Source organism: Roseibium sp. SCP15 (assembly GCF_040329435.1).
Classification (GTDB): Bacteria; Pseudomonadota; Alphaproteobacteria; order Rhizobiales; family Stappiaceae; genus Roseibium.
Window position 1 is genome coordinate 228,516 of record NZ_JBDZYI010000004.1, and the last position, 230,686, is coordinate 459,201.

Genomic DNA, 230,686 nt, shown 5'->3' on the forward strand with positions numbered 1-230,686 from the left:
CATCTTGTTGAACACCCCGCAGGACCCTTGAAACTGGACCGGCAGGCCTACCGCGATGCGCCTGAAGAGCTGCGGCTGCGCCTTCTTACCCTGCTAATGGAACGAGTGACTGGTATCAGGCTGCGGGTGAGATTGCAGAAGCTTCAGGTGCTGGATGAAGCGCTGATGCTACGGAGCGATCACCTGCAAACGCTCGGTGGAGTGTTGATAAAAGCACGCAAAGACACCATCTGGTGCTGGCGTGAAGCAGGCAGGGAGCCTCCTGAAACGCTTCACGATCCAAAAGGTGACGGTGTCTGGGACAATCGCTTCACGTATTCGGTCATGGCCGGAACGGACAGGCGTGAGCTTGGGCATGGAATTCGGCTCGGTCCATTGTGTGATGCACCAATTCGGGCGAAGGACATAGAATGGCCGCAAGATTGGCCGAAAGAAGCGTTCGATTGTTCGCCGGTTGTATGGAGCGAAGGAGGGGATGTTTTCTCCCATTCCTGTGCGGTGAGCATACCAATTGGTGAAAATGACAGGGGTGAAGTCCTGAATTTGGCGCGGATGCCTTTCCGGGCTAAATTAATGAGTAACTATTTGGACGAAGGGAACGCGGAGCGGAAAATCTAGAGTTTTCCTCGCATCAATCTTCTGATAGTGGTCCGAGCTTAAGAAAATAGTCAGTGCATATGCGCAACTATGGCGCACCGCCTTGGCAGCGGGCTTTGGGCGACCTATCTTCGCTCTAAAGAAATGTAACCGCGTGCAGTAAGTCGCGTTTGGCGGTTAAGGGAACAAAATGAACGCACATTTTCGCAACTTTGCTCTTTGGGTGATCATCGCGCTGCTGTTGATCGCATTGTTCCAGCTGTTTCAGAGTCCTGCGCAGCATGGTGCAACCAATGACATTGCCTACTCGGACTTCATGAAGCAGGTCGACAATGGCGAAGTCAGGTCGGTCACCATTCAGGAACAGAAGATCACCGGTATTTATAACAGCGGTGGAGCTTTCCAGACCTATGCTCCGGATGGAGCGCAGTATGTCGATGAACTCCGCGGCAAGGGCGTGCTGATCAAGGCCAACCCACCAGCTGAAAGCTCTCCGTTGCTCGGTGCGCTGTTCTCCTGGCTGCCGATGCTGATCATTCTCGGTATCTGGATCTTCGTGATGCGTCAGATGCAAGGATCCGGCGGCAAGGCGATGGGTTTCGGCAAGTCGAAAGCAAAACTGCTGACGGAAGCGCATGGCCGCGTAACCTTTGAAGACGTTGCCGGCATCGACGAAGCCAAGGAAGACCTTCAGGAAATCGTTGAGTTTCTGCGTGACCCGCAAAAATTCCAGCGTCTCGGCGGTCGTATTCCACGTGGCGTCCTTCTCGTTGGCCCTCCGGGCACCGGTAAGACGCTGACCGCACGTGCCGTCGCAGGAGAGGCAAACGTACCGTTCTTCACCATTTCCGGTTCCGACTTCGTGGAAATGTTCGTCGGTGTGGGTGCGTCCCGCGTCCGTGACATGTTCGAGCAAGCCAAGAAGAACGCGCCTTGCATCATTTTCATCGACGAAATCGATGCTGTAGGACGTCATCGTGGCGCCGGTCTTGGTGGTGGCAATGACGAACGTGAACAGACCTTGAACCAGCTTCTGGTCGAGATGGATGGTTTTGAGCCAAATGAAGGTATCATCATCATCGCCGCGACCAACCGTCCGGACGTGCTTGATCCGGCGCTGCTGCGTCCAGGCCGTTTCGACCGTCAGATTGTTGTTCCGAACCCGGACATCACCGGCCGCGAGAAGATCCTCAAGGTGCATATGCGCAAGGTGCCGCTGGCTCCGGATGTCGATGTCAAGACACTGGCGCGCGGAACCCCGGGCTTTTCCGGTGCCGATCTGATGAACCTCGTCAACGAGGCGGCTCTTCTGGCTGCACGCCGGTCCAAGCGTCTGGTTACGATGGCCGAGTTTGAAGACGCCAAGGACAAGGTCATGATGGGTGCCGAGCGCCGGACCCTTGTCATGACCGAGGAAGAAAAGAAGCTCACTGCCTATCACGAGGCGGGTCATGCTCTGGTGGCGCTTCATCAGGAGGCTTCGGATCCGATCCACAAGGCGACCATCATTCCGCGCGGACGTGCGCTCGGTATGGTGATGCGCCTGCCGGAGAAGGATCAGGTGTCCCTGACCCGTGCGAAGTGCAAGGCTGACCTTGCAGTCGCAATGGGTGGTCGTGTCGCAGAAGAAATGATCTTCGGCTACGAGAAGGTGACCTCAGGCGCCTCGGGCGACATTCAGATGGCAACCAAACTGGCACGTGCCATGGCAACCCAGTTCGGCATGTCCGACAAACTCGGTCCGCTGCTCTACGGCGAAAACCAGGAAGAGGTCTTCCTCGGTCACTCCGTTGCAAAGAACCAGAGCGTCTCGGATGAAACCCAGAAGATTGTCGATGCGGAAATCAAGTCCTTCGTCAATCAGGGGTATGAAACGGCCAACAAGATCCTCAGCGATCATGAAGATGAACTGCACACGATCGCCAAGGGCCTTTTGGAATACGAAACGCTTTCGGGTGACGAGATCAAGGACCTCCTGAAGGGCAAACCTCCGGTTCGTGACACTGATGATGATCAGCCGGTTGGCCGCTCTTCTGCGGTGCCGACAGCCGGTGCAAAGCGTGGCGGAGACGAAGCGAGCGACGGTATGGAGCCGCAGCCGCAGTCATAAAAATCTCAGATTTTTCGTGTGAGATACGGTGCCCGGCAAAGCCGGGCACCTTTTATTTTGAGACCGGCCCGATCGTTAGTGAATAGTAACAATTGATCACATATTTTGAAAATCGACTGGGCCCATTTGCGCTATGAATGCGCAAGACTAGATTCAGACAGGCATCAAGACATGCGTAAGTTTTTCGGGACCGATGGCATTCGCGGTCAGGCAAACACCTATCCCATGACAGCTGAAATGGCTCTGAAAGTCGGGATGGCAGCCGGACTGGCATTCAAGAACGGCGGACACCGTCACCGCGTGGTGATCGGCAAGGACACGCGCCTTTCCGGATATATGATCGAATATGCTCTGGTCGCCGGGTTCACGTCGGTCGGAATGGATGTGTTTCTTCTTGGCCCGATGCCGACACCGTCTGTTGCCATGCTGACGCGGTCCCTGCGCGCCGATCTCGGCGTGATGATCTCCGCATCTCACAATCCTTTTCAGGATAATGGCATCAAGTTTTTTGGTCCCGACGGCTTCAAGCTGAGCGACGATATTGAGCAGACTATCGAGAGCCTGGCTGAAAGCGATCTGACCTCACGCCTGGCCGGTACACGCGATCTCGGACGCGCGAAGCGTATTGATGGTGCTCAGCAACGTTATATCGAATTCGCAAAACGTACTTTGCCACGGCAAATGAGTCTGGAAGGCTTGCGGGTCGTGATCGATTGTGCCAACGGCGCGGCCTACAAAGTGGCTCCTGAAGCGTTGTGGGAACTCGGTGCTGACGTCATTTCGATGGGGGTTACGCCGGACGGTTACAATATTAACAAGGACTGCGGGTCGACTTCTCCCGAAGCGCTTTCACGCAAGGTCCACGAGGTCCGGGCAGATATCGGTATTGCACTCGACGGCGATGCGGATCGTGTGATCATCGTTGATGAGAATGGCACGGTGGTTGACGGCGACCAGCTGATGGCCGTGGTTGCCCAGTCCTGGCAGGCCAGTGATCGCCTGGCAGGTGAGGGGATTGTGGCAACGGTCATGTCGAACCTTGGTCTTGAGCGGTATCTCGACAGTCTTGGTCTGAACCTTGCGCGGACCAAGGTCGGTGACCGCTACGTGGTCGAGCATATGCGGGCCAACGGTTACAATATCGGCGGGGAGCAATCCGGCCATATTGTCCTATCGGATTTCGCCACGACGGGTGATGGTCTAATTGCGGCGCTGCAGGTGCTGGCTTGCGTCAAGGACCAGGACAAACCGGTTTCAGAAGTTTGCCGCCGGTTCGACCCGGTGCCCCAGATCCTGAAGAACGTTCGCTACAGCGGCGGACAGCCGCTCGAACAGGATCTGGTCAAGTCTGCCATTCAGGACGGTGAAGACCGGCTTGGTACATCCGGGCGCCTGGTGATCCGCGCCTCCGGAACAGAGCCTTTGATCCGCGTGATGGCTGAAGGCGATGATGCGGAACTGGTCAAACAGGTTGTCAACGACATTGCGGGTGTTGTGGCGTCCGCAGCCGCCTGAAGAAAACTCCCTGTAATCAGAAGCCGCCTCGCTGAGGCGGCTTTTTTAATACTTCGTAAACACTTTGGCTCGTTAAACCTTCCTTAAGGTAAAAAAACGCGGTTAAAGAATACGGTTAAGTCACCTTTAATGAATTCGCGTCAATATCCTCCCAAGTTTGATGTGTCCGACCATTGGTTGAAGCGGGCGCTCACTGGAAGAGGACGAGGACATGGACAATTTCTTTAAGCGTTTGTCTTTGACCGGCTTTGCTGTTGTGCTTTCCACTGCGGGCTATGCTGCGGATTTGCCGACTCCGGTCATTGAACACATCCCCGAAGTTCCCGCCGTCGGCGGTTGGTACTTGCGCGGTGATATCGGATACAAGATCTACAGCGATCCAACGGGTAGTTTTAATGACCCGGTGATTGGTGACCTGCGTTTCGAACGTGAATCACTTGATGATGCCTGGATGATCGGCGTCGGTGTTGGTTACAAGTTCAACGACTATTTCCGCACAGATGTCACGATTGACTATGAAACAGCTGCACAGGCCAAGGGTTACGCTGTTTGCGGTAGCTGTACCGGTGGATTTTCTACCGAAGCGACCGATATCGATGTCTGGACAGTCATGCTGAACGGTTATGTCGATCTCGGAACCTGGAACAGAATTACGCCTTATGTCGGGGCCGGTATCGGTGCCGCCTATGTGCGGACAAACAACACCTATTCCATCAACCCTGGCGGTACCGGCCGCAAGAATTATGATGGTGAGCATAGCGAATGGAACTTCGCCTGGGCGCTCATGGCGGGTGCATCCTATGCAGTTACCGACAACTGGGCGATTGACGCAGGTTACCGATACAAGGATCTGGGTACTGCCAAAACCGTCCAGCTGTATGACGCCGGAACCGGTCAGACACGTATCGAATGGGATGACCTGACGGCTCACGAATTCCGCCTCGGTGCGCGGTATACCTTCAATACGACACGCGCTCCCGCAGCTCCGGTTTACTACGAACCGCAGGGCCCGATCAGCAGCAACTTCTGATCTGACTATCTTCGTGACAAAGGCCGGTCTTCTGACCGGCCTTTTTCATTTTCTTCTCGATTTGAATTGACCGACGGTAAGGATGGTCTTATCCCAATAGGTGGGCCACCCCTCCCCAACGAGGGGCAACTATCTGTGAGGGTAGACAGATATGACAGTTCTCACCGCCAAGCCGGACGTGCGTCCGGCCAATCCCAATTTCTCGTCCGGACCTTGCTCCAAGCGTCCTGGCTGGTCCCTTGAAGGTCTCGCCGATGCACCGCTCGGGCGGTCTCATCGCGCCAAGCCCGGTAAGGCCAAGCTTGCCGAAGCGATCGACCTGACCCGCAAGGTTCTCCAAGTTCCCGAAGATTACCGGATCGGCATTGTTCCGGCTTCCGACACCGGCGCAGTCGAAATGGCTCTCTGGTCTTTGCTTGGGGCCCGTGGTGTCGACATGCTTGCCTGGGAAAGTTTCGGTGCCGGATGGGTGACCGACGTGGTCAAGCAGCTCAAGCTGGACGGTGCGCGCGTGCTCACAGCGCCCTATGGCGACTTGCCTGATCTTGCGGAAGTCGACTTTTCCAAAGATGTCGTTTTTACTTGGAACGGAACGACGTCCGGCGTACGAGTGCCGAACGCTGAATGGATCCCGGCGGATCGTGAAGGTTTGACGATCTGCGATGCGACGTCCGCTGCCTTTGCGCAAGAGCTCGACTTCAACAAGCTCGATGTCGTGACCTTCTCATGGCAGAAAGTTTTGGGTGGAGAAGCTGCGCACGGCGTCCTGATCCTGAGCCCGAGGGCGGTTGAGCGGCTGGAAAGCTACACGCCGGCCTGGCCACTGCCAAAGATCTTCCGGCTGACCAAGGGTGGCAAGCTGATAGAAGGCATTTTCCGGGGCGAGACCATCAACACGCCTTCCATGCTCTGCGTTGAAGACTATATCGACGCATTGAAATGGGCCGACAGCCTGGGCGGCCTGTCCGGTCTGCGCGGCAGGGCAGATGCCAATCTCAAGGTGCTGGCAGACTGGGTTGAAGCATCCGGTTGGGTGGACTTCCTGGCGGTTGACCCGGCAACCCGCTCAAATACTTCCGTTTGCCTGAAGGTCACCGATCCGGGCATTTCGGCACTGGATGCCGATCAGCAGGCGGCATTCGCCAAGGCTCTGGCTGGTGCGTTGGATGCGGAAGGCGTCGCCTATGACATCGGCGCCTACCGTGATGCGCCATCCGGCCTGCGCATATGGGCCGGTGCCACGGTTGAAGCCAGCGATCTTCAGGCCCTGACGGGCTGGTTGGATTGGGCGTTCAGCACGGAAAAAGCGAAACTGCCTCAGGCTGCCTGAGCAATTTCTTCTTTCATGACGATCTTGCCGGGCGGTGCGCTGCCCGGACCGTTTTGTATTCAAGGAGAAGCTCAAGATGGCTCCCAAGGTATTGATTTCAGACAAATTGTCTCCGGCTGCAGTGCAGATCTTCAAGGATCGCGGCATCGATGTCGATTTCCTGCCGGAAGTCGGCAAGGACAAGCAGAAACTTCTGGAGATCATCGGCCAGTATGACGGACTTGCAATCCGGTCAGCCACCAAGGTCACCGAGAAAATTGTCGCGGCCGCAGACCGCCTGAAGGTGATCGGACGGGCAGGGATCGGCGTCGACAATGTTGACATTCCCAAGGCAACCGCACGGGGCATCATCGTGATGAACACGCCGTTCGGAAATGCCATCACCACCGCTGAACACGCAATTTCCATGATGATGTCCATTGCACGCCAGATCCCGGCGGCGGACGCTTCCACTCAGGCTGGGAAATGGGAAAAGTCTCGCTTCATGGGGCGCGAACTGACCGGCAAGACCCTGGGTCTTGTTGGGTGCGGCAATATCGGTTCCATTGTTGCGGATCGAGCAATCGGCCTCAAAATGAAGGTCATTGCTTATGATCCGTTTCTTACTCCCGAACGGGCAGTTGCGCTTGGCGTGGAAAAGGTGGAGCTCGATAATCTCTTCTGCCGATCCGACTTCATTACCCTTCATACACCGCTGACGGACAAAACCCGCAATATCATCAACGCCGATGCCATCGCGAAAATGCGCAAGGGGGCCTATCTGATCAACTGTGCCCGTGGTGGTCTTGCGGATGAAGCAGCTGTCCGTGCCGCGCTGGATGAAGGAAAGCTCGCAGGGGCTGCCTTTGATGTGTTCGTTGAAGAACCGGCTAAGGAAAACGTGCTCTTCGGAGCGCCAAACTTTGTCTCGACCCCGCATCTGGGGGCTTCAACTTCGGAAGCCCAGGAAAACGTAGCGCTTCAGGTCGCTGAACAGATGTGCGACTACCTTCTCGACGGTGCTGTTCGCAATGCCCTGAACATGCCGTCGATCACGGCCGAAGAAGCGCCGAAACTGGCGCCGTTCGTGCGGCTTGCCGAACAACTCGGGTCATTTGCCGGTCAGTTGACGGAAACGAGCATCGAAGGTGTCCGGCTGGAATATGCCGGCGCAGTTGCCGAGATGAATGTTCAGGCTTTGACAGCGGCGGCACTCACCGGATTGCTGACCCCACTTCTGCAGACGGTCAATATGGTGTCTGCTCCGATCCTTGCTCGCGACAGAGGCATGAAGATCGAGGAAATACGCCGCGAGAAGCAAGGGGCGTATGAAACTTACATCCGCCTGACCGTCATGACCGAACGCCAGGAAAGATCCGTTGCAGGAACTGTGTTCGCGGACGGTAAGCCGCGGATCATTCAGGTGAAGGGCATCAACATGGAGGCCGAGCTCGGGTCCCATATGCTTTACATCACCAATGAAGACAAGCCTGGCTTTATCGGTCATCTGGGCATGGAACTCGGCAATAGCGGCGTCAACATTGCGACCTTCAACCTGGGTCGTATCGCTCCTGGGGACGATGCCATCTGCCTTGTCGAGGTGGATGGTGTGGTGCCAGGGGAAGTCATGGCGCGGCTTGAGGCGGTGTCACACGTCAAACAGGTGAAATCGCTGACCTTTTGAGCGGGATAAGGCGCCCTTCGGGGCGCCTGTCCCATCCGTCATCGCTCATCAGGCCGGCCGGGCGCCCTTGCGTTGCAGGAGGCGTCCGTCGAGAACGACGAGGCCGACCAGCAGAATGGCAAACCCACCAAGCTGCAACGGGCTGAGATTTTCTCCCAGCAAAAGCCAGCCGAAGAAGAGCGCACTCGCGGGAACAATCAGGGTGACCAGCGAGGCATTAGTTGCTCCTGCTTCTCCAAGCAGCTGAAAATAGATGAGATACGCGATCGCGGTCGCAAGAATGCCGAGCGCGAGAACATTCATCCAGGCGGTCAGGCTCGGATCCGCGAGCGACCAGTCACCCATCGACAAAAGCGCAATCGGCAGCATGAGAAGGCTTGAGCCCATGAGTTGGCCAGTGGCGGCCACCTGAGACGGCAAGGACTTGAACCTTCGGGCATACGTCGCCGCGCAGGCATAGGACACTGCCGCTCCGAGGCAGCTGAGCTGAGCCCAGACGGGATCGCTGGCGACACCCGAGAGACTGCTGGACAGCATCACGGTCACCCCGGCGACACCGAGCAGAACGCCGGCGATCCGATTTGCGTGGAGCGCCTCCTGCCGGGTCAGAAGACCGGCCACAATGACGGTGAAGATCGGCGTCGTCGCGTTGAGAATGGAGGCCAGTCCGGCGCCTATTACGGTCTGTCCCAGAAACAGCAGTGAAAACGGCACGGCGTTGTTGAGAAGACCCATAATGAGAAAGGGGCCGGCCAGGCTCAGGGTGAGTTTGCCGAGAAGGCGCTGATGGTGAAGCACCAGAAGGAGAACCGCACAGGCGCTTGAAACGCGCAGGAATACCAGCACAAAGGGAGGAATTTCCGCCACTGCCACCTTGGCGAACAGGAAGGCTCCTCCCCAGATTGCGCCGAGGACAATCAGCATGATCCAGTTTCTCAGCGACATTGATCCAACTCTCATCGTTACGCAGTAAGGGTCGACTAGCACGCCAGAAATGATGGAGACACCCGAAAACCGATCACAGGAGCTGTTTCAGGAAACTGCTGGTTCGAACCGGAAATTAGGAGTAATGGATTTAGAGCCGTGTCCGGCTGTCCGGAAAGAAAGCCCCCATGTCTGAAACTGGTCAATCCGCACAAAGCAGATCCCTGACTGCACGTCTCCTTCCGTTGCTGATCACAGCAGCCTGCCTGCTTGGGGCCAATGGTCTTGCCATGACCATGATCGCAGTTCGGGCCAGAGCGGAAGGATTGCCGGATGCAAGCATCGGTCTGCTTGGCTCTCTCTATTTTGCAGGTCTGATTGCCGGGGTTGTTTTGACGCCTCATCTGATCGCAAGAGCCGGTCATATCCGGGTGTTTGCCGCGCTCGCCTCGATCAGTGCGATTGCCATCATAGCGATTGCCTTCACACCGGCGGGCTGGCCCTGGATGCTGGCAAGATTTGTGAGCGGGGTCGGATCCTGCGGCACGGTGATGGTTCTGGAAAGCTGGCTGAACTCGATTGCGTCAAACACGTCGCGCGGCCGCATTCTGTCCGTGTACCGGATCGTGGATCTGGCAGCCGTCATGGGCGGGCAGTTCATATTGCCGGCATTCGGAGCCTCCGGGTCGGACATCCTCATGGTGCTTGCCGTCCTGTTCTGCTTCGCGGTTGTACCGATTTCCCTGGCCCGCGAGGGCAATCCTTCCATACCCCAGGCGAAGGTCATCAACCCGATGATGCTTTGGCGGGTTTCACCGGTGGCCATGGTCGGTATTTTCACCATCGGGCTTACCAACGGTGCATTCCGTATGGTCGGACCCATCTATGCCGAATCCATCGGGCTGGGTTTGGAAACAGTGGCGGCCTTCATCGCGATCTGGGTGCTTGCAGGTGCGATTTTTCAGTATCCGGCGGGTTGGATTTCCGACAGGCTGGACCGCCGCCTTGTTCTGATCGGCTTTACCGTAGGAGCAGGGTTGGCGTGTCTCTACATTGCCCGGTCGATGACCGAGTCTGAATTGTTTCTCGGTGTCTTCCTGTTTGGTGGTTTTGCCCTGCCGCTTTATTCACTCTCGGCTGCGCATGCCAACGATCATGCCGAACCCGGACAATTCATCGATGTTGCTGCCGGGTTGATGCTGGCATTTGGGAGCGGCGCAATGATCGGCCCGTTCATCGCGTCTTTGCTGATGGGGATTTTCGGACCTGCCGCCTTTTTCGTCTATACCGCAACCCTTCATCTGGCGCTGGTCCTGTTCATCATCGTGCGCATGTCACGCCGTGAGGCCGTTCCGGCCGATCAGCGGCGCCGATTTGTCTGGCTTCTGCGCACGTCGCCGATGATTTATCGGCTGGCGCGTGGTGAAAAGACAGGTGATGACGGACCGTCGCCCAAATAACGCCCAATACAGAAGTATAAAGCTCCTTAAAAAAGTGCGTTAAGGGGGCATTAATTCCCCGCGGAGACTCGCATGCACAGGGAAACCTGTCTATAGTCCGCGCCGTTTGCCCCGGTCTGGTTGCCGGGGCTTGTCGTGTTAGCACTCAGGGCCAGCCCGGAGAGTGCGGGAAAGCTGCTTTCAGGAGAGCAAAGACTAAATGGCGAATGTGGTAGTTGTCGGTTCGCAATGGGGGGACGAGGGCAAAGGCAAGATTGTCGACTGGTTGTCGGAACAAGCCGATGTCATCGTGAGGTTCCAGGGCGGACACAACGCTGGACATACGCTGGTAATTGACGGCATCAGCTATAAGCTTTCTCTCCTGCCGTCAGGCGTTGCGCGTGAGGGCAAGTTGTCTGTTATCGGCAACGGTGTTGTTTTGGACCCGCACGCGCTGGCCGAAGAGGTTGAGCGTCTTGGAAACCAGGGTGTGGTTGTTACGCCTGAAACCCTGCGCGTCGCGGAAAATGCCACACTTATCCTTTCCCTGCACCGCGAGCTGGATGCCCTGCGCGAAAACTCCAATACGGGTACGCGCATCGGAACCACCAAGCGCGGAATCGGCCCTGCTTACGAAGACAAGGTCGGCCGGCGTGCCATCCGTCTGATGGACCTGAAGAACCTGACCACTCTGCCGGCGAAGATCGACCGATTGCTAACGCATCACAACGCGTTGCGCCGTGGTCTGGGGCAGGAAGAGATCTCGGCACAGGCGATCTATGACGAGCTCGCAAGCGTCGCCGACAAAGTTCTGCCGTACATGGACAAGGTCTGGTACCTCCTGGACGACATGCGCCGTCAAGGCAAGCGGATCCTCTTTGAGGGTGCCCAGGGCGCCCTTCTGGACATTGACCATGGTACCTATCCGTTCGTGACGTCTTCCAATACGGTTGCAGGTCAGGCCGCAACGGGCTGTGGTCTTGGCCCGGGTTCCGTCGACTACGTTCTGGGTATCACCAAGGCCTACACCACCCGCGTTGGTGAAGGACCGTTCCCGACCGAGCAGGAAAACGAGGTCGGTGAATTCCTGGGAACGCGCGGTCATGAATTCGGAACCGTGACAGGGCGCCGCCGCCGCTGTGGCTGGTTCGATGCTGTTCTGGTTCGCCAGACAGTCTGCACGTCCGGCATCAATGGCATTGCGCTGACGAAGCTTGACGTTCTGGACGGACTGGACGAAATCAAGATCTGCATCGGTTATGAGCTGGACGGCGAACGGATTGATTACCTGCCGGCATCTCAGGGTGCGCAAGAGCGTGTCGTTCCGATTTATGAGTCGCTGCCGGGCTGGAAGGAATCCACCGAAGGTGCTCGCACCTGGGCGGATCTTCCGGCGCAGGCGATCAAGTATGTGCGGCACGTTGAAGAATTGATCGGTGCACCGGTTGCGTTGTTGTCGACCAGCCCGGAGCGGGACGACACAATTCTTGTGCAGAATCCTTTCCAGGATTGAGATCTGCCGCTTAAAAGGCTCAAATCGTGAAATAGCTGGGCGCATTGCGAATCAAAATGCGTCCGGCATGGATTCGGAATCACACATTTGCGTGTGAATTGAAGAATCCGTGTTAGGAAAACACTACTGTTAGGGTCGGTGTCGGCCAAGCATTTTTGAAGAATTGGCATTGACCTGAAAAAACTTGCTATAAGCTTGAGAACGTTTTGAAATCTTGGGCCAGCAAATGAGATCCTAGCAGTTGGCCGGTAGGCAGGAAGATGGCTGATTACTATTCTATTCTGAAGAAAACGATCGCGTCCTTGCCCGAAAGCAACGGTGCTGCCCGCAGAAGCGTGTACAGCCGGGCACGAAACGCCATTGTTAATCAGCTCAAAGCCTATGAGCCGCCGCTGTCGCCCTCGGAGATCACGGCGGAACAGCTGCGGTTGGAAGAGGCAATCAGAAAAGTCGAGGCAGAGGCAGCGCGGGAAAGCCTTGGCTTAAGTCCTGCTGCGCCAGCCGTGGAAACACCGGCTCCGCATCCTTCTGAGACTGAGGCCACTGAAACCGAGCCAGAGGAACAGCCGGAAGAGCCTCAGGAAGAACCTGTCCAGGCTCAGGAAGCTGCTCCCGCCCAGGAAGAAGTCCCCGCAGAAGAGGAAAGTGTACCTTCACCGCTCAAGGAAACGCTTTCAGAGGCAGAAACCCTTGGAACAGCTGCGAATATGGCTGTTCAGAACGCAAAAGATGCGGTTGAACCGGCGTCCGACAGTGCTCCGGTGGATGATGCGCCGGCGCGGCAGGAGCCCGCCTTCGAGCCGCAGTCCGCCGATGACGATGGGATCTTCGAGCCTGCTCCGGTAACTGATACATCTACCAAGCCCGAAGCTGCTGCTGAATTCGCGACGCCCAAGGCTAGTGAAACGCCGATTGAAAAGCCTGCGCGGTCCAAACGTCAAAGGCCGAGCGCGTCTGATGCGCTGCGGGAAAAATCTTCTTCTAACAAAACGCTGCCGATTGCCATCGCTGCCGTGATTGCGCTTCTGGTTGTTGGTGGTGGGGCCTATTTCTTCTTGTCGTCAGACGATCAACAAGCCGTTGTTCAGCCGCAGACGCAATCGGAACCAGAAGAAACAGCAATAGCCTCGACAACTCCTCCGGCTGCAGATGAAACTCCGGCCGAAACGAGTGAGACGGCTGACGATCCAGCGAAAAACACCGATCGGCTGCTGGATGACGATGATCTGATTGCACCCGATGCACGCACAGTAACGACCACGACAATCAATCCGCAGGCTCAGCAGCCCGAGCCATCTCAGTCCGAGCCAACTCAGCCTTCGATTGTTTCAGGTGCCGACACTGGATCAGACGCCGCAACACCTGACGCAGGAGTTGAAGCGCCGTCGGCTGTGCCTGAAGGAAACCTTGCTGCGATCGCGCCGGAAGAAACGTCGCCAGGCACTCCGGCAGCTGATACCGACAGCAGTGTGCAGCGTTCCATCCTTTATGAGGAAGGTGAAGAAGCCGGGGGGGCTGGTACTGCTGCCCAGGGCGCCGTTGTCTGGAGCATCGAGGAAGAGACCAACCTCGACGGCAAATCGCAGGCCGTCCTGAATGCGTCGATCGAAATTCCTGAAAGAGACGTGAAGGTTGATATCCGTATCAAGCCGAACGACGACACGTCTCTGCCTGCAAGCCATCTTGTCGAAATCAAATACGAGTTTCCAGATAGCTTTGCCGCAGGTGACGTTGTGAATGTCCCCGGCCTTGTCATGAAGCCGACAGAGGAGGCGCGCGGAGACGCCCTGATCGGTGCTTCGGTCAAGGTCTCGCCGGGCTTCTTCTGGATCGCGCTTTCCAGTCTGCCGAACGAACAGGAACGCAATCTTGCGCTGCTGCGTGAGCGTGGCTGGATCGATATTCCTATGCTCTATGAAAACGGCAAGCGCGGAATTCTGACCCTTGAAAAGGGAAGTGCGGGTGCGGCCGCAGTCGAACAGGCGATTTCCGCCTGGCAGGCCGGCTAAGTCCAGATCTTCGCTTGTCGCAGGACAGTCCTGCAAAACTCAACTTGCCTTTTTCGTTCAGGCAAGGCATGTTCCGCCTCGGTCCGAGGGGTGTTCCGGTTTCCGGAGCTGAGATGGCGTTGAGCCGAACCCTTAGAACCTGATCCGGGTCATGCCGGCGAAGGGACGGAATCCTTAGCCAATTCCCGGATCTCCATTGTCATTTTCGGCACGTCCGAAGACGGGAGATCCTATGCTTGTTTGCCTTTTGCGGCAGCAGTTCCTGTATTTGCGGTACCTGTCTGCCCATCTGACTGCTCCCACAGCTCCGATTCAGAACGGAGTGATGTGGTGACGGCATTTCTTTCTATTTTGGGCAAGTTCCTGCTTGGCGCGATCTCGGTGCTCGGTGTCTGGGCACTGTTGGTCGCCGTATTGGAGCCGCCATCCTTCATGCTTCCGAGCCCTATCGTGGTCTTGCAAGCGTTTCCTGAGCATGCCGGGTTTCTCCTGCATCATGCCAGTATCACCGCGCTTGAGACCGTGCTGGGATTCGCTCTTGGTGTTTTGAGCGGCGCATTGCTTGCGATCTCCATCTGGCTGTTTCCTCTTGCGGGGCGCTTGGTGATGCCAACCATCCTTGTCACTCAGGCTCTGCCGGTTTTCGCCATTGCGCCGATTCTGGTGCTGTGGATGGGTTTCGGAATGTCTTCCAAGATCGTCATGGCGATCCTGGTGATCTTCTTCACGGTGACCTCCACCGTCTATGACGGCCTGCGACGCCTTGATACCGGTCTGGCGGACCTTGCCCGCCTTTATCGGGTGCCGCGTTATCGCGAGTTGCTTCTGTTCCGGCTGCCGGCGGCCTTGCCCGCATTTGCTTCCGGCCTCCGCGTCGCCGCTGTTTTCGCGCCCATCGGGGCGGTGGTCGGCGAGTGGGCGGGAGCGAAAGGCGGGCTTGCCTTCATCATGCTTCAAGCCAATGCCCGCGGGAACGCCGACCTGCTTTTTGCAGCGGTCATTCTGCTGGCCCTGATGGTGCTGGCGATGCGTTACGCCGTCGAATACTTCACCCGAATTCTTGTTCCCTGGCAGGTCGAAGACTGACCGCCGAACTCTGGAGGATTGAATGAAAAAGACACTCCTGTCCCTGACTGTTGCCGCAGGCCTGCTGGCCAGTGCACCGGCTCAGGCTGCGGAAAAACTGACGGTTCTGTTGGACTGGTTCACCAACCCTGATCATGCTCCCGTCATCACGGCACAGACCATGGGCTTTTTCGAAGCTGAGGGACTGGAAGTTGAACTGATTGAACCTGCCGATCCTGCAATGCCTCCCAAGCTCGTGGCCGCCGGTCAGGGTGATATCGCGATTTCCTATCAACCGACGCTTCACGCCCATATCGAAGAAGGGCTGCCGGTCACGCGGATCGGTACCCTGGTGGAAACGCCGCTCAATTCGCTCATCGTGTTGAAAGACGGACCGATCAAGGAGTTGAAAGATCTCAAGGGCAAGACGGTCGGATTTTCCGTCTCCGGCTTTGAAGATGCGATGCTTGGACAGATGCTGCGCTCGGTCGGTCTGACCATGGATGATGTGGAACTGATCAACGTCAACTTCGCGCTCTCGCCTTCTCTGATGTCCGGTCAGGTGGATGCGGTGATCGGTGCCTATCGCAACTTCGAACTGACCCAGATCGAAATTGAAGGCAAGGAAGGCAAGGCGTTCTACCCGGAAGAAAACGGCGTGCCGATTTTCGATGAGCTTATTTACGTCGTGAACAAGGACAAGGCCGAAGATCCACGGTTCGTGAAATTCATGGCTGCCATAGAAGCTGCAACCATTTTCCTGACCAATCATCCGGAAGAGGCCTGGAATGCCTTTATCGAAGCCTATCCGAACCTGAATGACGAACTGAACAAACGGGCATGGGCTGACACGCTGCCACGCTTTGCAAAGCGGCCTTCAGCTCTCGACACAGGACGCTATCAGCGTTTTGCGGAGTTTATGGCCGAGGCGGGTTTGATCAGCAAAGTTGTTCCTGTCGACACTTACGCCGTCGAAATTCGCTGATACGTTGATTTGTGGGAGAGAAGCAGCGCCGTCATTGTGCGGCGCTGTTTGCATTTTGAGCGGCTTTCAAATCGAACAGGATATCCTCAAAACGCCCGTAGAAATCCATCAGGGATGGCGCGAGAATCTGTGCGGTTTCAAGCGCTCTTTCGGCGTCCTCAAGGCGATTTTCTTTCATTGCGGCCATCAAACGTTCGTGCGTCGTCGCCAGCTCTTTGAATTCCTTTGAGTTTTTCAGCGCCCTGTCACCCAGAAGCGCGTAGAGCTTTACCGGTTCACTCTTGCCTTTCAGAGGAATTTCTCCGGCTTCCAGAAATGCAAAATCCGGAGCTTCGCTCCGTGTATCTTCCGAGACCAGAAGCTCCGCTCCGATTGCCTTACAGCTGGATTCAATACGCGAAGCGATGTTCACGGCATCGCCTATGACCGAATAATTGAAGCGCCGCGCCGACCCCATGTTGCCGACGCAGACCTCGCCGCTGTTCAAACCAATACCGATCCGCACCGATTGTGTTTTGAGGTTTCTGGCCTTGAAGCCGAAGGCGTCCCTGTCGTTCAGCTTGTCGACCACCTTTAGCATAGTCAGGCCTGCCCGGCAGGCTCTGGCGGCGTGATCAGGAATTGAGAGCGGGGCATTCCAGAATGCCATGATGCTGTCACCGATATACTTGTCGATCGTTCCTCCCTCTACCTGGATCGCGTCGGAAAGCGGCGAGAGCAGGGTGTTCAGGAAACTGACAAGCTCTTCCGGTGTGAGCTGCTCGGAAATCGGAGTGAAACCGCGGATGTCCATGAACAGGATAGTCATCGGGCGAATTTCCCCGCCAAGCGTCAATTGGTCCGGTGACTGTTCCAGCTGTGTAACCAGATCGGGTGACAGATATTGGCCGAACGCCTGCCGGACGAATTTCTTTTCCCGCTCTGTCAGGAAAAAGAGCAGGGAAGAGGAGGCTGCGAAGACGAGAAAGGAGGTGACGGCCGGGTAGACCGGATCGATCAACAGGCCTTCTTCCCAGAAAAGATAAAGAGAACCTCCGACAAGGCCGGATACGATGGCGGTCGCCAGAATTGCAGTGCCAAGACTGCCGATTGCGGGCAATGCAAGGATAACAATGGCACCCACGGCAAAGGTCGCGATAATCTCCAGACCGTTCGCCCAGTCCGGCCGGAACAGGAATTGATCGAACAGGATCTGTTCGAGTGCCTGGGCATGAATGGCGACGCCGGGCACCAGCTCCCCGAGCGATGTGGCACGAATATCCCGCAATCCGGCTGCAGAGGCGCCCACAAGAACAATCTGCCCCTCAACATAAGGCACAAGATCGGCAAGGTTCTCAGCGCTGAGCAGTGTGTTGGCCGGTATGTACCTTTCCGGATGATCTTTGGTGTAATAGAGCCAAAGTTCACCGGATGCGGTGGTCGGAACCGTGTATGCGCCGATTCTGACTGCTGTCACGGCAGAATTTCCCACGCCGGCCTCGCTGCTGGCCCCGGTGGAACGCACAATCAAGCCCTTGGCACCTTGTGCAACCCGCAAGGCTTCTGTCGTCAGGCTGGGAAAGAGCGTATTTCCATCAGAGACCACCAGGGGTGCCCTGCGGACGACACCTTCCTGATCATCCTCTGAAATGGAGATGGACCCGAGACCGCTTGCGCTCTCCTGCAGGATCTCAAGGTTTGCGACCGCTGCAGGAAAGGGTTTCAGAAAGCCAACGGGATTGTCTCCGGCATAGGATATGCCGGCAATCTGGCGGGGTGTGTCTCCGGTAGATGTGGTTGTCACCGCGAAACCAAGAACCACAGGAGCCTGGCTGATGGTGCTTGCGAATTGGGCGTCGTGATCGGGGAGGGATTTCAGGGTTGCAATAAGATCATCAGGGACGTTCTGGCCGAGCGTTTCGTGCAACTGTGCAGGAGATGTCCGGTCGGCTTCGGAAAAAACGACGTCGAATACAATCGCTGCAGCCCCGAGATCAGTCAGCTTTGCCACCATCTCCGCCATTTTGGTTCGGGGCCAGGGCCACTGGCCGATTTCTGCAATGGAGGCTTCATCGATGTCTATGATGCGCACAGGCGCGGGCTCATATTCCCGGGGCTTCATGCGCTGATAGTAGTCAAAGGTCAGTTCGCGCATCGCTTTCAGGAAGCCTGGGTCAGCGGAGCGCAATCCGGTCATGAAGGCCAGAACGATACAGGCAACGGCAGCAACAAGTATGCGTTTGGAAAAGAGCGTTTTGAGAAACAGGCGCATGACTATCGATCTTGTTTAAACAGGATCAGCCTAGATTGCGCTTGAGGGCATCGCAAGGGAACTTGGATCTTGAAAAGAAAAACGCCGGAGTTTGCACTCCGGCGTTTTGTCAAACTTGTTTTGCAGCAGGTCAGGCGACCGGCTGTTGTTCCATCGAGCGCGCGCTGTTGCGAACAGCCTTCTGTACTTTTTCAAAGGCGCGGACTTCGATCTGACGAACGCGCTCACGGCTGACACCGAACTCACCGGACAGGTCTTCCAGCGTCATCGGGTCTTCTGACAGTCGGCGGGCTTCGAAGATACGGCGCTCACGCTCGTTCAGGACGCCCATTGCATCGCTCAAAAGCTTGCGACGCATGTCGAGCTCTTCCTGGTTGGCGAGCATGGTTTCCTGACTGTCGGTTTCATCAACAAGCCAATCCTGCCATTCGCCGGCATCGGCTTCGGCACGTACAGGCGCGTTCAGGCTGGCGTCACCACCGAGGCGACGGTTCATGGACACCACTTCCTCCTCGGACACTCCGAGGCGGGTAGCGATTTCCTTTACCTGATCCGGCTTCAGATCACCTTCATCCAGTGCCTGGATTTTGCCTTTGAGGCGGCGCAGGTTGAAGAACAGGCGCTTCTGGTTGGCAGTGGTCCCCATTTTGACCAGAGACCAGGAGCGCAGGATGTATTCCTGAATGGCTGCCTTGATCCACCACATGGCGTAAGTCGCGAGCCTGAACCCCTTGTCCGGCTCAAAGCGCTTGACCGCCTGCATCAGGCCGACATTGCCTTCAGAAACAACTTCGCCGATCGGAAGACCGTAGCCACGGTATCCCATCGCAATTTTTGCAACGAGGCGAAGGTGAGAATTCACGAGACGTTCTGCCGCTTCGGGGTCTTCATGCTCCTTGTACCGTTTGGCGAGCATGTATTCTTCCTGCGGCTGCAGCATTGGAAATTTACGAATCTCATCCAGGTAGCGGCTCAGACCACCTTCCCCGGCTGTGAGTGTCGGTACGTTTTGGGCCATTGCATGCACCCCCTTTCCAATTATTTGCGACCTTTTCCTTCCGCTGCTCCGAACAATTACGCAAGCAAGTCATGTCAAAGGAAAGACGGACGCAGAATCGTGTCCATTAAGGCACACAAGAGATTTTAATATAGGTTGGAAATTGCCGATTACATGACCAGAATGAAGAATTGCTTCCTAAAATTTTTGTAATGCGGATAAAAGTTTTGCAAAATCAGACGGATATGGGCTTTCAAAGCGCAAGGTTTCACCGCTCGCGGGGTGTTCAAATGCCAACAAACCAGCGTGAAGTGCCTGTCGGTCGAAGCCTTGTACTGCGCTTTTGAGAGGCTCCTCCAGCCGGTTGATCTTGGTCTTGAAACCGGAGCCATAATCGTTGTCGCCAATCAGCGGATGACCGATATGGGCCATGTGGACGCGGATCTGGTGCGTGCGGCCAGTCTCCAGACGGCATTCCATCAACGAAGCCAGGGCCGGTTCGTCGGCTGAACCAAAGCGTTCCTTGATCTGCCAGTGTGTGATGGCATGGCGACCGCTGGTTTTTACAACTGCGATTTTCTGCCGGTTGGCTTGTGAGCGAGCCAGATTGGCATTGATCGTTCCCTTCAGGCTGGAAGGGGCACCCCAAACAAGCGCGGAATAGGCACGCTCCAGCGGTCCGGTCTTGCCATGATCGGCAAACTGGGCGGCCAGGCCCTGATGGGCCTGATCGGTCTTGGCAACGACGAGCAGGCCTGACGTGTCCTTGTCGATCCGATGGACGATGCCCGGACGTTTGACGCCGCCAATTCCCGACAGGCTGTCGCCACAATGATGGATCAAGGCGTTGACCAGCGTTCCGGTCCAGTTTCCAGCTCCCGGATGGACCACAAGTCCTGCGGGTTTGTCGATGACGATCAGATGGTCGTCCTCAAAAACAACCGAAATCGGGATGTCTTCTCCCTGGGGTTCGGGATCCTCCGGTTCGGGTAAAATCAGTGTAAGCGCATCACCTTCATTGACCCGGTATTTCGGCTCCACTATTTTCGCGCCGCCGACGGTGACGTCTCCGGCTTTGATCAGAGACTGGATCCTGTTGCGGCTGAGCGCGTCCATATGGGCGGCCAGGACTGCATCCAGCCGTTTTCCGGCATCGGCTTCGCCAACTGTCAAACTGAAATCCGCGTCCTGTGTGGCCGGGTCTTCATAGGAATTGTCTGTCATGTCACAACCTGATTATCGGGATGAGAGCCAGGAAGAAGCACCGCTCGATCCGGCGGCTCAACGCGTTCAGGCGAAATTGAAACGCCTGCTGCTCGGTTCGTCCCTGATCATGTTTGCCGGGTTTATCGCTGTCTTTGCAGCAATTCTCTACAAGATCAACACTTATGAAGCCGATCCGTCCGAAGCAGAGTTTGCTTCGACCGTGGTTGTGGGGCCGGAAGCCGAAGTCCTGCAGGCAACATTGGCGGATGGAGTATTGCTGGTTCTGGTACGTGAAGGCAGCAAAACAGCGCTTCTGCGGGTCGATCCCAAATCGGGTGCTCAGCTGGGTCGCACGGATTTTGTTGCGAGGTAAGAAAGGTCCGGTTGAACCTTTCGCCGGATTTTCTCGATCTTTTTGACGATTGTCTGTCCGTCCATGCGGTTATGAACAGGCTTCTGTCAAAAAAATGAAGAAAGGGGGTTGCGTCTTCGGCTGAGCAGCCTTATACGCACGGTCCTCGGCTTAAGGCAGATGCCTCGAAGCACCGCGCGCCCATCGTCTAGCGGTCTAGGACGCCGCCCTTTCACGGCGGAAACACGGGTTCGAGTCCCGTTGGGCGTGCCAATTCATCCTCAGGATGATTGACACTGTTTTCCCTGACATTTTGAGCCAATGATCCACCTCCCGGTGGAGCAGATTTGTGTGTTCTCGGCCTTCCATTGCAGTCCCGGCTCAGCGAATGCGTGCATTGAAAATGGCGCTGGCAGCAAGCGTTTCGAGTGCTCTCAAGTAAGGGTTCCTGCTTGTTCACAAGCGGCGAAAATTCCGATAGATCACGGTCTTCTTCAATCCAGGTACATATCCAAGTGACCCAGAGACGTTCAGAACTGTTGATGCCTGCGGGTAATCTGCGAAAGCTCAAGATGGCCATTCTCTACGGAGCCGATGCCGTCTATCTCGGGACGCCGGATATGTCGTTGAGAACCAAGTCAGAGTTCAGTCTGGAAGATGTGATCGAAGGCGTGGAATTTTGCCACGCTCATGGTCGACGTGCCTATCTGACACTGAACCTGTTCTCGCATAACAAGGATATTCCCAAGCTCGACGAATATATCGACACGGTGCGCAAGGTGCGGCCGGACGGGTTGATCATTTCCGATCCGGGTGTCTTTCAGTATGTACGTGACCGTGCACCCGAGTTGCCCCTGCACATTTCCACACAGGCCAATATCTGTTCCTGGCTCTCGGTGAAATTCTGGCAGGACCAGGGTGCGGAACTGGTGGTTCTGGCGCGTGAGGTGTCTTATCCGGAGCTTGTGGAGATCCGCGAGAGATGCCCTGACATCAAGCTCGAAGCCTTTGTGCATGGTGCCATGTGCATGACCTACTCGGGACGATGCCTGCTTTCCAATTTCATGGCTGAGCGAGGCGCAAACCAGGGAAACTGCGCAAACTCCTGTCGCTGGAACTATGGGCTGAAACTGCGGCTCAAGGACGGGACACGCGAAGAAATCCGGATTACGGAAGAAAACGCGGATCTGTTCGAGTTTCTGCTGGAGGAGGGCTGCCGTCCAGGTGAGCTGATGCCGATCGAAGAGGACGATCGCGGCTCCTACATTTTGAACTCACGCGACCTCTGCATCATGCCGAAGCTTGATGAATTCCTGAAAATCGGTGTCGACAGCCTCAAAGTCGAAGGACGAGGCAAGTCCGAGTATTACGCGGCCATCGTTGCCCGGGCCTACCGCATGGCGATTGATGACTATTACGCCGATCCGGAGAACTGGGACCCGAAGCCCTACATGCGAGAGCTGGAGGCGGTTGGCAACCGTGGCTACACGCTTGCCTTCCACGAGGGGCGGCTGACCAATTACGCGCACGATTATGAGCACACTGCTTCACTGGCCCAGTGGGAGTATGCCGGGGTTGTCACCGAGGTTACCGAGGATGCGTTCCTGGTCGAAGTGAAAAACAAGCTTGAAGCCGGTGAAGTGCTGGAGTTTGTGTCTCCGATTGCCCGTGAGACCGTGCTTCTGCGCGTCTATGACTTCGAACGTGCCAAGGATGGCAAGCGGGTTGATGTTGTGCATGGAAGCAACCGGACGGTGATCCGATTGCCCTTTACCCTTTTTGATCATGAAGACCTGGATGACCTGAAAGCGCGTTTCCCGACCTTTACCGTCCTGCGCAAGGAACGGGCGCTGACCGAGGAGCAATGGGCACGCGTGCGTTTCGACAAGCTCACCCAGAGCCTGGAAGTTTCCGGAAAAAACAATCCAACCGCTTATGAACGAAGGCGCGATGCGCTGGTGGAGCAGATCGGCGAGGGGGCGACCGACCGGCGTTTCAAGACCAATCGGGTTGGAACGGAAGGCTGTTGTGGCAAGGGGTGCAACGGCTGTCTGATCTTCTGGCAGGATGATCAGTATGCAAAAGCGCGGGAAGTGCTGCTGAAGCGCAAGCAGGGTGAACAGCTGAGCCGGGCCGAGGCGACCGCGCTCAAGCTGGAGAAGCAGGCATAGCTCATTTCCGGAAAGGTCACGGGTGACCTAGTCCTGCGGACTGTCACCCTGAAATCCCGTTTCGATCAGCTTTACTTCAGCCTCTGCCGCAACGTTGGCGAAGTTCGGATTTGGGCAATGATCCGTGACGAAGGTGCTGACCTGTGACAGATGGCCGACCCGCACGGGTGCCGTGCGTTCGAATTTCGTACTGTCGGCCGCCAGGATCACATGTCGGGCATTGTCCATGATGGTTTTGGTGACCTTCACTTCCCGGTAGTCGTAATCGAGCAGCGAGCCGTCCGGATCTATCGCCGATGCGCCGATGATGGCAAAGTCGACCTTGAACTGACGCATGAAGTCGACGGCCGCTTCACCAACAATCCCTCCGTCCGCATGCCTGAGGACACCACCTGCAATCACCACCTCGATCTGGGAGTAGCCGCGCATCAGGCTGGCAACATTGATGTTGTTGGTGATCACCATCAGACCGCGATGCTGCAGCAATGCCTGAGCAACAGCTTCCGTCGTCGTGCCGATGTTGATGAAAATGGAAGCATTGTCCGGGATGAGAGCGGCAACGCTTTCGCCTATGTCCGCCTTTTCCTTGCTGGAAATGATCCTGCGGGCCTCGTAGCCAACGTTCTCGATGCCGGAGGACAAAAGCGCACCGCCATGGGTCCGTGCCAGCAAGCGGCGCTCGCACAGTTCGTTCAGGTCCTTGCGGATGGTCTGTGGGCTGACTTCGAAACGTCTGGCCAGGTCGTCAACACTGACTCGCCCCATCTGGCGGGCAATTTCCAATATGGCGTTATGGCGTTCGATCAGCATTTATCGTAATTCCGTCAGGCATTTGTCTTTAATCTAAAAGACCGCGCCTGCGGGTCGAGATCAAGCCACATCTTTCTTATTTTGTTTCGAAGGCTTCGTTTTCGGCGCGGTTTCTTCCGGTTGCGGTGCCATCATCTGGTCTTCTCCAACAGTCTTGGCGACGCTGTCGATCTCCGTACCACCCTTTTTCCGGTTGGAAGCGACAACACGGCTGACCAGTGCTTCGGCGGCGGTCGCAATTTCAGAAGGTTTCTTCTGCCCCTTGTCTGCGACAGGTGGCACGCCGTTTGCGGAATTGTCTTTCAGCTCCGGCAACAGGTGGCCGTTGGCTTTGGCGCTCAAACTGTCGGGCGCGCGTTTCTTCTCGTTTTTTTCCGAATGTTTCGGAGAGGCTGGAGCTGCCGAAGTTTCCTTGCCGTTGGCGAACGTGATCGGTTGCTCACCCGAGAGCCTGGCAGCCAGTCCACGAAACTCCTTTCGGAGTTCGGCGAGGGCCGGAGCGTCCTCCAAATCCCTTTGGAGTTTTTGTATTTGGCCTGACAGCCGGTCCAGGGCGCGATCCTTGTTTCTCAACTCTTCCAGGCGTTGATGGTTCTCACTGGTGAGGGACTGCACTTGGGCGCTCAAGTCCTTGTCTTTTTCAGAACTCGCGCCATTGACGGCGTCCAGCATGAGAGTCAGCCGGGTGACCTCGGCCTGGGCGGTAACATATTTGGATTCGGTGTCGACCAGCTGGGCCTCCAGCTTTGCCAGGGTTGTCCTCGCTGTTTCATCCCGAGATGCTTCCACCTCGGACGCCACGGTCGGTTCATATTTGGCGAGCTTGGCTTTCAGTGTCGCAACTTCGGCTTCGAGCCCGGTAATAGTCGCCAATGTCATAGTGTCCGTAGCAGGCAACCAATCGCTGTCATCTTCCTTGTTGGCGACTGATACCGACACGGAAGTTTCTTCGGTCGGCCTGGTCCAGCTTTCCGCCAGCGCCTTTTCGGCGTCGGCGAGCTTTTGTTTCAAGGTTTTCACCTCGTTTGAAAGCAGATCGACAGCGTGCTGATCGCCCACAAGTGACGAGATTTTCGTCTCCATCTCCGAAAGCTGGTTTTGATGTGTCTTCTTCAACTCATCGATCGCGGCCTTCAGCCGGGAGCCTTCCAGCTGGTGGGTGGCAGCCTTTTCCCGTTCCTTGTCGAGTTGACGTTCGACCCGTCTCAGTTCGACGGCATGCCGCGCACGAACCTGGTCTTGCGCAGCCCTGACTTCAGCATAGCTGGAGGGATTGACCGCACGCAGGGCTTCTTCCGTCAGTCGGGACGCGCGACGATAAAATGCAGGCAGGATAGCAAGACCGATGAGGCCGGCCGTGCAAAACCCCAGTGCAATATACATCGCCGCTTCAATCACATCAGGCTCCAGTCACCTTCAAAAGTGCCGATAGCTCCATCATTAGACGACCCAAGGTCAGCCGCCAAGAGCGCTTAATATAGCGTACTACAGCTTGCGGAATTCACCGAACGTTCCGTTGAGAGCCAGTTCTTCTAAAATCAGAACGGGTTCCAGGTCGCGTTTTCCGTAAATTTCAAATAACCCATATTCAAACCGAGGCGCGCACCAACTCCGGCACGGACCGGTACAAGAACAACCTCATTCTTCAATAGAACGGTCATGCCGACACCCCCCACCAGATAGGCCGAACCGTTAACGCCGACAAACCTGTCGTAGACCGAGTTGACCGTGGGAAGGTTGTAAACAAGCATCATGACCCGTGCGCCGTCGGCTCCGAAGTCCCAGCCGACGGACGGCCCTTGCCAGAAAAGCTTATGGTTGCCGGCATTGCGTGTGTAAAGGTGACCCTCGCCGTAGCGGGCTCCTGCAACGAATGCACCGGACCCTTCTTCGCCCAGAATGTATCCGTTCGGCTCGCCGTAGCGCGAGAAGGCGCGTTCGACGACCGATGCCAGCCCTCCGGAGACAGACCCGAAGAACTGGTGACCGGCCTTTACGATCTCATCTTCATTATAGGTGTCGCCGGGCGGTATCGGTTCATTTCCCGATGTTTGCGCCAGTGAGGAATTTGTTGTGGCAATCAAACACAAGCATAGAAACGCAACTGAAAGCAGGGACGCCACTCGCCAGGGATTTTGTGCCATTCAATAATTCTCCTCATCACACGTTTGATGCGGCTCTTGTTTTCAGAACGGTCGTGCCGCAATGCTAAACTGCAGCCGAAAAGTGCTGATTCGCATAAACTTCAGAATCATACATAAGCCGAATCGATGGAAAGCTGGCCTGAAAAAAAGACCTTGATGTGTCTTTCCATAGTATTGATCGCCGTTCTGGTGATTTTTGCGGGAAAAGGTATCGCACGTCCCCAGATTTTCGTTCCAGACCCAATCACCGGATACGCCATCGGTGGACACGATCCGGTCAGTTTCTTCGTGGACGGATATCCGCGAAAGGGAAACAGGAAGCACGAATACAAGTGGGGCGGCGCGGAATGGATTTTCGTCAACGAAGGAAATCTGGCCGCATTCAAGCGTGACCCACATGCTTATGCACCCAAATTTGCCGGATGCGGCGGATTTGCACTGTCTGAAGGTTTTGCAACGGCGGGCAGCCCATTCATCTACGCCATGGTCGACGGGCGGCTGGTGTTCTTCCACTCGGTGGTGAACAGATTTCTGTTTGTCGTCAACGGCTCGCAGCTGATGAAGGATGCCGAAGAGAACGCTTCCAGGGTCGGTTGTGAACCTGACCGCTAGGTAACCCTGCGGGACATCCGGGTCTCAAATCCGGCAAACTTTCATTTGGATGACCTGAAATGCGGCCGGACCTTACCTTGGCAGCGGCTTTCGGGATGTGTAACCCTTGGGCAGATTTTAGCGAATCATTGTTTCGCCGAGCCCATCAAGAAGAGCTTCATACTGCCATGTCTGCACTTAACGAGCTTTCCTCACTGGACCTTGCCGCGCTGGTTGCAAGCCGTGTCTGTCACGACATCATCAGTCCGGTTGGGGCAATCACCAACGGTCTGGAAGTACTGGATGAAGAAGGCTCGGAGGACATGCGCGAGTTTGCCATGGACCTCATCCGGAAGAGCGCCCGGCAGGCATCGGCGAAACTGCAGTTTGCACGGCTTGCATTCGGAGCCGCCGGATCCGCGGGCGCCGAGATCGATCTTGGCGATGCCCAGGTCGTTGCCACCGGGTTTATGGAAAACGAAAAATCCGATCTAAATTGGCAACTTTCGCGGCACCTCATGCCGAAGAATAATGTCAAGCTTCTCCTCAACCTGATCCTGATCGCCAATCAATGCGTGCCGCGCGGCGGTGAGATCAAGGTTGAAATGGAAGGCGAGCCACAGTCTCCGTCTTTCACCCTGACAGCCAGCGGTCTCAATCCGCGCATCCCGCTCGGGATGAAGGAAACCCTTGGCGGAGAAGAGCCGGAGCGTATCGATGCTCACTCCGTGCAACCTATCTATACTTTGCTGCTCGCTCGTGAATCCGGCATGGTATTAACAATAGATAAACAAGAAGAGTCGGTAAAAATTACGGCCCTTCCAAAGGTGTAAAAGAGACGAATAAAAGTCTCCGTCCGTTTCAGCGTATCTTAACTCTTTGCCGTCAACCTACTCTCATGGACTTCTCGGTCCAGACATCCCTTTCGGGATGCGGAACCAGTAACAAGTCGGGTGAGAGCAGGCCATGGACGACCTCCTCAGGGAATTCATTACAGAGACCAATGAAAGTCTCGATGTTGTTGACGTTGAACTCGTAAAATTCGAGCAGGAACCGAACAACGCTACTATTCTGGATAATATTTTTCGCCTGGTGCATACCATTAAGGGCACTTGCGGCTTTTTAGGCCTACCCCGGCTTGAAGGAATTGCGCATGCGGCTGAAACCCTTATGGGTAAATTCCGCGATGGCGCTCCTGTTACACAGGAAGCCGTGTCCCTTATCCTGATTTCAATTGACCAGATCAAGGATATCCTGGGTGAGCTGGAAGCCGCTGAAGGCGAAGAGCCGCAGGGTGACGACAGCGAACTGATCGGCAAGCTTGAAAACATGTCCGCAAAGGCGGATGCCGCGATGGCGGGCGAAGGCGTTGCCGAAGAAGAAGCTGAGGCAGAGGTGGCCGAGGCCGAGACTGCTGCCGACGAAGTGCCGGACCAGGCTCTGGAGCGCCCGCTGCGCCCGGGAGAGGTTTCCCTGGACGAGCTGGAACGCGCTTTCCGTGAAACAGAGATCGAAGTCGAGATAGCCGAACCGGAAGCTATTGAAGCTGAAGACGCAGTTGAGGAGGTCGAAGAACCTGCTCCTGCACCGGTTGCTGCCAAGATCGAGCCCAAGCCGGAAGCCAAGAAACCCGAAGCGAAGAAAGCCGGCGCTGAAGGTGGTGAGAAGAAAGCTGCCGGTGGCGGTGTGTCCAACCAGAGCATTCGCGTCGCAGTCGATACGCTGGAACACCTGATGACGATGGTGTCCGAGCTGGTGCTGACACGCAACCAACTCCTGGAAATCGTTCGCCGCCACGAGGACAGCGAATTCAAGGTTCCGCTGCAAAGACTGTCCAACGTCACTGCCGAGTTGCAGGAAGGCGTCATGGCGACCCGGATGCAGCCGATCGGCAATGCCTGGCAGAAGCTGCCGCGAATCGTTCGCGATCTCAGCCAGGAACTGGAAAAGCCGATCGATCTGGAAATGATCGGTGCAGACACCGAGCTGGACCGTCAGGTTCTTGAGATGATCAAGGATCCGCTCACTCATATGGTCCGCAACTCTGCCGACCACGGGCTTGAGCGTCCGGAAGATCGCCGCGCTGCCGGTAAGCCTGAAAAGGGTATCATCACCCTGGCTGCTTACCATGAAGGCGGCCATATCATCATCGAGGTCCGTGACGATGGTAAGGGCATCGACGTCGACAAGGTGAAGGCGAAGATGCTGGAACGTGGCCTGGCCACGGAAGCCGAAGTCGACAAGATGACGGATTCCCAGATCCACAAGTTCATCTTCCACGCAGGGTTCTCCACCGCGGCCGAAGTGACCAGCGTTTCCGGACGCGGTGTCGGCATGGACGTGGTGCGCAACAACATCGAGCTGATCGGTGGTACGGTTGACCTTCGCTCCACGCCGGGCAAAGGCTCCAGCTTCATCATCAAGATCCCGCTGACCCTTGCGATCGTCTCCACGCTGATCGTCGAAGCCGGCGGCGACCGTTTTGCAATTCCGCAGTTGTCGGTTGTCGAGCTGGTGCGTGTTCAGACCAATTCCGAGCACCGCATTGAGCGGATCAAGGACACGCCTGTCCTGCGCTTGCGCAACAAGTTGCTGCCGCTGGTTCATCTGTCGCAGCTGCTGGGCATCTATGAAGGTGAAAACGCAGACGAAGCCATCGATGCGGATAACGGCTTCATCGTCGTGATGCAGGTTGGCAGCCAGACATTCGGCGTAGTTGTCGACGGCGTCTTCCACACGGAAGAAATCGTGGTCAAGCCGATGTCGACCATGTTGCGCAATCTGGACATGTTCTCCGGAAACACCATTCTGGGTGATGGTTCGGTGATCATGATTATCGACCCGAACGGAATTGCAGGTGCGATGGCGAGCCACGCTTCCAGTGCAGTTGCCGAATCCCAGGAAGACGAACAGGAAGATCTGCAGCGCCGGGCCATGACTGGACAAACAGCGATTTCCCTTCTGCTCTTCCGCTCCGGTGCGCCGGAACCAAAAGCCGTTCCGCTGTCGCTGGTTACACGATTGGAAGAGTTCGAAGTTTCCAAGATCGAACGTTCCAACGGCCGCGATCTGGTGCAGTACCGCGGTGCGCTCATGCCGCTGGTCTACGTCAACGATGGTGATTGCCACAAGACGGAAGGCACGCAGCCGATGCTGGTCTTCTCCGACGCCGGTCGCTCAATGGGCCTCGTGGTCGACGAGATCGTTGACATTGTCGAGGATAACATGAACATCGAGGTCGGATCGGAACGTCCGGGTGTCCTCGGCTCCGCGATCGTGAAGGAACGTGCGACAGAGATCATCGATCTGGGCTACTATCTGCCTCAGGCCTTTGAAGACTGGTTCATGCGCAAGGAAATGGATATCGAAGCGTTGACGAAGAAAGTTCTCTTCGTCGACGACAGCTCCTTCTTCCGCAACATGCTGACGCCGGTTCTGAAAGCTGCCGGCTATGATGTGACCACTTGTACGGGCCCTCACCAGGCATTTGAGCTTCTGGAAAACGGTGACAAGTTCCATGCGATTGTCAGTGACATCGAAATGCCGGAGATCAACGGCTTCGAGTTCTGTGAATCGCTTCGCCGGGATCCACGGTTCCGCAACATTCCGATGCTGGCCCTGTCGTCGCTAGTGACGCCTGCCTCCATCGAGCGCGGCCGACAGGCTGGCTTTGATGACTATGTAGCGAAATTCGACCGTCCTGGCTTGATTGCCGCTCTGAAGGATGTCTTCTCCGGTGAGATGGGAGTAGCAGCATGAGTGTGCTGGAACACAAACTTAACCCGGATCAGGCCGCTGGCAATGACATGATCCAGTATGTGACGGTCGTAATCGGAGGCCAACTCTTCGGCCTTCCGATCTCGCAGGTACATGACGTGTTCGTGCCCGAAAGCGTCACGCGCGTACCAATGTCCGCGCCAGAGGTTCAGGGTGTCCTGAACCTGCGTGGCCGCATCGTCACTGCAATCAACATGCGACGCCGCCTGCATCTTCCGCCCCTGGAAGACGAGCAGATGATGGCCGTCGGCATTGAATACAAGCAGGAAAGCTACGGTTTGGTGATCGACACGGTTGGAGAAGTGCTGACATTGCCGGCTGCTTCCGCGGAATCCAACCCGTCCAACCTGGATCGTCGCTGGGCGGAAATATCCGGGGGTGTTCACCGACTGGACGGCCAGTTGATGGTCATTCTGGATGTTGACCGCCTGCTTGGCGCGATGTTCACCGAACCCATGGCAGCAGCATAACAAGGCCGAAATGGCCGATGAGTGGAGTTACGCCTGATGAAACAGTGCCTTGTAGTAGATGACTCAAGTGTCATCCGTAAGGTCGCCCGTCGCATTCTCGAGGACATGAACTTCGAGATCACCGAGGCCGAGGATGGCCAGCAGGCGCTTGACGAGTGCAGAAAGACCATGCCCGACGCAATCCTTCTGGATTGGAACATGCCGGTCATGGATGGTCTGGAGTTTCTCACCAGCCTGCGGGCTGAAGAAGGCGGGGAAAGTCCTGTCGTTGTCTTCTGCACTACCGAAAATGACGTCGCGCATATTGCCCGGGCAATCCGGGCCGGTGCCAACGAGTACATCATGAAGCCTTTCGACCGGGAAATTGTCGAAGCCAAGTTTCAGGAAGTCGGTCTTATTTAGTTTCGAGTTGGGCAGTCTAAATGGCATTTGCGCAAAGAAGTGTTTCTGCGGGCGCTAGCCCGGGTAGCGACCCGATTAAAGTAATGGTCGTTGACGATGCAGTGGTTATTCGCGGGTTGCTGACCCGCTGGCTGGGGGAAGACAAAGGCCTGAAGGTCGTCAGTTCCCAGCGAAACGGCAAACTTGCCGTCGAAGACATCGAAAAAAGCAATCCTGACGTTGTGGTGCTCGATATCGAGATGCCGGAAATGGACGGCATGACCGCTTTGCCGCTGATGCTGGCAAAGAAGCGTGATCTTGTCGTCATCATGGCGTCGACGCTGACACGACGAAATGCGGAAATCAGCCTGAAAGCCCTTTCGCTTGGCGCAGCGGACTACGTGCCGAAGCCCGAGTCGACTTCCGAGGTCACGACATCGATCGACTTCCGCCGGGAGCTGATCGAAAAGGTGAAGGCCCTTGGAGCGCGTGCCGTTCGCATGCGGGGACCGGCGCGCACGATGCGTGCGGAAACCAATGCCGGCCGAACTGCTCAACCTCTGAAACCGGTCTCCACTCGCCCGGCAACAGATACAAGAGCAAGCTTTCGTGGTGCTGCCCAACCGGCTGCGGCTGCAGCAGCCCCGAAATTCAAGACACGTCCCTATTCGTCGGCAAGGCCGCGCATTCTGGCGATCGGTTCCTCAACCGGCGGCCCGCAAGCCTTGCAGGAAGTGATGAAGGAAGTCGGTACGTCCATGAATGACGTTCCCGTCGTCATCACTCAGCACATGCCGCCGACATTCACGTCCATTCTGGCCGAGCACCTGGGCAAGGCAGCCCTTCGCCCGTCGAAGGAAGGCGAGGACGGTGAGGTCCTGAAGCCGGGCAACATCTATGTCGCCCCGGGTGGCAAGCACATGGTGCTGGAAAAGGATGCCGGTGCGGTGAAAATTCGCCTGACCGATGGTCCTCCGGTGAATTTCTGCAAGCCGGCAGTCGATCCGTTGTTCGACAGTGTTGCCAAGGCATATGGTTCGGCGAGCCTGGCAGTCATCCTGACCGGCATGGGCCATGATGGTGCCGATGGTGTGAAAACCATTTCTGCAGGTGGAGGCAGCGTGATTACCCAGGATGAAGCGAGCAGCGTGGTCTGGGGGATGCCCGGTGCGGCGGCCCAGACGGGTGTTTGCAGCGACATTCTGCCGTTGAAGGATATCGGACCGAAAATCGCACGCGTATTGAAGGGGAACACACGATGACCCCAAGCGAATTCGAGTTTCTGAAAACCTTCCTGAAAACACGCTCCGGTCTGGTTCTGTCCAATGACAAGCAGTATCTGGTTGAGAGCCGCCTGCTGCCGATCGCGCGCAATTCCAAGCTGGAAACCCTGAGCGCTGTTATCCAGACACTTCAGCGTGGTGGCAACCGGGCTCTTGAAACGGAAGTCATCGAGGCGATGACGACGAACGAATCGTTCTTCTTCCGCGACAAGACGCCGTTTGATCATTTCCGCGACACGATGCTTCCGGCTCTTCTGGAGAGCAGGGCAACGCGCAAGCAGCTCAAGATCTGGTGCGCCGCTGCCTCAACAGGGCAGGAGCCGTACTCTCTTGGCATCTGCCTGAAGGAAGAAGCTGCGAAAATGCCGGCCTGGCGGACACGAATCCTGGGAACCGATCTTTCCCAGGAGGTCCTGGAGAAGGCCAAGGCCGGTCTTTACAGCCAGTTCGAAGTCCAGCGTGGTCTGCCGATCCAGATGCTTTTGAAGTATTTCGAGCAGAAGGGCGACATGTGGCAGATCAATGCCGCGATGCGGGCCATGGTCGAGTGGCGTAAGCTCAACCTGCTGGAGAGCTTTTCGCATCTCGGTGAGTTTGACATCATTTTCTGCCGGAACGTGCTGATCTACTTCGATCAGGCAACCAAGTCGGAAATTCTCGGTCGACTGGCGAAGTCCATTCCCGACGACGGATATCTTGTCCTTGGTGCAGCCGAAACGGTTGTCGGTCTGACGGATGCGTTCAAGCCGGTGCCTGGCAAACGGGGCCTCTTCCAGAAAAAGCAGGCTGTTCAAGGCGCAACCGGTACCACGGCGAGGCCAAGGCTTGCGGTCGCAGGTGGCAGCGGCTTTCAACGCTGAGCGGATCCGGAATCAGGAATAAGGTGAATGGAAGGCGGTCAGCAGACCGCCTTTTTTCGTTGCTGGCGCTGAGCCATATGCTCATGAACCCTTCCGGCATGTTTTCGGCTGACCGGAACCCTGCTTCCTTCCGTTAGAACGAGCCAAAGCCGACCTTCTTCGCGCAGTGACCGTTCAATTGCCGAATAAGAAACCCAGTGGCTGCGATGAACCTGCATGCCGAGCTCGCTGGAAAGCTCCGAAACGATGTCATTGAAACGGTAAAGCACCATCCGGCTCTCCGTCCGGCCAACCAGTCTGACGTAGTGTTCCTGCGCTTCCACCCGCAGCAGCTCTTCCTCAAAGGGCCTCTCCAGATGCCGCAAGTAGCCGTTGGCGGGAGTTTCGGCATTTTCGACGTGGCCGATTGTTCCATCGTCAAAAAGCATCGTTTCACTCAAAGACACCTGGTCGGATCGATCCGAATGTTCTTCAAGACGTTGGGAGACTGCTGGTGCGGAAGAAGAAAACATCTTCGGTGCACTCAAAAGCAGGCAAAGGGCCAGATGATTGTCTGACAGATAGACCATCTCAAGCAGGAACGAGGTCACTCTGCTGCGTTCGGGTTGCGAGAGTTGCAAAGCTTCTGTTGCCGTTCCGCCAAGAACAACCATCCCTTCGAGCTCTGGTAGGCCGAGGATGAGATCGAGTGCGGTCACCGAAAGTGCAAATGGTACCAGGCTGACGCAGGCGGCCAGCACAACAGTAAGCCATTTGCGCTGACACAGGGCAGGCAACCTTGCAAGCAATTCGGCGAAGGCAACAAACAGGCCGGCCTCAATCAATATGCGAACCAGCCAGTAGGCATATTGTCCGGCAACCGACCAGCCTTCGGGTCGCTGTATCTGAGACGAGGCGAGCAGCAAGGCTGCGGCGATGGCAAGGAATGAAACCTGGATGAAGTAGCTGCGGGTCATGCCGGAATTTTCAATTATGAGTTACCCAAAGTATGGCGCAAGTGCAGCGTCATTCAAGAAGCATGAAATTCGTCCAACATAACTTACTGAAATTTAATATGAAAACTAAAGCGCTGCGGACGTTGGAGAAATCGAGAAATATTTTTCAGCTGACGAAGGTGTGGCTTTTCTTCCCGCTCAATTGCTCCAGTTTATGGAGGTGAATCGAGCTTCCTTCCGTGTGTTCTCTCGCATCTGTCCGGTCGTCTGACCAATCACGTGGGGGAGGGCCGCTCGTGAAATCAATCAATGGAATTCAGCTGGAGGTATCAAATGACTATCAAGGTGGAACTGACGCGCCGGGCCGCTCTGCTCGGTGCGGGTGGAGCTATAGCAGGAGCAAGTCTGGCGTCTTCTTCCTATGTACATGCCGCAGCTGAAAAACAGGGTAACCTGTCTGCACCTGTTGCGCGCTACACAGTCGGTGACTTCGAGGTCAACACATTGCTCGACGGTGCCGTCACCGTGGGCGAGCCCCAAAAGACATTCGGCATGAATGTCGATGCCGAAACGTTTACGACCCATTCGGCCGAGAACTTCATTCCGCATGACGCCTTCAAGGCCTATTTCACGCCGACTTTGGTCAATACCGGTCAGGAACTCATTCTCTTTGATACAGGCGTTGGTGAAGGCGGACGGCCTGCACGTGGCAACATGCGAGCGGCGCTCGAAAGCGCCGGCTACACGCCGGAACAGGTCGACACTGTTGTCATAACCCATATGCACCCGGACCACATTGGCGGCCTGATGGAAGGTGGCGCACCGGCATTTGCAAACGCGCGATATGTCACCGGTCAAAAAGAGTATGATTTCTGGGCGGCAATGGATCCCGAAGCCAACGGTGTCACAAAGCTGATGACCAAGAACGTGAAGCCACTGGCTGACAAGATGACGTTCGTCGGCGACGGCGATTCGGTCGCGTCGGGCGTAACAGTAATGGCCGCTCACGGACACACGCCGGGGCATACTATCTATATGCTGGAAAACAACGGACAGCAGTTGGTGCTGGCAGCAGATACGGCAAACCATTTTGTCTGGTCGCTGGCGCGTCCTGACTGGGAAGTGCGGTTCGACATGGACAAGGCGGCCGCGGCCAAAACCCGGAAGGATGTTTTTGGAATGCTGGCCGCCGACAAGGTTCCATTTGTTGGCTATCACATGCCGTTCCCGTCAGTGGGTTATGTCGCAGCCGAAGGAGATGGTTTCAGGTACGTCCCGGCCTCGTATCAGATGCACCTGTAAGGCCGTTCGCAATGCGTGAGAAAGGGCCGGCATTGCCGGCCCTTTCTCTTATCTGAATTCCGCAGTCCAGTTGAAGGTGCTTGCATCCTCATACCACTGTGGCCAATGACTGAAGTGATCGGGGATCCTGGCACTCCTTACCCGGTCGCTCGCCGGAAAATAGGGTTTAATGTCCAGGAGCGGTGTGCCGGGAACTGCGTCGATGAAAGGGACGATGAGCGTTCCTGTCGACTCGTTGACTTCGGCTAGCTCTACAATCGAGATACCAATCGGATTAGGCCTCGCAGGAGAGCGGCTGGCAAAGACGCCGGTATCCTGGTCGGAGGCGGTATAGGGTGCGGGCAAGATCATGGAGATGTCGCGACCGTTCTGGTCCAGACCGTCTGCCAGCCATAGAACAATGGCGTGGCTGAACCTGCAAAGTCCGAGCAAGCCAGCACGATAGGGGTCGTCCATGCTCAATTCAAAACCACGTGGGCTTGGGCGCACGGAGCCAATCACCGTCAATGAGGTGTTCATGGTGCTTTCCTTTTGAAGATTTTCAACGGTATCGGATCCGACGAAGGCAACCTGCGGATACTTTAATCAAAGAACAAGTGAAAAACGCTTGATGCGTGCTTTGCCGGATATCGGCGGCCCGAAGATGCGAAACACCAGATGAAACCTGCTGCAGGTGACAATTCCGGGTGGGCAGTGCCAGTATTGATTTGCTGGGGAACAAGCGCAGGAGGGGAGAGTGCAGAAGGCAATAGGAATTGGTGGCGTCTTTTTTCGGGCAAAAGACCCTGAAACCCTTGGTGAGTGGTACGAGACGCATCTGGGAATAAACAAGGCTCCGAAAGACATGGAAGCGACACCCTGGATTTCTGAGAGCGGTGTCACGGTCTTTGCCCCGTTTTCGGAGACGACCGACTACTTTCCGGAAGATCGCCAGTTCATGCTCAATTTCCGAGTAGCAGATCTGGATGCCCTGCTTGACCATCTCAGGGAAGCAGGTGTCGAAGTCACACGCGAAGAGACGATGGAGGGAATTGGCCGGTTCGCACGGATTCACGACCCGGAAGGCAATCCGATTGAGCTCTGGCAACCCGAGTAGTCATCGACAAGTGGTGCCTGTGGCGCGATCGTCACGAAGACGAGAAAAGAAAAGCCCCGGTGAAGACCGGGGCTTTTCCATTGAACTCTGATCAATCGCCTTAAGCGGCGGCTTCCACATCCGGCTCGCGCAGAACGTATCCGCGACCCCACACCGTTTCGATGTAGTTCTTGCCGGAAGTTGCAGCTGCCAGTTTCTTGCGCAGCTTACAGATGAAGACGTCGATAATTTTCAGCTCTGGCTCATCCATGCCACCGTAAAGGTGGTTCAGGAACATTTCCTTGGTGAGCGTGGTGCCCTTGCGCAATGAAAGCAGCTCGAGCATCTGATATTCCTTGCCGGTCAGATGGACGCGTTGACCGCCAACTTCGACGGTCTTGGTATCCAGATTGACCTTAAGGTCGCCGGTGACGATGACCGACTGGGCGTGTCCCTTGGAGCGGCGGACGATCGCGTGAATGCGCGCAACCAGCTCGTCCTTGTGGAACGGCTTGGTCATGTAGTCGTCAGCGCCGAAGCCGAGGCCGCGAACCTTGTCTTCAATACCGGCGTTGCCGGAAAGAATCAGAATAGGTGTCTTGACCTTAGAAACGCGAAGTGTCCGGAGAACCTCGTAACCGGACATGTCCGGCAGGTTCAAATCCAACATGATAATGTCATAATCGTACAGCTTGCCGAGGTCGATTCCTTCCTCGCCAAGATCTGTCGTGTAGACGTTGAAGTTCTCGGACTTCAGCATCAGTTCGATGCTCTGCGCTGTCGCGCTGTCATCCTCAATCAACAATACACGCATGCCAATCCCCTTATTCTGCCTTTCCTGGGCAAGTCGCAACGGCTCTGTCGGTGTGCGCTACGAAGGACTGTTGTTAACCCCGACTCAAAGCTATCGATTAATGGTTAACAAAATATGATTCGCAGCGGCAAGTTCCGGAGAAAGGAAACTGTGAACAACAGTCAACTTATTGAATCCCAAAAATAAACGCGGATTCACAAATCTTAATGTTGAACTTTAAGAAACGGCGCTAACCGATTCGGTTCAGATTCCTTTCAACAAAGCCGGTTTGACTTCGAAATGGCTCTCGCTTGTCAGCCTTCCAAAGGTTAAGATTAACCAGAGTCGTAAACGATCGGTTACCAAATCCGTTAACAATGAAAGGAATCTTCCGTGAAGGCGCTATTTGCCGGAATTGATTCGCTGATGCCGACCGAGATTTATGGCCGGGTTACTGCGGTTCAGGGCCTTCTTGTTGAGATCGCAGGGCCGATTCACGAAATGAGCGTCGGGTCGCGCCTTCTTATTGATAACGGTGAGGAAAACCCGAAAGTCCCTGCAGAAGTTGTCGGATTCCGGGACGGGCACGCCTTGTGCATGCCCTTTTCCGGGCTGGAAGGCGTTCGGATGGGCTGCAAGGCGGTGATCAGCTCCCGCGATAGCGTCGTTCGACCAGGAAATGCCTGGCTTGGCAGGGTGGTGAACGCGCTTGGCGAGCCGATAGATGGTAAAGGAGATCTTGCCAGTGGCGGAGTGCCTCGCAAATTGCGAAGTTCACCACCGCCCGCCTCTGAACGTAAACGAGTCGGCCCTCCGGTCGACTTGGGTGTGCGGGCGCTGAACACGTTCGTCACTTGTTGCGAAGGTCAACGCATGGGGATCTTCGCCGGCTCTGGCGTCGGCAAATCCGTTCTGATGTCGATGCTTGCCAGAAACACCGCATGCGACGTCGCAGTGATCGGCCTGATCGGCGAGCGTGGCCGTGAGGTGCAGGAATTCATCGAGGATGATCTCGGTGAGGAAGGCCTGGCGCGCTCCGTGGTCATCGTTGCCACATCCGATGAAAGCGTGCTGATGCGGCGGCAGGCGGCCTATCTGACCATGACGGTGGCGGAGCATTTTCGCGACGAAGGCAGCAATGTCCTTTGCATGATGGATTCCATTACCCGGTTTGCCATGGCGCAGAGGGAAATCGGACTGTCCATCGGTGAACCGCCGACATCGAAGGGATACACACCGACCGTATTTACCGAATTGCCGCGTCTGCTGGAACGTGCCGGTCCCGGCAAGAGCGGTTCCGGATCGATTACCGGGTTGTTCACGGTGCTTGTGGAAGGGGACAACCATAATGAACCGGTTGCCGACGCCGTGCGCGGTATCCTCGATGGTCACGTTGTCATGGAACGCGCGATCGCGGAGCGGGGGCGGTATCCGGCGATCAACGTGCTGAAGTCCGTTTCCCGAACGATGCCGCGATGCGTTCCGCCGGAACAATTGCCGGTTCTGAGGAAAGCAAAGCAATTGCTTTCCACCTATACTGACATGGAGGAACTGATCCGGCTTGGAGCCTACAGAAAGGGGTCGGATCCGACAGTGGACGAAGCCATCCACAGGTTTGCACTGATTGATGACTTCCTGAATCAGGGAAAGGATGAGGCGACGAACATTTCTGATGGATATCAGCAACTCGCCAACCTTTTGGAAATGACTCTGGGGTAGACTGCCCTTGTTAGGGGAGTATTGAGTAATGAAAACCCGAGACAGTTTGATCCGTTTGAAGCGGTTTCAGGTTGATGAAAAGCGGCGACAGCTTGCTCAGATTGAGAGCATGATTGCCGAATTCAACCGCATGGCCGACGAATTGGATGACCAGATCCGGTCCGAGCAGGAGCGGGTCGGCATCACGGATGTCACACATTTTGCCTATCCGACATTTGCCAAAGCAGCTGCTGATCGACGTGATAACCTGCGCAATTCCGCGCATGAGCTCGATGATCAGTTGCAGCGCGCCCAGGATGAACTCAGCGAAGCGATCGAAGAGCTGAAGAAGTTCGAACAGCTGGAAGAGCGTGATCAGCAACGTGAACGCACGGCCCAGGAAATCGCCGAGCAGGATCAGCTTGACGAAGTTGCTGCACGGGCAAGGGTGCGCTGACCGATTCTCGCATCGGCAAAACACCCCTGGACAGGAATTGCCGAGCGGTTGAACCGCTCGATACCCGATTGTCGGTCAGGCAATCGGGTTTCATGCCATGAGGAAGGTCGAATAGGATCGCACGGGGTCCATTGCGTTCGGGCGGCGCAAGGCCTATCTGCGTAGTCGTTCGCGCAAATTTGACTTCCTGCCCGGGGCACAAAATTCTTCATGCGTTTTTTTCTGGCATTGCTTCTACCGGTTTCGACATTTTCGTTCGCGCTCGGACTGACGCAGCCCTTGATGCGTTTTGAGCGACTTTATTTTCTGGAAGACCGGCCGACCCTGATTGAAATGATCACCGGACTTTGGATTGAAGGTGATGCTGTCCTGGCTGCCATCGTAGCGCTGTTCTCCATCGGCTTTCCGGCAGTGAAGATCCTGCTCATCCACATTGCCGTGCTTACAGGTGGCAAAACACGATCCCTGTCTCTCCTTTCCATGGTCAGCAAGTGGTCGATGCTCGATGTGATGCTCGTCGCTCTGGTTCTTTTTGCTGCCAAGACGAGCGGGCTGGCTGCAGCTGCAATCCTGCCGGGACTGTGGTTTTACGCAGCCGCCACCTTGTCGACCGCCGTCGCGGCCAGCCTGTGTTCAAGGGCCTGAGACGCCTCGTTCCCGGTTGACTGGCTGTCAATGTGGTCTGGCTGTTGATGTGTGAGCCGAACTGCTGCGTCGAAACGGCGTCTTAGCGCTTTTCTCTACGATTGGCCTGGAAATCGCCGCAGCGCGATTGCTTGCCTATCTTGTTCTTTTCCAGAAATTTGACGTAGGCAGCGGTCCATTCCGATCCTTGAGCCGACGGAATCTTCAAATGATCGCAGCGAGACTTGGCAAACAACGCGAAGGTCGGCGCCTGCAAGCCCGCCTTGGCGGCAGTGCGAACCACCAGGTCGGGTTTCCCCTTGAAGACTGCGTCCTTGAACGTTTTTTGCGCGATCCTGCCCCTGGCGCCGATCAGTTCCGTTGCGTGATTGAAACGGCCGTCCTGCAGTAGCAAAATGGCAAGTTCGTCAACACTTACGCCGGAGCGTTCTGCTTCTCGCCAAAGCAGGCTCATATCCGTGCTTTCAAGAGTTTGTCCAAATTCACGCCTGATGGTTTTCAGTCTTGCGAACTGCTCCCGCTGCTCGTTCGAAAGGGCAGCGTCAATGGTCTCCTGGAGACGTTTTCGGGTTTCTTCGTCGACCAGAGGAAGCATCGCGCGGCAGGCGGCAGCTGACAGGTCAGACCGGTAACTCAGATCCTTCAACAGGGCCTCGTCTTCTTGCGCAAAGGTGACGAGTTTGGAGATGGTGTTGCCGGACAAGCGAATTTCGTGATTGCCTGCCAGCGTTCTGCGAACGGTCTTGCCGCCACGTTCCACCATGCGGTCGGAGGCATCTGTTGCGAGATCGGGGCGCCGGGCCAGCGCCTGCAAATGTGCGTCGCTCAGGCTGGTGGCGAAGTGGAGCAGGTCTTCCCCGGTGAAAACGCGGCACCTGGTGAGAAGGAAGTTCGATACATCAATCTCATCTTCCGCCATTCTGCGTGCCAGGTTCAACGGCGCCTTCTGGGACGAGGAGATAGATGCTGCCAGTCTGGACCGATCGTTTAAGCGGCTAAGACCGTAGAGTTCGAGGATGACTTCGGAGAAAAGTTCCAGCTCGCGATCGGTCCGTTGCTCGAGGTTGGCGAGGACAAGGTCGCTTATGAGCGCAAACAGTCGTCTGCGCGCGTCGTCCGTGCCTTCAAGGGCCAATTCGATCAAGGATGTTGTCATCCTTCCTCCTCAACAGACCACTTTGAAGTCATATTGTTATTTTTACGTTACCTGTTGGTCTGAGGCGAAAGTATTGGCTCGTGAAAAACTACGGTTTTCGTATTTGTCATGGAAATGTATTTCGATTAAGTGACGCTGCGGAAATATTCAAGCTTTCTTAATTTTGTAATTCTTGTGGCGGTATGAAAGTTGTCGACTGACGAGCTCGAGACTTTCCTTCTCGCAAAGATCGTTCATATAGTCGGGACACGAATTCACAGCCCGGTACCGCGTTTTAGAGAAACGAGTTTGAAATGAAGCCTTTGCTCCGAAACCTCCTGCTTTCGCTGGGTCTGTTGCTTTGGGGCGTTGCAGCGGCAATTGCGCAGGACAAGAATGCAACGCAGGCAAATGCCTCCGATGCCGGAACTGCTGAAGTGCAGCAGGCTAACGAAGCTCTCATCAAGGTTCTGAACGATCCGGACAGCCGGGCCGCGTTGATCGATCTTCTCAAGAAGAGCGCCTCGCAGGGAGAGGGGGCTGCCGGGGTTTCTGGAACTACGGCGGAGAAATCCGGAGAAGCGACGTCGGGCACTGATGCTGCCAATGACGAAGCCGCGGAAAAGCAGAGCTTTGTCATTCGCGTCGGTGAATATACGCGTGCACTTGCGGATGAGGTGGGTGTCGTTATCGACCGGTCTCGCCATTCTCTGAAAGGGCTGCTTCTGGTTCTGCGCGGAGACATTCCTATCAAATGGGATAGAGTGCAGGAAGTTCTTCTGCAGGTGGCAATCGTGCTGGCGAGCGCCTATCTGGCCTTTTGGGCCAGTCAGTACATTGCCCGACTGCTCTATCCGAAACTGTCCGTTCGGGCGCGCTATGGCGGTGGACTTACCAGAAGCTTCATTCTGCTTCTGACATCCGTGATCGACACACTCACGGTCGCAATCGGCCTGGGCACCGGTTATTTCGTTGCCCTTGCCGGTTTTGGAGGATTTGAGGCCGGCGTCACGTTGCAGGAAAGTCTCGCTCTCAACGCCTTCTTCATAACGGGCATGGCCAATGTCTCGCTAAGGTTTGTTTTTGCGCCCCGGCGGCCCGAGTTGCGTTTGCTTCCCTTTGACGACGCGAGTTCCGATTATTGGTATTCCCGCCTGCGGCTTTACATGTACTGGATCAACTATGGGGTGTTCCTCGCCGTTCCGGTCGCCAACATTGCCGTTTCATTTGTTTTGGGGAACGCACTGAGGTTCCTGATCGTCCTGTGCGGCATGATCTACCTCATGGTTCTGATCAAGCGGAACCGGGTGCGGGTTCGCGAAGGCGCAAAGGCCTATGCACAGACAATGCATAGTTTTCTGGCGCAACGAGCGTTGTCGAACCTTGGAAATCTCTGGCACCTGGGTGCATACGGCTACATTATCGCGGTGTTTGTCGTCTGGGTCACGCGTCCGTTTGATGCCACAACCATCATTCTTCGCGCCACTGGGCTGTCCATCGTGACCATCATGGGCGGCATGGTGATCTCTCTGGTCATGACCAGGGCGATCAAGGGCGGTATCAGGCTGCCGCCGAACCTGCAGGAAAAACTCCCTGCGCTTCAATATCGTTTGAACGCATTCGTTCCCCGTCTCTTGAAGCTCATCCGCTTTGTTGTCTTCCTCGGAACGATCCTGTTGCTTCTTGATATCTGGGGCGTTCTGGGGGTCCTGGACTGGTTCTTCAGTGAAACGGGATCTCAGATCGTCAGCCGTTACAGCGCTGCTTTCTTCGTTGTGCTGGTTGCCTTCATTATCTGGCTGGCGGTCATGTCGTGGGTGGATCTGCGGCTTCAATCCAGGGCCGGATACATTGTCAGTGCCCGTGAACGGACCCTGTTTCAGCTCTTCCGCAATGCATTCACCGTGGTTATCATAGTCATGGCTGTGCTTCTCGCCCTGTCGGAAGTCGGAGTGAATATCGGGCCATTGATTGCCGGTGCCGGTGTCGTCGGTCTTGCCATCTCCTTCGGTGCCCAGACCCTTGTGAAAGACATCATTACCGGGGCATTCATTCAGATCGAAAATGCCATCAATGAAGGTGATGTGGTTACAGTTGCAGGCATTACGGGCACCGTGGAAGGGATCACCATCCGGTCCGTGCGCATGCGCGATCTCGACGGCACCACCCACATCATTCCGTTCTCGTCGGTCGACATGGTGTCCAACTTCATGCGCGGCTTCTCCTACCATGTTGCGTTGATCGGCGTTGCTTACGATACGGATATTGCCTACGCGAAAGACGCCATGGAAGAAGCCTTCCGGCGGCTCAAGGAAACGGACTTCGGACCAAAGATCTTTGGTGACCTGGAAATGCATGGCGTGACCAACTTTGGCGCCAGCTCGATTGACATTCGGGCGCGCATCAAGACAACTCCGGGAGATCAATGGTCCGTGGGGCGGGCCTATAATGAAATCATCAAGAAGGTTTTTGACGAGCGGAACATCGAGATTCCGTTCCCGCAAGTGACCTATCACGCAGCAACACCTCCTTTCGCAGAAGAAGAAGCGAAAGCGAAACAGGTTTCGAAGTCCAGACTAGGTGGTTCTGAATTGACGGATGATGCGCCGGCGGAAGACGCAGAACACTAGGCAATTTGATAGATAATTGAAATTACGAGACTAAATCTCCCCCGGATCAGGATGACACCTGATCCGGGGGAGTTTCGTTTTTGCGACTAAAAATGTTGATTGAATTTCGTGAAGTTTCGTTTTATTTTCACTTTACCCTTTCATTTGCAGGCGCATTCGAGCCGGAGATAATTTTATGGCGGCTGACTACGATCTTTTGGTTATCGGTGGCGGAATCAACGGGACGGGCATCGCCCGCGATGCCGTTGGTCGGGGTGCCTCGGTCATGCTGGTCGAAATGGGTGACCTGGCCGGAGCGACATCCTCGGCGTCGACCAAGCTGATCCATGGTGGCCTTCGATACCTTGAGTATTATGAGTTCAACCTGGTGCGCAAAGCGCTGAAGGAACGAGAAGTGCTTTGGCGTGCGGCACCACATATCGCCTGGCCACTGCGTTTCATTCTTCCGCATCACAAGGAGCTGCGCCCGGCCTGGCTGCTGCGTCTGGGGCTGTTTCTTTACGATCATCTGGGTGGCCGCAAACTGCTCCCGCCTACAAAGACAGTGCGGCTTGACCAGGCCCCGTTCTCACAAGGGCTGAAACATCTCTTCAAGAGAGGGTTTGAATATTCGGATTGCTGGGTGGATGACGCTCGACTTGTTGTACTGAATGCGCGTGATGCCGCCGACCGAGGCGCGAAAATTCTGACCCGCACGAAATTCATCGGTGCGAAACGCGAAAACGGCATGTGGTCGGTGGTGTTGAAGGACGTCACCAGCGGGGACGAGAGAACCGTAACTGCGAGCGTTCTGGTCAACGCCGGCGGCCCATGGGTCGCTGAAATGTTGCACAACATCGCCGGAGCGGACCACAGCTCCAGGATCCGACTCGTGAAAGGCAGCCACATCATCGTTCCGCGCCAGTTCGATCACGACCGGTGCTTCATCTTCCAGAACGGTGATGGCCGGATCGTGTTTGCGATCCCTTACGAGAATGACTTCACGCTGATCGGAACGACGGACGTCGACTATCAGGACGATCTCGGCGATGTCCGTATATCGCAGGACGAAGTCGAGTATCTGTGCAAGGCCGCCAGCGAGTATCTTGAAAAGGCCATCAATCCTGAGGATGTGGTTCATACCTATTCCGGTGTTCGCCCGCTTTACGATGATGGTGCGAAGGATGCCAAGGCAGCGACGCGTGACTACGTGCTGGAACTGGATGGTGGCGAGAACAATCCGGCTGCCCTGTCAGTCTTTGGCGGCAAGATCACGACCTACCGCAAGCTGTCCGAGCATGTGCTCGAAAAGCTCGAGCCTTTTCTTCCTTTCAAGCGCGGTGTCTGGACAGCCTACGCGCCGTTGCCTGGTGGTGACTTCAAGGTTGATGAGTTCGATGCCCAGGTTGCAGGTCTGCGGAAGGACTTTCCCTTCCTGGACAAGTTGTTCGCGACACGTTTGATCCGGCTTTACGGGACCGACGCGCGATTGTTCCTTGGGGAAGCAAAATCCCTGGAGGATCTTGGGCGCTGCTTTGGCTACAATCTCCATGAAGCCGAAGTGAAATGGCTGATCAACCGTGAATGGGCGCAAACCTCCGACGACCTTCTCTGGCGTCGGACCAAGTTGGGTTTGAGGCTCAGCGCCGAACAGGCTGCGGAGCTCGATGCTTACATGTCCAACTATCTTGCAGAGCAGGCGGGCGCTGCTGCATAGTTTCCTGACGACTTCTACTGCCGGTTTTGCCGGCAGTTTCTTTAATAAATGCAATAACCAACGGGAGGTGCGCCATGGCCGGATGTGTGTTGGCGATAGACCAGGGCACAACGTCAAGCCGCGCGATTGTTTTCGGCGATGATTTCAATCCAGTCAGCGTAGGCCAGCAGGAGTTTCCGCAACACTTCCCGAAATCGGGCTGGGTGGAACATTCACCAGCGGACATCTGGACGAGCACGCTTCGGGTTTGCCGGGATGCCATGGAAAAGGCTCCTGACGGTGGTGCGGATGTTGCCGCGATCGGCATTACCAACCAGCGTGAGACGACGCTTATCTGGGACCGTTCAACGGGAGAGCCGGTTTACAACGCGATTGTCTGGCAGGACCGCCGCACATCCGACTTGCGTGCAAGGCGTCTGGAAGAGAAATTCACCTTCAAGACAGGTCTTCTTCTCGATCCTTATTTTTCCGGCACGAAAATCGCCTGGATCCTGAACAATGTCGAAGGTGTACGCGAGCGCGCCGAGCGTGGTGAGTTGGCGTTCGGCACCGTGGACACGTGGCTGATCTGGCAGTTGACGGAAGGCGAAGTTCACGCGACTGACGCCACGAATGCGGCGCGGACACTGATCTACAACATTCATGACAATGTCTGGGACGAAGAGCTTTGCGCGTTGCTCAACATTCCGATGAGCCTTCTTCCGGAGGTCAAGGACAGTGCGGACGATTTCGGCATGACAAAGCCGGAGCTGTTCGGACGATCCCTGCCGATCCTCGGTGTCGCCGGCGATCAGCAGGCCGCGACAGTCGGTCAGGCCTGCTTCAATCCCGGCATGGTCAAGTCGACTTACGGGACCGGTTGCTTTGCCCTGATGAACACCGGAGACACGCCGGTACGGTCCAATAACCGTATGCTGACAACCATTGCCTATCGTCTGAACGGTAAAACGACCTACGCTCTGGAAGGCTCGATTTTTGTGGCGGGCGCTGCCGTACAGTGGCTTCGCGACGGTCTTGGTCTCATTGAAAATGCGGGCGAAACCCAGCCTCTTGCCGAGCAGGCCGATCCGAATCAGGACGTTTATATTGTTCCGGCATTCGTTGGACTCGGGGCTCCTTATTGGGATGCGGATGCCCGTGGCGCCATGTTCGGTCTTACGCGGAGTACCGGGCCGAAAGAGATTGCCCGGGCGGTTCTGCAAAGCGTCGGTTATCAGACGAGCGATCTGGTCGAGGCAATGCGGGCCGATTGGTCCGGTGCCGAGCAGCCCGTTTTGCGGGTGGACGGAGGCATGACCGCATCTGACTGGACCATGCAGTTTCTGGCCGACATTCTAGGGGCTTCGGTCGACCGGCCGACGGTCGCAGAAACCACGGCGCTGGGCGCTGCCTGGCTTGCCGGCTCCAAAGCTGGAATATGGCCGGGCCAGGAAACCTTCGCGGCGCAGTGGAAACTGGAAAAACGGTTCGACCCTCAGCTGGAAGAGGCGGAACGGTCCCGACTGCTTGCCGGTTGGCAGGATGCGGTCAATCGAACCCGTACTACGCAGGATTGAAGAAATTCGAGGCTCCCGCATTAGCGGGAGCCTTTTTATTTCAAAGCCTTATGGATTGGGCGAATTTTGGTGCCGTTGCGGTATTTGTTTCTATTGAGTTAAATTCTGCGCATTAAAAATATACGGCAGCATAGCTTACCTAGCAAAAATATTTCAAAACCGGGCCCAAATTAGAAATATGTTGGTGGTTGATTTTCTGCCAAAAAAACGCCTTAGTTTGCGCTGGCTCGGGCTTAACTCCATTGCACGGTTCAACGATGCAAGGCCCTTGCTCTTCATCAAGGGGAGAACAGTTTGATGAATTTCCAAAAATCCTTGAAGGCAACCCTTCTTGGCGCCAGCCTTGCTGTGATTGCAGCAACCGGCGCGTCTGCAAAAACTCTTGTTTATTGCTCCGAAGGTTCGCCTGAAGGCTTCGATACGGCTCTTTACACTGCGGGCACAACTTTCGACGCGTCCTCCAAGCCGCTCTACAACCGGCTTGTCGAGTTCAAGCGCGGCACAACGGAAGTTGTTCCGGGTCTCGCAGAGAGCTGGGAAGTCTCCGAAGACGGTCTGGAATACACCTTTAACCTGCGTAAAGGCGTCAAGTTCCACACGACCAGCTTCTTCACACCGACGCGTGACTTCAACGCCGACGACGTAATCTTTTCCTTCGAGCGTCAGCTGAAGAAAGACAATCCTTGGCACGAGTATACTGCGGGCACCGCGTGGGAATACTTCAACGGCATGTCCATGCCGGACCTCATCAAGGAAATCGTCAAGGTCGACGATCATACGGTCAAGTTTGTCCTGAACCGTCCGGAAGCTCCGATGGTCGCCAACCTGGCGATGGACTTCGCGTCGATCGTTTCGGCTGAATATGCTGCTCAGCTGGAAGCTGCCGGCACCAAGGAACAGATGAACCAGCAGCCGGTCGGCACCGGCCCGTTCTCCTTCGTCGGTTACCAGAAAGATGCCGTGATCCGTTATGCTGCGCATCCGGACTACTGGGGTGGCAAGCAGCCCATCGACAACCTGATCTTCGCGATCACACCGGATGCAGCCGTTCGCTTGCAGAAGCTGAAAGCTGGTGAATGTCACGTCATGCCGTATCCGGCTCCGGCCGATATCGCCGACATTCGCGACGACAGCAACCTGACGCTGATGGAACAGCAGGGCCTGAACGTCGGTTATCTCGCCTACAACACCAAAGTGGCTCCGTTCGACAAGAAGGAAGTCCGTAAGGCGCTGAACCACGCGATCAACAAGCAGGCGATCCTCGACGCCGTTTTCCAGGGCTCCGGTCAGGCTGCGAAGAACCCGATCCCGCCGACCATGTGGTCCTACAACGAGGCGATCCAGGACGACGACTACAACCCGGACCTGGCCAAGGAAATGCTGGCCGCTGCCGGTGTTGAAAACCTCGACATGAAGATCTGGGCGATGCCTGTCCAGCGTCCGTACAACCCGAATGCCCGCCGTATGGCGGAAGTCATTCAGGCTGACTTTGCGAATGTCGGTGTCAACGTCGAAATCGTTTCCTACGAATGGGGTGAGTACCTGTCCCGTTCCAAGGACGTGAACCGTGACGGTGCCGTACTACTCGGCTGGACCGGTGACAACGGCGATCCGGACAACTTCCTGGCCGTTCTGCTCGGTTGTGACGGCGTCGGTGGTTCCAACCGTGCCCAGTGGTGTAACGACGACTTCGAAGCTGTCATTCAGAAAGCGAAGACCGTTACCGACAAGGCAGAGCGCACGAAGCTCTACGAAGAAGCACAGGTCGTCTTCAAGGAAGAAGCTCCTTGGGCAACCATCGCTCACTCCGTCGTCTTCATGCCGATGTCCGCTAAGGTCACCGGTTACGTGATGGATCCGCTTGGCGGCCATTGGTTCGACGGCGTGGACATTGCGGAATAAACCCGCTTGATTTAGGGAGGCGCTGGCAGTAATGCCGGCGCCTTCAAACATTATGACCGGCGGATGCTTTCATCTCACGTGACTGGATCCGCTGGTTCTTCGTATCTGGAACCTGACATGCTCCGTTTTCTTCTAGGCCGTCTCGGTCTGTTGATACCGACGTTTATCGGCGTCACCCTGGTCTCCTTTGCATTCATTCGACTGTTGCCCGGGGACCCGGCCGAACTTCTGGCCGGCGAGCGCGGTATCTCGCCTGAGCGCCGGGCCGAAGTTCTGAGCCAGCTGGGCTTCGACAAACCCTATTGGCAGCAGTATCTCGACTACATCTTCGGCATTTTCCAAGGTGACCTTGGCATCTCGTTCGTCTCCAAGAAGCCTGTGCTCGACGAGTTCATGACCCTTTTCCCGGCGACTGCCGAACTGGCTATCTGTGCCATCATCATCGCAGTCTGTGTCGGTATCCCAGCGGGTATTTTCGCGGCCGTGAAACGTGGATCGGTCGCCGATCAGGCGATCATGGGAACCGCACTTGTGGGGTATTCCATGCCGATTTTCTGGTGGGGCCTTCTGCTGATCATCTTCTTTTCAGGCATTCTGGGCTGGACGCCTGTTTCCGGGCGTATTTCGCTGATGTTCTTCTTCCCGCAAGTGACGGGTTTCATGTTGATCGACAGTCTGCTGTCAGGGGAAAAGGGCGCCTTCCTGTCCGCGGTCCGGCATCTGATCCTGCCGTCGATCGTGCTGGCGACCATTCCGCTCGCGGTGATTGCCCGTCAGACCCGTTCAGCCATGCTAGAAGTTCTGGGCGAGGATTATGTCCGCACCGCCCGGGCAAAGGGCCTGCCGCCTCGTGCGGTGATCGGCCTGCATGCCCTGCGCAATGCGCTGATCCCGGTTGTGACCACAATCGGTCTTCAGGTCGGAGTGCTGCTGGCAGGTGCGATCCTGACGGAAACGATCTTCTCCTGGCCCGGGATCGGCAAGTGGCTGGTCGACAGTATTTCCCGACGCGACTACCTGGTCGTTCAGGGTGGCCTGTTGCTGATTGCCGGTATCATCATGCTGGTCAATCTGATCGTGGACGTGCTTTACGGCCTGATCAATCCGCGTATCCGCCACCACTGAGCCGAGGGTTAGAAAATGACAAACACGTCCCCGGTCACAAAGGCCGATACCTCGAAACTGGAAGCGGAAAGCCGCAACGCCACCAAGGCGCAGCTGACCGAGTTCTGGTACTACTTCTCGCAGAACAAGGGCGCGGTCATCGGTCTGGTGATCTTCGCGCTACTGGTCCTCACCGCGGTGTTCGCACCTCTTCTTGCGCCGCATAACCCCGACTTCCAGTACCGGGACAGCTTTCTTGTTCCGCCATTCTGGGAAGAAGGTGGCAAGGCCACGTTCATTCTCGGAACGGACGCCGTCGGTCGCGACATCCTCTCCCGCCTGATTTTCGGTGCGCGGTTGTCGCTTCTGGTTGGTGTCATGGTGGTCACCATTGCGCTGACCGGTGGCATCATCATCGGGGTTGTCGCCGGATACATGCGTGGTTCCGTCGATACGTTCATCATGCGTATCATGGACATCATCCTGGCATTCCCGTCGCTGCTGCTTGCCCTTGTGCTTGTCGCGATCCTCGGCCCGGGCCTGATCAATGCGATGATCGCAATTGCCATCGTCCTGCAACCTCACTTCGTGCGTCTCACCCGCGCAGCGGTTCTGGCCGAACGTTCGAGAGACTATGTGGTGGCCGCGAAAGTCGCTGGTGCAAGCCACATGCGGCTGATGTTCAAGACGATCCTGCCGAACTGCCTCGCGCCGCTGATCGTTCAGGCAACCCTGTCCTTCTCGAATGCCATCCTGGACGCTGCCGCACTCGGTTTCCTTGGTATGGGAGCGCAGCCGCCAACACCGGAATGGGGCACCATGCTGGCCGAAGCGCGCGAATTCATCCTGCGTGCATGGTGGGTCGTGACTTTCCCGGGCCTTGCGATCCTGATCACCGTTCTTGCCATCAACCTGGTCGGTGACGGCCTGCGCGATGCGCTCGACCCGAAACTGAAGAGGAGCTAAGCCAATGTCTCTTCTTGAAATCAGAAACCTGAAGGTCGAGTTCGACACCGCCAAAGGTCCGTTCAAGGCGCTGGACGGTGTCGACTACACGGTTGATGCCGGCGAGGTGCTTGCCATCGTTGGGGAGTCCGGATCCGGAAAGTCCGTTGCCATGCTGGCGACCATGGGTCTGCTTCCAGACAGCGCGACGATCACTGCCGACAAGATGGAATTCGAAGGTCTTGATCTTCGCACCCTGTCGGCAAAGGAAAAGCGCAAGGTGATCGGCCGGGATATCTCCATGATTTTCCAGGAACCGATCGCCAGCCTGAACCCGTGTTTCACCGTCGGTTTTCAGTTGAGCGAAACTCTGAAGGCGCACACCGAACTCAAGGGAAAGCAGATCAAGGATCGCGTCATCGAGATCATGACTGCCGTCGGTATTCCTGATCCGGCAGGCCGGCTGAATGCATTTCCGCACCAGATGTCGGGGGGACAGTGCCAGCGCGTGATGATCGCCATGGCAATTGCCTGTTCTCCCAAGCTGCTGATTGCGGATGAGCCGACGACGGCGCTCGACGTGACCATTCAGAAACAGATCCTCGATCTGATCGTGAAGCTGCAGCAGGACAGCGGCATGGGCCTGATCATGATCACCCATGACATGGGTGTTGTGGCCGAAACCGCTGACCGCGTGATCGTGCAGTACAAGGGGCGCAAGATGGAAGAAGCCAGCGTGCTTTCCCTCTTTGAAAACCCGCAGAACCCGTACACGAAAGCTCTCCTTTCGGCCCTGCCGGAAAACGCGACCGGAGACCGGTTGCCCACGGTGAGCGATTTTGCAGAAGCGGGAGGCTTCTAAGATGTCCGATGATGTTATTCTCAAGGTCCGTGACGTCTACAGAACCTACGACATCAAGGGTGGCCTGTTCAAAAAGGCTTCGCAGCTGACGGCCGTCAAAGGGGTCAGCCTGGATGTCGAGCGTGGGTCCACGCTCGCGGTTGTTGGTGAAAGTGGCTGTGGCAAGTCAACGCTTGCCCGCATGCTGACCATGATCGATGCACAAACGTCCGGTTCCATCGAGATCGACGGCTTGCCGATCGACATTTCCAAGACAGGTATCTCCAAGGAAATGCGGCAGAAAGTGCAGATCGTTTTCCAGAATCCATACGGGTCGCTGAACCCGCGCCAGAAAATCGGCCACGTTCTGGAAGAGCCTCTGCTGCTGAATACCGATATGCCAGCTGCCGAGCGCAAGGATCTGGCCCTGCAGATGTTGCAGAAGGTTGGCCTTCAGCCGGAGCACTACGGCCGTTATCCGCACATGTTCTCCGGCGGCCAGCGTCAGCGTATCGCCATCGCCCGCGCGATCATGATGAAGCCGAAACTTCTTGTGCTTGACGAGCCGGTTTCCGCGCTGGATCTGTCCGTTCAGGCGCAGATCCTCAATCTGCTCGCCGACCTTCAGGACGAGATGGGCCTGACCTATGTCTTCATTTCGCATGACCTTTCGGTGGTGCGTTACATCGCAGACAAGGTCATGGTGATGTATTTCGGTGAAGTGGTGGAGTACGGAACGCGGGACGAAGTGTTCAACAACCCGCAGCACGACTACACCAAGACCCTGTTCGCGGCGACACCACGTGCGGATGTCGATAGCATCAGGAAGCGGTTGGCTGCCAAGGCGGCATGAGCCTGATGGTACAATCTTCGGTTTCCGGCTGAAGCCGGTTCCATTAAGCTCCCGACTGTTGGTCGGGAGCTTTTTTTGTTTTTGATATCTGAAACAAACCGCAGATGGTGGCTTCTCGGAGGCGTCGCCTGCGTATTGGGCGTCATTCTCCTTGACGAAACCGTCGTCGGGATCGCTCTTCCGACCATTCAGAAAGATTTCGGCCTGACCTCAACCGAGGCGCACTGGGTGGTGAATGCCTATCTTCTGACCTTCGCCTGCTTCGTTGCGATTGGCGGCAAACTGGCCGACATCTACGGCACATTGCGTGTCTTTCTAACCGGGCTTGTCATCTTCAGCCTCAGTTCGATCGCCTGCGGACTTTCACCATCCGGGACATTCCTGATTGCTGCGCGCGCGACGCAGGGTGTCGGGGCTGCAATCATCTTTCCGCTCTATGTCGCGATGGTCGGCATGACTTTCGCCAAGGAGGAGCGGGGTTTCGCGATTGCCGTCGGTGGATCCGTCGGAACAACGTTTCTGGCGCTGGGGCCGTTGGTGGGAGGCCTGCTCACCGATCTGGTTTCGTGGCGCTGGATTTTCTGGATCAATCCAATCGTCGCGATTGGTATCGGTACCATCGTCACCCTGACATTTCGCGACGTTGCCAGGCCTCCCGGGCGACGCATCGATTGGGCCGGGCTGCTGCTGATCGCATCGGGCATGTTTGCAGTCGTGTTCGGGCTTATGGAGGCCGACAACTGGGGTTGGCTTAACCCGGGCATCTGGGCGTCTTTAATTGCCGGTGTCTCTTTGTTGCTGATGTTTTGCCGGGTGGAGGCCGGCCTTCAATCTCCCTTGATCGAAGTGCAGCTCTTTTCCAGCTGGGTCTTCACCAGCAGCAATCTGACGATCTTCATGGCGCAATACGCAAAGATCATGTTGTTTGTCTTCGTGGCACTTTATGCGCAGGGGCAACTTAGACTGAGCCCGCTTGAGGCCGGAGCGTTCGTCATGCTGGCTCCCATCCTGCAGCCTTTTGCAGCGCTGACCTGCGGACGGCTGACCCGAACGTTTTCTTATAGAAACCTGAGCCTCTTCGGCATTGCTGGAACGGGTCTCTGCCTGGCGTGGCTTTGTCTCGTTGCGCCTCACAAGAGCCTTGTCCTGTTTGCCATCGGACTGCCCTTGTCCGGCATGGCTTTTCCCTTCCTCGTGGTGCCAAGCAGGGCGGCGATCATGGATGCCTTGCCGGAATACAAGCACGGTCAAGGTGGCGGTATCGCCATGACATTCCAGATGATCGGCGGGACAGTCGGTCTTTCGCTGTCCAGCGCTCTGTTGCCCATCGGCGGTTTTCAGGTGGTTTTCGGGGGAGCGGCTTTGCTGTTTGGCATTCTGCTCTGTTTCGCTCTGATTGCCTTCCACCGCGAGCAGGTCGGGCAGACCTCGTGACTGCATCAAGCGAAGTGAAACGCAGATGGTGGTTGCTTGGTGCGGTCAGCTGTGTGCTCGGCCTCGTTCTGCTCGATGAAACGGTTGTCGGGATCGCGCTTCCAACCATTCAGGAAACCTTTGGATTATCGCAAGGTGGTGCTCATTGGGTGGTGAACGCCTATCTGCTTTCCTTTGCATGTCTGGTGGCCGTGGGGGGCAAGCTGGCGGATCTGTTCGGCATGCTCAGGGTTTTTCTCATTGGGCTGACGCTGTTTGCGCTGTGCTCGATTGCCTGTGGTTTTGCCCCAACTGGTGAAATCCTGATTGCAGCGAGAGCACTACAAGGTGTTGGGGCAGCGATCATCTTCCCGATTTTCCTGGCGATGATCACAATGACCTTTCCAAAGGATGTTCGGGGAGGGGCTCTGGCCACAAGCAGCGCGGTCGGCACGATATTTCTGGCGCTCGGTCCCCTGGTGGGCGGTCTCTTCACAGACCTGCTTTCATGGCGCTGGATTTTCTGGATCAATCCCTTTGTTGCCGTTGCGGTCGGGGTCATCGTCACGGTCACCTGGCGGGATGTCGATCGACCGCGGGGGGAGAAAATCGACTGGTTGGGCCTGCTTCTGATCGCCTCGGGCATGTGTTTTGCCATTTTTGCGCTGATGGAGGCCGATAGCTGGGGGTGGGGAAGCCCGGTGATCTGGGCGTGTCTGTTTGCAGGTGTCGTTCTGCTTGGGTCGTTTTTCCGGGTGGAGTCCAGGCTTGAGCTTCCGTTGATTGAAGTCCGGTTGTTTTCCAGTCCAGTCTTTGCTGCCAGCAACCTTACGCTCTTCATAACTCAATACGCGAAGATGCCTCTCTTCGTGTTCGTCGCCCTTTACGCGCAAACGGAGTTGAAGCTCAGTCCGCTGTGGGCGGGTGTGTTGGTCATGCTGGCACCTGTCTTGACGCCGCCGGCCTCCGCACTTTGCGGCCGGATTGCCGATAGGACACCGAAGAGGCAACTTGTTGCCTGCGGGCTGACCCTTCTATTGATATCGTCTGTCTGGCTGCTTGTGACGGAGCCGGTGAAAAATGCACTGGTCTTTGCACCCGGTCTTGTCATTGCCGGTCTCTCTTTTCCTTTCCTTTTCACGCCCACAAGGGCTGCCATCGCCGAGGCCTTGCCCGAATACAAGCATGGTCAGGGTGGAGGGATTGCGATGACTTCCCAGATCATCGGCGGGACCGTTGGCCTGACCGCCTCCAGTGCAGCTTACGCGTTGGGGGGATATCAGGCGGTATTCGCCCTGACAGCTTTCCTTACGGCGGCTGTGATGGCCCACGCAATGTTTGCCTTCCGAGGCGTCTAGTCGCTTTGGGCCTGGTTTTTGGAATTGTATTTTTCCATAATTCGAGTATTCTCGAAATATGGAAAAAGAAGACGCACTCCACGCTTTGGCCGCCCTAGGTCAGGAAACACGCCTCGACGTCTTTCGCCTGCTGGTGAAAGCAGGAAAGGAAGGCATGACGGCAGGGGCAATATCGGATGCGCTGAAGGTGCGCCCGAACACATTGTCGACCCATCTGGCTGCCTTGTCGCGGTCCGGGCTGGTGAATTCCGAGCGGGACGGGCGTTCAATCCACTATCGGGCGGATCTTGGGACGATGCAGTTTCTGGTGACCTATCTGCTGCAGGACTGTTGCGGTGGCAATCCCGAACTGTGCGCGCCGATCATGAACATCGCCATGACAGGCGCGTGTTCAGACAATGAGGCGTGCTGACGCTCAATTCTCAATCGGGGCAATATCTTATGCGTAATGTTTTGTTCGTTTGTACGGCCAACTCGGCCCGATCGGTTCTGGGTGAGGCGCTGTTGCGTCATCTTGGCGAGGGCCGGTTCGCAACCTTTTCTGCTGGTTCGACGCCAAGGGGAACCGTGAACCCGGATGCGCTGGCCTGCCTTGAAAGACGCGGTCTGCCGACGGACGGTTTCAGGTCCAAGAGCTGGGATGAATTCTCAGGGCCGGATACTCCCGAAATGGATCTCATTGTAACCGTGTGTGACAGCGCGGCTGGGGAGGCCTGTCCGGTCTGGCCGGGTCATCCGCTTGTTGTGCATTGGGGCATCCCGGATCCGGCCTCGGTGGAAGGGGATGAGGCGACGCGCGGCGATGCCTTCGATCTTGCCTATGACCGTCTGGAGCGCCGCATCAGTGCCATGTTGGCAATGGGCGACGAAGTCTTTACCGCCAAGGACGGCAAAACCCGGCTTGCAGCCATCGGCGCTGCATCCGATGCTCAGGAAACAGGAAATGTCTGAATTCAGTATGTCACGGCGGCTGGTCGCCGAAGCGCTTGGTACGGCCATGCTCGTCGGAACCGTGGTCGGCTCCGGCATCATGGCTGACAACCTGTCCGATGATGTTGCGGTCTCGCTGCTTGGAAACACCATCCCGACCGGTGCGATCCTTGTGGTTTTGATTACGATCCTTGGGCCGATCTCGGGAGCCCATTTCAACCCTGCCGTTACCTTCGTGTTCTGGCTGCGCCGGGAGCTGTCTCTGGCAATCGGCCTCTGTTACATCGCGGCGCAGATTGCCGGCGGCATCGGAGGTTCGCTGATTGCCCATGTGATGTTTGACCTGCCTGTCTGGCAGGCTTCAACCACCGTACGAACCGGTCCGGCGCAATGGGTGGCGGAAATCGTGGCGACCTTCGGTCTTCTTGCCACCATTCTGGCCGGGATAAGATTTCGTGAAGCCGCCGTTCCCTGGCTCGTCGGCCTCTATATCACTGCAGCCTACTGGTTCACGGCCTCGACATCCTTTGCCAATCCGGCGGTGGCGATCGCGCGCAGTTTCACCGATACGTTTGCCGGCATTCGTCCGGTGGACCTTCCGGGCTTCATTGTCGCTGAACTTATTGGTGCAGCGCTGGCGCTGGCGCTCCTTTCCTGGCTCTTGAAGCCGGAAGACGCGCCGGATCGCGAAATCGAACTGGCCGGGCAGAACTAGGCAGCTTGAACGACCTGTGGCGGTGGCTATCTGGGCAGACTCAAGAGAGCCGTTGCCTGCCGCCGCAGGTAAAACATCAGGTTTTCAACCTGTTCCATGGCAGCATTCTCGTCACCGCTGGCGATGGCCTGCATGACCTCCAAATGGCTCCAGGCCGCAGGGTTCAGGTCAGCCTGACCAAAATGCCGGTACCAGAAGCGTCGGCACTGGGTCTGTAACGGTGCCAGGGCCTTTGCCGCAAACGGATTGCATGCGGCCTGGGCAACGACCTCGTCGAAAGCCTTGTCGAGACGCAGATACTCTTCAACGTCTGGAACGGAGGCAGCTTCACGCATGTCTTCGGCGCAGCTCTCAAGGGTCTTGCGCTCTTCCTGACTGGCAAGACGCGCAGCAGAACCGACCACTAGGCGTTCAAGGGCGTGCCTTGCATCGAGAACCTTGATGAAATCGGACGGGTTCATCTCCGCAATGATGACGCCAAGGCGCGGGCGGATCGTCAGGAGGCCTTCCCAGCTGAGCCGTTGGAGAGCTTCCCGGATGGGAGTTCTTCCCAAACCCAGGCGCTGCGCGAGGGCCACTTCAGTCACTGCTTCCCCCGGTTTCAGTTTCAGGGTCACAATGCCTTCTTCCAGTTGCCGATAAGCTTGGGCGGATTGACTGAGGTCTCCCGTCATGGGTTCCGAATTCCTTTCACTGTCAGATGTATTGTAAATATATCAGTTGTTGATCTGAGGGAAGGTGCCAGAAAACATCGATTGCTTCCGGTGTGATGTGAGCTTGGTAAGGGCTTCCCGCTATTGCCAAATCAGCAAAAGCTTGATTGAACGCTTTTATGAGCAAGGGTCATGTCTACGTGGCAGGAGCAGGCATCATCGGCCTGGCTGTAGCCGCAAATCTCGTACAGCGCGGGTTTCAGGTGACGGTTCTGGACCGCGAGGGTCCGGCCGCAGGTACAAGTCGTGGAAATGCAGGGGCGATTGCCTGGACGGATGTTGCTCCGCTTGCGTCTCCCGGGCTTTGGAAACAGGCGTTGAAGTGGTTTGCTGACCCTTTGGGGCCCCTCACCGTGCGTCCTGCCTATGCTCTTAAGATCCTGCCCTGGATGATCCGGTTTCTGGCTGCTTCCAATCCGAAGCGCGTCGAGAGCAGCACGAAGGCACTGGCGGATTTGAACGGGGCGGCTTTGCCAGCCTGGGAGCGGCTATGGCGCGCCTCCGGAACGCATAACCAGGTGCGAAAGGACGGATGCCTGGAAATTTTCGACGCGGAAGCCACTTTGAAAAGTGCGAGGGAAGGTTGGGACGAGCAGCGAGAATTCGGGATTTCGATTGAGGAACTCGATGCCGGTGCAATTCGTGAACTGGAACCAGACCTGTCCGCAAGGGTAGTCGGTGGCGCCCTTGTTCCGGGCTGGATGCAGGTGGATGACCCGAAAATCCTGTGCCTTTCCATAGCCGACTGGCTGAAGGGGCAGGGTGTCGAATTCGTGGTGGCCGAGATTGCAGGGCTCGAACCGAAAGCTGCAGGCTGTGGAGTGTCACTCAAGGATGGCCGGAAGATTGATGCCGAGCACCTAGTGATCGCCTGTGGAGCGTGGTCGAAGACCTTGGCCGCACAGCTTGGAGACGCCATCCCGCTCGACACGGAGCGTGGCTATAACATTACCGTTCCCGAGCCCGGTGTGCAGGTAAAACGCATGATCATGTTGCCGGGGCACGGGTTTGTCATCAGTCCACTCTCGACCGGTTTGCGCGTCGGGGGCGCGGTGGAATTCGGTGGTCTTCATCTGCCGCCAAACTGGAAGCGGGTCGATGCGATGGTGGCGAAGGCCCGGCTGTTTTATCCGGACCTGCAAATTGAGGGTGGGGAACGCTGGATGGGATATCGTCCGTCCATCCCCGACAGTCTGCCGGTCATTTCACCGGCATCACGCCATGACCGCGTCTTTTACGCCTTTGGCCATGCGCACCATGGTCTGACGGAGTCGGCCGTCACCGGTGAATTGATCGCGGATATGATTGAGAAAAAGCCGTCGGCAATTGATGTTGGTCCGTTTGCGGCTGACCGGTTCTGATCGCAGAGTGGACGGCTCAGATCTGTTCCATCGGTGACTGCCGTTGCGCACGGTAGATCTGGTCGAGCCGGTAGGTGACGATGGCGAAGATCACCCAGCTGGCATGGAAGAACACACCCGCCAGCATGACCCAGCTTCCCGGAATGACACCAATGGAAGCCCGGTCAAAGGCTTCTGAAAGTGTTGTCAGCGGTTCGGGGTGGATCGCAAGCTTGCCGTAGTAAGAGACCGCCTGGATCGCGAGGATCCAGGAATAGTTGCTGCGCAGCCTTCGACCGGCCGCCCGCACCAGGCTGATATGGTAGTGGGGTGTTTCGTAGTCATCTGCCAGCATCTTGCTCCAGGAGCCGCCCCAGGGAACCTTTCGGCCGTAGAGGATCGGTGCGTAGAAGTCCGACTCCATCAGGCGCGCACGAGCACGGAACAAGTTGTAATAACGGTACCGGCGTGCCTCCAGGATCAGAAACACCGTCACCAAAAGTCCCACAAGAACCATGGGAAGAGGCGAGGCATCCTTGTTCGAGAAAGTCGCCGAAAGGGCGATGCCGGTGGTCACCACGGCCCAGTTTGTGGTGTTGTCGAGGCGGGTGCGCCAATGTGTGCTGCGAAAGACCTCCGCCCTGTAGAGATGGGCAAGCGCGCCAAGGGTTCCGGACTCGATGTCCTGGTTGGGCCAGTGCTCGTTCGGTTCCTGTTCCTTCATAACTAAGACTGTCGCGCTTGAACCAATCTCCTAAACGCTACAACTAAATGGCCTTCTTGGCCATTGGTTGGGTTTACCTCGATGGAGGTATGTTCGCTCACACAGGTGCCCGTTGCTCTGGAGCGTCCAAAGTGACTGATCTTGCTCGAGTAAAGATGTGCACTACTCAGTCGACGATTTCAGAAGGAGCAACGGCACCTTCAGCGGCTCGCGTGGTGAGGCCGGCAAAAAGATAGGCGACAAGAGCAAGCAGCGCAGGAGCAGCAAAGAAAAAGAATGCGGTCTGCAACCCGAACAGGTCGGCGCAAAAGCCACTGACGCTCGAGCCTGCAAAGAAGCCTGTCCACCCGATCCAGCGATAGGCTGCGACTGTCCGTCCAAGCAAGGTTGGGTGGACGGTTTCCTGCTGAAACGAGGCAATTGAAATTGACCAGGTCACACCGCCGGCACCTGCAACCAGAGCAGAAAGCAAGACTGCTTCGAGACCGAAGCCGAAGGCCGGAACGAGAATGAAGATAAGTGTCGCAATCGGGTCGAGCGCGCGAACCTTGGCGTCGCCAAGCCAGGTTCTGAGTGGTTGATAGAAAAATGCGCCGATCAGGGAACCGCACCCCATTGCGGTCATGACGTATCCAATCCCCGACACGCCGATGTTGAGATGACCTTCCGAAAGTGCATAGGGGATGATCAGGGTCATCCACGCTCCCCAGGTTATCGACATCGCCATCAGCAATATCGTGATCCAGCGATGTACAGGTGAGCGCAACAGGAACTTCGCTCCGTCAAAGAAACCCTGTAAGCCTTTTTGTGTGCTTTGGGTGCTGCGGGCAGGTTTCGGCAAGGCAAAGAAACTGAGCGTGGTCGCGACTGCGGCCAGAAAAAAGACAGCCAATGGGGAAGGTGCCAGCAATAGTGCGATCAGGAAAGGCGCCAGCAAAGTTGCCGCCACCGTCTTGGCACCCTGGAGCATGGAGTTGCCACGATGCAGGCTGTGTTTATCAACCAGGTCCGGCACGATGGTCTGGCCGGAGGTTTCCGTCAGAACCTCCCCGATGCCAACCATCAGCCCCAACAGACCAAGCAGTGTGATCTGTTGTTCGACTGTCTCCGGGAAAGTCAGAAAAATCAGTGCTGCGGCTCCGGCTGCAAGTGTTCCCATTCGATAGCCGGCAATTCGGCCAAAGCGGTCGAGGCCCCAGCCTGCAATTAGGCCAAATAGCGGCCAGGCAATTGTTATTGCGCCCGTTACCAGGCCAATTGCGGCCGTTGAAAAGCCTGTCGTCCCTGTCAAGGTCGGCAAGGCGATCTTCATCAATGTGATGCCGAGGCCGGAAGCAGCCATCGCGGTGGACATGCGCCAAAGGGAGATGTCAGACGGTTTCATGTGTAAGCCTTGTTCGATATAATAGTGCTTACTAACATGATTGGTAATCAATTAAAATGAAAATACTGCTTACATTGAATTCTCTGGAAGAGGCGATGTCGTTTGCAATCGATCTTGCCAACACGCATGACCCGATGCGCGACCCGGTCGACAGTCTGGCGGACGCGGAAATAGCGACTGAATTTCTTCGACCACTTCTTGAAGACGAGGAGGATGCGGCACGCATTGGCAGGGACCTTCGCCCGCACCGGGATATCCTGCGCAAGGCGTTCTTGGATCTTGCGGCAGGATTGGAGAACGATCAGTCAACCCGGCAGCGTCTTGAAACGGCTCTCGAGTCAGACTGGAAACTGGGACAAGATGACGAGGGTAAGGTTGCGGTATTTCCCCGACAAAAACAGTCAGCCGTCAAGCGCCTGGTTTCCTGGAGCACCCTCGGGTTCTTTGCACTGAAACAAGGTGCCCCCGAACGGCTGCGGGTCTGTCAGTCGGCTCCCTGCGAAGAGATTTTCCATGACAAAACCAAGGCTGGACGACAGCGGTTTTGCTCAAAGCGGTGCGGGACACGGTTCAACGTTGCGCAGTACCGTTCCCGGGAACGGGATACCGGTTGAACTTTTGATTGTATTTGTTCTGCGCTGCCATTACTCGGTTGAAATGAATATCGGCAACAATTGCAGAAAAAGGGTGGTTGGGGTGGCCAAGAAAACCAACGTATTTTCGCAGGCCTTTGGAGTCTTGCAAGCATGTCGTGCGCTCGCGCTCGTCTACTTTGTCATTATTTGTGTCATGGACGTGTTATCGGAGCATTACGACGGCGATTTGATATGGGGGATTCCGTACGCGCTTGTGGTAGGTTTCTTTCTCTTCTACTTGTGTGCCAATTTTTTGGAGTTGAAGCCCAAGCAAAAAGTCTTTGGGAGGCCTCAGCGTCAGTTTGTGCTGAGGTACGTTTTTCTAATATTTCTGCCGTCACTATTGGGAGGGTGGGGTGTAGTGCTCGCTCTAAATCTGATTCCGGAGGAGGTGTTGAGCCCAAACATGGTGTTCATAGCGCTTTTCTTAGGCCTTGGATTTACCATTGTTTTGCCGATGTTTATTTTCGGTACTGCTCTACCTGCACAAATTGTTGGAAATCAATCTCAAATATTGGCAGCGGTCCACAGAGCAGGCCGCCAAGTCCGCTATTTCCTACCTCGTATTATTTTTCTATTTGGTCCGTTTATATTTGTTGAATTCGTGTTTTCCTTAATTTTCCAATTTTCGGCACTCGAGATGATGCCGGTAAGTGACACCGGAGAGGTAAATATGATTGGCGGTATTATGCTTTTGCTTTCCAATCTGATTGGTGTCTACGGAGATGCGGTTCTTTCAGTGCTAGTCTGCCGAGCCTACCTCAAAGACCTGCGAGAGCAAGGCGAGCTTCCGCTTGCTGAAGCGGAAGTCTTCGCCTGACGAAAGATCACTTTCGTTTCTTGTTCATAGCGGCTGCCAACGCAGCCGCCATGGCGTTGTTACCGCCATCTCCACCTGAGGACTTTGGGCCGTCCTTGCCACCGCGCGGACCACTACCGCCAGGGCTGCGCCCGCCTGGGCCTCTGCCACCTGGGCCCTTACCGCCCGGACCGCGTCCCTGAGAACCACCGCGATCTTTGTCCGAGCGCTCGCGCTGGCCCTGATAGTCGGCCTGTGACTTCATGGTCATGGAAATACGCTTGCGCGGTACGTCCACCTCCAGAATGGTGACCTTGACGATGTCACCGGCCTTGACGACCTGGTGCGGGTCATCGACAAACCGGTCAGCGAGTTGGGACACGTGAACAAGACCGTCCTGATGCACGCCGACATCCACGAATGCGCCAAAGTTGGTGACGTTGGTGACCGTGCCTTCCAGCTTCATGCCGGGCTTCAGGTCCGAAATCTCTTCCACCCCTTCCTGAAGGGCGGCGGTCTTGAATTCCGGGCGCGGGTCGCGGCCGGGTTTTTCTAGCTCGGAGAAGATATCCTTCACCGTCGGCAGGCCGAATTTTTCATCCGTATATTCCGCAGGATCCAGACCCTTCAGCAGCGAATTGTCGCCCATGATCTGACGCACATCGCGGCCGCAGGCCTTCACGATCCTCTTGGCCAGCGGGTAGGCTTCCGGGTGAACCGAAGAGGCATCGAGCGGTTCCTTGCCGTCATTGATCCGCAGGAAGCCGGCGCAAAGCTCGAACGCCTTGGCACCAAGGCGCGGAACATCTTTCAGCTGAGTTCTTTTTTCGAAGCGGCCAATCGAATCCCGGTGTTCGACAACGGCCTTGGCCAGGCTGTCGGACAATCCGGAAATGCGTGAGAGCAGGGCCGGGGACGCGGTGTTGAGATCGACACCGACGGCGTTCACTGCATCTTCGACAACAGCATCCAGCGCGCGAGCCAGTTTGGTCTGGTTGACATCATGCTGATACTGCCCGACGCCGATGGACTTCGGCTCGATCTTGACCAGCTCGGCCAGCGGGTCCTGCAGGCGCCGGGCAATGGAGGCTGCCCCGCGCAGGGAGACATCGACATCCGGCATTTCCTTGGCTGCCAGTTCGGAGGCGGAATAGACGGACGCACCTGCCTCGTTGACGATAACCTTCACCGGGCGTTGCCCGGTGGGAATGTCGGAAAGAACGTCGCCAGCAAGCTTGTCGGTTTCGCGGCTCGCCGTGCCGTTGCCGATGGCTATCAGGCCGACCTTGTGCTTGGCGATCAAGGCAAGCAGGGTCGCCCGCGACCCGGAAACGTCATTGCGAGGCTGGAACGGATAGATCGTTGCCGTGTCGATGAGCTTGCCGGTGTCGTCCACAACAGCGACTTTCACACCCGTGCGGATACCGGGATCAAGTCCAAGTGTCGCCTTGGCGCCTGCCGGTGCAGCCAGCAGAAGATCCTTCAGGTTCTTTGCAAAAACCTGGATGGCTTCTTCCTCGGCCTTGTCACGCAAGACGCCCATCAGATCGAGTTCGAGATGGAGTGCAAGTTTCACCTTCCAGGCAAAGCGTGCGACATCCATCAGCCACTTGTCCGCCGGACGGCCGGCGTCGGCAATGCCATAGGTGTCCGCGACCATCTTCACGGCGGGAAGAACGGGAGACACATCATCGGCGTCAACCGTCAGATCAACGGAGAGGATGCCCTCGTTCCGGCCCCGGAAAAGGGCGAGGGCCCGGTGGCTGGGGATCTTCGACCATTGCTCTGAATAGTCGAAATAGTCGGCGAATTTCGCGCCCTTTTCCGCCATGCCGTCGATCAGCTTGGACTGGACGACTCCCCGTTCTTCCAGGTAACGGCGAAGGCGCCCCACCAGCTCCGCATTTTCGGCAAACCGCTCCATCAGGATTTGCCGGGCACCATCCAGGGCCGCCTTGGTGTCCGCGACACCCTTTGCCTCATCGATGAACCCTGACGCTTCGGTTTCCGGCGTCTTGGAGGGGTCTTCAAGCAACAGGTCGGCGAGCGGTTCCAGACCGGCTTCTCGTGCAATCTGAGCCTTGGTGCGACGCTTTTTCTTGTACGGCAGGTAAATGTCTTCAAGCTGCGACTTGGTTTCCGCTGCCTGAATGCTCTTGGTCAGGTCATCCGTGAGCTTGCCCTGTTCGTCGATCGACTTGGTGATCGCGACGCGACGGTCTTCCAGTTCGCGCAGATAGATCAGCCGTTCTTCAAGCTTGCGCAGCTGGCTGTCATCCAGACCGCCCGTTGCTTCCTTTCGGTAGCGGGCAATGAAAGGCACCGTCGACCCTTCGTCCAGGAGCTGCACGGTCGAATTGACCTGACCCGCCTTGCAGCCGATTTCGTCTGCGATGCGATGGGCGATGCGAAGCGCCGTTTCTGCTGAAAGGACAGTCTTTGAGCCTGTCGGGGTCGGATCGGAATGTGTGAGGCTGACCATTGACGCGGTGACTTTCGAGATTGGAAACTTTTGAGCCGCAGAAGATATTCCGCCTTAATCGGGCGGAAAAGAGACAGAGCCGCGCCGTCCACTGCCAATTGGCCCGAGGTGAAGAATGTTTGGAGACGGAAAACCCAAAACTTAACAATCCTTTCTGCCGTGACGGGAAAACGCCTTCGAGGAAAAAGGGATTGGTTTACACCTTTTGGTTGTTTTTTTACTGTGCCTTGAACGTAGAGCAATAAAATGCGTATTCTACGTACGGCGATTACAGCTATTCTTTGACCAAATTATCGTGATTGAATGCTCTGGACATGGAGCGCAGTGGACGTGCGGAAGTTGTTACGTTCAAGTCTGCCGTTCCTGCATGAACTTGATATCCGGTTTGTTAAAAGGAGCACAGACCGATGGCACGTGGACGGCCGAGAAAAATCAGCACCAAAGACGCGCTTCACTCGGTCATGCTCGCCTTCTGGCAAAATGGATATTCCGGAACATCCATGAACGATCTTTCGGAAGCTTCCGGAATGGCCAAGCCTGGCCTTTACGCGGCTTTTGGCGACAAGGAAGCGCTTTTCGAAAAGGCGCTGCTTCACTATTTCGAGACTTATGGCGGTCCCGTGTTCGGCAGGCTCCAGCAGGCGCGCAGACATTTCATCGATGATTTTCGTGATTTTCTGGGCGCGGTCGCGGACCTGACACTCGACAAGAGCACGCCCTCGGGGTGCTTTCTGGTCAATGCCCTGGTTGATTGCACTTATGGTTCGGAACGGCATCAGGAGCTGGTCAACGGGCTGCGCGAGTCCAGATACACTGCAATCAGGGAACGGCTTATCAAGGCGGTTGCGGCAGGTGAAATGCCATCCGACGCGGATGTCGACCGCGCGGCAACCTTTCTGGATGGTCAGTTCTCGGCCATTGCAATGTTGGGTCGCAGCGGTGCCTCCGATGCGGACCTGAAGATCTTCATCGAGACGGGTCTTGGCGCATTGCCGGTCTGCGGCGCTTCTCGCGCGATGGCAGACGAACCGGAAACACCTATCTTACGACAGTGATGCGCTCTGCCGCTCGCGTGACAGCGGTATAAAGCCAGCGGCTCTTGTGTTCACGAAAAGCCCAGCTTTCGTCAAACAGGATGACATCGTCCCATTGGGAACCTTGTGCCTTGTGCACTGTGAGCGCATAGCCGTAGTCGAACTCATCCGCCTTGCGCCGGATGGCGTAGGGGATGCTTTCAGCGCCATCCTCGAACATGGCCGGGAGCACTTTGACCTTGACGGTCGTCTTGCTGATTTCATCCTCGGACACCACGTCAAAACGCAAGGTGTTGCCGCGTGGCTGCCGCAACCGCTTCACGTTCCAAAGCCCCCCGTTCAACAGGCCCTTGGTCTTGTCATTGCGCAGGCAGACGAGTTTGTCGCCAACCGCCGGCATGGGCGTGGTGAATTCTTTCAGCTCGCGGATGCGGCCGTTGTAAAGGCGTCGGGTCTTGTTGGTTCCGACCAGCACCTGGTCGCTCGCCAGAATCTGCTGTTTGTCAATTTCGCGGCGATGAATGACCTTGCTCTCTCCAAATTCGCCATAGTCGAGCGTGCCGCCGTCGCGAATGGTCATGGACATGCGCACAATCGGATTGTCCTGCGCCTGCCTGTGAACCTCTGTCAACATGACATCCGGCTCTGCTTCCGTGAAATAACCGCCGCCTTTTACAGGGGGGAGCTGGGCCGGGTCGCCCAGCACCAGAACCGGAGTGCCGAAGGAAAGCAGGTCCTTGCCGAGTTCCTCGTCGACCATCGAGCACTCGTCGATGACGATCAGGCTGGCCGTAGCTGCTGCACTGTCCCGCTTGATCGCAAATTGCGGGCCAGCATCCTCATCGTCGTCGTCCAGATCCTCTTCTTCCTTGGAAGAGCGCGGGCGATAGATGAGCGAGTGGATCGTGCCGGCGTCCTCGCAGCCCTTTTGCCGCAGGACATGAGCAGCCTTGCCGGTGAAGGCACCGAAACAGACATCACCGTCAATGTCTTCGGCCAGGTGACGGGCGAGAGTGGTCTTGCCGGTGCCTGCAAAGCCAAACAGACGGAAGACCTGACGGTCGCCCCGCTTCAGCCAGGCAGCCGCTTCTTTCAGGGCTTCATCTTGTTGTGGGGACCAGGCCACCGGATCGCTCCTCATAGTCAGGGGACCTGGATGCTTACCCTGATTTGCTGCCTCCCGCCAAGACCGAATTCGGTTTGTTCAGGGACCAGAGACTAGGCTGGCTGAACCTATCCGAGGACCGAGAACGAACTTTCCTTTGTCAGGTCTCTTTTTCGGGAAAACGTTGCCGTATTGATGGTGTGTTCAACGTGACGGAGAGCGAACTGCAAGGGGTGACTGTCATGATCGTTACCGTCTTCGCAATACTGGATCAGCTCACTCATCAGGCGTCCGGCGACCATGGCGTTCTTGAACTGGTTGCCGCTTGTTCCGATGGCCAGATAGAACCCGTCGACATCAGAGCGGTCATAGATGGGCAGCCAGTCATCGGTGGCATCGTAAAGATCTGCGACGCCGAGGGGGTGTTGGGAGACGCCAAGTTCCGGCACGCGCTGTGAATAGCGATAAGCATAGGTCAGGGCGCGATCCGTGAGATCCCGGCGGAAATCGTCAGGGTCTTCCTCTATGTGCGGATCGCAGGGCGGGTTCAGGCTGCCGATCATCAGTTGTCCGCCGCTGCCGGGCTTGACGTAACAGGCAACGTCCCCATCGGCGACGATGAGGCCTTCTCGAGAATAGCCAAGACTCTCGGGCGGTTTGATCTGCACCACTTCCTGGCGGAGGGGACGGTGGCCGATCTGAACACCCGCTTCGCCATCAAGAAGTCGGTTTACCTTGCCTGAATGAGGACCTGCGGCGTTGATGACGATGCCGGCCTCGAACACCCGTCCGTCTTCGCAGGTGATTCCGGTGACCCTGTTCTCAGCCACCATGATGCTGACCACCTTGGTGTTGAAGCTGAATTCGGCGCCGAGACGCGCAGCGGCTTCCTTGAGGTTTCTTGCCGCCAGCTGCGGGTCGTCCACATAACCGCTGGCAGGAAAGAAGACGCCACCTGCAATTTCCCCGCCTGTCGGCATGCCAAACGTGTCGTCATCCATCGTCTTGGCCGGGGCAAAGCACTCCAGATTGTACCCGGGCAGGTTTTCCTCGATTTGCGCGGGGCTCCAGTGCTCGTAGTCGATGCCAAGCGTATCGGAGTGGTTGAGTATCTGTCCGAGCGTCTTGTCACCGGCGGTCTTCATAAGAACTGTGCCGGTGTCGATGAAGCGGGCGAGTTCCTCCCGGCCGTCGGCAGCAAGGTCAACAGGCCAGTTCTTCCAGTCATGATAGCCCTCCAGAGCCATCGCCGTTCCATCCAGCGTCGAATAATAGGTCCGGATGACGGCAGCGGAACTGGACGTCGATCCGTAACCGGCTGCTGGCAGCGCGTCGACATTCAAAGTCCTGTAGCCCTTTGCGGCAAGTTCACGGGCTATGGAGCAGCCGATGATTCCGGCACCGATGATGATGGCGTCAAAGCGTTTGACCGCAGTGTCCTTTGAGGGCGCTGGAGGCATTTACGGGTTCCTCTGTTCTTCTGTCAGGACAGGTGACTGCTCCTGATTTGTCCAGAAGAATAAGCGTCATTCCTGGTTCTGAAATACGCGAACAGTGTGAATTTAACTGACAATTTGATGATTATAAGAAGCAAAGGTATTTTTAATCACCAATATGATGAATTTGTAAAACTTTGTAGAGTTTGTACCATAGTCTCAAATTGTAATCAGCACCACGTGCGCTCAAACTGGTTGGGGTAAGGACCGGCACAAGTGCGCTTTCAAGCCAGAAGAATATGCGGTCCTGCCAAGGGGTGACTTTCAAAATCGCCATTAACGCAAATGGTTGGAGCAAAGTGTGCGGGGCATGAAACTTGGGGAATGGTCGACAGTGGCCCTGATAGCCTTTACGGGCATCTCATGGATGTTGCTGGTCGGGAACTATTCGGAATTCGGAGCGTGGGTGGTTTGTCCGCTCGCCGCAATTATCGTGACGTTGCAGTCTTCCCTGCAGCATGAGGTCCTACACGGGCATCCAACCCGCAATCCGGCATTGAACGAAGCTCTGGTCTATTGTTCGCTCGGGCTGTTCATTCCCTATCGCCGGTTCAAATCCCTGCATTTGCGCCACCACAACAATGACCGCTTGACCGATCCATATGACGACCCCGAGAGTTTCTATCTTGCCTGGCGGGAATGGGACCGGTTGCCTGGTGTCATCAAGATTATTCTGAAACTCAACAACACGCTGCTTGGCCGCCTGACAATCGGACCGGCGGTGTCGCTGATCGGCTTCTATGGTTCCGAGATCCGCATGCTGCGGGCTGGCGACAAGATTGTGCTGCGCGCCTGGCTTCATCATCTTGCCGGACTTGTTCCGATTTTGTTTTTCATCGTTCTCGTTGGCGGTATGCCGGTTTGGCTTTATGCTTTAGCGATTGCTTATCCGGGAATGAGCCTGCTGATGCTGCGAACCTATGCTGAACACAGGGCTCATGAGAATGCTGAAGCGCGGTCTGTCATCGTGGAATTCTGTCCGATTTTCTCCCTGTTGTTCCTGAACAACAATCTGCATGTCGTCCACCACGCACATCCGAGGGCGCCCTGGTACAAGTTACCGGAGATCTACCGGAATGCCCGTGCGGACTGGCAGAGGCGAAACGAAGGCTATGTCTTTGCGAGCTATGTCGAGCTTGCGAAACACTATTTCTTCAAGGTGAAGGAACCGGTTGCCCATCCTCTCAGACGCACAAACCCTTCTGCAGGCCTGAATTCGGGCGAGGGAGCCTCTTGAGGCGGCGCGGATACCACCCCGTTCGCCTTGCCATGTATGACTGGCCCGAAGTGCGCCGGGAAACCGCCAACCTGGAACGGGTGCTTCACGATGCGCTGACGGATGCGCTCGGCCTGGAAGCGGATGATCTCGTTCCATGGCCTGAGGAGATCAGCGAGGCGGATATCTGGTGCCAGCAAGGCGTTCTTCTGACGCAAACCTGCGGCTATCCCCTGACCCATGCACTCAAGGGCAAGGTCAGACTGTTGGGCGCGCCTCACTATTCTGCAGATGGCTGTGAAGGTCCGCGATACTGCAGCCACCTGATTGTCCAGACAGACAGCCCGTTCGAGCATCTGCGGGACCTGAAAGACAGACGCGCAGCCTTCAATGGACCCGACAGTCAGTCGGGCATGAACACCTTCCGCCATGCCGTTGCCCGTATTGCCGGAGGCAAGGCGTTCTTCTCGGAAGTGACAAGAAGCGGCGGCCATCTGGCGTCGATGCGGATGGTTGCTGAGGGCATCGCGGAAGTTGCGAGCATTGATGCGGTTTGCTGGGGACTTGCCTGTCAGGAGATCCCCGAGCTGACGGAGCAGCTCAGACCAATTGCACAGACTGCACCGGCTTCCGGGCTACCCTTTATCACTTCCATGCAGTTTTCGCCTATGGAAGCGGATCTGATTGCCGAGACGGTCAAGACAGTTCTGTCATCGCCAGAAACGGCGAAAAGCCGCGAACGCCTGGGCATTCGCGGCTTTTCAAAACTTACGCTCGATGATTATGACGGCATTCTGCTTATGGAGCAGGAGGCCGAGGCGCTGGGATATCCGGCGCTGGCATAATCCGAGATGAAAACCGATCTGTTTAGCGAACGGTTCTCGGCTCTTTCGCAGCTTCACGCATACGCAGAGCAAAATTCATCTTGGCCAGTTCAGCAGCGGAATGGCCGGAAACAACACCCATAAGGTTGGTGCGCAGGGCTTGTGCAAGATAGGTCATGGCTTTCCCAATCCTGATATACGTTCGATTGTTGGAGATGCGGTCCACTGCATTGAAATAACGGGCCGCTTGAGTGCTATATGGGCACAATTTGCGTTTCAATCAATCGAATAGTATTCATCTATTCGTTCAAAAAAATTGAACTGAATGACTCGAAGGCCGCCAGCATGGAAAAATTGCCGAGTGCGGGTACCCCGCTTATCGACATGGAGCTTTACCGCACATTCGTTGTAATCGCGGAAACCTCAAGTTTCACAAAGGCTTCCGACCTTGTTGGGCGCACACCTTCGGCTGTATCCATGCAGATCAAGAAGCTGGAAACCCTGCTGGGTGTTGCTGTATTCGCCCGTGAAGGCCGCACAGTCCGTCTCACGCCGGAAGGCGAAGGCCTGCTTGGATATGCGCGCCGGATACTGATGTTGAACGAGGAAGCTGTTTCCCTGTTTGTTTCTCCGGACGTTGAGGGTGAGGTCCGTTTTGGGGCACCGTCGGACTTCGGAACGCGGCTGTTGCCGAACATCCTTTCCAGATTCGCCCGCTCTCATCCGGGGGTGAATGTGGACGTGCATCTGGATGGCAGTCCCAAACTGGATGAAATGGTGAAAAAGGGCGCGCTGGATCTGGCGCTCTTTACTGCGCGCCCGGGAACAGGCCTGGCAACGGGAGGTGAAGTTGTCTTCACCGAGCCGCTTGTCTGGGTGGGCCTTGAAGGTGGCATTGCCTATGAGCGCGATCCGCTGCCACTGGCCGTGTCGACACCCGGATGCCCGTGGCGCAGAGCGGCCCGAGTGGCGCTGGATGACGCGCAAAAGCCTTACCGGATCTCCTATACAAGCTTCCACAGCGCCGGACAGGAAGCCGCGCTGCTGGCGGATCTTGCAATCGCGCCGTTTCCGGCCAGCGTCGTCGAGCCTCCTCTTCAGGTTCTGGACGAGCGGCACGGTCTGCCCGAGATCGGCGACTATCACATCATCATGACCGAGCGGCCCAAGGCCGGAAAGGCGAGCCATGCTTTTGCGGAGCATGTGGAAGAATGCTTCAAGGAACTGAGTCTCAGCTTGCCGACGCAATAAGTGGCCGAGCAGCGTTTTTTTTCTCTTGAGACGCCGAGCCTATTCGGTAAATCGCTGCTTGTTGCGGGCGAAATACTCGAATGCGAAATCGACAAATGCGCGCACCCTTGCGACGCGGCGAAGGTCACCGTGATACAGCAGCCAGATATTGTAACCGTTCTGCAAGGGGATGCCCGGAACGCGGATGATGCGCGGATCAGCATCCCCGGCAAAGGCGGGAACCTTGATCAACCCGAGACCCTGCGCTGCGGCCTCGATCTGCATGGAGACTTCCGGCAACACATGCCGGACCTTCGCTTTTGGAAACGGGCTGGCTATCACCCAGTCATGAGTATCGTTCCAGGCGATCCAGTGCGTGCCATCGCCGCCATTGTCCAGAATGTTCGGATGACGTGTCAGGTAGTCGGGCGAGGCATAGATTGCCTGGACGAACCTGATCAGTTTGCGCCCCAGAAGGTCCTCATCGACATTCAAGGCAATTCGCAGCGAAATATCGGCCTCCAGCTTTTGAAGATTGGAGACACGGTTGGTTGAAATCGTTCGTACCGAGATCTCCGGATAGCTTTTCGAAAAGTCGCAAAGCATGTGGGAAAGAAGCTCGTGAGACATGACCGGTGGCAGGCTGAGGCGAATGGTTCCGGAGGGAACCAGATCCAGCCCGGAAATCTTTCGGCTGATCGTGTTGGCCTGCGCCTCCATTTCCTCTGCGGGAACGATCAGGGCTTCTCCCGATTGTGTCAGCTGCAGGCCGCTGGTGGTTCTGTCGAAAAGGCGCGTTCCAAGATCGGCTTCAAGCGCTGAAATGGCGCGGTGGACCGTGCCGTGATTGACGCCGAGCCTTTCGGCCGCCTTGCGGAAACTTCCTGTGCGCATGGCCATCAGAAAGGTTCGCAGATGATCCCAGTCCAAGTCTCTTTTCATGCGCACACCGTTATCAGAAAGCGCTTGTGAAAGGTGGATTGTTTTTTATCCACTATGGCGAGCGCAAGCCTATTCTAAATTCAAAACCAATCCACAAACTTTGTAGGCAGGTTGGGGCCATCGGGGTGTCGACCGGATCTTTCAAGTGGATGGCATGACAATGGATGACGAGCTGAAAATCGACTCGAACCGTCGCAAGTTACTTATAGGCGTTGCTGCCGGCACGGCGGCCGCAACATTGGGGCCGGCGGGTTCGGCTCTTGCGCAAACGGACACAAAACCAGATGAGCCGAATGCACCCTATGGACTAGAGATCTCACCTGACTTTCCTTTCGCCAAAAGCCAAATGGAGGTGCTTGGATCAAGCATCGCATACGTTGATGAAGGCGAAGGGCAACCTGTTGTTTTCCTGCACGGCAATCCGACCTCCTCCTATTTGTGGCGCAACATCATTCCGCACCTTCCGGAAGGCTATCGCGCCATCGCCCCGGACCTGATCGGAATGGGAGACAGCGGCAAGCCGGATATCGACTACAGATTTGCGGATCACGCTGCCTACCTGGATGCCTTTCTGGATCAGTTCGATCTTCAGAATGCTATTCTCGTGGTTCACGACTGGGGTTCTGCTCTTGGAATGCGTTATGCGCGCTTGAACCCGGACAGGATTGCCGGGTTGGTGTTCATGGAAGCGATCGTGCCGCCGGTGTTGCCTGCCGCCACCTATGCCAGCTTACCTGAGCCGATTGCTGATTTCTTCAGACTGATGCATTCCGACCAAGGAGCGGATCTCGTCCTGAACCAGAACTTCTTCGTGGAAGTCGTTCTGCCGAATAACGGAGTGCTCCGTCCGCTGTCGGAAATGGAAATGGAGCATTATCGTAAACCGTTTCCGACCGCAGAGAGCCGCAAACCTGTCCTTGTCTGGCCGCGCGAAGTGCCGATCGAAGGCAAGCCAGCCGATGTTGTAGCGGAAGTAAAGGAAAACGGCGCCTGGCTGGCGTCCAGTCCGATACCGAAGCTGATGTTCTATGCCGAGCCGGGCGCGTTGATGCCAAAAGCGGTTGCGGATCATCTGGCGGCTACGGTTCCGAACATGGAAGTGAGGTTTGTTGGAGCCGGCACACATTTCCTCCAGGAAGATCATCCGCAAGTCATCGGGCAGGGCATTGCCGATTGGTTACGTCGTCTGTGACATCTGAACTTGATATTGGAGGCTCAAATGGCAGAAATCGCCGTTTCACAAGTCGTCCGGGTACCGCTTGCCGACCTTTGGCAAAGCTGGGACCGGTTTGACGAGATATTCCGCTTCAATCCTGTCATCAACCAGTCGCCCTTGCTGCCAGGCAGCGCGAAGTCCGGTATCGGAGCCGAGCGGCACTGCAAGCATGTCGACGGCAAGACTTATCTGAAGGAACGCATTATCGGGTACTGGCCGGAAGAACATCTCGTCATCGACATATTTGACGCGAATATTCCGCTCAAGAAAGCGGTGGTGACGCTCGATTTCATGGCTTTGTCTGCGGTTGAAAGCCTTGTCACGATGCGAATTCGTTTCACGCCGAAATTCGGTCTGATCGGCTGGTTTATGACCCCGCTGATCAGGATGCAGTTCCGAAAAGGACTGACGGATCTTCTGGTGGCCAACGCGGATTTCGTTGAAAACGGTGTTGAAATTCACCCTAAGGCCGCAGCTTAAGATTAAAAGTGTATCAATTTAAGACAATCGCCCCGAAATTTCGTTCGGGGCGTTGTTTTTTCTTGGTTAACGCAGCAGAAACACTGGCGCACAAGTTAATGAAAGGTTACGATTCTCGGTAAATAAATAATTAACAGTGAGATGCGTCATGAAAATGGTTTTTAAAACGCTTCTGGCCGCAACCGGTCTCATCGCAATTCTTGGTACTGCCGCTCAAGCTGAAAGCAGCACCGTTCGAATCCTGCATAACGAACCTTACGGTGCGATTGTCACCAAAGAAGCAGGTGTTCTGGTTTTCCGTGCCGTGCCGCCGACCCGCAAGGTGATCGTCAATCCGGGTGGAAAGACACCACTCGATCTCAAATTCACAGAAGTTCGTGAGACGAACTTCGTTGCGGTGGCACCGATCTTGTCGCCTTACGAGTATGCGCGCCAACTCGGTGCCAAGATTGTCCGTGTAAAATAACACCCTTTGCTGAGTGGGCCGTCAACCAGAACGGCCCATCAGTCTATCGTCAAACGGATAACTGCTGAGCCGTTCGTATCCGGCTTCGGTGATCAATAGTTGTTCCTCAAGTTTGACGCCTTCGTGGCCGCCATGACGGCCGACATAGCTTTCCACGCACACCACCATGCCGGGTTCCAGGACACCGTCGTAGCCGCCGCCTTCCCAGTCTTCCGGGTAGGGGACCGCCGGGTATTCGTCACACAGGCCGACACCGTGAAAGAGCACGGAATAACGGTTGGCGAGGTAGTCCTGCGGCAGGCTGACCGAGTCGTGTGACAATTCCCGGAAAGTCCTGCCAGGAGCGAGAGTGGCGATGTTCGCCTCAATCTGCTCCACGGCCATCTGGTAGAGCGATTTTTGTTCGTTGCTCGGTTGGCCATCGCCACATAGCCAGGTTCTCGAGATATCGCAGCACATGCCGTAAGGCCCGACGAGGTCCGTGTCGAAGGCGACGAGATCGCCTGCCTCGATCACCCGGGCGGAGGCCTCCTGGAACCAGGGATTGGTTCGCGGTCCCGATGCGAGAAGATGGGTCTCGATCCATTCGCCTCCGCGTCTGATGTTGCCCTTGTGCAGCAGGGACCAAAGATCCCACTCGGTCATTCCGGGCGTGAGGGCCGTCTCCATCTCGCGCATGGCAGCTTCGCAGGCTGCAATCGACCTGCGCATCGCCTTGATCTCGTCTGGACATTTTATCGCACGGGCGAGTTCCATGACCTCTTCGCCATCATGGATTTCAAGACCGTGACCTTCAAGTGCCGCGACACCTTCCCGGCGGGCCTTGTCGAGCGCAATGCGTTTGTTCCCGTCGCCATATGTGCTGACGAGACCGGCAAGTTCGTCGGCCCATTTTTGCGCCAACTCTGCAGAACGGGGGCCGGCCTCGAAGTAGAACCAGGGCACCCCATGGCGCATTTCGTCGACCAGGAGATTGTGCGCCGAAAGGTGTTCGCAATTGTGAAAGTCGAAGGCGATAACCGGGCCATCCAGCGCGACGAAAGTGTAGCGAACGGCATTGTGGGTGCTCCAGACCTGCATGTTGGTTGCATCTGTCGCATAGCGGACATTCAGCGGATCGCAGAGGATCGCAGCGCCCAGATCGTTCTTCTCAAGTTGCTGCCGGATCCGCCGGAGCCGATACCTTCTGATGGCGTCGAGGTCCGGAGCATCAAGACCAAGTGCAGCCCACTCGCCCTCGGCCAGACCTCCGTAACCCAGTACATGGCGATTGAGTGCGGTTGCCTTTTCCGTGGCGTAGGCGCTCAAGGCTTCGTAGTCCGCCTGATTGCCGGGATGGACCGGGAGAACCGCCGGCATGATCTTGCGCCGGTGCCGGCCGAAATGTTCCGTGTTCATAAAGCCTCCGTTCCTCCTTCGTTGGCTTCACAAAGTTTCTTTGTGGAGTTACATGCGCATGCGTTCCGCCTTTGGATCGAACAATGGTTCCTCGATGATGGTGGCCTTGCAGCGCTCACCAAGGATTTCGATCTCGAACGCACCTGTGCTGGTATCCGTTGCCATCTCCGAAGGCACGTATCCTTGCGCGAGCGATTTGCCGACGAAATGCCCGAAGCCACCCGACGTAATCCAACCGATCACCTTGCCGTCATGCCAGATCGGTTCGTCGCCCATGACATCCGCATCGGAAGCGTCGACAACAAAGCTGACCCGCAACCGTTTCGGGCCCTCGTCAAATTCCTTCTGGGCGGCTTCCTTGCCGATGAAATCTTCCTTGCCGAGTTTCACGAAGCGACCGAGGTCCGCCTCGAACGGTCCGTAGATCGGGCGAAATTCGCGAAACCAGGTGCCGAAGTTTTTCTCAAGACGCATGGCGAGCAAAGCGCGCATGCCGAAATTCCGGATATTGAACTCGGCGCCCGCCTGCATCAGCGCTTCGTAGACCTGCCGCTCGTATTCCGGTGTCATCCAGATTTCATAGCCGAGGTCTCCGGTGTAGGTGATGCGATTGACCTTGCAGGGTGCGTTGGCGACATCCATTTCGCGGAAATCCATGAACCGGAAGGCTTCATTGGAAACATCGTCACCGGTGACTTTCTCAAGCACCTTGCGCGCGTTCGGGCCGGCAATGGACAGCCCGACCCAGCCGAGATTGATTGCTTTGAGTGTTACTGAACCGTCTTTCGGCAGATGCTGTTCGAACCAGCGCATGTGATAGATCTCGGCCTGGGAAGAGCCGAACATGTAGAACTTGTCTTCCGAGACCCGGGCGATCGTGAAGTCGCCGATCAGCTTGCCGTTTTCATTCAGCATCGGAGTCAGGATGATCCGGCCGGTTTTCGGCATGGTGTTGGTCATCAGACGGGACAGAAAACCTTCCGCACCGGGGCCGGAAACCTCGTATTTGGCGAAGTTGGCGATTTCGGTGATGCCGACGCTTTCGCGGACTGCGCGGCATTCAGCTCCAATCGGTTCAAAATCGTTGGACCGGTGGAAGGAGAAGATATCCTTTGCTTCGGTGCCTTCAGGGGCAAACCAGAGAGGCGTTTCCAGACCCCAGCTGTCTCCCATCACCGCGCCCTGGGCGAGCATTCTGTCGTAAAGCGGTGTGGTCTGGTGCGGGCGGCCCGCGGGCAGCTCTTCATTGGGGAAGCGGATACGAAAGCGGCGGCGGTAGTTTTCCTGCACCTTGGCATTCGTGTAGGAGAGTGTTGCCCAGTCACCGTATCGGGCGACATCCATGCCCCAGATGTCATAGCCCGGATCGCCGTTGATCATCCAGTTTGCAAGGGTGAGACCGACGCCGCCGCCCTGGCTGAAGCCGGCCATGACTCCACAGGCGACCCAGTAGTTCCGAAGCCCGCGCACCGGCCCGACCAGCGGATTGCCGTCTGGGGCAAAGGTGAAGGGGCCATTGATGATCTGCTTGATGCCCGCATTCTGAAGGGCCGGAAAATGCTCGAAGCCGACTTCCAGCTCCGGGGCGATGCGGTCCAGGTCGGGCGCCAGCAGTTCATGGCCGAAATCCCAGGGCGTTTCACGCGGGCTCCAGGGGCGGCTGTTCTGTTCGTAGGTGCCCAGCAGCATGCCCTTGCCTTCCTGCCGGGTGTAGATTTCCCCACCGAAATCAAGAACTCCGATCAACTCCTTGCCGGTGGCTTCGTTGTGCGCGACGACTTCCGGCATTTCGTCAGTCAGGAGGTACATATGCTCCATTGCCAGCACGGGCAGTTCAATGCCGACCATGCGACCGCATTCGCGCGCCCACAGGCCTCCGGCATTGACCACATGCTCGGCGTGGATCGTGCCCTTGTTGGTGATCACGTCCCACGTACCGTCCGGCGTCTGGACCAGTTCCTCCACCTTGGTGTGACGGTAGACGGTCGCGCCGTTGACACGGGCGGCCTTGGCGTAGGCATGGGTCGTGCCCGAGGGGTCAAGGTGCCCTTCGATCGGGTCCCACAAAGCCCCGATGAAGTGCCTTTCATCGAGCATCGGGAACATTGTCTTGGCCTCGGCGACCGAGATCAGTTCAAGGTCCATTCCCAGGTACCGGCCCTTTGCCTGGGCAAGGCGCAGGAAATCCATGCGCTCGGGCGTATCCGCCAGCATGACACCGCCGGTCAGATGCAGACTGCAGGACTGGCCGGAGATCTCTTCCAGTTCCTTGTAAAGATCGACCGTGTAGCTCTGCAGCTGCGCCACGTTCGGATCACCGTTCAACGTGTGAAAACCGCCGGCTGCGTGCCACGACGATCCCGATGTCAGCTCATCGCGCTCAACCAGCGTCACGTCCTTCCAACCGAGCTTTGTCAGGTGATAAAGAACGCTGCAGCCGACGACACCACCGCCAATGACAACAACCTGAGTGTGGGTTTTCATGAAAATCGCTCCGGAAGATCCCGCTTTTGTCTGGCGGGCGAATTGAGAAGTTTTTTGAGAAAAGATGGATCAGAAGTCGGTCGGTGCGCCGCCCTCTGCCTTCCGTCTCTCAACAAAGGCTGTGAGTTCGTCGTCAATCGCCGGGTCCAGGGCGGGCGGCTCATAAGCCTCCAGTGCCTTCTTGTAGAGCATGTTGGCCTTGTCATAAGCGATGGGACTTCCAGCCTCTGCCCAGGTCTCATAGTTGCGCCAGTCCGAGACGATTGGCGCGTAGAACGCGTCCTTGTATCGGGCCTGGGTGTGTTCGGTGCCGAAGAAATGTCCGGCCGGGCCGACATCCTTGATGGCCTCCAGCGCCAGGGCTTCTTCCGAGACGTCAAGTGGCGTCAGGTATTCGGCAATCTTCTGCAGCAGGTCGATGTCGGTGATGAACTTCTCAAAACCGGCACTGAGGCCGCCTTCCAGCCAACCGGCCGCATGTTTGATGATGTGACCACCGCCGGTGATTGCACCCCATTCCGACAAAGTGGTTTCGAGCGCTGCCTGATAGTCGACCGTATTGGCCGCGCAGACACCGGACGAGCGGTAAGGCAGGCCATATCGGCGGGCCAGCTGACCACCAACGATTGCCGCCTTCATGTATTCCGGCGTTCCGAAGGCAGGCGCTCCGGATTTCATGTCGACGTTGGAAGTAAAGCCGCCATAGACGACCGGTACGCCGGGGCGCACGATCTGGGCAAAGGCGATCCCGGCAAGGGCCTCCGCATTCTGCAATGTCAGGGCGCCGGCGATGGTGACCGGCGCCATCGCACCGGCCAGCGTAAAGGGCGTGACGACGGACACCTGTCCGGCTTTTGCCATTTCGATGAGGCCCTGCAACATCGGCGTGTCCAGACGAAGGGGAGAGGACGTATTGATCACTGTTGCGACGCAAGGCGTTTTGACAAACTCTTCCGGGCTCAGTCCATTGGCAATCCGGGCGATTTCCAGTCCGTCGAGATTGCGTTCCCGGCCGAGGGAATAGATGTGAAACACCTTGTCTGTGAGGCGAACCATGTCAGCGATGCAATCGAGATGGCGGATGGAGGCGTGAATATCCACCGGTTCGACCGGGTAGCCCATGATGCAGTGAATGATGTTGAAGAACTGCGATAGCTTCAGGAAATTCCGATAGTCCTCCTGATTGCCCGGTCGTCTGCCGTCGTCGCGGTCGACGGCGTTGGGGGCGCTGGCAACGCAGGAAAATGCAATTGCGTCGCCGCCGATCTGAAGATCATGCGCGCGGTTGCGGGCACGGATGGTGAACTCGCCCGGGGCCTTTGCAACGAGCTCTTCGACCATTGCGCGATCCATGCGAACCCGATCTTCTCCCGGCGTTACAACAGCGCCGGCAGCCTTGAGCAGCTCCTTGGCCTCTTCATGCAGGAAGTCGATGCCGATTTCTTCCAGAACACGCATGGAGGCGTCATGGATGGCTTCCAGTTCATCGGCAGACACGGCTTCCAGAGGTTTGAAAACGTGGCGGGGCTGTTTGAACGGTTTTTGCGGAAACAGCTCAGGCGTCGCTTTCTCGCCGCCTCTGCGTCGCCGTCCACGCCGCGCCGGTGCCTTTTCGCTCAAGGAACCTGTTTCGATGTCGCCCGTCATATGGTCCGCCATGTTTGTGGTTTGCGGGCGAAAGGCCGTGCTGGCGGCGTGCCCTTTGCGGCAGAAGGGGTCTCTGCACGTTATCTTCGACTGTAACTGAGAGAGGGAATTTTCCGGGCGGTCTCAGAACGACGGCGAGTGCTACAACTCCGACATGACGCCCTTCATAGGCCCTGCGGTTTCGGGAACTCGAAAGTCGGGCTTGACGAATGCCGGTCTGGCGGCGATCAAGCCAGTAGCAAGTTCAAAGAGGAATTCGTGTGAGCGAACAGCTGTCGGATACAGAACTCCTGGCGTTTCTGGAGCGTTTGCTACCGGTCAATGACTGGTCTGCCGCGCGCTTGAGGCCCTTGCCGGTGAACTACACCAGCCGTTTCTGGCGTCTGGATGCTCCGGGTAGAACCTTCGTGGTCAAGGAGTTCTTCCCCGGCAATGAAGACAATCCCCTCTATCCGACATTGCCGGAACAGGAGGCGGACGCCTTGAACGTGCTGGCCCGGCACGACCTTGCGCCTGAACTCGAAGCTTTCGGCAAATCTCCGGTTGGAACGCCGCTGCTGGTTTACGGCTATGCTCCTCCCAGGACCGACGAGATCGAGGTCGGGGAGGCCGCAGACCTGATCGGACGCTTTGCAGCGCTTAAGGAACCAGTGCCCGGACATCAGGTCGTGCCTTCCGGATTCCATGAAGTGCTGGCGCGTGGGGATGAAATGCTTGCTGCGATTCCGGAAAGCAGGAAGGCGGCAAACCTGAAAAGGCTGCGTCCGGAAGACACCGAGGTCAAGCAAAGGGACGTCGCACGTTCGCTGGTCCATCGCAGTTTCTGTCTTGGGACCATCCAGTCGACCGGCGATGGGGCAAGGCTCATCGACTGGCAGTATGCCGGGCTCGGTGACCCGGTCGAGGACATCGCCTGTTTCGTCTCCCCCGGACTGGCGATCCTTTATGGATTGCATCCGCTTGTCGCGCATGCCGAAGAGATGTTTCTGGATCACTATCCAGACAGGGGTACGATCGCGAGATTCACGGAAGAACGCAGTGCCTACCACTGGCGACTGGCTGCCTATTGTCTGTTGCGGAACGAAACGCTGATGCATTCCAACGCTCCGGCGGCACGTGCCTATGGCAGGGCTCTGGAAGAAGAAGTCGATCTGCTTCTGCGATTGCGTGCCAGGTAACAAGCCGGTTCAACCGGGCTGTAATTGTTCTGTCACAGGAGAGCGGTAACCGGAGGCATGTCCATTGAACTTGCATCCGTTTCCAAATCATTCGGTTCCCATAAAGCCTTGAACAATGTGTCCCTATCGGTTGAAGAAGGGATGTTCTTTGCCGTCCTTGGCCCGTCCGGATGTGGCAAGTCGACCTTGTTGAAATCGATTGCCGGACTGGAACCGATCGACAGCGGTGAGATTGTGCTGGGTAGCCGGCCAGTTGCTGGCGAGAAACTGCATGTGCCACCGGAACAGCGCCGGGTGGGCGTCGTCTTTCAATCCTATGCTCTGTGGCCGCATATGAGCGTGGCGGGGAATGTCGCCTTTCCGCTGGAAACTGCGGGCGAAAAGAGGGCAACTGTTACCGCCAGAGTGGCCGACTGCCTGGAAACCGTCGCGTTGACACCGTTCGGGCAGCGCAAACCGGCCGAACTATCCGGTGGTCAACGTCAGCGCGTTGCTCTTGCGCGCTGTCTGGCGCAAGGCGCCAACACGGTGCTTATGGACGAACCGCTTGCAAATCTCGATCCGCACCTGCGCAGTGCCATGGAAGAGGAATTGTCAGCCTTTCACAGGACAAGCGGTGCAACTACATTGTTCATCACTCATGACCAGCGAGAAGCCATGGCGCTGGCGGACAAGATTGCCGTCATGTGGGATGGCAGGATCCTGCAATCGGATGACCCTGATACACTGTACAGGCGGCCAAACTCAAAACGTGTCGCGGGCTTCATCGGCCGTGGCAGCATGCTCTCTGTTGCAGTTGAACAGGTGACAGGCAGTCGTGCCATTGTTGTGTTTGCCGGAAAGAAGATCGAAGTTGATTGCAGTGCTGGGGCCTGCCCCGGTTCGGGGTCGTTGCTGGTTCGCCCTGAACATCTTGTTCCAGTGCCTGAAGACGCCGGGTTTCCGGCCGATGTCACACGAACGGTTTATCGCGGAGGGGCCTGGGATGTCTTTGTTGCCGTCAATGGTGTGGTCGACCCGCTGATGCTGACGTTGCATCAGAAGACAAAAGTCGGGGAACGGCTTTGTCTGAACATCCGGCAGGGCTGGCTGTTGCCGAGTTAGTTTCCGGAAGACCTAGTCCTTCCAGGGAATGGTTCCGGCAGGAACACGGCTGGCCAGTGCATTCATGGCAAGCATGATGACGATCGTCGCCAGGACGACAACGGCTGACATGGCAGCCGCGAGGGTCGTGTAACCACCATCCTCATAGTTGAAGATGGTCGTGCCGATGGTCTCGTTTCCCGTTGACCAGAGAAGAGCGGAAACGGTGACCTCATTGTAGGCGGTCAGGAAGACGAGGATGGCGCCCGATGCGGCGGATGGCGCTGCGAGCGGGGCGAACACCTTGCTCAAGCGGCGGAAAAACCCGGCTCCTGATACTCTGGCGGCATCTTCCAGTGAACCGTCCATCTGCAGGAAAGCCGCAGCGACGGGTTTGAGCCCGACCGCGAGAAAGACCGATATGTAGGCGATCAGGATGATCCAGAGCGTGCCGTAAAGCGAGATCCCCAAGACTGGCAAGGGTTTTATGAAAGCCAGGATGAAGGCAATCGACATGACAAGGCCGGGTACGGCAAAGGCGATCTCGGACTGGGCGAGTGCAATCCCTGCCATGTGTCTCTGCCGTTTGCGTCTGTGTGCCAGAAAGTAGCCGAGCGGCAGACTGGCCGCTGCAATAAACGCGGCAGCGAGCCCGGCAATCAATGTCGAGTTTGCAAAGGCCCGCAATGTCACGGGCTGGCGCCAGAGCACTTCGTTGAAGTTCTCGGATGTCAGCGTGCTGAAGGACAGCGGCAAGCCGTAGGTCCTGACCAGCGAGGTTGCCAGCAATGAGGCTGCGGGCAGAAGAAGAACGCAGGCAACAAAGCTCCACAATAGAGCTTCAATCAAAGGCCGCTTTCGGCCAAGGGAAATTGCAAGTGGATCCTGAGGCAATCCGATCAGGGAATTGCGCATTCTGCGCTGGAGAAAACTCTGGGCGAGAATGGCCGCAAGGGCGACGAGCGCAAGGATGACCGAAATCACGGCAACATTGGGCAGAACGTCAGGTCCAAAGCTGGCAAGGCGCCGCCAGACCAGAACGGGGAGCGTGGTGTAGCGGGCTGGAATTCCGATCAGTGCATTGATGCCGAAATTGCCAAGCGATGCGACAAAGGCAAGTGCGAAACCGGCAAGGAGCGCCGGTCCGAGTAGCGGCAGAGTTATCCTGTAGAGCATCGTGAAAGCACCGGCACCGGAAATCCGGGCAGCATCGGAGAGTTCTCGCGGAAAGGAGCGGAGCGACGCGCGCACAAGGAGGAACACCAGCGGACTGTGCTGGAGCGTCAAGAGAAGCACCAGTCCCTCGCGTGAGTAGAGCGGGTGAGTGGAACCGAGTTCAGGGGCAATGCCAAGCCAGCGCAGGACCGGGCTGGCCGGTCCGAGTGCCTGGATCCAGGCGATTGCCGTCACGTGGGGCGGGATCATCATCGGCAGCAGGATCAGGAAGACCAGCAGGCCCTTTGCCCTGATGTCGGTCAGGCCGATGAGCAGCGCAAGCAAGGTGCCGAGCAAGGTGGCCGTCAAGGCGGATAGAAAACTGCTTTCGATGGAATGCCACAGCGCGCGGCGAACAGAACGGCTTTGTAGCGCTTCCAGTAGAGGGTCAAGATCAATGCCTTGCTCGCCTGAAAGACCGGTCTGAAAAAGCAGAAGAAGTGGCAGACCGCAGATGAGTGTTGCTCCGAGGACGAGCAGCAGAAGAGTTGCTTTATCAGGTGAGAGCACTGTCCGCATCAGCGATGCTTTCCATTTTTCCGTCATTCAGGACAAGTAAGGCGCAGCCGAACGCCGATCCGGAAACCAGACATACTTCGTGCTTCAAGCTCAGAACTCGGCACGAGCAGCGCGGCGTCGAACCGCGCTGCATCATTTTCCGTGATTGCGTTAACCGCCGAAAATCTCGGAGAATTTCAGCTTGTTTGCCTGATCCTGTTCCAGAGCGAGAGCCGGATCGAAATCCATCAGCTTGATCTGGTCGCGCGCCGGAAAGCCTTCAGGGGCTGCAACAGCCGGATGAGCCGGCAGATATCCCTGCGAGGAGGCCAGTTTCTGACCTTCTTTAGAAATCAGGAAGTCGACAAAGGCTTTTGCGGCGTCGGGGTTTTGCGCAGTTGAAAGGATTGCAACCGGTTCGGTGACGGCGGAAACACCTTCTTCAGGGAAGACGAACTCGACCGGTGCGCCTTTCAGCTTTTCGCGGATCGGCAGGAAGTCGACCACGAAACCATAGAGTTTTTCACCGCCCGCAATTGCCTTGTAGGTGCCGCCATTGCCGCCTTTCGGGTTGGCGCCCTGATCTGCGAGGCCTTCATAAAGCGCCCAGCCAAGGTCGGGATTTGACGTCAGCGCCGCCATGTGGATGGTCGCCGCACCGGAGGTGAGCGGAGACGGCATGGCAAGTTTGTCCTTGGCCTCTTCCTTCAGGAGATCCTTGTAGGAAGTGGGTTTCATCGGGGCATTTGTGTTGTAGACGATGCCGGTGGTGATCAGCTTGGTGGAGAAGTAGGTCTTGTCCTTGTCCATGATTGCCGGATTATAGGCCGCAACATCCGCGCTTTCATGCGCCATCAGGCGGCCTTCCTTCTTCAGACCTTCCATGGTGACCATGTCGGCAATCAGCAGGACGTCCGGCTTTGGAGCACCTGCTTCGAATTCGGCGCGCAGCTTGGCCATCATCTTGGTGGTGCCATCGCGCACCCACTCAACCTCTACGCCAGGATGCTTGGCAGTGAAGGCGTCAACAGTCGCCTGTGCGTCCTTGTTTGGCTGCGAAGTGTAGAGAACAAGCTTTCCAGTAATATCTTCAGCGTATGAGCTGGCGGATGCCGCGACCAACAGGCCGGCTGCAAGCAGAAACTTTTTCATGTGACAGAATCCTTTGCGCAGAACCGCAAGAAAGGTTGCGGGTGCCAATCGCGTAGCAGGCTTCTGTGACAGATTTGTTTTGCTTTGCAGATGAAAAATTCAAGTTTTACAATTTGTTAGCCGGAGCCCGGCCGTTTCGGTGAACCGGCTAACGGATTTTCTAGATGTATCTCAGTGTGGTACCTTCGGAAACAAGATCCAGGCGATGGCTCTCGCCTTGCAGGCTTTCAGCCAGATGGTAGATGGGTTCGAGGTAGAGTTCGTAGGTAGAGTGATGAAGGGGGAGGATTTTTCCCGGGTTCAAAGCTTCGGTGAATTGCACGACATGACTCGCGCCCATGCTGATCTGTCCGAGCGGGCCAGTTGAGCCGACACCGCCAAGGTGCGGAATGAAGATATCCGGGCTTCCAAGGGATCCGAGCGACTGCAGGACGGCATCAGTGGGAAACGTGTCACCTGTCCAATAGAGGGACTTTTTCCAGTCGCCATGCTCAAACGTGAACCAATATCCGTTCCCTTCTCCCAGTATTTTTGAAATCTGAGGGTCCTCGGAATGATCAGCCCTGATGGTGCGAATGGTGACTTTGACCTTTCCCTTGGTGAGTACGTGTTCCTGTCCCCATTTCAGGCCGGTCAATTTGGTGAAGCCCTTTGAAGAAAGCACGCCAAGCTCATGTTCAGGTGCAAGCAGTGACTTGTCTTTTTCGATCACCCTCTGTGCTTCCTGATCGAAATGGTCCTCATGAAGGTGGCTGAGGATCACGTGGTCCACGTTGTTCAGCTGCAGCCCCGGGAAAGGCGTCAAGCGTCGGTGAAACTTGATGTTGGGGCCTTTGCCGAGGTCGAACATCTCGTTCGGATCGCCCATCTTGAAAGCCTGCTCTCCTTCGCCGAGACAGGGATCCGTCAGCAGGGTGAGATCACCGCAGGACAGCACCATGGTGGCGCCGCCGAGCCAGGTAATCTCGAGTTCCTTTTCCTCCGGTTCGGAGCCTGCATCTGCGGTGGTTGTGTCTTTGAGAATGGCCGGCGCTGCCAGGGTTGAAACTGCGACGGACTTCAGAAAATTGCGGCGTTTCACGATTTATCCTCACGATAGGTGACTACCGATCTGGAAGTAGATGTTGAGTTTTGTTTGTGCTAGCCGAATAAAATTGTCCAATTTGAACGAGATTTTCAGTCAATGGCAGGACTTCAGCATCTTGAAACGTTCGTGGAAGTTGCTTTGCGAGGCAGTTTTGCAGCAGCAGCCAGGCAGCTTGACCTGCCGAGGTCAACCGTTACCGCCAGAGTGAAGGCACTTGAAAGCGAACTGGGAGTTGCCCTGTTTCAACGGACGACCCGTCAAGTGGGCCTGACGTCGGAAGGCGAAGCTTATCTTGCAAAGGTGCAGCCGGCCTTGTCTGTTCTTGGGGAAGCCGGAGAAGAACTGAAAGCCGCACAAGCCCCTTCAGGCCTCATTCGTCTAACAGTACCGGTAGACCTGCCGACCGGCCGACTGGCGAATGCACTGGTGTCTTATCAAGAGCTTTACCCTGATGTTGAGCTTGACGTTCATATCAGTGACCGGCCAGTGGACCTGATTGCGGAGCGATTTGATCTGGCTCTTCGCGGAAATCGTGTTTCGGATGAAAATGTCATTGTCCGCAAGATCGCGTCGAACCAGCAAACCATCGTCGCGAGACCTGATGTTGCAGCAGGTGCAAGCGTCGAGGATCTGGCACGACGCGGCCGTATACTGGATGCTTCGCACATTCTTGCTGAAACCTTCGGAATGGACTTCAAACCGGCGGATTTCAGAACATCCAACAAGCAGTTGGCAAAAGCGATGGTCCTGAAGCGAGACCTCGCAGCCGTGTTGCCACGATCGATCTGCGAGACCGAGATTGAAGGTAACGTTCTTTGCGAAATGAATCCTCAGCTCCAACTGCCCGACCTGCCGCTCTTTCTTGTTTTGCCTTCTTCGCGATTTGTGCCGAGGCGTGTGCGTTTGCTGGTCGAGACCTTCGTGAAAATGCTGAAATAGTCGCTTCGATGGCTTTCCAACTTGATCCCGAGGCGCGCAACAGGTGAGCCGATGTTGATCATGCGCGTTAAAAATTGCATTCGCAGGTATGCAAGGATTGAAGGAAGAGGAAGGGTCGGGTATCACCGCGCCACCTAGTACTAAATCGATTTGAGGAAGGCACCGTTCATGAACTCTCAAGGCGCTATCGCGGAAGTCGGCCTGATCGGCCTTGGCACGATGGGCGGCAATCTTGCGCTCAACATTGCCGAGCACGGCTTTCAGATTGCGGTCTATAACAGGACCACTGAAAAGACCGATCAGTTCATGGACAAGGCGGGAGAGCTCGCCGGAAAGCTGGTGCCTACGAAGACGCTTGAAGACTTCGTCGCATCGATCAAATCCCCGCGTGCCGTTATCCTGATGGTGCCCGCAGGAGATGCTGTTGATGCGCAGATCGAGGCGCTCCGTCCATTGCTGGACAAGGACGATCTTATCATCGATGCAGGCAATGCCAATTACCACGACACCAATCGGCGTGCCGAAGAGGCGGCCGACAAAGGGCCGCGCTTCATGGGCATTGGCGTGTCCGGTGGGGAAGAGGGCGCCCGGTTCGGTCCCTCCATCATGGGTGGTGGTGCCAAGGACGCCTGGGATCAGGTCGGACATATCCTGGAAGCCATTTCCGCCAAATACGAAGGTGAGCCCTGCGCGGCCTATCTTGGGGAAGCTGGTGCAGGGCACCTGGTCAAAACCGTTCACAACGGCATCGAATATGCCGACATGCAGATGATTGCCGAAGTCTACGGCGTGATGCGCGATGGATTCGGCATGTCGGCGGAGGAAATCGGCGACGTTTTCGAGAAATGGAACGGCGGCATCCTGCAGTCCTACCTCATCGAGATTTCCGGCAAGGTGGCCAAAGCGAAGGACCCTGAAACCGGCAACCCGATGCTGGACATCATCCTGGACCGGGCAGGTCAGAAGGGCACCGGTCGCTGGACAGCCATCGAGGCGCTGATGCTTGGAACGCCGGCGAGCGCCATCGAAGCCGCGGTTGCCGTACGCAACATGTCAGCCCGGCTGGACGAGCGGAAAAAGGGTGAAGCCGAGTTCGGTGCGGCTCCGAGCGAGATGGACCGAGAAGCGGTCACGATCGATGCCTTGGAAGCTGCGCTCGTTGCCGGCAAGATCATCTGCTATGCGCAAGGGTTCGGGCTGATCCTGGAAGCCGCCAAGCAGTACGGATGGGCGATGCCATTGCCGGAAATCGCCAGGATCTGGCGAAACGGCTGCATCATCCGTTCCGCGATGCTGAACGACATGTCGTCCGCGCTTGCCGATGATGCCGAGCGCAATTTGATGCTGGCTCCCTTCTTCTCCGGAAAGCTGAAGGAAACGGAAGCCATGCTGCGGCAGGTCGTGGCCCAGGCGGCGCTGCACGGGCTGCCGGTTCCGGCGTTGTCCGCGGCGCTGTCCTACTTCGACATCATGCGCACCGGCCGCTCCACCGCCAATATGCTGCAGGGTCAGCGCGACTTCTTCGGCGCTCACGGTTTTGAGCGTACCGACAAGGATGGCGGCGGCTACCACGGCCCGTGGGCCATGGGTTGATTGCAGAAGCAGGCTTGGATACGGGTTCGGCAAATGAATGGAGCCGAAGCCCGTATCCGGCCAACCTTCTTCAGGCCGGAGTGAAGGTGACAGCCACAGGAGCCGGTCACAAATCTGACATGTCGACATACACCCGGTAGTCCGAAATGAGATCCTGATCGAGCGTGAAGATTCCGGCAAAGGAAACTGTTAGCTCCGTCTCGTCTTTCCGGGTGTAACGAACCTGCCCCTCGCATATCAGCGTCCGGTCCTGTTGCCAGATGCCCGAGATCTCGTGTTGCATCCCGTTTATCGTTTCGAAGAACCTGGCATTGCCGTCAATGAAGGCTTGTCGTCCTGTGATCTGGTCGAAGTTTCCAAGCCGAAAGACGACATTTTCGGTGACGTGTTTCCCGACCGAGTTTGCGTCCAATGCATCGACCGCTGAATAGAGGCTGGCGATCATATCGTGGCGTGTTTCTTCCGGCTGGCTGGTGATAGGCATTGGTATTCCTCTGATTTTCGGTTGGAGACGGAATGTGGGAACCGGGCATTCTCAGGCGATCATTCGAAGCGCGGTGATCAGTTGAGCGCGCAAATCCTCGACCGGCCCGTTCACCAGGCGAGTGCCCGTTTCGCGTACAATCAGTGTTGGAACGGAGCTCACCTGGAATCGTCGAGACATCAGGAGATCAGCATTTACCGCGAGGCATGTTTCGGGGTCTGACATCACCTGATGGAATTCATGGCGGTCGAAACCAGCAGCTTCCGCAACTTCCAGCACTGTGTTTGTGTCGGCGATGTTGCGGGCATGAGTTATGTGGGCGCTTTGCAGAAGATCGAAAATCTGCCAGTGAGCATGTTGGCCACCAATGCGTTCGGCGGCTTTGCAGGCAAGAGCAGCTGGCAGGCCAAACGGATATTCAAACGAAGCCCTGCGCATGCCTTCTATGTTGAAGAGTTCGGGAGTATCGCTGGCGTTCCTGCAAGCTTGCCAGTGACCAAGGATGGTGTTTTTGGCTTTTGGCAACGATCCCCACGTGGCTACCATTTCTTCCTGGTTCTGCTGAAGGACGAATGTACGGTGCTGCACATTCAGGGAAAGCTCTCCGGCGAGCTGACGAAGACGCGGCGAAATGTTGAAACACCAACCGCAGACGACGTCATGATAGAAATCGATGGTCAAAGTTTTGGGCATGGCGGGCTCCGCAGTCCATGTGATCGATGCTCAGAGCATGCCCGTCCGTCTGCCGTCGATTAACCGGCCAATGAAAAATTCAATCTTTACGCAGGATCAAGAATGGGTGGTCAATGCCGACGACAGATGATCGATGAACGCGGTTGACCGTGTGTCGAAGCCGAGACGTGACCCGGTAAGCGCATAGATCGTGCGCAGAGGTAAGTTCCAGTCCGGCAAAATGCGGGTCAATTTTCCTGTGCGCTCCGCCTCATCGGACAAAAAATCCGGTAAAGTTCCGATGCCCAGTCCCGAAATGAGGAGATCGCGAAGTGCCAGGCTGCTGCCAATCCGGTGCCGTGGTGACGGACGTATGCCAATCTCTTCCCCGTTCTTCTGGAGGTTCCACGTGGTGGTTGAATCCGCTAAGCTGTACACAATCAAGTCGTGATCCAACAGCTCGTCCGGGGTCGTCGGCTTCGGATGTTCGGCAAGATAATTCGGAGAAGCGAAAAGGGCTTGCTTCACGCTGCCAATGCGCCGGGTAACCAATCCTGAATCCGGGAGTTCCGCTCGAATTCGGATTGAAAGATCGAAGCCTCCCTGCACCATGTCGATGACGTTGTCATCAAAGCAAATTGTCAGATCAACATCGGGGTGTTCGTTGCAAAATCCGGGTATAAAGTTCGCAAGGACTGCCGTGCCGAACGAGTGCGGGACATTGACCTTCAGCCGACCTCCGATCTGGCCCACGCCGATTTTTACGCGCTCTTCCGCTTTTTCGATTTGATCAAGAATTGCCGTTGCTTCGTCATAATACTGCATGCCTTGCGCCGTAAGCGCCATAGTGCGTGTAGTACGGGTAATAAGCGTACAGCCCAGGCTTTTTTCCAGCAGCTTGAGTTCCCGGCTCAAAAGACCGGAGGTTACTCCCAGGTCCTCCGATGCCCGGACCAGACTTCCTCTTTCCACGATACGGCAGAAAGCTCGCATCACCATAAGCTTGTCCAAAAACACTTCCCTTCGGGCGGTATCTTGATATCAGCCCCTAAGCACCGCAACCGGCTATGTTTGCCGGGCATGCAGATTGAGTGACGCCCACTCTTCCAGAGTAGCGCTACTGCGCCAAGCCCAAAGCCGCCATGTTAGCGATTGAAGCCGGCAAGCCGGAATGGTCGCGCAGCTCGACAATCAGGCGTGGATTGCTCTCAAGCTCTCCCAGAGCGGCAAAGACGGAAGGCCAGTTGATTGTTCCTTCGCCGAGCGTCCAGTGCCGGTCGGCATAGCCATCAGCATCCTGGAGGTGAATGTGGCGCAGGTTGTTACCCGCGGCCTTGATGAAATAGTCGACGGGAGGTGCGCCTGTTGACCCGTGAGCGTAATGTGCGTGCCCGGTGTCGACCGAAACCTTGACGGCTTCAGAGCCGAAGCTCTTTGCCAGTTCGATCCGGGCATAAGGATCCTTGTCCTCAATGTTCTCGATGACCAGTTCGCAGCCGATGTTTTCAGCCCGTTTGACCGCGTCTTTCATGGTCACGTGACACAGTTCGAGCTTCAGTTCGCGCGCGTTCTCGTAATTGTCGAGATTGTTGTGGTCCCAGGTCGTGTAGGGGCTGTGAACGACCATGTGTGTGCCGCCGAGGGCTTCGCACACTTCCAGACCCTGCAGCAACCGCTTCTTCACGATTTCGCGCACGTCGACGTCCATGGAGTCGATTGCGAAACCGAAGAACGGGCCGTGAATTCCGACGCGGCCCCGGTGTCCTTCGAGCAGACGTTTTGCCCGGTCGACCAGAGGTGTCCAGTCTCCGTTGAGGACTTCGCCCGGCCAGAAGTCCTGGAGTTCCAGATCGCGATGCTTTTCAAGCATCAACGCGCGTTGATTTTCCAGAGCATCGAGGGTCAGGGCAGCGCCAAGGATGGGAAGGTCTGACATGAAACACCTGTCGTATTAATGAACTTCTGGCCGACTGATACGGCAATATCCTTGACACTATTGCGACGCTGCCTGAATAGGCAATCAATATCCCCGATTGCGATCAATGCTTTGCGGGATTTCTCCAGTCTCCAGGTAAGTACCAATGTTCCTGGCCACGATTGCAGCGGCCGTGCTGATGATGGTCGGTGCGGAAATATGCGGAAGCACGGTCACCTTGTCATGCGCCCAGAAAGGGTTTGAAGCGGGCAATGGTTCTTCGTCGAAAACATCGAGAACCGCGTGGGAGAGCGGGCCATTGTCCAGCGCGTCGATCAAAGCGGACGTGTCGATAATGGGGCCGCGTGCAAAATTGATGATTGCCGCGTTTTCCTTGCACCGCCGCAGTTCCTCTCGTCCCAACAGGCCACGGGTTTCACCGGTCAGCGGAACAAGTACGACAATGATGTCCGACTGTTCCAGAACAGCATTTAGGCCATCGGTTCCGTGAAAGCAGGAAATCCCATCCAGTTCCTTTTTGCTACGGCTCCAACCCATAACGTTGAACCCGTTGGCCTTTAGCCGCTGTGCAGAAGCTCCACCCAGTTTGCCAATGCCAAGTACGCCTATGGTGCGTTCCATCGGGGTCTTGAGCATGTGCTCCTGCCAGACTTTTGCGCGTTGCTGATGCATGTAGCGGGGCATGTCCCGGTGAAGATAGAGCGTCCAGGCAAGCACGGCCTCCGACATGGTTTCGGCCATTTGCGGGTCGGTTAACCGAACGATCAACGGCCCGTCGTCCGGCAAATCTGCGGCGAGCCGCTCAACGCCGGCCCAAAGGCTTTGCACCCAGACAAGATTGGGAAGGGCGGCGACCTTTGCGGGATCCGGATTGGCGACAATCGCAACTGTGGCTGCCGCACGCTCCGCCTCGGTCAGGTCTTCAAACGGCGTGACTTTTGCCATGCCCCGGAGGGCCTCTGGGAGTGCTTCGCGCCAAGCCTGACGCTCATCCGAACTTGCCTGCGAGACGAAGGGAACGATTGTCGTCATACGGCAAATACTCCTGCGGGATCGGCAAATCCCTTGATCTCGATGGGATTGCCGGAAGGGTCTCTAAAGAACATCGTGCTTTGCTCTCCCGGCTGACCCTGAAATCGGATCGTCGGGGCAAGAATGAAGTCGAGGTTAGCCGCGGTCAGCTTTTCTGCAAGGGCTCTCCAGCGTGGCATGTCCAGTACGACACCCAGGTGTGGCATCGGGACCATGTGTTCACCGACCTTTCCGGTGTTTGTCGTCTGGAACGGTTCGCCGATATGCAAAGAAATCTGGTGGCCGAAGAAGTTGAAATCGACCCAGGTGTCGGTACTGCGCCCTTCCTGGCACCCCAACAGGTCCCCGTAAAATGTGCGCGCTTTGTCGAGGTCGGTCACGTGATAGGCGAGATGAAAACAGGGTTGCATGAACGTCTCCTTGGAATTCCCACGTGAGGTAGCAGATCATGACCGAAACCTTTAGTGTATTTTTTTACCTCTCAGCATAGGAAAATGTTTTGGACACCCGATTTCTTCAGAGCCTGATTGCGGTTGTCGAAACAGGTTCGATTGCAGGGGCTGCGCGATTGCAAGGTTTGACGGCCGCTGCCGTCAGCCAGCGCATCAGAGTTCTGGAAAACGAGCTGAACTGCACACTGCTGAAACGGTCTGCTCAGGCAGCTGTTCCTACTGAAAACTGCCTGCATCTGTTGCCGGCGGCACGAAATCTGGTCCGGGATGCGCAGCGGCTGGGCGCGCATATCGATCCGGGTGGTTTGCGTGGTCCCTATCGTCTTGGAGCGATTTCGACGGCACTCCTGGATTTCATTCCGGGCCTGATCGAAACCTTTCGCACGACTGCTCCGGATGTGGATCTGTCGATCCGGCCGGGAACCTCCCTGGGTCTCTATGAAGAAGTCCTTTCGGGCAGTCTGGATGCTGCGATTACGGTGATGCCGCCCTTTGCTTTGCCCAAGGGAGTTGCCATCCGTGTGCTGAGCGAACAACCCCTCGTGCATATTGCGCCAGGCAATCCGGAAGTCTCCGACGACCACCACGGCGACATCCTTCCCTGGATCCTGTACGACCGGCTCTCCTGGGGCGGGAGAATGATCTGGGATCTTCATAAATCGGTCATCGGACAGGACCGTGTTTTGTGCGAGCTGGACGCGCTTGAGACGATCGCGCTGATGGTGACGCAGGGCAGCGGTCAGGCGATAGTGCCCAGATGGGGCAAACTGAACGACCAGCAACTGGGACTGAGGATCACTCCTCTTCCTGGGAAAGCGACACGCAGGATTGTGTTCCTTCAGTTGCAAACTTCCGTGACGCCGGTGCTAAGCGACCTGGCTTTTGACGCCCTCCGGGTACCAGTGAGTTGACACTTCACCGTGTTTCAGCAGGTCAGTTGCGTCCGCTTCAGCGGGTTCCAAACCGCTTTAAAGAATCACTTTTAGGGAAATAAAATTAGGCGATATGACGATATATCGCACGAAAATGTCGTATGCAGACATGTTCCTGAAATTTGCGATATGAATGGTATAAGAATTGCGTCTCTGCTGTTGTGCTAACGAGAACATAATGCAATGGTATTGACCGATACGCCCTAAGCCGGAGTGAAATACCGGCAATGACCTTCGTATCTTACGGAAGGGTCATAATTAGGGGTCTCATAGCAAGAACAGCGTAAAAGCGTCACATGAAGGCAAAATTAAATTTAATTAATCTAACAACCTTCTTGGCTGCTCTGCGTTCTCTGCCAATTCTACTTTTTCTTTGGTCGCGCTGGGAGGTGAATACTTTGAGAGAAGTGTTTGCGCATTGCGCCCAATTCAAACTCAAGCAAACAGGCTGCACAGGAGTACCCTCATGAAGAAGTTGTTTGTCTCGGTCGCCGCGACCGCGCTTGTCGGTATGGCGTCTTCCGCCATGGCTGAAGAGTGCGGAACGGTCACCATGGCTGAAATGAACTGGGCATCGGCCGGCGCAATCGCACATATCGACAAGATCATTCTCGAGAACGGCTACGGCTGTAGTGTGGAGCTGGTCACCGGCGATACCATGCCGACCTTTACCTCCATGAATGAAAAGGGCGATCCGGACATGGCTCCGGAACTGTGGATCAATGCCGTGCGTGAACCGCTCGACAAGGCTGTCGCCGAAGGCTCCCTGATCATCGGCGGTGAAATCCTGAACGAAGGCGGCGTTGAAGGCTTTTGGGTTCCGACCGCGATTGCTGAGGAGCACAACATCTACACGGTCAAAGATGCTCTGGCGCATCCGGAGCTCTTCCCGGGAGCCGAGGATGACAGCAAGGGAGCCTTCTTTACCTGTCCGACCGGTTGGAACTGCCGTATTACCACCGGCAATCTGTACCGCGCCTTTGGTTTCGACAACGGCAAGTTTGAACTCGTCGATCCGGGTTCCGCTGCCGGTCTCGACGGATCGCTCGCCAAGGCAAACGAGCGCGGCGAAGGCTGGCTCGGCTACTACTGGGCTCCGACGGCCATTCTCGGCAAATACGACATGACGCTGCTTGACTTCGAAACCCCGCATGACAAGGCGGAGTGGGACAAGTGCACGGTTGTCGAGGACTGCCCGGATCCGAAGCCGAATTCCTGGGTCAAATCCGAGGTGTTCACGGTTGTGACCGACGATTTCGCGAAGAAAGCCGGACCTACGATGGACTACATCAAGGGCCGTACCTGGGATAACCGCACCGCCGGCAAGGTTCTTGCCTGGATGAGCGAAAACCAGGCGACCAACGAAGACGGTGCCTACTACTTCCTGGAAAACTTCGAAGACGTCTGGACCAAGTGGGTCAGCCCGGAAGTTGCTGAAAAGGTAAAAGGGGCTCTTTGATCCCTTTGAAAATATCAGGAGCCCGCGCAATGGCGCGGGCTCTTCAATAAGGGGTAAACCAACGGGACGAGAATGATGGAGTGGTTACAAGAATTCCCCAAAATGAGTAGGGGCGACTTGCGCGCTATGCGTCAGTCATTGGACGGGGCGTTCAAGGAATTCACCGGAGAATATGGTGAAGCCATCGAGGCGGCTTTCGATCCGATCAAAGAATTTCTGATCTTTCTGGAACATATATTAATCAACTCTCCCTGGCCGATCATTCTGGCTGTGCTTGTTGGTATCGTTTATGCCATGAGCCGCAATGCCAAGATCACGATCGGTTCTCTCGTTGCGCTGTGTGTGATCGGTTATCTGGGCATGTGGGAAGACACAATGCGCACCATCGCCATGGTGACCGTGTGTACCCTTTTGGCCATTGTCCTCGGTATTCCCCTTGGTATTCTGATGGCGCGGTCCGATCGCGTGCAAAGTTTCGTCAATCCGATCCTTGATCTGATGCAGACGATGCCGAGCTTTGTTTACCTCATTCCGGTGGTGATGATTTTCGGGATCGGCAAAGTGCCGGGCATGATCGCGGTCGTGATCTATGCGATCCCGCCAATGATCCGACTGACCAACCTTGGAATTCGGCTTGTTGATCAGGACGTGCTCGAGGCGGCTGATGCGTTTGGCTCGAACTCTTGGCAAAAGCTGACGAACGTTCAGCTTCCCTTGGCGCTGCCGACCATTATGGCTGGTGTGAACCAGACCATCATGATGGCTCTTGCCATGGTTGTCGTCGCGGCCCTGATCGGCGTGAAGGGACTTGGCCAGCCGGTGCTCAACGCCATTGCGAACCAGTACCTGACGATGGGTGTGATGAACGGCCTCGCAATCGTTGCCATCGCCATCATCTTCGACCGCGCTACTCAGGCCTATGGCAAGCGCCTTCAAAAGCACTCGGAGGTGATCCATGGGTGAGGCGACGGGAATTGAGATCAAGAATCTCTACAAGATCTTCGGCCCGAACGGCCAGGACATGGTTCAGCTGGTCAAGGACGGTATGTCCAAGGCCGAGCTGAACGAAAAGTACAATCATGTTCTTGGTCTCAACAACATCAACATCTCCATGCCGGGTGGCAAGATCGAGGTCGTGATGGGCTTGTCGGGATCCGGCAAGTCGACCTTGATCCGTCACATCAATCGTCTGATTGATCCGACGGCCGGTGAAGTCCTTTACGGCAATGAAGACGTCTGCAAGATGTCTCAGGGGGAGTTGCGGAACTTCCGGCGCCACAAGACGGCGATGGTCTTCCAGAAATTTGCTCTCCTGCCGCACAGGACGGTGATGAAGAACACCGTATACGGTCTGGAAATCCAGGGCGTTTCGATGAAGGAAGCGGAAGAACGCGCAGCGCGCTGGATTGCCCGGGTCGGTCTGGAAGGTTTTGAGGATCACTATCCCAACCAGCTTTCCGGCGGCATGCAGCAGCGTGTCGGACTTGCCAGAGCGCTCACCAACGATGCTGACATCCTGCTGATGGATGAAGCGTTCTCGGCGCTCGATCCGCTGATCCGTATGGACATGCAAACCGTCCTGCTGGATCTTCAGGAGGAGCTGCACAAGACGATCGTGTTCATCACTCACGATCTGGATGAAGCGCTTCGTCTTGGCGACAAGATTGCGATCCTGCGCGATGGCGCGGTCATCCAGCAGGGTACAGGTCAGGACATCGTTCTCAATCCGGCGGATGAGTACATTGCGGACTTCGTCAAGGAAGTGAACCGTGGCCGGGTCATTCTCGTCGATACCGTCATGGACAAAACCAAGACGATAGAGGGTGGCATGACGATCTCCAGCGGTATCAGGCTGGAAGAAGCTGCCAAGACCTTTGCCGATACAGGCGTAGGAGAAGCTTCCGTGGTCAACGGCGATGGCAAGCCGATCGGCGTGCTGAATGTGCACGACACCATCTACGCAATGGTGACGCCAGCTTCACACTAAGAACGAGTGATTGCCTCAAAACAAAAGCCCCGGAAGATTGTCCGGGGCTTTTTTCTTTGTCTCAGGTTTTCGGCGCTGCGGATGCGGTCTGGTTCTGACCGCCTGATCTATACGGCCAGTTGCTCCAGTTGATCGGTTCGGAAACCGGTTGGGCCGTCGCAGGTTCCGATGTGATCGGCCCGTTGGCTATTTCCACCTGAACAGCATCGTTTTCGGTTGGGCCAAGCCGCAGGTCCCAGGTGTTGAACTCAGGTATGAGACGGGCAACGGGTGCGGGACGTTCTTCGGCGATCGAGAAATGTTGAGGGGCGAGACGCCCGATATTGGCCAGCAGGAAGAAGTCGGCAATCCTGGCTTCGTATCTTGCCCGCACATAGTCGACCTGGCTGAGGAGTAGCTCCCGCTCGCCGTCAAGCACGTCCAGAAGCGAACGCTGTCCGCTATCGAATTCGACCTGAAGGCCTCTTGCGGCCCTGCGGTTGGCGTCAATCGCCCGGCTCTGTGCTTTTGCACGCAGTCGGGAGGCCGTCCGCTGTTTCATAGCGCGGATGACGTTTTCCCGGATGATCTGCTGGGTATCATCGAGCTCGTATTCTTCCTGGGCGGCGGTAAATCTTGCGCGCTTGACCGCTGCGATGTTACGCCCTCCTGTGAACAAGGGAGCCGTTACACGCACACCAAGCCGGAAATCGTCTTCGTCCTGATAGGACAGGTTTCCCCGGTATCCGTTGTCCCAGCCACTTTCCAGAGTAACGCGTGGCAGCATGTCACCGACCGATGCTCGCGCGGCGAATTTCGCGGCTCTTGCGTCTGCGGTTGCTGCGCGAATGGAGGGGTTGTTCTGATAGGCAATGGTGATGGCGTCCTGCAGGTTGGCAGGTTCGATCGATTTTGGAATTGCCGGCCAGCCTAGTTTGCCGGGTGCCTGGCCCGTCAGCCGCTCATAGAGCGCTTCCGAGGCTTCAAGGTCGCCGACGGCCTGATCCCGGTTGCCTTGCGCTTCTGCAAGGCGCGCCAGGGCCTGCTCGATATCTGTACGCGTGGCATCTCCAGACTTGAAGCGTGCTCGTGCAGCATTGGCTTCTTTCTGGACGACATGCGTGTAGGCCTTCAGGTGTTTCAGGATCTCGCGGTCGCGCACAACCTGCAGATAGGCGTCTGCGGTGTTGAACAGGAGGGTTTGCTCTGCACCGATCAGTTGGTTGCGACCAGACAAGGCTTCTTCGTGGGCCTGATTAAGGCGATTGACGCCGGAAAAACCCTGAAAGAGCGTTTGCGACACCGATAGACCCAGATCGTGCGAATAGGTACGGTCGCTGCTGTTGCTTCGATCGTTGCGGTAAGCGTTGTGCTCACCGACATAGGTTCCCGTGACCTTCGGCAGGAACTCCGATCTTGCCGTCCAAATTCCCTGATTGGTTGCCTCGTATCGCGATCTTTCCGCTTTCAGGCGGGGGCTGGTTGCGTAGGCTGATGCCATGGCTTCTTCAAGGGATTGTGCGGTGGCGGATTGCAGGCCACACGAAAGCCCGATCAGGGTCGTGCCTGCCAACAGACAGGCCAGACGGGTCCTGATCCCTCTTTTCAATGTCGGGACGGTGAAGAGAGTTGTCATTGCAGAGCCAGAATTGTTATCTGCCGCAAAGGTAAAATTTTATGGTTAATCAAAACTAAATCTGTTGACGCGACTTAGGGTTATGGGGTGTCGGGCGGTCTTGAAACAAAGTCGGTGGTTGATTTTTTGTTTGGGAAGGTCGAGCAAGAATATGTTCGCGGTTAATATTAATTCGTGAGCCGGTGGTATTCGTGTGCACTTATCAATTTTAGCTCGGTACGAACTGCATAACTATTATGGATTCTTATCTATTACCGGTCCTCTCGGTGCTGAGTTGTTGACGCCGTCAAAATTTCGATAGCCTGTTGGTTGCCCCAGTCTTCCCGGAGAAAGCAAGTGCTGAATTTCTTCTAAGGTCGGTCTTGCTCGAACAAGAGGGGTGGTTTTTTTGACAATGTTGAAGAAATGCTGCGGATGAAAGGTGAGGGAAATTCCGCTGGGAGTGCAAAAACGAGCATGTGTCGTGAAATCTGTTGCAGAATTTCGCCTGACCGCCCCTTTCCACCAAAGAAAAGATCAGCACTTTTGACGATGCGTTAACGTCAGGTCGATCGCGTTTTTGTTAGCGAAATCAATGGGAAAAGGGTCTTGCGCGAAAAAAGTAGAATGATCTTTTCCAAAGGCCGGGGTTAATCCATAAAATCTTATCGATATTATTATCAATGCTGAATTGATTTGCTTTCACAACAGGGCAGCCAAACCGGCGGGAGTTCTTCTTGTCGGGAAACTGCAACCTGCGTGTGAACCTTTCAGGATTTTGGATGCCTCCCGCAATGCTAGCGAAAGCCAAGTCTACGCGCGTCGACAACGCCTACGAACGGCTGAAAGCCGAAATACTGAATGGGGAACTTCCTCCCGGGTTTCAAGCGCCCGAACCGGATATCGCCGCGCGCCTCGGAATGAGCCGCACGCCCGTCCGCGAAGCGCTCATCCGGTTGGAGGCAGAGGGCCTTGTTGATCTCATTCCACGGCGCGGAGCAAAGGTACTGGCAATTTCGCAAAAGGATATTTGTGAAATTTTCGAGATCCTTGCCGAGCTGGAGGGGCTTGCCGTCAAGAAGGCGGCCGGCAGAGAAGTTCCCTGTTTCCTGATGCAAGAGCTGGAAAAGCTTCTGTCCGAAGCTGATGCCGCGTTGCTGCAAGACGACATTGAACACTGGGCCGAGCTTGATGATCGCTTTCACAGGCTGATCGCGCAGACTTGTGGCAACACCCGGCTGGAAGCTGAAGTGATCAGCCTTCTCAATCAGGTCCACCGAGCCAATCGCGTGCTGTTGCGCCTGAACAGGGCGCCTGCATCACGTGCAGATGATCACCGGAAGATTTTTGAGGCAATCAGGGCCGGTCGGGACGATATCGGTTCCGAAGTTGCGCGTTCTCACCGCCTTGCCGGACTGGAGACAATGAAGCGTCTGCTGCAGTCCAGCGGACTGTCTCAGGTTTGAGCCACTGGTTTGTCGAGAGGTCAGTTCGATGAGGCAGGGCCGGTGGACTGGCCAATGATCAATTCAGCGTCGAGATGAAGAGACTTCGGGGTGCTGATGGGGGCCGTGATCATGTCGAGCAGAAGTTCGGCGGCCTTTTCTCCCGCGTAGCGTACTGATGAGCGCGTGCATGTGAAAATCGGAACTTCTCCGCTGTTTGGGAGGAAGGACAAGGCATCGTCATGCGTGATGATGGAGACATCCTTGCCGGTTTTCAGTCCGCATTGCCCGATTGCGCGCGCAACGCCAATGGCTGAAATCATAGACGAAACCAGAAACGCTGTTGGCGGATTGTCGCTTTTCAGCATTTCCATTGCGTTGTCGCAGCCATAGGGCTCGGTCATGTCCGAGCTGCGCATCAGCAATGCGTCGGGCGTCAACCCGCGCGCTTGCAAGGCGTCTTCGAACCCGCGTCTGCGCCGGCGTGCAAAATCCATATGCTCCAGGCCATTCAAGAGGGCTATCCTGGTGTGGCCAAGGTCGAGAAGCAGGTTGGTGGCGCGCTCGAAGGCGCGGCGATTGTTCATGTCGATCCAGGAGGTTTCCTCTTCCGCACCTGGAATGCGGCCATGGACGACAAAGGGAAGATTGAGTTCCTGCAGCAGTTTGTGGCGCCGCTCATCATTGGCCGGGCCATGAATGATGACGCCATCGGCCTTCTTGCGCGATGCGATCTGCCGGTAGGCATCTTCTTCGTGGTCATCCTCGACAACGGAGATGATCATGTCGTAGCCGTGCCTGGAGTATGTCTCGCCCGCACCTGCAATGAACTCCAGAAAGATCGGGTTCATCATCTCGTGGATCGAGCGTGGAATGACGTGACCGATCGCCATGGAGCGCCCGGTCGCAAGACGCCTTGCCTGACTGTTGGGGGCGTATCCCAGCTTCTCCGCCATTTCGGCGACACGCTTGCGGGTTTCGGCACTGACTTCCGGATAACCGTTCAATGCGCGGCTGACGGTTGTCTGCGAAAGATTCAACCGTTGTGACAGTTCTTTTAAATTCACGCCCTTGCTCATTCCGCCCAAATCGCTTTGAAAGCGCCCCTCCAAACAGGCCAATCTTGAAATGCAACATTAATTCGTGAGTTGTTTGCTTGACAAGACCGAAGTGTATCGACATGGTTAGGACGAAATCCAAAGCGGTTTGGATGTCCGTTTCTGGTAGGATTACCCATCGGACGGGTGGGGCGGGGAGTTGCTGCCAGGTGGAGAATTGTGCCACTTTAAATAGAATGTCCCAGCGAAGGGACAATCCGGGAGGATAGACATGAAATCACGTTTATTGGCCTGCACGGCAGGATTGGTTATTGGCGCTGCCATGAGCTTCGGCACCGCTTCTGCTGCCGACTTGAAATTTGCTCCGGGCGAGGGGCCGTTCAACTGGGACAGCTACAACGAATGGGCAAAGTCCGCGCCTGACCTCAGCGGTCAGACCGTTACCATTGCCGGTCCCTGGCTTCAGCCGGAAGACGGTTACTTCCGCAATGTTGTGGCCTATTTTTCCGAAGCGACCGGCGCTGAAGTGATCTACACCGGTTCCGACTCGTTCGAGCAGCAGATCGTTATTGATGCCGAAGCCGGCGCTGCCCCGAACATTGCGGTCTTCCCGCAGCCGGGCCTTGCTGCCGACATGGCTGCACGTGGTCTTCTTAAGCCGCTTCCGGAAAGCATGGGGGGCTGGGTTGCCGACAATTACGGCGCTGGCGACAGCTGGGTCAATCTGGGTACCTACAAGGATGCCGACGGCAACGACCAGCTTTACGGCTTCTTCTACAATGTCAACGTCAAGAGCCTCGTCTGGTACGTGCCTGAAAACTTCGAGGATGCCGGCTATGAAGTGCCGGAATCCATGGAAGACCTCAAGGCTTTGACCGAGCAGATCGTTGCTGACGGTGAAACGCCGTGGTGCATCGGTCTGGGATCGGGTGCCGCGACCGGCTGGCCCGCGACCGACTGGGTCGAGGACATGATGCTGCGTACGCAACCGGCAGAAGTCTACGACCAGTGGGTGACCAACGAAATCGCGTTTGACGATCCGCGCGTTATCGGCGCGATCGAAGAGTTCGGCTGGTTTGCGCGCGACGATGCCAAGGTTGCCGGTGGTTCCGGTGCCGTTGCCTCCACTGACTTCCGCGACAGTCCGAAAGGCCTCTTCTCTTCACCGCCGCAGTGCTACATGCACCGTCAGGCCTCCTTTGTTCCGGCGTTCTTCCCGGACGGCGTTGAATTCGGCACCGATGTCGACTTCTTCTACCTTCCGGCCTATGCCGAAAAGGATCTCGGCAACCCGGTTCTGGGTGGCGGCACTCTGATGGCGATCACCAGCCCGTCCGATGCGACAACCGCGCTGATGGAATTCTTCAAGCTGCCGATCGCACACGAAGTGATGATGGCCCAGACCGGCTTCTTGACACCGCACAAGGGTGTGAATCCGGAAGCTTACCTGAACGACACGCTGCGTGGTCAGGGCGAAATCCTCGTCAATGCCACGACCTTCCGCTTTGACGGTTCCGACCTGATGCCGGGTGGTGTCGGTGCAGGTACCTTCTGGACCGGCATGGTCGACTATGCAGGCGGCAAGGACGCCGGCGAAGTGGCTGCCGAGATCCAGAAAAGCTGGGACGCTCTCAAGTAAAGCCTAAAAGGCCGGTTCGCCAAACGCGACCGGCCGTCTTTGCTTGAACCTGGACACCTCCAGGCTTTCAAATTCCTCAAATCTGGCTGCTCCCGGACGACCGGGAGTGCCCCATAAAATACAAGTGGGAGGGAACGGCCGTGCTGATGGAGAACCCGGCAGTCCTGGGCCTCGTGACGATCGTCGTCGGTGTGGGGGCGTGTCTCGGATATTACTACTTATCCAACCAGTTTCTCGACAAAGTCCTGTTTCCGGCGAAAGGGCCGAATGCGGGCAAGAACATCAATCGGGCCAATATGGTCCGGCCGTGGCTATTCCTGTTTCCTGCACTTTTCGCACTTACGCTGTATCTCGCCTATCCGGTGTTTGAAACACTGCGCCTGTCGCTGACGGACCGAGCGCAGGGCGGTGCGTTTGTCGGCTTCGACAATTATCGGCAGATGATGAACGAGGCGAAGTTCTGGGAAGCGGTGCGTAACAACATGCTCTGGCTGATTGTCGTGCCGGCAGCGTCGACTGCATTCGGGTTGCTCGTCGCTCAGCTGACCGACCGGATCAGATGGGGGAATCTCGCAAAGTCCCTGATCTTCATGCCGATGGCAATTTCCTTTGTTGGTGCTTCCGTCATCTTCAAGCTGATTTATGACACCCGCCCGGAAGACCAGAACCAGATTGGCGTTCTGAACGCGGTATGGCTCAGGTTTGATGGCGGGATTGGCTCTATCTTTTCATTGCAGATCGTTCCCACCTTGCTCCTCTTGGCATTCGCCGGGGTCGTGGCCTACGTGGTCTGGATGTTCGTCCGGGATCTTGTTGCAACGGGTAAAGACCGTTCGATCTGGATGATGCCCTTGCGCCTTGTTGTCGCCCTGGGTGGCTTGTGGCTGATCTGGATCTCCGTCAGCTCTGTGGTTGGCATCTGGTTCACCGAGTTGCCTTATGGCGAACCTCAGACCTGGTTGACCATTCCGCTTTGGAACAATTTTCTTCTTATGGTCGTGCTGATCTGGATCCAGACGGGTTTTGCCATGGTGATCCTGTCAGCTGCATTGCGCGGCATACCGGAAGAAACGGTTGAAGCCGCGATTGTCGACGGAGCCAACCCGTTCCAGATCTTCTTCAAGATCAAGGTGCCACAGATCATGGGAACCATTGTCGTGGTCTGGACGACAATCACGCTGACGGTGCTGAAAGTGTTCGACATCGTGTTTGCCATGACCAACGGACAGTGGGAAACACAGGTTCTGGCCAACTACATGTATGACAAGCTTTTCCGCGCAAACGATTGGGGCGTCGGCTCCGCAAGCGCGATCATCATCATGTTGCTGGTCACTCCGATCCTTGTCTGGAACGTCTATAACGCCCGGAAGGAGATGCGCTGATGGGTGGCATTGCTGGACATAAATCCGCTCTGACCTGGGCCGTGCAAATCTCCGTCGCATTGCTCGTGGTGTTGTGGCTGTTTCCAACAGTCGGCCTTTTTGTCTCGTCGTTCCGAACGGCAGACCAGATTTCAAGTTCAGGCTGGTGGGCGGCGCTGACGCCTTCGGAGCAGAACAAGGTCTACCGGGCTGCCGATCCGGACGACAACAGGGTTGCCGATGGCGACGGTTTTGTCGTCACGGGGAACATTTTTGAGGATGCGCCAAGGGAGATTCGAGCCTGGGGTGTTTCGTCCAGAAATGTCGCCGCATTCCAAGCCGGCGACACAGCCGAAATGAAAGACGGTGAAACCGTGACGTTGCAGCCGGATGGCAGCTATGTCTGGCGTGGCAACGACAAGCAGCTTTCAGGACGCGGCCAAAGAATTTTCGTCACCGCGACAGTGCCGCCCGAATTCACGTCAGACAATTACAAGACGATCCTGTTTTCCGGCACCGGCCAGGACAACATGGCCAAGGCGTTCTTCAACACACTGACGGTGACGATCCCGGCAACGATCATTCCGATCGTCGTTGCAGCCTTTGCGGCCTACGCGCTGGCGTGGATGGAGTTTCCCGGCCGAGCGTTGCTCATCGCAGCTGTTGTTGCCCTGCTGGTCGTCCCCCTTCAATTGGCGCTTATTCCGCTTTTGCGCCTGCATTTGGGGATCGGTATCGGCAAGGGGTATCTTGGGGTCTGGCTCGCCCACACCGCATTCGGCATGCCGCTCGCGGTCTATCTTCTCAGGAATTACATGGTGGGGCTGCCCAGGGACATCATCGAGAACGCCAAGGTGGATGGGGCGACGGATTTTCAGATCTTCACGCGTATCATCCTGCCGCTGAGTTTTCCTGCCCTCGCTTCCTTTGCGATTTTCCAGTTCCTTTGGACCTGGAACGATCTGCTGGTGGCGAAGGTGTTCCTGATCGACGCCACCGGCTCGACCACCGTGATGACCAACCAGATCGTTGAACTGTTGGGAACCCGTGGTGGCAACTGGGAAATTCTGGCCACGGCCGCTTTCGTTTCCATTGCCGTGCCTCTCTTCGTCTTCTTTGCAATGCAGAGGTATCTGGTGCGTGGCCTGCTTGCCGGATCGGTCAAATAACATGAACAGAATAAACATTGGGGAGCAGCCCGCATGACTTCGTTGTCCCTTAAGGATGTCAGCAAGTCCTATGGTCCGGTTGAGGTTCTGCGGAACATCGACCTGGAAATCGAAGAGGGCGAGCTGATCGTTTTCGTCGGGCCCTCGGGCTGCGGAAAGTCAACGCTTTTGCGCATGATTGCCGGCCTGGAAAAAATCACAGGCGGCACGCTCGAGATCGATGGCACCGTGGTAAACGATGTGCCGCCGGCGCAGCGCGGAATTGCAATGGTCTTCCAGTCCTACGCGCTTTATCCGCACATGACGGTTTATGACAACATGGCCTTCGCGCTCAGACTTGCGCACAAGTCAAAAGACGAGATCGACAAAGCCGTCAGAAGTGCGGCGGAAACGCTTCAGCTGACGCATTTGCTCGATCGATTGCCGAAGGCGCTGTCAGGTGGTCAACGCCAGCGTGTTGCCATTGGCAGGGCCATTGTACGAGACCCGAAGGTCTTCCTGTTCGATGAGCCGCTTTCCAATCTGGATGCTGCCTTGCGTGTTGCAACGCGGATCGAAATTGCGCAGCTGAAGGAAAGCATGCCGGAAAGCACCATGATCTACGTCACGCATGATCAGGTGGAAGCCATGACGCTGGCCAGCCGGATTGTCGTGCTTCATGGCGGTGACGTGGAGCAATTCGGAAAACCGCTGGACCTTTATGAACGCCCGGCAAATACTTTTGTCGCCCAGTTCATCGGCTCTCCGGCCATGAACCTGATCGAGGCCAAGGTTACGGCAACAGGCGCTCAAACTTCCGTTCAAATGGCCGATGGTGGTCATGCGGACGTACCGATTGCATCCCGCGAGAGCGATCTTGGCACGGCGGTCAAGCTTGGAGTGCGGCCTGAGGATCTCACGGTCACCGAGAGCGATGACTACCTCGTTTCAGCGGAAGTGGAGATCGTCGAAGCTCTTGGGGAGACAACGGTTCTCTATTTCAAGGCCGAGAATGGCGACCCGTCCCTGATCGCCAAGCTGCCTGGTATCAACAAGATTGAAAAGCACACCACAGTTCGCATGACGGCAGCTTCGGACAAGCTGCATCTCTTTGATGGTGAGGGCAAATCGTTCCTTTATCGGTGAGGTGTGATCAGTCTGAGAATGCGGCCACCCTGCCCAGGCGGGGTGGCTTTTTTTTGGCAGAAGCGGAATGGGCACGGGTGTCGTTCAGTGTGGATGTCCTGCGTGGTAGCGCTTCCCTGAAACTGTCGTCAAGGCGTTCACGCTTTGAGATTGCCTCGTACACTTCATCGCTGAGACGAGATCCGTCGCTCGACTGCAGATAGACTGCAGCGAACACAATGATGGTTTCACTGGACGAGACAACTTAACTGGCAAAGTTGTCGACGCATGTGGAATCCCATGCAAATTCCCGTAGGGGTTGTTCGTGTGATTTTATAATCTTTTGATTTTGTCGGCGTTGCGACGCGATTTGGCATTCCCAAATTCAAAAACTGTCATATCATTTTCATATGAGCGTCGAATAAGGTTCATATGAAAATGTTTTATCAGGCTTCGAAGTTGAACCTTTTCGAGTCAACACAAAGCTGTTTCGGGCTGTGAGCAATCAATATCGCCTGGAGCAAGGTAAATCGTGTCGGGTCATAAACACATGCTTGGACAAATAGATATTTCGAAACGACAGGCCGAAATCGCTGATCTGGTCCAGAAATCCGGATTCGCGTCGGTCGAGGAACTGGCGGATCGTTTTGAAGTAACGACCCAGACAATCCGCCGTGACGTCAACGGCCTTTGTGAAATGGGGATCCTTCGGCGCACGCATGGCGGTGTCGAGCCACCGGCGCCTGCTTCCAACATTCATTATTCCACTCGGCAGATCCTGAACCTTCCCGAGAAGCAACTGATTGCGACTCTGGTCGCCAACGAGATCGACAACAATCAGTCTCTGGCCTTTTCGATTGGAACGACACCGGAAATCGTCATGCAGGCGCTGACGGCGCACGAGAAGTTGGCGATCTTCACCAACAACCTCAATGTCGCTTTCACGGCATCGATCAATCCATCCTACCAGGTAACCATCGCCGGTGGACGCTTGCGCCATGGAGATCGCGACATCCTGGGGTCGGCGGCGCAGGCGTTTTTCTCCAACTACAAGGTGGATATCGGCATTTTCGGTGTGGCCGGTGTCGATGAAGACGGAACGCTGCTGGACTTTCATGAAGACGAGGTCGCGGCACGGCAGTCAATACTGGCGAACTGCCGGAAATCCTATCTCGTTCTTGATCACAGCAAGTTCGGTCGAAGTGCGCATGTGCGTGGCGGCAAACTGAGCGATGTCGATGCCATCTTCACCGACCGGCCTGTACCGCCTTCGATCCTGACCAGCCTGGAGGGCACCAACACTCAGGTTCATGTTGCCGGAGACGGAGGGCGGTCATAATGACCGGCGGCATGCTCTCCAGCTCCGGCAAGACCATTCGCCTGGACGGTGTTTCACGCGTCTGGGGTGACACCAGAGCTGTAGACAATCTGTCAGTCGACATTCCCGCGGGCTCGTTCACGGCTTTGCTGGGGCCATCGGGATGCGGCAAGTCGACAACGCTGCGGATGATTGCCGGACTAGAGGACGTGAGCAGCGGCAATATCGTGATCGGCAACGAAGATGTGACCGGCAAGCCGTGTTCAAAGCGCGACCTGTCGATGGTGTTTCAGTCCTATGCGCTGTTTCCCCATCTGAGCGTCGCGGAAAACATCATTTTCGGATTGAAAGTACGCCGGGTTGGCAGGACGGATCGCGATCAGAGGCTGAGGAAAGTCGCGGAGCTACTCGGACTGTCGCAGCTGCTTGATCGAAAGCCGGGTCAGCTTTCCGGTGGACAGCAGCAACGTGTCGCCTTGGGACGGGCGATCATCGGCGAAAAGCCGATCTGCCTCATGGATGAACCGTTGTCGAATCTCGATGCCAAGTTGCGCCACGAAATGAGGATCGAGATCCGCTCGTTGCAGCAACAACTCGGCTTCACCATGGTTTACGTGACCCACGATCAGGTGGAAGCCATCACCATGGCCGACCAGGTCGTGCTCCTGAACAAGGGACAGCTGGTGCAGGCGGCGGCTCCGCGCGATCTTTACGAAAAGCCTGCAAGCCCCTTTGCAGCCCGCTTTATCGGCACGCCGCCGATGAACCTTTTTCCCGCCAGTGCATTTGCAAGATTGGCTTCGGCTCCCGGCCATCAGCTCGGCATCAGGCCTGAAGCGATGCATCTGCAGCAAGGCGGACCAGTGACCGCTTCTATCCGTGCACTGGAATATCTGGGAGCGGACATTCTGGCCGACTGCGTTCTGGCCGACACTCAATTTCAGGTCCGGCTGCCGACAGGAAAGTCCGTCGCGCCCGGCCAGTCCATCGACCTGGGGTTCGAACCTCAGGCGTTGCATGTCTTCGATGCCGACACCGGCATGCGGAGGGACGATCTTGTTTCAGAAATTGGAGCGCAATTGCGCTCCTGACCAACTGCGTGGGCCCGCGTAGACCGACCGCAGTATTGCGGATGTTCAAACCTTAGGAAGTAAACTGATGTTGAAGTCCACTTTCCTGAAGGCCGTTGCTGCAACGGCCCTATCCTTCAGCACCTGGGCATCCGCTCAGGCTGTTGATCTGCAATTTTATTTCCCGGTCGCTGTTGGCGGTAAGGCAGCCGAGACCATCCAGGAACTGACAGACGCCTATGCTGCACAGAACCCGGATGTGAAAATCGACGCCGTTTACGCCGGGTCCTACCAGGATACTGTTGCAAAGGCGATCACCGCTTCGCGTGGCGGAAACCCGCCGCAGCTTTCCGTTATCCTTTCCGTCGACATGTTCACCCTCATCGACGAAGATCTGATCGTTCCCTTCGACGACTATCTTTCCACTCAGGAAGACAAGGCCTGGATCGACGGTTTCTACCCGGCATTCATGGAAAACAGCCAAACCGGCGGCAAGACCTACGGCATTCCGTTCCAGCGTTCCACGCCGGTTCTCTACTGGAACAAGGAAGCTTTCAAGGAAGCAGGCCTGAATCCGGACGTTGCTCCGCAGACCTGGGATGAAATGGTCGAATTCGGCAAGAAGCTGACCAAGAAGGACGCCAGCGGCAACGTCACCCAATGGGGTGTTCGCATTCCGTCTTCCGGGTTTCCTTACTGGCTGTTCCAGGGTCTCGCCATTGAAAATGGTGCCATTCTCGCAAATGCCGATGGCAACAAGACCCATTTCGACGATCCGAAAGTCGTCGAAGCGCTGCAGTACCTTGTTGACCTGAGCACCAAATACGAAGTGATGGCACCGGGCATCATCGAGTGGGGCGCAACACCGAAAGCCTTCTTCGAAGGCCAGACAGCGATGATGTGGACCTCCACCGGCAACCTGACCAACGTTCGCAACAATGCTCCGTTCGATTTCGGTGTCGCCATGCTGCCGGCCAACGTTCAGCGCGGTGCCCCGACAGGCGGTGGCAATTTCTATCTGTTCAAGGGCGCTTCGGAAGAGCAAACCAAGGCAGCGGTGAAATTCGTCCAGTGGATCACTGCGCCGGAACAGTCCGCAAAGTGGACCATTGCCACCGGGTATGTCGCTCCGCGTGCGGAAACCTGGGAAACCGAAACGATGAAGGCTTACACGGCCGACTTCGCCCCGGCCCTGGTTGCCCGTGATCAGCTCGAGTTCGCCAAGGCAGAGCTTTCCACTTACCAGAACCAGCGCGTTACCGGCATCTTCAACGATGCTCTGGCGGCAGCCATTACCGGCAAGAAAGACCCGGCAACGGCGCTGAAGGAAGCTCAGGCGCAAGCTGACGCGATTCTGGCCGAGTATCGCTAATTCCCACCTGACATGGAGCGGCGGACTTATTGTCCGGCGCTCCGTTTTTCCTCTTCTGACATTTCGGATCGTGACGCCAATGCGGGGCCCCAATATCAAACGCGAATGGATCTACGGCTGGTTGCTTCTTCTGCCGGCAATGGTGTTTCTGTTCGCCTTCACCCACATTCCGGCGATCACGACTTTTCTGAACAGCTTCTTCTCAACTCCTCGTGGCCGCCGGCCCGCAAAATTTCTTGGCCTTGGCAACTACGAACGCATGCTGGATGACCCGGTATTCTGGAAGGTGCTGTGGAACAATCTTTGGTTCGCGCTTGGGACAATCCCGGTTTCAATTGCCCTGGCGATCGTCATGGCGCTCTGGGTCAACGAAAAGCTCGCCGGGCGCAGTTTTGTCCGCATGGCCTATTTCACGCCCACCGTGCTGCCACTGATCGCTGTCGCCAATATCTGGATGTTCTTCTATACGCCCGGCTTCGGGCTGTTCGACCAGATCACGGGCTTTTTGTTCGGCTGGCCTGCCAGCAACTATCTCGGCAACCCGGACACCGCGCTGAATGCGATTATCGTCGTGACTGTCTGGAAGGAAGCAGGATTCTTCATGATCTTCTACCTGGCGGCGCTACAGGCTATTCCGGTGTCGTTGAAAGAAGCTGCCCAGATAGAAGGGGCGGGACGCTGGACCATATTCTGGCGGATCACCTTTCCCTTGCTCATGCCGACGACGCTGTTTGTCTGCGTGAATGCCGTGATCAATTCCTTCCGTCTGGTGGACCATATCTTCATCCTGACGGATGGCGGGCCCGACAATGCCTCGGCTTTGCTGCTGTTCTACATCTATGAGGTTGCCTTCCGCTTCTGGGAAACGGCCTATGGCGCGACGCTCACCGTGGCGTTGCTGGTGCTGCTGTCTCTGCTTGCCATCGGCCAGTTCTTCTTCTTCGACCGCAAGGTGCATTACAAATGACCGGCACCGCTGACATTCTCGATCGGGTGTTGAACACGCTCGCTGCCTGGGCGCTCGCACTTCTCTGGGTGTTGCCGCTTACCTATGCGATCTGGACCGCGTTTCATCCCGCTGCCTATGAAGCAAGGTTCGAGCTGCTCGCACCGCTGACGCTGGAGAATTTCGCCAAGGCGTGGGAGGCAGCACCGTTTGCCCGGTACTTCCTGAACACATTTGTGCTGGTCACGTTGATCCTTGCAGGACAGTTCTTCCTGTGCACGCTGGCTGCCTACGCCTTTGCGCGTTTTACGTTTCCGGGTCGGAACGTGCTTTTCGCGTTGGTTCTCCTGCAGCTCCTGGTGATGCCGGACATTCTGATGGTCGAAAATTATCAGACCATGCGCCTTCTGCATCTGGTGGACACCATCCCGGCTATCGCCTTGCCCTACATTGCATCCGGCTTCGGCATTTTCCTCCTGCGCCAGACTTTCATGACCATCCCGAAGGAACTGGATGAAGCGGCGCGGATCGAAGGATCGTCGTTCCTCGGCGTGCTCTGGAAGGTTTATATCCCGCTGGCCAAGCCAACCTATCTGGCCTATGGCCTGGTTTCGGTCAGCCATCACTGGAACAACTTCCTGTGGCCGCTGATTGTGACCAATTCGGTTGATACAAGGCCGGTCACCGTCGGTCTCAGTATCTTCTCTGCAATCGACAGCGGCATCGAATGGTCGGTGATCAACGCAGCCACGCTGATGACCTCAGGGCCACTTCTGATTGCCTTTCTTCTCTTTCAACGTCAGTTTGTGCAAAGTTTCATGCGCGCCGGGATCAAGTGAATCTGCCGGTTTTGCCGGGGGACCGTGCCCGTCGTGCGGGCTTCCGCCTGACACGTGCGGAGATTGCCATTTGAATTGGCCGGTGTTCATGTTAAGTCGATTTAAATCGATTAAATTGGCAAAAGATGGCGACAATCGAAGCGCCGCTGCCGTGGAGGATTTTTCGTGTCAAAGACATTTCTGGCAATTGGCGAGTGCATGGTCGAGATGGCTCCGACCGGCGAGGGTACATTTTCAATGGGGTTTGCCGGGGACACGCTGAACACAGCCTGGTACGCGCGCAAGCACCTGCCTGCCGATTGGAACGTCAGTTATTTTACCGCGGTTGGCCAGGATCAGGTTTCAGACCAGATGCTTGAGTTCCTGAACCGGTCGAATATCGACACCGGGTCCGTTCGCAAGTTGGAGGATCGGACCGTTGGCCTTTACATGATCCAGCTGAAAGATGGTGAACGCAGCTTCGCCTACTGGCGTTCGCAATCGGCAGCGCGGCAACTGGCGTCAGATACAGTTCACCTGGAAATGGTGATGTCCGGCGCAGGGCTGATCTATTTCAGCGGCATCACCTTGGCCATCTTGCCCGCAGATGACCGCAAGGCCTTCTTGCAAGCCCTTCGCACGGCACGTTCAGCAGGGGCGAAAACCGCCTTTGATCCGAACTTGCGTCCTCGCTTATGGGAGGATGCTGACACCATGCGGGCTTGTGTGACCGAAGCAGCGGGACTGTGTGACTTCGTCATGCCGTCCTTTGAAGACGAGCTGGCCCATTTTGGCGACGCGAATGCACAGGTCAGCGCTGACCGCTATCTGGCGGCAGGAGCAGCCACGGTGGTCGTGAAAAATGGTCCGGAAGAGGTGGTGTTCGCAACAAAGAGCGAGCGGCACGCCTTTCAACCCGATCCGGTCCGGAACATCGTTGACACCACTGCGGCAGGAGACAGCTATAATGCCGCTTTCCTCGCAGAATTCCTGACAAGCGGCGATCTGCCTGCGAGTGTCGACGCCGGTGCCCGGTTGGCCGGAAATGTAATCCAGCACCGCGGAGCCCTGGTCGACAGTTTAGAACCGGCCTGAACGAGAAAGCTGAAACGCTACAACAAAAAAGGGCGCTTTTAAGCGCCCTTTGGTTTTAGGAACTGCCTTATCCGGCGTCGCGCTGAGCGATCCAGTCATGGTCCGGGTGGTTCTGGAAGCGCCATTTGCGCATCGGACCTGCCATGACGTTGAGATAGTACATCTCGTAGCCATAGGGAGCACCGCAGGGATGGTGCCCCTTTGGCACCAGAACAACGTCACCGTCGGAAACAGCCATGGTCTCGTCCAGTTCTCCGTCTTCGGTGAAGACGCGCTGGAAACCGAAACCCTGTTTCGGGTTCAGACGGTGATAGTAGGTTTCTTCCAGATAGGTCATGTCCGGGAAGTTGTCCTCATCGTGCCGATGTGGCGGATAGGACGACCAGTTGCCCTGCGGCGTGAAGACCTCGGTCACCAGAAGGCTGTCGGCGATATCGCTCTCTTCCATCGCAATCGGGTGGATGTAGCGGGTGTTGGCGCCCTTGCCGCGCTCCACGACATCGATGTCGGTGATTACGCGGGCCTTGTAGTTGCCCTTGCCCGGAGCCGTGCAGACAGCCAGTACGCAGTCGGTTGTCGCCTTGGCGGACCAGCTGGTGCCGTTCGGCAGGTAGACGCAATGCGGTTTCTTGCGTTCAAAGACACTCATCCGGTCGCCGAGCTCACCGAAATCTTCGCCGGCTCCGGAGATTTCCGCCTTGCCTTCGACCAGCACCAGAATGACTTCGGTGTCGCCCGTTTCTTCCGATGCGGTTTCACCGGCCTTCAGATGGTAAAGACCAAAGCCGACATAGCCCCAGTTGGCGCTTTCCGGAGTGATGTCGTGAACCTTGCCGGATGTCCCGGACGGCTTGACGAGAAGTTCTGCCATCATGCGGCTCCCTGAGCTTTGTCCAGACCTGCCGCCCTGGCAAATTCTTTCAGAGCTTTCAGGCCCATGGACTGGTACTTGAACGGATTACGTACAGCAGGATCCTGTTCGGCTTCAATCACAAGCCAGCCCTCATAGCCGTGATCAGCGGCAATCTTCAGGACCGGCTCGAATTCAACTGCGCCATCAGCATCACCGGGAACGGTGAACACACCGCGGCGGACGCCTTCCAGGAAAGAAAGATTTTCGTCGCGAACCTGCTTCATGATGTCCGGGCGGACATTCTTGGCGTGAATGTGAGCGACCCGGGCCATGTGCTTTTGAGCAACTGCATTCGGATCGCCGCCACCGAAATAGGTGTGGCCGGTGTCGAGCAGCAGTTTGGTTACCGGGCCGGTCACTTCCATGAACCGGTCGATTTCAGCTTCGCTCTCGACAACAGTGCCCATGTGGTGGTGGTAGACGAGTGTAATGCCCTGTTCTTCGCAGTATTTGGCGATCTCCTCGACTTTCGAGCCGAAATCACTCCATTCGCCGTCGGCAAGTTTCGGGCGGTTGTTGACCGCTTCACCGTCATTGCCGTGAATGGCGTTGGAGGTCTCACAGGTAATGCAAACCTTGCAGCCCATGGCCTTCAGAAGATCCAGATGCGGCTGGATCGATTTCTTCTCGTCTTCAACCGAGTGCGCCAGAAGGTTCAGGGAATGCCAGCCGGAAACAAATTTAAGGCCGTAAGGGTCCAGAACGCCTTTGAGTGCGCTCGGTTCGGTCGGGAACTTGTGACCCTTTTCGATGCCGTCAAAGCCGATTTCGGCAGTTTCCCGGAGGCAGGATTCGAGCGGGATTTCGGCACCGAGTGTTTGGTCGTCGTCGTTCGACCAGGCAATCGGGTTGGTTCCGTAAAGAATCATGGTTCTGTCCTGTAACGTTTCCAATGAACGTTCAATTCGTTGTCTATTTGGTTCCTGCCTCGCGGCAGGGTGTCGTTTGTGGGATGCCCATTCGGGTTAGTGCGAGAATGGTTCGTCCCTCAACAAGAGCCGGGCTCCGGCCTCTCCCGGCGGGAGAGGCTTGTTTGCCCCGGTTGGATTACTCAAACTCAGTTCGCCAGGCGTTGATGTTTCAAGGCTTCCATGTAGTTCTCGCGCGCCTGATTGACTCCTTTTCGATCAGAGACTTCAGGCACGGCAACGTCCCACCAGTGTCCACCACCGTTTTCGCCCGGTCCATGCATCGGATCGGTGTCGATGACGATAACCGTCGGGATCGACCTGTCCCGCGCTTCCAGGATCTGGGCCTCCAGATCCGCAATGTCCTTGGCCTTGACGGCGTGAGCGCCCATGGAAGCCGCGTGCGCGACGAAGTCCAGGTCGGGCTGCTCCACAACGTTGCAGTCCTTGTAGAGGTTGTTGAACTGCTCACCGCCACAGCCCATTTGTAGGCGGTTGATACAGCCATAACCACGGTTGTCGGTCAGGACGACTGTGAAAGGAACGCGGCGCATGACGGCAGTGGCAAGTTCGGAATTGGCCATCATGTAGGAACCGTCGCCGACGAAACAGACGACATCACGCTCCGGCTGTGCCAGCTTGATGCCCATTGCGCCGGCAATCTCGTAGCCCATGCAGGAATAGCCATATTCCATGTGATAGCCGCCTTGCGGAGCCTGCCAAAGGAGCTTCAGCGCACCTGGCATGGTTCCTGCTGCGCACATGGCGATGGTTTTGTCGGTCGAAGTCCGCTGCACGGCCCCGATAACCTCCGCGTCGAGTGGCAGATAACCTTCAGGCGTGTCGGCGCGGGCACTGCAGTGCGCGTCAACCTTTGCAAGCCAGTCAAGACGGGACTGCGGATCGAAAGCGCCGGCCTTGTGATCGCCAAGGGCTGCGGAGATCTTTTCCAGCGAGGCCTTGGCATCGCCAACGACGCCGACCGCACCGTGTTTGCCGGCATCGTAGCCCTGCACATTGATGGAGACGAGCTTGCGCTGCGGCTGCTTGAACAAAGCCCAGGACCCGGTTGTGAAATCCTGGAAACGGGTTCCGACACCGATCACGAGATCAGCGCCTTCGGCAACCACGTTGGCGGATTCAGCACCATCGACACCGGCAGCACCGAAGTTCATGGGATGGGACTGGGCCAGAGCGGACTTGCCGGCCTGAGTTTCAATCACCGGAATGCCATGGCGGGTTGCGAAGTCGCCGAGTGCTTCTTCCGCCTGGGAGTAAATCACACCACCACCGCACACAATCACCGGGTTCTTTGCTTCCTTGATCAAGGCAGCAACGTCGGCAACATCGCGAGTGTCCGGTTCCGGACGACGGATACGCCAGACAGTCGGCTCGAAAAAGCTCTCCGGGTAATCGAATGCCTCGGCCTGGGTATCCTGGCAGAAGGACAGGGTGACGGGGCCGCAATTGGCCGGATCAGTCATGACCCTGAATGCGCGGGGAAGGGCGGTCAGCAGGTGCTCCGGCCGGCTGATCCGGTCGAAGTAACGTGAAACCGGTCGGAAACAGTCGTTGGCGGATACGGTGCCGTCGTCGAAATCCTCAACCTGCTGCAACACGGGGTCCGGGGCGCGGTTTGCAAAGACATCGCCGGGGATGAGCAGCACCGGCAAACGGTTGACGTGAGCGAGAGCTGCCGCAGTGACCAGGTTGGTTGCGCCAGGACCGATGGACGACGTCACCGCCATGGCACGTGTGCGCTTGTTGGCCTTGGCATACGCGATTGCCGTGTGAGCCATGGTCTGTTCGTTCTGACCGCGCCAGGTCGGAAGAGCATTGCCCGCGTGTTCAAGGGCTTCACCCAGACCTGCCACGTTGCCGTGACCGAAAATCGCCCAGACGCCGTCGATGAACCGTTCACCGTCTTCCGTCAGCTGCGCGGAGAGATAGCGGACCATCGCCTGAGCGGCGGTTAAGCGGATCGTGCTCATGCAGAAATTCCTTGACGTTCTGAAGATTGCGCCTTGACGCGGGCGTCGTCCCAAATCCGGCACAGGCGCTCAAAGCGGTTGGTCATGTCGGCGACAGCTTCGTCATTTGTCAGATTGCCTGCAAGCCATTTGCGCGCGGCATCCGCAAAAATCGTCCGGCCAACTGCGAAGCCCTTGACGAGGTCGAAACTGGCCGCCTCGGCAAAGCTTGCGGCGAGCTGGTCTTCCGGCGCGTCGAGCCCAAGGATCACGATGCCCCGTGTGTTCGGGTCGTTTTCGGTGATCGCCGCACAGGCCTTCGACCAGGCTTCCTGCGTCGTCAGTGGTTCCAGCTTCCACCAGTCCGGATAGACGCCGATTTCATACATGCGGCGGATGATGATTGCGGTCGTGTCGTCGTCAACAGGGCCGACCTTTGACGGGATCACTTCCAGCAACATTTCCAAATTGTTGCGACGGCAAGCGGCGAAGAGGCGTTTGAGGACATCTTCCTGCTCAGCCCTCATCTCTTCGGTGTCGTCCGGGTGGTAGAAGCATAGGACCTTGACGACATGTTCGACCGGCCACTCGGCCAGGCCGCCGAAATCCGGACCGATCTCGGGTTCAAGGGTTAGTGGCCGGGAGGCTGGCCACTCCACGGGATGACCGATCCAAAGTCCGGATCCGGCGGCCCGGTAAAGGGCGTCGCGCCCAAGCCGGCTGTCGCACAGGATGCCGTAGCCCGACTGGCCGTTTGCAACGTTGTTGGCGGCGTCGAGGCAAAGGTTCTTGAAATCGCCGATCTTGTCATGAGAAGCGCCGGCGTCGTCCGCCATCTGTTCCAGCTGGATACGATGATCGAAGGCGAAGACGCGCATTGTCGACCAGTCGCCACCATGCGAGGTGTGCCTGTTGGTGGTCCAGTGGATCTGCTCCAGCTCCGGGTCCTTGCGCAGGGCCTTGGTCTTGACGCCGCGCTTCAGGAAGAACTGAAGCTCGTCCCAGCTCGGGTAAGCGGGTGTGCAGCCGTGACGGGAAACGGCAAAGGCGCCGCAGGCATTGGCGTAGGTCAGGCTGGTGACCCAGTCTTCACCGCGGATCCAGCCTGTCAGGAGACCGGACATGAAGCCGTCGCCAGCCCCCAGCACGTTGAAAACTTCAATCGGGAATCCTGGACCGGAAACGCCGTCATCCAGACTGTCCGGGATCTGGCCTTCAAAGGCTGTGGCACCCATCGGGCCGCGCTTGCAGACAAGCGTTGCGCCGGAAACCTTGCGCACATTCTTCAGTGCCTGCACGGTGTCCGTGGTGCCGCCGGCAATGTGAAATTCTTCTTCGGTTCCGACAATCAGGTCGAACAGGTGCAAGGTGGATTGCAGTTTTGCCGTGACCTTGTCGGAGGCAATGAAACGGTTTTCGCCGTCGCCATGGCCGGAGAGGCCCCACAGGTTGGGGCGGTAGTCGATGTCGAGAGCGGTCTGACCGCCGCTTTCGCGTGCCAGTTTCAGTGCTTTCAGAACTGCGGCTTCGGTCTGCGGGTGGCTCAGGTGGGTTCCTGTTGCCACGACGGCTTTTGCCGAAGCGATGAAGTCGGGATCGATATCGTCTTCGCACAGAGCCATGTCTGCGCAGTTTTCACGGTAGAAAATGAGCGGAAACTGCTCCTGGTCCCGGATGCCGAGCAGAACCAGGGCAGTCAGCCGTTCTTGGTCGGTAACGACACCGCGTGTGTCCACGCCGTGCCGTTCCAGTTCTTCACGGATAAAGCGTCCCATATGTTCATCACCGACGCGGGTGATCAGTCCGGATTTCAGCCCCAGCCGGGCTGTTCCGGTTGCCATGTTGGTTGGGGAACCGCCAATATACTTGTTGAAGGACGCCATGTCCTCCAGGCGGCCACCCACCTGTGCGCCGTAAAGATCGACCGACGATCGGCCGATGGTGATGACATCGAGATTTTTCACGACTTTATTCCGTCTTCTGATAGGGCGTCTTAGATTGTGCCGCCCAGGGAGCCTTCCAGTTCAGCGAGTTCCTGACCACCTGCCATCAGGTCCTGAAGCTCCTCTGCCTGGATATCGCCTCGAGCTGCGGTGCCGAGAGTCTTGCCACGGTTCAAAACAGTGAACCGGTCACCCACCGCCATGGCGTGGCGTACGTTGTGAGTGATGAAGACAACTCCAATCCCTTTCTTGCGCACCTTGTCGATGGTCGCCAGAACGTTGGATGTCTGACGGACACCGAGAGCAGATGTCGGCTCGTCGAGGATGAGAACCTTGGCGCCGAAATAGACCGCCCGGGAAATGGCAACGGTCTGGCGCTCACCGCCCGACAATGTTCCCACAGCCTGGTCGGGTGAGCGCAGGCGAATACCCATCTTGGCCATTTCGGTCATGGTGACCTCATTGGCGGTGCTGGTGTCGAAACGCTTCAGGATGCCTCTGCCTTTGGTCGGCTCGCGGCCCATGAAGAAGTTCCGTGTCACCGACATCAGCGGGATCATCGCCAGGTCCTGGTAAACCGTTGCAACTCCGGCTTCCATCGCGTCGCGGGGACTGTGGAAGGTGACAGGCTTGCCTTCGATAAACATCTGTCCGGATGTCGGCTGATGGACGCCGGACATTGTCTTGATGAAGGTGGATTTGCCCGCACCGTTGTCGCCCAGCAGGCAGTGGCATTCTCCGGGAAAGACATCGAAGCTGACGCCGGCAAGCGCGATGATGTTGCCGAAGTGCTTTTCGATCTTGTCCATATGGATGATTGGTTCAGACATGATCAGCGCTCCCCGGTCACACGTTTGCGGATAGCGTTGTTGAACAACACGGCGATGAGCAGCATTGCGCCCAGGAACACCTGGAACCAGTCCTGGTCAAAGTTCGTGTAGGTCAGTCCGATAACCACCATGCCGAAGATGATCGAGCCGAAGAAGGCACCGATTGCCGAACCGTATCCACCGGTAAGCAGGCAGCCGCCGATAACAGCTGCGATAATGGCCTCGAATTCCTTCTGGAAACCGCGGCGGGCATCAGTCGATCCGGCATCCATCACGGTGATGATGGCAACCAGAGCGGCACAGCAAGCCGTCAGCATGAAGAGGGAAATCTTGACCCGGTTGACCGGAACACCGGAGTTGGAGGCTGCATTCTTGTCGCCGCCGGCGGCAAAGATCCAGTTACCGACAGGCGTGCGCAGCAGGACGTAGGTTGCCAGCAGCGCGATGATGATGAACCAGATGATTTCAACCGGAATACCCGGCACTTTCGGGGTGCCGCTCTTGAAGGTGTCGATAAGACCCTGAGACGCGAACCAGGAAAACAGGCCGGTAAAGGCATCGCCCGAAAAGAACGGAGCAAGCCAGTCGCCTTCCACGGCTTCGCGAACGCCGCGCAGCTGCGTCGAGCCGCCGGTTGCAAGCTTCAGACCAACGAGGGACAGGCCGCGAAGAATGAACAGAAAGGCTAGCGTCACGATGAATGAAGGCAAGCCTGAACGGATCACGATGGTGCCGTTCACTGCGCCTACCATACCGGCAAATACGAAGGTCAGCGGGATCGCCAGTACAAGCGGCAAACCCCAGGTTACCGTGCAGGCAGCAAAAAACAGGCCTGAAAACGCGACCATGGAACCGATGGAAAGGTCGAACTCCCCGCCGATCATGAGCATTGCAGCCCCGATGGCCAGGATGCCGAGCTGGGCGGCAGGTGTCATGAAATTCATGATGCCTGAAAGCGTGAACATTGAGCTGTCAGCGGTCGCCAGAAAGAAGATGACGACGAGAATAACCCCTGCGATCGCCCCAAGTTCCGGGCGTTTCATGATTTTTGCGCCAAAGGACTCCGACTTTAACCGTTCGTCCTCACTTGGGCTGATTGTCTCGCTCAAAGGTGCCTCCCTTGATTGTGGCGGGCGGCGGAAGAACCGCCGCCCGAGTTTTCAGCTGGATTAACGGATGCCCTGAGCGGACAAATCGATCACCTGACCGGCTTTGTCCTTGGTGATCAGGTTCGGGCCAGACGGTACGTCGCCACCCGGGATCAGGCCGTATTCAGCGTTCAGAGCCAGGAAGGCAACCGGCAGGTAACCCTGCAGGAACTGCTGCTGGTCGATTGCAAAAGCGGCCTTTCCGTCAACGACGGCCTGCAGGAAGTTTGCAGACAGGTCAAAGGTCGCAACGTTGACTTCACCGGAGCGACCGGTTGCTTCAACTGCAGCGACTGCAGGCTCACCAACCGTGGAGGCACCAAGACCCATGATGGTGTCGATGTCCGGATTGGATTCCAGAGCAGCGCGAACCTTTGCTTCCACTTCTGCCGGGTCGTTGGACGTCGGCAGAACGTCAACCTTGCCGCCGAAACCTTCAGCGAAACCTGCACAGCGCAGGTCGAGAGCAACGTTGCCGACTTCCTGGTTGACGCAGATCCCGGTCTTGCCGCCCATTTCTGCGAGCTTTGCACCAGCAGCCTTGCCAGCGGTGAATTCGTCCTGACCGACGTGCAGTTCGGCACCAAGCTTGCCGGCAACATCGGAACCGGAGTTCATGGAAATCACCGGAATACCGGCTGCAACAGCGCGTTCGATGGACGGGCCGAGTGCGTCAGCGTCCGGAATGGAGACAACCAGTCCGTCCGGCTCCTGGTTCACGGCAGCATCGATGAGCTGGCTCATCGCGACCATGTCGAAAGTTTCCGGCGCGCGGTAGCTGACGTTTGCGCCAGTGTCCTTGGCAGCCTTGTCAACGCCGTTCTTGACCACGGACCAGAACGGATCGTTGGCCTGGCCGTGGGACACCACGATGATGTCTGCGGCGAGAGCCGGTGCGGAAACTGCTAGAGCGCCTGCTACAAGCGCGCCTTTCATGAAATGTTTCATTTCATACCTCCCAGGTAGAAAAATTGAACCGCGTGATTGCGGCTTAGACTTCGGCACAAAACCGAATTTGCATTACCCTTTCCGATCCGCGATTGCAGGAGTTTTAATTGTCTCCGTTGGTGCGTTTGTCCCTCGCCAATTCAATCGAAGTGGAGGGGGATGAGCGGAAGGAGTGGTTTCAGGTTTGATTAGACCGGCGGAGCCGGGCTTCTCGTTTCGTGATGGGATCGGACGTGTCCACATCGCAGGACGGCCCGACCCCACCCAGCCGACAGGGCCCGACGCGCCCTGCGGTTTCGTGAATGGGGAAGTTCCCAGATATCAAGATGCAGCTTGAGAAGGGACGGATCATGCGCCGTCCTTTCGCAGCACGACAGTTCTGCCGCGACGTACAATTTCGAAAGTCATTGTACCTCCCAGGCTCCGGAGTCGACGTCTGTCACTTCGGAGTACTCATTACCGGCGCGCCTTGAGCCACGCTTCTTGATTTTGGAATTTAAATTCCATTTTGAAATTTTTGCAACAGATTTTTTCCAAAATCAGAGATTCCGGTTCCGCCGCGTGCCGACTGAAACCGCCAAAGCTATTGCAAGAGAAAGACTTGCGGACAATGCGCGAAAGTCACCAACGTCGAATTCGGACACGAGAAGCTGAATGGCCTTGATGCGGGCCAGCGGGCTGGTGACCACATCGGTGATGGCGACGATGTCAGCCCCGATCGCACGCGCCTTGGTGGTCAAATCCAGGGTCAGTTCGGTGTAGGGAGCGAAGGTAACAGCTATGACCGCATCGTTCGGCCGGATCACATGTTCCATGTTGATATTGGCGATGCCGGAGTGGAGGACAGCCGGAACATCCATTTTTTCAAAGGCATAGGCCAGATATGAGGTCACGGGAAATGCCCGGCGGAAACCGACCATGTGAATGGTTTCGGCGCGTGCCAGCACATCGACAGCTTCTTGAAGGGCCTTTGGATCGACCGTTGTCATCAGGTTTTCAAGCGAGGAACGGCCGGCTTCAACGAATTCCGCCAGCAGAGCGGACGGAGATTCGGCTCCCTGTTCCCTTAGTTTAGCCAGACGGGTGGCGTAGTCCGGCCATTTCTGCGAATAATCTGAGCGGAAGAGTTTTTGCATTTGGGAGAAGCCGGAAAAACCCATCTCCTGGCAGAAACGCATGACCGCGGAAGGTTGCACGTTGGCGCCTTCGGCCAGCTCGGCAACGGTCGACACGGCAACCCGGTCAGGGTTGGATGCGATGAAGTCGGCAAACTGCTTCAGTCTCTTCGGGAGTTGGTCAGCCGTGGCGCCGAGGCGTTCGAAAAAGGCCTCTGTCGTTTCAGGGGCGGATCTTTCTGTCGCTTGTGCATCAGATGCATCTGGCTTGGCTTCAATCATTGTGATCTTCTTTTCCGACTTGACACATTCCGTGGAAAGTGATTTTGGAATTTTTATTCTAAATTAGCAAGCCGCCGGTCTTGGCTGTGCGGATCCTCGGTCATCCGAAAGGAAAAACAATGGCAGTCAATGTCGCTTTGTTGGGCGCTGGACGTATCGGTAAAGTACATGCCAAGGCAGTTGCGGCGACGGAAGGTGCAACACTTGTTGCGGTTGCCGACGCCTTTCCCGAAGCCGCCAGCTCGCTCGCCGATGCCTACGGTGCCCGCGTCAGCACAATTGATGAGATTGCAGCTGCACAGGATATTGATGCAGTCATCATCTGCACTCCAACAGACACCCACGCAGATCTGATCGAGCAGTTCGTGCGTGCGGGCAAGGCGGTCTTCTGTGAAAAGCCGATCGATCTTTCGCTGGACCGGGTCAAATCCTGCCTGGCAACGGTCGAAGAAACCGGTGGAACCCTCATGCTCGGCTTCAATCGCCGGTTCGACCCGCATTTTCAGGCGGTCCGTGAAGCGATTGACGAAGGCAGGATCGGCGATGTCGAAATGGTGCAGATCACTTCGCGTGATCCCGGCGCACCGCCTCCGTCTTACATTCAGTCGTCTGGTGGAATTTTCCGGGACATGACCATCCATGATTTCGACATGGCCCGGTTCCTGCTCGGTGAGGAGGTCACCACGGTTTATGCAACGGCTTCGGTTCTGGTCGATCCGGAAATCGGCAAGCTCGGCGATTACGACAGCGCAATGGTTGTGCTGACGACAGCTTCCGGCAAGCAGTGCTCCATTTCCAACTCACGGCGTGCCACTTACGGCTACGACCAGCGGATCGAGGTGCACGGGTCCAAGGGCGCGGTTGCAGCGGAAAACCAACGCCCGGTCGCCATCGAAGTTGCGACCTCGGAAGGTTACATCAAGCCGCCGCTCCATGACTTCTTCATGACCCGGTACACGGAAGCTTATGCCGCCGAGATCGCGAGTTTCGTGAAGGCGATTGAAAACAAGATGGCACCACATCCCACTGGCGAGGACGGCCTGAAGGCGCTCGCGCTGGCGGAAGCTGCACTGAAATCTGTCGCCGAGCGCCGCGCCGTGGGCATGGACGAAATCTGAGCCGCAGGTCGGCAGATGTGCGGGGCGCGGATTTGACCGCTCCTTGCCACGTCGACTGAAACACCAAGTTTCACCAATTGCTATCGAGGAGGATCTCAAATTCCCCCTCGGGCATAGGTGCGTGAACACAACAGATACTCGAAATCGAGATCGACTTTGGAGGACCGGGCGATGAACAGTCTCGGCATTGGACTTATCGGTACTGGTTACATGGGCAAGTGTCATGCATTGGCCTATGGCTCTGTGAAAGCCGTCTTCGGCAATGTGCCCGATATCCGCCTTGAGGTATTGTGCGATGTTCCGGCTGACAAGGCGGACAAGTTTGCCGACCAGTTCGGGTTCGCTCGCGGGACAAGCAACTGGAAGGACCTCGTTGCCGATCCCAAGGTCGACATTGTCTGCATCACGACGCCGAACAAGGTGCATAAGGAAATGGCCATGGCGGCTCTCGAAGCCGGCAAGCACGTGCATCTTGAAAAGCCGATGGCTCTGTCCCTGGAAGACGCCAAGGCAATGCTGGAATTGTCGGAAACGACCGGTGCCAAGACGATCGTGGGTTACAACTACCTGCACAATCCGGCATTCAAACATGCGCAAAAGCTGATTGCGGACGGAGCAATTGGCCGTGTCGTACATTTCAGAGGCGCTGTTGATGAAGACTACCAGGCGGATCCCGATCTTGCATGGACCTGGCGTGCGACAAAGGCGGATGCAGGCCTGGGTACTCTAGGAGATCTCGGCTGTCACCTGGTGTCGCTCGCCACGGCCCTTGTTGGACCCATCGACAGCCTGATCGCGGAAACCAAGACTGTGCATGTCACCAGACCGATGGGCGACGGCACCGAAGAACATCGTCCGGTCGAAAACGAAGACATCGCCTCCGCATTGCTCACCTTCGAAAACGGTGTTCATGGCGTCATCTCGACCTCCCGCAGTGCCTGGGGCCGCAAGAGCTATATTGCTTTCGAGGTTCACGGCACAGAGGGCATGATCACCTTCGATCAGGAGCGGATGAACGAATTGCGCCTCTATCAGAACCGCGGTCCCTTGGCCGAACAGGGCTTCAAGACACTGCTCACCGGCCCGGCTCACCCGCCATATGGCCAGTTTGTCCCGGCCGCCGGTCACCAGCTTGGGTTCAACGACCTGAAGGTGATCGAGGCACACGAGTTTCTGCGCGCAATCGTGGAAGACAGGCAGGCGACCCCATCATTCAGGGATGCGCTTCATTTCGAGCAGGTTATCCATGCAATTGCCAAAGCCGGAGAAGAAGGGCGCCGGGTTCATCTGTAACTCATGCATCCTTTGCAAAAACGGTGGCAATCGGTCGATTGTTCAATGAACTGAAACAGACCGGCCTGCCGCCGCCCCCCTTTTGAAGGCCAGACCCCGACCCTATAAAGCAATGAAGCAAGTGGCATCGGTCGCCGGTCAGGTTGAATGACCCGATCCGATATCCGGTGCCAAAGTCGCAATGCTGCTTGTCCGGGGGTTCAATTGGCTAAGGTTCTGGTTCTTTTTGCTCACCCCAGACCGGATCGGTCGGAGGTGAATTATCCGCTGTTCAAAACCGCGCAGACGGTTCAGGGCGTGACCGCTGTCGACCTTTACGCCGAGTATCCGGATTTCAATATCGACATCGACACCGAGCAGCAAAGGCTTCGGGACCATGACGTTATTATCTTCCAACACCCGCTCTTCTGGTACTCAGCGCCCGCACTCATGAAGGAATGGCAGGACCTGGTTCTGGAGCATGGGTTTGCCTACGGCCTGAACGGCCATGCGCTGGAAGGCAAAACGTTTCTGAATGCCGTTTCGACCGGCGCCAAGCCGAACGCCTATTCACAGGATGGCATGAACCACTCGGATCTCCGCAGTCTGCTGGCACCCTTCGAAAAGACGGCAGATCTATGCGGAATGCGCTATTTGGCGCCCTTTGTGATGTTCGGCGCCGGGCGAGCGATGGAAGAGAACCGTCTGAATGTGCACCGCAATGGCTATGACGATCTGCTGAAAGCGCTTGTTGCCGACAGATTCGATCTGAAAAGGGCTGCGAAAGCCGCCTTCCTGACGGATGTGCTGGAAGATTTCATCCTGAAAGGGGAGGCGGTCTGATGGAATTGCTCAGTGACGCCTTTGTTTATCTTTGCGCGGCCGTAATTGCCGTTCCGATCGCCAATCGCCTCGGGCTCGGTTCGGTTCTCGGCTATCTCATTGCAGGTGTTGTGATCGGTCCGATTCTGGGCATTGTGGGATCCGAAACCACCGAGGTGCAGCATTTCGCCGAGTTCGGCGTGGTGATGATGCTGTTTCTGGTCGGCCTGGAATTGCAGCCGGCCATGCTCTGGAAAATGCGCCAGCAACTTGTCGGGCTCGGTGGACTGCAAGTGGTGGGAACCACGTCGGTCTTTGCCGGTGCAGGGCTTGTCTTTGGGCTTTCCTGGCAAAGTGCGATTGCTCTAGGAATGATCCTGGCTTTGTCATCCACCGCGATCGTCCTTCAAACACTGAACGAGAAAGGCTGGCTGAAGACACAAGGCGGTCAGAGTTCTTTTTCGGTGCTTCTTACGCAGGATATTGCAGTCATTCCGATGCTTGCGGTCCTGCCCTTGCTGGCCACAGGACATGGTGGTGGCCATGAAGGCACTGGCGCGGATGGGCATGGAGAGACGGCCGCCCACGGTGGAGAGGCGCTTGCAGCTTTGCCGGGTTGGGTGCAGGCCCTGATCATTCTCGCGGTCATTGCCGCCATCATTGTTGCCGGTCGGCATTTGCTCCGCCCCGTGTTTCGCTTCATCGCCGAAGCTCATTTGCGTGAAATCTTTACTGCAACTGCATTGCTGTTGGTGATCGGCATTGCATTGCTGATGGATTTCGTTGGTCTGTCTCCGGCTCTCGGGACTTTCCTTGCAGGAGTGGTTCTATCTGACAGCGATTATCGTCATGAGTTGGAGAGTGATATCGAGCCTTTCAAGGGACTGCTGCTCGGACTGTTCTTCCTGACTGTCGGCGCTGGTATCGACTTCGATCTGCTGTTCGGTGCACCAGCTACCATCTTTGGACTGGCGCTTGGGCTCATGTTGGTCAAATTCGCGGTTCTGTTTGCACTGGCGATCATTTTCAGGCTTGAGGGGCCGGATCGCTGGCTGTTTTCTCTGGGACTGGCACAAGCCGGTGAGTTTGCCTTTGTGCTCTTTGGTTTTGCCTTGGGAGCAGGCGTTCTGGAGCAGCATCTGCTGCAGGTCATGACGCTGGTGGTCGCGATTTCGATGTTACTGACACCGGCCCTGTTCATTTTCTACGAGAAGGTGGTGGCACCGCGTGTTGCGGCCAAATCTGATCGCCCGCCGGATGTGATCGACAGCCGTGGCAGGGTGGTGGTCGCCGGGATGGGGCGTTACGGGCAGATTGTCTCCCGTCTTTTGATGACCAGTGGTTACGATGTTGTCATTCTGGACCACGATCCGCAGACGATCGACAACCTGGCGCGCGTTGGCATTCGAACGTTCTACGGTGATGCGACTCGTCCCGACCTGCTTCATGGTGCAGGTTTGAAGGACGCCGATCTCTTTGTGGCGGCGATTGACGATCGGGACAAGCAGACCATGGTTGTCGAGCACGTTGCAAAAACCTATCCGAAGGTGAAAATCCTTGCGCGGGCACGCGACCGGCACCATGTCTACGAGCTTGAGAATGCCGGAGCGCATTTCGCAGAGCGGGAAGTGTTCGAGGGTGCCTTGTCACTCGGACGCCAGGCACTCATCGAACTTGGAGCGCATCCGTTCCGGGCCAGAACGAAGGCGAAGGATTTCCGCAATCACGATCTCGCGATGCTGGATGATTTGAGAGAGAACTACAACGACGGCGGCGTTGACACTTCCTATATTGATGCGATGCGCGCTCATTCGGAAACGCTTTATGAAATCATGCGGGTGGACCGGGGCGATGAACGTCACGAACGCACGGAACGCGGCTGGAACCCGCCACCCAAGGGGGACGCGACCCTTTAGGGTCTCGTTGGAAAGAGAGAAGATAAATGACTGAAATGTCCGACCTCGACATGGAAGAGGTGCTGCAAATTGATATCGTTTCCGATGTGGTCTGTCCCTGGTGCATTGTAGGGTTCAAGCAGCTTGAAAAGGCGATTGAACAGACCGGCGTATCTGCAGCCATCAAGTGGCACCCGTTTGAGCTCAATCCGGATATGCCATCTGAAGGCGAAAACCTTCGTGAACACATCATGCGCAAATATGGTTCGTCCGCGGAGCAATCTCAGGAAGCGCGAGACCGGTTGACTGACATCGGTTCGGGACTTGGGATTGATTTCAGATTTACCGAAGACATGCGCATGGTGAACACCTTCAAGGCTCACCAGTTGATTCATTGGGCCGCGCAGGAAGGGCTGGAGCATCAGATGAAGATGGCTCTGTTCGAGGCCTACTTCAGGGATCGCAAGGACCTGAACGACAATGCTGTTCTGGCGGACATTGCCGAAAACACTGGTCTTGACCGCGCTTCGGCCTTGAATGTGCTGGAAGACGGCCGTTATGCCGACGCCGTCCGTCAGGAGGAAATGTTCTGGACTCAGAACGGCATTCAAGGCGTGCCTGCAGTTGTCTTCGAACGCCGTCACCTGATCACAGGTGCGCAGGGTGTCGACAACTACGTCTCAATCATTACGCAGCTTGTTGAAGGCAATGCGGCTTAAGGTTTGTATGCGCCTAATACCTTGTAAATTTCCAAATCCCCATGAGACTGAATTAAAATGAAGTCGAGAGTAGTAATTTAAGAAATAATATGGCTAATTTGTAGCAATTATAGATATTGTTTTGAATTTAATTATATAGATAACTATTTTCACTGTATTAATTGCATGTGTTTGTTTGTTTTTCATTGTGGCGATTTTGCGATTATTTTTTCGTCATGTGGTTTATTTGAGTATTGTCCAGTAAATAGTATATTATAATATAAGGTCAGAGAGTTCTTCGCTGCGGTAAATTGGTTTTGGGGTTTCAAGATTAAGATTTTAAAGAAGCAAAGCTATATCAATCGATATTCCGATTTAGTGTGAGTAAACGGGTGTAACCGTCGAAATTGAAGTCTTTGGACTAGCGCCGATATCAGGTGTGTATATTCAAATGCACTACTTTGCAGTGAGAAATTTTTAGCTATATTTTGTTTTAACAGAATTGCAGAATTTGGCATTAATATGGAAAATGAAAAATTTCACATTATACTTCTCAGAGAAGCAGGTGTATTGAGATCTCATAAGATTAAGACTGGAGAGATCACAAAAGATTTTGTCGATGGACTGTTTGTCAAAAAATACGAAGACATAAAAGAAGAAATAGATAGTGAAGCGTCAGTAAATGACGAAGAGCAACTTCCTGCCCCATATCCGCTGAATTTCAAGGAAGTAGAAAAGGCATTTTCTCAAGCTATGTCAATGTATAGAGACGCCGTTGTTGCTACGGTGCGCATGGCTCCACCTATTTCATCTCTAATGGCAGCTCAAAATATCGAAAATATAGCGAGTAAAAGAGGGGAAAAAGTACACGATCTCTGCTCGGAAGATAAGGAAGTTTATTCGCTTCCAATGCATACAATTCATAAAGTTCTTCAACACCTGACTCATGAAAAAGCAGTTCTCGAGGGAGCGCTTTATTTGCCAAAAATTTCGACAATCGGTCTCATTAGTTCTTACGACGCTATTCTTTCAGACTTGCTAAGGGTAATTTTTCAGGAGAAACCTGAGATAATTTTCACGTCCGACCGAGAGATAAAATTTTCGGAACTTACAGGATTTGGCAGTATTGAGGCAGCGAAAGAAAGCATCACCTCAAAAGAAATTGAAAGTATTGTAAGACAAAGTCACCATGAGCAATTCTTTTGGATGGAGCGAAAATTTAATATCAAATTACGTGAAGGTCTCGATATTTGGCCTAATTTCGTTGAATTATGTGAAAGAAGAAACTTACTCACTCATACAGGTGGATTGGTCTCCGAGCAGTACTTGAAAAACTGCGAAAAATACGGTCAAGCAACCCGACTGAGAGTTGGAGAAAAGCTTGATGTTGACTTAGCTTACTTTAAGAGAGCAATCGAGATTGTTTCCGAAATTGGTTATAAATTAATACACACTATGTGGCGGAAGTTCTCACCAAAAGACCGGAGGGTGGCTGATCTCGTTCTAAACGAGTGCGGAATGAATTTGATTGCAGCTAAGCAATATCCCTTGGCTGAAAAAATCCTTGAATTTGGAGTGAAGCAAAGGAGCCACTCATCTGACTTAGTAAAGCGAATGATGATTGTAAATTTTGCAAATGCACTAAAGCTAGGAGGGGACTTTGAAAAATGCAAAAAAGTCCTCAGTGCAAATGACTGGAGCGCAACATCCTATCATTTTCAGATTTGTGTGGCGGCAGTTAAAAATGAAATAGATGAAGTGGTTAGACTTCTCAGGCTCGGCCCCCAAACAATCGAAATTGACCCTTCGCAATTCAGGGATTGGCCAGTTTTCGCTGATGTTAGAAAAAACGATGATGTAAAAACAACATTCGAAGAAATATTTGGAGAGCCGTTAATAAAAACAGAAGGTTCCAATTCAAGTGCTCCTGGCATTATTGAAGACAGCGAGTTGATTGCAGAAAAAGTATAGTTCAACTGTCATGGTAAAGACACTTCGTTGCTTTAGAAGTTTTACCCTTCTGGCAGGTGACAAAGCAAAGCACTGTATCGGTGTTAATCGTTTTGCGTTGTAAGCAATGTCAAACATTTTTCTATTTAGTAGCAGCCTTACATATTCTGGTGGCAGTTTTCACTTTGAACTAGCGTCTTTAATGCTCCTCAAACAGCACCCCGGCAGCCTCGATCCGGCCCGCCGGGGTCTCGGCTGGTTCTGCGCCGTAATTGACCCAGACGCGCATGCTGTTTGTGTCGCGGCAGCGGACGCCTTCAGGCAGTTTCATGGTTTCAATCCCGGCCTCGTCGCATAGGCCCGAGAAAACCTGTGTGAGAGTCGCGTCATCGCCCCAGCCGCCGACATAGGTGAGATTTTGCGATCGCATGATCGCAGGCTGGCCGTCGGCCAATTCCATGACCACTTCTGCTGCACCTTCAAGCTCCTCGCGATATCCAACAAAGTGGCCGCCGCCTTTCAGTGCCATGGGCATGTCGGAACGCATGCTTTCGACCCGGGAAACGGTCACGTCGAGACCGGGCATGTCCGGCGGCAGCGGCACGGGAATGACCATGTCGGCATTGCGTGCTGCGGTGCGCGGACCCAGAACCACCTCAGCGTCGGCGCATGCCAAAGCGCTTTTCAGGTCCTGCGGCATATAGATCATGCCGGGTGCGGCAACGATCCTGTAACCCGAAAAGTCTCGCGTTTGCGCACGAAGAATGTCGACTGATAGTCCCAGTTTGCGAAGCGCCTTGTAAGTGTTGAAGACCAGCTGGAAGTAGTTGAGCCCCTTGCCATGCGGTTGGGTGGCCCAGGCAAAGTCGGCGTCATAGTCGAAAATCAGGGCAACGGGTGCCTGTGGTGCCGAAACGTCCGGCGCCTGGCTCAGTTCCTCGGCGACCTGCCGGGCTTCGATGAGAGCAGGGGCATCGGCATTGTCGGGGCGCAACATGCCGGCATGCATCTGCTCCTGCGCAAACGGGGCCTGCCGCCAGCGGAAGTAACACACGGCTTCCGCGCCATGGGCATAAGCTTCCCAGGCCCAAAGCCGCATCATGCCGGGCAGCGGGGCGGGATTGTGCGGTGCCCAGTTCACCGGACCTGGTTGCTGCTCCATGACCCACCAGCGCCCTTTGCCGACGGCGCGGTAAAGATCGTGATGGAATGCCTGAAAGTCCGGATCGCCCTGGCGGGCAAAGGCCCGCTGGTGCTCTTCATCAGCACCGACACGGTCTTCCAGAAAGCCGAGCGGATAACTGTCCCAGGTCGCGATATCAAGATCGTCCCCAACCTTGAAATGGTCGAATTCGGTGATCCGGCCCATGTAATTGTGGCTGGTCGGTGCGTCCGAATGAGCGCGAATGATCTCGACCTGACGCTTGTTGTAGCTTGCCACCTGATCCGAAGAAAACCGGCGGAAGGCGAGAGTATGAGACGGGTTCGGTTCGGTGACGGTCAGGTTTGGCGGATCGATCTCGTCAAAGGATGCATATTCCATTGACCAGAAGACGTTGCCCCAGGATCGGTTGAGTTCCTCGATCGAGCCGTAGCGTTCCTTAAGCCATACGCGGAATGCACTTACGGCGGCATCCGAATAGGAAATTGCCGTTTCGTGGCAACCGTATTCATTGTCTGTCTGCCAGGCGCCCAGGTAGGGGTTCTTTCCATAGCGCTTTGCCAGAAGATCAACGATCCGGTCACTCTCCTTTCGATAGCCTTCATGGGAAAAGCAATAGTGCCGCCGGGAGCCGAACTTGCGCGGTTTCCCGTCTGCATCGACTGCGACCATGTCAGGATGCTTTTCGATCATCCAGCGAGGCGGAGTTGCCGTCGGCGTGCCCAGAACGACCTTCAGGCCTGCCTTGCCGAGAGTTTCAAACGCACGGTCCAGCCATTCGAACCGAAGGTCACCTGGTGACGGTTCAAGCCGTGACCAGGCAAATTCGCCAATACGGACCCAGGTCAGTCCGGCGTCCGCCATGTGGCGGGCGTCGGCTTCCCAGATCTCTTCCGGCCAATGTTCGGGATAGTAACATGTGCCCAGAGTACGTTTCATTTTCTACCTACAGAATTACGCGGTGTTCCGCCTGACCGAGCACATTTGTCTGGGCAAAATACGTCTTGCCCTCATCCTTGCCATTCAAGCCTTCGGCGGCAGAAGTTGCAAACAGGGTTCGCATGTCTGCGCCTCCAAAAGCAGGGCAGGAGATCTGGCTGGCGGGCAGCGGAATTTCTTCGACGAAACTGCCATCCGGTGCGTAACGGGCAACGCGATTGGCGCCCCACTGAGCGTTCCAGAGATAGCCTTCACTGTCGACAACGGCACCGTCGGGATTGTGATCGTCCCCAGTGAGGTCAGCAAAAACCACCGGCGTGCCAACCGGCCAACCGTCGTCATCCAGGGAGACTTTCTGGATCTTCTGCATTGCAGTGTCGGCGAAGTAGGCGGTACGGCCATCGGGAGCAAAGCATATCGCGTTGGAAATCGTGATGTCGCCGAACAGCCTGTGCAATTCACCCTTGTAGAACCGGTAGATCGAGCCGGCACCCGGTTCGGCATTGTAGCCCATGGTCCCGATCCAGAAGCCGCCCTTCGGATCGGCGCGGCCGTCATTGGATCGCGTTACCTTGTTGTCTGCCTCGAAATCGCAAAGCTTCGTCGAGGTGTCGCTCGTGAGGTCGAACAGGAACAGCTTGCTGGCGCTTGCGATCATGAGCTCGTTGCGATTGACCCAACCGGCAGCAGAGACACATTCGTCGAATTGCCAGAATTTCGGAGTGCCGTTTTCGCGGGTCATCAGCTGCTTGTTCAAAATATCGAACCAGAACAGCTGTTGGCGCTCAGGGTGCCACATGGGGCCTTCGCCCAATGTGCACTGGCGATCATCAAAGACATTGCTCATGACTGTTATCCGTTGGCTGCAACCGCGGCATCATAGGCCGTGACGATCTTCTCAGCCCGATCCTTGATGTCAGCAACCGAGAAGCCCGGCTTGTAGAGAGCCGTGCCGATACCGAAACCGGCAGCACCTACCTTGATCCAGTCTCCAAAATTCTCGGGTCCTGCTCCGCCCACGGCATAAGTCGCTGTTCCCTTCGGCAGCACTGCGAGCATGGCTTTCAGTCCGTCCGGGCCGATGAGGGAGGCGGGGAAAAACTTAAGGCCATCCGCACCGTTGCGCAGGGCCGTGAAACTCTCCGTAGGGGTCATGACGCCCGGGAAGGACGACATCCCTTCTGCCTTGGTGGTTCTGATGACCTCCGGATTGCAATCAGGGGAAACGATGAGCGTGCCGCCAACGGCCTTCACCTTTGACACCTGGTCCGGCTCCAGAACAGTACCGGCGCCAATTTGCGCTTGTCCGGCAAAGGTCTTTGCCATGGCCTCGATGCTTTTGTAAGGCTCAGGAGAATTCAGCGGAACTTCGATCCGGGTGATGCCGGCTGCAACCAGGCAGTCAGTAACCGGAAGTGCTTCATCGGGCGAGAGGCCCCGCAGAATGGCGATCAGATTTCGGCTCATGAAGATACCTTGGTAAATGTTGAGTAAGCGAGCTTGAGACCTTTGAGCGTTATGGTCTCAGCATCGAGAGTGACGACCTTGTGGCCGAGTGTCATGAGCGCAGAGCCATAGGCGCCAGCAATGCTGTCACTGCCTAGTAGTTTGACCTCCGACAGATCAAAATCATCTCGGGCCGCGGCAAGTTCCGAGCCGATCAGGAGACCAGACAAACGTCCTCTGGCTGCCTCCGGAGACAGGTCGGCAACCAGACCGGCCGCACGAATTCCAAACAGGCCTGCTGCCAGCGATTGCGGGTTTTCGAAGATCTCTGCAACGGCGCTGGCGAATGCCGCCCCGTCGAGTTCCTTTTCCGACAGTCCGTGCCGCAAGACGGATTGAGACGACAGCAGAGCGAACGTTTCACCCGTCATGAAGGTTTTGAAGCGGGTGACGATGCCATTGTCGAGGGCTACCCACTTGGTGTGTGTGCCGGGCAGGCACAAGGTTCCGCTGAAGCCTTCATTGTCCGCCAGAAATCCGGCAATCTGGGTTTCCTCACCACGCATGACATCAGCCGGGCTCAATTGCTTGATGCCAGGCAGAATGCGCACGTCCAGCCTGGGGTCGTTCGATGTGACGATCGTCGCATCGGTCAGCGATGGGGGCGGGCAGGGAACAGATTTGTAAGGTGCCTCGGCCCAGCCTTGCCGTGACCCAGCCATCCCGCAAACGATGACGGGCGTCTTGCGACCGGCCTCAAGAAGATCATCCGTCAGTTCGATCAGGGCGGGTTCAAACCCGGACCTGGCAAGTTTGCCCATGCCCTTGTCCGAATTGCGGTGCTCAATCGTGTTTCCTGCTGAATCGAGTGCCCAGATGCGCAGGTTGGTGGTGCCCCAATCCGCTGCGATCCAGTCGATGTTTGACTGCGATGTCATCCCGTCACCACTACGCCACCATCCACGACGAGGGACTGACCGGTCATTGCCCTGCTGGTCTTGGACGAAAGGAACAGGACCGGATCGACCATGTCTTCGGGAGCAAGTTCGAATTTCAGACACTGGCGATCCAGATGCGCCTGGAGCGCTTCAGGTGTCACCCACATGTCCTTCTGCTTCTGTGTCAGGACCCAGCCCGGCGCAATTGCATTGACGCGGATGTTTTCCGGTCCGAACTCGCGGGCGAGGCTGCGGGTCATGCCATTGATGCCGGAATTCGCGGTTGTGTAGGACACATATCCCGCGTTGCCCATCATGTATGAAATCGACGTGAAATTGACGATGGAGCCGCCACCCGCGGCCCGCATGCCGGGGATCACGTGCTGGCAGGCAAAGAAGTAGGCCTTGAGGTTGATGGACTGCGACCAGTCCCAGAATTCCTCATCGACTTCCTCGGTGGAATGCCGCTTGTCATTGGCCGCGTTGTTCACCAGAGCCGTGATCGGGCCATGTGCTTCCGCGGCCTTGTCCATCGCCCCCTTCAGGGCGGACATGTCGGTGATATCGCATGGCAGAAACAGCGGGCGGTTGCCGTGCAGGCTTTCCTGTTCGTCGCAGAATTCGGACGCGTCGGAACGTTGAACAAAGGCAACCCGTGCGCCTTGTGCCAGAAAACCGCTGGTCAAGGCTGCGCCGATTCCAGAGCCGCCGCCGGTAATGAACACCGAGGCACCTTTGAGATCCGGATAATTCGCGTGCATGAAACGCTCCCTTTGTTGTTTTCACGGTCTGAGCCGTATTGTGCTTGAGACGAGCGGTTTACGCTCAAAGCCGCCGGCCTTCCAGAACCCAGATTGTTTCCGGGAAGCGCCAGGGCAGAATGAGGCCATGGGACATGAGATATTGTCCGCTGACTTCCAGGTCGTGTTCTTTCAGGAGAGGGGCTCCACGGGACAGGGCCGGAGCTTCGTCTTGATTGATCAAGTTTATCTTGTACACCGCATTCGGGTCCAGACCCGTCAGCTGCAACGGATAGGGAAGGATCTGATCCGAAGGCCGCATTTGGGCGGCGAACGCAACGAAGCGGCTTCCGTCTGCCGCAAGCTGCTGTTCTGCGATGATTGCAGGGTCGGAACTGTCCAGACGCAGAATATCCGCCTGCATCATCCAGTCCCTGTTGGCCTTCCACCAGCCGGTCACCATGCGCAGGGTAGCGGCTTCCTGTTCCGTCAGCTCGCGCGGATCCATTTCAAAGCCCATATGGCGCTGGGCTGCTGTCCACGAGCGGAGCTTGATATCGAGAACGCGGCCCGACGTGTGGCACTTGCGCGGGCCGACATGCGAGCCGGTCACGGAAGCCGGCAAGAACAAAGCCGCGTCATGCTGAATGCGTTGGCGCTCAAGTGCGTCGTTGCTGTCCGAAAGCCAGACACGTTGTGTTCTCTCCAGAATGCCGAAATCAATCCGTCCGCCACCGGAGGCGCAGCTTTCGATCTCAACCTGGGGAAAATCAGCCCGCAGTCGATCGATCAGGGCGTAAGTGCCCTCCGCCTGTGAGGCGTCGACGACCGGCAAAACCCGGTTGTGATCCCATTTGATGTAGCCCACGTCATGATGCTTCAAAACGCTGGCGATGTGTTCGTAGAGATAGGAGCGGACATCTTGCCTGGACATGTCGAGGACCAGCTGCTGACGGCCTCTGATCTGGTCTGCCGGACCCAATACCCAATCGGGGTGGGAGCGGTAGAGGTCGCTGTCCTCGTTGATCATTTCCGGCTCGAACCAGATACCGAACTCCATGCCGAGCGCTTTGACATGTTCGATCAATGGCGTGAGGCCGTCGGGGTACTTTCGACGATCGATCACCCAGTCTCCAAGAGACGTTGTGTCGTCGTCCCGTCGGCCGAACCATCCATCGTCCAGCACAAACCGCTCGGCACCGAGGTCCGCCGCTTGGGAGGCGATGGATCTGAGTTCGTCGAGCTCGTGGTCGAAATAGACCGCTTCCCAGCAATTGTAGTGAACCGGTCGTGGAGAACGGGCACCTTCCGCCACCAGGTTCCGCGCATGTTTCTGAAACCGGGTTGCCGCGCCGTTCAGTCCCGAACCGGAATAGGTGACATAGAGGGGTGCGGAGTGAAAGGTACGGCCTACCGGCAAACTGCCCGAAGCGTGGCCGAACTGGACGTGCCTGCGGCCGTCCTGCAACTCCTCCGCCACCATCTTGTGACCGCCAGACCATCCATAGTGGAAAGCATATGCTTCGCCACTGGTGTTTCTGGTGCCTGGCGAGCAGACAATCAGGCCTGGAAAATGCGCATGATCCGTGCGCCCTGTCCTGTTGTCCCGCACCCTGGCGCCGGGTGCGAACGGGATGCGGCGGGTCAGGAATTCGGCGCACCAGCGTCCTGAGAATTCAATCATTTCACCGGTATGCGCCGGAACGGGCAGAACCGGTGCGGCAAGCCAATCAACGATGATCTCGTCCGCACTCTCCAGGCTCGATCGCAGCTTGAACAGTGAGCTTTTCGCATCAAGGGCAAGGTTGAAAGTCAAGGTCAGGCCAAGAGCATCGTCGGCAAAGACCAGTGTCACGCCATGCTCGGATACAGCCTCGCTTCGGAAGCGGGAGTCCGGCGCCAGCTGCGTTCCGTTCTTGTCCCGGACAGACAATCCGCAATGTCCGGGAAAGGTCTGGGAGGCTTCGGGGCTGAGGCTGACTGCAGCATTCCTGTCGACCATGCCACCGCTGACATCTGCAATAGAGGCTGCCGCAATTGCCTGATGGGCTTCGCCTTCCGGCAAAGCTGGTCCCCAATACACAACTTCCGGCAGGCGACCGTCAAAGCTGGCAAGAACCATGCTTTGCCGGCTATCGCCAAGATGCCAGGTCTTGATCATTTCACGGCCCCAAGCGTGAGACCGGCAATGAAATGCTTTTGCATCAGGAAGAACATGGCGACCGGCGGTAGCGCCGCAACGATGGAACCGGCGCTCATCAGGTGATAGGCGGCGCGGTACTGCGCATTGAATGAGGTGATGCCTGCCGTGACCGGTTGACTTTCAACGCCCTGGGTCAGGACAACGGCCCAGAAATAGTCGTTCCAGATGAAGGTAAAGATCAGAACGGCCAACGCCGCGATGGCCGGTTTCATAAGCGGGAGCACCACGAACCAGAAAATTCGCCACTCAGATACCCCCTCCACCCGTGCTGCCTCGATCAACTCGAAGGGCAGGGCGCGAATGAAGTTGCGCATGAAAAGCGTGCAGAAGCCGGTCTGGAAGGCGATATGAAACAGAACCAGCCCGGTGATGGTGTTGTAAAGGCCCATCTGAAGGGTCAGGTCGCGCACGGGGACCATCAGGATCTGGAACGGTACGAAGTTACCGGCCACGAACATGAAGAAGATCCAGATGTTCGACTTGAACTTGTAAATGCCGAGCGCAAAGCCGGTCATGCAGGACAGGGCTACCGCTCCGATCACCGTCGGAATGGTGATCTTGAATGAATTCAGGAGATATTGCGGCATGTCCGAGCCGGTGAAGACCAGCGCGTAATTGGTGAAGCCCTCAAATGAGGAAGGCCAGCCCCAGTAGTTGGCATTTACAAAATCGGCGTCGGGTTTGACCGAGAAGATCGCGACTGCGATCAGCGGCAGCAGCCAGAGAAACAACGCAAGCGGCAAGAGACTTTGATAGGTAAGCTGCCAGGAGCGGGACGTGCGTTCGATCGGTGTCGGAAACATATCAGCGCGCCTTCTCTTCTTTGTACATCGACCAGAGGAAGTAGGCGATGAAGGCCAACATGATCAGGAACAGCACCACGGCAATCGAAGCGCCGTAGCCCATGCGGAAGCCGTATTCGGACAGCGCGACCTCAAACATGTAAAAGCTGAGTACGCGGCTGGAACCGAAAGGGCCGCCATTGGTCATGACCGAGATGAGGTCGAAAGATCTCAGGGCGCCGATGATGGTCACCACAAAGGCGATGAATGTCGCCGGGCGCAGTTGTGGAACGATGATGTACCAGAGCATTCGCCAGCTTTTGGCGCCGTCCAGACGCCCGGCTTCGATCTGTTCCGGATCGACTGCGTTAAGGCCGGTGAGATAAAGGATCATGCAATAGGCGGTCTGCGGCCAGAGGCCGGCAACGATGATGCCCACGGTGACCCAGTTTTCGTCGCCAAGCACGTTCATTGGCGGCAGACCGACCGCGCCCAGAAGAACATTGAGAATGCCAAAGGTCGGATCGTAGAACCAGGTGAACACCAGGCCAACGACCACCTGTGAAATGACAAACGGGAAGAAAAACAGAGACTTATAGAGTCGAATGCCGGTGACGGTCTGATTGAGAAATAGCGCGATGAACAACCCGGCCGGAATGGCTGCCAGATACAAAAGCAGCCAGAGGACGTTGTTTTTCAACGAAATGTAGAATGCATCGTCCCAATAGAGTTCTTCGTAATTGTAGAGTCCGACATATTCTGCCTTGCCCAATCCGTCCCATTGATAGAGCGACAGATTGAACGACTGGAAGATCGGAAAGATCACATAAAACAGGAAGAACAGGATTCCCGGAGCCAGGAACAGCCAAGGCGTCAGCTGCTGCTGGTTCTTGTGCCACCAGGAACTCTGGCGGGTTTCGGCGACGGTCGCTTGGGCCATTTTCGGAACTCTTCTTGAGTCGACGGCAGAACGGTTAAACGGGACAGGGTGCTGCCGCACCCTGTCCGAATTCCGGCAAGCGGAATTTACTTGTAGATACGCTCACGAGCGCGATCCAGGCGAGCCAGGATCTTGTCCAGGTTGTCCGGCTTGACCATGAATTCCTGCAGGCCTTCCATGGCGACCTTCGCCATCTCAGCCGGTGCATCGCGGTCAAAGAACTGGGCAACGCCGCCCGGAGAGTTGCTGGACAGCATGACAAAGCCCTGCTTCAGGAACTTGTCGTCGTCCACGGTGGACTCGGAATTCACCGGCAGCTGGCCAAGATGGCTGCCGTCGTTGATCCAGGTCTGGACGTCCGGAGACACCACGTAACGCAGGAACTCGCGTGCCGCTTCCTTGTTCTGGGCGTTCGCCGGAATGTGGAAGGTGTCGGTCGGAGCATCTTCAGCCTTTTCGATGCCCGGCGTGATTTCCACGAACTGGTAGAAGTCGAGCTGATCATCGGTCAGGCCGGCGTCACGTAGCGGTGCAACCGCGAAGTTGCCCATCAGGTAAGCGGCGGCATCGCCCTTGACCATGAACGGCAGGGCTTCCTGCCAGCTGTAGGTCTGGTGGTTGTCGATGAACGCGCCCATGTCGATGAGCTCACGCCAGTTGGCGAAGGTTTTCTTGACTTCGTCAGACTGCCAGGACGCCTCGCCGGTAAGCAGCTGCATGTGGAAGTCGAAGCCATTGGTGCGCATGTTGACATAGTCAAACCAGCCACCGGCCGTCCAAAGGAACTTGGTGCCGATGGTGTAGCACTTCTTGCCGGCATCAACGATCTTCTGGCAGTTGGCCTTTTCTTCTTCCCAGGTTGTCGGTTCGGTCAGGCCCAGCTCATCAAAGATGTCTTTGCGGTAATAGACACCCCATTGATAGTAGGTGTAGGGCACGCCCCACTGCTTGCCGTCAATCGTCATTGCGCCTTTTGTGGATGCCAGATTGTTGGCAATCGCCGGTTCGGCCCAAAGATCGGAAACATCTTCAAACAGACCTGCTTCCACGTAAGGACGCATGCGGTTCGCGGCATACCAGGTGGCAACGTCCGGCGCGTTGGCGGTCAGGAAGTTACGGATCTGGGTCTTGTAGGCTTCCCGGTCGATCACCGTTGTTTCGATGTTGAGATCCGGATGTTGCTTTTGAAAGCCTTCGATCGCCTGTTCCATGGTCGCGCGCGGCGCCGGGTTCGAGGTGTCGAGGAAAATCTTGAGATCTCCCTTCAGCCCCTCAGCAGAAACCCCGGCCGTGGTCGCAGCCAAGATCGTAAACGCCGCAGCGGACGTTTTTAGTATGGAACGCATGGTTGTCCTCCCTTGTGGTTCCATTATGTGAAACTTGGTTTTGTATATTGATACTTTGCGGCGATAGGGTTAGGTTGTCAACAGGCCCGGCGCAAAGAAACGGGCGGATGGAGGAAATGATGAACAAGCAGGCCACGGGCGATGGCACCGTCGGAAAGGCGCTGGATGTGCTCGATAAGGTGGCGGCGGTAGGACGGCCGGTCCGGTTTTCCGAGCTTCTGTCTGACAGCGTTCACCCCAAGGCAACGCTCTACAGATTGCTGCAGACCCTGGTGAGCCAGGGGATGCTGGCCTATGACGAGCACCAGCAGACCTATTCGCTTGGCATTCGACTGGTTCGGCTGGCCCACGCGGCATGGCGGCAGAGCTCAATTGCGCCGATTGCCCGCCCGTTTGTCAGGACCCTGTCGGAGATTGTCGGAGAGACAGTGCACCTGGCGCAGCTTGATGGCGGACAGGTGCTTTATGTCGACAAGAGGAATGCGGTTAATCCGATCGACATGTATTCCCAGGCCGGAAAGATCGGCCCCGGCTACTGCACCGGTGTCGGCAAGGCGCTTATGGCGTTTCAGGAACCGTCTGAGCTGGACGAGATCATCAAGAAGCAGTCCTTTTACCGATACACGCCAGGAACCCTGACCACCGAGGCGGAGCTCAGGGCGGATCTTGAGCAAATCAAAAAAGACGGCTTTGCGTTCGACCGGGAAGAGCATGAGCCCGGGATCATCTGCATCGCCGCACCGATCCTTTCTTCCAGAGGGCGGCCGATTGGCGCGCTCTCGGTAACAACATCAACAACGCGGAAGACCATGGAGGAATTGCTGGAAGCACGTCCGGCACTTCTGGAGACAGCCTCCAAGATTGCTGCGGCTGTCGAAGACTGGCAGTTCCCCTCTTGAACCTTTCCTAGGGAGATTGAAATTCATGTCTGGCGTCACACTGACCAATGCCATCAAGAGATATGGCGACGTGGAAGTGATACATGGAGTGGACCTTCAGATTGAGCACGGAGAATTCTGTGTGTTCGTCGGTCCGTCCGGTTGCGGAAAATCCACCTTGCTCAGGATGATCGCCGGGTTGGAGGAAACGACCTCGGGCAAGATCCAGATCGGTGGCCGGGAGGTGACCAATGTCGATCCGGCCGAGCGCGGTGTGGCCATGGTCTTCCAGACCTACGCGCTTTATCCGCATATGACGGTCGAGGAAAACATGGGTTTCGGCTTGAAGATGAACGGTCATCCGAAGGCTGAAATCTCCGAGAAAGTCGCTGAAGCCAGCCGGATTTTGAAACTTGATCCGTATCTGAAGCGCAAGCCGAAGGCGCTTTCCGGCGGTCAACGGCAACGTGTTGCCATCGGCCGGGCCATTGTGCGAGGGCCGGAAGTGTTCCTGTTCGACGAACCGCTTTCCAACCTTGATGCCGAGCTACGTGTCGACATGCGCGTGGAAATTGCCCGCCTGCACAAGGATATCGGCGCGACCATGATCTACGTGACGCACGATCAGGTCGAGGCCATGACCCTTGCCGACAAGATCGTTGTGTTGCGCGGCGGCAATATCGAGCAGGTCGGCTCGCCGATGAAGCTCTATTCCGATCCGGACAACAAATTCGTTGCCGGGTTCATCGGCTCGCCGAGCATGAACTTCGTCAATGGGATTGCCGATGATGGCGCAGTGATTGTTCCTGCGTTTGGCGATGTCAAAGTGCCGACCTCTGTTGCGTTGCCGGCGAAGGGTGAAAAAGTGCTGGTTGGCCTGCGTCCGCAACACCTGAACATCTCGGAAAGTGCGGAAGGGGCCAGGGTCGATCTTTGCGAACAGCTCGGTGGCGTTGCCTATTCCTATCTCATTTGCCCGACAGGCGAGCGGATCATCGTTGAGACCAAGGGTGAAGAGGCGCCGATTTCGGAAGGGTCTGTTGCGGTCTCCTTCGATCCTGCTTCGGCGTTCTACTTCGATCCGCAAAGCGAGCAGCGGTTGCGGTGATCTGCCGGCAATCGCTTTCGGGAATAATGCCGCTTCCTTTCTTGCCTGGGGCGAGCATCTCCAAAACGAGAGGGAAATCATCAAGACATCTGCGCGCAATCCGTGATTGAATGTCCGGCATTGTGATGTTGGGAGGCGTGCAGATGTCGATGATTGAAGGGCAGCGCTATTTTCTGCTGCTGTTGGTGATGTTGGGGGTGATTGCAGGACACGCAAGCCCGGTTAGCGCTGAGGAGAGTGCCAAGGTCGCATTCCCAAGTGCCACGGCACCGCCAAGCAAGTTCAAGATCCGGCAGGCAAAGGCGAAGGGCATCGAGCTGAAGCAAGAGCCGGGTTTCCCGATCGAGGGCAAGTTGGGCATTCCAGATGGATCCGGGCCGTTTCCGGCCCTGGTGCTGCTTCACGACTGCCAGGGGATACAGGAATTCCAGGACAATTGGGCCGAGGCCTTTGTTCTGGCCGGATATGCGACGCTGCAAGTCGACAGCTTTGCTCCCCGCTCTGTGTCAGGAACGTGCGAAGATGTCTTGGGAGAAGGCGTCAGCGGTCTGGGCGGAGAGCGTGTCATGGATGCCTTTGGCGCTCTGCTCTACCTCAAACAACACCCAAAGATTGATCCTGACAGGATCGGTGCGGTCGGGTGGTCGAGAAGCTCAACGACCGGCAGTGCCCTCAGGGATGGCTCGCGCCAGTTCTTTCAGCAGGGTTTCAAGGCGGTCGTGTCGTTCTATCCGAATTGCAAGTCTGTTGCTTCGGCCGCGTTCGCCGACCCGATTCTGATCCTGAATGCCGGCAACAACGATTGGACCCAATCGGAGCTTTGCTCTTCCCTCGGTGAAGCTGATCCAAATGTTGAGGTCCTTGAATTGCCGACGGCTCTTCAGGGATTTGATGATCCCAAATGGGGTGCTGAGACCGTCATGCCCGGATACCAGAACACGCTCAAAAGTCCTACATTCGGCGTGACATTCGGGTATGACGAAATTGCGCGGCAACAGGCTGAGGCTGCGGCGTTGAAGTTTCTGAGCGACAGGATGTAACGAGATCCAGTCGGCCTGACCGCGCATCACTCGCGCTTCTTGTTCATCTTTTAAATCGTACCAGGTCACACCCTCAAAAATAGATTGAGCTGACGCAGCAAGGTCGACGAGTTGCCGGGAAAAACGCGAAAAGTGGACTCTGCAGTCTTGTTGACCGCTTTGACGCGGCAGACCGAAACCGTTTTACGTCCCCTCGGGATAGGATGGATTCGACTTGTGACATCGTTGCAGATCCTCTGGAACTGGACGGTTCCCTGCATCCATTTTGTCGTCCGGCTTCAAAGTACTTGGAAGGATACATCCAATGGCCAATCGCACGGGCAGATAAAGCGGCAGCAGCTCCGGTGTTTAGAAGGGTCCTTTGAGTGCACGGTTCCAGTGCAAATTGTGAAGTTCGCGCATTTATTAACTTCTCAAAATTGGCTGTGGGTGATGGAAATGGACTTAAGTTCTTTGGGAGATTGAAGATGCCAACCCTCAATCCATCTCCAAAAATCAAGCTTTCGCGGTTGCGAGACATCGGCTGGACACTTTGGGATCCGATTGGGTTGTTGCCTGCCGGAGAGAAATGGGATGATGAAGGCAATCGCTCGTTCGCAGACGAGTATGACTCATTTCTGATCCACGCGGCGGGCCAGCTTCGGAGGGGCACGCCAGACGTAGACGTAGTGTCATATTTGATCGAAGTGGAATCTGAGCATATGGGCCTCGGTGAAAGTCGTGGAGCCCGTGAACGAGCAGAATTTGTGGTGGCAGCTATCCGCCGCGCTGACGATAGTCTTTGGACTTAGGTCAGCGAAAATAGAAAGAACTCATAGCTTGGACTTCGACCAGGCGTTCGTTGTGACCCAACACGATTTGCGGACATTACTGAAAGAAACGGTGAGGAATTACATCGCCGTTTGGCCACTCTCGGATCGTCAATTCTAGGCAAAGTCGAACTGACAATGATCGACAGTCCGGAATTCGCGCTGACATTGCTGCGTTGCGCAAACAGTGTCCTGACACTTGACATGAATACTGATTCAGGTTTCATATATGGATCAGCGTGAGGCAGATATCGGCTGGTATGGTCTGTGGGAGCAGTCCGTATTTTGTGCCGGCCCTGGCGCTCATTGGGAGGAAAGTTCATGACCAAACGTGTTTTCCGTTGGGCCGTGCCGTTATTGGCCGGTTTGAGCCTGGCGGCGGCGGGTGCTTCAAGTGCCTCGGCAGAAGATATCAAGATCGCTCATGTCTACGGCAAGACCGGCCCGTTTGAAGCCTATGCCAAGCAGTCCCACACCGGCCTGATGATGGGTCTGGAATATGCGACTGACGGAACAATGGAAATCGACGGCCGCAAGCTTGTCGTGATCGAAAAGGACACACAGCTTAAGCCGGACATCGGCAAGGCGGCCCTCGCGGAAGCCTATGGCGATGATGAAGTCGACATTGCGGTTGGTCCGGTCTCTTCAGGCGTGGCCCTGGCGATGCTGCCGGTTGCCGAAGAATACGAAAAGCTGCTGATCGTCGAGCCCGCAGTTGCTGATTCCATTACAGGCGACAACTGGAACCGTTACGTATTCCGCACGTCGAGAAATTCTTCCCAGGACGCGATAGCAAATGCGGTCGCTCTTGGTCAGGAAGGTGTTTCAATCGCTACGCTTGCTCAGGATTACGCCTTCGGCCGTGATGGCGTTGCCGCGTTCAAGGAAGCGCTTGAAGGCACTGGTGCCAAGCTGGTGTTTGAAGAATATGCTCCGACCGACACCAAGGACTTCACCGCCAACGCACAGCGTATCTTCGACGCTCTGAAAGACGAACCGGGCCGCAAGTTCCTGTTCGTGATCTGGGCCGGTGGCGGCAATCCGATCAGCAAGATCAAGGCAATGGAGCCAGAGCGCTTCGGGGTCGAGATTGCGACAGGTGGCAACATCCTGGCGGCCATGAAGGCTTACAAGGACCTTCCGGGCATGGAAGGGGCAACCTATTACTACTACGAGATCCCCAAGAACCCGGTGAATGACTGGCTGGTGTCTGAACACCAGAAACGTTTCGATGCGCCACCGGACTTCTTCACAGCTGGCGGAATGTCCGCCGGGATCGCGATTGTCGACGCCATTCGCAAGGCAGGGTCAACGGAAACCGAAGACCTGATCACCGCAATGGAAGGCATGGAATTTGAAACGCCGAAGGGCAAGATGGTTTTCCGCGCGGAAGATCACCAGGCACTGCAGCCCATGTATCACTTCAAGATCAGGGTTGACCCGAATGTCGAATGGGGCATTCCGGAACTGGTGCGCGAACTGAAAATCGAAGACATGAACATCCCGGTTCGCAACCAGTAAGGCTTCGGTCTGACGTCACGGCCCACCAAGGGCCGTGATGTGCGGCCCCAACCAATCAGGCCCCATTGATCTGACACCTCTTCCGGCTGGTATGCTAAAAACCAGCCGGACCAGCTTCCGCTTGTCCATTTCCACTCAGACAGGAACCTTTGCCGTGGCCAAGGAACATCCCATTCTCGAGACCCGGGACCTGACCATCCGTTTTGGAGGACACGTGGCAGTCGATCATGTGACCTGCAGTTTCGACCGAGGCACGCTGACGGCAATTGTCGGGCCGAACGGCGCCGGAAAAACCACGTATTTCAACCTGATATCGGGACAACTACCAGCCACCAACGGGCAGGTTCTGCTGAATGGCGAAGACATTACCAGAATGTCGGTTCCCGAAAGGACCGACCGTGGCATCGGCAGGGCGTTTCAGTTGACCAACCTGTTCCCGACGCTCAGCGTGCGGGAAAATGTGCGCCTTGTCGTCCAGGCAAAGGCGCGCAAGGGTTTTGATCTGTTTTCGATTGCCGAAAGTCACATTGAACTGTTGGAGCGGGCCGATCATGTGCTTGCGGAAGTGAGATTGATCGATCAGGCAAATCAGACCGTCTCCGCCTTGCCCCATGGCGACCAGCGCAAGCTGGAAGTCGCCCTTCTGATTGCGCTCGGTCCGCAGGTTCTGATGTTTGACGAGCCGACGGCAGGCATGAGTGTTGATGAGGTGCCGGTTATTCTGGACCTGATCCAGAAGCTGAAAGCGGACATGGACCGGACGATCCTGCTGGTCGAACACAAGATGGATGTTATCCGCAGTCTTGCAGACCGGATCATCGTGCTGCACAACGGCGCCCTGGTGGCAGACGGCGAGCCGGCCGAGGTCATCGCATTGCCGGTTGTCCAGGAAGCCTACCTCGGCAAAGCGCCGGAGGCAGCGTAATGAAAGATATGCTTCTTACCCTTTCCGGCGTTCACACGTATATCGGCCCTTATCACATCCTTCAGGGGGTGGATCTGGAAGTGCCGGAAGGTGGGGTGACCGTCCTGCTAGGCCGAAACGGTGCGGGAAAGACGACAACGCTGCGAACGATCATGGGGCTGTGGACCGCCAGCCAGGGAGAGGTCCGGTTCGAGGATCATGTGATTACCCGGCTGGACACACCCGAAATATCCCGGCGTGGCATTGCCTTCGTTCCAGAAGACATGGGTATTTTCACGGATCTGAGCGTTGAGGAAAATATGATCCTTGCCGCTGCAAACGGACCGCTTGATGCCAGGCGTCTTCAATGGATCAAGGAGCTGTTTCCGCCAATCGGTACGTTCTGGAACGCATCTGCCGGAACTCTTTCGGGCGGGCAGAAGCAGATGTTGTCTGTTGCCCGGGCGATTATCGAGCCGCGACGCCTGATCCTTATCGATGAGCCGACGAAAGGGCTCGCGCCGGCGATCATCAAGTCGATGACCGATGCCTTGCGTGAGCTGAAGGAAACCGACACGACCATCCTGCTGGTGGAGCAGAACTTCGCCATGGCCTCGAATATCGGCGACACCGTCGCCGTGATGGATGACGGCCGGATCATTCACTCAGGGTCCATGCAAGAACTCGCCAACGATGCCGTCTTGCAGGAAAAGCTGATGGGCCTAAGCCTGGAGGCGCATCAATGAGCGATACAGCGATCAAACCTCGTATCGAGAAGGTTCCGCTCAAGGAGCAGTTTTTTCAGAAGCTTCCGGTTTTCCTGGTGCCGATGCTCGCGGTTGCCGGGTTGGCCGCGATTGGCAATCCGGCCAGCTGGCTGACCCTGACCGTGGCAGGGCTTGCCATGGGCATGATGATTTTCATCATGGCTTCTGGACTGACAGTTGTTTTCGGTCTGATGGACGTGATCAATTTCGGTCATGGAGCTTTTGTGGCGGTCGGTGCCTTTGTCGGCTTCACCGTTCTGGCGTGGCTGGCGGGCTGGACTGCTTCTCCGAGCGTCATGCTGAACCTGGCCGCAGTTCTGATCGCCATTCTTGCAGCCATGCTGGTGACCGGCCTGCTTGGATATGCATTCGAGCGTGTCATCGTCATGCCCGTTTATGGCGAACACCTGAAACAGATCCTTGTGACAATGGGCGGGCTGATCGTCGCCCAGCAGATGATTTACGTGGTGTGGGGGCCGGACGAGCTGCACATTTCCAGGCCCGAGGCCCTGCAGGGGTCGCTGGTGATCGGCGAGGCGGCGATAGAGAAATACCGGCTTGTTGCCGTTGGTATTGGGCTGGCACTGTTTCTGGCAATGCGCCACATCCTGAAGAATACCAAGGTCGGATTGCTTGTCCGTGCCGGTGTTGAAAACGGTGAAATGGTCGAAGCACTCGGCTATCGCATCCGCCGTCTGTTCCTGATCGTGTTCATGACCGGGTCGGCACTTGCGGGCCTCGGCGGGGTGATGTGGGGGCTCTATCAGGAGACCATCACGGCCCATATGGGCTCGGAGATCATGGTGCTTGTGTTCATTGTCGTGATTATCGGCGGGCTTGGTTCCGTGGAAGGCTGTTTCATCGGTGCGTTGCTTGTCGGGCTTCTGGCCAATTACACGGCCTTCCTGGCGCCGAAAGTTGCGCTCATTTCGACCATCGCTCTGATGGTTGTGATTTTAATGTGGCGCCCGCAGGGGCTCTATCCGGTCGTCAAGGCGAAGTAGGAGTGGGAGCCAGACCATGCTGACAAGACTTCTTTCCGGCGACACGCCGCGCAGTGGGCTTCTGACGGTTCTGTTGTTGATCGTCCTCGTTTCGCTTGCCTTCGCACCTTTCCTGTTTCCCGGCACCAAGTCCCTGGAGACGGCTGCAAGGATCTGCATCTTCATCGTCCTGGTTGCGAGTTATGACCTTCTGCTCGGATATTCCGGGATCGTGTCTTTCGCGCATACGATGTTTTTCGGCATTGGAGCTTATGGCACGGCGCTGGCGCTGAATGCGACCGGGCCAAGTTACTGGTCGCTGATCTGGGGAACCGCAATAGGGGCAGTCATTGCGGCGCTGTTCGCTCTGGCGATCGGGCTGTTCTCATTGCGTGTGAAGGCAATCTTCTTTGCTATGGTGACGCTTGCGGTGGCGAGTGCCTTCGCCGTTCTGGTGTCACAGATGTCCTGGCTGACCGGTGGTGAGGACGGGCTCAACTACAAGATCCCGCGCGAGCTGACACCAGCCTTTAAGCTGGTGAAGGAGAAGGTGTTCGGCGTTCGGATCAACGGTAAACTGCTTGCCTATTATCTGGTCTTCTTCGCTTCCGCAGTCCTGTTCCTGGCCATGCTGCGGATCGTCAATTCACCATTCGGCCGGACGCTGAAAGCTGTTCGGGACAATGCATTCCGGGCTGAGGCCATCGGCTACCGGGTTGTCTGGTACCGAACCACCGCCACCGTGCTTTCCGCGGTCATGGCGGCGCTTGCCGGTTCGCTGTTGGCCATATGGCTGCGCTATACCGGCCCGGCAACCACGCTTTCCATGGAAATCATGATCGACATCCTGCTGATGGTCGTGATAGGGGGCATGGGCACGCTTTACGGAGCCGTGCTTGGAGCAACGTTGTTCATTCTGGCGCAGACATACCTGCAGAACCTGATGGGTGTCGCAGCCGATGCCACCAGCGCGGTTCCTTTCGTTTCCACGCTTGTTGCGCCTGAACGCTGGCTGCTCTGGCTGGGGGTCTTGTTCATTCTGTCGGTCTACTTCTTCCCAAGTGGAATTGTGGGCAGGTTGCGGTCGGGACGTGCGTGAGCAACAACGTGCTTTACATTCGCGATGAGGGCCAGGGACGCCCGATAGTACTTGTTCACGGCTGGTCGTGCCCCGGTCAGTTCTTTCAAGCTCAGATGGAAGCGCTTGGACCCAAGGCACGCTGCATCGTTCCGGATTTGCCCGGGCACGGCAAGACTGCCGATCAGGTTCCGATGACCATAGAAGCCGCGGCCGATGCGCTGCATGCATATCTTGCTGATCAGGAACTGAACGAGATCGTCTTGTGCGGCTGGTCGATGGGAGCGCTGGTTGCTTATTCCATGCTTGAGAGATACGGGCCGGACCGGTATTCGGCTGTTGTTGCCCTCGATATGTCACCAAAGGTTCTGAATACGCCTGACTGGCAGAACGGGACTTTGAGTGGGCTCACTCCGGAACTCAACGACCATTTCCTGGACGCAATCGTTGCCGACTGGAAGAAGCTGCCGTCCAGGATTGCCAGGCGTCTTTATGCAGAGTACCTGGACCCGGCTCCGCACCTTCTGGAATTTGCACGTGTCGAAATCGCCAGGGCAGACCCAGCGTTGCTGCGCCCCATGTGGGCGTCACTGACCCGGCAGGACTTTCGCGAAACGCTGAAAACGATCCAGTTGCCTTTTCATCTGGTGGCCGGATTGCAAAGCCAGCTTTATGGTCCTGGTGTCCATCGCTGGCATGAAGAGAACGTTCCGGATTTTCATCTCCACAGATTCGACAAATCCGGTCATGCGCCGCATCTCGAAGAATCCGGACGGTTCAATGATTTGCTGCTTCAGCTGATCGATCCGCAGTCTCAGTGACCGCTGCCGAGTTTCGATTTTACGAATTCGATGATCCGGTCGAGAAAAGTCAGGACCAGAAAAACCGCGAGCATGCCGACGAAGAAGCGCAGGTCTGTGAGCAGGGTGCCACGGGCAAATTCGCGCGCGCCGATATTGGCATAGGTCCAGACATAGTAGGATATGGCTGCCAAGGTGGCCGTCAGCACGAGTGAAATCAGGATCGTCCGCCAGGCGGGGCCTTGAGATTCGCCGCTCATTTCAAAACCCTCGCCGTTGCCAGATCGACCTTGAAGACCATCAGATCGTCAAGCCGTTCCACGTCGCCTTCGACCTCGATAAACAGCGCGAGCAGAGGCTTGATTTCATCACCGAGAAGATTGCCTTCCTTATCCGCCATAAGGAAGAAGTTCCGGTTTTCGACCGGGCCTGAAGAGACGAAGACGGGTGGAATGCCACCGGTCAGGCAAAGGTCGGCGCAGGCCTTGTGGGCGAGGCCCCGGCCCGGGCGCATGGCGCCCGCGTAGCACTTGCCGTCGCAGATTTCCCCGGTCAGCTTCCATCGTCCGAGGGGAACCGGTTCCGAAGGCGTGAAGCCTGCGAGCTGTTCCTCTAAAGCGTCAACGCGACCGACCTGGATCATCGTAAGATCACCCCGGTTCACCGGAACCCCGCGCAGACTGACCGAATTGCCTTTGTTGGTTTCTGCCTGGTTGAAAACTCCCCGCTTGCCTTGCCCGGAGAGCATGTAGGTTCGCGCAGGAGTGTCTCCGTCGGCGGGAATTCGGAAAACCGGGTAGGGCCGCAGCTCCAGAAGACCTGTCTGTTCGAAACGGTTGCCCCACTGGAATCCGCCGTTGCCCGGGTCGTTCTGCGTTGACGAGAGCGCCAGTGCGGCAAGGCCCAGGCCGCCGACAAAGCACATGGCGAAAACGACAAGGAAAGAAATGAGTTGCTTCGGAACGGCGTTCAGATAGCCGACATAAAACGGTGCGTCTTTGGTTTGTTTCCAGCTCATGCCGCAGCTCCGATCACAACGGGTTCGACATAGGTCCCAGGCGGTTGGGGATTGGGATCCAGCAACACGGTCGATCCGATCAGCTTCAGGCGGTAGGTCGAAATCTTCTCCGTGAAGGGTTCAGGAGCGCGACCATCCGCAAGATTGTACTGGTAGCCGTGCCAGGGGCAGGTGATACAGCCCCAAAGCACCTTGCCCTCGCCAAGCGGGCCGTTCTGGTGGGCACAGGCGTTTGTAATGGCTGACAGCTTGCCGTCATACTTGAAAATCGCAACGCGCTCGTCTTCCGACAGCGTTACCACCTTGGCGCAGTCATCATCGATCTCGTCGACTTCACCGGCAACGACCCAGCCCTGTTCCTGCAAGGATTTTTTCGCGGTTTCCTCGCCGCGATCCCGGCGTGCTTCCATGCGTCCCGTTGCAAAATGCAGGCCCGAGACCAGAACCACGCTGGCGGCGACGACGCTTGTGAAAATCGGGTCGGCGGGTCCTTGCAAAGCCCCGAGCGCCACATGAAGAACGACGAACACATAGGCTGCATAGATGAACATATGCAGCGCCTTCCAGATCGGAGCTCCAAGAAAACTCAGCCAGAAGTCATGGCTTGTTGCAGCCAGTATGAGCAGGATGAAAAAGGCTACTATGCCGAATGTCTCGAACGGAAAACCGAGGATCTGTCCGTAGTCGGTGTTGGAAGATAGCAGGGCGACATATTTGTTGGTGGGCGAGAAGCTGTAGTACCAGCCAAGCACATAATTGGCATGGACTGCGGCAATGCCCGCCGTCATGACACCGAAATGCCTGCGATTGTAAAGCAGTGGCAAAAAGCGCCTGTCGAGACGCGCCAGCGGTCCGATGCACAGGATGATCGTCAGCATCAGAAAGGCGCAGCTGCCGAAGGCGCGCATTCTCAGAATCGCGCCGTCAATCGGCTTGGTGACGTCTTCGAAGGCCGGGGCAAAGCGAATGAAAACGTATAGATACAGCGCAACTGCAATCAGCAGCACGGCATCGTAGAAAATCTTGTTCCGGTTCCAGATGACCGGTGTGTATTGAACGCTCATTGAGCCCCCTCTGAGCTGTTCTCGTCACTTGCCGGAGCTTCGATGAGAATTGCCGGGCGATCTGCCGGAGGCGATTGACGCAGGGCAAGGATCGTGAAGAAGGCCAGCGGCAGCAGAACCACCAGTATGGTCCAGATGCGCGCATGTGCGGTGCGGTGAGCCCGTTTCATCGCCGGTCCTCTCCGTATTTCTCAAGCACGTACCATCGATACAGAACGAGCGGCCAGATCAGGCAGATGCCAGGTATGAGCAAGGGACGGAAAGCGTAGGACCCGCGCGCGGATGGTTCCACACGGTCAACGCCAATGACCAGGAAAAGGGCTGCGACAACACCACCTGCCATCAGGTAGTAGCGGCCGATATCGATCAGAAATGCGGCAGTCTGCAAAGCACTCCCCCAACCAAATTGGTCTCTGCAAGCTTGTCATCCCAGCGTAAGCCGAGATGACAGGTTAGTCCCAACACTATCATCACACCAAATCCGCGTCGGTGATGATTTCCACAAGTGAAGGTCCGTCATGGGCAATCGCAGCACCGATTGCATCTCTCAGCTCCGAGGCATCGGTTACCCGGTGACCATGCCCTCCGCACAGTCGTGCAAAGGCGGCAAAGGACGGATTGGTTAGATTCGTCTCCCAGACGGGCCACTCTCCAGAGCGCTGCTCTTTCGAAATCTTGCCGAGTTCGCTGTTGTTCAAGAGGATGTGGGTGATGTTCATGCCGTACTTAACCGCAGTGGTGAATTCCATCGCGTATTGACCGAAGCCGCCGTCACCGGATATCGAGATCACCTTACGGCCTTTGAACTGATCGAAATCCTGTGTCGCGCACCAGGCCCCGAGTGCGGCCGGGAGACTGAATCCGATGGAGCCGAGATAACCTGACATCAGGATGCGCTGTCCGCGCGGCTCGAAGTAGCGACCGAAGGAGTAGGTGTTGTTGCCGACATCCACCGGAATGATCGCATCTTCCGGACACAGCTCGGTCAAGGCCTTGAAGACGGCGGCGGAATGAATGCCCTGGCCATGGTCCTCCGTGAGACGGATTTCCTTTTCCTCACGCCAGATCACCCAGCGTTCGACAAGTTCCTTTACCTGGTCCCGAGCATCGGCGGATTTGCCGACCTTGTCGAGGATCGTGGAACAGAAGGTTCCGATTTCACCCCAGACCGGCAAGGTGACCGGATGGAACTTGCCGAGCTGCATCCGCTCGAAATCCACCTGGATGATCGGTTTGTAAGGGGCGATGCCGGTGTGATTGGCGAATGACGAGCCGAGCGAGATGATCAGGTCGGCCTCGTTCATGAACCAGCTGGCGATCGGTGTTCCGGACCTGCCGAGCACACCTGCAGCCAGTGGGTGGGTGTCAGGAATAAGGCCCTTGCCCTTGAAAGTGGTCAGCACCGGGGCGCCGATCTTTTCCGCAAGTGCGATGACCTTGTCGCGGACGTCCTTGGCACCGTAACCCAGAACGATTGTCGGGCGTTTTGCCTCGTTGATCATTTCAACGGCTTTGGCGAGGTCACTGGCCGAGGGCGAGACTTCGGTTCCACCGAGGCGTCCTTCCGGATGCCCGGCTTTCTGATTGCTGGGCAGGGTCTGCACGTCGTCGGGGAAAATCAGATTGGAAACATCCCTTTCCACCAGCGCCGTCTTGAGAGCCAGGGACATCAGTTCAGCATGGTTGGAGGTGCTGAGGACCGGCTGCGAAAATCTGGAAACCGCTTCGAAGGCCGATTTCAGATCGATGTCCTGAAATGCGCCGGGGCCAAAAACCTGAGTCTGGACCTGACCTGTGAGAGCAAGGACGGGAGCGCGATCGACTTTCGCATCCCAAAGTCCGGTCAGAAGATTGGTCGCACCGGGACCGGCAATGGTCAGGCAGCCGGCCGGTTTTCCGGTAAGTTTGCCATAGGCGGAAGCGGCAAAGGCGGCAGCTCCTTCATGACGGATGCCGACGTAACCCAGGTTGCCCTTGTTCACCTGCAGGCGAATGGCATCGGCCAGGCCGAGATTGGAATGGCCGACCATGCCGAAAACGCGTTTGACGCCCCAATTGACCATGGTTTCAGCCATGACATCGGTTGCGGTGCGCTCGCGTTCGGGTTCCGGTTCCAGGCCAACGAAGATTTCACCGTCTTCGATCTTGAGCGGGAATATCTTCTGGCCGCTGTCTTCGTGACCGCCCGGAGGCGCGCCGGTCAGCGGATCAAAGTCCCAACCGTGCCACGGGCAGCGTATCCAGCATTTGCCGTCGGTTCCCTCTTCGATGGAACCTTCACCAAGCGGTCCACGCTGGTGTGGGCAGTGATTGTCCATTGCGGCCCATTGGCCGTCAAAATGCGACAGGCAGATCGATGTGGTTCGCGCGGTCACCGTTTTGACACGGCCCTCCGGCAGATCATCCACGTGACCCACCATGATCCAATCGAGATTTTGAGCGTCCATTTCGTCCTCCCTCAACTGATCAGGCGACACCGCCATAGGCAACGCCGGACAAGTCCGCCATTTCGCGTTTCCAGGTGGTCAGGTCTTCCGGCTGGAACTGATTGAGATGCGAATAGCCGCAGGCGCGCGCCATCACCTGCATCAGTTCGACCGAGGCTTCAAAGAAGTTGGTCAGTTGCCGGGCGGATTTTTCTATCTGCAGCCTGTTCACCAAATGCGGTTTCTGCGTGGCGATGCCGACCGGGCAATTGTTGGTGTGACAGGCGCGCATGGCGATGCAGCCGATGGCCTGCATGGCGGAGTTGGAAACAGCGATTGCATCCGCGCCAAGCGCCAGCGCCTTGACGAAATCTGCCGGTTTTCTCAATCCTCCGGTGATCACGAGGGTGATATCGGAGCGTCCGAGACTGTCCAGATGACGCCGTGCCCGGGCGAGGGCAGGGATCGTCGGCACCGAGATATTGTCCCGGAATATGATCGGCGCAGCTCCCGTGCCACCGCCGCGACCATCCAGGATGATGTAGTCGACACCGACTTCCAGGGCCGCGTCTATGTCCTTTTCAATATGCTGCGCCGACAGCTTGTAGCCGATGGGAATACCTCCGGTCCGGCTGCGGACTTCATCGGCAAATTCCCTGATCTGGGAGACTTCCGTCCAATCCGGGAAGCGCGGCGGAGAGATCGCGTCCTCGCCTTCGTTCAATCCGCGTACGTCCGCGATTTTACCCTTCACTTTTGCTCCGGGCAGATGACCGCCTGTGCCGGTTTTCGCTCCCTGTCCACCCTTGAAGTGGAAGGCCTGTACCTTGCCGAGCTTGTCCCACTCAAATCCGAACCGGGCGGAAGCCAGCTCGTAGAAATAGCGGGAATTTGCTTCCTGTTCTTCCGGCAACATGCCGCCTTCACCTGAGCAGATGCCTGTACCTGCAAGTTCCGCTCCACGGGCCAGCGCCACTTTGGCAGGCTCAGACAATGCACCGAAACTCATGTCCGATACGAAAAGGGGGATCTTGAGCCGGAGAGGCTTCTGGGCATTCGGACCTATGACGACTTCCGTGCCGACAGTGTCATTGTCCAATAGAGGCGGGCGGTGAAGCTGTGCGGTCAGGATCTGGATGTCGTCCCAATCCGGCAGCTGGGTGCGGGGGACACCCATCGCATCGACCCGGCCGTGATGACCGGTTTTACTTAACCCGTCACGGGCGTATTGCTGGATCAGGCCGTTGTAGGGCTCTTCCTCGGTGCCGTGGCTGGTATCGGCATAAAGGCCGAGATAAGCCTCGCGATTGAAGGGTTGGGGATGGTCGTTGGCCCAGGCCGCGATTTCATCTTCATCAACCAGGACATCGTCACCTTCGACCCAGCTGGTGAACTTCGGAAGTGCTTCGGAGTTGTTGTATTCGGAGACGCCGCTGTCGAGCCGGTAATCCCAGTAGTGAACGCCGCAGATCAGATTGTCACCGTCGACATAACCATCGGACATCAGCGCACCGCGGTGAAGGCAGCGGCCGTAGAAGACTGAAATGTCTTCGTCAAACCGGACGACCACCAGATCAACATCTGCCACGAGCGCGTATTGCGGTTCCCGGTCCGGCAAGGCGCTCAGTTTTGCAACAACTTGTTTTTTCATTTCTTCCCCCGGCTAATGGCCTCACTTTTCTGATTGGCCTTGGCTGAATGGTTGTTTGTTATTCGATCCGGCGGTCAGTCCGCCGGCATCTGGGGTCGCATGGGCGGCACTTCCGCCATTTCCGCAGCTCCTTCCTGTGCCGACATACGATCACCGTACCACTTTGCGAGCGGAACCGCGGTAACGCCGTGCAAGACCGCGCTGATCCAGACCGCATTGACGGCAAGGTTGAGGAGTTGTTCGCCGATCTCGTGATCGATCTGATCCACGACCAACAAGGCGAAGAGGGCCGTGGCAAGGCCTCGTGGGCCAAACCAGCCGAAAAACAGTTTGGTCAGAGGTGCGGCGTCTGTGCCGGTCAATGACAGCCAGACGGCGAGGGGACGCACGACAAAGAGGCTGACCAGTATGATGATCAACGTAGATGCATCGAGATGGGCAATGGCATCGGGCAAAAGGGCAAGTCCGATCAGGAAGAAAGCACCCCAGGACAGCATCTGCCCCTCGCTTTCAGTGAACTCGTAGATAAAGGCGCATTGACCCTTGATGACGTTGCCGAAGAACAGTCCGGCGACGAATGCCGAGATGAAGCCGTTTCCGTCTACCATTCCGGCGGCCAGGTAGGCGCCGCCGGCCATCGCGATCGCGCCGATGCCCTCGATGGTCGCGGTCGTCATCTTCCGGTGTTTTGCGGCCAGAAACAGTACCCCGCCGACAGAACCGATGATGCCGCCGACAAGTGGTCCGAACACCAGTTGCTTGGCGCCGAATAGCAACCAGTTGGTCGTGTCCTGGTGCATCATTTCAGCAGTCAGGCTGGCAAAGAGCAGGATGACCGGCAACGCCAGCCCGTCATTCAGGCCGCTTTCGAGCGTCAAAGCGCGGCGCACTCGTTCCGGTACAGCCTTGTTGGTCACCACGGCCTGGCCAAGCGCTGCGTCCGTTGGAGCGAGAAGAGCGGCGGCAAGGGCCGCGACAATCAGCGGATATGCAGTCAGGAACGGGGCCGCGGCTGCGGTGCCGATGAGAATGGCAAGCGGCAGTCCGATAACCAGCATGCGCAGGGGCCATTGGTGGCGTTCGCGCAGAGCCTGGAGATTGATTTGGGCTGCGTCCAGAAACAGCAGTATGATCAGGGCAAGTTCGGCAACGATGTGCAGCAGGTGCTCGGCTTCTGCCAGGGGCATCAGGCCGGTTTGGGCCATGAAGAAGCCAAAGCCGATGAAAAGGATCGGGGCAGTCAGAATGCCTTTGGACAGGGTTTTGGCCAGCAAGGTGTAACAGACCGTAAACATTGCCAACATCAAAAGACCGGTGGCCATATACGTTCTCTCTCCCAAAGCCCACGGCGGTATAAGGACAGGGCAGTGACGCCATTTCAAATCATAAGCCGATGACACTCACGTGTGGCAATCGTGATTTTCCGCAAGGGCAACTTCTGAGGCGCTACCGTGCCGGTTGATGGTCAGCCACGCGCACTGTCAACGTTATTGTCGGCGGGCCAATTGATGGAGGATGCGGTGACCGTTTTCGGGCTGGCTGGCAATTTCCAGTATCAGCTTCTTGCGAACTGCATCGGCAAATGTCTCCGGACTGTCGGCGGTGACCACAAAGGCGGCAGGTCCTCCGATGATGTCACTATAGAACCGTTCTTCAAGGTCATAGGAAACCGGGCGGCCGGAGCAATGACGGCACAGAACCGCGAGACCGTTGATGACGATGCCTGAAGAAACGACGGCTTGCCTTGCTTTCTCGATGGTCGGGCCGTTCCAGTTGTTGGCGCTGTCGGCGGACAGATCGATCACGCGTCGCAGCCCCTGAAAATTGTTTTCGTCGATCAGCTCCTTGCCTTTCAGCAATGCCGCGCCGATTGCGTTGCGCCCGTAAGCCCGTCTCGGAGCCTCCATCAACCTGTCTGCGAACTCCTGCGCAGAAGACAGACCGTCGATCACGGTCCATTCGACAACGACGTCCTGTGAGAGCAGGTCTCCCCATTCGACATAGGTGACGGCGATCTTTCCATAGCCGTTGCCGGCAATGGCATTCAGCACTGACGGATCCGTGATCGCTTCAGCGTAACCGGATCTCTGGAAGCGAATTTCGGCATCATCGATCGAGCCGGTTGCATCAGCGAGCAGGACCAGTTCGAGATCGAGTTCTTCGGAAAGGGAAGGGCTCGCCAGAACCAGGATCCAGATCGCTGTCAGCACGAAAAATCGCATCTTTTCCGCTCCCTCTACATGGGTACTCTCAAGTAGCTAGGGCAGGGAGAGAGAAAAGGAAAAGAAGCGCTGTCAGATTTTGGTGCGTTTGCAATCGATCATCTGTTTGCACCTGTCGTCAGTTTCGGGTCTTTGGAGGGCTTGGTAATGCAATCCATCGCTGACCTTTCATCGATCTGAGGTGGTGCCGGAGGAGGCGAAGCGGCATGGGTTGCAAGGTCAAGCTTTACACAAACGTGGTTCGTGGATCTGTTTCAAAGAGTATTGAATTTACCTCACCGGACCGGTTCTGAAAGCTGTAGCCAAGCGCACGGCATAAGGCGTTTAACGCAGTCCACAAGTCTCCAGAACCGGCATCCGGCGGGCCGTTTCCACCCGCCAGCCTTCGTTGTACAACCTTCCCGATCAAATCATGCCGTCTTATGCAACGCGCCTTGCCGTCAAGCGGGAATGGTTCCTCAGATGGGTACAGTCAACATGCTTTGGTATCAGTTGGAAGCGGCCGCCAGTTTTGCCAATCCCTGTTCTCCCAGATCCGAATAGAACGCGATTCTTGCGCGGGCATCGGCGTCGCCGTTCTCGGCCAAATACTGATCGTACAAGAACATGGCTTCGAAATCTCGCTTCGCATAAGCGACTGCACGGCAAACGCGCCAAGCAAGAGGCTCCTTGATTTCCTGCGAGATCGAGCAACTTGCTTCAAGAGCTTCCTGATCCATGCCAATGGCCAGCAGCATGGTCTCCAGGCTCTTGATCATCGCGATTGCCTCCGAGGCAAAAAATGCGACTGCAGCGGCTTCCTGCGAAGCGGAGCTGGTTTCGACGCCCGGCAGCAGCAGACTGTCGCGCGTTGTGCGGTTCGCCCAAACAGCGTCGGGTTTGGTATCGATGGTCAACTCGGCTAAAACGCGCAGAAGCGGTGCCCGGTCGTAACCTTCAACATCCACTACTGGCGCAACCCCGGCGTCGATCTTCTCGGCTGTCCATTTGATCCAATCGGCCGCGAGTGCTGGATTGCGTTCTATTCCAAGACCCAGTGCCAAATGTTCTCCGACCAGTTCTCCGTAGCCACCTTGGCCGAGCGACGCCAACGACGCGGCCGTTAGAATTGCATTCTCGGGTGAATCGAACGCATATGCGAGGCCAAGGCAGACGCGGGTGCTCAGGCGTACCGTATCAAGTTGGTCGCTGACGTCGCCGAAGAGAGCCTGAAATGCGGCAGTAGCCTGTTCAGGATCGCTCCGCGCCAGGTCTTTCAATGCACCCTTCTGCGTTTGGGTGAAGGCGTCGCACTGGGCATTTGCATCGGCGATGTCAAGATCCCCAAGAGCGTCCAGATCCGATTGCAAGTTCTCCAGCACATAGGACCGCGCCGTGCAAAACTGTTCCACCAACAACGTTTGTGATGATTTGGGCTCGTTCGAGAAATTGATCTGAACCACACGGCCCTGGGATTGAGACTCGAATGAATTGCAAAGCGTATCGAAAGCAACGGTCCGAGCTCCGGGCTGCGGCTTCACGCGATCCGTCGAGCTGTTGGTGGTGCCGGTCCCGTTTGTCCCCTTTTGCTGACGCAGACGTTTCAGAAAATCTGCTGTTGCAGTCGTTTGCTGCGTTGCCGAGCTGTTATCGTCCGATTTTCTATCGTTGTTCGCGTTGCTGACAAGAGCAGCATAATCCGCGAGCAGCTTTGCGCGTTGCTGGGCTGTCAGCTTTCCTGTGGGGTCCGCGCCCATTGACGCCTGGAAGCTTTTGATCGCTGCCCGTGTGCGCGGGCCGAAAACGCCGTCAGGTCGTCCCGAGTTGTGACCGAAGGCATTCAAGGCGGTCTGAATTGTCGCATCGTCGCGAACATATTTTGTAGATGAAGACCTGGTCCGGTTTCGCGAGCGATTGGAGGAACGCTGTTTCCATGCGCCGCCCTTCGACGCCCGCCCGACAATGACACCCATGACAAACCCCGCCGCGGCTCCTGCCACGGCTTTGCCGTTCCCGGCTGATGCGGGTTTAGGTGTGGTGGGCGTTAAAATGACAGCGCAGGCCAGAAGAGCGGCAATCGGGGCGAGACGTCTCATTCGCTTGGTCACGGCTTTCTCTCCCATTTACTGCGGACACTTTCGCAAAAACAGGATTTGAATGAAGGCCCGCAAGCTCACCTAGATTATAGCCCATCTCAGTTCTTGCTTGAAGCTGAAATGCCGGAATCCGCAGCGGAAGGTCCAACACCCTGAAGTTCCGACAGCAAAGGCAGGACTTGTAGCGGTTGATCTCCTCAAACGGCTTTTCTTCGGGGCCGGTTTACCCGACCTGACAAGGGGCGTCGGAGAAGGAAACGGGCTGCTCGATACGGTCGAAGAAATAACGTAGCTCCTTCGATGCCACGGCGCTGTTGTACTTCGAGGTATCCACATCAACAAAATAGTCGCCTGAATCCGATTTTTGCACTTTTGCAATTTCAGCAGATCCGGAATAGTGAAGCCCGATGACTTCTCCGCAGGCATTGACGATCGGCGATCCACTGTTGCCGCCGGTCGTCTCCAGTGAATACTGCAGGGTAAGCGCCCGAGAAGACTTATTGACGTACTTGTTGGAAAGAATGCCGTCATCGACGCGCAGGGTGGGAATGGCTGTTTCCGGCAAAGGAGGTTCCTGCTTGCGTTCGATGAACGTGACAAGTGCAGACATGGCGGCATCGACGTCAGTTGCTTTGCCGGGAAAACCGCCAATGGCGATCCATTCCCCTATCTGCGCATTTGCTGCAAAAGACAGATGGTGAGAATTCGTAAAATTCACCGGTTCCAGCAACGCTGCATCAATATTGAAGCTTGTGTCGCGGGTCGCCACTGTGATGATCTTGGCTTCGCGCATTCCAATGTGTTCGCTGACCACTACGAAAAAACCCTTTGCCTTGTATCTCTCCCAGACGCTGCTTTGGATGTCGGCAACGTGCGCATTCGTCAGGATACGGCTTGGCGCAACAAAAAACCCCGTCCCGGATCCCATCACATAAAGTTTGTCGTCCTGTTCGGCGACATACAAAATCAGGACAACGGCGCGTTCCAGACTCGAGAAGACTTCGCTGCGTGAAACCTTTTTCACGGGGTCGGCGACCGGAGGGTCCTTGCGCCGGCGTTGCGTGTTTGATCCGAAGTCCGGCAGTTTCAAGCCATTCCTTAACACCGGCGGTATCTTTATGGTCCGGGTTTGATCGTCGATATGTGCAACGACACCTTTGTCAGGCTCTGCGTCAGTACTCTTTTGCCTGTTTCTGTTGACGACAACCGCAGCGCTCCCGTCCGTTGGCAGGTCGGCTCCGGCTTCCTGTACAACGGAATCTTCGACGGTCTTTGCCTTGTCGGGATGCGCTTCTGCCCATTCGCTGCCGATCTTCTGGACGGCTGCAAGCTCGATCGATGTATTCAGTATCCGGCCTGTTTTCAAAACAGCGGCTTCAATTGACGAGGGGTAGACTTTACGAATGACATCCACGATCACCAAAATGCGGTAATAGGCTTCCCCTTTGTCGGATTCCGAGAGTGTTTCGGCTGTGCGGTAAAGCCGTCCGGCATCGCTGACGAGCAGTTTGGCGCTTCGCTGCGCTGCGTTCGCCCCGTTGCTCAATATCATGCTGAATATTGTCATAACTGCTATGGTCACGGCAAATAGATATAGCAACCGTCTGCCTCCACCGCTAAAATGCAAGTTCAACGATAGGTTAGAACCGATTGATTTGAGCATGGAGGGGTTCAACGATGACATCGTCTCTGAGATTTTCATGGTTCTCTCGATGGAATTACCTATCTTTCCGGCGGTTGATTATCGCATTATTTTTGATTGCTGTGAATGCACTTGCGTTTCCATTACCTTCCTCTGCGCAAGGTAAGCAGGAGCTTATCGGAGTTATTTCAGGGGGTATTACAGGAACTTATGCTCGATTTGCCGCTCAAATGGCATCTGTGATCGACAGCGAAGCAATCAGAGTTCTGCCAATGCTCGGGAAGGGTTCTCAGCAGAACATCCGCGATCTCATGCAGATCAACGGAATAGATATCGCCATCGTGCAGTCCGATGTGCTCGACTTTTACAAGAACACTCAAGAAATCCCGAACATCCAGGACTCCATCCGCTATATCGGCAAACTCTACAATGAAGAGGTGCATATCGTAACCAGAGCGGGGGTGGAGACAATAAAGGAACTGGAAGGCGCGCTGGTGGGGGTAGGGCCGGCTGGGAGCGGTACGGAAATGACCGCACTGACTCTATTCGAGGCTCTCGGGATTTCGGTTGTACCTGTAAATGCCTCCAATCAGGAAGCGCTCGACCAGGTAAAAGAGGGTGCCTTGACGGCGACCGTCTTCGTGGCCGGCAAGCCGACACCGCTGATTGAGGCTATCTCCGCAGAGGACGGGCTCATCTTATTGCCGATTGAACTGGGAAAATCCGTTCAGGGCGCCTATTTCTCAACGCGGTTCACTCATGACGATTATCCCGATCTTGTTGATGAGGCGCAAAGTCTTGATACCGTGGCTGTTGGTGCCGTGCTGGCGGTGTTTAATTGGCGGCAGGGCACACCACGCTATCAGGCCGTCAGCGAGTTTTGCGCTGATCTGCTTTCCGCTCTTGAGATCTTGAAGACAGGTGGTGCCTACCATCCGAAATGGCAGGAAGTGGACCTGACGGTTAACGTGCCTGGTTGGCAGAGGTTTGGCGGAATGGAGGAGCTGCTTGCCAACTGAATGGGTGAAAAGTCGTATGGGGGTCTGAGGGCAGTTTTTTCAGGGCGGTCGCCCTTGCCCGTCTGCCTCGGCGAAGTGGCATTGAAAATTGTTCGCTTATAAGGTCTGGCCATCTGGCCAGGTCCGGTGTTTCCGCGCGAGACGACGCCTCCTTTTGTCTGAACATTGCTCGCTGGTATTACTTGGCGAATGATATGCAGGCGGTAAATTGGACGGACACCAAAAAACCCGCCCTGTTGCCAAGGCGGGTTGATTGAAAAGCCTCTTTGATTGCCGTTATGCGACGGCGCGGGCCAATGCGCACTGAGACCACAGGTCATTGATCGCGTTGGCAAGATGCTCGATGTCCGCATTGGTGTGCAGAGGTGTCGGTGTGAACCGCAAACGCTCTGTGCCGACCGGAACGGTCGGGTAGTTGATTGGCTGAACGTAGATGCCATAGGTCTCCAGAAGAATGTCGGAGATCCATTTGCATTTCTTGGCATCACCCACCATCACCGGAACAATGTGGCTCGGGTTTTCCATATGCGGGATGCCGCGCTTGTCGAGTGCTGCGCGAACCTGAGCAACCCGGTCCTTGTGCGCCTTGCGCTCGAAAGGGCTGTCCTTGAGGTGCCGGATGGACGCGGCGGCACCTGCGGCCAGTGCCGGCGGCAGAGCCGTCGTGAAGATGAAGCCTGAAGCAAAGGAACGGATAAAGTCAACGACCGTCCTGGAGCCGGTGATATAGCCGCCCATGACACCGAATGCCTTGCCAAGCGTTCCTTCGATGATTGTCAGACGGTCCATCAGGTCTTCGCGCTCCGCAACACCGCCGCCGCGCGGGCCGTACATGCCGACGGCATGGACTTCGTCCAGATAGGTCATGGCGCCGAACTTGTCAGCGACATCGCAGATTTCCCTGATCGGTGCGATGTCACCGTCCATGGAGTAAACGCTTTCGAATGCGACCAGCTTCGGCGCGTCCGGATCGTCGGCAGCCATCAGGCTTTCCAGATCGGCGACGTCGTTGTGCTTGAAGATGCGTTTTTCGGCGCGGGAGTGGCGGATACCCTCGATCATGGAAGCGTGGTTCAGGCTATCGGAATAAACGATCATGCCCGGAACCTGCGATGCAAGCGTGCCCAGTGCCGCCCAGTTGGAAACGTAGCCTGAGGTGAAGATCAGGGCCGCTTCCTTTGCATGCAGATCCGCCAGTTCCTGTTCCAGCAGCACATGATAGTGGTTGGTACCGGAGATGTTGCGGGTGCCACCTGCACCTGCACCGCATTTTGCAAGAACGTCCTGCATCGCTCCGACGACCTTGTCATGCTGGCCCATGCCCAGGTAATCGTTGGAGCACCAAACGGTCACGTCCTGTACGGTGCCGTCTTCGCGGTAACGCTTTGCGCGGGGGAAGTCGCCAGACTGTCGTTCGAGGTCGGCAAAGATCCGGTAATTGCCATTGTCATGAAGTTTATTAAGGCGCTCTTCGAGATACGCATTCACGTCCATGATACCGGTCCTCTTTCGCTGGCCGTTGCCAGCGCCTCTCATTATGTGCCGCCCTATTCGCGTCCAGGCGGCTTTTCACGTCCGAGACCTTGCAGCGATGTTTCAGCCTAGCAGGTAACTTTTAGCTATTCAAAACTGCATTACCAAACTTTTATCCTTGATCAAGGTCAAATGGCATTGATGCGTCCAAAAGTCATAGCTGGAAAACTGCCGGGAATGCCTCTGATTTTGTTTGTTGATTGTCTCTCGGAAGCTCCGGAAAAATTAGTCGGATTTTTCGAGCAAGTGTTTAAAGTCGAAGCTGCAGATCTGCGCCAAACGCGAGAAGATTCGGCAATTTCAGTCTTTTCATCATTGATTTCATGAAGGACTCAGTGACCGCTGCAGGTCCTTATGCGCGGTGCGTGTGCTGATGCCGGGCGAACGATCATAGACCGTTCAAAGAATTCCTTGCTTTCGCATGACGAAACATGAATACTGATTCATGTTTCATGAACTTTGGGAGGAACCGGACGTGGGAAAATCGGCCGGACAAGCAGAAGCGCATCGACAAGCGCCGGGAAACCAACCCAAAACGGCGCGTGGAGAAGCTACGCGAAAGGCGATACTGGGTGCCGCCGAGCGGGTTATCGGGGCCAAGGGGTACAACGATGCCTCCATCGGACACATTACCAGCGAGGCCGGTGTCGCCCAAGGCACGTTCTATATCTATTTCAAGACCAAGGAAGAGGTCTTTTCCGAGCTGGTTCTGGAAATGGGACGCCTGGTTCGGCACACCATTGCCGAAGCAACCCAGGGCATAGAAAACAGGCTTGATGCGGAGAAGGCCGGCCTTCAGGCATTTCTAGAATTTGTGCGCGCGCATCCGGATTTGTACCGCATTGTTCAGGAAGCGCTCTTCGTCGACCCGAACGCCTACCACGAGTACTACGTCACCTTCGCCGATGGATATTGCAGCGGACTTTCAGCTGCCGAAAAAGCCGGGCAGATCTCAAAAGGTGATGTGGAGACCCGCGCCTGGGCGCTCATGGGTATTGCACGCGCGCTTGGTGAACAGCTGATTGTCTTCAAGTCGGAAAAGTCGATCGGGGAAATCGTCGACACTGCCTATGACCTGATTGCCAACGGCCTGAAGCCGTGAGGGACCGGGCATGAGCGTCGTTGAAACCGAGAGCAGACAAGGAGCGCTCTGGCTGTGGTTGAACCGACCGCAGCGCCACAATGCCCTCGTACCTGAACTGCTCGCCGACCTTCGCGCCGCAATTGCAGCGGCTCTTCAGGAGCAGCCGGTTGCGTTGGTTCTTTCCGGACGCGGACCAAGCTTTTCTACCGGAGGCGATATTTCCGGATTTCTGGCCCATGCGTCTTCGCGCGAAGAGCTGATTTCCTATTCGGACGGCCTGGTGACGGAGCTGCATGAAGCGCTCCTGGACCTTCTTGCCTTTCCTGCTCCTGTTCTTGCAGCCGTCAATGGACCTGTCACGGGCGGTTCAACCGGTCTGATGCTGGTTGCCGATATGGTTGCGATGTCGGATCAGGCATTTGTTCAACCTTATTATTCGGAAGTGGGTTTCGGTCCGGACGGCGGCTGGACGGCGCTATTGCCGGAACGTATCGGCACCGCAAAAGCCTTGCAGGTCCAGTATCTGAACGAGCGCCTTGCGGCTGACGTAGCCCTTGAACTCGGACTGGTGGCGGATGTTTGCGCCAGAGCAGAGCTTGAGCCCCGGGTCGATACATGGATCGACGGGATCGCCAGACGCTTCCGGCAGACCCACCAGGCAACTCGTCAGAACATCTGGGACGATCAGCGTCGCAGCCTGGTTCGGCGGCGCCTCGAACAGGAAAAATCCAGATTTCTTGAACTGGTGGCACAGCCAGAAACCTTTGAAGGCATGCAGAATTTCACCAGGAAACGTGCCTGACACACGCAACGGAAATTCAAACACCAGGTGTTGGGAGGACACATGGAGTTTCTAACTGACATGGCGGCGAAACGCGCCGAACTGACACCGGATGCCGTGGCCTTTGCCGACCACGAAACCGGTCGCCGTTTTACATTTTGTGAAATCAACAGCCGGGCGACCAGGCTGGGCAACCTGCTGCTGGAAAGCGGACTTGAGCGGGGTGACCGTGTGGCGGTGCTTTGTCACAATCACCCTGACTTTTTCGTCTTGCTGTTTGCTGCCCAGAAAACGGGGATCCTCTTGGTGCCGCTCAACTGGCGGCAACCCGCGGCAGAACTGAAGCCGGTGCTCGCGGCCTCGAAGGCGAAACTGATTTTTGCGGATGAGGCATTTGAAGCAGTTGCGGCAGAACTCGTTCGCTCGACTGAAATCAGCGTATTGCCGATCGGTGCATCAGGGACTGCCAGCAGTGCGCTTGATGAATTGCTGCAGAATGCCAGCCCTGCCGCGATCGGGTGCGGACGCATCAAAGCCGGTGCGCCCTGGTATCTGCTGTTTACCTCCGGCACGACCGGTCTGCCGAAAGCCGTCATCCAGACGGCGGGCATGGCCTATTCCAACATGATCAATTATTGCCAGGCAACCGGGCTCTCGACGGGCGAGGCCGGGGTCAATTTTCTGCCCCTGTTCCATACGGCCGGGATCAACCTGCCGACATTGCCGATATTCCTCAACGGTGGATCTTCTACAATCTTGCGAAAATTCGATCCCGACACCGTTCTGGATCTTATCGATCAGGGCGATGTGAGTTGCTTTTTCGGCGTTCCGGCAATCTATCAGGCAATGTCGCTGGCCTCAGGCATAGACAAGGTGGACTTTTCCGGCGTGCGCTCGCTCGGCTGCGGTGGGGCTCCCGTTCCCAAGCATCTGCTGATCGAATTTCAAAACCGTGGCGTGACGATCTGCAACGGTATGGGAATGACGGAAACGGGCCCGACGGTCTTCTTGATGGATGCGGACCATGCAGCCGAAAAGATCGGTTCAGTCGGAAAGCCGCAAATACTGACCGATGTCCGGTTGGCTGATGGTGATGGCGGGATCGTCGAGGGGCCCGGTGAAGGCGAACTTCAGTTTCGCGGCCCCAATATCACACCCGGTTATATGGACAACAACGAGGCAACGGTCGCGACATTCACGGTCGATGGATGGCTTAAGTCCGGCGATGTCGCGCGGCGCGACGAGGATGGCTACTACTACATCGTCGACCGCATAAAGGACATGTACATCTCCGGTGGCGAGAACGTTTATCCGGCCGAAGTTGAGAAAGTTCTGGTCAGTCATCCTGCCATCCTCGAGGCGACTGTTATCGGAGTGCCGGATGAAAAGTGGGGCGAGGTTGGCGCTGCCTTCCTGATCGCCCGTCCCGGGGAGGGGCTGGATATTGCGCGTTTGCCGGAATGGTGCCGGACACATCTGGCGCCCTACAAGATCCCGAAAAGCTTTTCTGTTGTCGAAGACATGCCGCGAACGGCTGCAGGAAAAGTGCGCAAGAATATTTTGAAAGACAATTTTTCAACCGCAAGAACTCCGGAGGATGCCTGAGCATGAGCCTCTCCGCCGACGCGCTGTCGAGCGCCGTCTTCACCTGGACACCCCGGCAATCGGATTTCGATGCCTTTGCGACGCTTTCCGGGGACGACAATCCGATCCATGTGGATCCGGAATTCTCCGCGCGCACCCGTTTCGGCCGCACGGTATCACACGGCATGCTGCTATATACCCGCGTCTTCGCGCATCTTCAGGCGTTGTATCCGGGCCGGAAGCACGCGATGCAGACGTTGATGTTCCCAAATCCATCCTATGCGGATGAAGAGCTGACACTGTCCTTTACCGAAATTCCCGATAAGCCCGGTCAGGTCTTGGTGGAAGTCAAGAGAAGTGCGGATGGGGCGCTTACCTTGTCGGGGACCTGCGACCTGGGAGACGCCTCATGACCCTGGACCTTGGACAAAGGGCAGAAATCGCCCGAACCTATTCAGACCAGGACATGCGTGATTTTGCAATGCTGTCCGGCAATCCGGACAACGTTCCGGCAGATGTTCCGGGTCCGCTTGTCGGTGGCCTGTTCTCTTATCTACTGGGGGTCGAGTTGCCCGGGCGCGGGACGAATTATCTGAAGCAAAGCCTTGAGTTTCTTGCGCCTGCTCCGGTAGGTCAGGAGTTGACGGCGTCGGTCACGATTACGCGCCTGCGGCCCGAAAAACATCTGGTCGATCTGGAAACTGTATGCGAAGCGGCCGATGGCACGCGGATCTGTCAGGGCCGCGCTCTGGTTTATGTCGAGGATGTCGGTAAGGAATAGATCGGCTGCCATGTTCGATCAATTCATTCAACTAAAAGGTTGACTGATGACCTGTCATGGATTAATTCAACCATATGGTTGAACGAAAGCTTGATGATCAAAAACTCACTGACATTCTGAAAGCGGTGAGTGATCCAAGGCGTCGGGAGATCCTGACCCTGCTGGTCCAGCACGGCCCGACACGTGTCACCGACCTCGCCAAGCATTTTGACGTCAGCCTGAACGCGGTATCGAAGCATATCAAGATTCTGGAAGCGGCGGGGCTTGTGCGTCGCCGGACCGAATGGCGGGAACACCTGATCGAGCCGGATATGGGGCCGGTCAGCGAGATCGACAGATGGTTCCAGGAATTGCGGTCAATCTGGACCCAACGCCTCGATGCTTTGGACGATATGCTTTCAAGGGAGACAGGCGATGAATGATTTGAGTGTGGTGGTTTCACGAACATTTTCGGCTCCGGCAGAACGGGTTTTCGATGCCTGGCTCGATCCTGAAATTCTCGCAAAGTTCATGACACCCGGACCAGACATGAGCGTTCCGAAGGCAACCACCGACCCCAAGGTCGGGGGCGCTTTCGAAATCATCATGCAGGCGGGCGATCAGCAGATTCCCCACAAAGGGATCTACAAGGAAATCAGTCCCCATAGTCGGTTGGTGTTCACCTGGGAAAGCCCGTTTTCGGAGCCCGACAGCGTTGTGACGCTTGACTTTGCAGAGGTGGACGGCGGTACGGAGTTGACGCTGACACACGTCAAATTCCCCTCGCAGGAAAGCCGGGACAATCATGACGGCGGCTGGAACCGCATTGTCGACTGTCTGGGGCCTGTCGTTGCCGGCGATGAAGCTGCCTGAGCTGGTTTATTCGCCCTCCACCAGCCGGACTTTGGCCGGCCAGAAAGCAAAATGCGACGCCAGCCGGCTGGCCATGCTGATAGGGGACTTATAGACCCAGGCGATTTCATCGCCATCACGGGCAACGTAACTGGCGTCCCCCTTGATCGGGCAAAAGGTGGATTTGTCGACCGGCGTGAACTCCGCGACCAGATCGCTTTGCGGAACGTAAATCACCGGGTCGTAGACCGCTTTGCCGATCTCGATGACCCGCAGCGCGTTGACACTGTCCGCCAGCAATGTGTCACCGGCATAAATGCGAACCCGGCGCGGTACATCCTTTATCACCATGAGATGATCAGGATTGTCCGGGTTCCGGATAGCTGTTTCAAATGCGGCTGATGTCAGGACGGTCATTTTGCACTCCTGTAAGACACCATCAAAAAGTGGTGCCATGGCTCTGTGATCGCAAAAGTTCATTTCTAACATTCCCGTGAACACTGTTTTGGCCGGTTTTGTGCCGCAGAAGACCGAAACCGGTAAAAAGTGCCTTGAAATTCACCTCAAAACAGCGCTCAAACACTTCGAACGCTAGTGAGTTGAAAGGTTGTGACGAGATGACCCAAAGAACACCGGAGCTGCTGAGGCAGATGTTTCAGCGGGCAGTGGATGTCGCAGACCCGATGCAGAGCCTTTCCGCTCACTTGCCGGAAAAACCGGAAGGCCGCGTTGTTGTTGTGGGCGCGGGAAAAGCGTCCGCGCGAATGGCCGAGGCCGTGGAGGCTGTCTGGGGACCGTGCGAGGGACTGGTCATCACCCGATATGGATATGCCCGTCCCTGCAAGGGCATCGAGATCGTTGAAGCTGCCCACCCGGTTCCTGATGAAGCAGGTCTGGTGGGAACGCAGCGCATGCTGGAATTGCTTGAGGGGCTTGGCGAGAACGATTTTGTCCTGGCTCTTGTTTCCGGGGGTGCGTCTGCACTTCTGACTTCTCCGGCAGGAGACATCTCCCTGGAGGAAAAGCAGGCGGTCAATCAGAACCTTCTGAGTTCCGGTGCTCCGATCGGTCAGATGAATGTTGTGCGCAAGCATTTGAGCAGGGTGAAGGGAGGGCAGCTCGCGGCTGCGGCCTATCCGGCAAAAATGCTGGCTTTGTTATTGTCCGACGTTCCCGGGGACGATCCGGCGGAAATCGGGTCTGGTCCGACAGTCGGGGATGAAAGCTCTGCAGACAATGTGAAGGCGATACTGGCACGCTGGAACGTGGATGTACCGGCTTCCGTGCAAAAGGCTCTCGAGGGTCAGAGCGGTGTGCTGCGTCCGCAGGACGAAAAGCTTTCGCGAGTGACCAACACGGTTTTTGCGGCGCCGTCGCAGTCTCTTGAGGCGGCCCGGGTCATGGCCGACGAACATGGATGCGATGTGGAACTGCTCGGAGATGCCCTGGAGGGCGAAGCGCGGGATGTTGCGCGTTCCCATGCCGAGCTGGCGTTGCTGCGCCAAAAGGAAAGAGCTGCCGGTGACCGGCCGCTCGTGCTGCTTTCAGGCGGTGAGCTGACAGTCACACGTACCGGAGACGGGGTCGGTGGACCCAACGCGGAATACGCGCTGGCCCTTGCGCTGGCCCTTGACGGTGCCGAAGGAATTCATGCCATTGCCTGCGACACGGATGGTGTTGATGGAGCGGCAGAAGTCGCGGGTGCCATGATCGGGCCCGATACATTGCAAAAGGCGGAGGCCAAAGGTGTGTCCGCCGCCAAAGCATTGGAAAACAACGACGCACACCGGTTCTTCGAGACAATCGATGATCAGGTCGTTACGGGTCCCACACTGACCAACGTGAATGATTTCCGGGCCATTTGGATCGATTGATCGGCACGTGCCTGAGGTCGCCGGAGACCGACAAATTTAGGTCCTGATCAAACTGTAAACATTTCGCTGTTATGTGTTCGGGGCGGTGCCATTTCTGGCACCTGTTTGGTCTTCTCCCGATCAGGGGTTGGAATGTCTGAAGTCACGATAACCCGCGCTGTGCGCATGCCTGATCCCTTCCGGATCGAGCGTTTTCTGTCCAACCCGAAACTTGGACCGCGGCTTCTGTTTCTGAGCGGCGGGTCGGCGCTGAACGGTGTTGCGCAATGCCTGAAGCGCTATACGCACAACTCGATCCATCTGGTGACGCCATTCGACTCCGGGGGAAGTTCGCAAGGGTTGCGGATAGCCTTTGACATGCCGGCAATCGGGGACCTCAGGAGCCGGCTGATGGCGCTGGCGGATGAAACCGTGCTTGGGCATCCTGACATTTTCCGCCTGTTCACCCATCGGTTCGCAAAGGCCGCGGAACGATCGGATCTTGCCGGTGAACTGGATGCAATGATCGCCGGAACGCATCCCCTGGTGGACGCCATCGAGCAACCGATGCGCATGCTGATCCAGAACCAGCTTCGGGTGTTCCAGAGCGAATGCCCGCAAAGTTTCGATTTGCGCGGGGCAAGCATCGGCAACCTTATTCTCGCGGGCGGATACCTCAACCAGAACCAGCAATTGGAGCCGATCATCTTCCTGGTTTCCAAACTAGTGGGTGTCCAGGGGACGGTGCGGGCGGTGGCGGATGCCAATCTTCACCTTGCGGCTGAACTCGAAAGCGGAGATGTCGTGGTTGGCCAGCATCGGCTGACCGGCAAGGAGCACCCACCGCTGGACAGGTCGATCACGACCCTCTTCCTGAACCATGGGCTGAACAATGCCACCCATGCCTATGCGGATTTCCCGGGTCGTAACCGCGGCCTGATGCATTCCGCCGATCTGATCTGCTACGCGCCGGGAAGTTTTTACACCAGCCTGATTGCAAACCTGTTGCCTCAGGGAGTGGGCAAGGCCATTGCCAGCCGGACGGTTCCAAAGGTTTATGTGCCGGGACTGGGCGACGATCCGGAGACCGGCAACATGACGGTCGCGGACAAGGTGAACGAGATGCTGCGTTACTTGCGCCTGGATGCGGGACCGGAATGTCCGGTACAAAAGCTGCTCAACTTCGTCATTGTAGACCGGAGCGTCGCGGATGCAGAGCTCACCGGAATTACCGGGAAGGGGATTACGGTGTTGAAGCTGGATCTCGTTTCAAGGCAATCTGAGCCCTTTTATGATCCTGTTCCGCTGTGCGAAGCCCTGGTATCTTTGACCTGACGTCTTGTTCGGATGAAATTGTCATGAAGCGCACACCCCTGTTGAACCGGCACTTGAGCAATCTGGTCGCGTCTCTCGGACATATGGACGAGATCGTCGTGGCAGATGCCGGCCTGCCGGTTCCTGACAATGTCCCGGTCATCGATCTGGCAGTATCTCCCGGAATTCCAGGCTTCTTTGACGTTCTGGACGCGCTCGCGCAGGAGCTGGTTGTTGAACAGGCAGTTTTCGCGGAGGAAGCGGCTCCTGATCTCACCACACGCATCGAGGTGAAACTGGCCCATTGGGCCGCTGAAACAGGCAAGGAGATTGAACATCTTCGATTGCCGCATGCGGATTTCAAGGAACGGACCAGGCGCGCAAAGGCAGTGATACGGACCGGCGAGTGTACTCCTTATGCGAATGTGATCCTTGTCTCCGGCGTGCCGTTTTAACCGGATTGCCTTTTATGTTCTTTCATCTGGAGCCTTGCTGTGATCAGGGTCCTGGTACTGATTCCGGGGTCGATTAGACCGTCTTGAGTGCCACGAAGTGATAATCGTGCTGATTGCGTCGCTCTACCGGCCTTGATATCTCTAAACAAACGGGCTTCAGCCTGCGTGTAACTCACTCTCCCAAAACCCATCATTCGAATGTTTTGTTGAAATGACAGCATCTTCCCGCGGTGCGAAATAAATAGTTTGGATCACCGAAACCGATTTTGTTGACTTACAAAATCGGTTTTGTAACAATTTTTTTAACAAAAAAGGCGGGTTCGACCTCGGGTTGAAATCTGCCGAAAAAGTTTGGTGGCTGGGAAAGCCCTCAGGGAGGATCAATGTCGCGGTTACGTGGTTCCGTCACGATTGACGATGTGGCACGCCATGTTGGTGTTGCCAAAGGAACCGTGTCGCGGGTCCTCAACAACTACACGGACATTTCCGAAGAAACGCGCAAGCGCATTCTCAAGGCCGTCAAGGACCTGGGGTATCAGCCGTCTGCCACGGCCCGCAATCTGAAGCGCGGAAGACAGGACACGCTTGGCATCATCATCCCCGTTGGCCAGGGCAATGGTGCCGACCCTTTCCTGGCGGAATTCATCGACGGGATCGCTCGGGCTCTGGACGAGCTCGGGCTGGATCTCCTGGTCACGACCACCCATTCGCGCGACCATATGATCGAGAGCCTCAAGCGGCTGATCGCCCGGCGCAAGGTCGACGGGTTCATCGTGACCAGAACCGAGGTTCAGGATCCTCGCGTTGCCTATCTGAAAGAGCAGAATTTCCCGTTCGTTGCTCATGGGCGCACCGGCGACCCTTCCAATTATGCCTGGTTCGACATCGACAACGAGGCGACTTTCGCTGACGGCGTGCGTCATCTCTACAGTCTGGGCCACGAGCGGATCGGATATGTCGGCGGACCTCTGGAGCTCAATTTCGCCCTGCAGCGCCAGGAAGGCTACAGGCAGGGACTGGAATCGCTCGGCTTGCCACATGACCAGAGCTTGGAATCGCTGCAGGCGCTGAATGAAAAGGGTGGTTTTGCCGGTGCTAAAGCGTTGCTGTCACTGGAACGGCCGCCGACCGCTCTCTTGTGTGCGACGGATGCGCTGGCGATCGGAGCCGTTCAGTTCTGCCGCAAATTTGGTCTGGCAACGGGCTCGGATGTCACCGTCATCGGATATGACGGTCTGCCGGTCGGAGAATACCTGGATCCGCCACTGACTACATTTTCGCAAAGTGCTCAGGACGCAGGCGGTCACGTCGCCCGCATGCTGATCGACGTGCTCGACGGCAAGGATCCGACGAGCTTGCAGGCGCTTGCGAAGGCAAACCTCATTCGGAGGGCTTCTGACGGCCCGCCAACAATGACACCGGAGGCGCTCGCAGATGTGCTCCGGAACCGGCTGAACCAACAGCCAAATCCTGGCAGTAAGGGAGAGTAATTATGTTTGGGAGGACTAAATTCCTGGCCTCGACCATCGCGGGTGTGCTCGCGCTCGGTCTGACAACGGCACAGGCTGAAACGCTGCGTTTCTGGACGACGGAAGAGCAGCCCGAGCGTTTGGCCAAACAGGAAGAGATGGCGGCGGCGTTCAAGGACAAGACCGGCATCGAGGTTGAAGTCATTCCGGTAACGGAATCGGATCTGGGCACACGCGCAACCGCAGCTTTTGCTGCAGGTGATCTGCCGGACGTCGTCTATCATCCGCTGCAATACGCTCTGCCCTGGGCAGAGGCCGGCATTCTGGACACGGAAGCAGCAACCGAAGTCTTCGAAAACCTCGGTGCGGAGACCTTCGCGCCGGGTGCGGTGGCAATGGCTGCCGTTGAAGGCGGGATAGCATCGGTGCCGGTCGATGGCTGGACCCAGATGGTTGTCTACCGCAAGGACCTTTTCGACGAAAACGGACTTGCAGCCCCAGACAGCTTTGAAAACATTCTGGCCGCAGTTGAAAAATTGCATAACCCGCCGGAAATGTTTGCATTTGTCGCGGCAACCAAAATCGATGAAAACTTCATGAGCCAGGTGCTGGAGCATGTGCTGCTGGCAAATGGCGTAACGCCGGTCGACGGGAGCGGCTTCAAGGCGCTGGACGAGAAAAAGACGATCGAGGCCCTGGAGTTCTACAAGGCGATTGCCAAAGCTTCGCCTCCGGGAGATCTCTTCTGGAAACAGTCCCGCGAACTGTATTTTGCCGGTAAGGCAGCGATGATCATCTGGTCTCCTTTCATTCTGGATGAACTTGCAGGTCTGCGCGACAGCGCGCCGCCAACCATCACCGATGACCCGACCTCAAAAGAACTGGCCTCGAAAACCGGCGTCGTGACGACACTGAGCGGGCCGTCCAACCCGGATGGTGCAGCCTGGGCCGACGTTCGTTACTTCGGCATCACCAACGACGCGGACACGGAAGCTGCAATGCAGTTCGTCGAGTTCTCCATGGATGACGGTTACATGTCCACGCTTTCGATTGCTCCGGAAGGCAAGTTCCCGATCCGTCGCGGCACCAAGGACAATGCAACCCAGTTCGTTGACGGTTGGGCAAAGCTGCCGGTTGGCGTGGACCGTAAGGCTCCTCTGACAGAGCTTTATGATGCCGAAACGATCAAGACCATTGTCTCCGGTCTCGATACCGCCAGCCGCTGGGGCGTCAAGGAAGGGCAGCTGTCGATCGCTTCCAAGATCATCAACAGCCAGGCGATCAACAGGCTGGTGCGTGAATACATCGATGATGAGCGCGATGCAGCGGCGACCGTTGCCAAGCTCAACGAGGAACTGGCGAAGATCCAGTAACGAATGAACCCGCCCCAAACGGGGCGGGACCTTTCTTACGATCAAGGACCGGGCACCTGCATGCCAATTGCCCGGTCTCAATCTTCCAGGATCCCGGCGCTTGCAGTGCAGGGAGAACGGGGAGCGTATGCCTCGATGCCATCTGCCTGACCCCGCATTTGGCACCAATGCAGAGCCGGATTAATGAGCACACAAGACCAACAGCCCGTATCCCTGGGCCCGCCAAAGGGCATCGGCCCGATGCAGCGCCGCGAGATGTGGCTGGCCTACCTGATGCTGGCACCGACTTTCGCTATCATCCTGATGATCGTTGCCGGTCCTCTGCTGGCCAACTTCTGGATCAGCGTGAAGCCGGTTCAACTCGCAGATCTGCGCCCGCCGACCGTGCTGGTCAACGAGCGTTTGCGTGGAGGACCTGAAGCCGCAGGGGACAGCGCCACTCTGGAATACCGGCTTCGCAATTCCTCTCAGGAAGAGGAAATCAGAAACGTCGTCGTGAAAGACGAGATCCCTGAAGGATTTGACATTACAAGCCTGCCGGACGTGTGTGCACTTGATGGGCGGGCGATGACCTGCACCATCGGTACCGTGGAACCCGGTTGGCGGGAGCGGCTCAGAATTGAAGGAATTGTCTCGGACGCGTTTCTTGCAGCCGATAGACCCGAACGTGCCAGCAGTCCGGTGGTATCCGGCGAGGCCAACAACATCCTGACAAACTTCGATTTCACGCTGGAAAACTTCTCAAGGATCTTCAGTGCCGAGGAATTCTGGTCGGTTCTGCGAGTGACCTTCTACTACACCATTTTCGGAACGGGTGGTGCGCTGGTGTTGGGGCTGTTTGCCGCCCAGCTGTTGAACACGGTGTTCGTCGGGCGCGGGTTCATGCGCGGGCTGTTCCTGTTTCCCTACGTCTCGCCGGTTATTGCCGTCGCCTTCACCTGGGTCGTGCTGTTCGATCCGTTTTCCGGCACGGTGAATGCGCTCCTGACGAAAATGGGTGTTGTCTCAGACCCCATCAATTTCTTCGGCCAGCGCGCCATCGACTTTTCCGTGTTCGGCATTTCGTTCGAGTTTCCGCTGGCGCTGACGACGGTGATCGCATTCGAAGCCTGGCGTTATTTCCCACTGTCATTCTTGTTCATTCTGGCGCGCATGCAGTCCATCAACACCGACATGTACGAAGCGGCTGAAATGGACGGGGCCACACCGCTGCAGCAGTTCTGGTACCTGTCCCTGCCGCAGTTGATGGGCATTCTTTCGGTGCTCTTCCTGCTCCGGTTCATATGGACCTTCAACAAGTTCGACGACATTTTCCTGCTGACTGGCGGAAATGCCGGCACGCGGACCCTGACAGTGGACGTATATGAACAGGGCTTTGCGCTTTCCAACCTGGGCGCCGGCGCGGCGGTAGCGGTTGTTGTGTTCGTCGTATTGGTCACCTTCGCGACCTTGTTCATCCGCTTCTCACCGAAGGAGGAAGGGCTATGAGACCAGCGAGTGTTCTGCTCACTGCCGTCACCGGCCTGATCTGGGGCGTCACAGCCATGGTTGTCATCGGTGTCACGTTGACACTCATCACGGGCGAAGTGGCATTGCCGCAGGCAACGGCCGCCGGTATTGCCGGTCTCCTGAGCGCGTTGATCTTTGTCTGGCGCAAGTCGTCTGACAGCGCCGGGGGACTTCCCGCCTGGGCGCTGTCAGCGATCACCGTCTTTCTGGTGCTGATGGTGGCATCTTTCGCCGCACCGTTTACCTTGCCGCTGAACACGGTGCCTGTCTGGCAGGGGCTGGCTGTTATCCTGTTTGTCTTCAGCGTAACTGCCGCCAATTCCATCAGCCTGTCGAACGCACGTCTCGGTGCCCTGACACGCTATGAGCGCGAGCTTATTTACATCCGCATAGCCAAGGGCATTGGTTTTGTCATTTTCACGATCATCGTAGCCCTGCCGTTCTACGTCATGGTGATGACTTCGCTGAAGAGCCAGCAAACCCTTCTGGCCAATCCCCTGGATCTGTCGATCGACTTTTCCAAGGGGCTGGACGGGCTGTTCCGCTCATATGTGGAGCTCTTTACCCAGTTCAATTTCGGTCGCTATCTGCTGGTTTCCGCCTATGTGTCGGTGTCGACGGTTGTCCTGACGCTGTTGTTTTCCGTACCCGGAGCCTATGCGGTCTCCCGACTGCGATTTCCCGGACAGGCCATGTTGGCGCGGTCGGTTCTCCTGATCTACATGGTGCCGGCCATCGTTCTGGTGATCCCGCTTTACGCGGTGTTCTCCCAGCTCGGCCTGCGCAACACTCTGACCGGCCTCCTGATCGTTTATCCGGCAACGACCATTCCGGTCGCGCTTTACATGCTTCAGGGATATTTCCGCGGCTTGCCGTCGGAATTGGAGGAAGCCGGCCTGATGGATGGTCTGACACGGATCGGCGTGATCCTGAAAATCACGCTGCCGCTGTCCTTGCCTGCACTGGCATCCGTTTCCCTTTACGTCTTCATGATCGCCTGGAATGAGTTCCTGTTCGCGTTCATGTTCCTGGACAATCCGGACATCTTCACCCTGTCGCGTGGTGTCGTGTCCCTCAATTCCTCCGAGGTGCCTCGTCAGCACCTGATGGCGGGCGCGGTGATCGCGACCGTGCCCGTCCTCGTCATTTTCCTCTGGTTCGAGCGCTTCCTGGTCCAAGGCCTCACGGCCGGCAGTGTCAAGGGCTGAATATTCAACACGGGCGCAAAAGACGCCCAAGGAGTTACCTGTGTCTCACGCAGAATTAGATCAGACAGCCAAGTCCATCCTGATCGAAAACGATCAAGGCGGCTATACGATCCCGACAAAAGGGCTCTACCCTTATCAGTGGAACTGGGATTCGGTTTTTGTGGCCCTCGGCTTTGCCACGTTCGATCAGGACCGCGCCTGGCGTGAAGTCGAGATGTTGTTCGAGGGCCAGTGGCGCGACGGCATGGTGCCGCATATTCTCTTCCGCAAGGACGACCCGAGTTATTTCCCCGGACCATCCGTCTGGGGAACGGACGGGGGACCGATCCCGAGCTCCGGTCATTCCCAGCCTCCGGTGGCGGCAACGGTCATCCGCGATCTCGTGAATGCGGACCCAAGCGGAAAGGCTCTGGAACGCGCGGCGGGGCTGTTGCCGAACCTGATGAACTGGCACCGCTGGTATCTCACCTACAGAGATCCGAAAGGGCAGGGCGTTCTGGCTGTCATCCATCCGTGGGAATCGGGCCGGGACAATCTTCCCGACTGGGATGAAGCCTTGCGGGCCGTGGAGGTCAAGGACATTGGACCTTACGAGCGCAAGGACACATCGCATGTCGACCCGGCCATGCGTCCACACAAGGAAGACTACGACCGCTATTTGAGCATCATGGCTGCTTGCCGGTCGGTCGACTGGGATCCGGCGGAGGTTGCCAGGACCTGTCCGTTCTTTGTCGCTGACCCCGGCGTCACCTTCATTTTCCTGAGAGCGAACCGGGATCTCCTCGCTCTTGCGGAGCAGCTGGGCAAGGCAGAGGAAGCGGAAGAAATTCGGGGTTGGATCTCCCGAATGGAAGCAGGCGCCAGAACGCTCTGGCACGAAGACCTGAAGGCCCATGTCGGCGTGGATCAACGCTCCGGCAAAATGACCGACGGAATTTCAAGCGCAGCCTTTCTGGCCCCCTACGCCGGTTTGACAGGAGCCGAAACACTCGGTGCCCTGCAGACGCATTTCGACAGGATTGCCGGCAAAGTCCGCTATCTGATGCCGTCCTATGATCCGGACCATCAGAGCTACGAGCCGCTGCGATACTGGCGGGGACCTGTCTGGGCCATGATCAACTACATGATTGCGCGGGGATTTGCTGAAGCGGGTGACCAGCTTCGAGCGGAAAAGCTGCGAGCGGACACGGCGGATCTCATCGCGACAAGCGGATTTGCGGAATATTTCAGCCCTGAAACGGGTGTTGGTGCCGGTGGTGGCACGTTTTCCTGGACCGCAGCCATCTGGCTTGCCTGGGCATCGCCCTCTCATTCGCAACAAGCAGCATAGGATCGGGGGAGAACATGGGAGCAATCCAGCTCAACAAGGTCGAGAAGTGGTTCGGCAACCTCCAGGTCATCAAGGGCATCGATCTGGATATCAAGGATGGAGAGTTCGTGATCTTCGTCGGCCCTTCCGGCTGCGGCAAATCCACATTGCTTCGCCTGATTTCCGGATTGGAAGAAAGCAGTCGCGGAACCATTGAAATCGACGACAAGGACGTAACCGCACTGCCGCCCTCCGGGCGCGGCCTTTCGATGGTGTTCCAGTCTTATGCGCTGTACCCGCACATGTCGGTCCGGGAGAATGTAGGTTTCGGGCTCAAGACAGCCGGCGCGCCAAAGGATGAGATCGAACGCAAAGTGAATGCGGCTGCTGATGTTCTCAAACTGGATGAGTATCTGGACCGGCGGCCGAAAGCGCTCTCAGGTGGTCAGCGCCAACGTGTTGCCATCGGCCGCGCAATCGTTCGCGAACCAAGCGCCTTCCTCTTCGATGAGCCGCTGTCGAACCTTGATGCTGCCCTTCGGGTGGAAATGCGTTTTGAGGTTGCCCGGCTGCACAAGAGTCTCGGCACGACAATGATCTACGTGACCCACGACCAGGTTGAAGCAATGACGCTTGCCGACAAGATCGTGGTGCTGCAATCCGGTCGGATCGAGCAGGTCGGGTCACCGAGGGAGCTGTATGAACGGCCCGACAATCTGTTTGTCGCGCAATTCATCGGTTCGCCGAAAATGAATGTGTTGCCGTGTGCGGTTGAAGGCGACCAGTTTTCGCTTCAAGGACATGGCGGCGGTCATTATCCGCATGCCGATCTCAAGCAAAAGCCGATCAAACTCGGTATCCGGCCAGAGCACATCGATGTCGTTGGCTCGGCGGAAGGACACTGCGTAGGAACCGTGGAAGTTGCCGAATATCTGGGGGCGGACACGTTCCTCTATGTCGCGCTGGACGGTCTGGACACAATCCTCGTGCGTATCAATGGCAGCGACGAGATTGAAGAAGGCACGCGCATCGGGCTCAAGTTCGATGAAAGCCGAATGCATTTCTTCGACAGCAAGGACCAGGCCATTCGATAGCGAACGGCGTGTTACCGGGGAATGACATCGACCTTGTGACTGGTGGTCTGAGAACCTGATGTTCGAAGGACGCCTTTCACAGGGGTGGCGTCGCCATAGTCGCGGCCCCTGGCAACGACGATATGATCCTGGCCGACGCGCAATGCGTTGGTCGGGTCGTATTCGATCCAGCCGATTTCAATGCCGCACCATGCGCGCACCCACGCATGCATTGCATCGGCACCTTCCAGGCGGGCCTGGCCTTCCGGGGGGATGGTTCTCAGGAAGCCGCTGACGTAACCTGCGGGGATGCCGACGCTTCTGAGACATGCGATCATGATGTGGGAATAATCCTGACAGACACCATGCCGCCTTTCGAATGCCTCCAGCGCGGGTGTGTCGACCGTCGTTGCTTCCACATCGAAAGTCATGTCCTGGCGCAATGCCTTGCCGATGGCTTCGACCACCGAGATGGTGCTCATGCTGTGGTTCAGGTGTTCTTCCGCATAAACGGCAAAGGCAGGCGCCTGCGGCAGACGAGGGGACGGCGCGAGAAAATGGACCGGTTCTTCCGGGCCGAGTGACTGGATGGCGGTGAGCTCACGACCAAGTGCTTTCAGCGGTGGCGAAATGTCGAGTTCCGCCGGTGTTGCGATGCGATCGATCCGTGCATTCAGCCTGAAGCGCAATTCACTGTGAGACTTTCGATAGACCACGTCGGTAACCGCGTTGCCGAAGAAATCGGTCCTGTCCCGGCGTTCGGTCGGTCCGGGAGAAAGCCGGATATTTCCCGAGACAAGCCGCTGTTCCCCCTCCAGGTGAGCCGGCATCAAACGCAGGGCATGCCGACCCGAATTGGCCGGAGTGGCATAGTCATAGATGATCTCAAGGCTCAGATCGTAAAGCACTGTTATCTCGTGAAGGGTTGGCGGAGCACATGGACGGTGGTCTCAGCGAATATAGGCATCTGTCAGCTCCACGGAGAGGTAACCGATCTGGTCGCGCAGATCTGCAAGCGCCTCTGGCGTCAACGTTTCAGCAGTGGCAATTGCCAGGGTCGTGTGTACCTGAAGGATGGATCGGGCCAGTTCCGACAGGTAACCATGCTCGTCGGCATCGGGCAGAACGCTGATATGATCCTTCATATCGGTCAGTTGATACATGACAGAGCGCGGGTTCTTGGGGTCCATTGCCAACAGATCCAGAACCGTGGCCTTGCTGAGTGATACCGCATATCGCCGGCTCATCGACATGGCGCTGTCACCCACCTCCAGCAGCAATTCCAGTGACCCTTCGGGGGCATCCGGTGCGGTGTAGACCGACAGGAGGTCCGCCATCCTGTGCGCGCGCTCCAGTGCGCGGCCGATGCTCAGGAAACGCCACCCGGTGAAGCGGTACATATTTTCATGAACCAGTCCGGAAAACCCTGTGATCTTTCTCAGCAGCAGACCCATTGCCCTTGGAACATCCGTATCCGAGCGCATCACGCGCCGTGCACCATTTGCGGTCTGGGCGAGATCGTTCAGCGCCAGCCAACCGTCGACCGAGAACCGGTCCCGGACCTTGCTTGCACTGATAACTGCCGACTGCAGCATCGCGCACAGTCCTTCGGGGATCGGGGAAGCAGATGTCGGAGCAACACCGACGCTTTCCAGAAACTCGGCTGTTTGAGAAACAAGCGGGGATTCCGGGTCCGCGGTTTCCAGCAATCGGGCATGGTAGGCACGCAACAGCCGGACGGCGCCTTCTGCTCGCTCCACATAACGTCCGAGCCAGAACAGATTGTCCGCAGCGCGCGATGGCAACGCGCCGGCCTGCGATTTGAAAAACGGAGATTCCGTCTGGTGAAGCAGGGTTTCCTTCTTCGTTTTCCTGCCGCCGACGATCCAGACATCTGCCGCAGAGCCACCGGCCTGCATGGCAATGGCGCTCGCGTCTTCGCTCCGCCCGATCCGTGCAAAACCGCCCGACATGACCTCCCAGCCATTAGAGGTTCTTGCCAGAAACACGCGAAGGCTCATCGGGCGGGGAACGAGCAAGCCGTCGTGATAAGCAGGTGTCGTGGATAGCGTGACCGCCTCCTGGGCAACCAGATTCTGGCTCTGGCTGTCGATCCATGTTTCAAGAATGCCCTTGTGAAATTTTCCGAAATCCCGGCCGATAAAGTCCGTTTGCGCAGAAGAAAACGGCAAGGCCGTCGACCGGGCGGGGCTGAACATCATCGTTTCAGCATGCTCTTTCACATAGGTTCTTGTTCCCTCTTCGCCGCACCACCAGGTCGCGACGTTGGGCAGTTTCAGACTTTCTCCAAGAAGATGCTCGCTGATGCGTGGCAGGAATGCCAGCAGGGCGCGGGTTTCCAAAATGCCGGTGCCCAGAGCGTTGACCATCGTCACTGAACCCTGTCTGACCGCCTGAACCAGCCCGGGGGTGCCGATATGCGAGGTCGCGTTCAGCTCAACCGGGTCGGCCCATGCCGTATCAAGCCGTCGCCACAACACACTGACCGGTTTCAGGCCCGCAACGGTGCGCACCATCAGTCGACCGTCCTTGACGCTCAGGTCTTCACCCTCCAGCAGCATGAAGCCGAGATACCGGGCGATATAGGCATGTTCGAAATAAGTGTCGTTGAGCGGGCCGGGTGTCAGGATGGAGACGCGGCTGTCCGTCTCGTCGCGCAGGTCGACAAGATGATCCCGAAACTGGCGAAAGAACCCGGCCAGGCGGTGAACATTCGCCTTTGCAAAAAACTCGTTGAAGACCCTGCCGGTGGCAACACGGTTCTCCAGCGCAAACCCTGCGCCGGACGGTGCTTGCGCCCTGTCGGAAAGCACCCACCATCGTCCGTCCGGACCTCGGCCGATCTCAAATGCCAGAAAATGAAGATAGTGTCCGGACTTTGGAGAAATGCCGACCAGTGGACGTTGCCATTCCGGACTTTCAGCAACCAGGCTCGCGGGCAGATATCCTTCGCTGACGAGGCTGTTTTTGCCGTAAAGGTCCGCGACCACATGTTCCAGCAGTTCAGCCCGCTGCACCAATCCTTGTGCGATGACGTTCCAGTCGTCTTCGCTGATGATGACGGGGATATGACTGAGCGGCCATTCCCGTTCGTGGGCGCCGTCCTGACCGTATTGCCGGAAATAGACGCCGGCATCGTTGAGATACTGGTTGCCACGAGCGAACCGGTCGGCGATCTCATCGGGTGTCAATGAGTTCAGGTGGTTCAAAAACGGCCGCCATACGGCGCGAACCTGACCATCGGGGTCCAGGAGTTCATCCGAAACGCCGGAATAGGGCTGATAGGATTTCAGCAGTTCGTATCCGGGATCTTTTGCGGTTTCGTCCAAGCTCATTCATTCATCCCGGGCGGAAATGCCCCAAGTTCCGGAAGCTGTCAGATATTCTGAGGCCGCCGCAGGTCCAAGGTCAACGGAAACTCCGGATGTGGCCGTTCTTCCTGCGGCGTGTACAGGCCCGGGGTATGACCGTGCGGCTCGAAACGGGCAAGTCTTCTGGCGTCGGCTTCATTGCCGTTAACCGGAAAGGTTTCATAGTTCCGGCCGCCAGGATGGGCAACGTGATATACGCAACCGGCAAGGGCCCTGCCACTCCAGCGGTCGAAAATATCGAAGGTCAGCGGCGCGTCAACCGGATGGGTGGGATGCATTGCCATGGCTGGTTGCCAGGCCTTGTAGCGGACACCGGCGACGGATACGCCATTCGTTTCCGTTTTTTGCAGGGGCAGCATGCGTCGGTTGCAAGTGACGGTATAGCGTTCGGGATCGCCCGTCGTGAGTTTTACCTGCAGGCGCTCTGTTGAACTGTCGGTGTAGCGCACGGTGCCTCCTATGGCGCCGGTCTCGCCGAGCACGTGCCAAGGCTCCAGTGCCTGTCTCAGTTCCAGATGGACGCCGTCCACTTCGGTTTCGCCGCAGAAGGGGAACCGGAATTCGGCCTGAGCCTCGAACCATTCGGAGCGTATGGGGAAGCCTTGCTGGTCCAGGTCACGCAGGACTTCCAGAAAGTCTGCCCAAACATAGTGGGGCAGCATGAAACGGTCATGGAGCGTTGTACCCCATCTGGTCAGGTTGCCGGATATCGGCTGCTGCCAGAACCTTGCAATCATGGCTCGTAACAGCAATTGCTGCGCAAGGCTCATGCGGGGATCGGGCGGCATCTCGAAGCCACGAAACTCCACAAGGCCCAGGCGGCCCGTGGGACCGTCCGGCGAATACAGCTTGTCGATGCAGATTTCAGCGCGGTGAGTGTTGCCGGTTACGTCCACCAACATGTTGCGCAGCAGGCGGTCAACGAGCCAGGGGAACGGTGGAGGCCCGTCTTCCGGCCTGCCGATCCGGCTGAGCGCCACCTCGAGCTCGTAAAGACTGTCGTGACGTGCCTCATCGATGCGTGGAGCCTGAGACGTCGGGCCGATGAACAGTCCCGAGAACAGATAGGAAAGACTGGGATGCCGTTGCCAGTGAAGTATCAGGCTGCGCAACAGGTCGGGCCGTCGCAGAAACGGACTGTCGAGCGGTGTTGCACCACCGACAACGACGTGGTTGCCGCCGCCTGTTCCGGTGTGCTTGCCGTCGATCATGAACTTGTCGGCTCCCAGGCGTGATTGCCGGGCTTCTTCATAGACGCCTTCGGTGATCGAAACACATTCCTGCCAGTTGGAGGCCGGGTGAATGTTTACTTCGATGACACCAGGGTCGGGTGCTACACGGATCACGTTCATGCGTGGATCAGGCGGGGGAGGGTAACCTTCGATATGCACCGGGATACCCAGGTCGGTCGCAGCAGCTTCAGCAGCAGATACCAGTTCCAGATAGTCCTCGACCCGTTCCACCGGAGGCATGAACACGCAAAGTCGACCGTCCCGTGGTTCGATGGACATTGCCGTACGCACCGCTCCTTCACCGGTTTCATCATGCAGCAGTTCCTGTTCCCGCCGTACCTGCTGACCTTCAGCTGGCGTGAAGCTGGCAACCTCCTGTTTGCGGTCCTGTGTGTGGCCCGCCGGGAACTCCGGCAGTTCGTCGCGAGGGACCGTCGGGTCGGCAACGTTCGTATATGGGTACTGGGCAGGGGGGACATGAGGGAGGGATTCCAGCGGTAACCTGTAACCCACAGGACTGTCGCCGGGAACCAGAAACAGTTCCTTGCGGCGCAGCTTCCAGCGCTCCGAGCGCCATCGCCCGTCGCTTGATCTCGATTGCCATCGCTGAACCGGGAGAACGAAACCGGCAGGTGTTGTCAGCCCTCGGTCGAAGACCCGTGCAATTCGGTGACGGGCTTCAAGGTCTTCCAGTTCCGAATTTCCGGGGGTGACGTTTTCCGGCAAATTGGCTTCTTTCACCATCCAGACCGCGGGATCTTCATAGGCTGGAAGAACATAGTCCGGATCGACATTCAGATGTCGTGCAATCTGCTGCATAAGCGCCTGTGCATTCGCAGCGTTCGCACCTGTGTCGCTGCCTTCTTCCGCGATGAGCTCTGGCTCATGCCAGATCGGGTTCTCGTCCCGGCGCCAATAAAGGGAAAAGGTCCAGCGGGGCAGTGTTTCGCCAGGGTACCATTTGCCTTGCCCATAGTGCAGGAAACCACCCGGCGCGAAGCGGTCACGCAGCTTGCGGATCAGCGTGTCCGCGCGCTGCCTTTTCGTTGGGCCAACGGCATCAGTGTTCCATTCGTCCGATTCAAAATCGTCAATCGAAACAAAGGTAGGCTCGCCGCCCATGGTCAGACGCACATCTTCCCTTGTCAGGATGCGGTCGACACTCTCTCCAAGCCTGTTCAGCTCAGTCCATGCCTCTTCGGAAAAAGGCTTGGTTATGCGCGGGTGTTCGGCGACGCGCGCGACCTTCATGTCGAATGAGAAATCCACTTCCGCGTTGCTGGCCATTCCAACGATTGGAGCGGCATTTGAATAATGCGGTGTTGCCGCCAACGGTATGTGGCTTTCCCCGGTCAGCAGTCCGGATGTCGGATCAAGACCGACCCAGCCGGCGCCGGGGAGGTAGACCTCTGCCCAGGCATGAAGGTCGGTGAAATCGTGGTCCGTTCCGGAGGGACCATCCAGGGCTTCCAGATCCGGTTTCAGCTGGATGAGGTAGCCGGAGACGAAGCGCGCGGCAAACCCCAGATGCCGAAGTGCCTGGACCAGAAGCCAGCTGCTGTCGCGGCAGGAGCCGGTCCTTTTTTCGAAGGTCTCCTCCGGGGTCTGCACGCCTGGCTCCATGCGGATGACGTAACCGATCTCCTCCGAAACCCGGGCATTCAAGGCCACGATGAAATCAACGGTTCTCTGTCTGTCTCGCGGCGTTTTTTCAAGAAAGGCCTGCAAATGGGGCCCGAGGGGCTCCGTTCGCTGATAGATCTGGAGATCTTCGCGAAGCTCTTCCGGATAACTGAATGGCCATTCTTCAGCGCTTTCCTCGACAAAAAAATCGAACGGGTTATAGACCGTCATGTCCGCGACCAGATCCACCTCGATCTTGAATTCGCGGACCGGCTCGGGAAAGACGAACCTCGCCAACCAGTTGCCGTAGGGGTCTTGCTGGTGATTGACGAAATGGCCGGCGGGCGAAACCTTCAAGGAATGCGAGAGTACCCGTGTGCGACTATGGGGTGCGGGGCGGAGCCGGATTATCTGGGGGCTCAGCGTGACCGGGCGGTCGTAACGATAATGGGTCAGGTGATAGATGCTTGCTTGAATAGACATTCCAAGACCCCGATCGCCTATTGGAGTAGAAAGCCGAAACCTAGGTTTTCACAAAATTCCTCTCAGCACCACGCTATTCTCCAGGCAGTGGCCTGAGCACTCTGTGCACCCTCATCAGCTGTCGTTTTCCTGCCGAGTGCCCCCAAGGGATGCAGGATCGAGCCAATATGACGGCTCGTTGATCGGTGTCTGGTCGCTCAAGTTGGGGTTTGAGATCGAAAAAATCCTGCGTTCGCTCAAGTTTGCCCGAGAAAGATCAGCGTGATGAAAATCCAGGAAGTGCTGATCGAATGATCCATCGGCGATCATCTGCTTCAGTCCGATCTCGATGACTTGCGCAAGTTCGGGATGTGCCGGGCTGACGAAGAAGTAGGTTGGAAGCGGGATGAACAGGCAAAGTGTCTTTTCAACGATCAGGTTCTCGTTTCCGCCGACAAAGCTCTCCTGCTCCTTGAAAACTTCATTTATTCCACGGCCAAAGGTCACGAAGCGCCTCAGCTTGAGCATCTTGAACAGCGCTTCATAGTCCTCACTTGTCACGACCTGGAAACCGGCCTGTTCCATGACTTTTCGCGTTGACCATTGTGCGCCGGAACCGGTGGGTAGGGCCTGAAGTTCTTCCAGTGTGTCCACCTCGGCCAACGCGGCCTGATCCTGCTCGTTGATGAGAAACAGTCTGTAGCCTTGAACACCTTTTCTGATAGGGATGCGGATTGGCAGAAGTTTATCTTCCCATCCGGGCTTGGGAGCTTCGGCAATCACATGGATGTTTTCACCCTTGATGAGCTCCTGAAGAAGCCTGTCTCTGGAGTATTGAGTTGTGGCCTGCGCGACCTGCGCAAATGCGCCGGTTCTTTCAAGCACCTTCTCCAGCAGGATTTCCACATATCTGTACCTGCTGTCATCCTGCCCGTGCGGCTTGAGCGTAACAATTCTGGCAGGAATGGAAATTTCCGCGCGCGCCGGTGCGAACACGGAAAAACCCAGAACAATCAACATGCATGCCGTGAACAGTCTGTGCATCTGAGATCCGATGCCGCCCTTCAACCGAAATCGTCGGCCGGAGTGTGCGGATGTTTTCTTACCTTACGGTAAATTTGCCTGACTTCGGAAAGGGCTAGCAATCGATGAGCCGGTGAAATAAATTCAAGGTGAATGATGGTTCAGGTTTTACTGTCGAAGCCTGACAATCATCCACATTGGTCCACACATATTGGAGATTATATGTGTGTAAATGCGAGCTAGTCCTGCGGGGCACATTTGTTGCGGCTATGATGCGGTTCGCAGGAAGGGTAGCCGGTGTACGGGATGCCGGGACATCATCGGAGGCGCGATGCAAGTGAAGATGATGGTCGCTCGAGTATTGGGCGCATGGTTTGTCTGCATGTTTTCCGGCCTTGTCCAGGCTGCTGATTTCAACGTAACATTCATTAATCCCGGTGGTGAGAGCGGGTTCTGGGGCGAAGTCTCGCGCTCGATGGAGGCTGCTGCCTCGGATTTGAATGTCGATCTGGAAATTCTCAACGCCAATCGTCAGCCCTACGCCATGGAAGAGCTGCTCCAGGAGCGGTTGAGCGAAGGTGACCTTCCCGACTACTTCATACTGGTCAACGAGAACCAGGCTGCTGCGCGGCTCATGCAGCTTCTTGCAGGGAAGCCCAGCAAGGTTTTCTTTCTGCTCAACAAGCTGACGCCGAAACAGAGGTTTATTCTGGAAGGCCGGAATATCGATCTGCACAACGTCGTTGCCTCCATCGTCCCGGACAATGAAACCGCGGGATACGAAATGGCGCAGTCTCTGTTTGAACACGCGCGCGCACTTAAGCCGGACCGGGAAGAAATCCGTCTTCTGGCGTTGACCGGAGACTCGAGCACACCTGCCGGGCTGGAACGTGAGCTTGGCATGATGCGCGCGGTGGCGGACAATCATGACGTCAGGCTTATTCACGCAATTCCTGTGAACTGGAGTGAAGAAACCGCCAATCAGCGCACCGGCAATGTGCTTGCCCGCACCCAGGTCGATGTTGTCTGGGGGGTAAATGATGCAATTGCATTTGGAGCGCAGAAAGCTGCCATCGAAGCCGGGCTGACGCCGGGTGAAGACATTCTGTTCTCAGGACTCAATTGGTCTACACGCGCAATGCAGGCCGTGAGTGACAACAAGATGACCATGACGCACGGTGGGCACTTCTTCGCCGGTGCCTGGGCGATCGTCATGCTTCGGGACCATTTCTTCAGAAGCTTTGACGGCGAGATGTTTGTCGACGTTCTGTTCAAGATGTCGCCGATCACGCCTGAAAATGTGGATTTGTACCTGTCACGATTGGGCGACGGCAACTGGGAGAAAATCGACTTCTCCCGGTTTTGCAAGACAAGGAATGGAAACAGTCACTATGACTTTTCCTCCAGTGCAATTCTGGAAGCGGCCGGCAGCTGATACTTAGCGACCTGGGCGCAATAGAGTTCCGCCTACCGCAACGCTCGAGGCGAGCCGGTTCCTAAGATACTGAATTCTCTCCTGTTCAATAGATGTGTTCCAGAGGTATAGAACCTTGAGAGGCTTGTCGGAGCCTGGTGGGAGAGAGAAATGACAGACAAGAAAAAGACTGGCGGTGCCTATAATCCTGAAGCCGAAGGAGCCGAAATGGCCTTCTCGGACAAGATGTCCTACGGCGACTATCTCGGCCTGTCGCAGATCCTGACGGCGCAGAAAACCCTTTCCGACGCGCCCGATGAGCTTCTCTTCATCATCCAGCACCAGACATCAGAGCTCTGGATGAAGCTGATGCTGCATGAGCTCAATGCGGCACGAGACGCGATTTCCAACGACCATATGCCTGAAGCCATGAAGTTGCTTGCGAGAGTCAGTCGCATCATGGAGCAGCTCAACTCGGCCTGGGACGTTTTGCGCACGATGACGCCGAGCGATTACACGCAGTTTCGTGATGACCTGGGTCTGTCTTCGGGGTTCCAGTCTCTGCAATACCGGCTGATTGAGTATGCGCTCGGAAACCGGAATGTGGCGATGGTCAAGCCGCACGAACACGATCCGGATAGTCTTGCCTTGCTGCAAGGCGAACTCGCTCAACCGAGCCTCTATCAGGTTGTTCTGGCGTTTGCGCGTCGTCAGGGGCTTGAGGTGCCGGATGACGTGATCTCCGGGCCTTCCGCCGAACCGCACCGGGAAGTGGCAGCGATCATGGATCTATGGCAGGCGGTTTATCGAGATCCTTCCCGTTACTGGGCGCTTTACGAAGTCGGCGAAAAGCTAGTGGACCTTGAAGACTATTTCCGGCGCTGGCGTTTCAATCACGTCACGACCGTTGAGCGGGTGATCGGTTTCAAGAGAGGCACTGGCGGGACAGGGGGTGTTTCCTATCTGAAGCGTATGCTTGAAGTGGAGCTGTTTCCCGAACTCTGGCACGTCAGGACATCGCTTTAGGTCAGGGCAGGAGCGATGCAACACTCGTCCTCCCGTTAACCGGTCCTCCCAAATGCCGGTTTGCCATCAGCCAATGTGCCGATAGAGTGTCCATCCAATGGCTTCGGCAGAAAGCCTTCATGGATTTTTGATAGAGGGGATATCCAGATGTTGAAACGACTTGCTGCAGCGGCAAGCCTGATTGCCATTTTGTCCGGAAGCGCGCTGGCTGAACCGGTCAAGGTGGGCATGATTACGACCCTTTCCGGCGGCGGAGCCGGTCTGGGCATCGATGTGCGCGACGGTTTCCTGCTGGCGGTCAAACAGGCCGGCAATGATGATATTGAGGTCATTGTGGAGGATGACCAGCGCAAGCCGGACATCGCTGTGCAGCTCGCCGACAAGCTGGTTCAATCCGAGAAGGTCGATGTCCTGACGGGTATCATCTGGTCCAACCTTGCGATGGCGGTTGTGCCCGCCGTCACTGCTCAAGGCAAATTCTACCTGTCGCCGAACGCTGGGCCGTCCGCGCTGGCCGGCAAGGGCTGCCATCCTAACTACTTCAACGTTGCCTGGCAGAACGACAACCTGCATGAAGCGGCCGGTGCCTATGCCAAGGAGGCAGGTTACAAGAAAAGCTTCATCCTCGCGCCGAACTATCCGGCCGGCAAGGATGCGCTGACAGGCTACAAGCGGTTCTACGATGGTGATCTGGCAGGCGAGATCTACACCAAGCTCGGGCAGACCGACTATGCGGCGGAGCTTGCGCAGATTCGCGCGTCCGGTGCAGACAGCGTGTTCTTCTTCCTGCCCGGTGGCATGGGGATTTCGTTCCTGAAGCAATATGCCGACAGCGGCATCGACCTGCCGGTTGTCGGTCCCGCCTTCTCGTTTGACCAGGGCATTCTGCAGGCCGTTGGTGATGCGGCGCTGGGCGTGAAGAACACCAGCCAGTGGAACAAGGACATCGACAACGACACCAACAAAGCCTTTGTCGAAAGCTTCCAGGCCGAATATGGCCGTCTGCCATCTCTGTATGCCTCTCAAGGCTTCGACACCGCCAACCTGCTTCTGTCAGCCATGGCGAAGGCCGACGTGAAAGATGCCGACGCCTTCAGGGCAGCGTTGGAGGCTGCGGACTTCAGCTCGACACGCGGTGATTTTGCGTTCGGTCCGAACCACCACCCGGTTCAGGACATCTACGTTCGCGAAGTGATCAAGGAAGGCGACGTCTACACCAACAAGATCATCGGCACGGCGCTGGAAGACCGCGCTGACGCCTATGCGGGCGAGTGCAATATGTAAGCCCTCTTCGAGGCCGATACGAAGAACACAAGGCGCGGCCGTGAGGTCGCGCCTTTTTTGGCAATAGTCTCACGAATGGTCATCCTGAACGTCGCGACGCAAAGTTCAGGAATCCGAGGTCAATCGTTGTCAAGCTGACCAAGGGTAAGAGTTTCGGGCTTTTGGGTGCTAGCTCGCGTTGCGATTGGCTGGATGTCGGTGGAAATAGTGTGATCCGTCTCTATTTCCTGAAAGTTCCTGCGTCGATCATCTGCTGGAACATGTCTTCCATGGACTCCTTGAACGGACGATAGGTGACGCCAAGGGCTTGCTTGCTCTTGGAATTGTCGGCTCGCCATTTGATGTCGACATTGTTGGTCACGAACTTGCGCGGAATACCACCGATGATCGGTCCGACCGCCCAGACAATCCATTTCGGCAGCGACTTGCGCGGTACCGGGTAGCGGTCGCCGTATTTTTCGATGAGCGACTTGCCGAGTTCCAGAAGGTTGGTGTTGTGACCGGACACGATGTGCCGGCCTTCGACTTCTTCCAGGAAGCCTGCCGCAACGTGTGCCTTGGCGAGGTCGCGAACATCGACGGCCCCAATTCCAAGCTTCGGTGCACCTTGTTTCATAGTGCCGTCGCCCATCTGACGCACGATGTTAAAGCTCTCCGAAGTCGGTTTCTTTGAAAGCGCCGGACCGATGACAAGCGATGGATTGATCGTGACCAGCTTGAAGCGTTCCTGGCCAGCGGCGATTTTCCAAGCTTCTTTTTCTGCCAGCGTCTTGGAATAGCTGTAGGGCTGATAGGAAAGAGATGCGGTCGTGTTCCACACATCTTCGGTCAGGAGACCGCCAGGAGCCGAGTGGCAGTCGATGGCATCGGAGTACATCGCGGCGCAGGAGCTGGTCACGACAATGCGTTCGACTGATTTAGTCTTGATCGCGGTTTCCAGAACGTTGCGGGTTCCGTTCACGGCGGGCTCAATCAATTCCTTCTTCGGATTTCTGACATTCACAGCGAATGGGGAGGCCGTGTGAAAGACGATGGAACACCCATTCATCGCCTCCGCGTATGAGCCTTCATCAAGCAGGTCGGTCTTGAAGAACCTGATGCTCCCGGGCGCGCCATCTGCAATGCTCGTCAGATGAGCCAACCCAGCGGTGTGGTCGGGATTGCGGACTGCGGCGTGTACGGTCACGCCGGCCTCAAGCAATTCCCTTACCAACCAACCGGCCACATATCCGCTCGCGCCAGTTACCAGCACCGGTGCATCGGTGGAAACCTTCATACTTCTGGTCCTTGCAGTAAGATTTCCAATTTCAATTTCCTTCACGGCAGGCGGCACCGATCCTGCGCTCAAGGGGCTGTCTCAGCTGGAAATCAGTTTTAGATCGATAGTTGGAAAATAGAAATCTCGAATAATTTGAGAACTGCAAAAGGTGTCAACGTGCCTGCAGATCACGCCAGGGCGGGGTGTCAGGACGCTATACTGCATTGCGAAAACTTTCTTATGTTTTCGTTTTGCGATGCAAACGAAGCTCAGAAGAGCGAACTTCGCGCTCAATCTGAAAGACCCGAAACTTCAATTTTCGCTACATCTCTTGTCAAATTTGTGCCACACTGCCTTCAGTGAACAGGCTGGTTCTCAGGTGGAAAGGGCCTTTTCTTTGGAGGTCATGATGGTAGAAGTTTATAAAAAACAATAACTTAATACTCGATACCATCAAATTGAAAATCTACTAAAAAATTAGTTTGACAACATGGCAGCGGTGTGGCCATGTATGCCTAGCCGGATAAACACGGCTCTTAAATTCTCACGGGAGGAGACGCAGATGCGTAAGTATCTACTCTCCGCAGTTGCAGCTGGTGCTGTACTTGCGGGAGCAGGGTCTGCTTTTGCCGACGAAGCTGCGGCAAAGAAGTGGATCGACCAGGAATTCCAGCCATCCGTTCTGAGCAAAGATGAGCAGCTTGCTGAAATGCAGTGGTTCATCAACGCCGCAGAGCCGTTCAAGGGCATGGAAGTCAACGTTCTGTCCGAAGGCATTCCGACACACTCTTACGAGTCGGAAGTCCTGACCAAGGCGTTCGAAGAAATCACGGGCATCAAGGTCAATCACCAGATCCTCGGTGAAGGTGAGGTGGTTCAGGCCGTTCAGACCCAGATGCAGACCGGCCGGAACCTCTATGACGCCTATGTCAACGATTCCGACCTGATCGGCACCCATTCCCGCCTTCAGCTGGCCTACAACCTGACCGACTGGATGGGTGGCGCTGCCAAGGACGTTACCAACCCGGGTCTCGACCTCGGCGACTTCATGGGTACCCAGTTCACCACCGGCCCGGATGGCGACCTTTACCAGTTGCCCGACCAGCAGTTCGCGAACCTCTACTGGTTCCGCAAGGACTGGTTCGAGCGCGAAGACCTGAAGAAGGCCTTCAAGGAAAAGTACGGCTACGAGCTCGGCGTTCCGGTCAACTGGTCCGCATATGAGGACATTGCCGAATTCTTCTCCAAGGACGTCAAGGAAATCGACGGCGTTGCCATCTACGGTCACATGGACTACGGCAAGCGTGCTCCGGACCTTGGCTGGCGCATGACCGATGCCTGGCTTTCCATGGCTGGTGCCGGCGACAAGGGTGAGCCGAACGGCGTACCGGTCGACGAATGGGGCATCCGCATGGAGGAAGGCACCTGTAATCCGGTTGGTGCTTCCGTTTCCCGCGGTGGTGCAGCAAACGGCCCGGCGGCTGTCTACGCGATCCGCAAGTGGGACGAATGGCTCCGCAACTATGCGCCTCCAGGTGCTGCAAGCTTTGACTTCTACCAGTCCTTGCCAGCTCTCAGCCAGGGCAACGTTGCTCAGCAGATCTTCTGGTACACCGCGTTCACCGCGGACATGGTGAAGCCGAAGTCCGAAGGCAACAACACCGTGGATGACGAGGGCAACCCGCTGTGGCGGATGGCTCCGAGCCCGCATGGTCCCTACTGGGAAGAAGGCCAGAAGGTCGGTTATCAGGACGTGGGTTCCTGGACGATCCTGAAGTCCACTCCGGAAGACCGCGCAAAAGCCGCATGGCTCTACGCTCAGTTCGTTGTCTCCAAGACAGTCGACACCAAGAAGAGCCATGTTGGTCTGACCTTCATCCGCGACAGTACCGTCAATCACGAGTCCTTCACCGAGCGCGCACCGAAGCTTGGTGGTCTGGTCGAGTTCTACCGCTCGCCTGACCGTGTTGCCTGGTCCCCGACCGGCATCAACGTTCCGGACTATCCGAAGCTGGCCCAGATCTGGTGGCAGCAGATCGGTGACGTGAACTCCGGTGCCTTCACACCGCAGGAAGCGATGGATCGTCTTGCGGAAGAAATGGACATCGTCATGGCCCGCATGCAGCAGGCTGACGAACGTGCCAATGTTTACGGTGGCTGCGGCCCGCGTCTGAACGAAGAGTCGGATCCGCAGGAATGGCTGAACAAGCCGGGTGCTCCCAAGGCGAAACTCGAAAACGAGAAGCCGCAGGGCAAGACCGTGAACTACGACGAGCTGGTTGCCCGCTGGGCAACGAAGTAAGCCGGAGCAAAGCTCTAGCAACATCCGGACCGGGGCTAAGTCCCCGGTCCCTCACCGATCCGATTGTTACGGGCGGCGAAGCCTGAGCTTCGCAAGAGTAGACCCAGTGCGGACGCGGGCAAGATTTCATGTCTCTTGAACTAAAAAACGTCAGCAAGCGCGTGCAAGGCATTACGCATGTCAAAGACACGAGCCTGACCCTTCATCCCGGCCACTTCAACGTTCTCCTCGGAGAAACCGGTTCGGGCAAAACCTCGCTGATCAAGCTGATGGCCGGCCTCGACAGCCTGGCATCCGGGCAGATCATACTGAATGGCAAGGATGTTTCCCGCCTTTCAGCGCAAAAGCGCAACATCAGCCTGGTGCACCAGTTTTTCGTCAACTACCCGCATATGTCGGTCTTCGACAATATCGCATCACCGCTGAAAATTGCGGGTGTCGCGAAGTCGGAAATCGAGGGCCGGGTAGAAGAAGCGGCGAACATCCTCAAACTGAAACCCTATCTGAACCGTAAGCCGAACGAGCTGTCCGGTGGTCAGCAGCAGCGCACGGCGCTTGCCCGTGCGATCGTGAAGGAAAGCGATGCGGTCTTCCTTGATGAGCCGCTGGCGAATCTCGACTACAAGCTGCGCGAAGAATTGCGTGACCAGCTGCCGGAATTGTTCGCAGGCCGCGGTGCTGTTGTCGTTTATGCGACATCCGAACCTGAAGAAGCGCTCCTTCTCGGTGGCCAGACAGCCCTGATGACGGATGGAAATGTCGTCCAGTTCGGCCCAACTGCCGAGATCTACCGAAATCCCAAGGATCTGGACGCTGCCAAGGTGTTCTCCAATCCTCCAATCAATGTCGCACCGGTCACCAAGCAGGGCGACACGGTGATCCTCAGTGACAACGTCCGCTGGGCGGCCTCGTCCGCTGTCGCCGCTCTCTCGGACGGACCTTACACACTTGCGATCCGGCCAAACCATGTCATGCCGGTTGAATCGGCTGATCATACAGTGCGCCTCGAGGGTCATGTTCAGGTGACGGAACTCAGCGGTTCTGAAAGCAGTGCCCATTTCGACATGGACGGTCATTCGTGGGTGTCGCTGTCTCCGGGTGTGCATCCTTATTTCGTCGGCGAAGTCCACACATTCTATCTGGATCCGAGCCATTGTTTCTTCTTTGCGCCTGACGGCCAGTTGGCGGCTTGAGGAGAGAACTCATGGCACAAATCAAACTCTCCAATCTGCGGCACAGCTATCAGCCCAATCCGCAAAGCGATGCGGATTATGCGCTGAAGAAGATCGACCTGACCTGGGAAGATGGCGGAGCTTATGCGCTTCTTGGACCGTCGGGTTGCGGCAAGTCCACGCTGCTGAACATCATTTCCGGGCTGCTTGTCCCTTCTGAAGGCAAGATCCTGTTCAACGATCAGGATGTGACGGCGTTGCCGCCTGCAAAGCGCAACATTGCGCAGGTGTTCCAGTTTCCGGTCATCTACGACACCATGACCGTTTACGACAATCTGGCGTTTCCGCTTCGCAACCGCGGGCGGGATGAAGACATCGTCAAGCGCCGTGTCACCGCGATTGCCGAGATGCTGGAAGTCACCGACATGTTGTCGACGCGGGCTGCAAACCTGTCACCTGACAACAAGCAGAAGATTTCCATGGGCCGCGGCCTTGTTCGTGAAGACGTCAACGTCGTCATGTTCGATGAACCACTGACCGTGATCGATCCGCATCTGAAGTGGAAGCTTCGCTCCAAGCTGAAGGAGCTTCATCAGCGGGTGAAGGCGACCATGATCTATGTGACCCACGACCAGACCGAAGCGCTGACCTTCGCCGATCAGGTGGTGGTGATGCAGGAAGGTGAGGTCGTTCAGATCGGCACTCCGGTGGAACTGTTCGAGCGCCCCGCCCACACCTTCGTAGGTCACTTCATCGGCTCGCCGGGCATGAACGTGCTTCCATGCGATGTCCGGGACGGCGCGGCTTTCTTCGGCGGTGAACAGATCCGCCTGGAAGGACCTGCCAGCGGGGTCAGCAACGGTGCCGCGGAAATCGGCATTCGGCCGGAGTTCGTGTCCGTATCGACCAACGGCAACGGCATTGCCGCCCAGGTACGCAAGGTTGCGGATATCGGCCGCCACAAGGTGGTGGAAGCCATCGCCCATGACAGCCGTGTTCATGCAATCCTGGACGGCGAAGCACCGAGTGCCGGTGATGCCGTGAGCCTTGAATTCAAACAGTCCCAGACCCGGCTTTACAAAGACGGCTGGCTGGCAAGCACGCCAGGGGAGGGTGCCCAATGAAGACCCAAAATCAACGCGCCTGGTGGTTCGTGACGCCGGTGCTGCTGCTGGTGGCGTTCAACGCGCTCATTCCGATGATGACCGTTGTCAACTACTCGGTCCAGGAAACCTTTGGCGACAACCTGTTCTTCTGGCAGGGGTTGGACTGGTTCGAGCAGGTGCTGAAATCCGAACGTTTCCACAATGCGCTCGGCCGACAATTCTTCTTCACTTTCATGATCTTGATCATCGAGGTGCCGTTGGGGATCGCCATTGCGCTTGCCATGCCGAAGAAGGGCCCGTGGGTTCCGTTCTGTCTTGTGACGATGGCTCTGCCGATGCTGATCCCGTGGAACGTGGTCGGTGCAATGTGGAACATCTTCACTCTGCCGGACATTGGTCTGCTCGGATATTTCATGAACCACACACTGGGCATTTCCTATGACATGACCCAGGACCCGGTTGCTGCCTGGGTGACCATCATCATCATGGATGTCTGGCACTGGACATCGCTGGTGGTTCTGCTGGCCTATGCCGGGTTGGTTTCAATACCGAACGCCTACTACCAGGCTGCCGAAATCGATGGCGCTTCGAACTGGGCCATCTTCCGCTTCATCCAGCTGCCCAAGATGAAAACTGTTCTGACCATCGCGGTTCTGCTGCGCTTCATGGACAGTTTCAACATCTACACCGAGCCGTTCGTTCTGACCGGTGGCGGACCGGGCAACTCCACCACGTTGCTTTCCATCGACCTGGTGAAGATTGCTCTTGGTCAGTTCGACCTCGGCCCGGCAGCTGCCATGTCGCTCATCTACTTCGCCATCACGCTGTTCGCCTCCTGGCTGTTCTACACGCTGATGACGTTGAACGATAACAAATCCTGAGGAGAACCATCATGCGCATGAAAAGCCTGGTTCCCGCGCTTTACATCCTCTTCCTGATGTTGCCGATCTATTGGCTCGTCGCGATGAGCTTCAAGACCACGAACGAGATCCTGGCCGGGTTCTCCCTGTTCCCGCAAACTTGGACGTTTGCCAACTATATCGAGATCTTCACGGATCCGACTTGGTACTGGGGATACATCAATTCCATCATCTACGTGACGATGAACACGGTGATCTCCGTTCTGGTGGCACTGCCTGCAGCCTATGCGTTCTCGCGCTATTCCTTTGTCGGCGACAAGCAGCTGTTCTTCTGGCTGCTGACCAACCGCATGGCGCCGGCCGCTGTCTTTGCGCTGCCGTTCTTCCAGCTCTATTCGGCAGTCGGCCTGTTCGACACGCATATCGCCGTCGCGCTCGCTCACTGTCTCTTCAACGTGCCTCTGGCGGTCTGGATCCTGGAAGGATTCATGTCGGGCGTGCCAAAGGAACTGGATGAAACAGCCTATGTGGACGGATATTCCTTCCCGAGGTTCTTCGTGACGATCTTCCTGCCTGCGATCAAGTCCGGCGTTGGTGTCGCTGCCTTCTTCTGCTTCATGTTCTCATGGGTGGAGCTGCTGCTGGCCAAGACGCTTACCGCGGTCGCAGCCAAACCAATTGCCGCCGTGATGACCCGGACCGCTTCCTCCGCCGGTTATGAACTCGGGCTTCTGGCGGCCGCCGGGACCCTGACCATCATTCCCGGCGCCATCGTCATCTACTTTGTCCGTAACTACATTGCCAAGGGCTTTGCCCTGGGGAGGGTGTAATGCTTGGCTGGATGGCATGGACATGGCCGACGGCGCTTCTGTTTGTCGGGATCTTTACGGCAGTTGGAATCCTGACGGTTGTCGAAATCAAGTTCCCGGGCGGAGATGCCCGCCGGGGAGTTCTGGGGCTGACGACGACACGGGGCGACCGTCTCTTCATCACGTTGCTCGGAACCGCCTATATCTTCCTCGCCTGGCTGGGGCTGATCGGCTATCCGCTCTGGTGGCCACTGGCACTTAGCCTTGGTTGGGGTGTGTTCTGCTTCTGGAAGGTTTGACCATACTGCCATGCCCCTGATTGTCAGGGGCATGGCATTGAATGTTTGACGACTAAAAAAATAGTAATTTTTGATTTTATGGTGCATGAATAGGTGCGTTGGGGGGAGAGGACGTCAATCAGAGACAGTCTGATATCTCTCGCTCCTGGCCACATCCATACCGCAATCGGTGCAGGGCAGTAATGAGAAAGCGTAAAAGCAACGAGTTTTTGACCGAAGTCGAACTGGAGTTCATGACCGAACTCTGGAAGCTCGGCGAGGGCTCCGTGCGGGACATCCTTGCATGTCTGCCGCCGGAGAGAAAACTGGCCTATACGTCCTGTGCCACCATCATGCGGATCCTGGATGAAAAAGGCTTCGTGGACAGCCGGAAAGAAGGCAAAACATTCATCTATTCCCCTCGGCTGACCAAGGACACCTACCAGTCCCGTTCTCTCAGGAATCTTTCTGACAAGCTGTTCGACGGCACGCCCGCATCTCTCGTGGCGCGGCTCGTTGATGAATACGAACTATCGGAGAACGATCTGGAGGAAATTAGAGCGTTGCTGGACAGGAGGAGGACAGATGACGCTACTTAACCAGGTCTTTGACATTTACATTGATCTGAACATCACGCTGGCCCTTACGGCGGTGGTGTGGTTGACGGTCAAGATGAGTATGGCCCGCTTTGGAAGACGGCTCGCCTTCACGGTGCAGCTGGGACTTTTGAACGGGCTTTTTGCTGTCATCATCCTGTCTCCGGCAGTCGTTGCCGTTTATCAGCACATGCTGGTGGCGGAAATGGTTCCCGCAGCGCTTTCGGTCAATCTGGCGGATTATGCGGTCTCGCAGTACCTGCGTGGCGGCATTGCTCTTCCGGCGGAAGACTTTCAGGCCCTCCTGGGGCTTCGAAGTCGCTTCACCGAGAGCATCCTGACGATGACCCCCGGTCTGGGGCTCGGGATCGCATTGTTCCTGATTGCCGGCTTCATTGGTTTTGGAACGCGCCTGGTCATCAACTTCGTGCGTTTGAACCGGATGCTTTCGACCTGCCATGACTGGCGCCGGAACGGCCGGGTGCAGCTTCTGCTTTCAGACAGGGCAATTGTCCCGTTTTCCGCCCGTGGGCTCATTCGCCACTATGTCGTCATTCCGTCGGAGCTGCTGGCGAAGCCTGACGACCTGAAACTTGTGCTCAAGCATGAGTTCCAACATCTGCGTCAGGGTGATGTTGCCTGGGAAATCGGTCTGGAGCTTCTGCGGCCATTCTTCTTCTGGAATCCGTTCTTCTATGTCTGGAAGTCGGAGGTCGAGAGGTTGCGTGAGCTGGCTTGCGACCAGAAGGTTGCCGAACACAGCCAGGTCGACCTGAAGGCCTATTGCATGTGTCTGCTGCGTGCCGCGCAGGCAGGATTGCGTAAGCGCCAGGAACAGACAGGTCGCGACCGCGTCGGCAATGTTGCCTCCGTAGCGCTTCTCGAAGTGCAGGATCGCCTGCTACGCCGGTCGCCCGCCCAGAAACTTCGGCGCCGTGTCGAAGCCCTTCTGGAAACAGACCGTCTGCGTCCGCATTGGGGACTTGCCGGTCTTGCGGTTCTGCCGATGATTGCCGTGATCCTTCTGATCTCGATGTCCATCCAGAAACCTGCCGACTGGAGCCAGGACCGTTTGATGCTTTCAGCCATCGTCAATCTGGAACGGCTGGAAACGATCAACTCCTTCGGGCAACGGCCACTACGCTGATCAATCCGGGCAGCTTGCTGCCCGGCTGCTGCCGATCCCGCCGGGCTCTTTTGAAGCTGCTTGATTTCAGGCGCCATTTCGGCTCTGAAAGAGAGCAGCTTTTTTGAAAGTCGTTTCAGCACGTGACACAGATCGGCAAACGCGTCCGGGTCAAGGGACTGGTGCAGGGGGTGGGCTTCCGGCCATTTGTCTGGAAGCTGGCGCAGGATCTGCCGATTTCCGGATATGTCCTCAATGACGGGCGTGGTGTTCTGATTGAGGTGTGCGGTCCTTCCGACACAATCGGAATGTTCCTGGACCGTTTACAAGAAGACGCACCGGTGCTGGCGCGTATCGATCAGATCGAACTCACTGAAATTTCCGGCGACCTTTATTCCGGCGGGTTTCAGATTGGCGAGAGCGACGGGAGCGAGGTCGCAACGGGCATCGTTCCGGATGCCGCCACCTGTCCAAAATGCCTGGCAGAGGTTCTGAACCCGGCGGACCGCCGGCACAATTATGCGTTTGCCAATTGCACCCATTGCGGACCGCGCCTGTCGATTTTGCGGCACATACCGTATGACCGGGCTTCGACTTCTATGGCGGTTTTTCCGATGTGCGAGGAGTGCCGCGTGGAATACAGAAATCCTGAAGACCGCCGGTTTCATGCGCAGCCAATCGCCTGTCCGGACTGCGGCCCCAGATTATGGTTTGAAACATCAGGGTGTGAAACCGTTTCCGGGGACCCGGTTGCGATCGCGGCCGATCGCCTGCGCGCAGGAGAAATCCTGGCAATCAAGGGTCTGGGCGGGTTCCAGATTGCCGTTGATGCAGGCAATGAGATGGCGGTAGAGGAGCTGCGCCGGCGCAAGCGAAGACCAGACAAACCTCTGGCGTTGATGGCCCGGGATCTTCATCAGATCCGCTCCTATTGCCATTTGTCGAATGAGGAGGAGGATCTGCTTGAGAGTTCCGCAGCGCCGATCCTGCTTTTGCAAAGACACGGAGAGCAGCTTGCGCACAGCATTGCTTGTGGTCACGACAGGCTCGGCTTCATGCTGCCGAACACGCCCCTGCATCACCTGCTTCTTGGACAGCTCGATCGGCCGATCGTACTGACATCGGGCAATCTGTCTGAAAGTCCGCAGGAGACAGTCAATGACCAGGCAAGGCGCCGCCTGAAAGTTATAGTCGACGGGTTTTTGTTGCACGATCGGGAGATCGTCAATCGGCTGGATGACAGCGTGCTCAGGCTCGACGGGTCCGGTCCAACGGTTTTGCGCAGGGCTCGCGGTCTTGCGCCCGCACCCATTCACCTGTCACAGGAATTTGCAGATGCGCCAAAGGTGCTTGCCATGGGAGGCGAGCTGAAGTCGGCCTTCTGCCTTCTGAACGGCCGCAATGCAGTTCTGTCGCAGCATATCGGGGATCTGGAAGATGCGGCGACATTCGCCGACTACAAGAAGATGCTGCGGCTTTATTGCGATCTCTATCAGTTCTGTCCGCAGATCATCTCCGTCGACTGCCATCCGCAGTATCTTTCCACGGCGTATGGAAAGGCCCTGGCAAAGGAGTTCGGAGCCGAACTCGACCATGTGCAACATCACCACGCCCATATGGCGGCCTGTCTGGCCGAGCAACAGGATCCAGCCATCCGGGATGATCCTGCTTTCGGGCTCATACTTGATGGCCTTGGTTGGGGTGAGGATGGAACGGTCTGGGGAGGGGAAATTCTGAAGGGGGATTTGTCCGGCTTTAATCGACTGGGTCATTTTCATCCGGTTCCCCTGCCAGGTGGAAATGCGGCGGTTCGGGAGCCCTGGCGAAACCTCGCAGCGCATCTTCATACAGCCTTCGGACCAGGCTATCTCGGCCGACTGCACGGAACTCGATTGCGCGATGCTCTTCAAGCAAAGCCGTTGAAACCGCTCGATCGGATGATCGAAAGAAGCGTCAACGCATCGCTGTCTTCCTCCGCTGGCCGGTTGTTTGATAGCGTCGCAGCCGCTCTCGGGATCGGGTTTGACTGTCAAAGCTACGAAGGTCAGGCTGCGATGCTTCTTGAAGCTCTGGCCCGGCCGCATATGCAGACGGAGCAGGGATATCCCTACCATGTGTCGACGCCGCTTCCGGTCGTCATATCGTTCCAGGCACTTTGGATGGCCCTGATCGGCGATCTCAAGAGCGGTGTTTCTGCCGGAAGGATTGCCGCACGTTTTCATCTTGGACTGATCGACGGACTGGTGTCGGCCCTGGAGCAGTCTGGTGCGCGGTCAGCCGATCGCATCGTGCTCTCCGGCGGCGTCTTTCAGAATGCCATTCTGCGTGACGGAGTAACCTCGCGACTGAAAGCAAGCGGTCATGAGGTTCGGAACCAGACGCTTGTTCCTGCCAATGATGGTGGATTGGCCCTCGGTCAGGCGGTTGTTGCAGCAGCGCGCCATTTCACACGCTGACGGGTATGCATTGATTTTCTGAAATTCATCTTCGAACCCGACACGTTGACATGCCTCATTGACGATAACCTTCTCCTTTGAAAACGTAAGGGTGTTCGAGGTTTTTATGATCGGATTGGCAGTTTCCGGTTGCATGGAGACGTCCATCCCTTTCAAATTGATTTCAGCGGTGACGCGCCGCACCTGAAAATTGGGGAGAGGATGCACCATGGAAAATGGTCGCAGTGGTTCCGGCGGAGCGAACGGCCCCGCGCGCGAAGTTGCTCCTGTATCTGCTGACGAGATCGCCCGGATCTGCGGGGCGTTCGGCAATGACAAGCATCGCATGCTGGATATCCTGCGTGAAGTGCAGGACCGGTATCGCTGCATATCCGCGTCGACCATGGACCTGATCGCTGCCGAGACAGGCCTGACCCGGATTGAAGTGGAAGGCGTTGCAAGTTTCTATTCATTCCTGTCATTAGCGCCAAAAGGACAGATCACGATCCGGCTGTGTGACGACATCGTGGATCGTTTTGCGGGCCTTGACGCCGTCGCGTTGGCTTTTGAAGAAGTACTCGGCGTTGCCCCAGGCGAAACGTCACCAGACGGAAGGTTTTCCCTGGAATACACTCCCTGCATTGGCATGTGTGATCAGGCGCCTGCCGTGATGATCAATGACGTGGTGCTGACCAGTCTGACAACCGAAACGGCGAAGTCATTTGCTGAAGCCCTGAAGGCGGGACAAACACCGGAGCAACTTGTCAGCGACCGATTTGGCAATTTGACGCCCCATGAGCGGGCCTTGCGGATGGTGGACAACAACATCCGGCATGCAGGTGAAGTGCTGCTTGGTCCGGTTCCGGAAGAAGCCGGGTTGAACAAGGCCGCTGGCATGAGGCCGACGCAGATCATAACGGCAATTGAAGAAAGCGGACTGCGTGGCTGCGGCGGGGCCGGATTTACCACCGGCAGGAAGTGGCGCTTTGCTGCCAGTGAACGGGCCGAGAAACACTTCGTGATCTGCAATGCAGATGAAGGCGAGCCGGGCACGTTCAAGGACCGGGTGCTTCTGACGGAGCGTCCTCATCTTGTCGTTGAAGGCATGACCATTGCAGCGCGAGCCGTCGGTGCGCGCGAGGGCATCCTTTATCTGCGTGGGGAGTATGTCTATCTGCGCGAACACCTCGAGCAGGTTCTGGAAGACCGGCGGCGGCGCGGCTTGCTGGGCCGGGACATCCTGGGCATCAAGGGCTACAATTTCGACGTTCGACTGCAACTGGGGGCCGGTGCCTATATCTGCGGCGAGGAAGGCGCGCTGATAAGCTCATGTGAGGGGTTGCCGGGCGAGCCGAAGACCCGTCCTCCCTTTCCCGTCAATCGCGGTTATCTCGGCTATCCGACCGTGGTCAACAACGTTGAGACTTTCTGCCATGCTGCGCGCATTCTCGATCGCGGGGCACAATGGTTCCACGACATGGGCACGGAAGGATCACATGGCACCAAACTGTTTTCCATTTGCGGCGATTGCCTGAACCCGGGCATTTACGAGCTGCCCTACGGACATACCATTTGGGAAATCCTTGAACGGGTTGGCGGGGAAGATGCCGCCGCTGTTCAGGTGGGCGGACCCAGCGGAACAATGATAGCCCGCGACAGCTTTCATCGAAAACTGACCTTTGACGACCTGGCGACCGGTGGTGCGATCATCATCTTCAACGGTGAGCGCAACATTCTGGAAATTGTCGAATACTACATGTCTTTCTTCGTGCATGAGAGCTGTGGCTATTGCACGCCCTGCCGGGTCGGCAACGTCTTTCTGCAGAAGGCGATCCAGAAATTCCGCAAGGGCCTCGCCAATCCGGAAGACGTTGAATACCTGAAAGACCTTTCCGGGACGATCATCGAGACCAGCCGCTGCGGCCTCGGCATGACGTCGCCCAATCCCGTTTTGACGACCCTGGAGAATTTCCCGCTTGTCTATTCGGCGGTGACCAAGCCGAGCAAGGACGGCATCCGGGATACGTTCGACATCCAGTCGGCCATCGATGGCGCCCGCAAGATTGCCAAGCGCCGGTCCTACATCTTCGACAGGGATTTCACGCAATGAGCGGGACAAAGAAGGAAACCGGCTTCTCCTTCACCATCGATGGGGTGGAAGTCACGGCCTATGCGGGGCAGACGATCATGGAGGCTGCCGACGAAGCGGGTGTCTATATTCCCCGCCAGTGTGACCATCAGGGATTACGTCACCAGGGCAGTTGCAGGGTGTGCACTGTCAAGGCTGGAGGGCGCAGCGTCGCCGCATGCACGCAACCGGCTGCCCCCGGTCAGGCGGTTGAGAACGAGACCGCTCACCTGAACAAGATGCGACGCGATCTGGTCGAGATGCTGTTTCACGAGGGCAATCACCTTTGCCCGATCTGCGAGGCCAGCGGCAATTGCGAATTGCAGGCAATGGCCTATCGGCTGGACATGACGGAGACAACCCGGTTTCCCTATCTGGAACCCTGCCGCGCGCTCGATGCCTCGCATCCCGATATCGCGCTCGATACCAATCGCTGCATCAGTTGTGGCCGCTGTATCCGGGCCTCGCAGGATGTCGATGGCAAGGGCGTATTCGGCTATGTCGGTCGAGGCATTCACCGTCGTGTAGCCGTGAACGGCGAAAACCTGGCCGACACCGATGCGGAGGTAACGGATCACGCCATTTCCAAGGAAGTCTGCCCGGTCGGCTGCATTATTCGCAAGCGTGTCGGGTTCGTCACCCCCATCGGTGAGCGGGAATTCGACAAAGGAGTGATCGGTCACGAGATCGAGGAGAAGCGCAAATGAGCGAGCTTCCCAAGGCCCGGATCGCGACCGCCTCGCTGGCAGGCTGTTTCGGCTGCCACATGGCAATCCTGGACATAGACGAACGCCTGATCGAGTTGATGAAGCTGGTGGAGGTCGACCGGTCACCTCTGACCGACAAGAAGCGGTTCACCGAACGCTGCGATATCGGCATCATCGAAGGCGGCTGTTGCAACGAGGAAAATGTACACGTGCTGCAGGACTTCCGGCGCAATTGCGACACGTTGATTGCGCTCGGGCAGTGCGCGATCATGGGTGGGCTTCCCGCCATGCGAAACGCGATCATGCATTCCGATGCGCCTTTGCGCGAATGCCTGGACGAGGCCTATATCACCGGTCGCTACATCCGCAACACCACCCACAACGTGCCCAATGATCCCGCGTTGCCGCTCCTGCTCGATGAGGTTTATCCCTGCAGCGAGGTGGTTCAAATCGACTATCAGATACCGGGATGCGCACCGAGTGGCGACATCATTTTTGACACGCTTTCCAAGCTGCTGACCGGAAGGTTCCGCGGCTTCGAACCCGAAATGATCAAGTTTGACTAGGCAGGGAGATCAAGATGGCTGAACCCAGAATGATTGAAATCTCTCCGGTCACCCGGGTGGAGGGCCACGGCAAGGTGACCATTCATCTGGATGGTGAAAACAATGTCGAAGAGGCACGTCTGCATATTGTCGAATTCCGGGGCTTTGAACGGTTCATCCGTGGGCGGCTGATGTGGGAAGTGCCGGTCATCGTCCAACGGCTCTGTGGCATCTGCCCCGTGAGTCATCACCTGGCTGCGGCCAAGGCCATGGACATGATTGCAGGTGTCGATCAACTGACACCGACCGGGGAAAAAATGCGCCGGTTGATGCATTACGGCCAGGTGATGCAAAGCCACGTCCTGCATTTCTTTCACCTTGCAGCGCCGGACCTTCTGTTCGGCTTCGGGGCACCCGCGGAAAAGCGCAATATTTTTGAGGTGATCAAGGAAAAGCCTGAGCTGGGCAAGCGTGCGGTGCTCATGCGCAAATATGGTCAGGAAATCATCGAGGCGACAGCAGGCAAGAAAATCCACGGAACGGGTGCTGTCCCCGGGGGCATCAACAGGAACCTCAGCCTTGCGCAACGCGATCATTTTCTGGGGTCGATTGACGAGATGGTCGCGTGGGCTTTGGATGCCGTGAAGCTTGCGCGTGATTACACGCTGGAACACGAAGACCTGGTCGCCGAATTCGGTTCTTTCCCTTCCAATTACATGTCACTGGTGCGCGACGGCGACGGTGCCCTGGACCTTTACCACGGCAATTTGCGAGCGCTCAGCTCAACCGGCGACATGATCTTCGATCAGGTGCCTTGCAATAGGTATCACGAGCTGATCGTGGAGGATGTCCGCTCCTGGTCGTACATGAAATTCCCGTTCATCACCGAACTCGGACCCGAGGCAGGGTGGTATAGGGTCGGGCCCCTGGCCCGTATGAACACGGCAAGCTTCATCGATACCCCCTTGGCCGAGGCGGCGCACAAGGACCTGAAAGCGGTTACCGGCGGATCACCGAACAATTCGACGCTTGCCAATCATTGGGCGCGCATGATCGAGGTTCTGCATTGCGTTGAGAAAACCCGCGAACTGCTGAACGACCCTGACCTGCAGGGGACGGATCTGATTGCAAAGGGTGATCGTCGCGAGGAGGGGATCGGTGTCATTGAAGCGCCACGCGGCAATCTGATCCATCACTACCGGGTCGATGAGCATGACCAGGTCACCTACTGCAATCTGATTGTCTCGACGACCCATAACAACGAAGGCATGAACCGGGCCGTCAAGGATGTCGCCGTCAAACATTTGTCCGGTCACGAGAAGATCACCGAAGGCATGCTCAACCATGTCGAGGTGGCGATCCGGGCTTATGATCCGTGCCTGTCCTGCGCGACCCACGCACTCGGCCAGATGCCGCTGCAGGTGGAATTGTTCGGCGCAGACGGAGGTTTGCTCGACAGCAGGACACAGTCGATTTGAGCGCAACGGGAGAATGAGTGGACCACAAAACACCGTATGAAACACAGGCAGGTTCAGGCGAAAGATGCTTCTGATCGGATATGGAAATCCAGGACGCGGGGATGACGGGCTTGGCCCGGCTTTTTCAGAAAGCATGGCCGCGCGCGGTCTGCCCGGGCTGGAGGTCGATACCGATTATCAACTGGTTGCTGAACATGCGCTGGCGGTGTCCGCTCATGATCTGGTGGTGTTTGTGGACGCTGAAATTGGCAGGCTGGAGAGCTTTTCGTTCACAGAACTTGAGCTAGGTTCGCCTGAATTACTGGGGAGCCACAGTTTCACACCAGAGACGGTTCTGGCTCTTTCGGCAACTTTGTACGGAGCTTCGCCGCGTTCCTTCATTCTCGGGATAACCGGGTATGATTTTGGCGACGTAAAAGAAGGTCTTTCGGAAAAAGCGGCTGCAAATTTGGCAGAGGCAGAAACCTTTTTTCTGAACTGGCTGCAGGAACAGACGTCCGAAAGGGAGGCGGCGCATGCATGAAATGTCATTGTGTGAAAGCATCCTGGACATTTTGAAGGATCAGGCTGCCAGGGAACATTTCACTCAGGTTCGGCGTGTCTGCGTTGACATCGGTCCGCTCTCCTGTGTTGAGCCGGAAGCTCTCAGGTTTGGCTTTGACGTGGTCATGAAAGGGTCTCTTGCCGAAGGCGCGGTGCTTGAAATTTCCAGACCAGCTGCCGAAGCACTTTGCCTGTCCTGCTTCAAGACAGTGCCGGTCCGGCAGCGGTTCGACACGTGCCCGGAATGCGGTTCGGAGGCACTGCAGGTCACGAGTGGCGAAGAGCTGAAAATTCGCGAATTGGAGGTGGAGTGATGTGTACCGTTTGCGGTTGCGGCGACACGCATGAACACAAACACGAAAAGAACCACGTTCACTTCGGCGAAGGCGAAGCCGGTGTGTCGGTGCCGGGGATGAGCCAGTCGCGGCTCATCCAGGTTGAGGCTGACATTCTGGGCAAGAACAAAATCTTTGCCGAGCGGAATAGACAGTATCTCACCGAAAGGGGAGTGCTCGCGCTCAACCTGGTATCCAGTCCGGGTTCGGGCAAAACCACGCTCCTGGTGGAGACGTTGGAGAGGCTGAAAGGCGAAGTGCCGGTTGCCGTTGTCGAGGGCGATCAGCAGACCTCCAACGATGCCGATCGCATTCGGGCGACCGGTGCGCCTGCCGTACAGATCAACACCGGCAAGGGGTGTCATCTTGATGCTCACATGGTGGGGCACGCGCTGGAGAAACTGCTGCTGGATGAAGGTGGCGTTCTCTTTGTCGAAAATGTCGGCAATCTCGTCTGCCCTTCTGCGTTCGACCTCGGTGAGGCTTTCAGGGTCGTAATCCTTTCGGTCACGGAAGGAGAAGACAAACCGTTGAAGTATCCGGATATTTTTGCAAGTGCGGACGTAATGGTTCTCAACAAGACGGATCTGCTTCCCCATCTTGATTTCAGTGTCGATGACGCAATTGCCAATGCAAAACGCATCAACCGGACAATCAGGGTTCTTCAGGTTTCCGCACGCACCGGCGAAGGCATGCAAGACTGGCTCGACTGGCTGAGGAGTGCACTTGCATCGCAGGTAACGGGCACGTCCCACGGACAAGTGGCCGAATAGGAGTTTCAATCATGTGTCTTGCTATTCCTGCCAGGGTTGTTTCCGTTGATGCCGATGAAATGGCGACCGTTGCGCTGGAAGGTATCCGCAAGCCCGTTTCAACAGCGTTGCTGGAGGATGTGTCCATCGGAGACTATGTCCTGGTTCATGTTGGGTATGCCTTGCACAAGCTGAGTGAAGAAGAAGCCGAACGCACATTGCAGCTGATGGCAGAAGCCGGAGTGCTGGCCGAGGAACTGGAGGAAATGGCAGCGGATGCCTCGGCGGAGGCAACCTCATGAAATATATCAGCGAATTTCGCGACGGTTCCCTGGCAAGGAAGCTGGCAAGGGCGATTGCCCGGGAAGCAGGATCGGACCGCACCTATCATCTGATGGAGTTTTGCGGAGGACATACCCATGCGATCTTTCGGTATGGGGTTCAGGATCTCGTGCCGGAGAACGTGAACTTTGTGCATGGGCCGGGGTGTCCGGTCTGTGTCCTGCCGGTCCGGCGGCTCGATGATGCGGTGGAACTTGCGCTGCATCACGATGTGATCCTGTGCACCTATGGCGACATGATGCGTGTGCCGGGTACGAAACAGAAAAGCCTGATCAAGGCAAAGGCGGAAGGCGCTGACATCCGTATGGTCTATTCCACGCAGGATGTCCTCAAGATCGCCCGGGAAAATCGTGACCGTGAGGTTGTTTTCTTTGCCATCGGATTTGAGACGACAACACCACCAACGGCCGTCGCCTTGTTGCAGGCGAAGGCAGAAGGCCTGACGAACTTTTCCGTGTTCTGCAATCACGTGCTGACGCCTCCGGCCATCGCGCATATCATCAGAGCTCCAGCCGAGCCGGGAGAGACACCGGTTCGGATCGACGGATTTCTCGGCCCCTCTCATGTCAGTTCCGTTATCGGGTCCGAGCCTTACGAACCCGCTGCTCGAGATTTCAGGAAACCGGTGGTTATTGCAGGTTTCGAACCGCTGGATGTCATGCAATCCACGTTGATGCTGATCCGTCAGATCAATGAGGGACGGCACGAGGTGGAAAACCAGTATACGCGTGTTGTCACGCGTGAAGGAAATCGCAAGGCGCAGGACATCGTCGCAGGTGTTCTGGAACTTCGCAGCGCGTTCGAATGGCGTGGACTGGGTTCGGTTCCTGAAAGTGCGTTGAAAATCCTGGAGGGTTTTGCAGAATTCGATGCGGAAAAACGTTTCACCATCAGCGCGAAACAGTCCCGCGAAGTGAAGTCCTGCGAATGCCCAGCAGTCCTGCGCGGTGTCAAGAAGCCGACGGACTGCAAACTCTTCGGCACCACCTGCACGCCTGAAAATCCGGTTGGTGCCTGCATGGTGTCTTCGGAAGGTGCTTGTGCAGCCTATTGGACCTACGGGCGAAAACGTGCAGCGGGAACTGTTTCCCGGGGAGCTGCTGCATGAGCGAACCCGAAAGGCCCTCAGGCCTGGCATCCGGCAACGTGGACATGACCCATGGCGGCGGCGGGCGCGCAATGGCAGATCTTATCGAAGACCTGTTTCATCGCCATCTCAAGAATCCCGTTCTGGATCAAGGGCATGACGCAGCCGTTCTTGAAATACCTTCCGGCCGGCTGGTGGTTTCGACGGACGCGCATGTGGTCTCGCCCCTATTCTTTCCAGGAGGCGACATTGGTTCGCTGTCAGTGCATGGAACGTTGAACGATGTGGCAATGGCAGGCGCTCGGCCGATATCCCTGACCGCCAGTTTCATTCTGGAAGAGGGGTTTCCGCTGGCAGACCTGGAACTGATCGTCATCTCCATGGCGAACGCCGCGCGCGCGGCGGGAGTCCCTGTCGTTTCCGGCGATACCAAGGTTGTCGAAAAGGGAAAGGGCGATGGCGTTTTCATTTCGACGACGGGAATTGGGGTCCTGGCCGAAGGCGTATCCATTTCTCCGATGAGAGCAAGGCCCGGGCAGGCGGTGTTGATCTCAGGTTCCATTGGTGACCACGGCGTTGCCATTCTTTCAAAGCGTGAGAACCTGGAGTTCGAAACGGAAATATGTTCCGACAGCGCCGCCCTTCACGGTCTGGTTGGAGACATGATCGAGGCTGTGCCGGGTATTTCCGTATTACGGGATCCGACACGCGGCGGGCTTGCAACTGCACTCAACGAGATTGCTCACGCCTCCGGCGTGGGGGTTGTGTTGAACGAAGAGGCCATTCCCGTACGGGCGGACGTTGCGGCGGCCTGTGAGCTGTTGGGGCTTGATCCGCTCTATGTCGCCAATGAGGGAAAACTGGTCTGCATTTGTGATGTTGGCGATGCCTCGATGTTGCTGGAGATCATGCGCGCCCATCCGCTCGGACTGCAAGCAGCGCAGATAGGCCAAGTCGTTGAAGACAATGACCATATGGTCGTCATGCAGACTGGTTTTGGCGGTGCGCGGGTGGTGGACTGGCTTTCCGGTGAGCAGCTGCCCAGGATCTGCTGATAGCCTCGACCTTGTTCAGTTGACAATCAGATGTCGGGACCTGCCAATCGGCCCTCGGAGGATGGGTCGACTTCGTTTCTCAGAGCTTCAAGCGCGCGCATGCGTTCCTGGGCCCGTTGCTGGTTCTGTCTTGTCACCCCGGCAATCAACACTTCAGCGATTGCCATCAGCGCGAGGGACGAATCCCATGGCGAGGGCACTGCAACCCTTGCCGGAAGCACGTAGCTTGCAATCCGGCCGATCGGGGACATCCAGCTGTCGGTGACCAGGGCGACTGTTGACCCTTGTTTGGCGGCTGCTTCCGCAAACTGGATGATTTCCGCCTGATAGCGCCTGATGTCGAAAACCAGAATCACGTCCTTGGGTCCCATCCCGAGCAATTGATCGAGCCAATTGCCCTGCTGGCCGGCAATGTGGGTGACGTTTGAGCGGACGATCCGGAGATGCGCGGCCATGTACCTGGCCAGACCATCAGTAAATCGGCCACCAATCAGATGAATGGTCTTGCGCTCGTCAGACAGCAGTTTGACCAGGCTCTCAAGTTCTCCCTTCGGCAGGTGGGCGAAGGTCTCGCGGACGTTCTCAAGCAGCTGGCTGACATGGGGGTCGCCGTCAGGGTCTTCCGGCATGCTGGCGCTGCGGGCGAGGGGAGAGTTCAGCTGGCTTTGCAGTTCTCCGCGCAATTTCTTCTGAAACTCTGCAAAGCCCGGAAATCCCAGTCTGCCGACAAAGCGCAGGATGGTGGGAGAGCTGACCCCGGCTGCCTCCGCGAATTGTGCAACCGTCCCGAGGCCCTGCATCGGGTAGTTGGCCATGAGCGCATGTGCCGCCTTCTTTTCCGTGGTTGTGAATTCGTCAAGTCGGTCGCGAATGTCTTCCAAAAGAGGGCGTTCCATGAGCCTGTTCCCCAAAAGCGTTTTTGCGATCCGTTCTGTCGAATTTCATTTGACAGCGGCATCAATCTGCGTATCAAATATTACAGATCTTGGTTTTGTCGGCAATCCTGTAATAAACATTACAAACTTGCCAACCTGAAATGATCGGGGAGTGGGGAATGGGAGTGAGCCCTCAGACAGGCGGAATGGCCAGGGCTGTCGCAGTTGAAAATGCAGAAGGGGCAGGCCCTTTTGTGATCCTGTGCGATCACGCTTCCAATTTCTTTCCGCCTCCCTATGACGAATCCCTCGGTGTTTCCGAAGCTGACAAATCAGCTCACATCGCCTGGGATCCGGGCGCGTTGGGCGTGGCCAAGGGTTTGGCCGAGCAACTCGACGCTCCTCTCGTCTACACGACAATTTCGCGGCTGGTCATCGACTGCAACAGGGAAGAGAATCGGACCGATCTGATTCCCAGCTTGAGCGAAACGACACAGATTGCTGGCAACTGCGATCTTTCGCAGGACGAAAAGAACTTCCGCCTCAATCTGGTGCATCGGCCGTTTCACAACGCGATCGACAAGGTGCTTGACCAGCGCAAGGAGCAGGGGGTGCCGTCGGCTGTCGTCTCCATCCACTCCTTCACGCCGGTCTTCAAAGGCAATAGCAGGCCCTGGGAAATCGGGCTGATCTACGACAATGATCGTCGCCTGGCCGATCCCGTACTGGCGGGCCTGAAGGAGCGCGGCGACCTGACAGTCGGGGACAACGAACCCTATGCTCCTTCTGACGGGGTCTATTACACCATCAGGCGTCATGGCGAAGATCGGAATTTGCCTTGCCTGATGATAGAAATCCGCAACGACGAAGTGAAAACGGCGGAGGAAGAAGCGCGGTGGACCGAATTGCTGGCACCTATCCTGACCCGGGCAGCTCAGTCCGGATCTGCAAATGCCGGAGGAGGTGCTGATGCTTAAAGCTGCCTGCTTCTATGTCCGCATGGTGGACGGTTTCAATCGCCGCCTCGGCAAGATCATCATGTGGGGCGTTTTCGTCATGGCCGGCATCCTGCTCTGGTCCTCCATTTCGAAGACGTTCTTCAATCCGTCGCTTTGGACCCTGGAAGTCGCGCAATTCGCGATGGTGGCTTACTACATTCTCGGCGGACCTTACTCGATCCAACTCGGGTCCAACGTCAGGATGGATCTTTTTTATGCTGAGTGGAGCGTGAAGAAGAAAGCCTGGTTTGATGCGTTTACGGTTCTGCTACTGCTCTTCTATCTTGGGGTGCTTCTTTATGGCGCTCTCAATTCAACCGCCTATTCGCTGGGATATTTCGGCAAGGAGCCCTTCGTCTTTTATTGGGACCTGATCACGGCCTTTGTCACTGGCGGACCGGAAGCGGCAAGTGAAAAGCTCGGATACATCGAGCGCAGCCCCACCGCGTGGCGGCCTTATCTCTGGCCGATCAAGATCGTCATGATTTTCGGATTTTTCCTGATGCTTCTTCAGTGTGTTGCTGAACTTTTGAAAGATATCGCCCGGATCAAGGGAGTGACGATCTGATGTCGTATGAGATGATCGCTCTTCTCATGTTCTCGTCGATGATGCTGATGCTCTTGACGGGGCAACGGGTCTTCGGTGCTATCGGCGGTATTGCCGCAATCGCTGCATTGGCGCTCTGGGGCACGGGTGGCGGTGACATTCCGTTCTCAGCGGCAATGAAGCTGATGAAGTGGTATCCGCTGCTGACGCTGCCGATGTTCATTTTCATGGGCTACGTGTTGTCGGAAACCAAGATCGCCGACGACCTGTACAAGATGTTCCACGTCTGGATGGGGCCGATAAACGGCGGGCTGGCCATCGGCACAATCCTGCTGATGGTCCTGATCTCGGCGATGAACGGTCTTTCGGTTGCGGGCATGGCCATCGGCGCGACCATCGCATTGCCGGAACTTTTGAAACGAAAATACGACAAGCGCATGGTCACGGGGGTGATTCAGGCAGGGTCATCGCTCGGCATTCTCGTGCCGCCATCGGTGGTTCTCGTGCTTTATGCCATGATTGCACGCGCACCTGTTGGTCAGCTCTGGCTGGCAGGTATCATGCCGGGCTTGATGATGGCCGGAATGTTCGTCGTCTACATCGCGGTTCGTTGCAGAATACAGCCGGAACTCGGTCCGGCGCTGAGCGAAGACGAGCGTCAAGCTTCCAAGGACGAGAAGTACCATCTGCTGCTCGCAGGCATTCTGCCGATCGTGATTTTTGCCGCCATGATGGTGCCGTTCGTGATGGGCAAGACCAGTCTTGTGGAGGCCTCGGCCATTGGTGCAATGACGGCGCTGCTGGCTTCAATCATCCGCCGCCGTATGACCTTCGACATCCTGATCCTGTGCCTGAAGAACACGCTCGGCATTTCGTGCATGTTCATGTGGATCATTCTGGCAGCGCTCGGCTTCGGTGCCGTCTTTGATGGTCTGGGTGCGGTGAAGGCGATTGAGAACCTTTTCACCGATCAGCTCGGTCTGTCGCCCTGGATGATCCTGATCCTGATGCAGCTGTCATTCCTGGTCATGGGAACGTTCCTTGATGACACGGCCATGCTGGTGATTGTTGCACCTCTCTATGTGCCGCTGGTGGGGACGCTGGACCTCGGCATGCCTCGAAACGAAGTGCTGATCTGGTACGGTGTCCTCTACACGATCACCACGCAGATCGCCTATATGACGCCGCCCTTTGGCTACAATCTGTTTTTGATGCGGGCTATGGCGCCCAAGGACATCACGATGCGGGACATTTACGGGTCGATCACACCCTTTGTCCTGGTGATGGCATTGGCGCTGGTGCTCGTAATGGCATTCCCGCAAATCGCGCTTTGGCTGCCAGAGGCAATCTACAGCAGGTAGGGGGCGCGCGGGACAATAAAAAGAATATCCGGAGGAAACGGATTTTAATGGCGGATTGAACAGAACCGGAAAACGGTCGGCCGCAGTGATTTTGAACCGAAACCTAGGGGAACTGAGATGAAGAACAGACGTGATTTTCTGAAAAAAGCCGGCTTTGGCGCGGCAGCAGCAGCTGGCGCAACCACGCTCGCAGCACCTGCCGTTCACGGCCAGTCGCCGATCAAGTGGCGCTTGCAGACCTACGCCGGTCCTGCTCTTGCCGAGCACGTGATCAAGCCGCATATCGACGCCTTCAACAAGGCGGCAAATGGCGAAATGGAAATCGAGCTTTACACCGCTGACCAGCTGGTTCCGACCGGCGAGCTGTTCCGCGCGATGCAGCAGGGCACGATCGATGCCGTCCAGTCCGATGACGACTCCATGGCATCTCCGACCGAACTGACCGTGTTCGGTGGCTACTTCCCGTTTGCTTCCCGTTACTCCCTCGATGTGCCGGTACTGTTCAACCAGTACGGCCTGAAGGAAATCTGGGAAGAGGAATATGCCAAGGTCGGCGTGAAGCACATTTCCGCCGGTGCATGGGATCCCTGCCACTTCGCGACCAAGGACCCGATCCGCTCTCTGGAAGACCTGCAGGGCAAGCGCGTCTTCACCTTCCCGACCGCGGGCCGGTTCCTGAGCCAGTTCGGTGTCGTGCCGGTGACGCTGCCTTGGGAAGACATTGAAGTTGCCGTACAGACGGGCGAACTCGACGGCGTTGCCTGGTCGGGCATCACCGAAGACTACACCGTTGGCTGGGCAGACGTGACCAACTACTTCCTGACCAACAACATCTCCGGTGCATGGGCCGGGTCGTTCTTTGCCAACCAGGAGCGTTGGAACGAACTGCCGGATCACCTGAAAACCATGCTTCAGCTGGCAATGGATGCTTCTCACTATTATCGCCAGTGGTGGTACTGGGGCGGTGAAGCAGCCCTGCGCGTCAACGGCACCAAGATGGAACTGACGTCCATTCCTGATGCGCAGTGGGCGACCGTTGAAGAAGCCGCCACAGCTTTCTGGGATGAAATTGCTTCCGAGTCTCCGTTGAAGGCAAAGGTTGTCGACATCTTCAAGAAATACAACGCCGACATGCAGAAGGCTGGCCGTCCTTACCGCTACAGCTGATGAGGCCCAGGTCACGCCGGTTTCAGAAAGACGGCGTGACCTCTACTTCCGGCCCGGACCCAGACTTTCCGGGCCGGAATTTTTCCAACTGAAATCAATGCGAACCGCCCAACACGGGAATTCTGGAACATGCCTGGCAACCTGACATTTGACGCGCTGAAATCTCTCGTTTCCGCAGGAGAGATCGACACGGTGCTCGCCTGTATCGTCGACATGCAGGGACGGCTGATGGGCAAGCGCTTCCATGCGCAGCATTTTGTCGACAGCGCCTACGAAGAAACGCATTGCTGCAACTATCTGCTGGCGACCGACCTGGAAATGTACACGGTCGAAGGATATGCGGCGACGAGCTGGTCGGGCGGCTATGGCGACTATGTCATGAAGCCGGATCTGGCAACATTGCGGCTGGTACCTTGGCTTGAAGGAACAGCCATGGTGATCTGCGATGTGCTGGACCACCACACACACAAGGAAGTCCCTCACTCTCCACGCGCCATGTTGAAAGCTCAGGTGGCGAGGCTGGGTGAGCTCGGGCTGACGCCGATCATGGCGACCGAACTGGAGTTCTTCCTGTTCGAGAAGAGCTTCGATGAAATCCGCAAGGAAGGTTTTCGCGATCTGGAGCCGATTTCCGGCTACAACGAGGACTATCACATCCTGCAGACGACCAAGGAAGAAGACGTTCTGCGCCCGGTGCGCAACGGTCTGTATGCTGCGGGCGTCCCGGTCGAAAACACCAAGGGTGAAGCGGAAACCGGCCAGGAAGAGCTCAATATCAAGTACGCGCCGGCCCTTGATACGGCCGAATATCACACGATCTCCAAACATGCGGTCAAGGAAATCGCCTGGGCGAAAGGGCGCGCGGTTTCGTTCCTTGCCAAGTGGCGCAGCGACAAGGTCGGTTCCTCCTCGCATGTGCACCAGTCCCTGTTCGACAAGGACGGCAACAACGTCTTTTGCGATGATGCCGGCGAACATGGCATGTCGGAGACCATGCGTCACTACCTGGCGGGTCTGATAAAATATGCGCCCGACTACACCTATTTCCTTGCGCCATACATCAACAGCTACAAGCGCTTCCAGAAGGGCACCTTTGCACCGACCAAGACGGTCTGGTCGATCGACAACCGCACGGCCGGGTTCCGTCTTTGTGGTGAAGGCACCAAGGGACTGCGCATTGAATGCCGTATCGGTGGTTCGGATCTGAACCCCTATCTGGCGCTTGCCGTCCAGATTGCGGCCGGCCTCAAGGGCATTGAAGAGAAATTGCCGCTTGATCAGCCGACCAGCGGCGATGTCTACGAAGCCAAGCAGGCAAGGGAAATTCCGCACACCTTGCGTGAAGCGCGCGAAACCCTGCGGAAGTCCGAATTCCTGCGCGAGGCGTTTTCCGACGGGGTGATCGACCACTATGCCCGTGCGGCTGAGTGGGAAATCGAGGAGTTCGATCGGGCTGTCACGGACTACGAAATCGCGCGTGGTTTTGAAAGGGCGTAGCAGCCGACCGTAGAGAATTCGACTTTCCGATACCTGGTCACGAACAGGCCGGGTCTGCATCGACGGTTGGGCCGGACCATCAGGAACCGGCCCAGACCTGAAAACCATGTCCCATGCCTTCTCCGGATGAGAACGCCTTTGGGGCAAAACCAAGAGCCAACCACATTCGACAAACCGCATGTTGGGATGCGGTCACGAAAGGTCCAGAAATGTCAGATGTGATCAAACTGATCTCGCCGATCGATGGATCGGTTTATGCCGAACGTCCTGCTTTGGATGAATCGGCGGTCGAAAAAGTAGTGTCGGCGGCACGGACCGCCCAGCCGGGTTGGGCAGCTTTGCCAATTGCCGATCGCGTTGCCTATTGCGAGAAGGCTCTGGAAGCACTCAAGGCCATGAATGACGACGTCGTGCCCGAGCTCGCCTGGCAGATGGGGCGGCCGGTGCGCTTCGGCGGTGAACTTGGCGGAACGATCGAACGCACTGAGTATTGTGCGTCCACCGCTGAGGAAGCGCTCAAGGATATCGAACGGACCGACAAGCCGGGTTTCAAGCGGTATCTGCGGCGTATGCCGCTTGGCATCGTCATGGTGATCGCGCCCTGGAACTACCCGTTCATGACTGCGATCAACACCATCATGCCGGCGCTCATGGCCGGAAACGTCATTGTTCTGAAACATGCGGCTCAGACGCTGCTTGTGGGTGAGCGCCTCGCCAGGGCCTTCGAAATTGCGGGTCTGCCGAACGGCGTATTCCAGAACATCGTTCTGACCCATTCGGGAACGGAGAAGCTGCTTGGCTCCGGTCTGATCGACCACGTCAACTTCACCGGCTCGGTCGCCGGTGGCCGGGCGATCGAAAAGGCGCTTGCCGGCACATTCGCGACGCTTGGTCTTGAACTCGGCGGCAAGGATCCGGCCTATGTCCGTGCCGATGCCGATCTTGATTATGCCGTTGCCAATCTGGTGGACGGTGCATTTTACAACGCCGGTCAGTGCTGCTGCGGCATCGAACGCGTCTATGTGCATGAAAGCCTGTTCGACCGGTTTGTTGACGGTTTTGTCGACCTGACCAGCCAATACCAGCTGGGCAATCCGCTGGATGAGGCAACCACGCTCGGACCTATGGCGCAGGCGCGTTTTGCTGCCTGGGTGCGTGAGCAGACGCAGGAAGCCCTGCGCAAGGGCGCAAAGGCTCATATCGACACGTCGAAATTTGCCGAAGACAAGGACGGTACGCCTTACCTCGCACCGCAAGTTCTGACGGATGTGAACCACCAGATGTCCGTGATGCGGGAAGAAAGCTTCGGTCCGGTCGTCGGCATCATGAAGGTGAAGGACGACGAAGAGGCGCTGCAGTTCATGAATGACAGCCCCTACGGTCTCACCGCATCGATCTGGTCTGAAGACGTGGAGGCAGCTGCCGAGATTGGTAACAAGGTCGAAACCGGCACTGTCTTCATGAACCGCTGCGACTACCTCGATCCCGCACTTGTCTGGACCGGCGTCAAGGACACCGGCAAGGGCGCTGCTCTCTCCGAAATCGGCTTCCACAACCTGACCCAGCCGAAATCGTTCCACTTCCGCGTCGAGCATTGACGCGGTCCCTCTGACCTCAAGTTTGGTGCGCACATGAGCTCACTTCCTTCCGTTAACTGGTCCTACCCGACCTCCGTCCGTTTTGGTGTCGGCCGGATCAAGGAATTGCCGGAGGCTGTCAAGGCAACCGGCATGTCAAATCCGCTACTGGTAACCGATCCGGGTCTTGCCGGATTGCCCATGGTCGCCGAGGCGATTGCCAGTCTTGAAGCAGCCGGCCTTTCCGCCGCGGTTTTCTCAGACGTCAAGCCCAATCCGGTCGACAGCAACATCGTTGCCGGTGTCGAGGTGTTCAAAGCGGGAAATCATGACGGTGTGATTGCCTTCGGCGGAGGTTCCGGACTTGATGCCGGCAAGCTGATTGCCTTCATGGCCGGTCAGACACGTCCGATCTGGGATTTTGAGGACATTGGCGACTGGTGGACCCGAGCCGACCCTGATGGGATTGCGCCGATCGTGGCCGTGCCGACGACCGCCGGAACCGGCTCTGAAGTTGGTCGCGCAGGTGTGGTGACCAATGAAGAGACCCACACCAAGAAGGTGATTTTCCACCCGAAGATGTTGCCGGAAATCGTGATCTGCGACCCGGAACTGACAGTGGGCATGCCGCGCTTCATCACCATCGGTACCGGGATGGACGCACTGGCACACTGCCTGGAGGCCTACTCCGCACCGATGTACCATCCGATGTCGGAAGGCATTGCCCTGGAAGGGATGCGCCTTGTTCTGGAAAACCTGCCGAAGGTTGCTGCGGACGCGTCTGATCTGGAAGCTCGAGGTCACTTGATGAGCGCGGCTGCCATGGGTGCGGTTGCCTTCCAGAAAGGCCTGGGAGCCATCCATTCCCTGTCCCACCCTGTCGGCTCGCTTTACGACACGCATCACGGCATGACCAATGCGGTGTTCATGCCGTATGTGTTGCAGTTCAACAAACCGGCGATCGAGCAGAAGTTCGATCGGCTGGCAGGCTTCCTCGGCATTTCGGGTGGGTATCAGGGCGTTCTGGACGCGATCCTGAAGCTGCGCGACGACCTTGATGTGCCGCATACGCTGGCCGGGTTGAATGTTGATGACAGCAAACGTGATCTGATTGCTGAAATGGCCATTGTCGATCCGACTGCTGGCGGCAATCCGGTGAAGCTGACCAAGGAAGGGGCTCTGGAGATCTTCGATCGAGCCCAATCCGGAACGGTTTGAAGATATCTGAAAGCAAGAGCGCGCCACTAAATGGCGCGCTCACTTTTTCATTTCAAATTAGCAAGAATTTGATCGTGCAGATCCTCGGATATCAAGCACCATGCTGCCGCTCGATGTACTTCAAAACGGCGACCATCACGATGCCGTAGAGAACGTGCCCGACGAGAGCGACCCACACGATGCCGGTGAAGTTCAGGAAGAAGGGCAGGCCGGCAACAGAGGTGATGCCACCGATTGCGAAAAGCCACAGGCCGAAACCGTAAATCGCCGAGGGCAGGAACCAGTGGGTGTTGCCGACGACCCGCTGCCAGATCGGGGCGAAGATGTACATCCAGCCGATGGGGTAACCAATCAGTCCGACAATGTAGAAATGAACGAAGTAACCGGCAAAGTTGCCATTGGGCAGACCGAGGCTGCCGAGCAGGCTTCTGGCCAGACCATGAGGTGAGAGGTTTGCAAAACCGAGGCCCGGGCTGATGACCTGGCCCCAGAGGTCGAATGCGACAGTGGCAAAGAAGCCCGAGATGAACATGAGCCCGAGCGTATTGGTGTTTACCGCCGGCAAAGAGCCCACCAGACGAGTGTCAGAGCTGATCGTATTCATGGCGCTTTTGCTTTCCTGTTAAAAGAACTTTCTGCGCTTATTATTTAGTGACTATCGAGATAACGTGCACTCAACTCGATGTGCCCTTGAATAGCGATTTTGTGAATGGATTGTTATGTGAAATGTGATGTGTATTACAGAGCCTAATGCGTAGCGATACTTCCGTTTCGCTCGAATATCAGAGCGCCTGTTGCCGCGATGAGGCCGATCAGGGAACTTGCAAGCATCAGTGAAATGACGATCTCCGGAGAGCTGTCCGAAACGACTGCGGCTCCGGTCAAGCTTGTCAGAAGCGCGCCTCCGGCTAGTGTTGAGGCGCCAACCAGACCGGCAGCGCTTCCGGCGAGATCCGGTCTGACGGACATTGCCCCGGAGTTGCTGCTCGGCATCGTCAGGCCGTTGCCAATTCCCACAAAGAGTGTGCTGCCAAAGAAGACCCAGGGCGATAACCAGCCTGAGACGATGAGCACCAGCCCAAGCGTCAGCCCGGAGCATGCCACGATCCTTCCGATGAGCATCATCGCCGGCAGTGAGACTTTCGCGGCAAACCGGCCCGCCAGAAAACCACCCGCAGAAAATCCCATGGTTATGCTGCCAATCAGGAAACCCAGCTGGACAGTTGTCACGCCGAAGGTTGCTGTTGCCGCCAGTGGAGCACCGGCGAGGAAGATGTAAAAGGCTCCCGTGGAAAAGGCCGTGCAGAGCGCATAAGCATAAAAACGTCTTTCTCTCAACAAGGCGGTGAAATTGCCGCGTTCCTCCTGGTCGCCGTCGCCATGACCCTTCTTTGTTTCTCCAAGGTCGAACCAGCAAAGCGCCAGCAGCACAATTCCAAAGAGCGCATAGAAATAGAAACTTGTCCGCCAGCCAAACGTTGAATCCAGGATCCCGCCAAGAACGGGACCGAGCATGGGTGCGATTGCCATGCTCATGGTGATGTAGCCAATCAGGCCGGCTGCCTCGCGTGGCGGGTTGGTGTCACGAACGATGGCCATCGAGAGAGTGAAGCCCGCCGTGACGCTTCCCTGCAGCATCCTGAAAGTCAGAAACACCCATATGTTCTGGGCAACGGAACAGACAATCGACGAGATGCAAAAAATGACAAGAGCGACCAGAAGTACCGGACGCCGCCCGAAGCGGTCAGACAAGGGTCCGGCGATCAACTGAATGACGGCGGTGACCGCCAGGTATCCTGCAATTGCAACGCTCACCAGCGCGTAGTCCGCTTTCAGATCGTGGGCAATGTTCTCCAACGAAGGCAGAAACATGTTCAGCGAAAGTGGGGAAAATGCCGTCAGCAAATTGATCGTGAGAAGATGAGGTGGCGTTCGGTGTCTGGAAATCACTTGTGTGTACTTTCAAAAAAATACCCCCGAACTCGGCCGGGGGCGCATGGAGAGTGGATTGGAAATCCCGTTACCGGTCCATGCACCTTTTGCTCACTGTGACGACGGGTTTAAAAGTCATTTGCGTTCTCCTGACCTGGAGTTTAGTGGTGCCGGGTCTGAGGGACAAGGATACAGCTGCAGCAAATAGCCGGTACCTCTGAAGTTAGTCAGACGTGGGGTATTCTTGCCACCAGTTTAACGAGGTGACACCGTCGGCTGGATCATAAATATTGCCATAAAACCATTCAGCGCCGCCGAGATGTTTGACGAGTTGATCGAGGAAGTTTTCTATCTTCTTGAAGCCGGCCGTTGAAGGTACTGAAAGAACCAGTTGCTTATCGGTCAAGCCGTCGACACTCCCCTGAAGCTCCGTTTCGACAGCAGTCTCTAAGGGCGCAAGGTTGAAAACAGGTCGTTGCAGCAAAATCTGAACGCAAATCAGGCCAGCACGGGAGACAATCTGAAATATTCCCGTTTTATCGGGAGCTTCGATCAAGTCGCCCTTCGCAATCCCCAGCACGAGGCCGGGTGATTGCAGAAGTCTGTAGACCTGAGTGTCAACCTGATGGACACGAAGGCGTTCTCTTACCGGTTTTCCAGAAAAAGAAGAACCGGCAAACAGCTCTATTGTTGTCGTGCGTTCGATTTCATTCATATGAAACAACAGGTTAGATTGCGATTTGGAGCTTTTCGACTTGAAACTTCGGTGGGCTCTTTGTTGTCATGCAGACGTGCAGTAGAAACAGAATGCCTACTCCAGATCCCCATGCACGGCGACGAGATCAAGTTCCGCTACCTGGGGTGCAATTGCGCTGTAGCTTTCCTTCACACCTTCCTCCGCCAGTTCCCGTTGAACGGCCAGAAGCGTGTTTTCGTCATGCTCTGCGCAGAGTTCGGCCATATAGGCGAGTTCCTCGGCTGCAACGCCGAGAGCGGCCTCGACCGACGGAGCGCCGTAGACATCGACGAAATGTTGCGCTAGCCGGTCAACCAGAGCGTTGAATTCGTGTTCTTCGATCGGAGTGATGGCAACAAAGGTTACCCGGCCGAATGTCTCCAGACCCAGCCAGCCATTGGCAAAGGCCTGGCGGGCTTTGCCGGTGAGATCTGCCTGCGTCCAGTCGGAAAACTCAAAGCCGCCGGACAGGCACCATTCGCCTGTGCGGGCCGGAGAGAAATAAACGTTGCGGTCGCTGTCATCCATGTGAACGGCACGGGCGAGTTTCATTGGTTATCCTTCAAGTCGGCTGGAGAGCGGTATCAGGATCGTGTCGTCGCCGGTCCTGAGCAACATGCCGAAATGTTCGTCGACACCGACAAAGGTGCCGGACTGTCCATCGATTTCAATGGGGTCGCCGAGATTTGATGCCAATCCGCGCCAATCGGCATGGACGGGCCGCAGACCTTCGTCGAGCCACCTGTTGATCCAGTAGAGCGAATGACGCACCCAGCTTTCGAGCAAACGATCCGCGGAGATGTCCGCACAGCCTTCTTCGGACAGAAAAGTCCGGTCCGAGGCAACGCCCGGGTCGGGCTCGGAGCTTTTCATGTTGAGGTCCAGCCCCAGCACGAGCCAATCGGGAACAGCGTCCGGTTCTTTCGTTGATGCCTTGACGCGCATCTTTCCGCAAACAGCGCCGTTGATGCGAATGGTGCCGTCCCACCCCAGATGAACGGCAACTTCCGGCGGTGCAAGCGCTCCAAGGGCTGCCTGAAATCCGAGCCCGCAAACTGGAAGAGTGGCCATGGCTTCCTCAAGCGGGACCTCCGGCGCGAAAATCAGGCTCGCACACAGGACATCGCCGGAAAGATTGTAGACGACCGTACCGGGATCGGTTCCGGTGATCGCCAGCGCTGTGGCCCGCTCGAACGGATCGGCGTTTCCGGTCAGAGGCTCTCCCTGAAAGAGGGGCGGGAACTGAAGGTCGCTCATGCATGACCTCCGGCAACAAGTTTCCCGGCAAGCTGTCGGAACACATTTGCCTCGGGTGCATCGGGTGATTTGACAGCGATGGGTGTGCCGCCGTCAGCCGCCAGCCGGATGTTGAGATGAAGGGGCACTTCCGCCAGAAGCGGGACACCAAGTTTTTCAGCTTCTGCTGCAACGCCGCCATGTCCGAAGACATGTTCTTCATGCCCGCATTTGGAGCAGATATGCGTCGACATGTTCTCGATCATGCCCAGCAACGGGACCTTCATCTGCTGGAACATGTCGATCCCCTTGCGCGCATCCAGAAGCGCGACATCCTGGGGTGTTGAGACAATGATCGCGCCATCCACGATAAACTTCTGGCTCAGCGTCATCTGGACATCGCCGGTGCCAGGCGGCAGGTCGACGATCAACACGTCAAGTGCGCCCCATTGCACCTGGGCGACCATTTGTTGCAAGGCGCCCATCAGCATTGGTCCGCGCCAGACGACGGCCTGGTCTCCGGATGTCATCAGACCGATCGACATCATGGTCACGCCGTGATTGCGCAAAGGCAGGATCATTTGACCGTCCGGGGACGTCGGCCGGCCCGAAATGCCGAGCATTTTCGGTTGGGACGGGCCATAGACATCGGCATCCAGCAGACCGACCTTGCGCCCTTCAGCGGCCAGCGCACAGGCCAGGTTGGCCGCAACAGTGGACTTGCCGACACCGCCCTTGCCCGAAGCCACGGCGATGATCCTGTCGATCCCGGGCACCCTTTGCGGTCCTGATGCACCGGCAGGAGCAGGTCGCTGCCTGAGGGGTTGCGGTTCTGACGGGGGCGAGGGTGCCGCTGCGGGTTGATCGGAATGTGAGGTGAGGATGATCTGAACGTCGTTGCATCCGTCCAGGGCCTTCAACCTGCGCTCGGCTTCCAGTTTCA

At 56.6% G+C, this 230,686-nt stretch carries 205 protein-coding genes, 1 tRNA gene and 1 riboswitch (2 of these 207 only partly in view); of the genes, 131 read left to right on the forward strand and 75 right to left on the reverse strand.

What is annotated here, in order from left to right; genetic code table 11:
• The 6 genes from tilS to serA form a co-directional block, all read left to right on the forward strand.
• Nucleotides 1-618, forward strand: partial view of a tRNA lysidine(34) synthetase TilS gene (gene tilS / locus ABLO27_RS20965; RefSeq protein WP_353035416.1) — the final stretch only. Its footprint begins 759 nt before the window's first position; 618 of the gene's 1,377 nt are visible here — the last part of the coding sequence; its start codon lies beyond the left edge, outside the window; it ends in the stop codon at nucleotides 616-618.
• Between the two features lie 169 nt (nucleotides 619-787).
• Nucleotides 788-2,707, forward strand: coding sequence for an ATP-dependent zinc metalloprotease FtsH (gene ftsH / locus ABLO27_RS20970; RefSeq protein ID WP_353035418.1), 1,920 nt, complete (start codon nucleotides 788-790; stop codon nucleotides 2,705-2,707).
• 171 nt (nucleotides 2,708-2,878) lie between these two features.
• Nucleotides 2,879-4,222 carry a phosphoglucosamine mutase gene (gene glmM / locus ABLO27_RS20975; protein WP_353035419.1) on the forward strand — a complete coding sequence of 448 codons (1,344 nt, stop codon included), beginning with the start codon at nucleotides 2,879-2,881 and terminating at the stop codon, nucleotides 4,220-4,222.
• Between the two features lie 211 nt (nucleotides 4,223-4,433).
• Complete coding sequence (locus ABLO27_RS20980; RefSeq protein WP_353035421.1) at nucleotides 4,434-5,252, forward strand: outer membrane protein; 819 nt, start codon at nucleotides 4,434-4,436, stop codon at nucleotides 5,250-5,252.
• Between the two features lie 151 nt (nucleotides 5,253-5,403).
• Nucleotides 5,404-6,582, forward strand: coding sequence for a phosphoserine transaminase (locus ABLO27_RS20985; RefSeq protein WP_353035423.1), 1,179 nt, complete (start codon nucleotides 5,404-5,406; stop codon nucleotides 6,580-6,582).
• 76 nt (nucleotides 6,583-6,658) lie between these two features.
• On the forward strand, nucleotides 6,659-8,245 hold the full coding sequence (gene serA / locus ABLO27_RS20990; protein ID WP_353035425.1) for a phosphoglycerate dehydrogenase: 1,587 nt from the start codon (nucleotides 6,659-6,661) through the stop codon (nucleotides 8,243-8,245).
• A 48-nt stretch (nucleotides 8,246-8,293) separates the two neighbouring features.
• Here serA and ABLO27_RS20995 read toward each other — a convergent pair whose 3' ends face one another.
• Nucleotides 8,294-9,190, reverse strand: a complete 897-nt coding sequence (locus tag ABLO27_RS20995) for a DMT family transporter (RefSeq protein WP_353035427.1) — start codon at nucleotides 9,188-9,190, stop codon at nucleotides 8,294-8,296.
• 167 nt (nucleotides 9,191-9,357) lie between these two features.
• Between ABLO27_RS20995 and ABLO27_RS21000 the strand changes: the two genes are divergently transcribed.
• The 5 genes from ABLO27_RS21000 to ABLO27_RS21020 all read left to right on the forward strand — a co-directional run bounded on the left by ABLO27_RS21000 (nucleotide 9,358) and on the right by ABLO27_RS21020 (nucleotide 16,180).
• On the forward strand, nucleotides 9,358-10,629 hold the full coding sequence (locus ABLO27_RS21000; RefSeq protein WP_353035429.1) for an MFS transporter: 1,272 nt from the start codon (nucleotides 9,358-9,360) through the stop codon (nucleotides 10,627-10,629).
• A 199-nt stretch (nucleotides 10,630-10,828) separates the two neighbouring features.
• Nucleotides 10,829-12,121: an adenylosuccinate synthase gene (locus ABLO27_RS21005; RefSeq protein WP_352942031.1), complete on the forward strand. Its 1,293-nt coding sequence runs from the start codon at nucleotides 10,829-10,831 to the stop codon at nucleotides 12,119-12,121.
• 260 nt (nucleotides 12,122-12,381) lie between these two features.
• Entirely contained in the window at nucleotides 12,382-14,130 is a 1,749-nt protein-coding gene (locus tag ABLO27_RS21010; RefSeq protein WP_353035431.1) for a hypothetical protein, read from the forward strand.
• Nucleotides 14,131-14,206: 76 nt separating this feature from the next.
• A riboswitch (TPP riboswitch) is annotated at nucleotides 14,207-14,313 on the forward strand.
• A gap of 147 nt (nucleotides 14,314-14,460) precedes the next feature.
• Complete coding sequence (locus tag ABLO27_RS21015) at nucleotides 14,461-15,216, forward strand: ABC transporter permease (RefSeq protein ID WP_353035433.1); 756 nt, start codon at nucleotides 14,461-14,463, stop codon at nucleotides 15,214-15,216.
• 22 nt (nucleotides 15,217-15,238) lie between these two features.
• Nucleotides 15,239-16,180 (forward strand): ABC transporter substrate-binding protein, encoded by a 942-nt coding sequence (locus tag ABLO27_RS21020; protein WP_353035435.1) that lies wholly within the window; start codon nucleotides 15,239-15,241, stop codon nucleotides 16,178-16,180.
• Nucleotides 16,181-16,211: 31 nt separating this feature from the next.
• On the opposite strand, the gene ABLO27_RS21025 is transcribed toward ABLO27_RS21020, so the two are convergent.
• The 3 genes from ABLO27_RS21025 to ABLO27_RS21035 all read right to left on the reverse strand — a co-directional run bounded on the left by ABLO27_RS21025 (nucleotide 16,212) and on the right by ABLO27_RS21035 (nucleotide 20,652).
• Entirely contained in the window at nucleotides 16,212-18,431 is a 2,220-nt protein-coding gene (locus tag ABLO27_RS21025) for a CHASE2 domain-containing protein (RefSeq protein ID WP_353035437.1), read from the reverse strand.
• Nucleotides 18,432-18,561: 130 nt separating this feature from the next.
• On the reverse strand, nucleotides 18,562-19,449 hold the full coding sequence (rpoH, locus tag ABLO27_RS21030; protein WP_353035439.1) for an RNA polymerase sigma factor RpoH: 888 nt from the start codon (nucleotides 19,447-19,449) through the stop codon (nucleotides 18,562-18,564).
• 177 nt (nucleotides 19,450-19,626) lie between these two features.
• Entirely contained in the window at nucleotides 19,627-20,652 is a 1,026-nt protein-coding gene (locus tag ABLO27_RS21035; protein WP_353035440.1) for an RluA family pseudouridine synthase, read from the reverse strand.
• Here ABLO27_RS21035 and ABLO27_RS21040 point away from each other — a divergent pair.
• From ABLO27_RS21040 to ABLO27_RS21050, 3 genes are all read left to right on the forward strand, one after another.
• Complete coding sequence (locus ABLO27_RS21040; RefSeq protein WP_353035442.1) at nucleotides 20,651-21,007, forward strand: hypothetical protein; 357 nt, start codon at nucleotides 20,651-20,653, stop codon at nucleotides 21,005-21,007. The two genes, ABLO27_RS21035 and ABLO27_RS21040, sit on opposite strands and share 2 nt — an antisense overlap.
• Nucleotides 21,008-21,183: 176 nt before the next feature.
• Nucleotides 21,184-21,259, forward strand: a tRNA-Glu gene (locus ABLO27_RS21045).
• A 269-nt stretch (nucleotides 21,260-21,528) separates the two neighbouring features.
• Nucleotides 21,529-23,157 (forward strand): U32 family peptidase C-terminal domain-containing protein, encoded by a 1,629-nt coding sequence (locus ABLO27_RS21050; RefSeq protein WP_353035444.1) that lies wholly within the window; start codon nucleotides 21,529-21,531, stop codon nucleotides 23,155-23,157.
• Nucleotides 23,158-23,184: 27 nt separating this feature from the next.
• Here the strand turns inward: ABLO27_RS21050 and ABLO27_RS21055 are convergent, their stop codons facing one another.
• From ABLO27_RS21055 to ABLO27_RS21065, 3 genes are all read right to left on the reverse strand, one after another.
• The gene (locus tag ABLO27_RS21055; RefSeq protein ID WP_352942011.1) at nucleotides 23,185-23,967 is read right to left on the reverse strand and encodes a DeoR/GlpR family DNA-binding transcription regulator; all 783 of its coding nucleotides are present in this window, start codon (nucleotides 23,965-23,967) and stop codon (nucleotides 23,185-23,187) included.
• A gap of 60 nt (nucleotides 23,968-24,027) precedes the next feature.
• Nucleotides 24,028-25,365, reverse strand: coding sequence for a hypothetical protein (locus ABLO27_RS21060; protein ID WP_353035446.1), 1,338 nt, complete (start codon nucleotides 25,363-25,365; stop codon nucleotides 24,028-24,030).
• 140 nt (nucleotides 25,366-25,505) lie between these two features.
• Entirely contained in the window at nucleotides 25,506-26,111 is a 606-nt protein-coding gene (locus ABLO27_RS21065; RefSeq protein ID WP_353035448.1) for a DUF1134 domain-containing protein, read from the reverse strand.
• Nucleotides 26,112-26,267: 156 nt separating this feature from the next.
• Between ABLO27_RS21065 and ABLO27_RS21070 the strand changes: the two genes are divergently transcribed.
• The 7 genes from ABLO27_RS21070 (at nucleotide 26,268) to ABLO27_RS21100 (ending at nucleotide 33,473) form a co-directional block, all read left to right on the forward strand.
• On the forward strand, nucleotides 26,268-26,723 hold the full coding sequence (locus tag ABLO27_RS21070) for a YHS domain-containing (seleno)protein (RefSeq protein WP_353035450.1): 456 nt from the start codon (nucleotides 26,268-26,270) through the stop codon (nucleotides 26,721-26,723).
• 167 nt (nucleotides 26,724-26,890) lie between these two features.
• The gene (gene chpT / locus ABLO27_RS21075; protein WP_352942001.1) at nucleotides 26,891-27,535 is read left to right on the forward strand and encodes a histidine phosphotransferase ChpT; all 645 of its coding nucleotides are present in this window, start codon (nucleotides 26,891-26,893) and stop codon (nucleotides 27,533-27,535) included.
• A 133-nt stretch (nucleotides 27,536-27,668) separates the two neighbouring features.
• Entirely contained in the window at nucleotides 27,669-30,461 is a 2,793-nt protein-coding gene (locus tag ABLO27_RS21080) for a hybrid sensor histidine kinase/response regulator (RefSeq protein ID WP_353035452.1), read from the forward strand.
• Entirely contained in the window at nucleotides 30,458-30,949 is a 492-nt protein-coding gene (locus ABLO27_RS21085) for a chemotaxis protein CheW (protein WP_352941996.1), read from the forward strand. Before ABLO27_RS21080 ends, ABLO27_RS21085 begins: the two co-directional genes overlap by 4 nt.
• A 36-nt stretch (nucleotides 30,950-30,985) precedes the next feature.
• Nucleotides 30,986-31,351, forward strand: coding sequence for a response regulator (locus ABLO27_RS21090; protein ID WP_352941994.1), 366 nt, complete (start codon nucleotides 30,986-30,988; stop codon nucleotides 31,349-31,351).
• Between the two features lie 20 nt (nucleotides 31,352-31,371).
• Complete coding sequence (locus ABLO27_RS21095; RefSeq protein WP_353035454.1) at nucleotides 31,372-32,592, forward strand: protein-glutamate methylesterase/protein-glutamine glutaminase; 1,221 nt, start codon at nucleotides 31,372-31,374, stop codon at nucleotides 32,590-32,592.
• Nucleotides 32,589-33,473, forward strand: coding sequence for a CheR family methyltransferase (locus ABLO27_RS21100; protein ID WP_353035455.1), 885 nt, complete (start codon nucleotides 32,589-32,591; stop codon nucleotides 33,471-33,473). The genes ABLO27_RS21095 and ABLO27_RS21100 overlap by 4 nt, the downstream gene beginning before the upstream one ends.
• A gap of 38 nt (nucleotides 33,474-33,511) precedes the next feature.
• Here ABLO27_RS21100 and ABLO27_RS21105 read toward each other — a convergent pair whose 3' ends face one another.
• Nucleotides 33,512-34,429 carry a LytTR family DNA-binding domain-containing protein gene (locus ABLO27_RS21105; RefSeq protein WP_353035457.1) on the reverse strand — a complete coding sequence of 306 codons (918 nt, stop codon included), beginning with the start codon at nucleotides 34,427-34,429 and terminating at the stop codon, nucleotides 33,512-33,514.
• 312 nt (nucleotides 34,430-34,741) lie between these two features.
• On the opposite strand from ABLO27_RS21105, the gene ABLO27_RS21110 reads away from it, so the two are divergent.
• The gene (locus tag ABLO27_RS21110; RefSeq protein ID WP_353035459.1) at nucleotides 34,742-35,710 is read left to right on the forward strand and encodes an MBL fold metallo-hydrolase; all 969 of its coding nucleotides are present in this window, start codon (nucleotides 34,742-34,744) and stop codon (nucleotides 35,708-35,710) included.
• A gap of 48 nt (nucleotides 35,711-35,758) precedes the next feature.
• On the opposite strand, the gene ABLO27_RS21115 is transcribed toward ABLO27_RS21110, so the two are convergent.
• On the reverse strand, nucleotides 35,759-36,229 hold the full coding sequence (locus ABLO27_RS21115; RefSeq protein ID WP_353035460.1) for a TrmO family methyltransferase domain-containing protein: 471 nt from the start codon (nucleotides 36,227-36,229) through the stop codon (nucleotides 35,759-35,761).
• Nucleotides 36,230-36,446: 217 nt separating this feature from the next.
• Between ABLO27_RS21115 and ABLO27_RS21120 the strand changes: the two genes are divergently transcribed.
• Entirely contained in the window at nucleotides 36,447-36,806 is a 360-nt protein-coding gene (locus ABLO27_RS21120; RefSeq protein WP_353035461.1) for a VOC family protein, read from the forward strand.
• A 100-nt stretch (nucleotides 36,807-36,906) separates the two neighbouring features.
• Here ABLO27_RS21120 and ctrA read toward each other — a convergent pair whose 3' ends face one another.
• The gene (gene ctrA / locus ABLO27_RS21125; protein ID WP_031270498.1) at nucleotides 36,907-37,599 is read right to left on the reverse strand and encodes a response regulator transcription factor CtrA; all 693 of its coding nucleotides are present in this window, start codon (nucleotides 37,597-37,599) and stop codon (nucleotides 36,907-36,909) included.
• Nucleotides 37,600-37,971: 372 nt separating this feature from the next.
• Here ctrA and fliI point away from each other — a divergent pair, with 372 nt between their 5' ends.
• The 3 genes from fliI (at nucleotide 37,972) to ABLO27_RS21140 (ending at nucleotide 40,378) form a co-directional block, all read left to right on the forward strand.
• On the forward strand, nucleotides 37,972-39,297 hold the full coding sequence (gene fliI / locus ABLO27_RS21130; RefSeq protein WP_417714817.1) for a flagellar protein export ATPase FliI: 1,326 nt from the start codon (nucleotides 37,972-37,974) through the stop codon (nucleotides 39,295-39,297).
• A 28-nt stretch (nucleotides 39,298-39,325) separates the two neighbouring features.
• Nucleotides 39,326-39,733, forward strand: a complete 408-nt coding sequence (fliJ, locus tag ABLO27_RS21135; protein WP_352941973.1) for a flagellar export protein FliJ — start codon at nucleotides 39,326-39,328, stop codon at nucleotides 39,731-39,733.
• Nucleotides 39,734-39,943: 210 nt separating this feature from the next.
• Nucleotides 39,944-40,378, forward strand: a complete 435-nt coding sequence (locus tag ABLO27_RS21140) for a paraquat-inducible protein A (protein ID WP_353035462.1) — start codon at nucleotides 39,944-39,946, stop codon at nucleotides 40,376-40,378.
• A gap of 82 nt (nucleotides 40,379-40,460) precedes the next feature.
• Here the strand turns inward: ABLO27_RS21140 and ABLO27_RS21145 are convergent, their stop codons facing one another.
• The gene (locus tag ABLO27_RS21145; protein ID WP_353035464.1) at nucleotides 40,461-41,534 is read right to left on the reverse strand and encodes a DUF2336 domain-containing protein; all 1,074 of its coding nucleotides are present in this window, start codon (nucleotides 41,532-41,534) and stop codon (nucleotides 40,461-40,463) included.
• Nucleotides 41,535-41,827: 293 nt separating this feature from the next.
• Between ABLO27_RS21145 and ABLO27_RS21150 the strand changes: the two genes are divergently transcribed.
• The 13 genes from ABLO27_RS21150 to ABLO27_RS21210 all read left to right on the forward strand — a co-directional run bounded on the left by ABLO27_RS21150 (nucleotide 41,828) and on the right by ABLO27_RS21210 (nucleotide 57,456).
• Complete coding sequence (locus tag ABLO27_RS21150; protein ID WP_353035465.1) at nucleotides 41,828-44,143, forward strand: mechanosensitive ion channel domain-containing protein; 2,316 nt, start codon at nucleotides 41,828-41,830, stop codon at nucleotides 44,141-44,143.
• A 175-nt stretch (nucleotides 44,144-44,318) separates the two neighbouring features.
• Nucleotides 44,319-45,839: a glycerol-3-phosphate dehydrogenase gene (glpD, locus tag ABLO27_RS21155; protein ID WP_353035467.1), complete on the forward strand. Its 1,521-nt coding sequence runs from the start codon at nucleotides 44,319-44,321 to the stop codon at nucleotides 45,837-45,839.
• 74 nt (nucleotides 45,840-45,913) lie between these two features.
• Nucleotides 45,914-47,395, forward strand: coding sequence for a glycerol kinase GlpK (glpK, locus tag ABLO27_RS21160; protein WP_353035469.1), 1,482 nt, complete (start codon nucleotides 45,914-45,916; stop codon nucleotides 47,393-47,395).
• A 297-nt stretch (nucleotides 47,396-47,692) separates the two neighbouring features.
• Nucleotides 47,693-49,297, forward strand: coding sequence for an ABC transporter substrate-binding protein (locus ABLO27_RS21165; protein ID WP_353035470.1), 1,605 nt, complete (start codon nucleotides 47,693-47,695; stop codon nucleotides 49,295-49,297).
• Nucleotides 49,298-49,414: 117 nt separating this feature from the next.
• Nucleotides 49,415-50,422, forward strand: a complete 1,008-nt coding sequence (locus ABLO27_RS21170; protein ID WP_353035472.1) for an ABC transporter permease subunit — start codon at nucleotides 49,415-49,417, stop codon at nucleotides 50,420-50,422.
• A gap of 15 nt (nucleotides 50,423-50,437) precedes the next feature.
• On the forward strand, nucleotides 50,438-51,367 hold the full coding sequence (locus tag ABLO27_RS21175; RefSeq protein ID WP_353035473.1) for an ABC transporter permease subunit: 930 nt from the start codon (nucleotides 50,438-50,440) through the stop codon (nucleotides 51,365-51,367).
• A 4-nt stretch (nucleotides 51,368-51,371) separates the two neighbouring features.
• Complete coding sequence (locus ABLO27_RS21180) at nucleotides 51,372-52,208, forward strand: ABC transporter ATP-binding protein (protein WP_353035475.1); 837 nt, start codon at nucleotides 51,372-51,374, stop codon at nucleotides 52,206-52,208.
• Between the two features lies 1 nt (nucleotide 52,209).
• Nucleotides 52,210-53,040, forward strand: a complete 831-nt coding sequence (locus ABLO27_RS21185; protein ID WP_353035476.1) for a dipeptide ABC transporter ATP-binding protein — start codon at nucleotides 52,210-52,212, stop codon at nucleotides 53,038-53,040.
• 75 nt (nucleotides 53,041-53,115) lie between these two features.
• Nucleotides 53,116-54,474: an MFS transporter gene (locus ABLO27_RS21190; RefSeq protein ID WP_353035478.1), complete on the forward strand. Its 1,359-nt coding sequence runs from the start codon at nucleotides 53,116-53,118 to the stop codon at nucleotides 54,472-54,474.
• A complete protein-coding gene (locus ABLO27_RS21195; protein WP_353035479.1) occupies nucleotides 54,471-55,811 on the forward strand; it encodes an MFS transporter in 1,341 nt (446 codons plus the stop codon). The genes ABLO27_RS21190 and ABLO27_RS21195 overlap by 4 nt, the downstream gene beginning before the upstream one ends.
• Nucleotides 55,812-55,869: 58 nt before the next feature.
• Complete coding sequence (locus ABLO27_RS21200) at nucleotides 55,870-56,223, forward strand: ArsR/SmtB family transcription factor (RefSeq protein ID WP_353035480.1); 354 nt, start codon at nucleotides 55,870-55,872, stop codon at nucleotides 56,221-56,223.
• 29 nt (nucleotides 56,224-56,252) lie between these two features.
• Nucleotides 56,253-56,762 (forward strand): arsenate reductase ArsC, encoded by a 510-nt coding sequence (locus tag ABLO27_RS21205; protein WP_353035482.1) that lies wholly within the window; start codon nucleotides 56,253-56,255, stop codon nucleotides 56,760-56,762.
• A complete protein-coding gene (locus ABLO27_RS21210) occupies nucleotides 56,755-57,456 on the forward strand; it encodes an MIP/aquaporin family protein (protein ID WP_353035483.1) in 702 nt (233 codons plus the stop codon). The genes ABLO27_RS21205 and ABLO27_RS21210 overlap by 8 nt, the downstream gene beginning before the upstream one ends.
• Nucleotides 57,457-57,482: 26 nt before the next feature.
• On the opposite strand, the gene ABLO27_RS21215 is transcribed toward ABLO27_RS21210, so the two are convergent.
• Nucleotides 57,483-58,130: a GntR family transcriptional regulator gene (locus ABLO27_RS21215; protein ID WP_353035484.1), complete on the reverse strand. Its 648-nt coding sequence runs from the start codon at nucleotides 58,128-58,130 to the stop codon at nucleotides 57,483-57,485.
• Between the two features lie 158 nt (nucleotides 58,131-58,288).
• Between ABLO27_RS21215 and ABLO27_RS21220 the strand changes: the two genes are divergently transcribed.
• Entirely contained in the window at nucleotides 58,289-59,530 is a 1,242-nt protein-coding gene (locus ABLO27_RS21220) for an NAD(P)/FAD-dependent oxidoreductase (protein WP_353035485.1), read from the forward strand.
• Between the two features lie 16 nt (nucleotides 59,531-59,546).
• On the opposite strand, the gene ABLO27_RS21225 is transcribed toward ABLO27_RS21220, so the two are convergent.
• Both ABLO27_RS21225 and ABLO27_RS21230 read right to left on the reverse strand, forming a co-directional pair.
• A complete protein-coding gene (locus ABLO27_RS21225) occupies nucleotides 59,547-60,233 on the reverse strand; it encodes a DUF2270 domain-containing protein (protein WP_353035486.1) in 687 nt (228 codons plus the stop codon).
• Between the two features lie 166 nt (nucleotides 60,234-60,399).
• Entirely contained in the window at nucleotides 60,400-61,617 is a 1,218-nt protein-coding gene (locus ABLO27_RS21230) for an MFS transporter (RefSeq protein ID WP_353035488.1), read from the reverse strand.
• Between the two features lie 56 nt (nucleotides 61,618-61,673).
• On the opposite strand from ABLO27_RS21230, the gene ABLO27_RS21235 reads away from it, so the two are divergent.
• Nucleotides 61,674-62,231, forward strand: coding sequence for a CGNR zinc finger domain-containing protein (locus tag ABLO27_RS21235; RefSeq protein ID WP_353035489.1), 558 nt, complete (start codon nucleotides 61,674-61,676; stop codon nucleotides 62,229-62,231).
• Complete coding sequence (locus ABLO27_RS21240) at nucleotides 62,131-63,072, forward strand: hypothetical protein (RefSeq protein ID WP_353035490.1); 942 nt, start codon at nucleotides 62,131-62,133, stop codon at nucleotides 63,070-63,072. The genes ABLO27_RS21235 and ABLO27_RS21240 overlap by 101 nt, the downstream gene beginning before the upstream one ends.
• A 7-nt stretch (nucleotides 63,073-63,079) precedes the next feature.
• On the opposite strand, the gene ABLO27_RS21245 is transcribed toward ABLO27_RS21240, so the two are convergent.
• Nucleotides 63,080-65,533, reverse strand: a complete 2,454-nt coding sequence (locus ABLO27_RS21245; protein ID WP_353035492.1) for a Tex family protein — start codon at nucleotides 65,531-65,533, stop codon at nucleotides 63,080-63,082.
• A 407-nt stretch (nucleotides 65,534-65,940) separates the two neighbouring features.
• Between ABLO27_RS21245 and ABLO27_RS21250 the strand changes: the two genes are divergently transcribed.
• Nucleotides 65,941-66,588: a TetR/AcrR family transcriptional regulator gene (locus ABLO27_RS21250; RefSeq protein WP_353035494.1), complete on the forward strand. Its 648-nt coding sequence runs from the start codon at nucleotides 65,941-65,943 to the stop codon at nucleotides 66,586-66,588.
• Here ABLO27_RS21250 and ABLO27_RS21255 read toward each other — a convergent pair.
• Nucleotides 66,572-67,693, reverse strand: a complete 1,122-nt coding sequence (locus ABLO27_RS21255; protein WP_353035495.1) for an ATP-dependent DNA helicase — start codon at nucleotides 67,691-67,693, stop codon at nucleotides 66,572-66,574. The two genes, ABLO27_RS21250 and ABLO27_RS21255, sit on opposite strands and share 17 nt — an antisense overlap.
• Before the next feature lie 107 nt (nucleotides 67,694-67,800).
• On the reverse strand, nucleotides 67,801-69,132 hold the full coding sequence (locus ABLO27_RS21260) for an NAD(P)/FAD-dependent oxidoreductase (protein WP_353035496.1): 1,332 nt from the start codon (nucleotides 69,130-69,132) through the stop codon (nucleotides 67,801-67,803).
• Nucleotides 69,133-69,478: 346 nt separating this feature from the next.
• On the opposite strand from ABLO27_RS21260, the gene ABLO27_RS21265 reads away from it, so the two are divergent.
• Nucleotides 69,479-70,405 (forward strand): fatty acid desaturase, encoded by a 927-nt coding sequence (locus tag ABLO27_RS21265; protein ID WP_353035497.1) that lies wholly within the window; start codon nucleotides 69,479-69,481, stop codon nucleotides 70,403-70,405.
• A complete protein-coding gene (locus ABLO27_RS21270; protein WP_353035499.1) occupies nucleotides 70,402-71,229 on the forward strand; it encodes a phosphate/phosphite/phosphonate ABC transporter substrate-binding protein in 828 nt (275 codons plus the stop codon). The genes ABLO27_RS21265 and ABLO27_RS21270 overlap by 4 nt, the downstream gene beginning before the upstream one ends.
• A 22-nt stretch (nucleotides 71,230-71,251) precedes the next feature.
• Here the strand turns inward: ABLO27_RS21270 and ABLO27_RS21275 are convergent, their stop codons facing one another.
• Entirely contained in the window at nucleotides 71,252-71,386 is a 135-nt protein-coding gene (locus ABLO27_RS21275; RefSeq protein ID WP_352941898.1) for a hypothetical protein, read from the reverse strand.
• 167 nt (nucleotides 71,387-71,553) lie between these two features.
• On the opposite strand from ABLO27_RS21275, the gene ABLO27_RS21280 reads away from it, so the two are divergent.
• Complete coding sequence (locus ABLO27_RS21280; RefSeq protein ID WP_353035501.1) at nucleotides 71,554-72,459, forward strand: LysR substrate-binding domain-containing protein; 906 nt, start codon at nucleotides 71,554-71,556, stop codon at nucleotides 72,457-72,459.
• Between the two features lie 39 nt (nucleotides 72,460-72,498).
• On the opposite strand, the gene ABLO27_RS21285 is transcribed toward ABLO27_RS21280, so the two are convergent.
• On the reverse strand, nucleotides 72,499-73,380 hold the full coding sequence (locus tag ABLO27_RS21285) for a LysR family transcriptional regulator (RefSeq protein WP_353035502.1): 882 nt from the start codon (nucleotides 73,378-73,380) through the stop codon (nucleotides 72,499-72,501).
• Between the two features lie 154 nt (nucleotides 73,381-73,534).
• Here ABLO27_RS21285 and ABLO27_RS21290 point away from each other — a divergent pair, with 154 nt between their 5' ends.
• The 3 genes from ABLO27_RS21290 (at nucleotide 73,535) to ABLO27_RS21300 (ending at nucleotide 75,542) form a co-directional block, all read left to right on the forward strand.
• Complete coding sequence (locus ABLO27_RS21290) at nucleotides 73,535-74,572, forward strand: haloalkane dehalogenase (RefSeq protein WP_353036051.1); 1,038 nt, start codon at nucleotides 73,535-73,537, stop codon at nucleotides 74,570-74,572.
• 27 nt (nucleotides 74,573-74,599) lie between these two features.
• Complete coding sequence (locus tag ABLO27_RS21295; protein WP_353035504.1) at nucleotides 74,600-75,076, forward strand: SRPBCC family protein; 477 nt, start codon at nucleotides 74,600-74,602, stop codon at nucleotides 75,074-75,076.
• Nucleotides 75,077-75,224: 148 nt separating this feature from the next.
• A complete protein-coding gene (locus tag ABLO27_RS21300) occupies nucleotides 75,225-75,542 on the forward strand; it encodes a hypothetical protein (protein ID WP_353035506.1) in 318 nt (105 codons plus the stop codon).
• A gap of 21 nt (nucleotides 75,543-75,563) precedes the next feature.
• Here ABLO27_RS21300 and ABLO27_RS21305 read toward each other — a convergent pair whose 3' ends face one another.
• From ABLO27_RS21305 to ABLO27_RS21315, 3 genes are all read right to left on the reverse strand, one after another.
• On the reverse strand, nucleotides 75,564-76,940 hold the full coding sequence (locus tag ABLO27_RS21305) for a Xaa-Pro peptidase family protein (RefSeq protein WP_353035508.1): 1,377 nt from the start codon (nucleotides 76,938-76,940) through the stop codon (nucleotides 75,564-75,566).
• Between the two features lie 48 nt (nucleotides 76,941-76,988).
• The gene (locus ABLO27_RS21310) at nucleotides 76,989-79,424 is read right to left on the reverse strand and encodes a GcvT family protein (protein ID WP_353035510.1); all 2,436 of its coding nucleotides are present in this window, start codon (nucleotides 79,422-79,424) and stop codon (nucleotides 76,989-76,991) included.
• A gap of 69 nt (nucleotides 79,425-79,493) precedes the next feature.
• On the reverse strand, nucleotides 79,494-81,071 hold the full coding sequence (locus ABLO27_RS21315) for a trimethylamine methyltransferase family protein (RefSeq protein WP_353035512.1): 1,578 nt from the start codon (nucleotides 81,069-81,071) through the stop codon (nucleotides 79,494-79,496).
• 260 nt (nucleotides 81,072-81,331) lie between these two features.
• Between ABLO27_RS21315 and ABLO27_RS21320 the strand changes: the two genes are divergently transcribed.
• Both ABLO27_RS21320 and ABLO27_RS21325 read left to right on the forward strand, forming a co-directional pair.
• Entirely contained in the window at nucleotides 81,332-82,249 is a 918-nt protein-coding gene (locus ABLO27_RS21320) for a phosphotransferase (protein ID WP_353035514.1), read from the forward strand.
• 57 nt (nucleotides 82,250-82,306) lie between these two features.
• Nucleotides 82,307-83,353 (forward strand): ABC transporter ATP-binding protein, encoded by a 1,047-nt coding sequence (locus tag ABLO27_RS21325; RefSeq protein ID WP_353035516.1) that lies wholly within the window; start codon nucleotides 82,307-82,309, stop codon nucleotides 83,351-83,353.
• A gap of 12 nt (nucleotides 83,354-83,365) precedes the next feature.
• Here the strand turns inward: ABLO27_RS21325 and ABLO27_RS21330 are convergent, their stop codons facing one another.
• From ABLO27_RS21330 to ABLO27_RS21340, 3 genes are all read right to left on the reverse strand, one after another.
• Nucleotides 83,366-85,066 (reverse strand): ABC transporter permease, encoded by a 1,701-nt coding sequence (locus ABLO27_RS21330; RefSeq protein ID WP_353035518.1) that lies wholly within the window; start codon nucleotides 85,064-85,066, stop codon nucleotides 83,366-83,368.
• A 150-nt stretch (nucleotides 85,067-85,216) separates the two neighbouring features.
• Nucleotides 85,217-86,197: an ABC transporter substrate-binding protein gene (locus tag ABLO27_RS21335; RefSeq protein WP_353035520.1), complete on the reverse strand. Its 981-nt coding sequence runs from the start codon at nucleotides 86,195-86,197 to the stop codon at nucleotides 85,217-85,219.
• 160 nt (nucleotides 86,198-86,357) lie between these two features.
• Nucleotides 86,358-87,278, reverse strand: a complete 921-nt coding sequence (locus ABLO27_RS21340) for an MBL fold metallo-hydrolase (RefSeq protein ID WP_353035521.1) — start codon at nucleotides 87,276-87,278, stop codon at nucleotides 86,358-86,360.
• Between the two features lie 102 nt (nucleotides 87,279-87,380).
• On the opposite strand from ABLO27_RS21340, the gene ABLO27_RS21345 reads away from it, so the two are divergent.
• On the forward strand, nucleotides 87,381-88,223 hold the full coding sequence (locus ABLO27_RS21345) for a LysR family transcriptional regulator (protein ID WP_353035523.1): 843 nt from the start codon (nucleotides 87,381-87,383) through the stop codon (nucleotides 88,221-88,223).
• Nucleotides 88,224-88,391: 168 nt separating this feature from the next.
• The gene (gndA, locus tag ABLO27_RS21350; RefSeq protein ID WP_353035524.1) at nucleotides 88,392-89,816 is read left to right on the forward strand and encodes an NADP-dependent phosphogluconate dehydrogenase; all 1,425 of its coding nucleotides are present in this window, start codon (nucleotides 88,392-88,394) and stop codon (nucleotides 89,814-89,816) included.
• Between the two features lie 106 nt (nucleotides 89,817-89,922).
• On the opposite strand, the gene ABLO27_RS21355 is transcribed toward gndA, so the two are convergent.
• From ABLO27_RS21355 to ABLO27_RS21380, 6 genes are all read right to left on the reverse strand, one after another.
• Nucleotides 89,923-90,300: a nuclear transport factor 2 family protein gene (locus ABLO27_RS21355; RefSeq protein ID WP_353035525.1), complete on the reverse strand. Its 378-nt coding sequence runs from the start codon at nucleotides 90,298-90,300 to the stop codon at nucleotides 89,923-89,925.
• 51 nt (nucleotides 90,301-90,351) lie between these two features.
• Nucleotides 90,352-90,993 (reverse strand): DsbA family oxidoreductase, encoded by a 642-nt coding sequence (locus ABLO27_RS21360; RefSeq protein ID WP_353035527.1) that lies wholly within the window; start codon nucleotides 90,991-90,993, stop codon nucleotides 90,352-90,354.
• A gap of 96 nt (nucleotides 90,994-91,089) precedes the next feature.
• Complete coding sequence (locus ABLO27_RS21365) at nucleotides 91,090-91,971, reverse strand: LysR family transcriptional regulator (RefSeq protein ID WP_353036053.1); 882 nt, start codon at nucleotides 91,969-91,971, stop codon at nucleotides 91,090-91,092.
• Nucleotides 91,972-92,089: 118 nt separating this feature from the next.
• Nucleotides 92,090-92,908, reverse strand: coding sequence for a sugar phosphate isomerase/epimerase family protein (locus ABLO27_RS21370; RefSeq protein ID WP_353035529.1), 819 nt, complete (start codon nucleotides 92,906-92,908; stop codon nucleotides 92,090-92,092).
• 84 nt (nucleotides 92,909-92,992) lie between these two features.
• Nucleotides 92,993-93,940, reverse strand: a complete 948-nt coding sequence (locus ABLO27_RS21375; RefSeq protein WP_353035531.1) for a 2-hydroxyacid dehydrogenase — start codon at nucleotides 93,938-93,940, stop codon at nucleotides 92,993-92,995.
• The gene (locus ABLO27_RS21380) at nucleotides 93,937-94,350 is read right to left on the reverse strand and encodes a VOC family protein (protein WP_353035533.1); all 414 of its coding nucleotides are present in this window, start codon (nucleotides 94,348-94,350) and stop codon (nucleotides 93,937-93,939) included. The genes ABLO27_RS21375 and ABLO27_RS21380 overlap by 4 nt, the downstream gene beginning before the upstream one ends.
• A gap of 89 nt (nucleotides 94,351-94,439) precedes the next feature.
• Between ABLO27_RS21380 and ABLO27_RS21385 the strand changes: the two genes are divergently transcribed.
• The 4 genes from ABLO27_RS21385 to ABLO27_RS21400 all read left to right on the forward strand — a co-directional run bounded on the left by ABLO27_RS21385 (nucleotide 94,440) and on the right by ABLO27_RS21400 (nucleotide 98,770).
• A complete protein-coding gene (locus tag ABLO27_RS21385; RefSeq protein ID WP_353035535.1) occupies nucleotides 94,440-95,303 on the forward strand; it encodes a LysR family transcriptional regulator in 864 nt (287 codons plus the stop codon).
• 487 nt (nucleotides 95,304-95,790) lie between these two features.
• Complete coding sequence (locus ABLO27_RS21390; protein WP_353035536.1) at nucleotides 95,791-96,783, forward strand: ABC transporter substrate-binding protein; 993 nt, start codon at nucleotides 95,791-95,793, stop codon at nucleotides 96,781-96,783.
• A gap of 75 nt (nucleotides 96,784-96,858) precedes the next feature.
• Nucleotides 96,859-97,746, forward strand: coding sequence for an ABC transporter permease (locus ABLO27_RS21395; RefSeq protein WP_353036055.1), 888 nt, complete (start codon nucleotides 96,859-96,861; stop codon nucleotides 97,744-97,746).
• The gene (locus tag ABLO27_RS21400) at nucleotides 97,739-98,770 is read left to right on the forward strand and encodes a quaternary amine ABC transporter ATP-binding protein (protein WP_353035538.1); all 1,032 of its coding nucleotides are present in this window, start codon (nucleotides 97,739-97,741) and stop codon (nucleotides 98,768-98,770) included. The genes ABLO27_RS21395 and ABLO27_RS21400 overlap by 8 nt, the downstream gene beginning before the upstream one ends.
• 61 nt (nucleotides 98,771-98,831) lie before the next feature.
• On the opposite strand, the gene ABLO27_RS21405 is transcribed toward ABLO27_RS21400, so the two are convergent.
• On the reverse strand, nucleotides 98,832-100,385 hold the full coding sequence (locus ABLO27_RS21405) for a TolC family outer membrane protein (RefSeq protein WP_353035540.1): 1,554 nt from the start codon (nucleotides 100,383-100,385) through the stop codon (nucleotides 98,832-98,834).
• Nucleotides 100,386-101,158: 773 nt separating this feature from the next.
• Here ABLO27_RS21405 and ABLO27_RS21410 point away from each other — a divergent pair.
• A complete protein-coding gene (locus tag ABLO27_RS21410; RefSeq protein ID WP_353035542.1) occupies nucleotides 101,159-101,830 on the forward strand; it encodes a GntR family transcriptional regulator in 672 nt (223 codons plus the stop codon).
• A 20-nt stretch (nucleotides 101,831-101,850) separates the two neighbouring features.
• Here the strand turns inward: ABLO27_RS21410 and ABLO27_RS21415 are convergent, their stop codons facing one another.
• A complete protein-coding gene (locus tag ABLO27_RS21415) occupies nucleotides 101,851-102,876 on the reverse strand; it encodes a LacI family DNA-binding transcriptional regulator (protein ID WP_353035543.1) in 1,026 nt (341 codons plus the stop codon).
• Between the two features lie 262 nt (nucleotides 102,877-103,138).
• On the opposite strand from ABLO27_RS21415, the gene ABLO27_RS21420 reads away from it, so the two are divergent.
• From ABLO27_RS21420 to ABLO27_RS21465, 10 genes are all read left to right on the forward strand, one after another.
• The gene (locus ABLO27_RS21420) at nucleotides 103,139-104,506 is read left to right on the forward strand and encodes an ABC transporter substrate-binding protein (RefSeq protein ID WP_353035545.1); all 1,368 of its coding nucleotides are present in this window, start codon (nucleotides 103,139-103,141) and stop codon (nucleotides 104,504-104,506) included.
• Nucleotides 104,507-104,646: 140 nt separating this feature from the next.
• The gene (locus ABLO27_RS21425; protein WP_353035547.1) at nucleotides 104,647-105,888 is read left to right on the forward strand and encodes a carbohydrate ABC transporter permease; all 1,242 of its coding nucleotides are present in this window, start codon (nucleotides 104,647-104,649) and stop codon (nucleotides 105,886-105,888) included.
• Nucleotides 105,888-107,036 (forward strand): carbohydrate ABC transporter permease, encoded by a 1,149-nt coding sequence (locus tag ABLO27_RS21430; protein ID WP_353035549.1) that lies wholly within the window; start codon nucleotides 105,888-105,890, stop codon nucleotides 107,034-107,036. Before ABLO27_RS21425 ends, ABLO27_RS21430 begins: the two co-directional genes overlap by 1 nt.
• 33 nt (nucleotides 107,037-107,069) lie before the next feature.
• Nucleotides 107,070-108,161 carry an ABC transporter ATP-binding protein gene (locus tag ABLO27_RS21435; protein WP_353035550.1) on the forward strand — a complete coding sequence of 364 codons (1,092 nt, stop codon included), beginning with the start codon at nucleotides 107,070-107,072 and terminating at the stop codon, nucleotides 108,159-108,161.
• Between the two features lie 529 nt (nucleotides 108,162-108,690).
• Nucleotides 108,691-109,479: a DeoR/GlpR family DNA-binding transcription regulator gene (locus ABLO27_RS21440; RefSeq protein WP_353035551.1), complete on the forward strand. Its 789-nt coding sequence runs from the start codon at nucleotides 108,691-108,693 to the stop codon at nucleotides 109,477-109,479.
• Entirely contained in the window at nucleotides 109,479-110,549 is a 1,071-nt protein-coding gene (locus tag ABLO27_RS21445) for an ABC transporter ATP-binding protein (protein ID WP_353035553.1), read from the forward strand. The genes ABLO27_RS21440 and ABLO27_RS21445 overlap by 1 nt, the downstream gene beginning before the upstream one ends.
• Nucleotides 110,550-110,616: 67 nt before the next feature.
• The gene (locus tag ABLO27_RS21450; protein ID WP_353035555.1) at nucleotides 110,617-111,900 is read left to right on the forward strand and encodes an ABC transporter substrate-binding protein; all 1,284 of its coding nucleotides are present in this window, start codon (nucleotides 110,617-110,619) and stop codon (nucleotides 111,898-111,900) included.
• A gap of 79 nt (nucleotides 111,901-111,979) precedes the next feature.
• Complete coding sequence (locus ABLO27_RS21455) at nucleotides 111,980-112,867, forward strand: carbohydrate ABC transporter permease (protein ID WP_353035557.1); 888 nt, start codon at nucleotides 111,980-111,982, stop codon at nucleotides 112,865-112,867.
• Complete coding sequence (locus ABLO27_RS21460; RefSeq protein ID WP_353035559.1) at nucleotides 112,864-113,685, forward strand: carbohydrate ABC transporter permease; 822 nt, start codon at nucleotides 112,864-112,866, stop codon at nucleotides 113,683-113,685. The genes ABLO27_RS21455 and ABLO27_RS21460 overlap by 4 nt, the downstream gene beginning before the upstream one ends.
• Nucleotides 113,686-113,850: 165 nt before the next feature.
• The gene (locus tag ABLO27_RS21465; protein WP_353035561.1) at nucleotides 113,851-114,759 is read left to right on the forward strand and encodes a sugar kinase; all 909 of its coding nucleotides are present in this window, start codon (nucleotides 113,851-113,853) and stop codon (nucleotides 114,757-114,759) included.
• A gap of 67 nt (nucleotides 114,760-114,826) precedes the next feature.
• Here the strand turns inward: ABLO27_RS21465 and iolB are convergent, their stop codons facing one another.
• The 8 genes from iolB to ABLO27_RS21505 all read right to left on the reverse strand — a co-directional run bounded on the left by iolB (nucleotide 114,827) and on the right by ABLO27_RS21505 (nucleotide 124,816).
• Nucleotides 114,827-115,630: a 5-deoxy-glucuronate isomerase gene (iolB, locus tag ABLO27_RS21470; protein WP_353035563.1), complete on the reverse strand. Its 804-nt coding sequence runs from the start codon at nucleotides 115,628-115,630 to the stop codon at nucleotides 114,827-114,829.
• A complete protein-coding gene (gene iolE, locus ABLO27_RS21475; protein ID WP_353035565.1) occupies nucleotides 115,630-116,541 on the reverse strand; it encodes a myo-inosose-2 dehydratase in 912 nt (303 codons plus the stop codon). Before iolE ends, iolB begins: the two co-directional genes overlap by 1 nt.
• 188 nt (nucleotides 116,542-116,729) lie before the next feature.
• On the reverse strand, nucleotides 116,730-118,571 hold the full coding sequence (gene iolD, locus ABLO27_RS21480) for a 3D-(3,5/4)-trihydroxycyclohexane-1,2-dione acylhydrolase (decyclizing) (protein ID WP_353035567.1): 1,842 nt from the start codon (nucleotides 118,569-118,571) through the stop codon (nucleotides 116,730-116,732).
• Nucleotides 118,568-120,514 (reverse strand): bifunctional 5-dehydro-2-deoxygluconokinase/5-dehydro-2-deoxyphosphogluconate aldolase, encoded by a 1,947-nt coding sequence (locus ABLO27_RS21485; RefSeq protein ID WP_353035569.1) that lies wholly within the window; start codon nucleotides 120,512-120,514, stop codon nucleotides 118,568-118,570. Before ABLO27_RS21485 ends, iolD begins: the two co-directional genes overlap by 4 nt.
• A 29-nt stretch (nucleotides 120,515-120,543) precedes the next feature.
• Nucleotides 120,544-121,323, reverse strand: a complete 780-nt coding sequence (locus ABLO27_RS21490; RefSeq protein WP_353035571.1) for an ATP-binding cassette domain-containing protein — start codon at nucleotides 121,321-121,323, stop codon at nucleotides 120,544-120,546.
• Between the two features lie 2 nt (nucleotides 121,324-121,325).
• The gene (locus tag ABLO27_RS21495; RefSeq protein ID WP_353035573.1) at nucleotides 121,326-122,432 is read right to left on the reverse strand and encodes an ABC transporter permease; all 1,107 of its coding nucleotides are present in this window, start codon (nucleotides 122,430-122,432) and stop codon (nucleotides 121,326-121,328) included.
• A gap of 60 nt (nucleotides 122,433-122,492) precedes the next feature.
• Nucleotides 122,493-123,419, reverse strand: coding sequence for a sugar ABC transporter substrate-binding protein (locus tag ABLO27_RS21500; protein ID WP_353035575.1), 927 nt, complete (start codon nucleotides 123,417-123,419; stop codon nucleotides 122,493-122,495).
• 539 nt (nucleotides 123,420-123,958) lie between these two features.
• Entirely contained in the window at nucleotides 123,959-124,816 is an 858-nt protein-coding gene (locus tag ABLO27_RS21505) for a MurR/RpiR family transcriptional regulator (protein WP_353035577.1), read from the reverse strand.
• 119 nt (nucleotides 124,817-124,935) lie between these two features.
• On the opposite strand from ABLO27_RS21505, the gene iolG reads away from it, so the two are divergent.
• From iolG to ABLO27_RS21535, 6 genes are all read left to right on the forward strand, one after another.
• Nucleotides 124,936-125,934, forward strand: a complete 999-nt coding sequence (gene iolG / locus ABLO27_RS21510) for an inositol 2-dehydrogenase (protein WP_353035579.1) — start codon at nucleotides 124,936-124,938, stop codon at nucleotides 125,932-125,934.
• A gap of 171 nt (nucleotides 125,935-126,105) precedes the next feature.
• On the forward strand, nucleotides 126,106-127,227 hold the full coding sequence (locus ABLO27_RS21515) for a Gfo/Idh/MocA family protein (protein WP_353035581.1): 1,122 nt from the start codon (nucleotides 126,106-126,108) through the stop codon (nucleotides 127,225-127,227).
• A gap of 204 nt (nucleotides 127,228-127,431) precedes the next feature.
• On the forward strand, nucleotides 127,432-128,049 hold the full coding sequence (locus ABLO27_RS21520) for an NAD(P)H-dependent oxidoreductase (protein WP_353035583.1): 618 nt from the start codon (nucleotides 127,432-127,434) through the stop codon (nucleotides 128,047-128,049).
• Nucleotides 128,049-129,944 carry a monovalent cation:proton antiporter-2 (CPA2) family protein gene (locus tag ABLO27_RS21525; protein WP_353035585.1) on the forward strand — a complete coding sequence of 632 codons (1,896 nt, stop codon included), beginning with the start codon at nucleotides 128,049-128,051 and terminating at the stop codon, nucleotides 129,942-129,944. The genes ABLO27_RS21520 and ABLO27_RS21525 overlap by 1 nt, the downstream gene beginning before the upstream one ends.
• Before the next feature lie 26 nt (nucleotides 129,945-129,970).
• A complete protein-coding gene (locus tag ABLO27_RS21530) occupies nucleotides 129,971-130,642 on the forward strand; it encodes a DsbA family oxidoreductase (protein ID WP_353035587.1) in 672 nt (223 codons plus the stop codon).
• Between the two features lie 501 nt (nucleotides 130,643-131,143).
• Nucleotides 131,144-132,592 (forward strand): hypothetical protein, encoded by a 1,449-nt coding sequence (locus ABLO27_RS21535; RefSeq protein WP_353035589.1) that lies wholly within the window; start codon nucleotides 131,144-131,146, stop codon nucleotides 132,590-132,592.
• 178 nt (nucleotides 132,593-132,770) lie between these two features.
• On the opposite strand, the gene ABLO27_RS21540 is transcribed toward ABLO27_RS21535, so the two are convergent.
• From ABLO27_RS21540 to ABLO27_RS21580, 9 genes are all read right to left on the reverse strand, one after another.
• On the reverse strand, nucleotides 132,771-134,672 hold the full coding sequence (locus ABLO27_RS21540; RefSeq protein WP_353035591.1) for a beta-galactosidase: 1,902 nt from the start codon (nucleotides 134,670-134,672) through the stop codon (nucleotides 132,771-132,773).
• 7 nt (nucleotides 134,673-134,679) lie between these two features.
• Nucleotides 134,680-135,519: an SMP-30/gluconolactonase/LRE family protein gene (locus tag ABLO27_RS21545; RefSeq protein WP_353035593.1), complete on the reverse strand. Its 840-nt coding sequence runs from the start codon at nucleotides 135,517-135,519 to the stop codon at nucleotides 134,680-134,682.
• Between the two features lie 5 nt (nucleotides 135,520-135,524).
• Nucleotides 135,525-136,139 carry a 2-dehydro-3-deoxy-6-phosphogalactonate aldolase gene (locus ABLO27_RS21550; RefSeq protein ID WP_353035595.1) on the reverse strand — a complete coding sequence of 205 codons (615 nt, stop codon included), beginning with the start codon at nucleotides 136,137-136,139 and terminating at the stop codon, nucleotides 135,525-135,527.
• Entirely contained in the window at nucleotides 136,136-137,056 is a 921-nt protein-coding gene (locus ABLO27_RS21555) for a 2-dehydro-3-deoxygalactonokinase (RefSeq protein WP_353035597.1), read from the reverse strand. The genes ABLO27_RS21550 and ABLO27_RS21555 overlap by 4 nt, the downstream gene beginning before the upstream one ends.
• Nucleotides 137,053-137,817: an SDR family NAD(P)-dependent oxidoreductase gene (locus tag ABLO27_RS21560; protein ID WP_353035599.1), complete on the reverse strand. Its 765-nt coding sequence runs from the start codon at nucleotides 137,815-137,817 to the stop codon at nucleotides 137,053-137,055. Before ABLO27_RS21560 ends, ABLO27_RS21555 begins: the two co-directional genes overlap by 4 nt.
• 64 nt (nucleotides 137,818-137,881) lie before the next feature.
• Nucleotides 137,882-139,957 (reverse strand): alpha-galactosidase, encoded by a 2,076-nt coding sequence (locus tag ABLO27_RS21565; RefSeq protein WP_353035601.1) that lies wholly within the window; start codon nucleotides 139,955-139,957, stop codon nucleotides 137,882-137,884.
• Nucleotides 139,954-140,802 (reverse strand): carbohydrate ABC transporter permease, encoded by an 849-nt coding sequence (locus ABLO27_RS21570; protein ID WP_353035603.1) that lies wholly within the window; start codon nucleotides 140,800-140,802, stop codon nucleotides 139,954-139,956. Before ABLO27_RS21570 ends, ABLO27_RS21565 begins: the two co-directional genes overlap by 4 nt.
• Before the next feature lies 1 nt (nucleotide 140,803).
• On the reverse strand, nucleotides 140,804-141,721 hold the full coding sequence (locus tag ABLO27_RS21575; RefSeq protein ID WP_353035605.1) for a carbohydrate ABC transporter permease: 918 nt from the start codon (nucleotides 141,719-141,721) through the stop codon (nucleotides 140,804-140,806).
• A gap of 86 nt (nucleotides 141,722-141,807) precedes the next feature.
• A complete protein-coding gene (locus tag ABLO27_RS21580; RefSeq protein ID WP_353035607.1) occupies nucleotides 141,808-143,067 on the reverse strand; it encodes an ABC transporter substrate-binding protein in 1,260 nt (419 codons plus the stop codon).
• 119 nt (nucleotides 143,068-143,186) lie between these two features.
• Between ABLO27_RS21580 and ABLO27_RS21585 the strand changes: the two genes are divergently transcribed.
• The 10 genes from ABLO27_RS21585 to ABLO27_RS21630 all read left to right on the forward strand — a co-directional run bounded on the left by ABLO27_RS21585 (nucleotide 143,187) and on the right by ABLO27_RS21630 (nucleotide 152,976).
• A complete protein-coding gene (locus ABLO27_RS21585; RefSeq protein WP_353035609.1) occupies nucleotides 143,187-143,966 on the forward strand; it encodes an IclR family transcriptional regulator in 780 nt (259 codons plus the stop codon).
• A gap of 25 nt (nucleotides 143,967-143,991) precedes the next feature.
• Nucleotides 143,992-145,053, forward strand: a complete 1,062-nt coding sequence (locus tag ABLO27_RS21590; protein ID WP_353035611.1) for an ABC transporter ATP-binding protein — start codon at nucleotides 143,992-143,994, stop codon at nucleotides 145,051-145,053.
• A 143-nt stretch (nucleotides 145,054-145,196) separates the two neighbouring features.
• Nucleotides 145,197-146,093, forward strand: coding sequence for a dienelactone hydrolase family protein (locus ABLO27_RS21595; protein WP_353035613.1), 897 nt, complete (start codon nucleotides 145,197-145,199; stop codon nucleotides 146,091-146,093).
• 467 nt (nucleotides 146,094-146,560) lie between these two features.
• Nucleotides 146,561-146,884, forward strand: a complete 324-nt coding sequence (locus tag ABLO27_RS21600) for a hypothetical protein (RefSeq protein WP_353035615.1) — start codon at nucleotides 146,561-146,563, stop codon at nucleotides 146,882-146,884.
• Nucleotides 146,885-147,223: 339 nt separating this feature from the next.
• Nucleotides 147,224-148,423 (forward strand): substrate-binding domain-containing protein, encoded by a 1,200-nt coding sequence (locus ABLO27_RS21605; RefSeq protein WP_353035617.1) that lies wholly within the window; start codon nucleotides 147,224-147,226, stop codon nucleotides 148,421-148,423.
• Nucleotides 148,424-148,577: 154 nt separating this feature from the next.
• Nucleotides 148,578-149,348, forward strand: coding sequence for an ABC transporter ATP-binding protein (locus tag ABLO27_RS21610; RefSeq protein WP_353036057.1), 771 nt, complete (start codon nucleotides 148,578-148,580; stop codon nucleotides 149,346-149,348).
• Nucleotides 149,348-150,073, forward strand: coding sequence for an ABC transporter ATP-binding protein (locus ABLO27_RS21615; RefSeq protein WP_353035619.1), 726 nt, complete (start codon nucleotides 149,348-149,350; stop codon nucleotides 150,071-150,073). The genes ABLO27_RS21610 and ABLO27_RS21615 overlap by 1 nt, the downstream gene beginning before the upstream one ends.
• The gene (locus ABLO27_RS21620; RefSeq protein WP_353035621.1) at nucleotides 150,070-151,098 is read left to right on the forward strand and encodes a branched-chain amino acid ABC transporter permease; all 1,029 of its coding nucleotides are present in this window, start codon (nucleotides 150,070-150,072) and stop codon (nucleotides 151,096-151,098) included. The genes ABLO27_RS21615 and ABLO27_RS21620 overlap by 4 nt, the downstream gene beginning before the upstream one ends.
• A gap of 16 nt (nucleotides 151,099-151,114) precedes the next feature.
• Nucleotides 151,115-152,176, forward strand: coding sequence for a branched-chain amino acid ABC transporter permease (locus ABLO27_RS21625; RefSeq protein WP_353035623.1), 1,062 nt, complete (start codon nucleotides 151,115-151,117; stop codon nucleotides 152,174-152,176).
• Complete coding sequence (locus ABLO27_RS21630; RefSeq protein WP_353035625.1) at nucleotides 152,173-152,976, forward strand: alpha/beta fold hydrolase; 804 nt, start codon at nucleotides 152,173-152,175, stop codon at nucleotides 152,974-152,976. Before ABLO27_RS21625 ends, ABLO27_RS21630 begins: the two co-directional genes overlap by 4 nt.
• On the opposite strand, the gene ABLO27_RS21635 is transcribed toward ABLO27_RS21630, so the two are convergent.
• The 11 genes from ABLO27_RS21635 to ABLO27_RS21685 all read right to left on the reverse strand — a co-directional run bounded on the left by ABLO27_RS21635 (nucleotide 152,970) and on the right by ABLO27_RS21685 (nucleotide 164,963).
• A complete protein-coding gene (locus tag ABLO27_RS21635) occupies nucleotides 152,970-153,215 on the reverse strand; it encodes a hypothetical protein (protein WP_353035627.1) in 246 nt (81 codons plus the stop codon). The two genes, ABLO27_RS21630 and ABLO27_RS21635, sit on opposite strands and share 7 nt — an antisense overlap.
• On the reverse strand, nucleotides 153,212-153,973 hold the full coding sequence (locus ABLO27_RS21640) for a hypothetical protein (RefSeq protein WP_353035629.1): 762 nt from the start codon (nucleotides 153,971-153,973) through the stop codon (nucleotides 153,212-153,214). Before ABLO27_RS21640 ends, ABLO27_RS21635 begins: the two co-directional genes overlap by 4 nt.
• Entirely contained in the window at nucleotides 153,970-155,037 is a 1,068-nt protein-coding gene (locus ABLO27_RS21645) for a Rieske 2Fe-2S domain-containing protein (RefSeq protein ID WP_353035631.1), read from the reverse strand. The genes ABLO27_RS21640 and ABLO27_RS21645 overlap by 4 nt, the downstream gene beginning before the upstream one ends.
• Nucleotides 155,034-155,207 (reverse strand): hypothetical protein, encoded by a 174-nt coding sequence (locus ABLO27_RS21650; protein WP_353035633.1) that lies wholly within the window; start codon nucleotides 155,205-155,207, stop codon nucleotides 155,034-155,036. The genes ABLO27_RS21645 and ABLO27_RS21650 overlap by 4 nt, the downstream gene beginning before the upstream one ends.
• A complete protein-coding gene (locus tag ABLO27_RS21655) occupies nucleotides 155,204-155,425 on the reverse strand; it encodes a hypothetical protein (RefSeq protein ID WP_353035635.1) in 222 nt (73 codons plus the stop codon). Before ABLO27_RS21655 ends, ABLO27_RS21650 begins: the two co-directional genes overlap by 4 nt.
• 82 nt (nucleotides 155,426-155,507) lie before the next feature.
• Nucleotides 155,508-157,484: a thiamine pyrophosphate-dependent enzyme gene (locus ABLO27_RS21660; protein WP_353035637.1), complete on the reverse strand. Its 1,977-nt coding sequence runs from the start codon at nucleotides 157,482-157,484 to the stop codon at nucleotides 155,508-155,510.
• 19 nt (nucleotides 157,485-157,503) lie between these two features.
• A complete protein-coding gene (locus ABLO27_RS21665; protein WP_353035639.1) occupies nucleotides 157,504-159,114 on the reverse strand; it encodes a glutamate synthase-related protein in 1,611 nt (536 codons plus the stop codon).
• Between the two features lie 74 nt (nucleotides 159,115-159,188).
• Nucleotides 159,189-160,436 (reverse strand): cation:proton antiporter, encoded by a 1,248-nt coding sequence (locus tag ABLO27_RS21670; RefSeq protein ID WP_353035641.1) that lies wholly within the window; start codon nucleotides 160,434-160,436, stop codon nucleotides 159,189-159,191.
• A 165-nt stretch (nucleotides 160,437-160,601) separates the two neighbouring features.
• Nucleotides 160,602-161,336: a DUF1194 domain-containing protein gene (locus tag ABLO27_RS21675; RefSeq protein WP_353035643.1), complete on the reverse strand. Its 735-nt coding sequence runs from the start codon at nucleotides 161,334-161,336 to the stop codon at nucleotides 160,602-160,604.
• A 488-nt stretch (nucleotides 161,337-161,824) separates the two neighbouring features.
• Nucleotides 161,825-163,423, reverse strand: coding sequence for a peptidoglycan-binding domain-containing protein (locus ABLO27_RS21680; protein WP_353035645.1), 1,599 nt, complete (start codon nucleotides 163,421-163,423; stop codon nucleotides 161,825-161,827).
• Between the two features lie 211 nt (nucleotides 163,424-163,634).
• Complete coding sequence (locus ABLO27_RS21685) at nucleotides 163,635-164,963, reverse strand: S1 family peptidase (protein ID WP_353035647.1); 1,329 nt, start codon at nucleotides 164,961-164,963, stop codon at nucleotides 163,635-163,637.
• 125 nt (nucleotides 164,964-165,088) lie between these two features.
• Between ABLO27_RS21685 and ABLO27_RS21690 the strand changes: the two genes are divergently transcribed.
• Nucleotides 165,089-166,072, forward strand: coding sequence for a TAXI family TRAP transporter solute-binding subunit (locus ABLO27_RS21690; RefSeq protein WP_353035649.1), 984 nt, complete (start codon nucleotides 165,089-165,091; stop codon nucleotides 166,070-166,072).
• Between the two features lie 276 nt (nucleotides 166,073-166,348).
• On the opposite strand, the gene hemA is transcribed toward ABLO27_RS21690, so the two are convergent.
• The gene (gene hemA, locus ABLO27_RS21695; protein ID WP_353035651.1) at nucleotides 166,349-167,566 is read right to left on the reverse strand and encodes a 5-aminolevulinate synthase; all 1,218 of its coding nucleotides are present in this window, start codon (nucleotides 167,564-167,566) and stop codon (nucleotides 166,349-166,351) included.
• Nucleotides 167,567-167,737: 171 nt separating this feature from the next.
• On the opposite strand from hemA, the gene ABLO27_RS21700 reads away from it, so the two are divergent.
• The 8 genes from ABLO27_RS21700 to ABLO27_RS21735 all read left to right on the forward strand — a co-directional run bounded on the left by ABLO27_RS21700 (nucleotide 167,738) and on the right by ABLO27_RS21735 (nucleotide 172,687).
• Nucleotides 167,738-167,932: a hypothetical protein gene (locus ABLO27_RS21700; protein ID WP_353035653.1), complete on the forward strand. Its 195-nt coding sequence runs from the start codon at nucleotides 167,738-167,740 to the stop codon at nucleotides 167,930-167,932.
• A 118-nt stretch (nucleotides 167,933-168,050) separates the two neighbouring features.
• Nucleotides 168,051-168,707 carry a TetR/AcrR family transcriptional regulator gene (locus tag ABLO27_RS21705; RefSeq protein WP_353035655.1) on the forward strand — a complete coding sequence of 219 codons (657 nt, stop codon included), beginning with the start codon at nucleotides 168,051-168,053 and terminating at the stop codon, nucleotides 168,705-168,707.
• 10 nt (nucleotides 168,708-168,717) lie between these two features.
• On the forward strand, nucleotides 168,718-169,491 hold the full coding sequence (locus tag ABLO27_RS21710) for an enoyl-CoA hydratase/isomerase family protein (RefSeq protein ID WP_353035657.1): 774 nt from the start codon (nucleotides 168,718-168,720) through the stop codon (nucleotides 169,489-169,491).
• 42 nt (nucleotides 169,492-169,533) lie between these two features.
• Entirely contained in the window at nucleotides 169,534-171,075 is a 1,542-nt protein-coding gene (locus ABLO27_RS21715) for an AMP-binding protein (RefSeq protein ID WP_353035659.1), read from the forward strand.
• Between the two features lie 2 nt (nucleotides 171,076-171,077).
• Entirely contained in the window at nucleotides 171,078-171,467 is a 390-nt protein-coding gene (locus tag ABLO27_RS21720; protein ID WP_353035661.1) for a MaoC family dehydratase, read from the forward strand.
• Complete coding sequence (locus ABLO27_RS21725) at nucleotides 171,464-171,835, forward strand: phosphate acetyltransferase (protein WP_353035663.1); 372 nt, start codon at nucleotides 171,464-171,466, stop codon at nucleotides 171,833-171,835. The genes ABLO27_RS21720 and ABLO27_RS21725 overlap by 4 nt, the downstream gene beginning before the upstream one ends.
• 74 nt (nucleotides 171,836-171,909) lie before the next feature.
• Nucleotides 171,910-172,257, forward strand: coding sequence for an ArsR/SmtB family transcription factor (locus ABLO27_RS21730; RefSeq protein ID WP_353035665.1), 348 nt, complete (start codon nucleotides 171,910-171,912; stop codon nucleotides 172,255-172,257).
• The gene (locus ABLO27_RS21735; RefSeq protein WP_353035667.1) at nucleotides 172,250-172,687 is read left to right on the forward strand and encodes an SRPBCC family protein; all 438 of its coding nucleotides are present in this window, start codon (nucleotides 172,250-172,252) and stop codon (nucleotides 172,685-172,687) included. The genes ABLO27_RS21730 and ABLO27_RS21735 overlap by 8 nt, the downstream gene beginning before the upstream one ends.
• Before the next feature lie 6 nt (nucleotides 172,688-172,693).
• Here ABLO27_RS21735 and ABLO27_RS21740 read toward each other — a convergent pair whose 3' ends face one another.
• Nucleotides 172,694-173,083 (reverse strand): DUF427 domain-containing protein, encoded by a 390-nt coding sequence (locus ABLO27_RS21740; protein WP_353035669.1) that lies wholly within the window; start codon nucleotides 173,081-173,083, stop codon nucleotides 172,694-172,696.
• 200 nt (nucleotides 173,084-173,283) lie between these two features.
• On the opposite strand from ABLO27_RS21740, the gene ABLO27_RS21745 reads away from it, so the two are divergent.
• The 9 genes from ABLO27_RS21745 (at nucleotide 173,284) to ABLO27_RS21785 (ending at nucleotide 184,250) form a co-directional block, all read left to right on the forward strand.
• A complete protein-coding gene (locus ABLO27_RS21745; protein ID WP_353035671.1) occupies nucleotides 173,284-174,540 on the forward strand; it encodes a glycerate kinase type-2 family protein in 1,257 nt (418 codons plus the stop codon).
• Nucleotides 174,541-174,672: 132 nt separating this feature from the next.
• The gene (locus ABLO27_RS21750) at nucleotides 174,673-175,854 is read left to right on the forward strand and encodes a GAK system CofD-like protein (protein ID WP_353035672.1); all 1,182 of its coding nucleotides are present in this window, start codon (nucleotides 174,673-174,675) and stop codon (nucleotides 175,852-175,854) included.
• A gap of 23 nt (nucleotides 175,855-175,877) precedes the next feature.
• Complete coding sequence (gene rbsD, locus ABLO27_RS21755; RefSeq protein ID WP_353035674.1) at nucleotides 175,878-176,288, forward strand: D-ribose pyranase; 411 nt, start codon at nucleotides 175,878-175,880, stop codon at nucleotides 176,286-176,288.
• Between the two features lie 383 nt (nucleotides 176,289-176,671).
• Entirely contained in the window at nucleotides 176,672-177,778 is a 1,107-nt protein-coding gene (locus ABLO27_RS21760) for a LacI family DNA-binding transcriptional regulator (RefSeq protein ID WP_353035676.1), read from the forward strand.
• Nucleotides 177,779-177,780: 2 nt separating this feature from the next.
• Entirely contained in the window at nucleotides 177,781-179,130 is a 1,350-nt protein-coding gene (locus ABLO27_RS21765) for an ABC transporter substrate-binding protein (protein WP_353035678.1), read from the forward strand.
• A 183-nt stretch (nucleotides 179,131-179,313) separates the two neighbouring features.
• A complete protein-coding gene (locus ABLO27_RS21770; RefSeq protein WP_353035680.1) occupies nucleotides 179,314-180,618 on the forward strand; it encodes a carbohydrate ABC transporter permease in 1,305 nt (434 codons plus the stop codon).
• Complete coding sequence (locus ABLO27_RS21775; RefSeq protein ID WP_353035681.1) at nucleotides 180,615-181,847, forward strand: carbohydrate ABC transporter permease; 1,233 nt, start codon at nucleotides 180,615-180,617, stop codon at nucleotides 181,845-181,847. The genes ABLO27_RS21770 and ABLO27_RS21775 overlap by 4 nt, the downstream gene beginning before the upstream one ends.
• 40 nt (nucleotides 181,848-181,887) lie before the next feature.
• Nucleotides 181,888-183,177, forward strand: coding sequence for an MGH1-like glycoside hydrolase domain-containing protein (locus ABLO27_RS21780; protein ID WP_353035683.1), 1,290 nt, complete (start codon nucleotides 181,888-181,890; stop codon nucleotides 183,175-183,177).
• 14 nt (nucleotides 183,178-183,191) lie between these two features.
• Complete coding sequence (locus ABLO27_RS21785; protein WP_353035685.1) at nucleotides 183,192-184,250, forward strand: ABC transporter ATP-binding protein; 1,059 nt, start codon at nucleotides 183,192-183,194, stop codon at nucleotides 184,248-184,250.
• Between the two features lie 11 nt (nucleotides 184,251-184,261).
• On the opposite strand, the gene ABLO27_RS21790 is transcribed toward ABLO27_RS21785, so the two are convergent.
• The 4 genes from ABLO27_RS21790 to ABLO27_RS21805 form a co-directional block, all read right to left on the reverse strand.
• Nucleotides 184,262-185,137, reverse strand: a complete 876-nt coding sequence (locus ABLO27_RS21790) for a transglutaminase family protein (RefSeq protein ID WP_353035687.1) — start codon at nucleotides 185,135-185,137, stop codon at nucleotides 184,262-184,264.
• Between the two features lie 42 nt (nucleotides 185,138-185,179).
• The gene (locus ABLO27_RS21795) at nucleotides 185,180-187,585 is read right to left on the reverse strand and encodes a circularly permuted type 2 ATP-grasp protein (protein ID WP_353035689.1); all 2,406 of its coding nucleotides are present in this window, start codon (nucleotides 187,583-187,585) and stop codon (nucleotides 185,180-185,182) included.
• Between the two features lie 41 nt (nucleotides 187,586-187,626).
• A complete protein-coding gene (locus tag ABLO27_RS21800; RefSeq protein ID WP_353035691.1) occupies nucleotides 187,627-190,959 on the reverse strand; it encodes a DUF2126 domain-containing protein in 3,333 nt (1,110 codons plus the stop codon).
• Nucleotides 190,960-191,073: 114 nt separating this feature from the next.
• Complete coding sequence (locus ABLO27_RS21805; RefSeq protein WP_353035693.1) at nucleotides 191,074-191,982, reverse strand: hypothetical protein; 909 nt, start codon at nucleotides 191,980-191,982, stop codon at nucleotides 191,074-191,076.
• 310 nt (nucleotides 191,983-192,292) lie between these two features.
• Between ABLO27_RS21805 and ABLO27_RS21810 the strand changes: the two genes are divergently transcribed.
• The 3 genes from ABLO27_RS21810 to ABLO27_RS21820 all read left to right on the forward strand — a co-directional run bounded on the left by ABLO27_RS21810 (nucleotide 192,293) and on the right by ABLO27_RS21820 (nucleotide 195,685).
• Nucleotides 192,293-193,396 (forward strand): ABC transporter substrate-binding protein, encoded by a 1,104-nt coding sequence (locus ABLO27_RS21810; protein WP_353035695.1) that lies wholly within the window; start codon nucleotides 192,293-192,295, stop codon nucleotides 193,394-193,396.
• 150 nt (nucleotides 193,397-193,546) lie between these two features.
• The gene (kynA, locus tag ABLO27_RS21815; protein ID WP_353035697.1) at nucleotides 193,547-194,401 is read left to right on the forward strand and encodes a tryptophan 2,3-dioxygenase; all 855 of its coding nucleotides are present in this window, start codon (nucleotides 193,547-193,549) and stop codon (nucleotides 194,399-194,401) included.
• Nucleotides 194,402-194,548: 147 nt separating this feature from the next.
• A complete protein-coding gene (locus ABLO27_RS21820; RefSeq protein WP_353035699.1) occupies nucleotides 194,549-195,685 on the forward strand; it encodes an ABC transporter substrate-binding protein in 1,137 nt (378 codons plus the stop codon).
• Between the two features lie 220 nt (nucleotides 195,686-195,905).
• On the opposite strand, the gene ABLO27_RS21825 is transcribed toward ABLO27_RS21820, so the two are convergent.
• Nucleotides 195,906-196,961, reverse strand: a complete 1,056-nt coding sequence (locus ABLO27_RS21825; RefSeq protein WP_353035701.1) for an NAD-dependent epimerase/dehydratase family protein — start codon at nucleotides 196,959-196,961, stop codon at nucleotides 195,906-195,908.
• Between the two features lie 544 nt (nucleotides 196,962-197,505).
• Between ABLO27_RS21825 and ABLO27_RS21830 the strand changes: the two genes are divergently transcribed.
• The 19 genes from ABLO27_RS21830 to hypE all read left to right on the forward strand — a co-directional run bounded on the left by ABLO27_RS21830 (nucleotide 197,506) and on the right by hypE (nucleotide 216,599).
• Entirely contained in the window at nucleotides 197,506-199,245 is a 1,740-nt protein-coding gene (locus ABLO27_RS21830; protein ID WP_353035703.1) for an ABC transporter substrate-binding protein, read from the forward strand.
• 128 nt (nucleotides 199,246-199,373) lie between these two features.
• A complete protein-coding gene (locus tag ABLO27_RS21835) occupies nucleotides 199,374-200,438 on the forward strand; it encodes an ABC transporter ATP-binding protein (RefSeq protein WP_353035705.1) in 1,065 nt (354 codons plus the stop codon).
• Nucleotides 200,439-200,449: 11 nt separating this feature from the next.
• A complete protein-coding gene (locus tag ABLO27_RS21840; RefSeq protein ID WP_353035707.1) occupies nucleotides 200,450-201,541 on the forward strand; it encodes an ABC transporter ATP-binding protein in 1,092 nt (363 codons plus the stop codon).
• Entirely contained in the window at nucleotides 201,538-202,404 is an 867-nt protein-coding gene (locus tag ABLO27_RS21845) for a carbohydrate ABC transporter permease (protein WP_352941652.1), read from the forward strand. Before ABLO27_RS21840 ends, ABLO27_RS21845 begins: the two co-directional genes overlap by 4 nt.
• Nucleotides 202,405-202,415: 11 nt before the next feature.
• Entirely contained in the window at nucleotides 202,416-203,213 is a 798-nt protein-coding gene (locus ABLO27_RS21850; protein ID WP_352941649.1) for a carbohydrate ABC transporter permease, read from the forward strand.
• The gene (locus ABLO27_RS21855) at nucleotides 203,213-203,491 is read left to right on the forward strand and encodes a DUF2160 domain-containing protein (protein ID WP_353035709.1); all 279 of its coding nucleotides are present in this window, start codon (nucleotides 203,213-203,215) and stop codon (nucleotides 203,489-203,491) included. Before ABLO27_RS21850 ends, ABLO27_RS21855 begins: the two co-directional genes overlap by 1 nt.
• A gap of 182 nt (nucleotides 203,492-203,673) precedes the next feature.
• Entirely contained in the window at nucleotides 203,674-204,069 is a 396-nt protein-coding gene (locus ABLO27_RS21860) for a BlaI/MecI/CopY family transcriptional regulator (protein ID WP_352941643.1), read from the forward strand.
• Nucleotides 204,056-205,213, forward strand: coding sequence for a M56 family metallopeptidase (locus ABLO27_RS21865; protein ID WP_353035711.1), 1,158 nt, complete (start codon nucleotides 204,056-204,058; stop codon nucleotides 205,211-205,213). Before ABLO27_RS21860 ends, ABLO27_RS21865 begins: the two co-directional genes overlap by 14 nt.
• 122 nt (nucleotides 205,214-205,335) lie before the next feature.
• Nucleotides 205,336-207,648, forward strand: coding sequence for a carbamoyltransferase HypF (hypF, locus tag ABLO27_RS21870; RefSeq protein ID WP_353035713.1), 2,313 nt, complete (start codon nucleotides 205,336-205,338; stop codon nucleotides 207,646-207,648).
• A gap of 208 nt (nucleotides 207,649-207,856) precedes the next feature.
• Nucleotides 207,857-209,737 (forward strand): NAD(P)H-dependent oxidoreductase subunit E, encoded by a 1,881-nt coding sequence (locus ABLO27_RS21875; protein WP_353035715.1) that lies wholly within the window; start codon nucleotides 207,857-207,859, stop codon nucleotides 209,735-209,737.
• Nucleotides 209,734-210,462 (forward strand): 2Fe-2S iron-sulfur cluster-binding protein, encoded by a 729-nt coding sequence (locus ABLO27_RS21880; RefSeq protein WP_353035717.1) that lies wholly within the window; start codon nucleotides 209,734-209,736, stop codon nucleotides 210,460-210,462. Before ABLO27_RS21875 ends, ABLO27_RS21880 begins: the two co-directional genes overlap by 4 nt.
• Entirely contained in the window at nucleotides 210,459-211,028 is a 570-nt protein-coding gene (locus ABLO27_RS21885; protein ID WP_352941629.1) for an NADP oxidoreductase, read from the forward strand. The genes ABLO27_RS21880 and ABLO27_RS21885 overlap by 4 nt, the downstream gene beginning before the upstream one ends.
• Nucleotides 211,029-211,042: 14 nt before the next feature.
• On the forward strand, nucleotides 211,043-212,485 hold the full coding sequence (locus ABLO27_RS21890) for a Ni/Fe hydrogenase subunit alpha (protein WP_353035719.1): 1,443 nt from the start codon (nucleotides 211,043-211,045) through the stop codon (nucleotides 212,483-212,485).
• Nucleotides 212,486-212,549: 64 nt separating this feature from the next.
• A complete protein-coding gene (locus ABLO27_RS21895) occupies nucleotides 212,550-213,008 on the forward strand; it encodes a hydrogenase maturation protease (protein WP_353035721.1) in 459 nt (152 codons plus the stop codon).
• Complete coding sequence (gene hypA, locus ABLO27_RS21900) at nucleotides 213,001-213,342, forward strand: hydrogenase maturation nickel metallochaperone HypA (RefSeq protein WP_353035723.1); 342 nt, start codon at nucleotides 213,001-213,003, stop codon at nucleotides 213,340-213,342. The genes ABLO27_RS21895 and hypA overlap by 8 nt, the downstream gene beginning before the upstream one ends.
• Nucleotides 213,342-214,136: a hydrogenase nickel incorporation protein HypB gene (gene hypB, locus ABLO27_RS21905; RefSeq protein WP_353035725.1), complete on the forward strand. Its 795-nt coding sequence runs from the start codon at nucleotides 213,342-213,344 to the stop codon at nucleotides 214,134-214,136. Before hypA ends, hypB begins: the two co-directional genes overlap by 1 nt.
• A gap of 11 nt (nucleotides 214,137-214,147) precedes the next feature.
• Nucleotides 214,148-214,417: a HypC/HybG/HupF family hydrogenase formation chaperone gene (locus ABLO27_RS21910; RefSeq protein ID WP_353035727.1), complete on the forward strand. Its 270-nt coding sequence runs from the start codon at nucleotides 214,148-214,150 to the stop codon at nucleotides 214,415-214,417.
• A complete protein-coding gene (gene hypD, locus ABLO27_RS21915) occupies nucleotides 214,414-215,565 on the forward strand; it encodes a hydrogenase formation protein HypD (RefSeq protein ID WP_353035729.1) in 1,152 nt (383 codons plus the stop codon). The genes ABLO27_RS21910 and hypD overlap by 4 nt, the downstream gene beginning before the upstream one ends.
• On the forward strand, nucleotides 215,562-216,599 hold the full coding sequence (hypE, locus tag ABLO27_RS21920; protein ID WP_353035731.1) for a hydrogenase expression/formation protein HypE: 1,038 nt from the start codon (nucleotides 215,562-215,564) through the stop codon (nucleotides 216,597-216,599). The genes hypD and hypE overlap by 4 nt, the downstream gene beginning before the upstream one ends.
• 26 nt (nucleotides 216,600-216,625) lie before the next feature.
• On the opposite strand, the gene ABLO27_RS21925 is transcribed toward hypE, so the two are convergent.
• A complete protein-coding gene (locus tag ABLO27_RS21925; RefSeq protein WP_352941606.1) occupies nucleotides 216,626-217,495 on the reverse strand; it encodes a MurR/RpiR family transcriptional regulator in 870 nt (289 codons plus the stop codon).
• Nucleotides 217,496-217,659: 164 nt separating this feature from the next.
• Between ABLO27_RS21925 and ABLO27_RS21930 the strand changes: the two genes are divergently transcribed.
• From ABLO27_RS21930 to ABLO27_RS21960, 7 genes are all read left to right on the forward strand, one after another.
• Nucleotides 217,660-218,451, forward strand: coding sequence for an N-formylglutamate amidohydrolase (locus ABLO27_RS21930; protein ID WP_353035733.1), 792 nt, complete (start codon nucleotides 217,660-217,662; stop codon nucleotides 218,449-218,451).
• The gene (locus tag ABLO27_RS21935) at nucleotides 218,444-219,040 is read left to right on the forward strand and encodes a TRAP transporter small permease subunit (protein ID WP_353035735.1); all 597 of its coding nucleotides are present in this window, start codon (nucleotides 218,444-218,446) and stop codon (nucleotides 219,038-219,040) included. The genes ABLO27_RS21930 and ABLO27_RS21935 overlap by 8 nt, the downstream gene beginning before the upstream one ends.
• Nucleotides 219,040-220,380 carry a TRAP transporter large permease gene (locus ABLO27_RS21940; protein ID WP_353035737.1) on the forward strand — a complete coding sequence of 447 codons (1,341 nt, stop codon included), beginning with the start codon at nucleotides 219,040-219,042 and terminating at the stop codon, nucleotides 220,378-220,380. Before ABLO27_RS21935 ends, ABLO27_RS21940 begins: the two co-directional genes overlap by 1 nt.
• A gap of 117 nt (nucleotides 220,381-220,497) precedes the next feature.
• Complete coding sequence (locus ABLO27_RS21945; RefSeq protein ID WP_352941595.1) at nucleotides 220,498-221,547, forward strand: TRAP transporter substrate-binding protein; 1,050 nt, start codon at nucleotides 220,498-220,500, stop codon at nucleotides 221,545-221,547.
• 129 nt (nucleotides 221,548-221,676) lie between these two features.
• Complete coding sequence (locus tag ABLO27_RS21950) at nucleotides 221,677-223,044, forward strand: glutamine synthetase family protein (RefSeq protein ID WP_353035739.1); 1,368 nt, start codon at nucleotides 221,677-221,679, stop codon at nucleotides 223,042-223,044.
• A 209-nt stretch (nucleotides 223,045-223,253) separates the two neighbouring features.
• Nucleotides 223,254-224,642, forward strand: coding sequence for an aldehyde dehydrogenase family protein (locus tag ABLO27_RS21955; protein WP_353035740.1), 1,389 nt, complete (start codon nucleotides 223,254-223,256; stop codon nucleotides 224,640-224,642).
• A 33-nt stretch (nucleotides 224,643-224,675) separates the two neighbouring features.
• Complete coding sequence (locus ABLO27_RS21960) at nucleotides 224,676-225,839, forward strand: iron-containing alcohol dehydrogenase (protein ID WP_353035742.1); 1,164 nt, start codon at nucleotides 224,676-224,678, stop codon at nucleotides 225,837-225,839.
• A gap of 91 nt (nucleotides 225,840-225,930) precedes the next feature.
• Here ABLO27_RS21960 and ABLO27_RS21965 read toward each other — a convergent pair whose 3' ends face one another.
• The 6 genes from ABLO27_RS21965 to ABLO27_RS21990 form a co-directional block, all read right to left on the reverse strand.
• Nucleotides 225,931-226,443, reverse strand: coding sequence for a hypothetical protein (locus ABLO27_RS21965; protein ID WP_353035744.1), 513 nt, complete (start codon nucleotides 226,441-226,443; stop codon nucleotides 225,931-225,933).
• Between the two features lie 143 nt (nucleotides 226,444-226,586).
• The gene (locus ABLO27_RS21970; RefSeq protein WP_353035746.1) at nucleotides 226,587-227,789 is read right to left on the reverse strand and encodes a multidrug effflux MFS transporter; all 1,203 of its coding nucleotides are present in this window, start codon (nucleotides 227,787-227,789) and stop codon (nucleotides 226,587-226,589) included.
• A gap of 205 nt (nucleotides 227,790-227,994) precedes the next feature.
• The gene (locus ABLO27_RS21975; protein ID WP_353035747.1) at nucleotides 227,995-228,486 is read right to left on the reverse strand and encodes a DUF4265 domain-containing protein; all 492 of its coding nucleotides are present in this window, start codon (nucleotides 228,484-228,486) and stop codon (nucleotides 227,995-227,997) included.
• Nucleotides 228,487-228,582: 96 nt separating this feature from the next.
• On the reverse strand, nucleotides 228,583-229,059 hold the full coding sequence (locus tag ABLO27_RS21980; protein WP_353035749.1) for a DUF6505 family protein: 477 nt from the start codon (nucleotides 229,057-229,059) through the stop codon (nucleotides 228,583-228,585).
• A 3-nt stretch (nucleotides 229,060-229,062) separates the two neighbouring features.
• Entirely contained in the window at nucleotides 229,063-229,764 is a 702-nt protein-coding gene (locus tag ABLO27_RS21985; protein ID WP_353035751.1) for a biotin/lipoate--protein ligase family protein, read from the reverse strand.
• Nucleotides 229,761-230,686: the 3' portion of a P-loop NTPase gene (locus ABLO27_RS21990; RefSeq protein WP_353035752.1), read on the reverse strand. It continues 169 nt past the right edge of the window; 926 of the gene's 1,095 nt are visible here — the last part of the coding sequence; its start codon lies beyond the right edge, outside the window; its stop codon occupies nucleotides 229,761-229,763. Before ABLO27_RS21990 ends, ABLO27_RS21985 begins: the two co-directional genes overlap by 4 nt.

Coding starts and splice junctions, on each gene's coding strand:
- ABLO27_RS21550 (WP_353035595.1), bottom strand. CDS start 136,139: ATGAGCCGAAATCTGATCGCCATTCTGCGGGGCCTCTCGCCCGATGAA.
- ABLO27_RS21880 (WP_353035717.1), top strand. CDS start 209,734: ATGAGCGGGACAAAGAAGGAAACCGGCTTCTCCTTCACCATCGATGGG.
- ABLO27_RS21865 (WP_353035711.1), top strand. CDS start 204,056: ATGACGCTACTTAACCAGGTCTTTGACATTTACATTGATCTGAACATC.
- ftsH (WP_353035418.1), top strand. CDS start 788: ATGAACGCACATTTTCGCAACTTTGCTCTTTGGGTGATCATCGCGCTG.
- ABLO27_RS21540 (WP_353035591.1), bottom strand. CDS start 134,672: ATGAAACGTACTCTGGGCACATGTTACTATCCCGAACATTGGCCGGAA.
- ABLO27_RS21700 (WP_353035653.1), top strand. CDS start 167,738: ATGGCATTGATGCGTCCAAAAGTCATAGCTGGAAAACTGCCGGGAATG.
- ABLO27_RS21315 (WP_353035512.1), bottom strand. CDS start 81,071: ATGACGGGCGACATCGAAACAGGTTCCTTGAGCGAAAAGGCACCGGCG.
- ABLO27_RS21625 (WP_353035623.1), top strand. CDS start 151,115: ATGCTGACAAGACTTCTTTCCGGCGACACGCCGCGCAGTGGGCTTCTG.
- ABLO27_RS21640 (WP_353035629.1), bottom strand. CDS start 153,973: ATGAGCTGGAAACAAACCAAAGACGCACCGTTTTATGTCGGCTATCTG.
- kynA (WP_353035697.1), top strand. CDS start 193,547: ATGACAGACAAGAAAAAGACTGGCGGTGCCTATAATCCTGAAGCCGAA.
- ABLO27_RS21830 (WP_353035703.1), top strand. CDS start 197,506: ATGCGTAAGTATCTACTCTCCGCAGTTGCAGCTGGTGCTGTACTTGCG.
- ABLO27_RS21505 (WP_353035577.1), bottom strand. CDS start 124,816: ATGATTGAAGCCAAGCCAGATGCATCTGATGCACAAGCGACAGAAAGA.
- ABLO27_RS21460 (WP_353035559.1), top strand. CDS start 112,864: ATGACCGGCACCGCTGACATTCTCGATCGGGTGTTGAACACGCTCGCT.
- ABLO27_RS21240 (WP_353035490.1), top strand. CDS start 62,131: ATGACAAAACCAAGGCTGGACGACAGCGGTTTTGCTCAAAGCGGTGCG.
- ABLO27_RS21875 (WP_353035715.1), top strand. CDS start 207,857: ATGGAAAATGGTCGCAGTGGTTCCGGCGGAGCGAACGGCCCCGCGCGC.
- ABLO27_RS21805 (WP_353035693.1), bottom strand. CDS start 191,982: ATGCACAGACTGTTCACGGCATGCATGTTGATTGTTCTGGGTTTTTCC.
- ABLO27_RS21140 (WP_353035462.1), top strand. CDS start 39,944: ATGCGTTTTTTTCTGGCATTGCTTCTACCGGTTTCGACATTTTCGTTC.
- ABLO27_RS21975 (WP_353035747.1), bottom strand. CDS start 228,486: ATGAATGAAATCGAACGCACGACAACAATAGAGCTGTTTGCCGGTTCT.
- ABLO27_RS21910 (WP_353035727.1), top strand. CDS start 214,148: ATGTGTCTTGCTATTCCTGCCAGGGTTGTTTCCGTTGATGCCGATGAA.
- ABLO27_RS20985 (WP_353035423.1), top strand. CDS start 5,404: ATGACAGTTCTCACCGCCAAGCCGGACGTGCGTCCGGCCAATCCCAAT.
- ABLO27_RS21545 (WP_353035593.1), bottom strand. CDS start 135,519: ATGAGCAATGTCTTTGATGATCGCCAGTGCACATTGGGCGAAGGCCCC.
- ABLO27_RS21825 (WP_353035701.1), bottom strand. CDS start 196,961: ATGAAGGTTTCCACCGATGCACCGGTGCTGGTAACTGGCGCGAGCGGA.
- ABLO27_RS21150 (WP_353035465.1), top strand. CDS start 41,828: ATGAAGCCTTTGCTCCGAAACCTCCTGCTTTCGCTGGGTCTGTTGCTT.
- ABLO27_RS21570 (WP_353035603.1), bottom strand. CDS start 140,802: ATGTTTCCGACACCGATCGAACGCACGTCCCGCTCCTGGCAGCTTACC.
- ABLO27_RS21820 (WP_353035699.1), top strand. CDS start 194,549: ATGTTGAAACGACTTGCTGCAGCGGCAAGCCTGATTGCCATTTTGTCC.
- ABLO27_RS21855 (WP_353035709.1), top strand. CDS start 203,213: ATGCTTGGCTGGATGGCATGGACATGGCCGACGGCGCTTCTGTTTGTC.
- ABLO27_RS21080 (WP_353035452.1), top strand. CDS start 27,669: ATGGACGACCTCCTCAGGGAATTCATTACAGAGACCAATGAAAGTCTC.
- ABLO27_RS21295 (WP_353035504.1), top strand. CDS start 74,600: ATGGCAGAAATCGCCGTTTCACAAGTCGTCCGGGTACCGCTTGCCGAC.
- ABLO27_RS21725 (WP_353035663.1), top strand. CDS start 171,464: ATGACCCTGGACCTTGGACAAAGGGCAGAAATCGCCCGAACCTATTCA.
- ABLO27_RS21280 (WP_353035501.1), top strand. CDS start 71,554: ATGGAAAAATTGCCGAGTGCGGGTACCCCGCTTATCGACATGGAGCTT.
- ABLO27_RS21395 (WP_353036055.1), top strand. CDS start 96,859: ATGGAGTGGTTACAAGAATTCCCCAAAATGAGTAGGGGCGACTTGCGC.
- ABLO27_RS21955 (WP_353035740.1), top strand. CDS start 223,254: ATGTCAGATGTGATCAAACTGATCTCGCCGATCGATGGATCGGTTTAT.
- ABLO27_RS21145 (WP_353035464.1), bottom strand. CDS start 41,534: ATGACAACATCCTTGATCGAATTGGCCCTTGAAGGCACGGACGACGCG.
- ABLO27_RS21950 (WP_353035739.1), top strand. CDS start 221,677: ATGCCTGGCAACCTGACATTTGACGCGCTGAAATCTCTCGTTTCCGCA.
- ABLO27_RS21515 (WP_353035581.1), top strand. CDS start 126,106: ATGAACAGTCTCGGCATTGGACTTATCGGTACTGGTTACATGGGCAAG.
- ABLO27_RS21670 (WP_353035641.1), bottom strand. CDS start 160,436: ATGGCCACCGGTCTTTTGATGTTGGCAATGTTTACGGTCTGTTACACC.
- ABLO27_RS21635 (WP_353035627.1), bottom strand. CDS start 153,215: ATGAGCGGCGAATCTCAAGGCCCCGCCTGGCGGACGATCCTGATTTCA.
- ABLO27_RS21335 (WP_353035520.1), bottom strand. CDS start 86,197: ATGAAAAAGTTTCTGCTTGCAGCCGGCCTGTTGGTCGCGGCATCCGCC.
- ABLO27_RS21860 (WP_352941643.1), top strand. CDS start 203,674: ATGAGAAAGCGTAAAAGCAACGAGTTTTTGACCGAAGTCGAACTGGAG.
- iolD (WP_353035567.1), bottom strand. CDS start 118,571: ATGAGCACGATCCGCTTAACCGCCGCTCAGGCGATGGTCCGCTATCTC.
- ABLO27_RS21745 (WP_353035671.1), top strand. CDS start 173,284: ATGACCCAAAGAACACCGGAGCTGCTGAGGCAGATGTTTCAGCGGGCA.
- ABLO27_RS21435 (WP_353035550.1), top strand. CDS start 107,070: ATGACTTCGTTGTCCCTTAAGGATGTCAGCAAGTCCTATGGTCCGGTT.
- ABLO27_RS21795 (WP_353035689.1), bottom strand. CDS start 187,585: ATGAGCTTGGACGAAACCGCAAAAGATCCCGGATACGAACTGCTGAAA.
- ABLO27_RS21730 (WP_353035665.1), top strand. CDS start 171,910: ATGGTTGAACGAAAGCTTGATGATCAAAAACTCACTGACATTCTGAAA.
- ABLO27_RS21595 (WP_353035613.1), top strand. CDS start 145,197: ATGTCGATGATTGAAGGGCAGCGCTATTTTCTGCTGCTGTTGGTGATG.
- ABLO27_RS21050 (WP_353035444.1), top strand. CDS start 21,529: ATGCCTGCGGGTAATCTGCGAAAGCTCAAGATGGCCATTCTCTACGGA.
- ABLO27_RS21230 (WP_353035488.1), bottom strand. CDS start 61,617: ATGAAACCGTCTGACATCTCCCTTTGGCGCATGTCCACCGCGATGGCT.
- ABLO27_RS21735 (WP_353035667.1), top strand. CDS start 172,250: ATGAATGATTTGAGTGTGGTGGTTTCACGAACATTTTCGGCTCCGGCA.
- ABLO27_RS21560 (WP_353035599.1), bottom strand. CDS start 137,817: ATGCACGCGAATTATCCGGATCTCAAAGGTGCCTCGGTGTTCATTACC.
- iolE (WP_353035565.1), bottom strand. CDS start 116,541: ATGATTCTTTACGGAACCAACCCGATTGCCTGGTCGAACGACGACGAC.
- ABLO27_RS21090 (WP_352941994.1), top strand. CDS start 30,986: ATGAAACAGTGCCTTGTAGTAGATGACTCAAGTGTCATCCGTAAGGTC.
- ABLO27_RS21660 (WP_353035637.1), bottom strand. CDS start 157,484: ATGGACGCTCAAAATCTCGATTGGATCATGGTGGGTCACGTGGATGAT.
- ctrA (WP_031270498.1), bottom strand. CDS start 37,599: ATGCGTGTATTGTTGATTGAGGATGACAGCGCGACAGCGCAGAGCATC.
- ABLO27_RS21440 (WP_353035551.1), top strand. CDS start 108,691: ATGCTTGGACAAATAGATATTTCGAAACGACAGGCCGAAATCGCTGAT.
- ABLO27_RS21225 (WP_353035486.1), bottom strand. CDS start 60,233: ATGAAGGAACAGGAACCGAACGAGCACTGGCCCAACCAGGACATCGAG.
- ABLO27_RS21205 (WP_353035482.1), top strand. CDS start 56,253: ATGCGTAATGTTTTGTTCGTTTGTACGGCCAACTCGGCCCGATCGGTT.
- ABLO27_RS21985 (WP_353035751.1), bottom strand. CDS start 229,764: ATGAGCGACCTTCAGTTCCCGCCCCTCTTTCAGGGAGAGCCTCTGACC.
- ABLO27_RS21010 (WP_353035431.1), top strand. CDS start 12,382: ATGGCTGATTACTATTCTATTCTGAAGAAAACGATCGCGTCCTTGCCC.
- ABLO27_RS21675 (WP_353035643.1), bottom strand. CDS start 161,336: ATGCGATTTTTCGTGCTGACAGCGATCTGGATCCTGGTTCTGGCGAGC.
- ABLO27_RS21065 (WP_353035448.1), bottom strand. CDS start 26,111: ATGGCACAAAATCCCTGGCGAGTGGCGTCCCTGCTTTCAGTTGCGTTT.
- ABLO27_RS20980 (WP_353035421.1), top strand. CDS start 4,434: ATGGACAATTTCTTTAAGCGTTTGTCTTTGACCGGCTTTGCTGTTGTG.
- ABLO27_RS21845 (WP_352941652.1), top strand. CDS start 201,538: ATGAAGACCCAAAATCAACGCGCCTGGTGGTTCGTGACGCCGGTGCTG.
- ABLO27_RS21165 (WP_353035470.1), top strand. CDS start 47,693: ATGAATTTCCAAAAATCCTTGAAGGCAACCCTTCTTGGCGCCAGCCTT.
- ABLO27_RS21360 (WP_353035527.1), bottom strand. CDS start 90,993: ATGCCCAAAACTTTGACCATCGATTTCTATCATGACGTCGTCTGCGGT.
- ABLO27_RS21835 (WP_353035705.1), top strand. CDS start 199,374: ATGTCTCTTGAACTAAAAAACGTCAGCAAGCGCGTGCAAGGCATTACG.
- serA (WP_353035425.1), top strand. CDS start 6,659: ATGGCTCCCAAGGTATTGATTTCAGACAAATTGTCTCCGGCTGCAGTG.
- ABLO27_RS21025 (WP_353035437.1), bottom strand. CDS start 18,431: ATGCGCCTGTTTCTCAAAACGCTCTTTTCCAAACGCATACTTGTTGCT.
- ABLO27_RS21095 (WP_353035454.1), top strand. CDS start 31,372: ATGGCATTTGCGCAAAGAAGTGTTTCTGCGGGCGCTAGCCCGGGTAGC.
- ABLO27_RS21215 (WP_353035484.1), bottom strand. CDS start 58,130: ATGACGGGAGACCTCAGTCAATCCGCCCAAGCTTATCGGCAACTGGAA.
- glpK (WP_353035469.1), top strand. CDS start 45,914: ATGGCCGGATGTGTGTTGGCGATAGACCAGGGCACAACGTCAAGCCGC.
- ABLO27_RS21020 (WP_353035435.1), top strand. CDS start 15,239: ATGAAAAAGACACTCCTGTCCCTGACTGTTGCCGCAGGCCTGCTGGCC.
- ABLO27_RS21035 (WP_353035440.1), bottom strand. CDS start 20,652: ATGACAGACAATTCCTATGAAGACCCGGCCACACAGGACGCGGATTTC.
- ABLO27_RS21580 (WP_353035607.1), bottom strand. CDS start 143,067: ATGCGTTCCATACTAAAAACGTCCGCTGCGGCGTTTACGATCTTGGCT.
- ABLO27_RS21400 (WP_353035538.1), top strand. CDS start 97,739: ATGGGTGAGGCGACGGGAATTGAGATCAAGAATCTCTACAAGATCTTC.
- ABLO27_RS21890 (WP_353035719.1), top strand. CDS start 211,043: ATGGCTGAACCCAGAATGATTGAAATCTCTCCGGTCACCCGGGTGGAG.
- ABLO27_RS21665 (WP_353035639.1), bottom strand. CDS start 159,114: ATGAAAAAACAAGTTGTTGCAAAACTGAGCGCCTTGCCGGACCGGGAA.
- ABLO27_RS21420 (WP_353035545.1), top strand. CDS start 103,139: ATGAAATCACGTTTATTGGCCTGCACGGCAGGATTGGTTATTGGCGCT.
- ABLO27_RS21490 (WP_353035571.1), bottom strand. CDS start 121,323: ATGTCTGAACCAATCATCCATATGGACAAGATCGAAAAGCACTTCGGC.
- ABLO27_RS21945 (WP_352941595.1), top strand. CDS start 220,498: ATGAAGAACAGACGTGATTTTCTGAAAAAAGCCGGCTTTGGCGCGGCA.
- chpT (WP_352942001.1), top strand. CDS start 26,891: ATGTCTGCACTTAACGAGCTTTCCTCACTGGACCTTGCCGCGCTGGTT.
- glpD (WP_353035467.1), top strand. CDS start 44,319: ATGGCGGCTGACTACGATCTTTTGGTTATCGGTGGCGGAATCAACGGG.
- rpoH (WP_353035439.1), bottom strand. CDS start 19,449: ATGGCCCAAAACGTACCGACACTCACAGCCGGGGAAGGTGGTCTGAGC.
- ABLO27_RS21555 (WP_353035597.1), bottom strand. CDS start 137,056: ATGACATCGCAGTCAAACATCGACTGGATCGCAGCGGATTGGGGCACC.
- ABLO27_RS21615 (WP_353035619.1), top strand. CDS start 149,348: ATGAAAGATATGCTTCTTACCCTTTCCGGCGTTCACACGTATATCGGC.
- ABLO27_RS21245 (WP_353035492.1), bottom strand. CDS start 65,533: ATGGTCAGCCTCACACATTCCGATCCGACCCCGACAGGCTCAAAGACT.
- ABLO27_RS21110 (WP_353035459.1), top strand. CDS start 34,742: ATGACTATCAAGGTGGAACTGACGCGCCGGGCCGCTCTGCTCGGTGCG.
- hypB (WP_353035725.1), top strand. CDS start 213,342: ATGTGTACCGTTTGCGGTTGCGGCGACACGCATGAACACAAACACGAA.
- ABLO27_RS21000 (WP_353035429.1), top strand. CDS start 9,358: ATGTCTGAAACTGGTCAATCCGCACAAAGCAGATCCCTGACTGCACGT.
- ABLO27_RS21500 (WP_353035575.1), bottom strand. CDS start 123,419: ATGAAACATTTCATGAAAGGCGCGCTTGTAGCAGGCGCTCTAGCAGTT.
- ABLO27_RS21325 (WP_353035516.1), top strand. CDS start 82,307: ATGTCCATTGAACTTGCATCCGTTTCCAAATCATTCGGTTCCCATAAA.
- glmM (WP_353035419.1), top strand. CDS start 2,879: ATGCGTAAGTTTTTCGGGACCGATGGCATTCGCGGTCAGGCAAACACC.
- ABLO27_RS21330 (WP_353035518.1), bottom strand. CDS start 85,066: ATGCGGACAGTGCTCTCACCTGATAAAGCAACTCTTCTGCTGCTCGTC.
- ABLO27_RS21535 (WP_353035589.1), top strand. CDS start 131,144: ATGGAAAATGAAAAATTTCACATTATACTTCTCAGAGAAGCAGGTGTA.
- hypA (WP_353035723.1), top strand. CDS start 213,001: ATGCATGAAATGTCATTGTGTGAAAGCATCCTGGACATTTTGAAGGAT.
- ABLO27_RS21210 (WP_353035483.1), top strand. CDS start 56,755: ATGTCTGAATTCAGTATGTCACGGCGGCTGGTCGCCGAAGCGCTTGGT.
- ABLO27_RS21365 (WP_353036053.1), bottom strand. CDS start 91,971: ATGGTGATGCGAGCTTTCTGCCGTATCGTGGAAAGAGGAAGTCTGGTC.
- ABLO27_RS21715 (WP_353035659.1), top strand. CDS start 169,534: ATGGAGTTTCTAACTGACATGGCGGCGAAACGCGCCGAACTGACACCG.
- ABLO27_RS21170 (WP_353035472.1), top strand. CDS start 49,415: ATGCTCCGTTTTCTTCTAGGCCGTCTCGGTCTGTTGATACCGACGTTT.
- ABLO27_RS21710 (WP_353035657.1), top strand. CDS start 168,718: ATGAGCGTCGTTGAAACCGAGAGCAGACAAGGAGCGCTCTGGCTGTGG.
- ABLO27_RS21895 (WP_353035721.1), top strand. CDS start 212,550: ATGCTTCTGATCGGATATGGAAATCCAGGACGCGGGGATGACGGGCTT.
- iolB (WP_353035563.1), bottom strand. CDS start 115,630: ATGGCAGAACTTCTCGTCAAGCCGTCCGGGACATCCGGCAAGGTTCAC.
- ABLO27_RS21885 (WP_352941629.1), top strand. CDS start 210,459: ATGAGCGAGCTTCCCAAGGCCCGGATCGCGACCGCCTCGCTGGCAGGC.
- ABLO27_RS21575 (WP_353035605.1), bottom strand. CDS start 141,721: ATGGCCCAAGCGACCGTCGCCGAAACCCGCCAGAGTTCCTGGTGGCAC.
- ABLO27_RS21940 (WP_353035737.1), top strand. CDS start 219,040: ATGTCGTATGAGATGATCGCTCTTCTCATGTTCTCGTCGATGATGCTG.
- ABLO27_RS21390 (WP_353035536.1), top strand. CDS start 95,791: ATGAAGAAGTTGTTTGTCTCGGTCGCCGCGACCGCGCTTGTCGGTATG.
- ABLO27_RS21785 (WP_353035685.1), top strand. CDS start 183,192: ATGGGAGCAATCCAGCTCAACAAGGTCGAGAAGTGGTTCGGCAACCTC.
- ABLO27_RS21685 (WP_353035647.1), bottom strand. CDS start 164,963: ATGATATTGAGCAACGGGGCGAACGCAGCGCAGCGAAGCGCCAAACTG.
- ABLO27_RS21450 (WP_353035555.1), top strand. CDS start 110,617: ATGTTGAAGTCCACTTTCCTGAAGGCCGTTGCTGCAACGGCCCTATCC.
- ABLO27_RS21290 (WP_353036051.1), top strand. CDS start 73,535: ATGACAATGGATGACGAGCTGAAAATCGACTCGAACCGTCGCAAGTTA.
- gndA (WP_353035524.1), top strand. CDS start 88,392: ATGAACTCTCAAGGCGCTATCGCGGAAGTCGGCCTGATCGGCCTTGGC.
- hemA (WP_353035651.1), bottom strand. CDS start 167,566: ATGGACGTGAATGCGTATCTCGAAGAGCGCCTTAATAAACTTCATGAC.
- ABLO27_RS21345 (WP_353035523.1), top strand. CDS start 87,381: ATGGCAGGACTTCAGCATCTTGAAACGTTCGTGGAAGTTGCTTTGCGA.
- ABLO27_RS21305 (WP_353035508.1), bottom strand. CDS start 76,940: ATGAACACGGAACATTTCGGCCGGCACCGGCGCAAGATCATGCCGGCG.
- ABLO27_RS21405 (WP_353035540.1), bottom strand. CDS start 100,385: ATGACAACTCTCTTCACCGTCCCGACATTGAAAAGAGGGATCAGGACC.
- ABLO27_RS21620 (WP_353035621.1), top strand. CDS start 150,070: ATGAGCGATACAGCGATCAAACCTCGTATCGAGAAGGTTCCGCTCAAG.
- ABLO27_RS21445 (WP_353035553.1), top strand. CDS start 109,479: ATGACCGGCGGCATGCTCTCCAGCTCCGGCAAGACCATTCGCCTGGAC.
- ABLO27_RS21765 (WP_353035678.1), top strand. CDS start 177,781: ATGTTTGGGAGGACTAAATTCCTGGCCTCGACCATCGCGGGTGTGCTC.
- ABLO27_RS21800 (WP_353035691.1), bottom strand. CDS start 190,959: ATGTCTATTCAAGCAAGCATCTATCACCTGACCCATTATCGTTACGAC.
- ABLO27_RS21525 (WP_353035585.1), top strand. CDS start 128,049: ATGGAATTGCTCAGTGACGCCTTTGTTTATCTTTGCGCGGCCGTAATT.
- ABLO27_RS21600 (WP_353035615.1), top strand. CDS start 146,561: ATGCCAACCCTCAATCCATCTCCAAAAATCAAGCTTTCGCGGTTGCGA.
- ABLO27_RS21720 (WP_353035661.1), top strand. CDS start 171,078: ATGAGCCTCTCCGCCGACGCGCTGTCGAGCGCCGTCTTCACCTGGACA.
- rbsD (WP_353035674.1), top strand. CDS start 175,878: ATGAAGCGCACACCCCTGTTGAACCGGCACTTGAGCAATCTGGTCGCG.
- ABLO27_RS21275 (WP_352941898.1), bottom strand. CDS start 71,386: ATGACCTATCTTGCACAAGCCCTGCGCACCAACCTTATGGGTGTTGTT.
- ABLO27_RS21455 (WP_353035557.1), top strand. CDS start 111,980: ATGCGGGGCCCCAATATCAAACGCGAATGGATCTACGGCTGGTTGCTT.
- ABLO27_RS21070 (WP_353035450.1), top strand. CDS start 26,268: ATGTGTCTTTCCATAGTATTGATCGCCGTTCTGGTGATTTTTGCGGGA.
- ABLO27_RS21185 (WP_353035476.1), top strand. CDS start 52,210: ATGTCCGATGATGTTATTCTCAAGGTCCGTGACGTCTACAGAACCTAC.
- hypE (WP_353035731.1), top strand. CDS start 215,562: ATGAGCGAACCCGAAAGGCCCTCAGGCCTGGCATCCGGCAACGTGGAC.
- ABLO27_RS21530 (WP_353035587.1), top strand. CDS start 129,971: ATGACTGAAATGTCCGACCTCGACATGGAAGAGGTGCTGCAAATTGAT.
- ABLO27_RS21965 (WP_353035744.1), bottom strand. CDS start 226,443: ATGAATACGATCAGCTCTGACACTCGTCTGGTGGGCTCTTTGCCGGCG.
- ABLO27_RS21960 (WP_353035742.1), top strand. CDS start 224,676: ATGAGCTCACTTCCTTCCGTTAACTGGTCCTACCCGACCTCCGTCCGT.
- ABLO27_RS21180 (WP_353035475.1), top strand. CDS start 51,372: ATGTCTCTTCTTGAAATCAGAAACCTGAAGGTCGAGTTCGACACCGCC.
- ABLO27_RS21775 (WP_353035681.1), top strand. CDS start 180,615: ATGAGACCAGCGAGTGTTCTGCTCACTGCCGTCACCGGCCTGATCTGG.
- ABLO27_RS21355 (WP_353035525.1), bottom strand. CDS start 90,300: ATGCCTATCACCAGCCAGCCGGAAGAAACACGCCACGATATGATCGCC.
- ABLO27_RS21760 (WP_353035676.1), top strand. CDS start 176,672: ATGTCGCGGTTACGTGGTTCCGTCACGATTGACGATGTGGCACGCCAT.
- hypD (WP_353035729.1), top strand. CDS start 214,414: ATGAAATATATCAGCGAATTTCGCGACGGTTCCCTGGCAAGGAAGCTG.
- ABLO27_RS21175 (WP_353035473.1), top strand. CDS start 50,438: ATGACAAACACGTCCCCGGTCACAAAGGCCGATACCTCGAAACTGGAA.
- ABLO27_RS21260 (WP_353035496.1), bottom strand. CDS start 69,132: ATGCCTCCAGCGCCCTCAAAGGACACTGCGGTCAAACGCTTTGACGCC.
- ABLO27_RS21840 (WP_353035707.1), top strand. CDS start 200,450: ATGGCACAAATCAAACTCTCCAATCTGCGGCACAGCTATCAGCCCAAT.
- ABLO27_RS21285 (WP_353035502.1), bottom strand. CDS start 73,380: ATGAAAAGAGACTTGGACTGGGATCATCTGCGAACCTTTCTGATGGCC.
- fliJ (WP_352941973.1), top strand. CDS start 39,326: ATGAAAACCCGAGACAGTTTGATCCGTTTGAAGCGGTTTCAGGTTGAT.
- ABLO27_RS21645 (WP_353035631.1), bottom strand. CDS start 155,037: ATGAGCGTTCAATACACACCGGTCATCTGGAACCGGAACAAGATTTTC.
- ABLO27_RS21055 (WP_352942011.1), bottom strand. CDS start 23,967: ATGCTGATCGAACGCCATAACGCCATATTGGAAATTGCCCGCCAGATG.
- ABLO27_RS21085 (WP_352941996.1), top strand. CDS start 30,458: ATGAGTGTGCTGGAACACAAACTTAACCCGGATCAGGCCGCTGGCAAT.
- ABLO27_RS21690 (WP_353035649.1), top strand. CDS start 165,089: ATGACATCGTCTCTGAGATTTTCATGGTTCTCTCGATGGAATTACCTA.
- ABLO27_RS21200 (WP_353035480.1), top strand. CDS start 55,870: ATGGAAAAAGAAGACGCACTCCACGCTTTGGCCGCCCTAGGTCAGGAA.
- ABLO27_RS21105 (WP_353035457.1), bottom strand. CDS start 34,429: ATGACCCGCAGCTACTTCATCCAGGTTTCATTCCTTGCCATCGCCGCA.
- ABLO27_RS21430 (WP_353035549.1), top strand. CDS start 105,888: ATGGGTGGCATTGCTGGACATAAATCCGCTCTGACCTGGGCCGTGCAA.
- ABLO27_RS21590 (WP_353035611.1), top strand. CDS start 143,992: ATGTCTGGCGTCACACTGACCAATGCCATCAAGAGATATGGCGACGTG.
- ABLO27_RS21300 (WP_353035506.1), top strand. CDS start 75,225: ATGAAAATGGTTTTTAAAACGCTTCTGGCCGCAACCGGTCTCATCGCA.
- ABLO27_RS21115 (WP_353035460.1), bottom strand. CDS start 36,229: ATGAACACCTCATTGACGGTGATTGGCTCCGTGCGCCCAAGCCCACGT.
- ABLO27_RS21310 (WP_353035510.1), bottom strand. CDS start 79,424: ATGAAAACCCACACTCAGGTTGTTGTCATTGGCGGTGGTGTCGTCGGC.
- ABLO27_RS21980 (WP_353035749.1), bottom strand. CDS start 229,059: ATGAAACTCGCCCGTGCCGTTCACATGGATGACAGCGACCGCAACGTT.
- ABLO27_RS21250 (WP_353035494.1), top strand. CDS start 65,941: ATGGCACGTGGACGGCCGAGAAAAATCAGCACCAAAGACGCGCTTCAC.
- ABLO27_RS20995 (WP_353035427.1), bottom strand. CDS start 9,190: ATGTCGCTGAGAAACTGGATCATGCTGATTGTCCTCGGCGCAATCTGG.
- ABLO27_RS21265 (WP_353035497.1), top strand. CDS start 69,479: ATGAAACTTGGGGAATGGTCGACAGTGGCCCTGATAGCCTTTACGGGC.
- ABLO27_RS21375 (WP_353035531.1), bottom strand. CDS start 93,940: ATGACGACAATCGTTCCCTTCGTCTCGCAGGCAAGTTCGGATGAGCGT.
- ABLO27_RS21850 (WP_352941649.1), top strand. CDS start 202,416: ATGCGCATGAAAAGCCTGGTTCCCGCGCTTTACATCCTCTTCCTGATG.
- ABLO27_RS21605 (WP_353035617.1), top strand. CDS start 147,224: ATGACCAAACGTGTTTTCCGTTGGGCCGTGCCGTTATTGGCCGGTTTG.
- ABLO27_RS21750 (WP_353035672.1), top strand. CDS start 174,673: ATGTCTGAAGTCACGATAACCCGCGCTGTGCGCATGCCTGATCCCTTC.
- ABLO27_RS21370 (WP_353035529.1), bottom strand. CDS start 92,908: ATGTCAGACCTTCCCATCCTTGGCGCTGCCCTGACCCTCGATGCTCTG.
- ABLO27_RS21935 (WP_353035735.1), top strand. CDS start 218,444: ATGCTTAAAGCTGCCTGCTTCTATGTCCGCATGGTGGACGGTTTCAAT.
- ABLO27_RS21810 (WP_353035695.1), top strand. CDS start 192,293: ATGCAAGTGAAGATGATGGTCGCTCGAGTATTGGGCGCATGGTTTGTC.
- ABLO27_RS21650 (WP_353035633.1), bottom strand. CDS start 155,207: ATGAAACGGGCTCACCGCACCGCACATGCGCGCATCTGGACCATACTG.
- iolG (WP_353035579.1), top strand. CDS start 124,936: ATGGCAGTCAATGTCGCTTTGTTGGGCGCTGGACGTATCGGTAAAGTA.
- ABLO27_RS21005 (WP_352942031.1), top strand. CDS start 10,829: ATGGCGAATGTGGTAGTTGTCGGTTCGCAATGGGGGGACGAGGGCAAA.
- ABLO27_RS21380 (WP_353035533.1), bottom strand. CDS start 94,350: ATGCAACCCTGTTTTCATCTCGCCTATCACGTGACCGACCTCGACAAA.
- ABLO27_RS21410 (WP_353035542.1), top strand. CDS start 101,159: ATGCTAGCGAAAGCCAAGTCTACGCGCGTCGACAACGCCTACGAACGG.
- ABLO27_RS21235 (WP_353035489.1), top strand. CDS start 61,674: ATGAAAATACTGCTTACATTGAATTCTCTGGAAGAGGCGATGTCGTTT.
- ABLO27_RS21220 (WP_353035485.1), top strand. CDS start 58,289: ATGAGCAAGGGTCATGTCTACGTGGCAGGAGCAGGCATCATCGGCCTG.
- ABLO27_RS21565 (WP_353035601.1), bottom strand. CDS start 139,957: ATGATCAAGACCTGGCATCTTGGCGATAGCCGGCAAAGCATGGTTCTT.
- ABLO27_RS21770 (WP_353035680.1), top strand. CDS start 179,314: ATGAGCACACAAGACCAACAGCCCGTATCCCTGGGCCCGCCAAAGGGC.
- ABLO27_RS21740 (WP_353035669.1), bottom strand. CDS start 173,083: ATGACCGTCCTGACATCAGCCGCATTTGAAACAGCTATCCGGAACCCG.
- ABLO27_RS21040 (WP_353035442.1), top strand. CDS start 20,651: ATGTCACAACCTGATTATCGGGATGAGAGCCAGGAAGAAGCACCGCTC.
- ABLO27_RS21100 (WP_353035455.1), top strand. CDS start 32,589: ATGACCCCAAGCGAATTCGAGTTTCTGAAAACCTTCCTGAAAACACGC.
- ABLO27_RS21705 (WP_353035655.1), top strand. CDS start 168,051: ATGTTTCATGAACTTTGGGAGGAACCGGACGTGGGAAAATCGGCCGGA.
- ABLO27_RS21925 (WP_352941606.1), bottom strand. CDS start 217,495: ATGGAACGCCCTCTTTTGGAAGACATTCGCGACCGACTTGACGAATTC.
- ABLO27_RS21585 (WP_353035609.1), top strand. CDS start 143,187: ATGAACAAGCAGGCCACGGGCGATGGCACCGTCGGAAAGGCGCTGGAT.